Below are 175,896 nucleotides of genomic sequence, written 5' to 3'. Positions count from 1 at the left end.
GAACACCACCGGCTTGGTGTGCGGGTTGTCCACACGGAAGATCCGCACCCCGTGGCTCATCCAGTGCCGCAGCACCCGTACCGTCTCGGCGACCAGGCCGTCCATGTCCGCGTCGAAGGCAACCGGATAGATGTCCTGGTACTTCTTCGGCGGATTCTCCGCGTGGGCGATGCTCCCGTCGGGGCGGTGATGGAACCACTCGGGGTGCTTCTGCACCCACGGATGGTCCGGGGAACACTGCAACGCGAAGTCGAGCGCCACCTCCAGCCCCAGTTCGCGGGCTGTCGCGACGAAGTGGTCGAAGTCATCGAGGGTGCCGAGGGCGGGGTGGACGGCGTCGTGGCCGCCCTCGGGCGAGCCGATCGCCCACGGCACACCCACATCGTCCGGCCCGGCGGTGAGGGTGTTGTTGGGCCCCTTGCGGAACGTCGTGCCGATGGGATGGACGGGCGGCAGGTAGACGACGTCGAAGCCCATGTCCGCGATCGGCTTCAGCCGGCGCGCCGCCGTACGGAACGTACCGTGCGGCTGCTCGGCGGTGCCCTCCGAGCGCGGGAAGAACTCGTACCAGGAGCCGTACAGGGCGCGTTCGCGCTCCACCAGCAGCGGCAGCGACTCCGAGGCGGTGACCAGCTCCCGCAGCGGCCAGCGGGCCAGCAGCGCGTCCACCTCCGGGGACAGAGCCGCCTTCAGGCGTTCGTGCACGGACAGGGAGTCGTCGCCGAGGGCCTGGGCGGCGGCGAGGACAACGTTTCTCTCCGGGCCCTTCGGCACTCCGGCGGCCGCCCGCTCGTACAGCTCGGCGCCCTCCTCCAGCACCAGCCCGATGTCGATCCCGGCCGGTACCTTCACCGAGGCGGTGTGCCGCCAGGTTGCCAGCGGATGACTCCAGGCCTCCACCCGGAAGGTCCAGCGGCCCGTCGTGTCCGGGGTGATCTCCGCGCCCCAGAGGTCACTGCCGGGGGACAGTTCGTGCATCGGCGTCCACGGGCCACGGCGGCCCTTCGGATCGCGCAGGACCACATTGGCGCCCACGGCATCGTGCCCTTCGCGGAACACGGTGGCCGTCACCTGGAACGTTTCCCCGGCCACCGCTTTCGCCGGGCGCCTGCCGCACTCCACGGCCGGCCGGACGTCGCGTACCGGTACACGGCCGATGGCCGGGGTCCTGCGCATGTAATCTCACCTCCGCCGTGCGCGAAGCCGGGCACCCGGCCCGGCTTCGCGATCCGAGACGGGACCGACCGACGTCGGTCCCGTGGGGAACGCCTTGTACGGTGCCAGGTCAGGGGCTTGGCGCCGTGGAACGCCGCTCCGGTGGCGGCGCTCTTCTGGCCGATCGGCGTGGCCGCGGCCGTCCGTCCTGCTCGCGCAGGTAGGTGACCAGGTTCGTGCGCAGATAGCGCTCGGCGGCGTCCGCGGCCTCGCGGGCGCAGCGCTTGCCCATCAGGACGCACAGTGTGTAGCCCGAGTCCTCGAAGGTGGCCCGGACCGTGCGGTCGTGGGGCGAGGCGAGCATCACGCGCTCCCACGCCCGGTAACGCCGCAACGCCCGGGCCACTTCGGCCTTGGCGGGTAGCAGCATTGCCCTCTTCACCCTCCACGCTCTCGACTGGGCGCGTTCCCGACGGTCGGGTGGTGTCCGCACGCGGGAAGGGCACGGCACCGTTACGGCGATCGAGGCTTTCACTTATGGTGCACGCACGACGACGCAGCGTCTTGTTGGACCTTCAACCACGCGCGGTGTCGGGTGCTCATGTTGCACGAATGGCGTAGTGCCCTCACCGTAGAGGTGACTCAGAAGCTATCAGCGCTCACGCTGTGTGTCCGGGTTGCGTCCCGGACGTGACATCCGGGATCCCTCCCGGACGGGCGAGGGGAGCGAGAGCTTCGCCGGTGAGGAGCAAGCGACGATGAAGACCGCAGTGCCCTGCTACTACCACCTCGACGTGGAAGTCAGCCCGGAACGGGTGGGACAGGTCAGCCGCATCCTGGCCGCCCACCTCCGCTACTGGGACCTGGAGAACCTCACGGTCCCCGTCTGCAGCGGCGCCGAACTGCTGCTGCGGGCGATCGACCAGCACGCCACCGACAAGCACACGTCGGTCGAGATGTGGTGGAACGGCCAGCACCTCATCACCGCCTTCGGTGACGACGACCCGGATCTGCGCCCCGACCAGGACCTGCGGGCCTGTCTCGCCGACATCGCCGCCATGAGCGACGGCTGGGGCTGCTGCGCCTCCGCAAACGGCACCAAGATCATCTGGTTCTCGCAGCGCGCCCGGGCCGGCCAGCGTGTCCGGCTGGTGCCGACCGCCCCCGCGCCCACGCTGCGGACGGGTCTCCAAGTGCCGCGTGCGGAGCCCGTCGTGGTGCTGGCCGCGCCGGCGCCCGCCCGTGTCGCCGCCCTGGAGGGCAGCCGGTGACCGCCCGCAGGAGAAGGAAAGGGCTGCCCGTGTGGAGCGGGCAGCCCTACCCGTTGGGTGCCGCGTTCGACGGACAGGGCACCAACTTCGCCCTGTTCAGCGAGGTGGCCGAGCGGGTCGAGCTGATCCTCGTGGACGACGCGGGCAGGGAGACGCCCGTCCGGCTGCACGAGGTCGACGGCTTCGTCTGGCACGCCTATCTGCCCGGCATCGCGCCCGGCCGGCGCTACGGCTACCGGGTGCACGGCCCCTGGCAGCCCTCGCTCGGCCACCGGTGCAATCCGAAGAAGCTGCTGCTGGACCCGTACGCCCGGGCCGTCGACGGCCAGATCGACAACCACGCCTCGCTGTACGAGCGCGCCCCGGACGGCCCGGCCCCGGCCGACAGCGCCGGGCACTCCATGCTGGGCGTGGTCACCGATCCGTACTTCGACTGGGGAGACGACCGCCCGCCCCGGACACCGTACTCGGACTCGGTGATCTACGAAGCCCACGTACGCGGTCTGACCCGCACCCACCCCGACGTCCCCGAGCGGCTGCGCGGCACCTACGCCGGCCTCGCGCACCCCGCCGTGATCGAGCACCTGACCGCGCTCGGCGTGACCGCGGTGGAGCTGATGCCGGTGCACCAGTTCGTGCAGGACGGTGTGCTCCAGGACCGGGGCCTGTCCAACTACTGGGGCTACAACACCATCGGTTTCTTCGCCCCGCACAACGCCTACGCCGCCTTCGGCACCCGCGGCCAGCAGGTCAACGAGTTCAAGGCCATGGTGAAGGCGCTGCACGCGGCCGGCCTCGAAGTCATCCTCGACGTGGTCTACAACCACACCGCCGAGGGCAACGAGATGGGCCCCACGCTGTCCTTCCGGGGCATCGACAACGCCTCCTACTACCGCCTGGTCGACGGCGACTGGGCGCACTACTACGACACCACCGGCACCGGCAACAGCCTGCTGATGCGGCACCCCCACGTGCTGCAGCTGATCATGGACTCGCTGCGGTACTGGGTCACCGAGATGCATGTCGACGGCTTCCGCTTCGACCTCGCGGCCACGCTGGCCCGGCAGTTCCACGAGGTGGACCGGCTCTCGGCGTTCTTCGACCTGATCCAGCAGGACCCGGTGATCAGCCGCGTCAAGCTCATCGCCGAACCCTGGGACGTGGGCGAGGGCGGCTACCAGGTGGGCAACTTCCCGCCGCTGTGGTCGGAGTGGAACGGCAAGTACCGGGACGCCGTACGGGACTTCTGGCGGGGCGAGCCCGGCTCGCTCGGCGAGTTCGCCTCCCGGCTGACCGGCTCCTCGGACCTGTACCAGCACAGCAGGCGCCGGCCGCGCGCGAGCGTCAACTTCGTCACCGCGCACGACGGTTTCACGCTGCGCGACCTCGTGTCGTACAACGACAAGCACAACGAGGCCAACGGAGAGGACAACCGGGACGGCGAGAGCCACAACCGCTCCTGGAACTGCGGTGTGGAGGGTGAGACCCGCGATCCCGCCGTCCTCGATCTGCGCGCCCGCCAGCAGCGCAACCTCCTCGCCACGCTGCTGCTCTCCCAGGGCATCCCGATGCTCTGCCACGGCGACGAACTCGGCCGTACCCAGCAGGGCAACAACAACGCCTACTGCCAGGACAACGACATCTCCTGGGTGGACTGGGAGCTGACGGAAAGTCAGGAGAGCCTCACCGACTTCACCCGGCACCTGATCGCCCTGCGCGCCGCACACCCCGTCCTGCGCCGCCGCCGCTTCTTCCGCGGCGAGACCGTGACCAACGCCGAGCAGCCGCTGCCCGACCTGATGTGGCTCAGGCCCGACGCCCGTGAGATGACCGAGCGGGACTGGCAGCGCGGCGACGCGCACTCGATGGGCGTGTTCCTCAACGGAGACGCCATCGCCGAACGCGATCCCTACGGGCGCCGCATGGTCGACGACTCCTTCCTGCTGCTGATCAACGGCTACTGGGAGCCGGTCGACTTCCGCCTGCCCGACAACTCCTTCGGGGACCGCTGGACGACTCTGATCGATACCGCCGACCCCGACGGCATCCCCGACGAACGCGAACGGAAGGCAGGCACGAGGCTTCGCCTGGAGGCCCGCAGCCTGATTCTCCTGTCGAGACCGTCGCGGGTGGCGAGCTAGCTGCCCCCTTCAGCGCGCCCGGCGGGACGTCACCGTGAACTGGGCCCCGTCGGCATCGCGCAGGATCGCCTCGGTCTCGTCCTCGCTCAGCACACTGCCGCCGTGCTTCTCCGCCGCCCGAGCACACCCCGGCACGTCCGCGACGGCGAAGTGGATCTGCCAGTGCGGCCGTACGGAGGGGTCCGGCGCCGCCTCCACCGCGCCCGAGTCGATCCGCGCCACGACGTCGCCCTGGCTGCGCAGCACCACCTCGCCGCCGTCGTACTCCACCTCGCAGCAGCCCGGCAGCCCCGACGCCCAGTCGAGGATCTCGCCGTAGAAGATCGCGGAGTCGAACGCGTTGCGGGTGTGCAGCCGTACGAAGGTGGGGGCCGCCCGCCGCCACGCCTCCCAGTTGGAGACCAGTTCCCCCTGCCAGATGCCGAACGTGGCCCCGTCCCGGTCGGCGAGCAGCGCGGCCCGGCCCGGCGGGAAGGACAGCGGCCCGACCGCCGTCGTACCGCCGCGCTCACGGGCCCGGGCCACCGCGACGTCGGCGTCCGGCACGGCGAAGTACGGCGTCCAGGCCACCGCCATCTGCCACATGGCGGCGACCGCGGCGATCCCCGCCACCGGCACCCCGTCCGCGAGCGCGATACGGAAGTGCTCGCCGAGCTTGGCGCCGCGCCAGCGCCAGCCGAGGACGGCGGAGTAGAAGTCCTGGGTGGCCCCGAGGTCACGGCTGGTCAGGCTCACCCAGCAAGGGGCACCGAAGACGGAGTGCGTGGAGACGACATCGCGCCTTCGCGGTCCACTACTGACGGGGGCGTCGTGGTTCATGGCAGTCGCGTCCTGCTCTCGGGGCCGGGCGGCCACCGGTCTGGGACCAGTGTCCAACCGGAAGGGGGTGGCGTGCCTGTCGAGTACCCCCGGTGGCATCCGTCCAGGCCACCGAGGACGATGGGGGCATGGGAGCGAGCGAGCCGGAACAGATCGCCGAGCTGCGGGCGCAGGTCGACCAGTTGAAGGAGGCCGTCGTATCCCATGCGGTCGTCGACCAGGCCATCGGGATGACGGTGGCCCTGGGCCGGGTGACCCCGGACGAGGGCTGGGAGATCCTGAAGGAGGTCTCCCAGCACACCAACATCAAGCTGCGCAACATCGCGGAGCTGATCCTCATCTGGGGCCGCCGCGGCGACATCCCGCCCGAGGTCCGCGCCGCGCTGGAGGACGCCCTGGACCGGTACGGGCCCACGCAGGTGCCCGGATCCGCGGAGGAGTGAGTCCCGGCGGGGGTCTCGGGGGCCCATGTTTCCGGGGGCCCGGCGCCGGCTCAGCGGGCCTCGGCGAGCAGCTCGTCGCGCATCCGGTCGAAGCAGGAGCTGAGCAGCCGCGAGACGTGCATCTGCGAGATGCCGAGCTGCTCGGCGATCCGGCTCTGTGTCATGCCGCGGAAGAACCGCAGGTAGAGGATGGTGCGCTCGCGTTCCGGCAGTGCCTCCAGACACGGCTTGACGGCGGCCCGGTCGATCACGAGGTCGTATCCGGGGTCGGGGGCGCCGAGTGAGTCCCCGAGGGCGTAGCCGTCGGTGCCGGCCACCTCGGCGTCCAGGGACAGCGCGGAGAAGCACTCCAGCGCCTCCATACCGGTGCGCACCTCGTCCTCGCTGAGCCGCGTGTAGGCGGCGATCTCCGCCACGGAGGGCGGGCGGCCGGAGGTGCTCTGCGAGAGTTCCTTCGTGGCGGTGCGGACCCGGTTGCGCAGGTCCTGTACCCGGCGCGGCACGTGCAGGGTCCACATGTGATCGCGGAAGTGCCGCTTGATCTCGCCGGTGATGGTGGGCACCGCGTACGCCTCGAAGGCGCGACCGCGCTCCGGGTCGTAGTGGTCGACGGCCTTCACCAGGCCGAGGGCGGCCACCTGGTACAGATCCTCAAGAGACTCCCCACGGCCGCGGAACCGCACGGCGATCCGCTCGGCCATGGGCAGCCACAGACGGACCAGCTCGTCACGCAGCGCCCGCCGCTCGGGGCCGTCGGGCAGCTGCGCGAGCCGCTCGAAGGACTCCGCCGTGTCGGGGGCGTCATCGTGAGGGTGGGGGGTCGTGGTGCCGGTGACACGCATCGTGCGCACCTCTCTCAGGTGCTGGATGGACAGACACCGTGGGAGGTGCGCTCGGACCTGGAGGGACACCGGGGCGTCCGGCGATGCCGGCTCCCACGGACGTGCCTCCTGTCCGAAGCACTGACGTTCGTTTTCCCGCTCAGGGACATCATCAAACAAACCGGTGCAAACCGGATACTGCTGGGCTGCTTGCAGCGGGGCAGAGAGGCGCCCGGCGCGCCCGCGGGGGTCGTCGGCTCCGTGAAGGCACCCGGCGCGCCGACGGTCGGGTGATCTTGCCGCGGACGTGATGTGCGGCACGCGCGCGTATCCCCTCCGGGGGTGCCGCGAACGGATTCTTCCTGGGCAGCGCTTGATCGCCGAGGAAAGCGGGCGAACCCCCTGGCCACAGCGCATTCTGCTCATTTGACAGTGCACTCGGCGCACAGATAGACAGCAGCTCTCGAAGGTCGAGAGGGGCACTGTGTACGAGCCGAACGTGGTCGGGGACTGGCACGAGTACGACGAGCATGCCGGTCTGCGGGTCCGCGTCCACCGCCTGGAGGCGGCCGAGCCGCCCCGCGGACGCGACGACGCCGCTGCCGGGCTGACGTACTTCAGCGTCCGGGTGACGGTCGAGAACCGCGGCGCACGGCCCCTGGGCATCCACCTGGAGGACGGCCAGCTCGACGTCCGGGTCGGCGCCGACGGCGAGGGCGCCTTCATCGACTGGCGCAACTCCCAGTTCATCGAGGGTTTCGACGTCTACCCGCTGCGCCGCGCCACCGCCGTGCTCTACGCCGCCGCCCCCGAGGCCAACCTCGTCCACGTGGACGTACAGGTGCAGCTTCGGGTGGACGACGACTGGGCCGACCGCCGGCTGTGGACCGGCGGCATCGGCGTCCTGGAGGCGACCCCGGCGACCGCCCCCACGGCCGCCGGACAGGGCAGCCTGGCCCACCAGGTCAGCGCCTTCCTGCGGGACCAGACGGAGCCCGGCACCGCCTGACACGGGCGGCAAAGCCCCGCCGTACGGTCAGTGCGGGATGCCGTCGATGATCTCCCGGGCGCCCTGCCGCAGCAGCGCCACCGCGACCGACGTGCCGAGCGTGGCCGGATCGAGCCGGCCCGCCCACTCGTGGGCGTTCAGCCTGGTCTTGCCGTCCGGGGTGAACACACAGGCCCGCAGGGACAGTTCCCCGCTGCGGTCCACGCGCGCGTAGCCGGCGATGGGGCTGTTGCAGTGGCCCTGCAGCACATGCAGGAACATCCGCTCGGCCGTCGCCTCCCGGTGGGTGTCCGGATCGCCGAGCCCGCTGACGGCGTCGATGAGACCGGCGTCGTCCTCCCGGCACTGCAGGGCGAGGATGCCCGCGCCGATCGGCGGCATCATCGCCTCCGGCGACAGCACCTCGCTGATCACGTCCGTCCGGCCGATCCGCTCCAGCCCGGACACCGCCAGCAGCAGCGCGTCCGCGTCCCCGGCGGCCAGTTTCTCCAGCCGGCGGTTGGCGTTGCCGCGGAACGGCACGCACTGAAGATGCGGGTGGGTGGCGGCCAGCTGGGCCACCCGGCGTACCGAGGAGGTGCCGATCCGGGTGCCGGCGGGCAGCTCGTCCAGGGTGAGCCCGCCCGGGTGCACCAGGGCGTCCCGGATGTCGTCCCGCTCCAGGAACGCGGCGAACACCGTCCCGGCGGGCAGCGGCCGGTCGGCGGGCACGTCCTTGACGCAGTGCACCGCGAGATCGGCCTCGCCGGCCAGCAGCGCAGCGTCCACCTCCTTGGTGAACGCTCCCTTGCCCTCGACCTGGGACAGATCGCCGAGCCACTTGTCGCCGGTGGTCTTCACCGGCACCACCTCGGTGCGCACGCCTGGGTGCAGGACGGCCAACTCGGTCCGGACCCGCTCCACTTGGGCCAGGGCCATGGGGGAGTCGCGGGAGACGATACGGATCAGTTCGGGAACCGGCATGCGCACACGATAGACCCCCGCGCCCGAGCCCGACTCGACGCCCGGGCTCAGCCGAAGCCCTCGGGCAGGTCCGCCGCCGACTCCTCCGGCGGCAGATCGGGGCGCAGCCGCAGCCAGGAGGGCTGGCGCAGCAGTCCGGCGCGGGTACGGGTGCTGTAGTTGACCTCGCCCACCAGCCGCGGCAGCACCCAGCGGGCGTCCGGGATCCGCGGGACCGGATCGAAGGGGCACCGGCTGCTCGCGGCATCGTCCAGCAGCCGGGCCAGTTCCGTCCGCTCCGCCTCGCTCCAGCCCGTACCCACCCCGCCGACGTACCGCAGCCGGCCGCCCGCGTCGCGCTGCCCGACCAGCACCGCGCCGGGCAGTCCGGCGAGCCGCCCCTTGCCGGGCAGCCAGCCGCCGACGATCACGTCCTCGGCGCGCATGTTCCGGATCTTGATCCAGGCGCGGGAGCGCACCCCGGGCTCGTACACCGAGTCCAGCCGCTTGCACACCAGGCCCTCCAGGCCGTGCTCCCTGGTCGCCGCGAGCGCCTCGGCGCCATGCCCGGTCACCGCGCCCGGCGTCGACCAGTACGGGCCGGCCAGCCCGAGTTCCGCCAGCCGCGCGCGCCGCCGTGCATACGGCAGCCGCACCAGGGGTTCCTCCAGGTACGGCACGTCGAACAGCACCAGGTGCACCGGCACCTGGGCGGCCCGGCGGGCCGCCCGCGCGGGGGCGTGCGCCAGGCCCATCCGGCTCTGCAGCAGCTGGAAGTCGGCCCGTCCCCGGTCGTCCAGGGCCAGCACCTCGCCGTCCAGCACGGCGGGCGTCGGGCCCAGCGCGCCGCCCAGCGGGCGCAGTTCGGGATAGGCCGCGGTGATGTCCTCGCCGGAGCGGGCGCGCAGCAGCACGCTGCCGTCGCCGGGCAGATAGACCATCACCCGCTGGCCGTCCTGCTTGGTCTCGTAGGCCCACCGCTGGTCCTGAGCCGCGGGCGGCAGGGTGCCGGGGGTGGCGAGCATCGGCGCGATGAGCGGCAGGGGTACGGCGGTCACGGCTGAAGGTCTCGACCGCTCCCGGCGGCGTCACGCGCCTTCGGCCGCCGGTTCCCCTGAACGGGCCCCGGGCGGCCGACGGCATCAGGCCTGACGCAGAGGGGCCGGCACGGCCAGCACCCGGCGGTGTCCGCTGTCGCTGGGAGGCAGGCCCAGCTTCGGGAAGGGCATGACGCTTACTTGCGTCAAGCACGTGATTCTGCCTTCGCCGGCTCCGCCCCCGTCGGCCGAACGGTCAGGCTCGCGTCGTCGCGATGCTCACCGCGTTGGCCAGCACCACCGCCCCGATGCCCGCCCACTCCGGGCCGCCCAGGCTCTGGCCCAGCACCACCCGGCCGACCATGGCGGCCAGGACCGGGTTGACGCTCATGAACAGACCGAACGTCCGCGTGGGAACGTGGCGCAGTGTCAGGAGGTCGACCAGGTACGGCACGGCGGAGGAGAGGACGCCGGCCGTCACCGCGCACAGCACCGCACCGGCCGTCGGCGGATGACGCAGCGCGACGACGATGCCGGCGGGCAGGAAGGCCAGCGCCGAGACCGTCGAGGCCGCCGCCGCGCCCTGGATCCCGGGTATGCGCTGCCCGACGAGGCGGTTGAGCAGGATGTACGACGCCCAGCAGCACGCGGCCACCAGGCCGAGGGCCATGCCGGTGTAGTCGGCGGAGGGGCGCGGGCGCATCAACACCACGACTCCGGCCGCGGCGAGCATCGCGCAGCCCGCGTCCAGCCGGCGCCGCGACGCGGCCAGCGCGATGGCGAGCGGCCCGAGGAACTCCAGGGTCACCGCGAGGCCCAGGCCGATCCGGTCGACGGCGCTGTACAGACTGAGGTTCATCATGCCGAACACCCCGGCCAGCAGCAGGACCGGCCACCACTGCCGCCAGGTGAAGCTCCGCAGCCGGGGCCGGCCCACGCCGAGCAGCGCGAGCGCGGCGACGTACTGACGTACCGCCACCACACCGAGGGGGCCGAGGACGGGGAAGGCGAGCGCGCCGACCGCGGCGCCGGTCTGGGTGGACAGTCCGCTGCCGGTCATGGCGGCCACACCGGCGAGCCGCCGGGCCTTCGGCAGGGGAGGGGTCGTGGCCAGGGTCACGGGAGGGGCCGGGCGTTCGAGAGCGCGTCGCATGGCCGGATGGTGCGCCGCCCACACCCTTGCGCAAAATGCATGGACCTCTCGATCTATACGCTGAGCGTATGGATGAGATCGAGCTGCGGCAGCTGCGCTGCCTGGTGGCCATCGTGGACGAGGGCACCTTCACGGACGCCGCGATCGCCCTGGGCGTCTCCCAGGCCGCCGTCTCCCGCACCCTCGCCTCCCTCGAACGCGCCCTGGGGGCACGGCTGTTGCGGCGCACCTCGCGGGAGGTGACCCCGACCGCCACCGGGCTGCGGGTGGTGGCTCAGGCCCGGCGGGTGCTGGCGGACGTCGCCGGTCTGGTCCAGGAGGCCGCCTCGGGGCACACCCGGCTGCGGATCGGCTACGCCTGGTCGGCGGTCGGCCGCCACACCGTCGCCTTCCAGCGGCGCTGGACCGCCGCACAGCCCGGCGTCGATCTGCATCTCGTCCGCGTCAACACGGCGTCCGCCGGCCTCGGCGAGGGTGCCTGCGACCTCGCGGTGGTACGCCGGCCGCTGTCGGACCGTCGGTTCGACACGGCCATCGTGGGCCTGGAGCGGCGGCTGTGCGCCATGGCGGCCGACGATCCGCTGGCCCGGCGCCGGTCCGTACGGCTGGCCGACCTCACCGGGAGGATCCTCCTCGTCGACCGGCGTACCGGCACCACCACCCCTGAGCTGTGGCCGCCGGACGCCCGTCCCGCCGTCGAGGAGACGCACGACGTCGACGACTGGCTGACCGTCATCGCCGCCGGACGCGGCATCGGTGTCACCGCCGAGTCGACCGCGAACCAGTACCCGCGGCCCGGAGTCGTCTACCGGCCGGTCCGCGACGCGGAACCCGTCGCCGTACGGCTCGCCTGGTGGCGCGACGACCCGCACCCCGCCCTGCAGGCGGTCCTCGAACTGCTCAGTGAGCTGTACCGGACCGCCTGAGGGCCCCGCTCTCGCCACACGCTACGGGGCCGAGCTTCCAGCCGTGGCCGTGCCGAAGGCCCCGGCCGACCGCTGGGGCGCCCGGCTGGGCCTCTTCCGTGGCGGCGCGTGGCCGCAGACCCTGCTGTACTGGCTGGCCTCCTTCGGCGGCCTCCTCCTCGTCCACGGCGTCGCCGCCTGGCTGCCCGCCCTCCTGCGCGGCGAGGGCTACAACCTCGGCTCAGCCCTGGGCTCGTGGTGCTGTTCAACCTCGGCGGCATCGTCGGCATGCTCATCGTGCCCGTGTCTCCCACAGCTTCGGCGCCCCGCGCATGTTCGCGATCTGGTTCGCGCTCACCGCGGCCGGTGTCTTCCTCCTCCTTTCAGTCCTGCGCGTCCGCCTCCGGCTCCGCGTCCAGGCCCGTGCACGCCAGCTCCCCGCCCACCTCGGCGCACGCCTCAACGCCCCGCGGTGAGGACACCGAGAGCATGGGGCTGCTGTTCCCGGCCGGGTCGTTCGCCGGGTAGCGGGCCGACAGCACGTCCTGACCTGCCCGCACCGACACCTCGCGGGCCTTGGCCGACCGCAGCCGCACCTGGGACCAGGCGGTGCCGCAGGCCGGTGAGTAGCGCAGCAGGACGGTGTAGGCGGGGCCGGTGACGGTGCTCGTGGTCCGTGCGTCCCGGGCGCACGCCGAGGCGTCGGGCAACGCGCCCTGGCAGGATCGGCCGTGACAGCGCGGCACCGCCGCCAGGTGCTGCGCGGCGGGCGCGCTGTCCGGGCGCCCGGACAGGGTGACGGCGGCGGTCACCGCCGTCGCCGCCCCGAAGAGCGCGAGCGCGGACAGCGGCAGCCAGGGCGCACGCCCCGACGGGATCCCTGCCCACCGCCGCCTGCGTGCGGGGTGTTCGGGTGCGGCCGGGGGCGGGGGGACGTCCGCGGCCTCCCAGAGGGCCAGCACGGGGTCGGGATCGGTGCCGGCGAGGCGGCAGAGCGCCTCCACGGCGGATCTGGGCGGCGGCGCGCCGCCGGACAGATAGCGGTGCCACGCGGACTTGCTGTACGGAGTGCGCGCGGCCAGCGCCGCCAGGCTCAGCCCCGTACGGTCCTTCAGCTCGCGCAGTCCCGCCACCAGTGGCTCGTCCGGCGTGGTCGCTGCTTGGGGGTGCCGCATCGTGCGTCCTCGACTCCCGTTCCGCTATGGGCGTTTTGGCCCCTGTTGCCGGAATGACTTCCCGGGAGTGCGTCGACCGCAACACCCCATGAGGTAGGAGGAAGGTCAAGGGCGGACGCGCCGAAGGCCCGTTCGGATGTCGTCGAACGGGCCTTCGGTGACTTGTGGTGCAGCGGTGATGCGTCGTCAGCACCAGGGGAGGGCGCGGTCGGCGCGGACGTAGCGCGCCGAGACGTAGCCCCGGTGGTGTGAGAGCCGGTACCAGGTGCGGTTCCCGTGCACCGAGGAGCCGCGCGTCCTGCAGGCGAGCGCCAGGCGCCGGCCCGTGTGCCGGTGGCCGATCACCCGGTAGCCGGTGCCCGGTCCGGAGCGCACGTTGAGCCGGGCGTGCCGGGTGGTGACGCGGCCGGTGGCGGGCTGCAGGTGGCGGTAGGGCACCGACTGCGCCACGAGACGGTACTGCAGGCGGTACTGCAGGCGGTACGGCGCCATGTACGGCGCGAAGCGGTAGGTCGTCGTCAGCGGGACGGAGTGGAACGCCGCTCCCCGGGGCGTGGGGCGGTGGACGCGGCGCGGCTGGTGCTTGTGGAGGTGGACGCGGTGGTGGGTGCGGAGCGTGACGTGCCCGCGGTGGTGGGTGTCGTACCGGGTGGCGGCGCTGGGCACCGGGTGCTGGGTGGTGGCGCTCGCCGCGGTGGCCCCGGCCGCCGTGGGCAGGAACGCGAGCACCGCTACCGTGGCCAGCAGCCCGCTCTTGAGGGTCCGTCGGATCATGGAAACCTCCGGCTGTCGTTCTCGTGACCACGAGGAGTGATCACGACAGCCAGCGTTTCCGTGACGGACCGTGGCCATGCCGTCCCGCCGTCCCCGGGGACGGCGGGACGTCCCCCGGGACGGGCGCTCACGCCGCAGGCCGGAGCCGCCGACGGGGGCGGAGCGTACGTGGCTTACGCGCATCACGTACCTCAGCACGCCAGGACCTGCGCCCCTTCCGGGACCCGCACGCCGCCGAGGACGTCGCGGCAGGCGTCACAACAAGCCGGGTGCACCCTCCTGGGCGGGATCCTTGGATGCCGGGTGATCCGGACCGCCGGCCGGGGCGGCGGCGGCACGCAGCGCCGCTTCGACCCGGCGGTTGCCGGTCATGGTCGCCGTGACGGCGGTCATGGTGAGGAGGAGGACGGCGGCGGCGTAGAGCGGGGTGCGGATGTCGTAGGTGGTGGCCAGCCAGCCGCCGAGGAAGGCCCCGATGGGGGCGGCGCACATGGCGAGCATGCGGGAGGTGGAGGCGACCCGGCCCATGAGGTGGGCCGGGACGATCGCCTGCCGGAGGGAGGGCCCGAGCACCATCGTGGCGCCCATGCCGGCCCCGCAGACGGCGAGCGCGAGGCCGGCGACGTACGGGTTCGGGGCAGCGGCAAGGCCCAGGATGGCAAGCCCTTCGACGGCGGCCGTGCAGGTCAGTGCGGTGCCGGTGCCGAGTCGTCGGCCGAGGTAGGAGGCGATGCCTGCACCGAGCAGGCCGCCGGTGGCCTCCGCCGTGAGGAGCAGGCCGAAGCCGTAGGTGTCGATGCCGAGGCGGTCGTGCGCGAAGAGGGCGAGGACGGTCTCCACAGCGAGGAAGGCGACGTTCCCGACCGCCGGACGGAGCGCGAGCCCGAGCAGCAACCGGTCCCGGAAGACGTACGAGGCCCCGGCCCGCGCCTGCCGAAGCAGCGACTCACGGACCTCCGGCACGGGCCGGGGCATGGCGGGCAGCGTACGTACGAGCAGTGCGGAGAGCATGAACGACACCGCGTCGGCGAGCAGCGGAAACGCCCGGCCGAGCGCGAGCAGCGCACTGCCCGCAGGCGGTCCTGCGAAGCCGGACATGGCGGTCTGGGCGCCGCGCAAGCGGGAGTTGGCGCGCTCCAGGAGTGCGGGGTCGCGGCCGAGCAGATCCGGCAGATAGGCCGTGGCGGCCGTGTCGAAGAAGAGTCCGCCGAGGCCGAGCAGGAAGGCGACGGCCGCGAGCAGCGCAATGCTCAGCACGTCGAGCGCGGCCGCTGCCGCCGGTATCGCGAGCAGCACCGCACGCGCCGCGTCCATGACCCACATCGTGCGCCGGCGGTCCCAGCGGTCCACCAGCGCACCGCCGAGCACCCCGAAGAGCAGCCACGGCAGCGTCCCGGCGGCCGTGACGACGGCGAGCGCCATCGGATCCCGCGTCAACGTCAACGCGAGCAGCGGCAGCGCGGCATGCGACACCCCGTCACCGAGCGAGGACACCGTCTGCGCAGTCCACAGCCGTCCGAACCCGGTCGGCAACTTCCGGACGCCTGAGGTCACTTGGCGCCCCCCTCGGCCTGCTCGCGCGGTGCCGGGTGGAACAGCGCGAAGACGAGTGACGCGTCCGGCAGCGACGGATCGGACAGCTCCCGGTACTCGTCCGCCAGAGCCTGCAACCGCGCCCCCAGCTGCGCGAACTGCTCCTCGGTGAGCCGCAGATGCGCCATCCGTACGTGCCGCTCGCCATCCACCGGCGACGCCTCCAGGTCCGCCACCGCATGCCGCATCAGCACATCCGGCCCTCCCTCGCCCGGATCCGGCAGCACGATCGCCCGCGCGGCCATCGCGTAGTACCGCTCGGTGACACCCCGCACCTTCCGCGTCCGTACCACCTTCACCAGGCCGGCCCGCTCCAGCAGCCGTACGTGATAGCTGGAACTCCCCTTCGCAAGGCCCACCCGCTCGGCGATCTGCGTGATCGTCGCGGGCTCGAAGCGGAGCACGGCCATGATCCGGTGGCGCGTGAGATTGGAGACGGCGCGCAGCTGCTCGTCAGTGGTGACGTGAAACGTCTCGGGAAGATCATCGGTAGGCATGCGAGCGATGGTCAACGATTCTTGACCATTGAGCAAGGGGATTTCGCGCGGACTTCCAGAATCTGCATCGACGAGGACTCCGGCCAGGAGGCGGGCGGCACCGTCACCCCCGCCTGACGGCCGGGCTTGTGGGCGGCACCCGGCCACCCTGCGCCTACCGTCCAGTAAGATCCGGCGGCAGGCCACCACAGGAGGAACCGTGACCCGGTCCGAACGCTCGCCCCTGCTGCTCGCCGGCCTGCTGGCCGCGGCCGGGGTCGCCCACTTCGCCACCCCGCGCCCCTTCGACGCCACCGTTCCGCGACGGCTGCCCGGCTCGCCCAGGGCATGGACGTACGGCAGCGGAGTCGTGGAGCTGGCGCTCGCCGCCGGGATCGCCGCACCCCGGACGCGAGCCGTCGCCGCGCAGGCGGCCGCGGCCTTCTTCGTCGGGGTGTTCCCGGCGAACGTCCAGATGGCCGCGGACTGGCGGCACCGGCCCGCGCCGCTGCGGACGGCCGCCCTCGCGCGGCTGCCCCTGCAGGTGCCGCTGTTGCTGTGGGCGCGAGGAGTCGCCCGGAACGAGAAGGGACGGTCATGACGGAACGCATCGAGGTCGGGGACAAGGCCGAGGACTTCGCCCTGCCCGACGAGACGGGCACCACCCGCCGGCTCACCGAGCTGCTGGCCGACGGCCCGGTCGTACTCTTCTTCTACCCGGCCGCGCTCACCCCCGGCTGCACCGCCGAGGCCTGCCACTTCCGCGACCTCGCCGCCGAATTCGCCGCCGTCGGCGCCCGGCCCGTCGGTATCAGCGGCGACGGCGTCGACAAGCAGCAGGAGTTCGCCGGCCGGCACGGACTCGGCATGCCCCTGCTCTCCGACGCCGACGGCACGGTCCGTGAGCGGTTCGGCGTCCGGCGCGGCTTCTCCCTCGCGCCCACCAAGCGCGTCACCTTCGTGATCGCCCAGGACCGCACGGTGCTGGAGGTCGTGCGCAGCGAACTGCGCATGAACAGCCACGCCGACCGGGCCCTCGCCGCCCTGCGCGCTCACAAGGGCTGATCCGCCCCCGTGCCGCTCCGGATGCGCGGGACCGGGCCCGCGCCGGATGCACCGGAACGATCAGGACGTCGGGGGCCGGCCGGCGGCCGGGCTGCTCGCCGAGGACTTCCCGGCGCACTGCTCGTCGCCCGGACCGGCACCGTCGCCCTGCGGCACCGCGACGGTCACCGCGCGGAGCTGACCCTCACCGTGTCCCCGGTCCTCGGTCCCGACGGCGTTCGAGGCGACGGAACGGGAACTTCCCGAGTGCTCCGTCGTCGCGCTCCACACCGACGGCCTCGTCGAGAACCGCGACCGGGACCCCGGCGGTGCCACCGACGAACTGCGCCGGGCCCACGCCTACGGGGCTGCCGACTTCACCGTCAAGTCACCGTTCGTCGTCGACAGATCCAAGTGGTACGTGCCTGACGGATCGTTCTTGAAGGCCACCTTCTCGTCGCCGTGGGAGTCGTTCGCCGAGATCCGGTACTTGGCGGGCGGCGCCGTGACCGTGAGGCCACCGCTGGTGGTACGGGCCTTGATGTTCTGCGGGGTGGCCGTCTGGATCGTCACCTCGCTGTTCGACGTCTGCGTGTCGATGTCGCCGCCCTTGACGTCCTCGACGTCGACGTCACCGTTGGACGTGCGCAGCTTCACAGCCCCCGTCGCGTGGTTCACCGCTATCCCACCGTTGCTCGTGTGCACGTCGACCGTGCCGACATCGGTCAGTGTCAGGCCGCCGTTGGAGGTGCCTCCCGTCACCGGAAGACCGGCAGGCACGCTGACGAGGTAGTCGACGCCGCAGCCACTGCCGCAGCCGGACAGCGTCAGGACGCCGTTCTCGACGCGGAAGGACGTGCCACTCGGCTTGTCGCCGCGGTAGTTGACCTTGCGGTGCACGGAGATGACGGAGGCGTCGGCCGAAGCGTCCACCTTCACCCCTCCGTTCCTGTTGTCGAGGCGGACCGAGGTGACTTTCTGGGACACCTTGGCGTCGTCCTCGAAGGTCTTCTGGCTGACGGCCGAGCACGCGGAGAGCCCGCCGGCGGTGAGAGCAGCCGAAGCCACTGCTGCAAGGACGCGCGTCTGTGGGCGGCGCATGGAGGTTCCCCCGTGTGGTGCGAGTTGAATCGGTGATCAGTCACCGCGATCCTACGCAGCCACAACCCGGCTTCCACTGGGGAAACCCCCCCCAATGCCCACCGGCAGCGCGGCTCACTCCTGCCCGTCGGCCGCGACCTGCGCGAGCGTGCGGCCGGTGCGCACCGAGCGGGCCCGGCGGGGATCCGGTGTGCCGTGTCCGTCCGGGCGTGCCGGCCCCTTGCGCACCAGCAGCCAGGCCTCCTCCTCGCCCTCGCCGCTGCGGAACCGGGTCAGCGCGTACTCGCCGTGCAGCTTGGTCCCGTGCAGCCGGAAGGTGGCGTGGCCGTGTTCCAGGGACTCCGCGAACTCCACAGGGCGCCCGCGGCGGTCGTGGCTGAGCGGCTCGTAGGTGCCGCGGTCCCACACGATCACCGTGCCGCCGCCGTACTCGCCCTTCGGGATCACGCCCTCGAAGTCCTCGTACTCCAGGGGATGATCCTCGGTCGGCACGGCCAGCCGCTTGTCGGCGGGGTCGGTGGACGGGCCCTTCGGGACGGGCCAGGACTTCAGGACGTCGTCGACCTGGAGACGGAAGTCGAAGTGCATCCGCCGCGCATCATGGATCTGCACCACGAACCGGGGCTCGTCGCTCCCCGCCCGGGGCTTGTGCCCCGCGGGCTCGCGCGTCCGCTCGAAGTCTCGCTTGCCACGGTACGTCCGCAGCCGGTCCTCCGCTGCCACGTGCGGCTCCTTCCGTACGTCCGCCCCACGGACCCCGGGTACCCCGGGCCGGGCCGTTCAGCGTGGCGCCCGCCGTTGCAGTACCCCGGCGATCTTGGGAGTGACAGGGCCGGTCACCGCCGGCCGGGCGGCCTCGCCGGGCATGTCGCCTTCGCCCGCCGGTTCGGCATGGAACACGAGGAGTGGCTGCTTTCGGCGCCGTTCCGGGCCTACGGTGCACGCGCTGGTCGTGAATTCACCTACTTCATGTCCTGTTCTCGGTGTCACTGCCGAGAGCCGTGAGGAGCGTGCCCAGGCCACCGCGGATCCTGGCGGAGGTGAGATGGTCGAAGTAGTCGCGGGAACTCACGATCCGGCCGTCGCGCACCCGTATGACGAAGATGCCGGGAAGGGTGAACTCCTCACCGGTTTCGGCGACAGTGCCCTGATACTCGAACTCCGCGACGATGACCTCGGGGTCGACGGTCTCGTGGATGGTGATGTTCGCCGGCCGACGGATCAGACGCGGGCCTGTGCCCGCGGAAGCGAAGTGCTCGCGCAGCTCCTGACGGGTACGCAGGGCCGGGGCCCGTAAGGGGTGGAAGGGGTGGACCACGTCGGTGTGTTCGGCGTAGAGATCGGGCAGTTCCTCCCAGCGGCCCTCCGCGACGCCGTTCACCAGGGCAAGAAAAACTTCACGCGGGCTGAGGTTCTCGGGCATGGGGCCTCCTCGGCGAAGCCGTCATCGGATCCGCTACGATCCGGAGTGGCGACTCCGAATATATGGAGTCGCCACTCCGGTAGTCAACGTGCGTACAAGGAAGCGATGATCCATGCCGCAGCGGTCCGACGCGCAGGCCAACCGTGAGCGCATCCTCGACATCGCCGAGGACGTCTTCGGCCACGGCGGGAAGTCGGCGTCGACCGAGGAGGTGGCGCGCCTTGCCGGGGTCGGGATCGCCACGGTCTTCCGGAACTTCCCCACCAAGGCCGCCCTGTTGGAGGCCGTGCTCGTCAGGCACTTCAACCGGCTGCAGGCGGAGGCAGAGGCGCGGCTCGGCGAACAGGACCCGGGCGCGGCGTTCTTCGGCTTCTTCCGTCATCTGGTCGCCGGCGCAGCGACGAAAATCGCCCTGGTGGAGGCTTTGCTGGAAGCGGGCGGCTTCGGCGACAGCGAGGCCGCCGAAGCCTCGCATGCCCTGCGTCGAGCGGTGGGAGGGCTCCTCCAGCGCGCTCAACAGGCCGGCGCCGTGCGCAACGATGTGGAACTGCCCGAGGTCTACGCCCTGCTGGTCGGCACATCGCGCGCCGCCGCCCAGGCGCCCCTGGACGACGAGGTACGTTCCCGCATGCTGGCCATCGTGTTCGCGGGGCTGGCGGCCACGGGCCGGACCAAGGCAGCGGACTTCTCGTGACCGCGCTCCACGGCGCGCCAACGGAGGTCAGGCCGCCGGCCGCCATCCCAGTGCAGGGCCCAGCTTCGTCGCCATGTCTGTCAGGATCTGTACATAGTCCTCGTGCTCGAAGGTGAACGGCAGCGCGAACGCGACCTCGTCCACCTCCCGGAACGCGGCGTGCGCGCGCAGCCGTTCGGCGATCTCGTCGGAGGTGCCGACCAGGTCCGGGGCGAACAGCAGCCGGGCCGGCCCCTGCGGTGAGGCCGTACGCGGCAGCCGCTGCGCCGCGTACGCCTCGTACTTGGCGCGCTGGTCCGGGCTCGCGGAGTCGGTGGGGATCACGACCAGGCCGTGCGAGACCCGGGCCGCCTCGCCGTCGGGGTGGTGGGCGCGGAACTCCCGGACGAGGGACAGCTGGATCTCGGCGAAGTCCCAGGGCCCGTCCGGCTGTTCCGCCTTGACCACGCTGCTGGTCAGGAAGTTCATACCGTGCTCGCCCGCCCAGCGTGCCGAGCCGATGCTGCCGCCGCCGTACCACAGCCGCCGCCCGAGCCCCGGGGAGTGCGGCTGGACCACCTCCGAGCTGAATTCGACATGCGGCTGCCGCCGCGTGGCCCCGAACCCCCCGCCCCCGCCGAAGTCGCCGGCGGGCTTGCCGCGCACCAGGTCCAGCAGCCGCCGCACCCGCGCGTAGCCAAAGTCCTCCGCCTCGGCCGTGTCCGGATACAGGGCGCCCTTGACCTGCTCGAAGTGCATCGGCGGGCCCACGCTGACGCCCGGGTTCAGCCGGCCCCCGGACAGGATGTCCACCGTCGCCAGGTCCTCGGCGAGCCGCAGCGGGTTCTCCCAGCCGAGCGGGGTCACCGCGGTGCCCAGCTCGATCCGGCGGGTCCGCTGGGAGGCGGCGGCGAGGACGGCGACCGGGGAGGAGATGCCGTACTGCAGATGGCGGTGACGCAGCCAGGCGCTGTCGAAGCCGAGCCGCTCGCCCAGCTCGATGATCTCCAGCGTGGACGCGTGGCCCCGGGCCGGATCCGCCGGGTCGAACAGGCCGATCGTGAGGAAACCCAGCTTGCGCAGCGGGCGGGCGGTGGACGGCACGGGCCCCTCCAGCGGTCGTACGTCGCTTCCGGCTGCGGATGATTCTCGCAGGCGAGTGTGACAACCATGTGATCACTTCAGCGGAATGACGATCTCGTCCTCGACCGGCGGATCGACTTCCTGGGCCCGGTTGCCGGTCGCGGCGAAGCAGCGCAGCCGGACCGCTTCCGCGGTGACGTCCAGCCGCAGGAAGCACTTGAAGAACGGCGGGCTGTAGGTGGCCGAGCCGGGCGAGAACAGCTGGGTGTAGACCTTGCGCACGGGCAGCCGGAACCGGGACGTACGGTCCGGGCGGCCACCGGTGCCGAGGAGGCTCGCGACCAGACGGGTGCGCCGGGTGATCCGGGCGTCGGGGTCGGCCTTGCGGCCCGGCTCGATGTCGAGGCGTTCGGCGACGACCGCGGTCGCCTCCGCCTCGGTCAGGGTGAAGAAGCGGCGCAGCCGCAGCCGGCGGCCGTACAGGCGGCTGTAGAAGGCCAGCGAGTCGCCGCGCAGCGGATAGCAGCGGAAGTCCCGCTCGGTGACGCCTCCGACCGACACCCGTGGGATGGTGTGCGTGGCGTGCATGAACGCCCCGCCGCCGCCCGCGACCACGTACTGGACGGTGCGGCCGTCCACGTCGACCGGATAGCGCTGGTAGTTGTGGATGTCGCCGCCGATCGCGGCCACGTAGTGGTGCTCCGGGTCCCGGACGATGTCGTCCACCGTCCCGCCGCCCTCGATCGCGCACGGGTGGTGCTCGCCGTCGACGTACAGCGGCGACCCGGTGACGAGGATCTTCGGCTTCGGCCCCTTCGACACCTCGCGCAGCCAGGCGCCCTGTTCGGCGTCGATCGTGCCGAGCAGACCGGTGTCGATGCCGACGATCCGTACCGGGCCCGCGTCGATCGCCCAGTACGGCCCTGGCTGCACGGCCTGTTGACCCGGAGCCGATCGCAAGGCCCGTGCGGCGGCCAGCCGTTGTTCGTCGGCCGGGCGGGGCCGGTGCCACAGCAGGGTGCGCCACCAGGCGCGGGTGAGCGGGCGGGGCCGGGGCTCGGGATCGAGCGGCGGGGTGTCGGCGCAGAAGACGCGCATGAAGGCGCCGAGGTCCTCGTACCAGTCGTGGTTGCCCGGTATCGCGAAGATGGGTGCCGGATAGTCCTGGTAGGGGCGGAAGAACTTGCTGCCGTAGTCGTCGGCGCTCCCCACCGGATAGATCACGTCGCTCGCGATCACCGCGAAGTCGGTGCCCTGACCTGCCTTCAGAAACCCTGGCACAACGGCGTACTGGGAGTCGTCCCCCTCGCCGGTGTCCCCGATGACCATGAACGAGAACGGGCCGGAGACCTCCCGCCGGATCACCTTGTCGGCGGGCGCCCCGGCCGCCTCCCGGAGCGCCACCCAGCGGCTGCGGGTACGGCCGGTCGGATCACCGAACCAGGACGCCAGCACGCCGTTGCGGGCGGCCCACAGGGTCCGCGGATTCAGCCACGACAGCTTCTCGACGTGGTCCGGCATCAGCTGTTTGTAGGCACCGGGCTCGGCCGAGCCCCAGCCGGCGCCCTGTGCGGTATCGCGCGAGGAGTCAGACACGCTGTGCACCGTAACAACGCGCCGGTCAGCGGCGGTTGGCGGGGCCCGGTCCACCCGGCTGCCAGTCCCCGTCGGCGAGCTGCTGATCAGGTCACATCAGGTCAGGTTCAAGCCGCCGTCGAGCATGATGACCTCGCCGGTGAGGTACGTGCTGGCGATCACCGAAGCCACCAGATCGGCCACGTCGGCGGGTTGTGCCGGGCGGCCCATGGGTGCGCGGTCGCGCCACAGTTCGTGCGCCTGTGTCCAGTCCTTCGTCATGGGCGTGTCCACCAGACCCGGTGCCACGGCGTTGACGCGCACACCGGGTGCGAGCGCGGCCGCGAGCAGCCGGGTGACGTGGTTGAGCGCCGCCTTGCTCGCCGCGTACGGCACCGACGAGCCCTTGGGCCGTACTCCGGCGTGACTGGTGACGTTCACGATGGTGCCGCCCGCAGGGGACTCGCGGAGTGCCGGAAGCGCCGCGGTACACAGGACCCAGGGGGCGATCAGGTTGACCTCCAGCAGCTGCCGCCAGTCCGCCGGTGTCGCTGCGGCCAGGTCGTCGTGCGGGATGGGCCAGCTGATGCCCGCGTTGTTCACCAGCACGTCCAGCCGCCCGTAGCGGCCGAGCGCCGCCTCCACCAGCCCGCGGGCCTCCTCCTCCACGGCCAGGTCCGCCCGCACGTACGCACCGCCGAGTTCCGCGGCCAGCGCCTCTCCGGCCTCCGCGCTGCGCCGGGAGTGCACGACCACCCGCATGCCGTCCGCGGCGAGCCGCCGTGCGACGGCTTCCCCGATCCCCGATGTGGACCCGGTGACCAGGGCGACGGGCCGGTCCTCTGCGTCGATGCTCATGATCGGGATCTTGCCACGGGGGCGGACGGCGACCTGTTCGGGCCCTGTCCCAGTCGGTGACGATCCCCGCGGGCTGCAAGGCGACCCTGCACAAGGCCTCCGGCCCCGGCTGAGCCACCCCTCGCGGCCCCGCACCGGAACCGGTGCGGGGTCGTGGCACGTTTCATGTCAGCCGAGTGGATCCAGCGTCAGATACGCCTGTTGCGGACTGCCGTCGTGGACCAGCGACTCCTGGTTGCCGACGTCGTCGAAGGCGAACGCGTAGGCCTTGCCGTCGGCCATCTGCGCATGGACCGCACGCGCGTACTGGTTCGTCACCGCGTCCTGGTAGAAGCCGGCCGTCGAGGTGTCCGGCTGGTCGGGGTTGACCAGCAGGGTCGAGCGGTTGAAACCGGCGCACAGGGTACGGGAGATGGGGCCCCGCACCTGGTCGTTGGGCGCGTCGAGCAGCTTGTGGCAGCCGAAGACGCTGTCCGCGTCAGGCTTGGCGAAGCTGGTGACGACGGTGCCCGAGGCGTTGGTGAAGTTCATGACGTCGCCCGACACCCGGCCGTAGTACTTGGTGCCCGGCTGGTCGGCGAACGGTGTGACGGTCAGCGTCGACGTCGTGTACTTCTGCCAGACCCGGTTGACGTAGTCGTCCATCACGCTCGCGGGCAGGGCGCCGGTCTCCACGCCGTACAGCGGTGAGAGCGCACGCAGGACCGTGCCGTCGGAGCGGGTCTGGACCAGGCCGGCCCAGCCGCCCGGCCGGCTGCGCAATGCGTTGAAGAAGCCGGTGTAGCCACCGGACCTGAGGTGCCCGGTGGTGCTCACGCTGCCGTCGGAACGCCGCACCCCGACCGCGTACGGCGCCGAGAACATGTCCACCTGAGTGCTGTTCAGCCACAGCCCCGAGTCGTTGAGGGTGTACTCCGACCAGTTGAACAGGATGTTCCGGTTCGGGTCGGAGGGGTTCTGCACGGCCGGCTGCACGAGGCCGCCGGTGGTCAGGCGGAAGTCGAGCTTCTGACCGTAGGAGAAGTAGATCCGCCCGGAGAACCTGGGTATCCGGATCGTCTTGGACTGTCCGGGGGCCGGGCCGTCGATCGCCGCGTCCGGAGCGGGCGTCGGGGGATTGCCGCCCGCCGGCCAGGCGTGGAACGCGCCGTTCGCGTCGGCCCAGCCTTGTTGTCCGGAGGACAGCTGGGTGCCGAGGTCGTAGACATAGACCGGTTCGGAGCGGCCGGAGTTGTTGGTGATCTGCAGCGGGACGGTGTCCGCCGCGGCAGCACCGGCGCGGCCGGGCGCGCCGAGGGCGAGCACCCCGCCGACCAGGGCCGCGGCGGCCGTCAGGGGCAGTGCGGGGCGCGTGCGGATGTGAGGCACTCTCCACCTCCGTGTGGGGTCGGGGTTGTACGGATATTGGTCCGTACCTGTTTGAGAGCGCTCTCAGCCTGGTGCTGGGCCGCGCGCATGTCAATGAGTTGAACGGGAAACGGATGAGACCGGGCGAAGGCGCCGCCGTGCGGTGGAGCCTTCGCCCGGTCTTCGGCCGGCAGGTGACGCAGTGTCAGAAGGTGCGCTCAAGCAGGCCGAGCAGGGCCGCCCAGTGCCGCTCGTCGGCCTCCTTGTCGTACGCGGGGGTGTCCGCCTGCGTGTAGCCGTGCCGGGCGCCCGGGTAGACCTCGCAGGTGTGCCGGACCCCGGCCTCGGTCAGGGCCTTCTCGAAGCGCTCGATCTGCTCCGGGGGCAGCGAATGGTCGTTGCTGGCGTGCCCGAAGTACAGCTCCGCGGTGATGTTCGGGGCGCCCAGATGGGGGCTGCCCGGATCGTCGGTGGCGAGCTGACCGCCGTGGAATCCGGCCGCCGCCGCGACCCGGTCCGGGTGTGCGGCCGCCGTCCACAGGGCCAGCCGGGCGCCCATGCAGTAACCGGTGAGTGCGACCGGTCCGTCGGCGACCAGCGGGCTGTCGGCGAGCCGGCGCAGGTAGGCGCCCGCGTCCCGCGCGGCCAGGTCCGGTGTCAGCGAGCCCACGACCGGGCCCAGCCGCTCCCAGATGGTCGGATCGGCGCCCGGGTCGATGAACTCGGGCAGCTCCACGACCGGGGTACGGCCGAGCCGGTAGAACACGTTGGGCACCAGCACCGTGTAGCCGGCGGCGGCCAGCCGGTCGGCCATCGACCTCAGGTGCGGGCGCAGGCCGTAGGCGTCCATGTAGAACAGCACACCCGGACGGGGACGCCCGTCGGCGGGGTGGACGAGGTAGGCGTCGACGACGCCGTCCTGGGTCTGGATGTCGAGGTCGGTTCCCTGGACATCGGTCATGTGAGCATGCCTCCCTGGGGGAACGGGCGTCGGATGGCGGTCGCCCCCGGCGCCAGGACTGCGGACCATGCTGTCATGCAAGATCCGCAACCCCGCCCCCGGTGTGCCGCGTGGTCACTCGAACCGGCTGGTGTCTCCCGCGCCCCGTCGCACGATCTCCGCCTCGCCGCCGGAGAAGTCCACGACCGTCGTCGGCTCGGTGCCGCAGTCGCCGGAGTCGACCACCGCGTCCACCGCGTGGTCGAGGCGGTCCTTGATCTCCCAGCCCTGCGTCAGCGGCTCCTCCTCGTCCGGCAGCAGAAGCGTGCTGGACAGCAGCGGCTCGCCCAGTTCGGCCAGCAGTGCCTGGGTGACCACATGATCGGGGATGCGCACACCCACGGTCTTCTTCTTCGGGTGCAGCAGCTTGCGCGGCACCTCTCGGGTGGCCGGGAGGATGAAGGTGTAGCTGCCGGGCGTGGACGCCTTCACGGCCCGGAACACGTCGTTGTCCACCCGCACGAACTGGCCGAGCTGCGCGAAGTCCCGGCACATCAGGGTGAAGTGGTGCCGGTCGTCCAGCCGGCGGATGGAGCGGATCCGGTCCATGCCGTCCCGGCTGCCCAGCCGGCAGCCCAGTGCGTAACAGGAGTCGGTCGGGTATGCGATGAGCGCTTCCGAACGCACCGCGTCGGCGATCTGCGCGATGCTGCGCGGCTGCGGGTTGTCGGGATGCACGTCGAAGTACTTCGCCACGCGTCGAGCTTATGCCGTCCGCGCACCCCACACGCACCCACACACCCACGAGCCCCGCGGTGACACCCACGAACTCGACAGATGGTGGTGTATTGACGTGCGTACTTCCCGCGTTTCCGGGGCATCCGACCCGTAAGCCGTCCCGGGCCTCCCCCCGGCCCAGGACGCGACGTCTCCGCCGGCGGCCCACCCCCCCCGGGTCGCCGGCGGAGCCATGTCCGGCGCGGGAGCCTGACGTGGGGTAGCGTGCGGCGCGCAAGCCCAGGTGAACGCCGAGACGAGAGAGGGCCACGTGGCCGGCCGACCGGAGGAAGGCCCGGCGTTCCAGCAGCCGTACGGCGGCGACAACGCCTGGCCCCAGGAGCTGCTCGACCATCTGCGGCCCGCCGGGCGCGATCTTCGCCGGCTCGTCGCCTGGCTCGCCCGGACCGTGGGCGCGTCGGTGTGTCTCCACGACGCCCGCGGTGGGCTGCTCGCCGGGGAGCGCCTGCTGCTCGACGACGCCGTCGTCGCCGACGTCACCTCCGGCCGGGTCTCCGCCGCGGCCCTGCAGGACGGCGCCCGGCATGTACGCCTGGTCGGGATACGGCATCCGGGGCCCGGCCCGGCGGCCCGGGCCGTCCTCGCCGTGGCCCGACCGGCGCCCTTCGACCGGCGCACCGCCGACATCCTCGGCCACACCGCACGCGTACTGGAACTGCTGCTCAGGGAACGGGAGCTGACCGAGTCCGGGCGGCGGCTGCGGCGGGCCACGGCCGATCTGCGGCTGGCGATCCTGCAACTGCTCATGGTGGAGGACACCGTCTCCGCCCGCCGGGTCGCCGCCGGGCTGTGGCCGGGCCTGCTGGAGGAGGACACCGCCCGCGTGTACGTCCTCGAAGGCACCGCCGCCGAACGCGACCGGCTCGCCGACGCGTGCGTGGACGCCACCGACGGCCGGGCGCTCGTCGTGCGCTGTCCGGCGGTGGACGAACACGTCATCGTCGTCGGCCCGTCCGCCGAGGTGGGACAGCGGCTGCGGTCCCTCGTCGCCGACCGGCCCGGCACCTTCCTCGGCGGCAGCCCCCGGCAGCGCCTCGCGCTGACCGCCACCGCCTACGGGCAGGCCGTCACCGCCCTCGCCGTGGCCCGCTTCCACCCCGACCGGGCCGCCGTCTACGCCGCCCGCACCCGCCCCGCCCAGCTCATGGACCCCGCCGCCCTGCGGGCCTGGGCCGCCGCCGTGCTGCGCCCGCTCGACACGCTGCCGCACCATGTGCGCGCCGAACTGCTCGCCACCACCCGGCTGGGCCTGGAGTTCACCGCCGTGAACGCGGCCAAGGTGCTGGGCGTCAGCCGCAACACGGTCCGCGCCCGGATGGACCGGGTGGCCGCACTGCTCGGCGCCGACCTCTCCCGGCCGACCGCCCGCGCCGTCGTCCACGCCGCCCTCAACACCGAGGCCGCCCACGGCCCGTGCGACCCGCGCGGCGACGCCTCCGGTCCGCCGGCCCGCACCCGGCTCACCGAGCTGCTCGACACGAGCGCGCTCCGCTCCTGGGCGGAGGGGCTCCTCGGCCGGCTCGACACGGACGGCCGCGACCTGCGCGGCACCCTGCGCGCGTGGACCGCCGCCGATGCGCACGCCGAACGCGCCGCCCAGGCACTCGGCGTCCACGCCCAGACCGTGCGCGAACACGTCCGCGCGGCCGAACCCGTGCTGGAGCGCCGGCTGACGGCCGGCGGCACCGACCTGTACGAGGTCGTCCTCGCCCAGCTCGTCACCGGCGAACTGCCCGTGCCCGACCTCGGTGCGGCGAACCAGGACCAACCGGACTCGTCTGTGCACCGGTGAGTGCCGTGCGGGCCGCACCGGGCACCGGTGCACTGGCCCGTTTCCGGCAGCGGGACATAGGTTCGGCAGGCCGCGGGGCACGACCGGCACGGGGGACCGGTCGCGGCCCCGCGCGCCGGCTCAGGCTCCCAGCAGGACCGGGATCTCCTGCCAGCCGTGTGCGATGAACGACGGCACGTGCCGCAGCTCACCGGCGTCCACGGCCAGGCGCAGGCCCGGGAAGCGGGCGGGCAGCGCCGTGAGCGCCTCCAGCCGGGCCAGCGGAGCGCCGATGCAGCGGTGCACACCGATCCCGAACGACAGATGGTCCTCGGCGTCCCGGGCCGGGTCGAAGACGGCCGCGTCGGGGCCGTAGCGGGCGGGGTCCAGGCCCGCGGCGGCGAAGGTCGTGATGATCGCGTCACCGGCCGGTATCGTCACGTCCCCCGCCCTCAGATCCTCGACGGCGAACCGCAGCGGCAGCGCCGCGACGGACGGATGGACCCGCAGGGTCTCGTCCACCACCGCGCCCCAGCGCACCGCCCCGGAACGCACCGCCGTCAGCTGCGCCGGGCCGGTCAGCAGCGCGACCGCCGCGTTGCCGATGAGATTGACGGTGGTCTCGAACCCGGCCCCGACCACCAGCAGCAGCGTGTGCAGCAACTCCTCGTCCGAGAGCCGGTCGCCGTCCTGGTCACGGACCCGGATCAGCTCCGTGGTGACGTCGTCGCCCGGATGTGCCCGCCGGTGCTCGATCAGCGCGCCGAACACCGAGCCGATCCGCTCCTGCACGGACGCGGCGAACTCGGGGCCCGAGTCGGAGGTGTCCATGATGTCGGCGATGAGACGTGCCGCGTCGGGCCGCAACTCCTCCGGTACTCCGAGCAGTTCGCAGATCATACGCATCGGCAGCGGATGCGCCAGTCCGGCCCGCAGGTCGACCACGCGGCCGTCGGCCCCGTCGGCCGCCAGCGCGTCCAGCAGTTCGGTGGTCAGGGCCGCCACACGAGGGGCCATCGCCTCGGTACGCCGGTGTGTGAAACTCGGCGCGACCAGCTTGCGCAGCCGGGCGTGGTCGGCGCCGTAGGTGGAGAGCATGTTGACCACTCCCACCCAGGTCGCCATCCAGCTCCACGACGGATGCCGGGCCAGCTCCGGCCACAGTCGCCAGTGACGGCGCGCGTCCTTGCTGACCCGGGGATCGAGGATCAGCTGCTTCAGACAGTCGTAACCGGTGGGCGCCCAGGCGGGGATGCCGCCGGGCAGTTCCACCGGTACGACAGGGCCGAGCGCGCGCAGCCGGGCGCTCTGCGCGACGATGTCCGAGCCGAAAGGATCGAGGGCGATGCGGTCGGTGACGGTCACGTCTGCTCTCCTGGGCGAACGGCCCCCTTGCGAGGCGGTCGCACTCAGTAGACGCCGTCATCGCCGGCCGGCACACCGGGCGGGCTCTCCGGGGGCGGGAAACCGGACGCGTCCGGGTCTCATCCGGTCGGCGAGACTGGCAAGTTGTAGACGTGCGCCGGAGAGATGATCTTCGTGATGGCCTCGCCCAGCACGGTGCTCGGCTCCTGGGACCGGTAGCTGGTGTCGGTGTTGAGGAGCGCCACGAGCGTCGTCCGCGACGACGGCAGGTAGACGGTCAGTGACTCGTAGCCGGGCAGCGAGCCGTTGTGGCCGATCCAGCCCCGCACGTCGAAGATGCCGAGGCCGTATCCGGCGCCTTTGATCGAGCCGGCCGACGGCGTGATCAGCCGCTGCTTCTGGGTGGCGGTGGCGACCATCCGCGTCCCGTCCGGGAACCGGCCCGTGGCGACCGTGCGCGCCCAGGTGTGCAGATCGCCGAGCGTCGAGATCATCGCGCCGGCCGCCCAGCCCCAGGACGGGTTCCAGTCGGCCGAGTCGGCCTCCTTGCCGTTCGCCGTCTGCCGGGTGTAACCCTGCGCATGCGGAACGGGGAACTCCTTGCCGGCCGGGAAGAGCGTGTGCTTCATACCGGCCGGAGCGAGGATGTGCCGCGTGATGTAGTCCCCGAGGCGCTGCCCGCTCTGCTTCTCCACCACCAGACCGAGCAGGATGAGGTTGGTGTTGCTGTAGAAGAACTTCTGCCCCGGCTGGAACATCACCGGGTGTTTGAAGGAGTACGCGAGCAACTGCCGGGGGGTGAAGGGCCGTTGCGGGTCGGAGGTGAGCGCCTTGAAGAAGCCCGGATCCTCGGAGTAGTTGAACAGCCCACTGCGCATCTCGGCGAGCTGACGCAACGTGATCCTGTTCCCGTTGGGCACGCCGTCGATGTACTTGCCGATCGGGTCGTCCAGACCGGCCTTCTTCTGGTCCACCAGCTGCAGCAACGCGGTCACCGTGAACGTCTTGGTCTCGCTGCCGATGCGCATGTACAGGTCCGGCGCCATCGTCCGGCCCGTGCTCTTGTCGGCGACCCCGAACGAGCGGACGTAGTCCGGCTGGCCCGGCGTCCAGACGCCGACGGTCACGCCGGGCACGTTCGCCTCGCGCATCACCTTCCGTACGGCGCCGTCGAGTTGGCGTGCCACACGCGGGGTCAGGTCACGGACGGCCGGTCCGGGGGGCGTCGGGCCGGGCTGCCCGGCGGCGAGGGCGGCCGGCACGGAGACCGGTGAGGCCCAGACGGGTCCGGCGGCCAGTGGGGCCATCAGCGTCCCCACCGCGACGGCGACCGCGGCCCCCCTCAGCAGACGGCGGGATTGCGGCATGGTCTGACTCCAAGCACGTGAGAGCCGAACGTGCGGTGAGCGGGACGTCGGAGCCCGGACTGTCCCAGCATAGGAGCGCCCATCCGGCCCCGCCCGTCGGACGGACGGAGGCGGCGGTCCTGCTCCGCGCCGCCGACGGGGACGGGCGGTACCGGTGCCGTCCCCAAGGCCATTGCCCGGTCACGAACCACCGGGGCCCGGCAGACCGTGGAGCGGATCGGGCGCGGGGGCGGAGCCAGCGCGTGAGCGGGTCGAGTAGGGGGCGGGGTGAGCGCGTGAGCGAGGGGGAGCAGGGGGCGGGGTGAGCTCGTGAGCGGGCCGAGTAGGCGGGAGGGGCGAGCGCTTTGGCTGGATGCGCCGGGTGGGTCGGTCGGCGCGGATGGATCCGGCCGGGGAACCGGTCCACGCCCACCTCGTCGCCAAGTGGCGGGCGTGAGACGGTCTGCGCCTGCGGAACCGGGCGTGCCGCGGGGCCGCTCGTCCAAGACCCGCTTCGGTCTGCGGCGGTATACCGTCGTAACGTGACTGATCGTTCACTGTCCGCACATCGGTGCGAGGACGGCCAGGGTGCCGTTGGCCTGCCGCAGGGCGTCCTCCAGGGCGCCGGGTGAGTGGAGCGTGCCGGTGCCGTCGGGCGGCACGAGCCACTCCAGGTAGCGCGCGGGCCGGTACGGCGGTGGTACGGCGACCCAGGCTCCCTTGCTCGCATACCGCAGACCTGCTCCCACCCAGCCCCCGCACGGATCCGGCGGCAGGAAGAACCCGACCCGGCCCGCCGCCGTGTCGACCAGTGTGGGTCCCGGCGCCGGCACCCCGGGCCGCCACAACAGGTCCAGGGTGAGCAGCCCCAGCTTGTCGGGGACGGTCAGCACGTCCCAGAAGCGGCCGGCCTCCAGCAGCGCGATGCCCTCGCCGTGGTCCCACTCCCGTTTACAGGAGCGCGGATCCGCCGCCGCCGCGGCCAGCCACTCCACGCCCCGCATCCACATCATGTTCGTCATGCACTGCTCCGGGTGTCCTCGCTCGCCCACGCCCGGCGCAGGGAACGGCCGTGGCCGGGCACTTCGTGCGCCTGCACACCAACCCGGCATATGCATGCTCGTAGATATTTCTACGTGGCGGAAGGGGTGGCGCACCCTGGCGTTTGAGACGGGAGGTTCGAATCCCGGTCGTGAGTTCGCCGGTCGGGGGATCAGACCGATCAGGCGGCCGGCGGCTCGGGTGCCAGCACCAGCATCGTGACGTCGTCCCGGACGTTGTAGCGCAGCCTCACGAGGTCCGCCCACACCACCTCGGGCAACTCGGCGGGCGGTGTACGGGTCAGGGCGGCGAGGCGGGCGGGCAGCGGATAGAAGGAGTCGCCGGCGTCCCGTGCCTCCCACACCCCGTCCGACGCCAGGAACAGCCGGTCGCCCGGCCCGAGCGTCACCGTGACCTCCTTCGGCGGGTCGACGCCGACCAGCCCGAGCCCCAGCGGCGGTCCCGGCACGACCGTCATCTCCAGTGCGTGCTCCTCGTGCAACAGCACGGGGGCCGGATGGCCACAGGCCACCACCCGCACCACACGCCCGTCGGGGGAGAACTCCAGCAGCACCCCGGTGGCGAACAGCTCCGTGTGACGCACACCCGCCGAGTCCACCGCCAGCCTGCGGTCCATCCGCGCGGCGACCGACTCCAGGTCCGGCTGGTCCAGTACCGCCTCCCGGAAAGCGCCCAGCAGCGACACCACCGTAGCGACCGCCGACAGTCCGTGCCCCTGTACGTCGCCCATCACCGCGCGCACCCCGTACGGTCCGTCCCGCACGTCGAAGAAGTCCCCGCCCACCAGCGTCCCGTCCTGCGCGGCCCGGTAGAAACCGGTACACCCCACGCACCCGACCCGCCGCGGCAGCAGCGGCATCACAGCCCGCTGCACGGCCTCGCCGATCGCCCGCTCGGTGTCCAGCTGGGCGTCCCGGTGACTGCGTACATACGACACGAACACGCTCAGCGCGGCCACGAACACGATGGTCAGCAGATCGGTGTTGCCGGGGCGGTCGAGATGGGTGGCGGGCACGTTCAGCACCACGACCACCCCGCCGCCGAGGGCGGCGGTGGCCAGCGGGCCGTACGACAGGACGGCCAGCGGCGGGATGGCCCCGAGCAGGAAGCCCAGATCGCGCGCGTGGGGAGTGACCACCGTGGCCGCGCTGACGGCCACGAGCAGCAGCACGGGCAGCACCCGCACCCACCACGGCGGCGGCGCGCCCCGCAGCCAGCCGCGCTCCTCCAGGTCCCCACGCGACGACCCGCCGCGCACCCATCGCACACCCCCAAACTACGCCGCCCTCCGCACCCGGACCTCTTGCCTGGGCGGCACCGGGGCCACCGAACGGGACGGCACCGGGCCACCGAACGGGACGGCACCGAGGCCTCCTGTCCGGTACCGCAGCGAAGCCTCACGCACAGGTCGGCACTGGAGCCTTATGCCTGGGACAACAGCGGGGCTCGGGACGGCCCCGGGCTGCCGCCCAGCACTGCCCCTGTGCCCTCTTCTCGGGGCGTTCGGCCGTCCCCGGGCCGCGTCCTGATCCGGGCTCGGACCCGGGGCCGCGCAGGCCGGGGGCGGGTCGCCGGACGCCTGCGTCGCTGAGCCGACGGAGCCGACCAGCCGACGGCGTCGATAAGCAGTGGACGCCCCGGACACAGGCCCCATAGCCTGTGCCGGCACGCCCGAGACGGAGGGAAGGAGGCGAGCGTCATGGCCACTGTCATCCCGCGCTTCCCCCTCCCCGTCGCCCGGGTGTGCCACGCCTGACCGGGAGCGCGTCCCCGCCGCAGCGCGGCACGCATCCCGGAGGAATCCATGACCACCCCGGTCATCCACACGCTCGACGAGAGCACCGCGCATCTCTTCCACACCATGCCCGACCCGCTGGCGTTCCGGGACAAGCACCGGCGCACCCGCTACCGCCCCGACTGGCAGCGCATCGCCGTACGCGACGGCCGTACCGTGGCCCGCGCCGCCTGGTGGGGCCGCCCCGAGGACCCCGAGCCGCTCGTGATCAACTGGTTCGACGTGGCCGAGGGCGAGGAGGAGGCCGGAGCCGAACTCCTGCGCACGGCACCCTGGCGGACCGACGAACTCGAACTCGACCTGCCCGCCGGCTGGCGCGCCGACACCGGGCAGCGGGCCGCCGCCGACGTCCGCGCCGCTGCCGCCCGCGCGGCCGGTTACGCCCCCCTGGTGGAGCGGTTCCTGTACCGCTGGACCCCGGACCGGGGCCTGCCCGAGCGGCCCGGCCGCCTGCTCTTCTCCGGAGAGCCGGACGACGCGGTGTTCTTCGGCCTGCTGCGCCGGATCCACTCCGTCACCCTCGACGCGCACGCCCGCCGGGCCATCGAGCAGGGCGGACCGGACCGGGCGGCACAGCAGGAGCTGGACGTCTTCCGCTGGTTTCCGTCCCCGCGCGCGTGGTGGCAGATCGCCCGCACGCCCGAGGGCGAGACGGTCGGCATCCACATCCCCGCACGCAATCCGTCCGGGCCCTGCGTCGGCTTCATCGGCGTCGTGCCCGAGCAGCGGGGCCACGGTTACGCCTACGACCTGCTCGCCGAATGCACCCGGTTCCTGGCGGTTCAGGGCGCCGAGTCCATCGCCGCCGCCACCGACCGGACCAACGTCCCCATGGCCGCCCACTTCTCCACGGCCGGCTACCCCGTCGTACGGGAGCGCATCAACTTCTGGGCCGACGGCGTCGTCAGCGCCGGGTGACCTGCTGACGGGGTGGTGATCGAGACGGCACCGCCCGCCGCCACTGCCCGCGCCCCCTCCCGCCCGCCCGGCGGGCGGGCGGGAATGTGACGGCAGAATCTAGTCCCCGGGGGCTGACAGGCGGGACTCCGCCATGGCCAGGATCTCGGTGACGCGCAGGCCGAACGCGGCGTCGCAGGCGTGCGGGCGGCCCGTGCGGGCGGCCCGCACCAGGGCGTCGGCGGCGCGGGTGAGCGCGGGGACCGCTCCCTCGGAACTCCCCGGCATCAGCGCCACGCCCGCCTCGCCACGCAGTTCCACATCGGCCCCGGCCGCCGCCGGTGGCGCCGTGAGGGTCAGCGTGAGCGTGCTCGACGCGCCGGTGGCGTGGTCAAGGACCAGGTGGACGGTGTCCGCGGGACCGTGCGCCGCCGCCACGACCTGCCGTACGTCACCGAGAACCGGCAGCAGGACCGACAGCGCGTGCGGGCCGACGTCCCACAGCGCGCCCTTCTCCCGCCGCCACGGGGAGGCCGCGAACGGGCTGTCGGAGGTGAACACCGCCCCCAGCCACTGTGCACGGGCCGTGAACCAGCCCGTCTCGCCCGCCTGTTCCTCGATCCAGGCCTCCGGCTCCTTCTGGAAGCGTGCGGTGAAGAACACCACCGACGCCACCCCGGCCCGCTCCGCCGCCTCCGCGACCGCCCGCCCCTCGGCGACCGACACCCCGAGCGGCTTGTCCAGCAGCAGATGACGGCCCGCCCGAGCCGCCCGCACCGCCAACTCGGCCTGCACGGACGGCGGCAGCGCCACGGCCACCGCGTCCACGTCGGCCAGCAGCGCGTCCGCGTCGGCGTACGCGGGGACGTCGTACTGCCCGGCCAGTGCCCTGACCGCTGCCGGCCGGCGGCCCCACACTCCGGCGAACTCCACACCGGTGTGCCCGGCGAGGGCGGGGGCGTACGCCGCCCGGGCCCACGGGCCCGTCCCCAGCAGTCCGATACGCATGTGGCGTTCCCTTCTCCCAGCCGATCCCCGCACCCTCAAGATGCTGCGCTCCGGTCGCCCTCCGCACACCTGCGGTCCCGATCCCCGCCCTCGGCGAGCCACGTGGCGATCGTGGCGGAGATGGGCTGACCTGTGTCCATCTCGACGAACCCGAACTGACCCGACTGGTTGCACTCCAGGAACCACCAGATCCCGTCCGCGTCCTCCGCGAAGTCGAATGCGCCGTACGCCAGTTCCGCGCCCCTCATGTACCGCCGTACGCCCTCGGCGACGCGCGGCGGCACGTCCGCGGGCAGCCAGGGAGAGACCGACGGGGCGAAACGGACGTCCACGTCGTCCGGGTGGGCGTCCGGGTCGGTGGGCTTGCGCGCGGCCAGCAGCGTGTCGCCGACGACGGTGAGCCGGATGTCGGCCCGCTTGGTGATCCGCCGCTGCAGCAGCGTCGGACCGAAGGCCACCGCCGAGAAGTCGGTGTCCGGCGCGACCCGGCTGGTCGGCACCGCACGCGGCGGCTCCTGCGGATGCGCGCCCGACACCGGCTTGACCACCAGGTCCGGGAAGCGCTCCGCGAACTCCCGCGCCGCCTGCGGGAACGTCGTGATCAGCGTGGCCGGCACCGCCAGGCCGCTGTGCTGTGCGAGGCGCAGCTGCCAGGGCTTGTGGCGGGCGCGCCGGGCCGCGTCCGGATGGTTCATCCAGCGCGCGTCGGTGGCCCGCAGCATGCCGTACAGCGCCTGCGAGGACTCCTCGGTCAGCCAGGCGGACGGCTGGGCGGCGCGGGCGGCGGCGTTCCCGGGTCTGCGGACCCAGATGGAGCGCAGGCCGTTCATGCTCACCAGGCGTCCGCCGGCGGACAGGTGTCCACGGCAGGCGCCCTGCACGTACTCGCCCGACAGCGCCACCCCGTTGGTGAGGTCGGCGGGGTCCAGCCGGACGACCGGAACGCCGGCCTCGCCCAGCCGCAGGACCACCATGTCGGCCGTCACGTCTTCTTCACTGGTCAGGATGAGCACGGTCATCTTCCAGAGCCCGCGTTTCAGTCGTCGAAGTGCGTCTTGGAGCCCGCCGTCGAGGTCGTGGTTCCAAGTGCCCTGAGAGTCGCATGGTCGGTGGCGGCGATCCGCCCGTCCGGGAGGACGTTCAACTGCAGTCCGGAGTCGTACGCGTACGGAGTGGTGACGTCCAACTGCACAGCGGGGCGTGCGTAGTTGAGCGTGAACGGTTGCATGGTCTCTCCCTGATTCGGCTTTCACGTCCTTATACGAATCGAACGGGTGATTGGTTTCCTTACGCTCCGTAACCGCAGGCCGAGGGCGCGTCGGGAGGGCCGCCCGGACAAGGGGCGGTGAGGGGCCGGGGTCTGTGTCAGGCCACGAGTGCGCTGCGGGCCACGGTGAGGGCCTGTTCCGCGTATCCGCGTCCGAACAGCACCGCGTGGACCAGCAGCGGGAAGAGCTGGTGCACGCCGACCCGCTCCCGCCAGCCGGCCGCGAGCGGTGCCGTTTCCTCGTAGCCGGTGAGCACCCGGTCGAGATACGGGCAGCCGAACAACTGGAGCATCGCCAGGTCGGTCTCCCGGTGACCGCCGTGCGCGGCCGGGTCGATGAGCCAAACCTCGCCGTCGGTGCCCCACAGCACGTTCCCGTTCCACAGGTCCCCGTGCAGCCGGGCGGGCGGCTCGGCGGGGCCGGCCAGCTCCGGCAGCCGCGCGCAGACCCGCTCGAACACGGCCGCCTCGCCGGGGCGCAGCGTGCCGCGGTCGACCGCGTCGCGCACATACGGCAGCACCCGGTGCTCGGCGTACCAGCCGGGCCACTCCGTGCCCGGCGTGTTGCGCATGGGGGCGAGGCCGATGAACGCGTCCTCGGGGCCCTCTGGCGGCGGCACTCCGAAATCCGAAGCGCCCGCGGCGTGCAGCGCGGCGAGGGCCTGGCCGAAATGCAGCCCTGCCGCCGGTTCCGGCCGCCCGGTCGGCACCCGCTCCGTCACCATCCAGCGTTCGTCGTACCCGAGTACCTCCGGCACCCGGACCGCGTCCGCCGCGGCCAGCCAGCGCAGTCCCGCCACTTCGGCGCGTACGGCCCCCGGAGCGTCGCCTCGCTTGACCATCACCGAAGTCCCGCCGTCCAGCGTGACCTGGGCCGGTGACCCGGACGCGGCCGGTGCGCCGGTGGCCGGGCGTCCGGTGAGCCGGGACGCCGCCCGCCGCGGATCCTCGTGATCCTCGTCTCGGTTGACCACGGCACCAGCCTACGACCCGCAACGGAGGCCCGTAGTAGGGAACTTCAACCATTGCTACGACGGTTTTCAGCCAAACCCCGGCGGTAACTACCCGTGCTGATTCCGTACCGCTAGCGTGAGGGCGCCGCGCTGCCACACCAGGGGCACAGGGCTCCGAAGGGACTAGCGCGCGGCGGAGGAATTCCCCCTTGACCACAGCATCCGTGCTGATGGCCGACGTCTTCGAAGTCCAGCCGTACACCTCCCACTGCGAAGTCATTCTCGGAGAGGGCGCGCACGCCGTGATCGGTGTGTCCCCGGGCAACAGCTACTTCTCGGCCCGTCGCCTGCACGACCTCGCCCGCTGGGGACTGGACCACTTCGACAGGGTCGACTTCGTGTACACCGACCTGTACGTCGCCGAGATGTACGAGGCCTCCGGCTACCCGCCGGACGAGGCCCGGCGCAAGGCGGTGAAGAACCTGCGCGGGGTACGCGCCAAGGTCCGTGACGCCGTGTCGGCGGCCGACCCGGAGGGTCTGCGGCTCGACTGGCACCCGATGTCGGAGTTCCGCACCAACCCCGCCTACCAGGACATCCACCGGCACCTCCAGGCGCGCCTGGCCTCCGACGCAGCCTTCCGGGCCGTGTGCGACGCCCTGGTGAATCGTTTCCTCAGTGCCCGGGGCGACGCGCCGACCGAGCGGCAGCGCGCCGTGTGCCTGGAGTACGTGTGCGCCGAGGCCCCGCTCTTCCTGGACACCCCCGCCATTCTCAAAGTGCCCTCATCACTCAACTGCTACCACCAACTCCTGCCGATGGCCGAACTGTTGTACTCCCGCGGCGCCGGCCTGCGCGCCTCCCGCAACCAGGGCCACGCCATCGTCACCCCTACCGCCCTGGAAGGAACCGCGGCATGACCACCGCCCCCGACACCCGCACCGACCACCCGCCCCTGCTCGACTTCCCCTTCTCCTGGGACGGCACCCGGGTCCCCGCCGAGGTCGAGGAGGTACGCGCCGCCACCCCCGTACGGCGGGTGCGGACCATCGCCGGCGACGAGGCCTGGCTGGTGTCGTCGTACGAGCTGTGCGCGCAGGTACTGAAGGACGACCGGTTCTCCCTGAAGGACACCTCCACCCCCGGAGTGCCCCGGCAGTACGCCCTCACGATCCCGCCCGAGGTCGTGAACAACATGGGCAACATCACCGGTGCCGGGCTGCGCCGGGCGGTGCTGAAGGCGCTCAACCCGAAGTCACCGGGCCTGCTGGAATGGCTGCGCGAGGAGGCGTACCGGCTGGTGGACCGGATGGCGGCCGACGGCCCGACGGCCGACCTGCGCGGCGCGTTCTGCGAGCCGTACTCCGCGGGTATGCACTGCCGTATCCTCGGCATCCCGCAGACCGAGGCCCCGGGCTTTCTGCGCAGCCTCGACATCGCCTTCATGAACTCCCCGTGCCCGATCACCGGCGCGAAGATCAACTGGGACCGGGACATCGCCCGGATGACGGCCCTGCTCGACGACCCGGCGACGCACGGCCTGATGGGTGAACTCGCCACCCTGCGCGACGACCCCGACTACGCGCACCTCAGCGACGAGATGCTGGCCACCGTCGGTGTCACGATGTTCGGCGCGGGAACCATCTCCACCTCGGGCTTCCTCTCCATGGCCCTGGTGTACCTGCTCACCCATCCCATCGCCCGCGACCTCCTGCGAGAGCGCCCGGACCTGATCGGCCCGGGTGTGGAGGAGCTGCTGCGGGTCAACCTCTCCATCGGCGACGCCCTGCCCCGCCTCGCCCTGGAGGACGTCCGGCTCGACGACGTCCACATCCGCGCGGGCGAACTCGTCCTTGTGCTGGTGGAGGGGGCCAACCTCGACCCGGAGAAGTTCCCCGACCCGCACCGCTTCGACATCCACCGGGACAACACCGCCGACCACCTCTCCTTCGGCGGCGGCGCCCACTACTGCCCCGCCACCGCGCTCGGCCGCGCGCACGCCCGGATCGCCCTGGAGGTCCTCCTCGACCGGTTCCCGGACCTCGCGCTCGCCGTACCGCCCAGCCAACTGGTCTGGCGCACGGGCTTCATGAAGCGGATCCCCGAGCGGCTCCCGGTGACCTGGTAACCCCCGACACCCCGCCATCCGTACGACGTCCCCGACCCGGCACCCCGGGCCGGGACGCCGAGGGGACCGGCCGAAGGGGGTGGCATCCGGGTTGTTCCATGACGGTTCCCATGGTTCCCATGGAGAGCGGAGGGTGACCCAAGGGGCCCCGGGGAGTTCGCCCAGTCGGCAGTCGGCAGTCGGCAGTCGGCAGTCGGCAGTCGGCAGTCGGCAGTCGGCAGTCGGCAGTCGGCAGTCGGCAGTCGGCAGTCGGCCCGAGGGCGGGTCAGCGGCCGGCGCGGTACGAGCCCCGGGTCAGGCCCACCGGATTGCCCGGTGGCAGCAGACCCGAGCTCTCCACCGTATGCGCCAGCGGCTCCAGCAGCTCGGCCAGGCGTGCGGTGCGCTCGCTGCCGAGCGCGCTCCACGGTCCTTCGGCCGCCGCGTCCGTGAGCGCCTCCACCTCCGCGCGTACCACCGCCCCGGCCGCGGTGAGCGAGCCGTCGGCCGTGAGCAGCCCGCGCTCGCGCAGCCGTGTCCCGGCCGCCTCCCAGTCCGACTGCTCCCACTTGCGTGTCTCCCGCAGCAGCGCCCCGTCGGACTCGCCCGCCGCCGCCTTGAGCACCATGGCCTCGACCGGCCCGAGCCCCTGACCCACCAGCACCGCGACATGCGAGTCGCCCCGGTGCTCGCGCAGGGTCGTCAGGCCCTGCCACAGCCGCGCGGTGGGGCGGTCCGGGCGCTCCAGCGCCTGATTCGCCGCGGCCAGCACCCGGCCCGCGGTGTCCGCCGCGGCGGCGGCCTCCCAGGCGAGGTCGGCGGCCTCGGCGAACGCGGCTGAGCCCACGGTGTCCGGTCCGAACAGGCCTGTCATCACCGCGTCCAGGGCTTCCTGGCGGGCGGCCAGCACGTCGGTGGGACTCGCGTACGACCAGGCGTCCGGCAGCGCCCGGGTCACCCGGGCCGGGTGGAAGACGTAGAAACAGCTCGTCACGACGGCCGGGGGAACGGCACCGAGCGGTGCGGCACGCAGCGCGAAGTAGCCCATCCAGAACCCGCGCATCCCGAGTGCGTCCGCCTCCTGGCGCACCTCCGGCGCGAAGTACACGAGATCGTGCACCGGCTCGTACCGCTCCCACAGCTCCCGTGCCATCCCGTCCGCCACCGCTGCCTCCCACCGCGTCGACACTCCGCGCTGCCGGCACCAGCCTGCGTTATGACGGCGGTCATAACAAGAGGGGATGGGTATCCCGAGCGCCGTCCGGTCCTCGAACGGACCGATTCGCCCGGACGAGGGGTACGCCTGGGGGGAAAGTGGGGCAGACGGGTGGTGCGGTGACCCGGCTGGGCGGCCCGGATGGTGGGAGCCGGGGGGCTCACTGACGGTGGTTCATGTCGAGGCCGGGTTCATACAGCTGATGAGGTATCCGCTGCCCGACCACGGCGGAAGGACATCACTATGCGTTCTGCCCGCATGATTCTGGCGACGGCTGCCGCTACCGCAGCCCTCGCCTTTGCCGCGCCCAGCGCCGCGTTCGCGGTGTCCGCGGGTGACGACGGAGGCCGGGACGGCTCCTCCCACAGCCAGGGGCGCGACCACGACTCCGGTGACGACCACGGCGGTGACCGTGGCGACGACTCGGGCCGCGACCACGACAATGATCACGGCGACGACCACGACAAGGGCCGCGGACACGACGAGCCGCGCGGTGGAATGCACACGGGTGGCGGAGCGCTCGCCATGGTGCAGGGCGACGACTGGGGCTCGGACTCGGACTCGGGGCGCGACGACAGCCGGTTCGACCCCGACAGTTACCGGGACGGGGGCAAGAGCGGCGGCCGGGACAGCGGTCGCGGCGGCGATGAGCGAGGCGGCGACGAGCGAGGCGGCGACGACCACGAGAAGCCGCACGGCGGTATGCACACCGGCGGCGGCGCGCTTGCCACTCCGAGTGTCACCGCGGGCGGTATGGCCGTGCTGGGCGTGGGCGCCGCCGGCATGTACGCGCTGCGCCGCAAGAAGGCCGGCCAGCCGGCGTCCTGATCCGACGACTCGTGACGAGAGGCTGCGGCCGCCGCCGACGCGCCCACCGCGTCGGCGGCCCGCACCCGCGGCGACGGGTCCCTGCGCACCCGCCCGCACGCCTGGCGACGTGCACCCGCCCGTCCCGCCGTGCCCCGTGAGCGTTCCTCCCCCCGCGCGCCGGGCCATGCGCACCGGCGTCCCCTGTTCTGATCCCCGTGCTGCCGTGCCCGAGTGAGGTGGTGTCCGATGGCAGCAGATTCCTCCTCTTCGCCCCCCGCGCAACCGCCGGCGGACGGGCAGAGTCCGGGCCGTGGCGGGCGGCTGACATTCTGGGGCGTGGCGATCGCGATCCTCGCCGTCACCATGTTCGGCGGACACCACGGCTCGGACGGCGCCTCGCAGGCGTCCCGTGCCGCGGGTGCGAGCGCCGCCGCGCAGGCCGATCCGCAGCAGGCCGGTGCGGCGCTGCCCCGGTCCGCGCCGATCCGCCTGGTCATCCCGAAGATCTCCGTGGACGCTCCCTTCACCACCCTGGACATCGGTGCCTCCGGTCAGCTGGAGCCCCCGCCGGCGGGCGACACCAACCTCGTCGGCTGGTACGCCAAGGGTGTGTCACCCGGCGAGAAGGGCACCGCCATCATCGCGGGGCATGTCGACACGACGACGTCCGCGGCCGTTTTCGCCGGCCTCGGCGAGCTGCAGCGCGGTGACCGTTTCACCGTGCAGCGTGCCGACGGGAGCGACGCCGAGTTCGTCGTGGACAGCGCCGAGACCTTCGCCAAGGACGCCTTCCCCAGCAAGCGGGTCTACGCCGACGCCCAGCGCCCCGAGGTCCGGCTGATCACCTGCGCGGGGGACTACGACCACGAGGTGCGGGACTACACGGACAACCTCGTCGTCTTCGCCCACCTGGTGTGAACCGGCCCGTACGGTCAGACGACGGAGTCCGCGAAGGGGCCGCCCGGCCCGAACGCCAGCGCGGCGAACCGTTCGCCGATCCGGCGGTGCGTGGCGGCGTCCGGGTGGAGGCCGTCGGGTAGCGGCAGTTCGGCGAAGTCGGCCTCACCGTACAGGTCACGGCCGTCGAGGTGGTGCAGATGCGGGTCCTCGGCCGACCGCTCGCGCACGATCCGGTCCAGCTCCTCCCGGATGACTCCCAAGGTGAGTTTCCCGCTCGCCGTCTCCGCCGGGTCCCCGGCCGCCCGGAACCGCAGCCGCCCCTCGCTCAGGGTGGAGAAGTCCGGGAGGCTGGGGCCCGGCGTGTCCTCGTGAAGGGGGCACAGGATCGGCGAGACGACGAGCAGCGGGGTGTCCGGGTGGCCGTCGCGCACGGTGTCGAGGAAGCCGTGGACGGCGGGGCCGAACGCACGCCGCCGCATCAGGTCGTTGTTGACGACGTTGATGCCGAGCTTGACGCTGATCAGGTCGGCGGGCGTGTCGCGCAGGGTGCGCGCGGTGAACGGGTCGAGCAGGGCGCTGCCGGCCAGCCCCAGATTGATCAGTTCCGCCCCGGCGAGGGACGCGGCGAGCGCGGGCCAGGTGGTGGTCGGGCTCGCTGCGTCCGAGCCGTGACTGATGGAACTGCCGTGGTGCAGCCACACCGTGCCGCCCCGGTCCGGTACGGGTTCGACGGGCGCGTCGGTGCGCAGGGCGACGAGTTCGGTCGTCTCGTTGTGCGGCAGCCAGATCTCCACGACCTTGCCGGCGTCGGGCAGCCCGGTGAAGCGTACGGTGCCGACGGGGCCCGGCCGGTGTTCGGCGGTCCCGGCGGCCATGTCGATCGTGAGCGTGCTGCCGCCGGCGACCCGGCCGCTGCCGGCCGGACGTCCGTCGACGAGCAGGTCGTACACGCCGTCCGGGCGGGGCGGCGCGCCGACGTAGACCCGTTTGGTCGGCAGGGTGTCCAGCTCGATGGCGGTCGCGCGGGTGCGGAAGACCAGGCGTACGCCGGAGGGCTGGGACTCCGCCATGGCCAGCTGCGGATCGGCGCATTGCGCGCGGGCGCGGGCCGGCAACCGGTGCGGCAGCAGGCCGTGGGCGGTGCGCTCCAGATCGAGGGCGCCGCGGACGAGATCGGCGGTCAGGGGCGTGGTGTGCATCATCCGACGTGTCCAGGGGGTCAGGGGGCGGGCCAGTTGCGCAGCAGGGAGTCGAGGGCGTCCACGATCCGCGTCCACGACTCCTGTGAGTCGGGGGCGCTGTGGCTGAATCCGCCGGCCGCCTCGAGGCTGACGTAGCCGTGGAAGACACTGCCGAGGAGGCGGACCGCGTGGGTCTGGTCGGGTTCGGCCAGGTCGTAGCCGCGCAGGATGGCCCGGGTCAGCTGGGCGTGCCGTGCCCCGGCACTCGCGGCGGCCGTCTCCGGGTCCAGCGGGTGCCGGGCGGCCGTGTAGCGGCCGGGGTGTTCGCGGGCGTAGTCGCGGTAGACGTCCGCGAAGGCGCCGAGGGCGTCCTTGCCGGACCGGCCGGCGAGAGCATCGGCGGCGCGGTCGGCCAGCTCCTCCAGGGCGAGCAGCGCGATCCGCGTCTTCAGGTCCTGGGAGTTCTTCAGGTGTGAGTACAGGCTCGCGACCCTGACGTCGAACCGCCGTGCCAGTGCCGACACGGTCACCTGGTCGAAGCCTGCCTCGTCGGCGAGTTCCGCGCCCGCCCGGACGAGACGCTCGGTGTTCAGACCTGCGCGCACCATGGCGTGTCTCCCGTCTGCCATAACCCATTATGGAGCTGCCTAAAGCTTTTAGGCAAACGGGGAGTGGCATAGGGGTCAGTCGCCTGTGGACTCGCGCAGCACCAGCGAGAAGGGCCCGACGACCGTCGAAGGCCGGCCCGCCGGCCACGCGTGTCTCACCGACCCGGAAGCTCCCTCGATGCCGAGGTTGATGATCGCGGTGGCGGTGGACACGGAGGTACTCCGATCCGCGATCCTTTGTATCGATAAAAGTCGCATCGGGGCCGGAGTCGTCAAGCGGACCGGCGGGGGCCGTAATTGGTTCGCGGGCGGCGGTGACGGACCCTAACCTGCCGGGCATGGCAAAGGCACCCGTTCTCACACGCCGGGCGGACGACTTCCCGCGCTGGTACCAGGACCTGATCAGCAAGGCGGAGCTGGCCGACAACGGACCGGTGCGCGGCACCATGGTCATCCGACCGTACGGGTACGGCCTGTGGGAGCGGATGCAGCAGGAGATGGACGCCCGGATCAAGGACGCGGGCGCGCAGAACGCGTACTTCCCGCTCCTCATCCCGCAGTCGTACCTGACGAAGGAGGCCGAGCACGTCGAGGGGTTCGCCCCCGAGCTGGCCGTCGTCACCCACGGAGGCGGCAAGGAGCTGGAGGAGCCCGTCGTGGTCCGCCCCACCTCCGAGACGATCGTCAACGAGTACTTCTCGAAATGGGTGCAGAGCTACCGGGATCTGCCGCTGCTGATCAACCAGTGGGCGAACGTGGTGCGCTGGGAGCTGCGCCCGCGGGTGTTCCTGCGCACCACGGAGTTCCTGTGGCAGGAGGGACACACCGCGCACGCCACGTACGAGGAGGCGCGTGCCTTCGCGGCACACATCCAGCGCGAGGTCTACGGCGACTTCCTGAAGAACGTCCTCGCGGCGGACTGCGTCTCCGGCCGCAAGACGGTCAAGGAGCGCTTCGCGGGCGCCGTCAACACGCTCACGCTGGAAAGCATGATGGGCGACGGCAAGGCCCTCCAGATGGTCACCAGCCATGAGTTGGGGCAGAACTTCGCGAAGGCGTTCCACACCCGCTATCTGTCCAGGGACGGCTCGCAGGAATACGTCTGGCAGACCTCCTGGGGCTCCACCACGCGGATGGTCGGAGCACTGGTGATGATGCACGGGGACGACGACGGGCTGCGCGTCCCGCCTCGGCTGGCCCCGGTGCAGACGGTGGTCCTCGCCGTCAAGGACGACGCGGCGGTCCTGGCCAGGGTCCACGCGATCGGCGACCGGCTGAGGAAGGCGGGTGTCCGGGTCCGCGTCGACGACCGCACGGACGTGCCGTTCGGCCGGCGCGCGGTCGACTGGGAACTGAAGGGCGTGCCCGTACGGATCGAGGTGGGGCCCCGCGACCTGGAGAACGGCACCGCCGTGCTCGTCCGCCGGATCCCGGGCACCAAGGAGCCGGTCACGACCGAGGCGCTGTCCGCGCTGCTGCCCGGGGTGCTGGAGGACGACCAGGCGCTGTTGCTGGAGCAGTCCCGCCGGCGCCGTGAGGACCGCACGGTCGAGGTGACCACGCTGGAGGAGGCCGTGGAGGCGGCGAGCACCGGCTGGGTCCGCATCCCCTGGGCCACGCTGGGCCCGGAGGGCGAGTCGAGACTTGCCGAGCAGGGGATGTCGGTACGCTGCCTGGTCGCGGCGGACGGCTCGGTCCCGGAGAGCGACGAGCAGCCGGGGAACGTGGCGGTCGTGGCGCGGGCGTACTGACGAAAGCGGGCGCTTCTGCCGTCAGGGCAGGGGCGCCCGCCCGGACCGCTGCTCCGCGGAACCGCCCGTACATGTGTCCTCCGCGGTGAAGCCCGCCTCGGCGAGCACGGGAGGCCGCGAGCCCCCGCCGGACTCCGGCCGGACCACGCAACACACCGGCACCGTCGGCTAATTGCGCACCCAGCTCCGCCGAGCGTGCTTCCGCCGGACGATGGCCTTGCGCGAGGACTCGCCGTGCGCGGCACCCCGGCAGCGTACTTGGCAGCAGCCACCCGGGACGGGAGCGGACGCGCCGCCACCTTCGCCATCGCGCTGCCCGACCTCTTCCGGAGCTCGACGGCGGGCTACGCGCACTCCGTGGCGATCGCCCGCGCGGAGGGTGTCACCGCCGGCGAACCGGCACCCCTCGCCGACTTCGCGCAGGACTCCGACGACGGCACCTACTCCGGGGCGGTCAATCCCCTCGCCTCGGCCGCGTCGACCATGGCCCATGCCGTGGCCGTCTTCGAGGCGCACGGGATCGACGCGGGCGTGTTGCGTGCCGTGGCGGGCATGGCCCGGCGCACCATCGGCCCCGGTCACGGCACGGACGGCTTCATCCGGGTCGCGGGGGCGCTGGGCCGGCATCGACAGGGACCGGTCCGCTCGCGAACGGTGTCCCGAGCTCGGCGGACCTGCGACTTGTGCCGGACGCGGCACAGTGCGACGCTTCGGTCCGCCGGTCGCGACCACGGCCGGCGGCGGCTGTGAGCAGTGGTTTTCCCGGGGAGGCGGACGGATCTCCCGGGGCCGTGGACGGAGCGGGGAGTGGCGCGATGGAGCTGGAGCTGCGGCACCTGCGGGTGCTGTGCGCGATCGCCGACGCGGGAAGCGTGGGCCGGGCCGCGGCACAGCTCGGCTACTCGCAGCCCGCCGTGAGCACCCAGCTGCGGCGCATCGAGCGCCACCTCGGCGAGCCGCTCTTCGAGCGCGGCACGAGCGGAGTACGGCCGACCCGCTACGGCGCCGAGGTCGTCGCCCAGGCCCGCGACGTGCTGGCCCGCGCCGACGCCATAGGCCACCGCCCGGCCGCCGCCCGAGCCCGCCGTACCCTGCGCGTGGCGGCGACCAACTCGCCCATGCTGTCCGGCACGGTCTCCCGCGTCCGCGGCCGGATGCCGGAACTGTCCCTCGCGGTCACCAGCGTCTACGCCTCCTCGCGGATCGTCGAGCTGCTGGAGGACGGCGCGGTGGACGCGGCCATCGCCGCCGACTATCCGGGCATGGAACTGCGCCACTCGGGCGCGGTACGGCATCGCGGGATCGTCACCGAACCCACGTTCGTGGCCCTGCCCTCCCGGCACCGGCTGCGTCAGTGCGCCCAGGTCCAGCTCGCCGATCTGGCCGAGGACGCGTGGTTCGTCACCCCGGACGACGGCGCCGGCTGGCCCGGGGTGTTCTACGACGCCTGCGCGGCGGCCGGGTTCACCCCGGTCACGGTCCATGAGTTCCTCGGCGACCAGACCCAGCTGCAGAGCATGATCGCCGACGGTCTGGGGGTGTCGCTCGTGCAGCCGACGCTGCGGCCGATCCCGCACGTCGTGGTCAAGCCACTGGTCGGTTCCCCGCTGTGGTGCCGTTATGTGCTGGCCTGGCGGCCCGACACCGTCACCCAGGAGGTCGTGGAGGCGCTCTCCCACTCCGCCACGGCCGCCTACGGCGACCTCGTCGCCCAAGCCCCCCACCTGCGGGCCTGGGCCTCGCGGACGTGGAGCGTCACCGGGGCCTAGCCGCCAGACGCTCCGTACGGGGACGGGGCCGCGCTGTGTCAAAGGCGCGCCGTGATGTTATGAGCGGGCAGTGGCATGTGCTATGTCACACGGCATTGTTGAGCCGGGTGGCCCGCTGAGACAGTGCCTCACACGCCTCAACACCCCACCGAGGCGCATCCCTTCGTGGAGGAACCCCAGATGCGCTATCGCTTCGCGCTGCCCAGACGCATGCCCGGCCGCAGGCACCCCCGCACGGGCGGACGCCTGGCCGGCGCCGCGGCCGTCTGCGTCACCGTGACCGCTCTGCTGGCCACGCCGGCGCTCGCGGCACCGCAGCCGCACACCGCTGCCGCCACCGCTCCCCACGGGCACACGTCCGTACCGTCGCCGGCCGGCGCGACCACCGCCGTCACCGAGCACTCGGCGAGTCAGGCCCGACGGCTCAGCCCGGCCCAACTCCCGCCCCTGCAGCCCCTCACGGGCAAGCCGGCCCGCAAGGCGGCGACCGCGGCCTCCTGCACCCCGGGCGACTTCGGCAGCCGGTCCGGCTCCGCCCTCGTCGCCTTCGTGAAGGCCTCGTCCACGGACTGCGTCAACACCCTCTTCACGGTGACCGGCAAGGACGCGCACGACGTCTTCCGGCAGGCCCAGATGCTGACCGTCGCGAGCGCGTACACGCGTACGGCCGGGCAGTACCGGGGTGACGACTCCGGCAGCATCGAGCAGCTGGTCCTCTTCCTGCGAGCCGGTTACTACGTGCAGTTCAACCACTCCGCGGACGTGGGGCCGTACAGCTCCCGCCTCACCTCGGCCGTCACGGCCGGTCTGGACGCCTTCTTCGCCCGCTCCCACTCCCGGGACGTCAGCGCACCCAACGGCGACATCCTCGGCGAGACGGTCATCCTCACCGACAGCGCCGACCAGCAGGGCCGCTATCTGTCCGTCTACCGGCGGCTGCTCAACGCCTACGACAGCTCCTACGACTCGATCGACAGCATGGTCCGGGCCGTCAACAACGTCTACACCCCGCTGTGGCGCGGCAACTGGAACCCGGCGTACGTGAAGGCGGTCGAGTCCGACCCGCGCGTCATCGACACCCTGTACGACTTCGCGCTCGCCAACACCGACCAGCTCGGCACCGACCTGGCCTTCCTGGACTCCAACGCCGGGATGAACCTGGCGCGTTACGTCGAGCACCCCGAACTCCAGGAAAGCGTCCGCCCGTTGACCAAGGACGTGCTGGACCGGACCGCGATGACCGGACCCACGGCCGGACTCTGGGTCGCCGTGGCCACCCAGGCCAACGCCTACGACGGCGCCAACTGCTCCTACTACGACGTCTGCGACCTGCCCGGCAAGCTGACCAAGGCCGTCCTGCCGGTCAGCCGCCACTGCGACGGGAACGTCACCATCCTCGCCCAGTCGCTGACCGACGCCGACCTCGACGCCGCCTGCGCCAGCGTGCTGAACCAGAGCGCCTACTTCCGCGGTGTGGTCAAGGCCGACGGCGCGATACCCGGCCAGTACGTGTCGACCATCCAGCTGGTGGTGTTCGCCGGCCGCGCCGACTACCAGACCTACGCCGGCCCGATCTACGGCATCGACACCGACAACGGCGGCATGACCCTGGACGGCAACCCGTCCGACCCGGCGAACCACGTCACGTCGATCATGTACCAGAAGCCCTCCGACGACGGTTTCACGGCCCGGATCTGGAACCTCAACCACGAGTACACACACTTCCTCGACGGCCGCGACGACATGAAGGGCGCCTTCGACCAGCAGATCTCGGTCCCGGACGTGTGGTGGATCGAGGGCCTCGCCGAGTACGTGTCCTACAGCTACCGCGGCATCGCCGACGACCAGGCGGTCCAGGAGGCGGCCAAGCACACGTACAAGCTGAGCACCCTCTTCGAGAGCACCTACGACAACAGTGATGTGACCCGCACCTACCCGTGGGGCTACCTCGCCGTGCGCTACATGACGGAGAAGCACCCCGACGACGTCCAGAGCATGCTCGCCCGCTTCCGCGTCGGTGACTACGCCGGCGGATACGCCGTCTACCACGACGGCATCGGCACCCGCTACGACGCCGACTTCGACCAGTGGCTCACCGCGTGTGCCGCGGGCGCCTGCGCCGGACCGGCGAAGGCCTGACCGCACGCGCCCCAGCAGGACGGCCGCCGACCGGAACCCCGGTCGGCGGCCGCAGCCTGTGCGTGGCTGTCCGTCAGTGCATGGCTGTCCGTCAGACGGCCGTCGCCGGGTACGTCGGGTACTCCACGCCCGACACATGCTGGACGACCCGGACGACCTGGCAGGAGTAGCCGAACTCGTTGTCGTACCAGAGGTAGAGGATCGCGTTGTCGCCGTCGACCTTGAGGGCGCCGGCGTCCACGATCGAGGCGTGGCGCGAGCCGATGAAGTCGCTGGAGACCGCGTCGGGCGCCGTGATGAAGTCGATCTGGCGCTTGAGCGGCGAGGTCAGCGACACCTCACGGAGGTAGTCGTGGACCTCCTCGCGGGTGGTCTCGCGGGCCAGCTGCAGGTTGAGGATCGCGATCGAGACGTCCGGCACCGGCACACGGATCGAGCTGCCGCTGATCTTCGCCTTGAGGTCCGGCAGGGCCTTGGCGACGGCGGAGGCGGCACCCGTCTCGGTGATCACCATGTTGAGCGGCGCGGAGCGGCCACGACGCTCGGACTTGTGGTAGTTGTCCAGCAGGTTCTGGTCGTTGGTGAACGAGTGGACGGTCTCCACGTGGCCGCGCAGCACGCCGTACTCGTCGTCCATCGCCTTCAGCGGCGGCACGATCGCGTTGGTGGTGCAGGACGCGCAGGACAGGATCTGCTCGTCCGGCTTGATGGTGTCGTGGTTGACGCCGTGCACGATGTTCGGGACGTCGCCCTTGCCCGGCGCGGTCAGCACGACCTTCTCGATGCCGGGGCGCAGGTGCTTGGACAGGCCCTCGCGGTCGCGCCACTTGCCGGTGTTGTCGATGAGGATGGCGTCCCGGATGCCGTACTCGGTGTAGTCCACGGCCGACGGGTCGTCGGCGTAGATCACCTTGATGGCGTTGCCGTTGGCCACGATGGTGCTGCTGGCCTCGTCGACGGTGATCGTGCCCTGGAACTGGCCGTGGATGGAGTCGCGGCGCAGCAGCGAGGCGCGCTTGACGATGTCCTCGCCGCCGGCGCCGCGCACGACGATGGCGCGCAGGCGCAGGCCGTTGCCGGAGCCGGACTTCTCGATCAGCAGACGGGCGACGAGCCGGCCGATGCGGCCGAAGCCGTACAGCACGACGTCGCGCGGCTCACGGCGCTCGATCTTGTTGGCGCCGGTGGCACCGGCGACGGCCTCGGCGGTGAACTCCGCCACGCTCAGGCCGCGGTCGTCGGCCTTATAGGTGGTGGCCAGCATGCCGAGGTCGATCTGGGAGGGTCCGAGGTCGAGGGTGGTCAGGGCCTCGAGGAACGGCATGGTCTCGGTGACCGACAGCTCCGCGCCGTCGATCTGCCGGGCGAAACGGTGCGTCTTGAGGATGCTGACCACCGACTTGTTCACCAAGGAGCGGCTGTGCAGCAGGACGGTCACATCCCGCTCGCGGTGCAGCTTCCCGATGAGCGGGATCATCGACTCCGCGATCTCCTCGCGGATCTTCCAGTTGGTGAACGAGTCGTCGTTGACAGTCACGGATCCATCTTTCGAGCTAGGCAGCGCTCATATGGTAACCACACGTCTCAGGTGCTCCTTCCGGGGGTGGTGAGGTAAGGGATTTACACCCATTCCTTGACCAATTCCTGAATCGGGGTGGAACTGCGTAAGAAACCCGGGTCGCGATTTGCACGTCTTACCTGGTGTGCCCAAGGTCAACAGAGTGAGCACCTCTTCCGTACCCAGGCCGCCCGAGTCGGCCGCCCCTTCCGGTCCCCTCCGTCGCCCCGGCCTGCCACGGATCACCCGGCGCGGCATCCCCGAGGGCGCGCTGCCGGCCCTGGCCCTGTTCGCGGCCGTCCGGCTCGCCGGGGTCCTCGCGGTGATCCTCACCAACGCGGTCAGGGGCCACCCGCTCCTTCGGACCCTGGCCCACTCCTGGGACTCCCGCTGGTACCTGCACATCGCGGCCCAGGGCTACGGCCACAAGATCTGGATCACCCCGCAGGGCGACGTCCAGAGCGACTGGGCGTTCTTCCCGCTGTATCCGGGACTCATCAGGGCGCTGACCACCATCCTGCCGTTCACTCCCGGCCAGGCCGCGCTGCTCATCGCCTGGACCGCCGCGGGCGTGGCGGCGTACGGCGTGTACGTCATCGGCCACCACCTCTACGGCCGCGGGGTCGCCACCGCGCTGGTCGCCCTGTGGGCCGCCCTGCCGCACTCCGTGGAACTGACCATCGCCTACACCGAGTCGCTGTTCGCCGCGCTCGCGATCTGGTCCCTGTACTGCGTGCTCAAGGGCCGCTGGCTGTGGGCCGGGGTGCTGGCCGCGCTGGCGGGACTGTCCCGGCCGAGCGGCTTCGCGATCGCCGGGGCCGTCTCCCTCGCCGCCGGCTACGAGGCGCTGCGGCAGCGCGGCCGGGTGCCGGTGAGCCTGTGGGCCGGTGCCGTACTGGCCCCGCTGGGCTGGCTCGGCTATGTGCTGTGGGTGGGCAGCCGGATAGGAGACGTGCTCGGCGGCTACTTCAAGGTGCAGAGCGCCTGGGACTCCCGTTTCGACTTCGGTGCCGGATCGGCGCGCTTCCTGAAAGCCCTGCTGCTGCACGGCGGGGGCGTCGTCTACCCGGTGGCCCTGGCGATCGTCGCGACCGGTGTGCTGCTGTTCGCGCTGCTGTGCCTGGAACGCCCGCCGTTGGTCCTGGTGGTCTTCGCCGGGATCCTGATCCTGCTCGTGGTCGGCGGCTCCGGCTCCTTCTCCTCCAAGCCGCGGTTCCTGCTGCCCGCCTTCCCGCTGCTCATCCCCATGGCCCGCGCCCTGGCCCGCACCTGGCGGCTCCGTCCGGCCCACGCCGTGGTCGTCTACGGCGCCCTGACCGTCGTGTCCCTGTTGTTCGGAGCCTATGTGACGGCGGTGGCCCGCTCCCCGCTGTGAGTCACCGCCGGCTCGTCACACGGGCTGCCGCTCCGGCCTGCTCCGGCGTACGCCGCCCAGGGCGGCGAGTGCCGAGGCCGCCGGCAGGGCGCTGACCCAGACCGGCGAGCGGTAGCCGAGCCCGCCGTCGATCGCGGCGTCGCCCAGCACCGGACCCAGGGCGGCGCCGGCGTTCAGCGCCGACGTTCAGCGCCGACGTCGCGAACGCGCCCGCGAGCGACGGGGCGTCCGCCGCCTCGTACCGCACCCGGGTGATCAGCGTCGCGCCTACCCCGAACGCCAAGAGGCCCGGGAGCGGCACGAGGACGAGGGTCGCCACGGTGTGCCCGGCGGCCGGCGCGAGCAGCAGCCAGCCGGTGAGCAACGCGGCACCGCCCGCCACCAGGACCGGCAGCGGCCGTCGGTCCGGCAGCCGGCCCGCCGAGGTCACCCCGGCGAACGCGCCGGCGCCGAACAGCGCCGGCACGGCCGGCACCCATCCCGCACCGAGCCCGGTCACGTCCGTGGCCAACGGCGCGAGGGAGGTGAAGGTGCAGAAGGTGGCGCCGTTGACGAGCGCCGCGAGACAGAGCGTCCGCAGTAGCCGGGGCCGGCGCAGCGCCCGCAGTTCCTCACGCAGGCCGGTACCGGTGCCGGCCGTACCGGCCCGGCCGCCCGGCACCGAGGGGGCGATCGCGGCGAGCGAGGGCGCGGACAGCAGGGCCACCGCCCAGAACGCCGAGCGCCGGCCCAGCAGTTGACCCAGCGCGGCCCCGGCGGGCACCCCCACCACACAGGCGAGCGTACGACTCACGGCCTCAACGCCCCCAAGGGCGGAAGCCGTTACGGCCTCGTGGGGCCGGGCAGGTGCCGGGGGATACCCGCACCAGGCATACGGGGGCCTGCCGCAGTGTGCCGCTCACCCGCCCCGTGATCGGCTTGCCGTGACACAGCCAGGGACAGGGAGGCGAACGGATGCGGGACAGGATCGGGCGTGCGGCGTGGGTCGCGGGGGTGGCGCAGTTCTTCGTCGGGCACGGCCTCGCCGAGTCGGCGTGGGCACGGCCGTACAGCTGGGCGCGGAACAACATCAGCGATCTCGGCAACGCGCGCTGCGCCTGGCAGGCCGACCCCGAGCCGAGGTATGTCTGCTCTCCCCGCCACGCCCTGATGAACACCTCGTTCGTCGCCCTTGGCCTGCTGCTCGTCGCCGGCGTCGTACTGACAGGCTCGCTCTGGCGGCGCGGCTCCGCGGCGGTCCTGTGCCGGTTACTGCTCGCGGGGGCCGGCGTCGGCTTCGTCCTGGTCGGGCTGGCGCCCGCGGACGTGCACGAGAACCAGCATGTGCTCGGCGCCCTGCTGATCATGGGAACGGGAAACATCGGCCTGCTGCTGGCCGGGCCCGTTCTCGCCGACGGCGTGCCGCGCCTGCTGCGGTGGGGGAGCGCGGTGCTGGGCGGTGTCGCCCTCGTCGCCCTCGGGCTCTTCCTCTCCCACCACTATCTCGGGCTCGGCATGGGCGGCATGGAACGGGTCGCCGTGTTGCCGGTGCTGGTGTGGACGGCCGCCGCCGGGCTGCACGGTCTGATCCGCGGGGGCGCCGTGCGAACGCCGTGAATCGGGGTAGGCGGGGGGACGCCCGAGGAAAGGACCGTCATGACGACCTACGTGATCAGCGTTCCCGGCACCTTCACCGCGGATGTCGGCACCGACACCCGCGGCCGCCTGGCCACGGCGCTCAGGCCCGCCGATCCGCACGGCACCCGCATGGGCAGCGCCGAGGGCCTCGACGTGCTCAGCGTCAACGAGGACAACACCTTCACGCTCCGCCTGACCGTCGAGGCGGACACCGGTCCGCACGCCGAGGAGGAGGCCCGCCGGCTGGCCGACTCCGCCCTCCGGGACGCGGGACTGGACGAACGGAGCGCACCGCTGGGACCCGCCGTGATCACCGGGATCGACTCCGAGGTGCGCTGACCGGGAGTCGTACCGCGGTCACCCGTAGGGCGAGATCTTCCGATATAGGTAAAATCTAGGCGTTTGCCGAACATGCAGGCGGCCGGTCAGGGAAGGCCACCGCTCCGCCGGAAGTGATCGATGCCCCGCAAGCGCCCCACGGACGAAGGCGACGAGCTGCTGGCCAGGCTCGGCTCGCTCATCGCTCAGGCACGGGAGCGAGCCGAGCTGCAGCGCACCCAGGTCGAGCTGGCCATCGCCCTGCAGCGCGGCATGCTCCCCCGGGACCTGCCCACCGCACCGGGCCTGCATCTCGCCGTCCGCTACACACCGGCGAACCTCGGTCTCAACGTGGGCGGCGACTGGTACGACGCGTTCACCCTGCCCGACGGCCGGATCGGCTTGTCCATCGGCGACGTCCAGGGGCACAACATCGAGGCCGCCGCCTTCATGGGCCAGGTGCGGGCCGGACTGCGCGCCCTGGCCTCCGTCACCGGCGAACCGGGCGAACTCCTCGCCCGCACCAACGACCTGCTGGTCTCGCTGGGCAGCGAACTGTTCGCCACCTGCACCTTCATGCGCCTCGACCCGGCCACCGGAGTGCTGGAGAGCGCACGGGCCGGCCACATCCCGTTCGTGTGGGCCACGGCGGACGGCAAGTCCGGCGTCGTCGACGAGGAGGGAGGGCCGCCGCTCGGCATCGACAAGGGCATGGAGTTCCCGGTCAGCCGACACCGGCTCACCAGGGGCGGCGTGTTCGTCCTCCTCACCGACGGCGTGGTGGAGGGCCCCTCGCTGACCATCGAGGACGGCCTCGAGCAAGTGGTGCGCCTCGCCGGTATCGCCGCCGTCGCCGGCCTGGAGGCCCAGGCGCTGGCCGCCGCCGTGATCAAGGGCGCCGAGAGCGTCGGACACGAGGACGACGCGGCCGTCCTCGTCGGGGGCCTGGACGGAATCCCCACCTGACCGGACGGTCCTTCGGGCCCGCTGCTGACCGCGGCAGCCGGCCCTCGTCAGGGTGGACCCCCGGCCCCACGCCGACCGGGTCGGGGATTCAGCCATAGGGCCGGACGGCACCGGCTCTCGCCTCGCCGACCCGGGGCCGCCGGTGTGAGATGGCTGCTGTGGTGGGTTTCGAGGTTCTGCGCCGGCCGGGCGGCTACGCCGTCCAGGTACTGGCCGTCGCGGCCTGCTACTACGCCGCCGCCCGGCTCGGACTCCTGCGCGAACTCACCGTCGAGGGCGCCGTCGTCACCCCCATCTGGCCCCCGACGGGCGTCGCCGTCGCCGCCCTGCTGATCCTGGGCCTGCGCTGCTGGCCCGGCATCACGATCGGTGCCTTCTTCGCCGTGATCTACATCACCAGCCCCCGGCCCGACGTGCTGATCACCCTCGCCGGCCAGACCGGCGCACCGGTGTGCGCGGCACTCCTGCTGCGCCGCGCCCGCTTCCACACCGACCTCGGCCGGTTGCGGGACGGCGTCGCCCTGGTGTTCCTGGGCGCACTGACCGCCACGCTGATCAGCGCCACCGTAGGCGTCGGCCTCCTCGTCCTCACGGACAAGCTGAACGCGGCCGACTTCTGGCTCGTGTGGCTGGCCTGGTGGGTGGGCGACGCCATGGGCGTCCTGATCGTCACCCCGCTCCTGCTGTTGCTGCACCGCGCGCGCTGGCCACCGCCCCTGGCCCGCTGGAAGGAGGCGACCGCGCTGACCGTCGTCGCCGGCTGCCTGGTGCCGTTGGCCGTCTACAGCACGATCAGCCTGCTCTTCCTCGTCTACCCGCTCCTCATCTGGACCGCCCTGCGCTTCCAGCTGGCGGGCAGTGCGCTGTCCGCGCTGCTGACGTCCGTGCTGGCCACCGTCGCGGCGACGGACCGCGTCGGCTCCTTCACCGGGCTGAGCCGGATCGAGGTCATGGCGAAGCTCCAGGCGTTCAACGGCACCATGGCCCTGACCGCCCTCCTGCTGTCCGCGCTGATCACCGAGCAGCGCAACACCCGGCGCTCGGTGGAGAGGGCCTGCCAGGAACTGGTCGAGGTACTGGAACACCTCACCGCCGGTGAAGCCCCGCCGCCCCGGCCACAGCCGGACGCCCAGAACGCCCAGAATGCTCAGAACGCCCAGAACGCCCAGAGCGGCGAGAACACGGACGGCCGGGCTCGGCCGACGGGACCCCCGTGACACCCGTGACACGCAAAGGGGGAGTGGGGGCACCGTGCGTCGTGTACGCGGTCCTTGTCGTTCATGCGGCGCCGGGTACCCGGGCGGTGGTGGGTGCCCACACCTCTCCCGGCGTGTCGAACGGCCGGTCCGGGGCACTGGGAGACGATGGGCGCAGCCCGGAGGGGCCCGGGCGGACCGGAGGGACGGCGGCGGCATGGAGCGGCGGACGGCGAGCGCGGCCGAGCAGCGGACCGGGGCGGCCCAGCCCGGCTCGGCCGCCCGGCAACGGCGCGCCGACGCGACCGTAGGGCCACGCGCTCACACCGCACGGCCGCGCGAGGACACCGCACAGCCGCGGGAAGACTGCGTACGGGCGTCGGAGGATTCGGTACGGGCGCCGGCGGACTGTGCACGGCCACCGCTGGATTCCGTACGGCCACCGCTGGACTCCCTAGGATCACCGGAGGACTCTGCACGGCTACCGGAGGACTCGGTACGGCCACCGCAGGACTCCGTACGGCTGCTGGCGAATCCCGTACGGCCGCCGGAGGGCCCCGTACGGCCGCCGGGCGGTACCGATGCGCGCCGCCGTATTCCGCGCACCGATCACCTGCTGCGTGACCCCCGGCTGGCCGCGGCCGTGGACCGGCTCGGCGCCGGCGTGGTCAAGGCCGCCGTACGGGAGGCGCAGGAGCGGGCCCGCGAGGGAGGCATCCCGCCCGGGCAGGTGCTGCAGACCGCCCTCGCCCTGCTGCCCGGTACCGCGAGCGGTCTGTGCCCGGTGCTCAACGCCACCGGGGTGCTGCTGCACACCAACCTCGGCCGGGCCCCGCTGTCGGCCGCCGCCCGGCAGGCCGTGCAGGAGGCCGCCGGTCCCACGGACGTCGAGCTGGACCTGGCGACCGGTGTCCGCGCCCGCCGTGGCCGCACCGCCCTCGCCGCCCTGCGCGAGCGGGTGCCGGCCGCCGGGGCGGTGCACCTCGTCAACAACGGCGCCGCCGCGCTGGTGCTCGCCGCCACCGCCCTCGCGGCCGGCAGGGAGATCGTCGTGAGCCGGGGCGAGATGGTGGAGATCGGGGACGGCTTCCGCCTGCCCGACCTGCTCGTCTCGACCGGCGCCCGGCTCCGCGAGGTCGGTACGACCAACCGCACGACCGCCGCCGACTACGCCACTGTGATCGGCCCGGACACCGGGTTCGTGCTCAAGGTGCATCCGTCCAACTTCCGTATCACCGGCTTCACCCGGTCCGCCGAGACCGCCGAACTCACCGGTCTCGGCGTCCCGGTCGTCGTCGACATCGGCTCCGGGCTGCTCGCCCCGCACCCGGCGCTGCCCGGGGAACCCGACGCCGACACGCAACTGCGCGCGGGCGCCGTGCTCGTCACCGCGAGCGGCGACAAACTGCTCGGCGGACCCCAGTGCGGACTGCTGCTCGGCGACCAGGACCTGGTCCATGCCCTCGCCCGGCACCCGCTGGCCCGCGCCCTGCGCGTCGACAAACTGACGCTGGCCGCACTGGAGGCCACCCTCACCGGCCCGCCCACCCCGACCGCCCTCGCCCTGACCGCCGACCCGGGCCGCCTGCGCGCCCGCGCGGACCGGCTGGCCGAGAGCCTCACCGCCGACGGCATCGACGTACAGGCCGTCGAGTCCGCCGCCACCGTCGGCGGCGGCGGAGCACCCGGGGTCACCCTGCCCAGCGCGGCCCTCTCCCTGCCCGAGCCCTACGCCGCCGCGCTGCGCACCGGCCGCGTCCCCGTCGTCGGACGCCTGGAGGCCGGCCGCTGCCTGCTGGATCTGCGGGCGCTGCCCGAACAGGACGACGACCGGCTGGCCGACGCCGTGCGCTCGGCCCGGCCCGCCGGGGAAGGGCGGCCATGATGCGGGTGCTCGCCACCGCCGGCCATGTCGATCACGGCAAGTCCGCCCTGGTACGGGCCCTCACCGGCATGGAGCCCGACCGCTACGAGGAGGAGCGCCGCCGGGGACTCACCCTCGACCTGGGCTTCGTGTGGACCCGGCTCGGCCCGGACGGGGACCAGCTCGCCTTCGTCGACGTCCCCGGGCACGAACGCTTCGTGCCCACCATGCTGGCCGGCGTCGGACCGGTGCCCGCCGTGCTGTTCGTGGTCGCCGCCGACCAGGGCTGGCAGCCCCAGTCCGAGGAGCACCTGGCCGTCCTCGACGCGCTCGGCGTCCGGCACGCCGTCCTCGCGGTGACCCGCAGCGACCTCGCCGACCCCGGACCCGTGCGCGGCGACGCCGTCGAACGGCTGGCCCGGACCTGTCTCGGCAAGGTGCCCGCGGTCGCGGTGAGCGCGGTCACCGGCGCCGGACTCGACGAGCTGCGCAGTGAACTGGTCCGGCTGACGCGGGAGTTGACGGATCCCGACCCCGGCGCCGACGTACGGTTCTGGCTCGACCGGGCCTTCACCGTGCGCGGACACGGCACCGTCGTGACCGGCACGCTCGGCGCGGGCACCCTGCGCGTCGGCGACCGGCTGGTCACCGGGGACCGTACGGCCGTGTTGCGGGTGCGCGCGCTGCAGGCCCTCCAAGAGGAGCGGACGGAGGTCAGCGGAGTGGCCCGCGTGGCGGTCAACGTGCACGGACCGGGCGACGACGGCCTGCGCCGGGGCCAGGTGCTGCTGACTCCGGACCGCTGGCTGAGCAGTGAGGTGATCGACGTCCGGGTCACCGGCGAGCCGGTCGCCGACCTGCCCCGCTCCGTCACCCTGCACATCGGCACCGCCGCCGTACCGGTGGCCGTACGCCCCCTCGGCGAGGACACCGCCCGGCTCACCCTCACCCGGAGCCTGCCCCTGCGGGTCGGCGACCGCGCGGTGCTGCGCGAACCCGGCGGCAGCCGCATGCCCTGCGGTGTCACGGTCCTCGACGTACGACCGCCCCGGCTGACCCGGCGCGGCGCCGGCCGGGCCCGCGCGGCGGAACTCGCGGGCATGACCGGCCGCCCCGACGGCACCGCCGAACTGCGCCGCCGCAAGCTGATCCGGCGTGCCGACCTGAGGGCGATGGGCGTCCCGCTGCCGCCCGCACCCGAGGACCAGGACCCGGCGGACACCGCCGGCCCGGGGAGCGGCGAGGAGTGCGCCCCTGCCCACGCCGCCGGGGACTGGCTGGCCGACGGGACGTACTGGCACGCCCTGAAGGACCGGCTGGCCGCCGAGGTCGGCCGGCACGCCCGCGCACACCCGCTGGAGCCCGGCCTGCCCGCCGAGGCGGCCCGCCGGCTGCTCGGGCTGCCCGACCGCGCCCTGGTCGACGCGCTGGCCGAAGCGACACCCCGAGTCCAGGCCCGCCAGGGCCGGTTGTACGTCTCGGACAGCCTCCGGCCCGCCCTGCCCCCGCCCGTCCAGGCCGCCGTGGACGCGGTGCGCGAAGACCTCGGCCGTACGCCGTTCCGAGCTCCTGAGGCCGGCCGGCTCGCCGAACTCGGCCTGGAACGCAAGGAGTTGGCCGCCGCCGTCACGGCCGGCGCCCTGCTGCGGATCGCCGACGGGATCGTGCTGCTGCCCGGCGCCGACGCCGAGGCCGCCGCCGTACTGCGCACCCTGCCCCAGCCGTTCACGCTCAGCGAGGCCCGGCGCGCCCTGGACACCACCCGCCGGGTGGCCGTACCGCTGCTGGAGTTCCTGGACGCCCGGGGCCACACCGCACGCGTCGACGACCAGCGCCGGCGCTGCCGCACGGACGAGGTGAACGGAGGCGGACGGGAATCGAACCCGCCGGCCCGAGATCCTCGGGCCCCTCGGTTTTGAAGACCGGGAGGGCCACCAGGCACCCACACGCCTCCACCGCTCGTCAGGCTACTGCCCCAGGAGACCGCCGGTATGACATCGACATCCGCGCCGATCGGCCAGGCGCCCGTCCGGCTCACGCAGTACGCCCACGGCGGTGGCTGCGCCTGCAAGATCCCGCCCGGAGAGCTGGAGGACGTGGTCGCCGGGCTGACCGTGGCCCCGCTCGCCGGGGGTGACACCCCGCTGCTCGTCGGCCTCGCCACGGGTGACGACGCCGCCGTGGTCACCCACCGGGGAACGGCGGTCGTCTGCACGGCGGACTTCTTCACCCCTGTCGTGGACGACCCCTACGACTGGGGACGCATCGCCGCCGCCAACGCGCTGTCCGACGTGTACGCGATGGGCGGCCGGCCGGTGCTCGCCGTGAACCTGCTGTGCTGGCCGCGCGACCGGCTCCCCTTCGACCTGGCCCGCGAGGTGCTGCGCGGCGGCCTGGACCTCGCCACCGAGGCCGGCTGCCATGTCGGCGGCGGACACAGCGTCGACGACCCGGAACCCAAGTACGGCATGGCCGTCACGGGCCTCGCCGATCCCGACCGGCTGCTGCGCAACGACGCCGGGCGGCCCGGGGTGCCGCTGTCGCTGACCAAACCGCTGGGTGTGGGGGTGCTGAACAACCGGCACAAGGTCACCGGCGAGCGGTTCGAGCACGCCGTCGCCACGATGACGGCGCTCAACCGGGACGCCGCCGAGGCCGCCCTCGCGGCCGGGGCCACCTGCGCCACCGACGTCACCGGGTTCGGTCTCCTCGGGCATCTGTACAAGCTGGCCCGCGCCTCCGGCGTGACCGCCGTCGTCGACACGGCCGCCGTGCCCTACCTGGACGGGGCGCGGGAGGCCGTCCGGGACGGTTACGTCAGCGGCGGCACCCGGCGCAACCTCGCATGGGTCGCCCCGCACACCGACTTCGGGACCACCGACGCCGACACCCGGCTGCTGCTGGCGGACGCCCAGACCTCCGGCGGACTGCTCGTGGCGGGCGAGGTGCCCGGAGCACCGGTGGTGGGGGAGCTGGTGGCTCGCGGCCCGCACTTCCTGGTGCTCCGGTGACTCACGGCTCCGTTCCGGTGTGCTCGTCGATACCCGCCCGGATCCGGTAGGCCCGCACCAGCTCCACGGACGCCGGGCCCCGTGGCCGGCGGCCCGGGCGGATGTCCACGGCGAACGCCTTCGACTCCTGGATGTGCGTGTTCGGGTCCAGCGACAGATGCAGCAGCTCGTTGGCCGCGTCCCCGGTGGTGTAGCCGTTGGGACCCCAGTGGTAGGGCAGGCCCACCTGGTGCAGCCGGCGCCCCTGCACGGTCAGCGGCGCCATCCGGTCCGTCACCAGCACCCGCGCCTCGATCACCCCCCGTGCGCTGACGATCGTCGCCCACCCGGTGTGGTCCAGACCCCGCTCGGCGGCCAGCTCGGGGGAGACCTCGCAGAAGAACTCCGGCTGCAGTTCGGCCAGATACGGCTGCCAGCGGGACATGCCGCCCGCCGTGTGGTGCTCGGTCAGCCGGTAGGTGGTGGCCACGTACGGGAACACCTGTGAGCCGGGCTCGTCACCGCTCGGCTGGTAGCGGTTGTCGGGGACCGACGGCAGCAACTGCCGTACCGGGTTGCGCTGCTGGTCGTGGAGCAGGTTCGGGAACGGCGAGTCCTGCGGTTCGTAGTGGGTCGGCAGCGGGCCGTCGGTGAGCCCGGACGGCACATACAGCCAGGCCTTGCCGTCGGCCTGCATGATGAACGGGTCCGTGCCGGACAACGCCTCCGGGCCGGTCGCGTCCTCGGGCGGCTCGTGATCGGGCGACTTGTCCTTCTTGAAGTCGGGCACGTCGTGCCCGGACCACTGGCCCTTCTCCGGGTCCCACCACACCAGCGCCTTCCGCTCGCTCCACGGCCTGCCCTCGGGGTCGGCGGAGGCACGGTTGTACAGGATGCGCCGGTTGGCGGGCCAGGCCCACGCCCACTCGGCGGCCACCCAGTCCTGCTCCCGGCCCGGCTTGCGGCGGGCCGCCTGGTTGACGCCGTCGGCGTAGACACCGCAGTAGATCCAGCAGCCGCAGGCCGTGGTGCCGTCGGGCTTCAGCTGCTCGTACGAAGACAGCGGCTCGCCCTCAGCGTCATGGCCGTTGATCTCGGCGAGGACCGCCTCCGCGTCCGGCTCGGCGTGCCGGCCCTTCACCGGATAGTCCCAGGCCAGGTCCAGCACGGGCCGGTCCATCTCGTCGGAGGACCCGGCCAGCTTCTCCCGGATGATCCGCCCCAGGTGGTACGTGAACCACAGGTCGCTGCGCGCCTCTCCGGGCGGCTCGACGGCCTGGTGGTGCCACTGCAGCAGCCGCTGGGTGTTGGTGAAGCTGCCGTCCTTCTCGGTGTGCGCGGCGGCCGGCAGGAAGAACACCTCGGTGCGGATGTCCTCCGTACGCAGCTCCCCGGTCTCGGTCTCCGGGCCGTCCTTCCACCAGGTCGCCGACTCGATCAGCGAGAAGTCACGGACCACCAGCCAGTCCAGGTTCGCCATGCCGAGCCGCATCAGCTTGGAGTTGGCGTTGCCCACGGCCGGGTTCTCCCCGTACAGGAAGTAGCCCTTGCAGGTGCCCTCCCGCTGGGCCATGGCCGTCTCGTACGCCGAGTGGGAGCCGGTGAGCCGGGGCAGGTAGTCGAAGCAGAAGTCGTTGTCGGCGGTGGCCGCCTCGCCCCAGTACGCCTTGAGCAGGCTCACCAGGTACGAGCGCATGTTGCCCCAGTAGCCCTTGTGGGCCGCCTCCGCCTGCACGAACGCGTCCAGGTCCTCGTTCTTGTGCGCGTGCGGCATCGGGATGTAGCCCGGCAGCAGGTTGAACAGGGTCGCGATGTCGGTGGAGCCCTGGATGGAGGCGTGGCCGCGCAGCACGAGGATGCCGCCGCCCGGCCGGCCGATGTTGCCGAGCAGGGTCTGCAACACGGCCGCCGCGCGGATGTACTGCACCCCCACCGTGTGCTGTGTCCACCCGACCGCATAGGCGAAGGCCGTGGTCCTCTCGCGCCCGGAGTTCTCCGTGACCAGCTCGCACACCTGCCGGAACAGATTCTGCGGCACCCCGCAGACCTGCTCGACCATCTCCGGTGTGTAGCGGGCGTAGTGCCGCCTGAGCACCTGGAAGACGCAGCGCGGGTGGGTGAGCGTCTCGTCCCGCTCGGGCTCGCCCTCGCCGATCACCGCGCCGCCGGAGCCGTGCGCCTCGCCGCGCGCCGCCTCGGTCACCGAACTGCCGCCGCCGGCGCGCTCCTCGTACTCCTGGTCGCGCTCGCCGGAGGCCGCCTGGATCTCGGTGCCCTCGTACTGCCAGCTGCTGTTGTCGTAGGAGCGGCTGCCGGCGTCGAGACCGGAGAAGACACCCGCCAGGTCCTCGGTGTCGCGGAAGTCCTCCCGCAGGATCACCGGGGCGTTGCTGTACGCCACGATGTAGTCGCGGAAGTACTTCTCGTGCTCCAGCACGTAGTGGATGATCCCGCCGAGGAAGGCGATGTCGCTGCCCGCGCGCAGCGGCACGTGCACGTCGGCGAGCGCGCTGGTGCGGGTGAAGCGCGGGTCGACATGGATCACCTTCGCGCCCCGCGCCTTGGCCTCCATCACCCACTGGAACCCGACCGGATGGCACTCGGCCATGTTCGAGCCCTCGATGACGATGCAGTCCGCGTTCTGCAGGTCCTGCTGGAAGGTGGTCGCGCCGCCGCGTCCGAACGAGGTTCCCAGACTGGGAACGGTGGAGGAGTGTCAAACACGCGCCTGGTTCTCGATCTGGATCGCTCCGAGCGCGGTGAACAACTTCTTGATCAGGTAGTTCTCTTCGTTGTCGAGCGTGGCCCCGCCGAGGCTCGCGATGCCCAGCGTGCGCCGGGTGCGGGTCTCGTCGACCTCCCACTCCCAGCCGGCCCGGCGCGCCTCGATCACCCGGTCGGCGATCATGTCCATCGCCGTGTCCAGGTCGAGGCGCTCCCACTCGGTGCCGTGCGGGCGCCGGTAGAGGACGTGGTGCTCGCGTGCGTCACCGGTCGTCAGCTGCAGGCTCGCCGCGCCCTTGGGGCACAGCCGGCCGCGCGAGATGGGCGAGTCCGGGTCGCCCTCGATCTGGGTGACCTGCTCGTCCTGGACGTACACGTTCTGGCCGCAGCCCACCGCGCAGTACGGGCAGACGGACTTCACCACCCGGTCGGCGGTGGCCACCCGGGGCTGGAGCCGCTCGCTGTGCCCGCTCTTCGCGGCGGCGCCCCGGCCCAGCGGGTCGGTGCCCGTCAGCTGGCGGTAGACCGGCCAGGAGTCGATCCAGGTGCGTACGCCCACGGCCACTCCTTCCGCCCGGTCTCCTGATTTTCCCGCATGCGCGCGGCCACGGCATCTCTCGCCCCGGTGAGCCGCGGAGTACCCCGGCCGGGCGGGGGCAAACGGTGCCGGCAGGTGTGAGTCCGCCCAGCCGGGAAACCCCGCCGCTGGTGTGTCGGCGCACGGACCGCACCAGGTGCCCGTAATGTCCGGTTGGTCGCGGTCCCGAGTGAGATGACGGGAGTGAGCGCATGAGCGTCAGGGGCATCGAGGCCAGGGCGGCGGCGCGATGAGGCAGCGTCATGTCTTCGGGACCGTCTTCACGCTGGAGTCGATCGTCGCCGGCGGCGTGTTCCTGGTGATCCTCGGCGTGCTCGCCTGGGCGCTGGTGAGACGGCGGACCGAGGCGTCCGACCAGCCCGAGCGCCCCCGTCTTGAGGCCTTCTACGTCGGTGCCCTCGCCGCCTTCGCCGTCTTCCTCGTGGCCTGGACCGCCTGGCAGAACCACGAGGAACAGCACACGGCCGACCCAGGGCCCCTGCGCGTGGACATCACCGGCTTCCAGTGGTGCTGGACCTTCGGCTATCCGCAGTCACCGGCCCACCGCAGCGTCTCCGGCACCTGCAAGGGCAAGGATGTCCCGACACTCGTCGTACCGGCCGGCCGCACCGTGCAGTTCCGCGTCACCTCGCGGGACGTCATCCACTCCTTCTGGGTGCCGGACCTGCGCTACAAGATGGACGCCTTCCCGCACCACCGGAACACCTTCACCCTCACCCTGGACCGGGAGGGCCGCTGGCGCGGCAGGTGCGCGGAGTTCTGCGGGCAGCGGCACTACGCCATGGACTTCTGGATCAAGGCGGTCCCGCCCCGGGACTACAACCGCTGGGCGCACGGCGGGACCGGTGCGGCATGACGGTCGCGCCTCACGCCGCCGGGCAGCGCGACGACGCCGGCCGTCCCGTCCCGCCGGGCAGCTGGCTCGGCTGGGTCACCACCACCGACCACAAGCGCATCGGCCTGCTGACCGTCGCCACCTCGCTGGTCCTCCTGCTGGTCTACGGCGTGTTCGCCCTGCTCATGCGCAGCCAGCTGGCCCAGCCCGACGAGACCTTCCTCACCCCGCCGACCTACGACCAGCTGTTCACCCTCCACGGCTCCGGCATGATCTACCTGGTCATGACCCCGTTCGCCCTCGGCATGGGCGTCTACCTGGTACCCCTGCAGATCGGCGCCCCCGCCCTCGCCCTGCCCCGCCTCACCCTCCTCGGCTACTGGCTCTACGTCCTCGGCGCGCTCACCATGCTCGCCGGTTTCGCCACGCCCACCGGCGCGCACGCCGACGGCTGGTTCTCCTACCCGCCCATGGCCGACAGCGAGCACTCCCCGGGAGCCGGCACGGACCTGTGGATCGCGGGCGTCCTCCTCGCCGTCACCGGCACCATCCTCATGGGCTGGGCGGTGCTGTGGACCGTCCTGCGCCGCCGCACCCGCGGGATGACCATGCTGCGGCTGCCCGTGTTCTGCTGGGCGATGATCGCCACCTGTCTGATGGTGATCGGCGCCTTCCCGGCCCTGCTCGCCGCGCTCACCCTGCTCGCCGTGGGCCGCGCCGACGCCTCCGTCTTCGCGTCCAACGTGTGGAACATCGGCTACCAGCACATCTTCTGGTTCTACGGCCACCCGGTCGTGTACGTGATGTTCTTCCCGTATCTCGCCGCCGTCGCCGAGGTGCTGGCCGTGTTCTCCGGCCGCCGCTTCTTCGGCTACAAGGGCACCGCGCTGTCGCTGCTGGTGTTCGCCGCGCTGTCGATGAGCGTGTGGGGCCACCACATGTTCGCCACCGGCCAGGCGGCCAACGACTACTACTCCCTGACTTCCATCGCCCTGCTCGTCCCGGCGGGCGTGGAGTACTTCGGCATGCTCGGCACGATCCTCGGCGGCCGGCTCCGCCTGCGCACACCCATGCTGTTCGCGCTGGCGTTCATCCCGCAGTTCCTGATCGGCGGCCTCACCGGGATCATGGTCGGCACCCCGGTGATCGACTACCACGTCACCGACAGCTACTTCGTCGTGGCCCACCTGCACTACGTGCTGTTCGCGGGCAGCGCCTTCGGCCTCTTCGCGGCCGTGTACTTCTGGTTCCCGAAGGTCACCGGCACGCTCCTCGACGAACGCATGGGCCGGCTGCACTTCTGGCTGCTGGTGATCGGCACCAACCTGACCTTCCTGCCGATGTTCGCCCTCGGCTACCTGGGCATGCCACGCCGGGTCGCCACCTACGCCGTGTTCGACGGCTTCGGCCTGCTCAATCTGCTCGCGAGCATCGGCGCCGCCTTCCTCGCCGCCGGCATGACCGTGTTCGCCGTCAACGTGCTCCGGACGCTGCGCAGGCGCGCCCTCGGGCGGGCCGAGCCAGCCGGTGACGACCCGTGGGAGGCGCACACCCTGGAGTGGGCCACCACCTCACCGCCGCCGCGCCTCAACTTCCCCGCCGACCGTCCGCTTGTGCCCGTCAGCAGTTTCGCCCCACTGCTCGACCTGCGGCAGAGAGAAGGGGGCGGCACATGAAACGGCACCTGTCCGCCCTGCTGGTCGCCGGCTGGGGCCTGCTGAACGGCGTCCTCCTCGCCGTACTCGCGGTCTACGGCGAGAGCGCCATGGTCTTCTGGCTGTGGGGCGGAGCCGTCCTCGTCCTCGAACTGACCGCACTGGTCGTGCTGTTGTCCTCACGCAGGGCTCCCGACCAGCACATCCGCTACCACGTTCCGGACCGCGGCGGGGGCGCCGTGCCGCCCGCCGCGTTCGGCCTGCTGCTGGTGACGCTGTGCTTCGTCTACGGCCGTTGGCTGCTGGTCGTCGCCGTACCGCTGCTGGCCGTGTCGGCGGCCATGGCGCTGCGGGGCACGACGGCCCGGGAGAGGTGAGGCGGGATGGACCACACGGCGCACATGTCCGTCGTCCCGATGGCCGCCTCCGCACTGCTGGCCGCCGCCGTCATCCCCGGTGCAGTCCATGTCCTGCGGCGCTCCCCGCTGTGGGAGCGGATCAGCGTGCCCGCACCCGTGGCCCTGCCCCTGCTGGTGCTGGTCCACGCCTGGGCCGTACTCGGCGCGTTCGTGGGCCTGCGCGCTCCGGGCGGCGCCCTCCTCACCGAACCGGCCCTCCTGGCGTCCGCCGTGCTGTTCTGGCTGCCGGTCGCCGCCCGCACCCGGCACCGCCTGGACGACCCCGGCCGCTGCCTGTACCTGTTCCTCGCCACACCCCTGCTGGACCTGCCCGCCGTGGGCGTCGTCGCCACCGGCCGCTCGGCGGCGGGCCTCGCCATGATCGTCGGCATGCTGCCCATCGGCATCGCGGCGGCGGCCCTCACCTGGTCCTGGGTGAACCGGGAGGAACGCGAGGCCCAGGCGCTCGCCCTCGCCGCACCGGCTCACTCCGAGCCGGAGAGGTGACGGCGGCCGGCCCCGGCGAAGCTCAGCGGACGCGCGCCGCCAGGCGCTCCCGCTGCGGCACGACCGTGTACTTGGGGTCCTCGGCGGAGGCCACCCCGGCGTGGAACACGCCGAAGCGCAGGGCCGCCGAGCCGGTGAGCAGGGCGGCCCCGGCCACCAGGGCGAGGCGCCGGTCCCGTCCGCCGGACACGGCGAGGGCCGCGCCGCCCGCCGTCAGCAGCTCCGCCGCACGCAGCAACAGATGCGGTCCGCCCTGCTCGAAGGGCTCGGCGGCCAGCCCCATGCGCCGCTTCATCGTCCGGAAGGCACCCAGTTCCAGCACGGCTCCGAGGACGGCCATCCGGCGGGCGGGCCCCGCCTCGGCGGCCGGAGCCGCCGCCAGGGCCAGACCGGAGGCGGCGGTGGCGGCGGAGCCCGCGAACACGAACGGCAGTTCGCGGTAGCCCTCGTGCCAGGACGGCACCGCCGTGTCCGAGAGCAGCACCGCGGTGTACGTCGCCACCGCCGGGCCGAGGACGGCGCCGGCCGCCGTCGCCGCCGAGCCCAGCAGCCGGCAGCGGCCCGTCACCTCGGTGGCCGCCGCGGTCAGCGTCAGCGGCGCGTACCCGGCCAGCAGCCACGAACCCACACTCATGGGGGAGGTCGGCTTGAGGACCCGCAGCATGTTCAGGAACCGCGCCGGGCGGCCCAGGTCGTGCACCAGCGCGGCCAGCGACAGTGAGACGGCCCCGGCCGCCCCCAGCTTCGCCGGTGCCGCGAGCCCCGGCCGGCCGGTGATCTGGCCCCCGGCCGCGAGCAGCGAGGACGCCCCGGCCAGGCCGCCCAGGTAGAGATAGCCCGCGATGTCCAGGGGCTTCCATGTCGGCTTGTTCAGCACGGGCTTGCCGTAGTACGACGAGAACGCGGCGTCCGGCACCATCGGCTGCTCGCCCCGCCCGCGCCGACGCCGGCGGCGGCCCGCGTACGCCCCTGTCGGCGCCTCCCGGCCGGGCCGCGCGCCCTGTACGCCGTTCCGCGTGACGTCCGACTCGCTCATCGTGGCCTCCGTACGAAACTGCCGAGGGCGAGTGCGGCCAGGGAGGCGGCGGCCAGGGCCGCGTGCCGCCACATGTCGGGCAGGTCCCGGGTGGTGACCACCGGGTCCGGAGGCAGGCCGTAGACCTCGGGCTCGTCCAGCAGCAGGAAGAACGCCCCGTCGCCGCCGACCCCGTCCTCGGGGCTCTCGCCGTACAGCCGGGCGTCGGTCACGCCGGCCGCGTGCAGCTGCGCCACCCGGGCCCCGGCCCGCTCGCGCAGCTCCTCCAGCGGGCCGAACTGGATGGAGTCCGTGGGGCAGGACTTGGCGCAGGCGGGCTCCATGCCGACGCCGAGCCGGTCGTAGCACAGCGTGCACTTCCACACCCGGCCGTCGTCCTCGCGCTGGTCGATGACGCCGTACGGGCAGGCGGGCACGCAGTAGCCGCAGCCGTTGCAGATGTCCTCCTGGACGACGACCGTGCCGAACTCGGTGCGGAACAGCGCCCCGGTCGGGCACACGTCCAGGCAGGCGGCGTGCGTGCAGTGCTTGCACACGTCCGAGGCCATCAGCCAGCGCAGCTCGGTGCGGCCGTCGGGCGAGACGGGCGAGATCTGCCCGGCGGGCGCGCCCTCGGCGGCCCGGCCGGGCGGGGGAGCGGTGGCGCCGGGCCCGGGGGAGGCGGCGTCGGTGCCGAGTTGCGCGGCGGCGGCGAACACGTCGACGTCCTCGTGCGCGACCCCGGGCTCCTGCCCGCCGAACGGCTTGCGCTGCTCGATGAAGGCCACGTGCCGCCAGGTGTCGGCGCCCAGGCCCTGCGTGTTGTCGTAGGACATGCCGGTCAGTTCGAGGCCGTCCTCCGGGATGGCGTTCCACTCCTTGCAGGCCACCTCGCACGCCTTGCAGCCGATGCACACGGAGGTGTCGGTGAAGAAGCCCATCCGCGGCGGGGCGTCCGGCCAGCCGGAGGCGCCGGCCACATCCGGCTGCGGGCCGTACAGCAGGTTTCCGCGGACCTCGTCGCCCTCGCTCATCGCCGTACCTCCTCGCTCCTCACTCCCCGCCCTCCTCGGGTACCTCGCCCGGCGCCGCCCGCACGACCTCCACCCGGTGTTTCTCCCAGGCGGTGGCCGGCATCTCCACGCTCTTGGCGAAGTACCAGCGGCTGAGGGCGTTGCGCAGCCGGTGCCTGTGGAACCAGCGCCAGGCCTCCGTGCCCTCGGCGCGCGGCCGGGGAGTGTCGCGCACGAGGATGCGGTAGGCCTCCTCGCGGGACAGCAGGGTGTGTGCCTCCTCGTAGCCGCCGCCCGCCGTGCGCCGCACCTCCGCCGTCGTCTCGCCGTCCAGCAGCCGCCGCCGGTCCGCCGCCTGCAGGCCCAGACAGGCACGCTTGGTGGCGTGGTACGTCACGAACGGCACCACGAACAGCGCCGTGCGGAAGGAGCGCGTGAGCAGTTCCACCGGCAGGCTGAACTTGTAGGCCACCACGTCCTGTCCGCCCGCCGACAGCAGCACCGCGTACGCCGAGACGGCCGCCGCGCCCAGCGCGGTGCGGGTCGGCTGGTTGCGCGGCCGGTCGCACAGGTGCTGCTCGGGCTGCGGGCCGGTGAGCCAGCGCTCGAAGAACGGATAGCCGTAGAGGATCAGGAACAGCACCGCGGGCAGTATCACGCCCGGCAGGAGCACGTCCCAGACGATCGTGTGCCCGGCGATGTCCGTCTCCGCCGCCGGCATCAGCCGCAGCGCGCCCTCCAGATAGCCCACGTACCAGTCGGGCTGCGCGTCCAGCGACACATGGTCCGCGCGGTAGGGGCCGAAGGCCCAGACCGGGTTGATCTGGAACAGGGCCGCCATCAGGGCGAGGACGCCCGCAAGGACGAAGAACAGACCCGCGGACTTGGCCGAGTACTGCGGGACCAGCGGCTTGCCGATCACGTTCCGGTTGGTGTGGCCGGGCTTCGCCCACTGGGTGTGCTTGTGCACCACCACATACGTCAGATGCATCCCGACGAGCGCCAGCAGCAGGCCGGGCACCAGCAGGATGTGGACCACGTACAGCCGGGAGATGATCTCGTGGCCCGGGAACTGGCCGCCGAAGAGGAAGAACGACAGATAGGTGCCCACGACCGGGATCGACAGCACGATGCCCTGGGAGGTGCGCAGACCGGTGCCGGACAGCAGGTCGTCGGGGAGCGAGTAGCCGCAGAAGCCCTCCAGCAGGGAGAACAGGAACAGCGTCACCCCGACCGTCCAGTTGACCTCCCGAGGCCGCCGGAACGCGCCGGTGAAGAAGATCCGCAACAGATGCACACCGATCGCCGCCACGAACACCAGCGCCGCCCAGTGGTGCACCTGCCGGACCAGCAGGCCCCCGCGCACGTCGAAGCTGATGTGCAGCACCGACGCATACGCCTCCGAGGTCATCGTGCCGCGCAGCGGCAGATACGAGCCGGTGTACGGCCGTTCCGCCATGTCCGGGTGGAAGAAGAACGTCAGCCAGACGCCCGTCAGCACCAGCACGAGCAGGCTGTACAGCGCCAGTTCGCCCAGCAGGAAGGACCAGTGGTCCGGGAACGCCTTGCGCAGGAACTCCTTGCCGGCCGAGGAGACCGGCAGCCGCCGGTCCAGCGCCGACACCAGGCGCTCACCGCGTCCCTCGCTCCGGGCCGACCGCCGCTCCTCGGACACCGCCACCGCGCCCGCCTTCCGCCCGTGCCGGGCCCCTCACTCTCGGTGCTCTGTCTTGAGCGTGGCACGGGTGCCCTCGCTCCGCTCGCTCGAAACGGGGTGCCGGACGGCGTACCCGGTGCCTTCCTCCGTTTGCCCCGACCGGCGCGCGGCTACCCGGCGCCCGGGCAGCTGTGCCGGTGTGAGGAGGTCGGTGTGGTGAACGTGGCCGAGATCGTCGCCGCCCGGCTGCGGGCCTGGGGCGCGCAGCGGGTCTACGGCGTGCCGGCAGTGGAGGTCGACCCGCTGGTCGGCGCCCTCGGCGGCGGGCCGGAGGCGCCGTGGTTCGTGCAGGCGCGCGGCGAGGAGTCCGCCGCCCTCATGGCGTGCGCCGACGCCAAGCTCACCGGCCGCCTCGGCTGCTGCCTCGCCCCGCCCGGCGCGGGCGCGCTGCGGCTGCTGGGCGGGCTCTGGGACGCGGCGGCGGACCGGGCCCCGGTGCTCGCCGTCGTGGGGGCCGCGGCGAGTGCCCGGCCTCCCGGTGGACGGATCGTGCGCCATCTGGCGGAGATCTGCGTCTTCTGCGAGGAGGTCTCCGCACCGGAGCTGATGGGTGACGCCCTGAACCGGGCCGTGCGGGCCGCGCTCACCGACCGGGGCGTCGCCGGCCTTGTCGTACCCCGCCATGTCCTCGTGGCCCCGGCGCCCGACGGGTACGGCGCCGGCGCCGTACCCGTCGACTTCCATCCGCCGGTACGTACACCGGACGAGGGGGACGTCCGGCGCGCGGCCGAGGTGCTGGACGGCGCCGGGAAACCGGCCGTGGTCGTGGGCAACGCGGGGCGCGCCGCGTCCGGGCAGGCGACGGGCGTGGCCGAGCTCCTCGGCGCCGGTGTCGCCACGACCGCCCTGGCCCGGGACGCCCTGCCCGACGACCTGCCGTACCTCACGGGCGTGGCGGGCATCCTCGGCAGCGAGTCCGCCGCCGCGCTGCTGCGGGAGTGCGACACGCTGCTGCTCGTGGGCGCGGAGGACCTGGACCCCGCGCTGCTGCCCGGCCCCGACCGGTGCCGGATCGTCACCGTGGACCCCGAACCGGCCGACTGCCCCCTGGACCGGGGCCGTGCGGCCGTACGGGTCAACGGTGACGCCACCGCGGCCCTCGAAGCGCTCATCCCCCTGCTGCACCGCACCGCCGACCGCACCTGGCGCACCCGGGTCGAGGACGCCGTGCGGGCCTGGCGGGCGGAGGGACACACGAAGTCCAGCCGCTACTTCGGCACGTCCGTCAATCCGCGCTCGGTCGTCGCCGAGCTGTCCGAGCGGCTGCCCGACCGGGCCGTCGTCGTCACCGACTCGGGGACCTCGCTGGACTGGTGGATCCGCCACCTCCGGCTCCGCAACGGCATGCGCGCACTGCTGTCCGGCCGGCTCGGAATGCCGGGCGCGGCCGTCCCCTACGCGGTCGCCGCCCGGTTCGCCGCCCCCGACCGCCCGGTCGTCGCGCTTGTCGGCGACGGCGCCTTCCAGAGCGGCGGCCTGAACGAACTCATCACGGTCCGCCGCCATCTGGACCGGCTGGCCGGTCTTCCCCCGCTGGTGTTCTGCGTGCTGAACAACGGCGACCTGAACCGGCTGACCTGGCAGCGCCGCGCCGCGGCCGGCGATCCGCTGATCCCGCTGTCCGCCGAGGTCCCCCCGATGCCGTACGCGGAGTGGGCGCGGCTGGCGGGCCTGCCGGCCGTCCGCTGCGACCGGCCCCGGCACGTCGCCTCGGTCTGGGCCGACGTGCTCGCCCAGCCCGGGCCCACGGTGCTGGAGTTCGTGGTGGACGGGGAGACTCCGCCGGACTGGGCGTCCGGAGCGGCCCGGACGGTCACCGCCGGCACGGTGGGGAAGCGGCCGGCGAAGGCCCTGGCGAAACCGGTGCGCGTGTCCGGGCGGGCCACGCCCTGACCCTCGGCGCCTTCGCGCCACACGGGCAGAGGAAAACCCCACCGCTGGAAGGCGGCCGGCTCACCCCTCCTCGGCGGTGAGCGGCACAGTGGCGGTGACCTGCTTGCCGTGGCGCAGCCAGGTCACTTCGAGGCCGCGGGAGAGCATCGCGACGAGGTGCAGCCCGTGCCCGCCGACCCGGCAGGGATCGGGAGGACGCCGCCGGGGCAGCTCGGCGGAGGTGTCCGCCACCGCGATGCGCAGCGCGGTGGCGCCCGGCAGCAGCTCCAGGCGCAGGGCGCACGGGCCGGGAGCGTGCTGGGCCGCGTTGGTGACGAGTTCGCTGACGACGAGCTGGGCATCCTGCACCGAGCGCCGCGCGGGCGCGGGGCGCACTCGGGACAGCAGGGCGGCGACGGCGTCTCTGGCATCGCCGATGCCGACTGCACCGGTGCCCCAGGTGCGGCTGTAGCGCAGGTGCACGGGGCGGTCCTGCGTGGTCGCGTGCGGGATGTCCATACGTCGTTGCCCTTTTCGTCCGGGGCCAGGGCCCCTTCCTGTCCCATACGGGAGCGCCCGTCCCTGCCCGGTTACCCGCTGGACCGTCGAGCAAGGGGACGGCCGTCGGGAATCCTCCGGTTGCGCACGCGTCCCTGGTCACCGGCGCGGCGGACGGAACGGGTCCGGGAAATCAGCATCCGCTGGATTTCCCGGACCCGTCCGGAATCAGAGGAGCCGCCTGTCAGGCCGGCATTCAGTGCTTGAAGGTGTCCTTGGCCTTCTCCTTGGCCTGCCGGGCGTCTCCCCGGGCGCCTTCCATACGGCCCTCGGCCTCCTTGCTCTCGTTGCCGACGGCGCGGCCCGCGGCCTCCTTGGCCTTGCCCTTGGCCTGCTCCGCCTTGGCCTTCGCCTTCTGGTTGCCAGCCATCGGGTTTCACATCCCCTGTTCTCGCGGTGCTTCGGTCTCTTGTCGGTTTGCCGCTGGCCCGGGGTCCAAACCAGCAAACCGGAGCCGTGATTACTTACGCTTGGTTGAACAGTACAAACTGATAAACCTATCGTTAGTACTTATGGACACGGTTGCGCTCGCCGCCGCGCTGAGGCTTGCCATGGGCCGGATCGTCCGCCGACTGCGGCAGGCGCACGAGGTCGGGGACGTCACGCTGTCCGAGGTCTCGGTGCTTGCCCGGCTGGCCCGTTCCGGCCCGGACTCGCCCGGCTCGCTCGCCGAGTCGGAACGCGTCCGGCCCCAGGCGATGGCCAGCACGCTCGCCGGACTCGAACAGCGCGGACTGGTGAGCCGTAGCCCCGACACGGCCGACGGCCGGCGGGCCATCGTGTCGGTCACCGACGACGGACGGACCATGCTGGAGCAGCGCCGTTCGGAGTCCGTGGGCCGCCTCGCCCACGCCCTGGAGGAGTTCACCCCGCAGGAGCGGCAGGCCCTCCACGACGTCCTGCCCCTGCTCGACCGACTGGTGGAACGCCTGTGACCGGTCCCGCACCCGCCCCGCACGGCTCCCCGGCCGGGGGGCTGCGCGCCCGGCTGCTCGCCCGCTCCGCCCGGCTGCGGGGCACACCCGCGGGCCCCGGCTACAAGTGGGTCGCCCTCTCCAACACCACGCTCGGCGTGCTCATCGCCACGATGGACGCCTCCATCGTGATCATCTCGCTGCCGGCGATCTTCCGCGGGATCGGCCTCGACCCGCTGGCGGCCGGCAACATCGGCTACCTGCTGTGGATGATCCTCGGCTATCTGCTGGTCTCGGCGGTGCTGGTGGTCGTCCTCGGCCGGCTCGGCGACATGTTCGGCCGGGTGCGGATCTACAACCTGGGCTTCCTGGTCTTCGCCTGCGCCTCCGTCGCCCTCTCCCTCGACCCGTTCCGGGCGGGCGCGGGCGCGCTCTGGCTGATCCTGTGGCGCATCGTGCAGGCCTTCGGCGGCTCCATGCTCACCGCCAACTCGGCCGCCATCCTCACCGACGCCTTCCCGGCCCGGCAGCGCGGTATGGCCCTCGGTGTCAACCAGATCACCGCGCTCGCCGGGCAGTTCCTCGGCCTGCTCGCCGGCGGCCTGCTCGCCGCGGTCGACTGGCGGGCGGTGTTCTGGGTGAGCGTCCCGGTCAGCGTCACCGGCACCGTCTGGTCGTACCTGAGCCTGCGCGAGACCTCGGCCGGCGGACGCGGCCGCATCGACTGGCTCGGCAACTCCACCTTCGCCTGCGGCGCCGGCATCCTGCTCGCCGGCATCACCTACGGCATCCAGCCCTACGGCGGCCATCCCACCGGCTGGACCAACCCCTGGGTGCTCGCGGGCCTGATCGGCGGCGTGTGCCTGCTGCTGGTGTTCTGCCTCGTCGAGACGCGGGTCGCCGAGCCCATGTTCCGGCTGTCGCTGTTCCGGGTGCGGGCGTTCGCCGCCGGGAATCTGGCCGCCCTGCTGACCGCGATCGCCCGCGGCGGACTCCAGTTCATGCTGATCATCTGGCTGCAGGGCATCTGGCTGCCGCTGCACGGCTACGACTTCGAGGACACCCCACTGTGGGCGGGCATCTTCATGCTGCCGCTCACCCTCGGCTTCCTCATGGCCGGGCCGGTCTCCGGCTATCTGTCCGACCGGTTCGGCGCCCGTGTCTTCTCCACCGCCGGACTGGTGGTCGTCGCCGTGTCCTTCCTCGGTCTGCTGGCCCTGCCGGTGGACTTCGACTACGGCGTCTTCGCGACACTGTTGCTGCTCAACGGCCTGGGCCAGGGCATGTTCTCCGCGCCCAACACCTCCTCCGTCATGGGCAGCGTGCCGGCCCGCTACCGGGGCGTCGCCTCCGGGATGCGTTCCACCTTCCAGAACTCGGGCACGGCCCTGTCCATCGGTGTCTTCTTCTCCCTGATGGTCTCCGGCCTCGCGAGCACCCTGCCGAAGACGCTCGGCAGCGGACTCGAGGCGCACGGCGTGCCCGCCGGGACCGCCCACGAGGTGGCCGCGCTGCCGCCGGTCAGCACCCTGTTCGCCACGTTCCTCGGCAACAACCCGATCGGCCATCTGCTCGGCTCCGGCGGCACCCTGGACCACCTGACCGCCGCCCAGCGTGCCACCCTGACCGGCCACACCTTCTTCCCCGAGCTGGTCTCCGGACCCTTCCACCACGGTCTGACCATCGTCTTCACGGTGGCCGCGGCCATGGCCCTGGTCTCCGCGCTGGCCTCCGCCCTGCGCGGCGGCCACGAGCGCGCCGGCGACGACGCCCGCCCGCCCGGGCCGGACCCGGCCAAGGTCCGTCCCACCCGCACCTCGTCCTAGCCGGCGCCGACTCATCCCGCGCGGACCCCGGCGCATGGCTGCGTCCCGGCCAGAAGGCCGCGCTGGAGTACCTGCACGGCCAGTGCGCCGCGCCGTGGGTGGCTGAGCTGGCGGCGCGGGGCGGGGCGGCGCGGGTCAGGGCTCGTGCCGTCGTCGTAGGAAGTGCCGTACGACGAGGGCCGCGACCAGGACGGCGGCGGCGACCAGGACATAGAGCTGGTAGCGCGAGACCTCGTCGTAAACGGTGGTGACGTGGTGGCCCACCAGGTAGGCCAGAGTCGTCCACAGGCCGACCCACAGGGCGGCGCCGAGTGCGTTGAAGGCGAGGAAGCGGCGCCAGTGCATGCCCGTGGTGCCGGCGATGATGCCGTTGGCCTGGCGCAGACCCTCGATGAACCGGGCCACGGTCACGATCTTGCCGCCGTGCCGGCCGAAGAACTCCTCGGCGGCCTCGAACCGCTTCGGCGTCAGAAAGACGTACCGGCCCCACCGGTGCACGAAGGCCCGGCCGCCGACCCGGCCTATCAGATAGCCGACGTTGTCCCCGGCGACGGCCGCGACGAACGCAACGACCGCCACGGCAACGACGTTCAGCCGCCCCGCGCCCGCGTACACGCCCGCGGCCAGCAGGATCGTCTCGCCGGGCGCGGGGACCCCGAAGTCCTCCACGAAGACCACGGCCCCCACGGCCCAGTAGCCGTAGTGGCCGAGCAGGGGGGCCAGATGCGCCAGCGGACCCGGGAGCGGAGGGGCGGCCATGCCTCCACGGTACGTCGCCGCGATCAGCGGCCGGCCTGTCGGCCCGGGCGGCTCACGGCACCCCTCGGGGCGCTGCGACATGCGTCAGGAGGCGCCGGGGGAGGCGTCCTCGTCGTCACCGGAGGCGGGCTGGCAGATGCGGCACAGTTCGTGGTCCCCGTCGCGGGTGACCACCGTTCCCCAGCCGAGGCACTGCTCGCAGTCGCGCGCGAGTGTCAGGTCGGGGTGGGGCGGCAGAAGAGGGCTGGGGTGGGCTCCGTACGCCATGCGGTGAGCGGCTCCTCGAAGTCGCGGGACGAACGCAGGGAATGGGTGGCAGGGACAGTGGGCGCCCGATGACAACGCTGTCCGAGCTGCCTCCATTATGTCCTACTTTTTCCGTCTGTCCAGGGCCTGTGTCACTCAGTGCCAGTCTCATCGCTCGTGAACCGCTGGGAGCTGTCCGATCCTACGAACTTCTCGCATGCCGGGTTACCGGGCCCCTTCGATCTGATAGGAAACTTTCCTATCAGGATGCGGTACGAACCAACTCGCCACCCCCCACCCCTACTTGGAGTCCCTGTGGTGCACACAGACCCCGAAACAACAGGCCCCGCCCACGTCTCCCGCCGGACCGCCGTCGCCCTGCTCGGGGCCGTCGCGTCCGGCGCCCTGCTGGGCACCCAGCGGGCCCTCGCCGCCCCCAAGGCCGCGCCGGGCCTCGACGATCCGGCGAAGAAGGAGATCGCCATGGAACTGGTGTCGAGCGCGGAGAACTCCTCGCTCGACTGGAAGGCCCAGTACAAGTACATCGAGGACATCGGCGACGGCCGCGGCTACACCGGCGGCATCATCGGCTTCTGCTCCGGCACCGGCGACATGCTCGACGTGGTCCAGCTCTACACCGACCGCAAGCCCGGCAACGTCCTCGCCCCCTACCTGCCCGCCCTGCGCAAGGTCAACGGCACCGACTCGCACGCCGGCCTCGACCCGAACTTCACCAAGGACTGGCGCAAGGCCGCCCAGGACACCGTGTTCCAGCAGTGCCAGAACGACGAGCGTGACCGCGTCTACTTCAACCCCGCGGTCGCCCAGGGCAAGGCGGACGGCCTGCGCGCCCTCGGCCAGTTCTGTTACTACGACGCCCTCGTCATGCACGGGGACGGCGACGACCCGACCAGCTTCCGCAACATACGCAGGCGCGCCCTGCGCAGCGCCAAGCCCCCGGCGCAGGGCGGCAACGAGACGACGTACCTCAACGCCTTCCTCGACGCCCGGGTGTGGGCCATGAAGCAGGAGGAGGCACACAGCGACACCAGCCGCGTCGACACCGAACAGCGGGTGTTCCTGCGCAAGGGCAACCTCGACCTGAACACCCCGCTCGACTGGAAGGTGTACGGGGACAGCTACCACATCGGCTGACGCGCCGGAGTCATGAGGTCTGCGGCAGGTCGTCGGGCACGGGCACCGCACGTCCCGTGTCCAGCCCGGCGGCCTGCCGTGCCGTGATGCGCTGGGTCAGGGCGACCGTCAGGACGGCGGTCAGGAGGCTCAGGGCCTGCACGGCAACGAGCAGCGGCAGCGAGGTGTCGCCGCCCAGGTTCATGACGGCCAGGACCAGGGCACCGTGCCCGAACCAGGCCGCCCACCACACGTTCACCAGGACATCCCCGCGGCCCTGGTCGCCGGCCGGACCGCTCGCGCGCTGCACATCCAGCAGCAGGCCGCGCGGAGCCCAGAAGTTGACTCCCGGTATCAGCCAGGCGAGAACGGCCCACGCGGCCGAGCCGCGCACCGTACCGGGCGAGAGGAGTTCGGCGTTGCGCCGGCACCGGGCGAACCAGAGCAGGAACAGCACGGCCGCCGCCGTCCCCAGGTACGCGACGATCATCGACACCCGGGCGGACTCGGAGGCCGTGGTCGTCGACGGATGCAGCAGATGAGCACGGACTTTGAGCGCCCGGACCACCCCGGCACCGGCCGTCGCGGGGACGGCGAACTGGGTACAACGGGCGAGGAACCAGGGAGCCTGGGCGGTGGAACCCGTCACGGTGGAACACCTGTCTGGGAAAGGGCGCCCTGTGAGGGCGGCAGTACGGCATGAAGATCGGAGCACCGGATCATAAGGCGGGGCGGACTCGCGTGTCAGGGGCCTGACGAGGAAAGATGGGCGGTGAGCGATCGACCACACCCCCGCGGAGGAGCGGACTCATGCCGCACGAGCGCGCCGGCCGGCCGGCCGGTCCCGAGGACCTTGTCGACGTGGCCCGGCTGGTCACGGCGTACTACGCACTGCACCCCGACCCGGCCGACCCGGCACAGCGGGTGGCGTTCGGCACCTCCGGGCACCGGGGCTCGTCCCTGGCGAGCGCCTTCAACGAGGACCACATCGCCGCCACCAGCCAGGCCATCTGCGAGTACCGCGCGGGCCAGGGAACCGACGGCCCCCTCTTCCTCGGCGCCGACACCCACGCCCTGTCCGAGCCCGCGAAGGTCACCGCGCTGGAGGTGTTCGCCGCCAACGGCGTGACCGTGCTCGTCGACAGCGCCGACGGCTACACGCCCACCCCCGCCGTCTCGCACGCGATCCTCACCCACAACCGGGACCGCACCTCGGGCCTCGCCGACGGCGTGGTCGTCACCCCGTCGCACAACCCGCCCGCCGACGGCGGCTTCAAGTACAACCCCCCGAGCGGCGGCCCGGCGGCCTCCGACGCCACCTCCTGGATCCAGGACCGGGCCAACGAGATCATCACGGGCGGCCTGAAGGACGTACGACGGGTGCCCTACGCCCGGGCCCTCGCCGCGCACACCACCGGGCGGTACGACTTCCTCGGCGCCTACGTCGGCGACCTGCCCAGCGTGCTCGACCTGGACGCGATCCGCGCGGCCGGCGTGCGCATCGGCGCCGACCCGCTCGGCGGGGCCTCCGTCGCCTACTGGGGCCGCATCGCCGAACAGCACGGCATCGACCTCACCGTGGTCAACCCGCACACCGACCCCACCTGGCGCTTCATGACGCTGGACTGGGACGGCCAGATCCGCATGGACTGCTCCTCGCCGTACGCGATGGCCTCGCTCATCGAGCAGCGCGACCGCTTCCGCATCGCCACCGGCAACGACGCCGACGCCGACCGGCACGGCATCGTCACCCCGGACGCGGGCCTGATGAACCCCAACCACTACCTCGCGGTCGCCATCTCCTACCTTTACCGGCACCGTGACCAGTGGCCCGCCGGCACGGGCATCGGCAAGACGCTGGTGTCCTCCACCATGATCGACCGGGTGGCCGCCGACCTCGGCCGTCACCTGGTCGAGGTTCCGGTCGGGTTCAAGTGGTTCGTGGACGGACTGGCCGACGGCACCCTCGGGTTCGGCGGCGAGGAGTCCGCGGGCGCCTCCTTCCTGCGCCGCGACGGCTCGGTGTGGACCACCGACAAGGACGGCATCATCCTGGCGCTCCTCGCCTCCGAGATCATGGCCGTCACCGACCGCACCCCGTCGGAGCACTACGCCGGCCTGACCGCCCGTTTCGGCACACCCGCCTACGCCCGCATCGACGCGCCCGCGACCCGCGAACAGAAGGCCCTGCTCGGCAAGCTGTCCCCGGCCCAGGTCGGCGCCGACACGCTCGCCGGAGAGGCGGTCACGGGCGTGCTCACCGAAGCGCCCGGCAACGGCGCCGCCATCGGCGGAATCAAGGTGACCACCGACAACGCCTGGTTCGCGGCCCGCCCCTCGGGCACCGAGGACGTGTACAAGGTCTACGCCGAGTCCTTCCTCGGCCCCCGTCACCTCGCCCGAGTGCAGGAGGAGGCCCAGGCCGTGGTGCTGGGCGCGCTCGGCGACTGACGGGTGGGGTACGGCGGCCCCCGGCACGGGCGTTTCCGGTGGCCGCCGCCGGTTCAGCCGCGCCCGTGCCGCCTGTCCAGCCGGCCCAGGACCGCCTGCGCCATGGCCTGCTCGCCCGTGGCGTTGGGGTGCGCCGGGGCCGCGGGCGAGGCCGGCCGCAGCGGTTCGATCCAGCGGTCCGCGGGCGCCTTGCACATGTCGTGCCCGACCGTGGGGCCGTAGGTGTCGACGTACTCCGCCCGGTTGAGGCCGGCCACCACGCGCAGCATCAGGTTGAGCCGCTTCTCGGTGTCGCGCAGGTAGGCGAAGTCCTTCTGTGCGAAGGGCACCTGCGGGAAGCAGCCGCTGCCGTCGTCGGGCAGCAGGTCCGGATAGCCGACGACCATCACACGGGCGTGCGGCGCCCTCGCGCGCACGGCCCGCAGCACCCGGTCGACCTTCGGCGCGGTCCGCAGGACGGTCAGGGCCAGCTCGTCGTAGCCGGACGTCTCGTAGGAGCGCTGGCAGGGGTTGCCCGTCGGATCCTGGGCGGCCAGGTGGGCGCACGTGGAGATGATCGAGCCGAAACCGACGTCGTTGCCACCGATCTGAACGGTCACCAGATCAGTGTTCCGCCCCAGCGCGTCGAGCTGCGGCGGGTTGGTGCCCTGTGCCTGCCACATCTCGGCGGTCGTCGCTCCGGCGCAGCTGACGTCGGTGAAGGCGGTCACCTGCCGCTGTGCCGCCACCAGCGAGGGGTAATTGTGGTCGGAGCGGGCACAGCCGGCGTCCACCTGGCGCGGGATGCCGGGGCCCGAGGTGTAGGAGTCGCCCAGGGCCACGTAACCGAGGGCGCGGCCGTGACCGGCGGGGGCCGCGGCGGCCGGTGTCGTGGCGGCGGCGACGAGGGCGCAACCGCCCAGCACCGCCCCCAGCACGGCGGTCCGCCGCCGGCCTCTCGCACCGCCCGCCGGACGCGCGTCGTTCGCCATGAGTCCTCCCCCTGAGACCGGTACCTCGCGCGGGGGACGTACCGAAGAGGCCCCTCACGCATGCGACCGGCCCTGTATACCGCCCGGTAGGTCTCGCCGACCAGAAGCGGGAAGCAACGAGTTCGGGAGCATGGGCGCCGGCGCCGGCGCCGAGGCGCGGGAGCGACGGTGCGGGGGAACGGGGACGACGGCGCGGGGGGACGGGGACGACGGCGCGCAGGAACGGCGCAACCGCGCCGGGGAACCGGTGCGTTCAGCGGGCCGAGGCCGGCCGGCGGAGAGTCCGGCCGGCGGGCCGCCCCACGGCTCTCACATCTCTCACAGCTCTCGCGTCAGACACCGGACGGCGCCTCCGGCGAGACGGACGCCTGCAGCAGGGAGTCGTCGTCCGGTCGAGCCCCGGAGAGACGGTGCCGGGCGGCGATCAGGGCCATGTCGGCGTCCCCGGTACCGGTGGCCACGCACAGTGTGTACGAAATGTCCGCGAGCCGTTGCCGGGCCTGCGGGGTGCTCTTCCCGGCCTCGAGGAGGGTGAGGGTCTCGTACTGGGCGATGAGGTCCTTCAGCACCGCGGGGTGTGCCATCAGCATGCGTTCCGCCTCCCTGGGGGGTCGCCGGTGTACGAAGTCGCAGCGCGACTACCCGCAGCGGCGCGTGGCATGCCACTGCCGTGGATCACGTCGCCGACCGGGCCAACTGGTGCCCTTGCGCTACCCCATCCGGTGGCTTATGGCCGCCGCAGTGTTATTCATGTCTCGGATTTCCTGATCATTCCACTATCGAGCCCTTGGGACTGACCAGCCGTCATAAAGCTCTGACCCAAGTCGAGGAGAGTGGAAAGTATGACGACATCGCCGCGACGGCGATACGTTCTGGCGTCGGCCGCTACAGTCGCCGCGCTCGCCGCAGCCACGCTGGCGAACGCGGGCGCCGCCTACGCCCAGGACCACACCACCCCCAACCCGCCGGCCCCGAAGAAGGCCGGTTATCCGCAGCACTGGGAGAAGCCCGCGTACCCGATGAAGCCGGCGTACCCGGTTCATCCGGCGAAACCCGCCGCCCCGGTGAAGCCCATGTACCCGGCTCATCCCGCGAAGCCCGAGTACCCGGTGAAACCGGTCCATCCGGAGAAGCCGGTGGTTCCGGTGAAGCCGGTGTATCCGGAGAGGCCGGTCAAGCCGGTGGTTCCGGTGAAGCCCGTTTACCCGGAGAAGCCGGTGTATCCGCAGAAGCCGGTGTATCCGGAGAGGCCGGTCAAGCCGGTGGTTCCGGTGAAGCCCGTTTACCCGGAGAAGCCGGTGTATCCGCAGAAGCCGGTGGTTCCGGTGAAGCCGGTGTATCCGGAGAGGCCGGTCAAGCCGGTGGTTCCGGTGAAGCCCGTCTACCCCGAGAAGCCGGTGGTTCCGGTCAAGCCGGTGTACCCGGAGAAGCCCGCGGTCCCGGTCAAGCCCGTGTACCCGGAGAAGCCGGTCAAGCCGGCCGTTCCCGTGAAGCCGGTGTATCCGGAGAAGCCCGCGTACCCACGTAGTCCCGAAAAGCCCGTGTACCCGGTGAAGCCTGTCTATCCGGAGAAGCCGGTGGTTCCGGTGAAGCCGGTGTATCCGGAGAGGCCGGTCAAGCCGGTGGTTCCGGTGAAGCCCGTCTACCCCGAGAAGCCGGTGGTTCCGGTCAAGCCCGTGTATCCGGAGAAGCCGGCCGTCCCGGTCAAGCCCGTGTACCCGGAGAAGCCGGTCAAGCCCGCGGTTCCGGTGAAGCCGGTGTACCCGGAGAAGCCGGTCAAGCCGGCCGTTCCAGTGAAGCCGGTTTATCCCGAGAGGCCGGTCAAGCCGGCGGTCCCGGTCAAGCCTGTCTATCCGGAGAAGCCGGTTGTTCCGGTGAAGCCGGTGTATCCGGAGAGGCCGGTCAAGCCCGCGGTCCCGGTCAAGCCCGTCTACCCCCAGAAGCCGGTGAAGCCTGAGTACCCGCAGCACCCGGTGAAGCCTGAGTACCCGCAGCACCCGGAGAAGCCCGACTATCAGAAGCACTCGGAGAAGTCGTCGAAGTCGGGTGGTGAGCACGAGGAGTAGCCCTAGGCGCGCTGGGCCGCCCCCTCAGGGGGCGGCCCAGTCGCATGCCCGATGAGCAGACCTGTGCGATCCCCCGGGTCGACGTCCACTCCTGCGCGTGCCCCCAGGCCGGCCTGCACGTTTCCGATCGCGTCGGCCCCTTCGGCTGCCGCGTTGGTGACGGGCTGTTCCAGGTCAACATGCCGCCCGGCAAAGGAAGTTGCTGCTAACCGTCGCTGCCCGCGCCCGGCGCCGACTTCACGTCGCAGGCCCAGGCCCCCGGGCACCACCCGAACCACCCGAACCACCCGAACCACCCAGTCGCAGTGCCGTGTTGGCCCCGGTGCCGGCCGGGGGCAGGCGGATGACGGAAGGGGGCGGCCAAGATGGCCATCATCCACCACACCACGCTCAAGCCCACGAAGCTGGAGCTGCTCACCGACTGGCTGCCCACCCGCCCCTGGTACCGCGGCGGCCCGGACGCCCCGGTGCTGACCAAGTCCGGCGGCTTCCGGCTGGAGGATCCCGAGGGCGAGGTCGGCATCGAGTTCATGGTGGCCACGGACACCTCCACTCCCGAGTCGACCGCCTATCTGGCCGTGTTGTCCTATCGCGGCGCACCGTTGGACGGGGCGGAGCACGCGCTCGTCGGCACGATGGAGCACGGCGTGCTGGGCAAGCGCTGGGTCTACGACGGCTGCCACGGCCCGGTGCTGGTCGCCGAGTTGCTGTCGCTGATCGAGGGCAAGGCGCAGGCGCACGCCCAGAGCGTCGACGGCGCCCTCGACTCCGAGGTGGTCCGCTCCTACACCGGCGCCCCGTTCATCCTGGACGGCTTCATCCCCGACCCGGCCGACGACCAGGACGGCACCCACCTGCGTACCCCGCACGGCACGGTCCTCCACCTGCATCGCGTCCTGAGCCCCCTTCCCGACAACCCGCCGCGGCGGCCCGAGGGAGCGATCGGCCATGTGGCACGCGGCTGGCAGGACCCGCAGGGTGCCGAGCTGACGGCGGTCTTCATGACGTTGCGCACCGCCTGACCGGCACCTGACCCGGCACGCTCACACAAAGCGCCGCGCCTTCTGGCATGGTCCGGTCAAATCTGGCACTCTCTCGAAGGTCCGGCAGTCCGCGCCCTGACGCCTGTGAGGGCGCGGCGCACCGCTCGGTGCAGCGATCGCGCAAGCCCCGTCCGTGGCCGCCCCGGCTCACCCCAGCCGTCCGGCGGCCATCGAGCAGGCCGGGAATCCCGGCCGCCGCCAAAGGAGTAGCGTGTGAGACCGACCCCCCACAAGGCCCTCGGCGCCGGTGCGCTCACCGTCGCCGCGGTCGCCGCCCTCGTACTCCCCGGCACGCCCGCCGCAGCCCGCCCGGCCGCGGCAACCGCCGCCTGCACTCCGGCGCAGGTCGTCGGCGACGGCGGCTTCGAGAGCGGGACATCGCCCTGGTCGACGTCCTCCTCCGCCGTCGTCACCAGCCGCTCCGGGGAGGCCGCCCACGGCGGCAGCTCCTACGCCTGGCTGGACGGAACCGGCAGCACCCACACGGACACGCTCGGCCAGAGCGTCACGATCCCGGCCGGGTGCGATGCGGCCACCCTCACCTTCTGGCTGCACATCGACACCGACGAGACGACCTCGTCCATCGCGTACGACAAGCTCACGGCCAAGATCGGCAGCACGACGCTGGCCACCTACTCGAACCTCGACGAGAACACCGGGTACGTCCGGAAGTCGATCGACGTGTCCGCGTACGCCGGGCAGACCGTCAGCCTCTCCTTCACCGGGACCGAGGACTCCAGCCTCCAGACGAGCTTCGTGCTCGACGACATCGCGCTCGACACCTCCGGCGGCACCACACCACCGCCGGGCGACTCCACCCGCACCCCGGCCGCGCCCTCGTACACCGTGAATCTCAGCAGCGACACCGGCGGCACCGTATGGACCGGGCACGAGAGCGTGACCTTCACCAACGCCTCGGCCACCGCGCTGAACGAGGTCTATCTGAGGCTGTGGGACAACTACCACGGCACCTGCGACGCCATGCCGATCCGGGTCACGGCCGTCACCGGAGGCACCGCGGGCGCGCTCTCCGTGGACTGCACCGCGCTGAAGATCGACCTGCCGGCCCCGCTGGCCCAGGGGCAGAGCGCCACCATCGGCTTCGACCTCGGCATCACCGTGCCCAGCGGCGCCGACCGGTTCGGCCACGACGGTGCCTACAGCTTCATCGGCAACGCCCTGCCTGTCCTCGCGGTCCGCGACAGCAGCGGCTGGCACCTGGACCCGTACACGAACAACGGCGAGTCGTTCTACTCCCTCGCCGCCGACTTCAAGGTGACCCTCGACCACCCCAGCGGCCTGCTGGTCCCGGCCACCGGCACCTCCACCGACACGCCCGGCTCCAGCGGCCGTACCGTCACCACGGCGACCGCGTCCAAGGTCCGTGACTTCGCCTGGGCCGCCGGGCCCTTCACCAAGATCTCCGGCACCTCGTCGGCCGGCGTCGCGGTGAACGTCTACTCCGTCTCGGACATCAGCTCCTCCAGCGCCCAGTCCATGCTGAGCACCGCGAAGACCGCTGTCGACGCCCACGCGGCCCGCTTCGGCGCCTACCCCTACGGCGAACTGGACGCCGTCATCGACAACAACTACTGGTTCGGCGGAATGGAGTACCCCGGCTTCGTCCTGGATCTGGTCAGCACCACCGCCCTCACCCACGAGATAGGCCACCAGTGGTGGTACGGCATCGTCGGCGACGACGAGTACAACAGCCCCTGGCTGGACGAGGCGTTCACCGACTACGCCACCGACCTCGCCCTGGGCAAGACCGGCACCAACTGCTGGAACGGCGTCTCCTGGGCCTCCGGCGCCGAGAAGATCACCAACTCCATGGCCTACTGGGACGCGCACTCCTCCCGCTACTCCACCGTCGTCTACGGCTACGGCAAGTGCGCCCTGCACGACCTGCGCCGCGTCCTCGGTGACACCGCCATGACCAAGCTGATGAAGGACTACGCGACCGCCCACTGGTACGGCGTGTCGACCACGGCCGAGTTCAAGGCCGCCGCCCAGGCCGCCACGAGCACCGACCTCACCTCCTTCTGGACCCAGCACCGCATCGACGGCTGATCCGGTGCGGGCCGGTCGCGGGAGCGCCCCCGGGTGACTCCCACGACCGGCCCCCACACCACCCGTAGACCGCTCCGAGCTCACCCGAACGGACCGAACACGGCCCACAATGGCTTCGTTGGGCGGTACCCGAAGTGCGCCGCGGCTCGACTACGGGTCAGATGGTGTTCGTGCGAAGCGCCATGTCCCTCTCCCGCGGCCGCTCACGCCTTGTCGTCACGGGCGTCCTGACCGGCCTCCTGCTCTCCCTGTCCGGCCCCACGGCCCAGTCCGCGTCGGCCCCGGTCGTCCCTCCGCGCGGCAGCGCGTACATGGGCATCGGCGTCCTCGCCCACGACGGACGCGCCAGCGGCCCCGACGCCACGCCCGCCCCCGCCCGCGCGAACCAGATCGAAGGCGTCGACGTCTCCAGCCACCAGGGAAACGTCACCTGGGCGACGCTGTGGGGCGACGGCGCCAAGTGGGCGTACACCAAAGCCACCGAGGGGACGTCCTACACCAACCCCTCTTTCACCCAGCAGTACACCGGCTCCTACAAGGCGGGCATGGTCCGCGGCGCGTATCACTTCGCGACCCCGGACACGGCCGGCGGCGCCGCCCAGGCCGACTACTTCCTGGCGCACGGCGGCGGCTGGTCCAAGGACGGCAAGACCCTGCCCGGCGTGCTCGACATCGAGTGGAACCCGTACGGCGGCTCCTGCTACGGCAAGTCCAAGAGCGCCATGGTCAGCTGGATCCGTGACTTCGTGAACCGTTACAAGTCCCGCACCGGCCGGGACGCGGTCATCTACACGGCGACCAGCTGGTGGACCGAGTGCACCGGTAACTACTCGGGCTTCGGCAAGACCAACCCGTTGTGGATCGCCCGCTACGCCTCGACCGCCGGGACACTGCCGGCGGGCTGGCCGTATCACACGATGTGGCAGTACACCTCGTCCGGCAAGACCGTCGGGGACCACGACCGCTTCAACGGCACCCTGGACCGGTTGCAGGCTCTCGTGAACGGCTGAACCGCCCGGGCCGTCACCGTGCCGGGCACCGCGCAGTGCCCCGGCACGGAGCACCCGGCACGCTTTGCCGCCGAACTGTCGGCGTCCCTGGAGCGGCTGCCCGGCTGCCCGGCTGCCCGGCTAGGAGACGTGTGCGACGAGCATGCGAAGGGCGAGCGCGGTCATCACAGCGCTGGACGCCAGGGCCGTGCAGAGCCGCCCGCGGCTCCCGGTCAGCAGCCGGCCGAGCAGGGCTCCGCTGCCGGCCAGCAGCAGCTGCCAACTGGCGGACGCGGCGAACGCGGCCACCACGAACACGGCCTGCTCCAGGTGACCCGGCTCCGCCGAGGTCTGGCCGCCCAGCACCAGAGCCGCGAAGTAGAGCACGGTGAGGGGGTTCATCATCGTGACGCCCCACAGCCCGATGAAGGCCCGTACGGGGCGGGGCGGAGCCGCGTCGCTGCGTACGGCCGTCCGCGGCTCGCGGTAGTGGGCGATCGCCTGTGCCGCGCCGCGTACGGCCAGGACGAGGAGCACCGAGCCGGCCAGTCGGCGCAGGGGGTGCGTGACCGGCTCGAGGGAGTGCGCCAGAGCGGAGCCTCCGAGCACGGCGATCAGCGCGTAGAGGCCGTCGGCGGCTGCCACCCCCAGCGCGGCGCACGCGCCGGTCTTCCACGAGGTCCGGGCGGTCAACGCCACCAGATACGTCCCGACGGCCCCCACGGGCACGGCGATGCCGTACCCCGCGAGGAGCCCCGCGGCCAGTGCCGCCCTCATGCGTGGACGGGGGTCGGCCTCCGCGATCGACCGGGCTGCTGCTGCCGGCCACACACCGGTCGGTCGGCGGCGGTCGGCGGCGGCGGGGAGACGGTCAGCGAGGTCATGGCCCGATCGTGGCGGCAGCGGAACCACCCGGACAACTCCTTTTCGACGGGGCCGCCCGCACCACCCCGTCCGAGCGCCTTCCTCTGCGTCAACCGCAGCGCGGCGCGGCGGGTACGGCGTGGCAGGCGCGCGTGCCGTGGTCGGCCGAGGTGTCGTCGTGGGCCTGCGCCGCGGCCCCTGCCGACACCACGACGGTGATCAGGACGGCCATGACGATCTGACTCACGACGGTCACGAACGCCCGTGCCCGGGCCGCGACCAGGGCCGCCACGAGCGCGAAGGCGGCGACGCCCGCCGCGGCGGTCAGATACCCCCACAACGAGTCCGCCTTGACGGTCCTGTCCGGGTCCAGATTGAACCCGGACAGAAACCAGAGCCCGAAATCGCACGCCAGCGCCGTCAGTTCCAGCAACACCAGGCCGCACCCGGCTCCTATGTCGGCACCGGTGTCGGCATGGTCGCGCCGTCGAGGACCGTTGGTGGCGTCGAACGCCGGTGGGGCGACGGGAAGATTCATGGCCCTCACGCTGCCCGGCCGACGGGGCGGACGCATGAGTACGGCTACTCAGCCTCGGCCGCGTCGTACCAGGGCGTGTCGATCAGGCCCGGCGCGACCGCGTTCACCCGGATCCGGGGGCCGAGCTGGGTGGCGAGCAGTCTGGTCAGGTGGTTCAGGGCGGCCTTGCTCACGGCGTACGGGATCGAGCTGCCCAGGGCCCGGGTGGCCGACACCGAGGAGACGTTGACGATCGCGGCGGACTCCGACTTCCTGAGGTACGGAACGGCGGCCGTGGTCAGCTGCCAGACACCGAAGACGTTGACGTCGAAGATGTCCCGCCAGACGGTGGCGTCGGCCGCGTCGAGGTCGTCGAGTGGGACGATGCGGGTGGTGCCCGCGTTGTTGACCAGGATGTCCAGCCGGCCGTACGCCTCGATCGAGGCCGCCACGATACGCCGGGCATCCGCCGGATCGGCGACATCACCGCGTACGTAGACCGCGTCGGGCAGTTCGTCCGCGAGGGCCTCGCCCGCGGCCGTGCTCCGCGCCGAGTTCACGACGACCCGGACGCCGTCCGCCGACAGCCTCGAAATATACATTCCGAATTACGGAATAGCGGGCGTGCGGCTGCGGCTCACTGCTGGGTGAACCCGGGCTGCGCGGCCGTGCACGTCTTGTGAGACTGCTGGGAAGACGACGGGTCGGGTTGGTGGTGACGAGGTGACAGCAGAGCCGGGCGGTGCGCCGCTAGAGGAGTTCCTCGCCGATCCCGCCCACTGCACCCTCGACCTGGCGAGCGCCGTCGCCCGGTGCGCCAAGTCGCTGGGACTGCGGCACGCCGTCGTCTACCTCGCCGACCTGCAACAACGTCACCTCGTACCGCTCACCGACGTGACCGCGAGCCTGCCCGTCGACACCTCGCTCGCCGGCTGGTGCTATCGCACCCAGTCCCTGCGCGTGGAGGAGTCCGACCGGGAAGGGATGACGGCCTGGCTCCCGCTGCTGGACGGTGCGGAGCGGCTCGGCGTCCTCGCCGTCCACACCCAGTCGCTCACCGCGGCGTCCGTGCGGCAGAGCCGAGCCCTGGCCGCCCTGCTCGCGATGATGATCACCTCGAAGCGGACCTACACGGACTCCTTCGTACGCCGGACGCGCACCGAAGCCATGCAGCTGCCCGCCGAGATGCTCCGGGCCTTCCTGCCGCCGCGCACCATCGGCAACCCGTACGTCGTCTCCACCGCCGTCCTCGAACCCGCCTACGACATCGGCGGTGACGCCTTCGACCACTCCCTCACCGCGACCGCCCTGCACGCCGTGGTGCTGGACGCGATGGGGCATGACCTCGCCTCCGGGCTGACCAGCGCGGTGGCGCTCGCGGCGTGCCGCAACGCCCGGCGCACCGGCGCCGATCTGCTTTCTCTCGTGGACGGTGTGGACGCCGCGCTCAGCCGCTGGCTGCCGGACCAGTTCTGCACGGGGATCATGGCGCAGCTGGACTTCTCGACCGGCATCCTCGAATGGATCAACTGCGGCCATCCCGCACCGCTGCTGATCCGCGGCCAGCGGCTCGTCGTCGACGCCCTGGCCCGCGATGCGGATCCGCCCATAGGGCTGCGCAAGCTGCTCACCGTACGGGAGCGGCCGGTGCACGAGGCGCGGCTCCAGCCCGGCGACCGGGTGCTGCTCTACACCGACGGGGTCACCGAGGCCCGGATGGCCGACGGGCGGCTGCTCGGCCTGGAACGGTTCGCCGACTACGTCATCCGGGCCAGCGCCACCGGCGAGCTCGCGCCGGAGACGCTCAGACGCCTGATCCACTCGCTCCTGGACTCCGAGGACAGCCGGCTCCGCGACGACGCCACGATCCTGATGTTCGAGTGGCGACCGGACGGCTGAGCCCGCTGCCCCTGCCGTACGGCCGAGGGCGCGTCGGCCAACGTCCCCGGCCGCCCGTGCGGGCTTCTCCGCGCTTGGATCACGGTACGGTCGGCCCCATTGCTGACGCTCGGCTGACCACCTCCTCCTTCCTGGTCCTCGGCATCATCGACAAACTCGGCGAAGCCAGCGCGTACGACGTGAAGGTGGGGTCAGGCCGTACCGTCGCCCCGTTGTGAGCCGTCAGGGGTCAGCCGCGGGCCAGGGCCATGAGGAACCGAGTCTCCGCGTCGTCCCGTCCCTGGCACATCCTGGGAACCGCGACGAGGGCGGCCAGGGCCCGGCACCAGCCCAGCACACGATCGGGAGACTGGCCGGGAACCATCACCGCCAGCTTCTCGATCCTCTGCTCCAGCATGGCGATACCCGTGACCCCTTCAAGCACCCAGTCCACCGCGTCGAAGTCCGGGTCGCCCCACGTCGGCCTCGGATCGATCGCCACCAGGCGGGCGCCCGGACCGGACAACACGTTCGCCGGATGGAGATCACCATGGACAAGCCCCACGGGCCCACTGTCGGCAAGTTCCAGGGCAGCCGCTCGGGCCTGACCGAGCACCGCCGGGTCAACCAGGCCGTTCACGGGGGCCGCCGCCGCCAGCCTGCGGTCGGTCAAGTCGAACAGGAAGTCGATGCGACGCGAGAGAGGCTGCAGTACCGAGTGCTTCCCCGGCGCGGGAGGAGAGATCCGCAGGTCCCGCAGCAGAGCCGCAACCGCAGGCGGATCCCAGGTGAGCTGCCGCACCGGCACTCCCGGTTCCACGTTCTCCAGCAGCAAGGCCCCGGCGGCGAGGTCCTCTGCCAGCACAGTGACAACCGACGGTGTCTCCGCCCAGGCCCGCAGGGCTTCGGCCTCCTCGCGGGCGATCGCGGGCTCCGGCGTGAGCTTGAGCCACACCGAGGCACCGGTGTCACGCCTCAAGCAGCGGAACACGCGTGAGGTGCCTCCGCCACCCGCCGCGACAGGATGCAGGTCCCAGCGGGCAGCGAGTTCGCCGACGAGAACAGGCAACTCGTCACACCAGGCGAGTACCTCGGCCCCAAACCGGACGACGAGCCGATCCCGGACCTCCGGTGCGACACGGGCCAACTCTCTCAACGCGTTCCCCCGCAGGTGGTCGATGCAGTGCTTGCGCATCCTAGGAGCATCCGGCCCGCCGGCGGCCGCCGGTGATCACGGCCGCGGCACAACATCGGGTGAGCCCACCGCTCACACGCGGCTGGGGTCGCCCGCGCGAGTGCTTCCGCCTTCAGGCCGCCGCCCGGGAGCGGATCGGCCCGTTAAGCACCAGTAGGCGAACGGAACCAACAAGGGCGTAGGTGACTTGACGTGACGGAGACCGTGTTGACAGCGGTTGCCGGCGTGCAGCCGGTGCGAGCGCAGGGAGTCGGGCGATGAGCGGCGCAGGGCCGGCGGCACCGCCGCGTTCGGAGAAGGGTGAGGCCACGGGCCCGCTCATGGTCGCAGGCTGCGGATCGGCAGGAGCGGCTGGTGACGGGGGTGCTGCTGTGGAGGCGCAGCTGGCGTTTCCGTCCGGCGTTGCGGTGGATGCCGAGGGCCGGGTCCTCATCGCTGATCATGCGAATCACCGCATCCGCATGGTGGACGGTTCCGGAGTGATCAGGACCGTGGCGGGGGAGGGGGTGCGGGGCTGTTCGGGCGATGGTGGTCCGGCGGTCCGGGCGGCTCTGGGTTTCCCCACGTCGGTGGCGGTGACGGCCGACGGCGCGATGTTCATCGTTGACGAGATGAGCCGCCGCGTTCGCCGGGTGGGGGGCGATGGTGTGATCACCACGGTGGCCGGGGACGGGGCCAGGGGCGGTGCGGGCGACGGCGGTTCGGCGCTCGAGGCTGAACTTTCCTCTCCTTGCGCTGCGGTGGCGGGCCAGGACGGGGCGCTGTTCGTGGGTGACGCGGGCACGTGCTCGGTGCGGCGGATCGGCCCGGACGGTGTGATCAGCACGGTGCTGTCCGCCGCGGAGAGCGCGGGCACGAAGGAGCGTGCTGTCCCCGCTCCCTTCGTCCCGGCCGGGCTGGCTGTCGATGATGCCGGGTGCCTGTATGTGGCAGATCCCGCGGGGCGCCGGCTGTTGCGCCTGGAACGGGATGGGGGCGTGTCACTGTTGGCCGCCCCGGGTCCGGCGAAGGCCCCAGTGAGTGTCGACTGGCAGGCCCCGTGTGCGGTGGCGGTGGATGCCGACGGTTCCCTCTACGTCGCCGACCACACGGCTCACCGGGTGTGGCGCCTGGCGGCCGGCCGGGCGGAGGTACTGGTGAGCGGTGGTGAGCAGGCGCAGACCGGACCGGCCGCCGGAGACGGGCTGGCGTATCCGAGCGGTCTGGCCATTGATACGGGCGGCCGTCGCCTGCTCGTGGCGGACAACTTCCACCACCGCGTCGTCGCCTTGTCGCTCCCTGCGGTGCCGCAGACCCGTCCGGGCCCATCCGAGCGTGACGGCATTGCGGAGCGGCGACCGGTGCCCGCCGACCTGCTGGTCAAGCAGGAGGTCGGCGTCGAAGTACGCGCGGGGCAAGGCCAGTGGTTCCACATCCGGGTGTCGTCATCGCAGGCTTGGGAGCCCGGACGGGTGACTCACAGGTTCACCGCACCGACCGGGTTCGTCTTCGACGGACAGGCGTCGTGCGCGTACTACCGCGTCGATGGCGGGGTCCTTCCCGGAGAGGACTTGGCAGTGGACGTGGCGGACGCCGGGCGGACTCTGCGGGTGATCCATGAACCACGTCTGAACACCCCCGGTCATCCGGCGGCAGCCCTCGTCTACACCGTCGGTGCGAGGGCGGTGGCCGATGCGGTACCGGGCCGGGTCACTGACGGCCGAGCAGTGATCGCTGGGCACCCGGGGACGGCCATGAAGGCGACGGTCCTGGGCGACGACGACATCTGACGTCCGGGACTCGGCGGGTGGCCTGGCCGCCCGGAAGATGACACTGCCGGTAGTCGCCGCGCTCACGCCCGGGACCAGCGCCGGTGTGCGGCTCGCGGCTCGGTACGAGCGAGCCGGCCCCTGGATCACGTGCCCGAGGCGGCCAGCTGATCGGCCAGCCGGTGCGCCTGGGCGAGCAGGGCGCCGTAGGTGGCGACCTCGTCGGGGTCGTCCGTCGTGGAGCGGACCAGGTCCCGGCGCAGTTCGTCGAGCGTCTCGCGCAACCGCGTGACGGCCGCGCGCAGTTCGTCGTCACACGCCTCGTCACCGAACCGGCTGTGGCTGTAGAGCCGCAGCGCGTGCGCGGTCCGGCGCAGGAACTCGGCGTATCGGCGGGCGAGTTGGGGGTGCGGCCGGGATGCCGCGCGGTCCTCGGCCGTGGCCTCCAGCACCGTGCGGGTCACGCCCGCCGTGTGCACGGCCGCGTAGTCCAGCACCACGATCGCGTCGTCGTACCCCTTGCCGGGCGGTGGCACGGCACGGGTGTGCCGGCGGCGCAGGTTGCCGCGCAGGCTCTCCCGGCTCCACGCGAGCGCCGAGCGGGCCTGCTCCACGAGTCGGTGCAGCCGCAGGGCCCGTTCGTGCCGGGCGCCGGCCTCCGCGGCGTCCCAGCGTCCCTCGGCCAGCCCCTGCGCCACGGCCCGCAGGATGTCGTGGGCCTCCTCGGTCGCGTCCTTGAGGACGGCCCGGCTGTCCCGCAGATACAGCGGCGGCCGGACCAGGGCGTTGACCGCGATGCCGACCACGGCTCCGAACAGGGCTTCGGCGAGCCGGGCCGTGGAGGTGGCGACGGTGACGGACCCGTTGGTCAGGACGAACAGGGCGCCGGTGGCGGCGTAGATGCCCTGGCTGCCCAGGCGGCGCCACTGGCCGAGCAGCATGGCGAGGGGCAGGACGACGGCCATCGTGGCCACTGTGTCGTGCAGCGGCAGCGCCACCGCGGTGGCCACGATCGTGCCGGCCGCGATCGCCGCGAGCTGCTGCAGCCCGTGTGCGATCGACCGGTACACGGTCGACTCCACCAGGACCACCGCCACCCACGGCGCGACGAACGCCACCGGGGCGTGCAGCCACCAGCCCGCCACCGCCCACGCCAGCCACGCGGCCAGGGCCGCCTTCATCGCCTGGACGGCCAGATCCCGTTCCCGGCACGGCCCGGCCCAGGCCCGTGCCGCACCGTGCGCCGTGGCCGTCACCTCCCGCCACAGCGCCTGCCACGTCATTCGCGAGCCACGCATGGCGCCCGGGTGCCACCTCGCACACCGCTCCATGCCGGTCGCCCGCGTCACAGTCCAGGACGCCCAGGGCCGGGGCAGCCCCGGACGAGCTTCCCGTCGGCCGAGCGGGAGCGGGCCTCCGGTCCGCCTGTACCGTCCGTGCCGTGTCCGGACGGCGCCCAACCGACCCGGGCCGGCACCGGTAGCCGTCGGCCGGGCGACCGCAGGTCAACCCAGGCCGGGCGGCGTCCAGTCGGCGTGTCGCAGGATCGCCCGCGTCGTCGCACGGGACGGGGCGAGCCGTAACGCGGTGTTGCGCAGGGCTACGGCGAGGGGATGGGACAGCTGCTGACCCATCCGGCCCGCCTGCCGCGCGGCGCGGGCGACCGCCTGGGAGCGCGGGCGGCGCTCGGCGTCGTAGCGGGCCAGTGCCGAGCCGACCGAGGGCTCAGCGGCGAGCGCGGCGGCCAGCGTGACCGCGTCCTCCAGCGCCTGACACGCACCCTGGCCGAGATTCGGCGTCATGGCGTGCGCCGCGTCACCGAGGAGCACCACCCGGCCCGCGACGAACGACCGCAAGGGTGTGACCAGCTCGTGGATGTCGTGGTGCAGCACATCCTCCGGCCGGGTCGCGTCCAGGAGGGCGGGGATCGGATCGTGCCAGCCGCCGAAGCGCCGGCGCAGCATGCCGAGCGGGTCGGCATGGCGTACCCCGGCCGGGGCGGTGAGCACCGCGTGCCACTCGGCCCGGCCGTCGGCGAAGGCGATGTGCCCGAACTCCGCACCCCCGCCCCAGGTCAGCTCGAAGTCGCCGCTCAGCTCCAGCGGCCGGCCGGTGACGGCCCGCAGCACCGTCGAGCCGCCGTAGACCGGACCGGGGTGGCCGGGGAACAGCAGTTTGCGCAGCCGGCTGCCCACCCCGTCGGCCGCGACGACCAGGTCGGCGTCGAGAACGCCGTCTCCGACCGGCACTCCCACCCGGTCCGGGGCCGACCGGTCCAGTGCGGGCACGGTGATGCCGATGCGCAGACACTCGGCCGGCAGGGCCGCGCGCAGCAGACGGTGCAGGACCGCGCGCCGGATACCGACGATCGGCGTGCCCAGCGCGCGTTCCAGGGCGGCGCCGTCCATCCGGGCCAGCCAGCCGCCCGAAGGGGTGCGGGTGCCGCCGCTGTACTGCGGTCGGGCCGCCGCGCGCACGGCCGCTCCGACACCGAGGGCGTCCAGGGCGCGCAGCCCGTTCGCGTGCAGCGAGATGCCCGCCCCCGCGTCGGCCAGGGTGGCGGCCCGCTCCACCACCGTTACGTCCCAGCCGGTCCGGCGCAGACCGATCGCCGCCGCCAGCCCGCCTATGCCGCCGCCGACCACTACCGCCGTACCGCCCATGCCGGCCCCCCTTCGTCTTCTACAGGTGTAGAAGACGACCGTACCGGGCGTGTTCTACGGGTGTAGAAGCGGGGGTGTAGAAAGAGGGGGTGCCAACAGACCGACGTACTGTCCTCACCGACGCGGCCATCGCCGTGCTCGCCGACAGCGGTATGCGGGGGCTGACGCATCGCGCCGTGGACCGGGCGGCGGGACTGCCTGCCGGCACCACGTCCGCGTACTACCGCACCCGTCAGGCCCTGCTCACCGCCCTGGTCCGGCGCCTGGTGGCACTCGACCAGGGCGAGCTGCAGCAGATCGGAACCCGGGTGCCGGTGCCCCGTACCGTCGCTGACATGGTCGCCGGACTGGCGCAGTTCACCGCGATGCGGCTCACCGGGGAGGGACGCAGGCGTTGCCTGGCGCGCTACGCCTGTGCGGTCGAGAGCGCGCGTCATCCCGAACTGCGCGAGATCCTGCTGCCGCGCGAGAACCGGGCGCGGCAGGCGGCATGCGACTTTCTCGCCGCTCAGGGCGTGGCGGACCCGGAGGAACGCACGGTGACGCTGCTGACCTGTGTGGACGGCCTGATCTTCGACCGGCTGGTGAACGGCGGAAGTGTGTCGGAGGACGAGATCAGGGGCCTCGTGGCGGCGGCTCTGCGCTGAGCGGTACGACGACGGCGGCGGCGCTCTTCTGCTTCACGGCGGCACCGCGCGCAGCGCCCGCAGCACCGCCCACACGACCGAGACCATCGGCACGGCCACCACCGCACCGATCACGCCCGCGATGATGCTGCCGGCGATCACCGAGACCGCTACGACGAGCGGATGCAGCCGAACGGCCCAGCTCATCACCAGCGGATGCAGCACATGCCCCTCCAGCTGGCCGATGACGACGATCAGCGCCAGCACGGCCATCGCCGTGATCGGCCCGCGTCCGGCCAGCGCGACGACCGTGGCGACGGCGAGCGCGACCGGCGAGCCCACCAGAGGCACGAACGCGGCGAAGAACTCCAGCAGCGTCAGCGGCAGCGCGAGCGGCACCCGCAGCACGAGCAGCGCGACACCGACGAGGACGGCATTGGTGGCGGCCACGATGATGATGCCGCGCGTGTACCCGGCGAAGGCCCGCCAGGCCGCGTGACCCGCGCGGTCCCACGCCGGACGGGCGCCGCTCGGCAGCAGCTGGTCACGGATCCAGCCCCACTGGCGCTCGCCGGAGTAGATGAAGAACACCGAGGCGAACAGCGCCAGCGCGCCCCCGGCGACCAGCTCGACCACCTGGCTCAGCCCGCTGACGGCACGGCTGAGCAGGCTGGACCGGTGCGCGGAGATGTAATGCGTCACCTGGTTCTCCAGCTCGGAGAGCCGGCCGGCACTCAGCCGGAACGGGGGCCGCCGTAACCACTGCTCGATGCGGTGCACTCCGCCCCGAAACTCACCCGTGAGCCGGGCCGACTCGCCCACCACGGCGTTGCCCACCAGGGCCAGCAGGCCCACCAGGAGCAGCACACTGCCCACCAGTGCCAAGGCGACGGCCAGCGGCCGGGGCACGATCCGGCTGAGCAGATCCGTCAGCGGGCGCAGGACGGAGGTCACGATCAGCGCGAGGAAGAGGGCGACGGCGATGAGCTGGAAACTGCCGAGGATGCTGAAGACGCCGTAGACGACGGTCCCGACGAGGATCAGCCGCCAGGCGTACGCCGCCGCGACCCACAGCCACGGCACCGTCCGTTCGGCCACCGGCGCCGGCGCCGGCGCCGGCACCGGCACCGGTTCGGGCCGCGGGGTGGCCAGGATCCGCACCGAGTACGCCGGCCGGCTGCCCAGCACCCGCCTGCCGCGGCGCCGGCCGCCCGCTCCGGTCACCCGCCGACGCCCATCGCCCTCCACCGATTCCGGCTCCTTTCCGCCACCTCTGATGACGGTCGGTCACGTGTACAGCACCGTAAGCGCACGTGGCGGGCGCAGCACGTGGAATGCGCCCGCGCGCGGCGTGCACCGGACGGCGGCGTTTCGGCGCTGGCGAGCCGTGTCCACGACGAGGCAGGCCGCCCCGGGGACGCGCCATCGGCACGGGCTGCCGCTCGCCCCCGCGGGGTCAGAACCCGCTCCAGCGCGGCACGCGCGACCGGCTACGACCGGCTCCTCGGTGAAGGCCCGCACTGCCCGCCGGCTCTCCATCGCCTCGTACACATCCACCACATCCACCCGCGGGACCTCCTGACCGGAGGGTGCAGAGGGCGGTCACAGGACTTTCACAACCGTTCCGGGTGGGCCGGACCGGGCGGGGCACCCGGGAGGTGTCGCCGGCAGAGAGGGATCCGCCAGTGATCGCCATCGCCGTACTGCTGCTTCCGGTCCTCAGCATCCTGCTGTACGGGCTGGACCAGGTCGAGGACCGCTGGATCCTGCGGCCTCCGGCCGCCCGCCACAGCAGGCACCGCCGACTTCGCCGTGCGAACCGTACGAACGGTACGAAGGCGGGACGTCACTGATCCGTCGCCGGGTCCCCCGTCGTCGTGGCCTCGTTCAGGCCTGCGCACCGTCGGTAGCGCGCGATCGCCCTGCCGAGTTCGAGCCGCTCCGGCTCGGGGAGCGTCCCGCCCTGGGCGTACTCGAGGATGTGCTCGGCGACCGTCCGCAGCTTGGTGTTGGTGCGCTGGGAGACGTCCCGCAGCGCCCGCCAGGCCTCTTCCGGTGCGATCCGTCCGACGACGACCACGGCTCCGATGGCCTGGTCGATCACCGCATGCGAGGACACCGCGCGCCGCAGCTGCTGGTTCTCGGTCATCAGCCGGTCGTATTCGGCTGCCAGGTCGGTGCAGGAGAGCAGGACCAGCGGCTGGTGCCGGGAGAGCGCGAAGAAGGCCATGGAGCACCTTTGCGGGGTGTGGGGGCGTCACTGCTACGCCTGCCCTCGGTGGGCGCCGGCACACAGATTGAAGCAGCAACGCGGGGACACCGTCACGCCGCACGGGCCGCGCCGTGGGGGCGCGCGCATGTGCGGCGGTGCCGGCCCGACCAGGCCGTCCGCGCCGGTGTCGCGGTGTCGACCCTCCGGGCCCGCGCGGCCGTGCCGCGCAGAGCGCCCGGTGCCGGCCCTGCCCGCCCGACCGGACCCCTGCCGCGCCGGTGTCGCGGTGTCAGCCCCGCCCGCCCGCGCGGCCGGTGCTCTCGGCGTTCTCGGTCGCCCGGCCCACCGGCAGCAGGTCACGGATGTCGGCGGGCAGGGCGCCGGCCATCCGTTCGGTCAGCTCCGGGGCGAGCGCGGCGTCGAGCACCTCCATGACGGCGGCGGCCTCGCGCAGGGCCGTGTCCTCGTCGGTGCCCGCCCGGTCGGCGACGCGTCCGGCGAAGACGGTCAGCCCGAACCGCTCGCCCGCCGCGCCGGAGTCGGCGGCGGCCGAGGCGTCGGCCGCCTCCCGCATGGCCGCTGCCATGTCGGGCGGCAGCTGGGCGGCCACATGCCGGGCCAGCCCGGACGGCAGCCGTTCCGACAGCGTGCTGACGACGGCGTGCGCGGCCCGTTCGGCCGAACCCCGGTCCGGCAGCTGGGCCAGTGACTGCACCTTTCCGATCATCTCGTCGTGCCGCATGAGCCCGGTTCCTTCCGCACGAAGTCCTGACGGTGGGGTACGTCCCTCGCCGCGGGTGAGGCGCGAGCCTCGGCCCGTCCGGGTATCCGGGCATGCCGAGTACCCGATCGCCGGGGCCGAGTACCCGGCCGCGGCCGGTGTCCGCCCCGGTGGAGTCGCGGTCCCGTCGCGGGGTAGGCGTCGGCGGCGGACGATCGAACGACCGGACATCGGTGGAGCGAGATGTATCGGTGCAGCGAGATGTGAGGTGTGCATGATAGGAGCGGGGCTGGCGGCACCATTGTGGGACGTGCACAACGGCCAGGGGCTGCGGCAGCTTGGCGAGCTGGGACTGGCGCTGCTGCTGGCCAGCCTGATCGGCTGGGAGCGGGCGGCCCAGCAGAAGAGCGCGGGACTGCGCACGCACACACTGGTCGGCATCGCGAGCGCGCTCATGATGGAGGTGTCCCAGCACGGGTTCACTGCGGTGCTCGGGCTGGAGAACGTCTCCTTCGACCCCTCCCGCGTCGCGGCGCAGATCGTGTCCGGCATCGGCTTCATCGGCGGCGGCCTGATCTTCGTACGACGGGACGCCGTACGGGGCCTGACGACGGCCGCCACCATCTGGCTGACCTGTGCGGTCGGCATGGCCTGCGGCGGGGGACTGCCCATCCTCGCCCTGGCGGTGACCGCACTGCACTTCCTGGTGGTGCGGGGCTACCCGCTCGTCACGTCCCGTCTGATCCCCGGCACCGCCGCCGGTACGTTCGAGGCGCGCCTGACCTACCGGACCGGAGCGGCACTGCTGCCACGCCTGATGGAGACCTGCACCCGGCGCGGCTTCCGGATCGTGCAGGTCAAGGTCGAACGGCTGCCCGGCCGGCCGGACGACGCGGCCCGGGTGCTGCTGGCACTGGAGGGCGCCGGAGACTCGTCGGGGCTGGCGGGGGAGTTCTTCCAGGAGGAGGGGGTGCTCGACGTCGAGGTGAGCACCTCGTCGGACGACGAATAGCGGGTACGGCCGCTGCCCCGCAGGAGTCGCCGCTCAGCTCCTTGACGTCTGCTCCGCCTGCTCCGTCTGCTGTGTCTGCTCCGTCTGCTGTGTCCAGGTCCAGGCGTACTGCATCCAGTCCGCGACCGTCAGCGCGCCGAGGCCCCCGCAGACCAGACGGGTGAGCCGCGGCGCCGCGGCGTACGAGCACACCAGGGTGCCGGCGGCCCAGGCCGAGGTGCAGAACGGGCAGGACAGCAGGTCGCCGATGGCCCGCCGGAGCCCGTGACCCCGAGGTTCGTCGATGACCTCGTTCGCCTCCCCCTCGCCCGCGCGGCGGGTGAACGGCGCCCGGAGAAAGCTCGTGACCTTGTCCCTGGTCAGCAGCCTGGACGCCTTGTACGCCCCCGCGCCCATCAGTACGACGTCCCACGGCGGCACCGCGTCCGGCAGCTGGACACCCCGGCGCCGGGCCAGCACCGCGAAGGTGCCGGCGCCCGCCGTGAAGACGGAGGCGAGGGCGGCATACCCGGCGAGCGGGACGTCGCCCTGTTCGTCGTACCGCACGGCGTCCGTCGTCATGAGACCTCCCATACCTCCCCATACCTCCCCGGACGCAGCCAGCACCGGGCCCGCCACGAGTTCCCCGGGCCGGGACTGCGACACGCGCGCCATGGGCACCGGGCTCCGCGGGCGGGGGCGGCGTCCACCCGGCCGGCGTCGCGATGCCCCGTGTGACGTGGGCAATGCCACATATGACCTGGTTCGCAACCCCCTCCCTGTCGTGCCCGGTGCCGGGCTACCGTTGCGACGAGCCCCTGCTCCCCTTCCCCCTCCCATCTCGGACGGCCCGGCTGTGCTCACTGATCTGTCCCCCCTCATCACCGCGACTGCGCGCTGGCTGACGGTCGCCTATCCGCCCAGTGGCGGCGCGCTGGCCTCCGCCCTGTGCGAGGCGCAGGCCCGGCAGGCCGTGACCGTCGCCGCGTGGCTGCGCTACCCCACGGAGATCGACGCGGCTCTGGTCACGATGGCCGGTCCCGGCGGTGCCGCACGCCTCGACTGGATCACCGGTGCGGAGCGGTCCGGTGAGGGCGGCCCGGTGGACGACTGGGCCTGGCGCACCTGGGTGGACGAGGTCGTCGCCAGCTGGGCGGCCGGCCTGCTCACCGATCCCGAGCTGGCCGGGCTCGCCGTCGCCGCACTCGCCGACGGCGAGCACGCCTCGGGCGCACCGGTGGAGTTCCGGCGCCTGCTCGCGCCCGACGACGGTGACCGGCGCGCCGCCGCGCTGCTACGTCACCCCGACCTTCTCGCCCCCGTGGCCGAGCTGCACCTCGACCAGCTCCTGGACCGACTCGGAGCGGACGGCGCCCTCGCCGCCTGAGCCCCCTGTTTCCCCGGGCCGGCTCCGGTGCCGTACGCCCGCGCGGCCGAGCTGCACGTGGCCCAGCCCTTGGTCTGGCCGGAACCGTGCAGCGCTCTCTCCACCTGAACGCTCTGGGCCAGCCCGACCCACGGGGGCAGCCCGACACCGGCCCCCCGGCCCCACCGGTCCACCCCGCCCCACCTGACGGACCGGCCCCCGTGTCGTACGTCCCCGCGGGGGTACTGCGGAGCTGATCCGTGGGCCGTTCGCCGGTGGCGGCCGGTCCGGGCGACGGCAGGCAGGAGAAGGCGATGGGCGCGCAAGGCGACGGGACATCGGCGGCCGGCGGCGTCGGGGACGCGGCGGCCCGGCTGGCCCAGGACACCGGCGAACTGGCCCGCAAGGAGATCGGCGCCGTCCGGGACGAGATCATGACCGCGCTGAAGCGGCTGGGCGCGGGCGGGCTGCTGCTCGCCGGAGCCGGCACGTGCGGTGTGCTCGCCCTGGCGGCCGCACACACGACCCTGCTGCGGGCCCTCGGCGCGGTCCTGCCGGAGCGCACGGCCTCGGCCGTACTCAGCTGCGCGTACGCCGCCGGGGCAGTGGGCCTGGGTATGGGGGCGCTGAACCGGATACGGGCCGCGGCCCGGGCCGCCGCGTGAGCGGCCGGCGGCAGGTGAGCCGGTTGCGTCGGCCGAGGGGACGGTCGCGTCGGCCGAGGGAGAAGGCCCGGTCATGACCTTCAAGAATCCCGTGCACCGCGGCGGGGCGCGCCGCGGCCACTTCGAACAGTTCGCGGAATACGCCTCCAATTTCACCAGCTCCCCGGTGTTCTTCCTCTTCTGCCTGCTCCTCGTCGGCTTCTTCGTCGCCGCGCACCTCGCGCACCTGCGGATCGAATTGCTGCTGCTCGCGGGCGAGTCGATGACCGCGGTCACCCTGCTGCTCCTGGCGCTGCTGAAGAACGCCGAGATGCGCGCCGAGCACGCGATCCAGCGCAAGCTCGACGCCATCGCCGGGGCCTTGCTGGAGGCCCACTCCGACGACCGGAGCCAGGCCTTCGAGGACCTGCGCAACGCGATCCGTATGGAGGAAGAGACCTGACAGAGGCGGACGAACCGCGCGGCGGTTCTTCACGGCACCCCGGCCAGGGGCGACCATGCCATGTCATGGACATTTTGCTCGTCGCCAGCGCGTTCAACAGCCTCTCCCAGCGTGTGTACGCCGAACTGTCGGACCTCGGGCACCGCGTGGACGTCGTCCTCGCCGCACAGGGCGCCGACCCCGTCCGCGCCGCCGTGCGCGAGCTGCGGCCGGAGCTGGTCATCGCACCGATGCTCAGGACGGCCCTGCCCGAGGACGTGTGGCGGGAACACACCTGTCTGATCGTCCATCCGGGCCCGCCCGGCGACCGTGGCCCGTCCTCCCTGGACTGGGCCATCGCCGAGGGCGCGGCGACCTGGGGGGTGACGGTCCTGCAGGCCGAGGCGGCGATGGACGCGGGCGCGATCTGGGCGGCGGAGCCGTTCCCGGTGGCGCCCGTCGGCAAGAGCGACCTGTACCGCAACGAGGCCTCCGACGCCGCCGTCACCGCCGTCCTCACCGCCGTACGGCGCTACGCCGAAGGCTCCTACAAGCCCCAGCCGCAGACCGACGACTCGATCAGCGCGGTCTGGCGCGACGCCTTCCGGCAGGAGCGGCGCCGCATCGACTGGGAGCGGGACGACACCGAGACGGTCCTGCGCAAACTCCGGGCCGCCGACTCACAGCCCGGCGTCCTGGACGAACTCCTCGGCCGTGAGGTGTTCCTGCACGGCGGGCACCCCGAGGACCGGCTGCGCGGCCGCCCCGGCGCCCTGCTGGCGACCCGGGCGGGCGCCGTCTGCCGGGCCACCCGGGACGGCGCCGTGTGGATCCCGGAACTCCGCCCGCGCAAGAACTCCGGCGACCCGGCGCCCTTCCGCCGCCCGGCCGCCTCCGTGCTCGCCTCGTACCAGCCCTCCCTCCGGCTCGCGGCTTCCCCCCTCCCGCTCGAACTGTCCCCGGACCGCCGGACCTGGACCGACATCCGTTACCGGCAGCGCGGTGACGTCGGCTTCCTGGCCTTCTCCTTCCCCGGCGGGGCCATGAGCACCGACCAGTGCCGCAGGCTGCTCGCCGCCTACGAGTCGGCCCTCGCCCGCCCCACATCGGTCTTGGTGCTCGGCGGAGCCCGCGACTTCTTCTCCAACGGCATCCACCTGAACGTCATCGAGGCGGCCGCCGACCCGGCCGAGGAGTCCTGGGCCAACCTCAACGCCATGGACGACCTCGTCGAGGCGGTCCTGCGCACCACCGACCGGCTGGTGGTGGCCGCGCTCGCCGGCAACGCGGCGGCGGGCGGCGCCATGCTCGCTCTCGCCGCCGACGAGGTCTGGTGCCGTGCGGGCGCCGTCCTCAACCCGCACTACCGGCGGATGGGCCTGTATGGCTCGGAGTTCTGGACGTACACGCTGCCGCGCCGCGTCGGAGCGGACACGGCCCACCGGCTGACGACCGAGGCGCTGCCGGTCAGCGCCACGACGGCCCAGCGGATCGGACTGGCGGACCGGCTGGTGCCGACCGGGGCGCAGGACTTCGCGGCAGAGGTCGAGCGGATGGCGGCGGACGTCGCGGCCGCTCCGAACCTCACCCGGCGCATCGCCGAAAAGGCGGCGGCCCGCCGCTCGGACGAGAAGGCACGGCCGCTGGCGAAGTACCGACAGGTCGAACTGGCCCGTATGCACGCCGTCTTCTTCGATCCCGAAGCCCCCTACCACGCGCTGCGGTCGGCCTTCGTCCGGAAGGTTCCCGGCGGCACCGTCCGCCCCCTGGCACTGCCCCCCGGAGACCTCCGTTGACGCCGCGCCTGCTGGTGGCGGGCGTCGGCAACATCTTCCTCGCCGACGACGCCTTCGGCCCGGAGGTGATCCGCGCCCTCGGCGAGCGCCCGCTGCCGTCCGAGGTGCGGGTGCACGACTACGGCATCCGCGGCATGGACCTCGCCTACGCCCTGCTGGACGGACACGACACCGTCGTGCTGGTCGACGCGGCGCGGCGCGGCCACCGCCCAGGGACCCTCTCCGTGATCGAGGCCGAACCGCCCGACGGCACCGTCGCACCCGAGGCCCACGGCATGGACCCGGCGAAGGTGCTGGCCCTGGCCGCGCACCTCGGCGAGGAGCCCCTGCCCCGCGTCCTGGTCCTGGCCTGCGAGCCTGACCTGCTGCCGAGCGGTGACGAGGACATCCTGCCGGGGCTCAGCGCACCCGTCCGGGAAGCCGTCCCCCGGGCCGTCGACGCGCTGCACACCCTGATCCCGGTTCTGCTCGCCGATCCCGCCGCGCCCGCGCCCCCGTTGGGCCGCCCGATGGAATCCGGGCCCCCGCGCCCGGCTGCGCTGCCCGGCAGGGCGGCCGGCTGAGCGGAAGATCGGGGAAGCCCGGGCCGCAGGGACGCGGCCCGGGCTCCACCGTCGTATCCGAGGAGCAGCGCCCATGTGCCGGTCCGACGTCAAGCAGGCCGTACTGGCGAAGAACGACGACCTGGCCGCGGATCTGCGCGGCGACCTCGCCCGGCAAGGGGTGACCGTCGTCAACCTGCTGTCCAGCCCTGGCAGCGGAAAGACCGAACTCCTCGGCCGGGTCCTGGGCCGTGCGGTGGAGCAGGGCGTGCCGGTGGCCGCGCTGACCGCGGACCTGGCCACCGAGAACGACGCCGTCCGGCTGGCCCGTTCCGGCGCCCCGGTCCAGCAGCTGCTCACCGACGGGCTGTGCCACCTGGAAGCCCGTCAGGTGCGCGCCCGGCTGAACGGCTGGCTGCCGCCGGACACCTCGGTGCTCTTCGTGGAGAACGTCGGCAACCTCGTCTGCCCGGCCGCGTACGACCTCGGCGAGACGTTGCGGGTCGTGCTGATGGCGGTCACCGAGGGCGAGGACAAGCCGCTGAAGTACCCCACCGCCTTCGGCTCCGCCCATCTGGTCGTGATCACCAAGACGGACCTCGCCGAGCCGGCCGGCTTCGACGAGACCGCGTTCCGGACGAACGTGCACCGGGTCAATCCGGGCGTGGAGATCGTACGGTCCTGCGCCCGTACCGGCGCCGGAGTCGGCACGCTCCTGGAGCGTGCCCTCGCCGCCCGGGACGGCGTCCCGCACCGGCCGCCCCTGGCCCCGCGTCCGCACGGCCACCACCACAGCGCATCCGCTCCGGTCGCATGACCGCCCCCGCCACCGGACCGGTACGCCGCGTCCTCACCGTGCGGGGCACCGTACAGGGCGTGGGCTTCCGGCCGTATGTGCACCGCCTCGCCGCGGGCCTCGGTCTGGCCGGGTTCGTCGGCAACACCGGTGACGGCGTGCACATCGAGATCGAGGGCCCGGCGCCGGAGGTGGACCGCTTCTGCGTCCTGCTCGCCGCACAGCCGCCGCCGCTCGCCACCGTCACCGCCGTCGAGGACAGGGCCCTGCCCGCGACCGGTGACACCGGCGACTTCGCCATCCGCTCCACCGAGCGGGCCGTCGGCCGCACCCAGCTCCCGCCCGACACCGCGACCTGCGCCGACTGTCTGCGGGAGCTGGCCGATCCGGCCGACCGGCGGCACCGGCACCCGTTCGTCACCTGCACCCACTGCGGCCCGCGGTTCACCATCGCCACCGCCATGCCGTACGACCGTGTGGCCACGACGATGGCCGGCTTCCCGATGTGTCCCGCCTGCGCCCGCGAGTACGGCGACCCCGCCGACCGGCGCTTCCACGCCCAGCCGGTCGCCTGCCCCGACTGCGGCCCGCGGCTCACCCTGACCCCGGCCGACGGGCTCGGCGTCCGCCCGGCCCGGGACGCGGACGCCCTGGCGGCGGCGCGGGCGCTGCTGGCCGCCGGGCGGATCGTCGCCGTCAAGGGCCTCGGCGGCTACCACCTGGCCTGCGACGCCACCGACGCCCGGGCCGTGGCCACGCTGCGCGACCGCAAGGAACGCGGCGGCAAGGCCTTCGCGGTGATGTGCGCCGGCCTCGCCACCGCCGAGCGGCTGGCGGTCCTCTCCACCGCCGAACGCGCCGCGCTGACCGGCGCCCGGCGCCCCATCGTCCTGCTCCGCAGACGCACTCCGGCGAACGGCCTCCGCCTGGCCGACCAGGTCTGTCCGGGCAGCCCGCACGTGGGCGTGATGCTGCCCTACACCCCCGTCCACACCCTGCTGTTCGGGCTGCCCGGCGATCCGCCCGGCCCCCGGGTCCTGGTCATGACGAGCGGCAACCGCTCCGGCGAGCCCATCGTCACCGACGACGCCGAGGCACTGACCCGGCTCGCCGGACTCGCCGACGCCTGGCTCGCCCACGACCGGCCCATCGCCTCACCGTGCGACGACTCCCTGCTGCGGGTCCGGCCCGACGGCACCGAACAGGTCCTCAGACGCTCCCGCGGCTACGTCCCCCGCCCCGTGCGGCTCCCGGTTCCGGTACGGCCCGTCCTCGCGGTCGGCGGTGACCTGAAGAACGCACTGTGCCTGGGCGAGGGCGACCACGCCTGGTTCGGGCCGCACATCGGTGACATGGGCGAACTGGCCACCCTGGAGGCCGCCGAGCGCGCCGAACGGCACCTGGCCCGCCTGACCGGGGTGACTCCGGCCCTCGTCGCCGCCGACCGGCACCCCGGCTACCACTCGACCCGCCGGGCCCGCCGTCGCGCCGCCCACCTGCCGGACGGCTCCCTGCGGCTGGTTCAGCACCACCACGCCCACATCGCCTCCGCGATGGCCGAGCACGGCCTGGACGGTACGGCCCCGGTGATCGGCGTCGCCTTCGACGGCACCGGGTACGGCGACGACGGCACCGTGTGGGGCGGCGAGATCCTGCTCGCCGACTACGCCGGCTACCGGCGCTACGCCCACCTCACCCCCGCCCCGCTGCCCGGCGGGGACGCCGGGGTGGCCAACCCGTGCCGGCTGGCGCTGGCCCGGCTGTGGGCGGCGGGCGTGCCCTGGGAGCCGGACCTGCCCAGCGTGCAGGCCTGCGCGGACGTCGAACTCGCCGTGCTGCGGCGGCAGTTGGACCGGCAGGCGGCATGTGTGCCGACGTCCGGCATGGGCCGCCTGTTCGACGCGGTGTCCTCGCTGGCCGGTGTGTGTCACCGGGCGGGATACGAGGCGCAGGCCGCGCTGGAGCTGGAGGCGGCGGCACTTCAGGCATGGGACGCGGACCGGGAGCCGTACCCCTTCGCCCTCACCGGTGAGAGGGGCCTCCTCGGGTGCGACCCCGCACCGATGCTGCGGGCCCTGCTCGCGGACCGGCGCCGCGGCACCCCCGCACCGGTCCTCGCCGCCCGCTTCCACCGGGGCGTCGCGGCGGCCGTCACCGGGCTCTGTCACCGCGCCCGCGCCGAGACCGGCCTGACCACGGTCGCCCTCACCGGAGGCGTCTTCGCCAACGGCCTGCTGGAGCAGGAGTGCACCGCACTGCTGACCACGGCCGGCTTCACGGTCCTGCGGCACGGCGAAGTGCCCCCGAACGACGGAGGGCTGGCGCTCGGCCAGCTCATGGTCGCGGGAACAGCGAACAACCACGAGACGGAGTGACCCATGTGTCTGGCAGTGCCCGGCAAGGTCGTGTCCATCGACCATCGCGCCGATCCCCTGACCGGGATGATCGACTTCGGTGGGGTGCGCAAGCAGGCGTGCCTCGAGTACCTGCCCGACGTACGGGTGGGGGAGTACGTCATCGTCCACGTCGGCTTCGCCCTGCAGCGGCTGGACGAGGAGTCGGCCCGGGCGTCCCTGGAGCTGTTCGAGCAACTGGGGTTGCTGGAGGAGGAGTTCGGGGACGCCTGGGAGCAGGCGGCCCGGCAGGAGAGCGGGAGTGAGGCCCGGTGAAGTACATCGACGAGTTCAACGACCCGGCCCTGGCGCGCCGGCTGCTGGACGAGATCCACGCCACGGTCACCCGGCCGTGGGCGCTGATGGAGGTCTGCGGCGGCCAGACCCACTCCATCATCCGGCACGGCATCGACCAACTCCTGCCGGAAAAAGTCGAGTTGATCCACGGCCCCGGCTGTCCGGTGTGCGTCACGCCGCTCGACGTCATCGACAAGGCCCTGGAGATCGCCGCCCGCCCCGAGGTGATCTTCTGCTCCTTCGGGGACATGCTGCGCGTGCCCGGCACCGACCGCGACCTGTTCCGGGTCAAGGGCGAGGGCGGTGACGTCCGCGTGGTGTACTCACCGCTGGACGCGCTCGACCTCGCCCGCAAAAACCCGGACCGGCAGGTCGTGTTCTTCGCCATCGGCTTCGAGACGACCGCACCCGCCAACGCCATGGCCGTCCACCAGGCCCGCCGCCTCGGCCTGGACAACTTCAGCCTGCTGGTCTCCCACGTCCGGGTCCCGCCCGCGATCGAGGCCATCATGACGGCACCGGAATGCCGCGTGCAGGGCTTCCTCGCCGCCGGGCACGTGTGCAGCGTGATGGGCACCGCCGAATACCCGGAGCTGGCCGACCGGCACCGGGTGCCGATCGTCGTGACCGGCTTCGAACCGCTGGACATCCTCGAGGGCATCCGCCGCGCCGTCCACCAGCTGGAGCGCGGCGAGCACCGGGTGGAGAACGCCTACCCGCGCGCCGTACGGGAACAGGGCAACCCGGCGGCCCTGCGCATGCTGGAGGAGGTCTTCGAGGTCGGCGACCGCAACTGGCGCGGCATCGGCCCCATCCCCGCCAGCGGCTGGCGGCTGTCCGACGCCTACCGGGCCTACGACGCCGAACACCGCTTCGACGTCGCCGGCATCCGCACCGAGGAACCCGCCGTGTGCCGCGCCGGAGAGGTCCTGCAGGGCCTGATCAAGCCCACCGAGTGCGAGGCGTTCGGCACCAGCTGCACCCCGCGCACCCCGCTCGGCGCCACCATGGTCTCCAACGAGGGCGCCTGCGCGGCCTACTACCTGTACCGCCGGATGCACAACGCCCCCACGCCGCAGGGATCCCGCATGCCGCAGGCCCAGCACGAGGAGATGAACCCCGTTGGCTGACCTGGCAACCGAAGCGGCCGTCGACCCCGCGAACTGGGCCTGCCCCGCACCCCTGCGGGACCAGCCGGTCGTCGTCATGGGCCACGGCGGAGGTGGCGCCCTGTCCGCCGAACTGATGGAACAGATCTTCGCCCCCGCCTACGGCAACCCCACCCTGGCCGCGCTCACCGACTCGGCCGTCCTCGACCTGGGCGGGGCCCGGCTGGCCTTCTCCACGGACTCCTACGTCGTACGGCCGCTGTTCTTCCCCGGCGGCAGCCTCGGCGACCTCGCCGTCAACGGCACGGTCAACGACCTGGCGATGAGCGGCGCCCGGCCCGCCTACCTGTCCACCGCCTTCGTCCTGGAGGAGGGCGTGGAACTGGACGTGGTCCGCCGCATCGCGCAGGCCATCGGCGCGGCGGCCGGGACGGCGGGCGTCACCGTCGCCACCGGCGACACCAAGGTGGTCGAGTCCGGACACGGCGACGGCGTCTACGTCACCACCGCCGGAGTGGGCCTCGTACCGGACGGTGTCGACATCCGCCCGCAGCGCGCCCGGCCGGGCGACGCCGTCATCGTCAGCGGCCCCATCGGGCTGCACGGCGTGGCCATCATGAGCGTGCGTGAGGGCCTGGAGTTCGGTGTCGAGATCGCCTCCGACACCGCGCCCCTGGCAGACCTCGTGGCGGCCATGCTGGCGGTCACCACGGACCTCCATGTGCTGCGCGACCCCACACGGGGCGGACTCGGTGCGTCCCTGAACGAGATCGCCCGCGCCTCCGGCACCGGCGTCCGGCTGCGCGAGCGGGCCATCCCCGTCCCGGAGGAGGTCGCGAACGCCTGCGGCTTCCTCGGTCTGGACCCGCTGTACGTCGCCAACGAGGGCCGTCTCGTCGCCTTCGTACCCCCGGCGCACGCCGAGGCGGTCCTGGCGGCGATGCGGGCCCACCCGCAGGGCACCGGCGCCGCCCTCATCGGGGAGTGCGTGGCCGACCACCCGGGCATGGTCGTCGTCGCCACCGGTCTCGGCGGCACCCGGGTGTTGGACCTGCCGCTCGGGGAGCAACTGCCCCGGATCTGCTGAACGGCCGCCCGGCCCCGCCCTCAGGGCGGGGCCGGGTCACCCCTGGACCCCCGTGATCTCCAGCTCCCGCCCGCAGCGCAGCTCCTGCGAGGGCCGGTCGCAGCGCGGGCACCAGAAGAACGGCGGCATGCCGACCGCGAACTCCTCGGCGCACCCGCCGCACCAGGCACGCGCACTCACCTGCTCCACGACCAGCCGGGCCCCGGCGAGCGCCGTGCCGTCGCGGGCCACCTCGAAGGCGAAGTGCAGCGCGTCCGGTACGACGCCGGCCAGCTCGCCGACCCGGACGGTCACCGCCGTCACCCGGTCCGCCCCGTCCGCGCGGGCGATCTCCCCGGCCTGTTCCACGATCGCGGTCGCGATCGACAGTTCGTGCACGGCCGGCTCAGGCGGGGCGCTTGGCGCCGGACCGCAGGTTGATCATGCGCCAGATACGCACCTCGCGCCGGATACCGGGCAGTTCCCGGACGAGCAGAACGAGCGCGGCCGCGCCCAGTACGGCGGCCTCGGCGCGCAGCATGCGCTGGGCCGACCGCCCGGCGCGCGCCTGTGCCGACAGCGCCGACCTTCTTGTTCGGTACATCCTCATCCCGGTGCCCTTCCGTTGCCGCGTCTTCCTCATCCCGCATCACCCCGGGGAGATGTTCGGCATGATCTTCATGATGGCGTCGTGCCGCTTCCAGTGGATCCCGGTGGAGCGGCGCGCGTCGGACGTGCCGTCCCTGTGGTGTCCGGTCTGGTGCTTGTACGGGCCCTTGTTGCCCTGGTGCAGACCCGGTACATGCCGTGGCGTGTCCGGCTTGACCTGCGCCCGCCCGACCTTGATCCGGCCCATGGCGCTCTCCTTTCCGCCGCCTGCGCGGCTCCTCCTTCCACGGTGCCCTACGGTCGCTCGCAGAGCTCCGTGAAGAACTGTTCGACGGCCGGCCAGACGCGGCCGCCGCCGGCCAGGCCCCGCCACTCGCGGCGGACCAGGGCGACCATCCGCAGACAGTCGTCCACCGGCACGATCCAGTGGTGGTCGAGGCCGCGCACGGTGTTCACCAGCAAAGCCTCCACCTCGGGTGCCACGGTCGCCAGCTGCGGAACCGCGCCGCACATCTGCTGCCAGCGGGCCGCGTCGACCTCCCAGCGCATGGCTCCGGCCGGGCTCGGCCCCTGCGCGGTGACCGTGCCGTCCGCGCGGGGCACGAAGAAGACCAGCCCGACGGGCACCCCGAGCGGCCCGGTGTCCACCGGGTCCAGGCGGACCCGCCGACGGGGGACCAGCAGGTACTGCCCGCCGCCCGCGCCCGCACCGGCGAACAGCACCGCGCAGGCCGGGCACGCGCACAGCACCTGTTCGCGCCCGGTGTCGTACATGTGGCGGTGCTCGTCCGGCACCGGACTGGCGCACAGGTCGCACCGCTCGGGGCCGGCCCGCTCGGCGGCGGAACGGACCACACGGGCCAGTGCGCCGTCCACGCTCACCGGGCCTCCCGCCCACCGAGCCGCAGCGCCGTGAGCGGTACGAAGGCCGGGGGCGCCGGGCGGGCCGGCGCGGGCAGCTGCTCGACCGCCGTCAGCTCCGGTGCGGCGGTCAGCACCGCTTCCCGGACGGCGTCCGCGACGGTGGCCCCGCCGCCGCAGCCGGAACCGCAGCCGCCCGCCTCGCTCACCCGCACCCGGGCCACCCGGCCCTCGACACCGACCAGCTCCACATCGCCGCCCCGGTCGCGCACCGCCGGGCGGAGCCGGTCGACCGCGCGCTCGGCCCGCCGTGCGGCCGGCTCCGGGTGGAGCTGGTGCAGCACCAGCAGATGCCCCAGCAGCTCGTCCTCGGCCAGCCGGGCGGCCAGCGGCTGCCCGGCCAGGTCCAGCACCCGGGCCAGCGCCTCGCCGTAGACCTCGGTCAGCAGCCGTACCGCCTCGACGGTCGTGGCGCCCAACGGGCCGGGAGCGTTCTCCAGCCGGCCCAGCAGCTCGTCCAGCCGCGTCAGCCGGCCCTCCACGGCCGGGTCGGCGAGTCGCCCGGTGTCAGCCATGGTTCGCCCCGTACGTCGGCGAGTGCACGGTCGTCAGCGTCTTCCCCTTGCCCATGTACATGTGCACCCCGCACGGCAGACAGGGGTCGAAGCTGCGCACGGTGCGCATGATGTCGACGCCCTTGAAGTCGTCGGGTCCGTTCTCCTCGAAGATCGGCTGGCCCTGGACGGCGTCCTCGTACGGTCCCGGGGTGCCGTGGATGTCGCGGGGGCTGGCGTTCCACGGGGTCGGCGGGTAGGGGTGGTAGTTGGCGATCTTCTTGTCCCTGATCACCAGGTGGTGGGAGAGGACACCGCGCACCGCCTCGTGGAAGCCGCAGCCGATCGCCTCGTCCGGGACCTCGAAGTCCTCGAACACCTTGGTCTCGCCGGCCCGCAGCAGCCCCATGGACTCTTCCAGGAACTGCAGGGCCATGGCCGCCGCGTAGGCGACGAAGTACGGCCGGGCGCGGTCCCGTTCGAGGGTGTTGCTCCACTTCGGGATGTGCCACTCCAGCGTCGTCTCGGGAAGTGACTCGCCCTTGGGCAGGGAGATGCGCACACTGCTGCCGGTGGCCTTGATGTACGGCGTGTCCACCAGGCCGCTCAGCGCGGTCGACCACAGCCGGGCCAGCGGGCCGCCGCCGGTGTCCAGGGCGAGGTGCTGCCCGGTCTCGGGGTGGTACCAGCGGGGGCTCATCACCCAGCTGTAGTTGCCGTCGAAGTCCCGCTTCTGCGGCACCGGGACGGTCGTCTGGTTCCACGGGTGGCGCATGTCGACGGGGTTGCCGAGCGGGTCGTGGGTGACGAACGGGTCCTCGTTCACCCAGTCCTCGTAGAAGGAGCTGCCCAGCATGATGCGCAGGCCGAGGTTGATGTCGACCAGGTTGTTGGTGACGAGTTTGCCGTCGACGACGATGCCGGGGGTGACGTACATCGCCTTGCCCCACCGGTTCATGTTCTCGTAGCGGTAGTCGACCTCGTCCGGGTTCTGCCAGGCGCCCCAGCAGCCCAGCAGGATACGGCGCTTGCCGACCTCCTCATACCCCGGGAGAGCCTCGTAGAAGAAGTCGAAGACGTCGTCGTTCATCGCCACCGCCTTCTTCACGAAGTCGATGACGCGCATCAGCCGGGCGAGGTAGTCGGTGAAGGTGTTGGGCTGCGGCATGGTGCCGACGCCGCCCGGATACAGCGTGGAGGGGTGCACATGGCGCCCCTCCATCAGGCAGAACATCTCCCGGGTGACCCGGGACACCTTCAGCGCCTCCTTGTAGACCTCGCCCTCGAAGGGGTTGAAGGCCTTCATGATGTCGGCGATGGTGCGGTAGCCGTGGATGTCCCCGCGGGGCGCGTCCGTGCGCTCGGCGCGGGCCAGTACACCGGGGTTGGTGGCCTTGACCATCGCCTCGCAGAAGTCCACGAACACCAGGTTGTCCTGGAAGATCGTGTGGTCGAACATGTACTCGGCGGCCTCGCCGAGGTTGGTGATGTGCTCGGCCAGCTTCGGCGGCTTGACGCCGTAGGCCATCTGCTGGGCGTAGTTGGAGCACGTGGTGTGGTTGTCGCCGCAGATGCCGCAGATACGCGAGGTGATGAACCCGGCGTCGCGCGGGTCCTTGCCCTTCATGAAGACCGAGTAGCCGCGGAAGAGCGACGAGGTGCTGTGGCACTCCACCACTTCCTGGTTGGCGAAGTCGATCTTCGTGTAGATGCCCAGGTTCCCGATGATCCGGGTGATCGGGTCCCAGGACATGTCCACGATCTGGGCGGGCTTGCGCTCCGAGACCCGGCGCCGGTCCTCGGTTGTCGTCATGTCGTTTCCTGCCCCTCGTTCGTCGTACGCACAAGTCGGTGGGGGTGCCGCTCAGGCACGCCAGTACGGGTCGTAACCGGTGGTCAGTTCCGGGCCGTTGTGGTGCCACTTGGGTTCGCGGTTGACCGCGACGCTGGTCAGTCCGCGCAGCCGGCGGATGACGGCGCCGTACGGCTTGATCAGCATCGACGACAGCGCGCCGCCGGTCGGCTCGTCCATGAACGGCATGAACGCGTCCGGGAAGCCGGGCATGGTGCAGCCGATGCAGATGCCGCCGACGTTCGGACAGCCGCCGATGCCGGCCATCCAGCCGCGCTTGGGCACGTTGCAGTTGACCACCGGCCCCCAACAGCCCGTCTTCACCAGGCACTTGGGGGAGTTGTAGTCCCTGGAGAAGTCGGCCTGCTCGTAGTACGCGGCCCGGTCGCAGCCCTCGTGCACGGTCTTGCCGAACAGCCACTGCGGGCGCAGCATGTGGTCCAGCGGGGGCGGCGGTGCCGCTCCGGCCGCGTGGTAGAGCACCCAGACCAGGGTCTCCATGAAGTTCTCCGGCTGGATCGGGCAGCCGGGCACGTTCACCACGGGTAGGGCGCCCTGCGACTTGAAGTCCCAGCCGAGATAGTCCGCGAGGCCCATGCAGCCGGTCGGGTTGCCGGCCATCGCGTGGATGCCGCCGTACGCCGCACACGTGCCCGCGGCCACCACCGCCCAGGCCTTGGGCGCGAGCTGGTCGATCCACCAGTTCAGCGTCTGCGGCTCACCGGTTGCCGGGTCGTTGCCGAACGACGTCCAGTAGCCGTCCCCCTCGATGATGTTCTGGTTCGGGATCGAACCCTCGATGACGAGGATGAACGGGGACAACTCCCCGCGGGCCGCCGCCCGGTACGGGGCAAGGAAGTCCTCGCCGCCCAGGCTCGGGGAGAGGACCTTGTTGACGAGGTTCACCTTCGGCAGGCCCGGGATGAGGCCGAGCACCAGGTCCTCGATGGAGGGCTGGCCGGCGGCGGTCAGCGAGACGGTGTCGCCGTCGCAGCTCATGCCCTCCGAGATCCAGAGGATGGTGATCTCGTCGAACCCCTTTCCGCGCGCCTCCGCCCGGCTGGGTTCCTGGCTCACCTCGGTGGTACCGCTCTGTGTGGTCATGTCGTCGGCCTCCGCTGCAGTCGGTCCCGGAGTCGGTCGTAGGCCGCGGCCAGCGGGGCCGCGAGGGTCAGGGCGGGGGGTTTCTCGGGGGCGTTCGGGTGCGGACGGGTCGGCGCGCCCTGCTTGGCCCCGTCGATCATCCGGCCCAGCTCGTCCAGCTCCTGCTGGGCGACGGCCTCCCGCAGCCGGGGCATCATCACGCCCTCCTCCTCGCGGATGTGCTGCTCCACCTCCCGGCGCAGCTCGTCCACCAGCTCGTCGGCGCGCGGGTCGCCCTCGTCCAGCCGGTCGAGGGCCAGGAGCGTCTTCTTGACCGCCATGTGCTCGCTCAGATGCTCGTCCATCTCCCGATCACCGTCCGGGAGCGTCTTCCTGGCCAGCGGATAGACGAGCATCTCCTCCAGCGCCGCGTGCTTGGACAGCTCGCGCACCAGCAGCTCCACGACCCCGCGCCGCTGTCGCGCGGAGGCGGCCGCGTCGTAGTCACGGAAGAGCTGCTCGACCATCCGGTGGTCGTGCGCCAGCACCTCAAGGGCGTCCATCAAGCCGTCCCTCCTCCGGCCGGGCGGCCGGATGTCTTGGCCGCGGGGACTGCGGCCGGGGTGATCGGACCGAGCCCGCCGCATTCGGGGCGTCCGTGAGCGGTTCGACCTCGTCGGGCCGGAAGTAGTGGAAACGGCCGTACCAGCCGTGCAGTTCGGCGGCCGGGTCGTCGTCGACGGTGACGGCCAGGTGGACGCTGCCGTCCACGTCGTGGAAGACCGCGGCGACCCGTGCCGTCCGGCCGTCCAGGAACATGTCCTGCGCGTCGGCGCCCCGGCCGCGCGGGCGCAGCCGCACCCGGCTGCCGCCGCCGACGGACACCCCGTCCACGTCCACGGTGTCGGTCGCGGGGGCCGGCCCGTCGTCGCCGCCCTCCTGCCACCAGGCGGGCCGTTCGGCGGGTGGCGGCACCGGCGTCAGGGAACGGATCGCGCCGTGCAGGCGCTCGAAGACCTCCCGGGGCATGGTGTCGACCCGGTCGAGGATCCGTGCGGCGCGCGGATCGGTGGCCCGGGCCTCGGCCTTCTCGTCGTCGGTCAGCAGCATGGTCCGCAGCGTGAGGATCTCGTCGATCTCCGCGGCGTCGTGCAGATCCCCGGGACTCTCCGGTGCCACCTGGGGATGGTCCGGGAGGATGATCGGGGCGGAGAGCATGACGCCCGCGGTCCCCGCACGCGCGGGCGGGCCGCCGAGAACGGGAAACGTGAACGCGTTCCGGCACGCCCGCGCCTGCTCCGCCAGGCCCCCGGGGGGATCGATCAGGGACACGAACTCCACGCCGTCCCCGCCCACGAGGGTGTGCGTGGCGATCAGCGCCTGCCGCAGTGCCGTGTGCCGAGGAGCCCGGGGGTCCGGTGCCTCGCCGGTGTTCTCCGTGCGTACCCGCAGCCGGTACAGCTCCGGCGCGAGCGGTTCGGCCACCACCGTGGTCGTGGCGTGCACCTCGCGGCGCCGCCGTACCGTCCGTCCCGCACCGCCCGGCAGCGGCTCGGACTCCGCGCCGCCGGCCGCGCCCACCCGGGCGGTACGACCGCCCCGCAGCAGCTCCGCCAGCGGCACCATCAGCTCCGACTCGCGCGGCACGGCCTCCTCGAACGACAGATGCGCGGCGCCGTCAGCCGTACGCAACGACTCCACCGGGCGGTGGCGTCCGTCCCCGCCGGCCTCCTCGACCTGCTTGTCCTGCATCTGCAGATACCGCACCCGCACCCGGACGACCGCGTCGGTGTCCGGTGCCCGCAGCAGGCACTCGGTCTGCTGGTACCACGAGTCCGCGGAGCCGGAGATCCCCGGCGTGACCGGCCCGTCCTGCTCCACCCAGGCGCGGGGCAGCAGCACGCCGAACTGCCAGCGGACCCGGTTCTTCGGCGAGGACCGGCGGTAGGGGTAGAGCAGGTACCCCTCGTACAGCACGGCGTCGGCGACGGCTCCCACCTGGTCGAAGGCATCGCGCGACACGCCGGCGTCGTCGCCGTCCACCAGGGCGGCGAGCGCCGCGCCGTCCTCGCCGGTTCCGACCGACATGCCGCCTCCTCATCACGGGTCCGTTCGTCCATGCCTTCCACCACCGTCACACCCGTCACAGCCGCTCGCCCCTCCGGCGCACTCCGGTTGGGCCGAGCAGGGGACGACGCCGGCGACTTCATCGACGACAGGACCGAGGGCAAGCACAGCGACACGTCCCGTCAGACAGGCGGTGCGAGGTCCAGGCAGCAGCGGACGAAGTCCCGTACGACCGGATTGCGGTCGTCGGCCGGTGCCCAGGCCACGCCCACCCGCGTCGGGCTCACCCCCGTGACCGGGCGGTAGACCACACCCGGGCGGGAGTAGAACCGCACCGCTGACTCGGGAGCGAGCGCGATGCCGTACCCGTTGGCGATCGCGCTCAGCCAGTCGTCGGGCTGCTCGGTGACCGCGCCGACCCGCACCGGGCGGCCCTCGCGCTCGTCGGCGGCCAGCCAGTGGTCGCGCCATGCGCCGGTCTCCTCCGGCGCGGCGACGAACGGCTCGTCCCACAACTCGCGGAAGGCGATCTCGGCGCGCCCGGCGAGCGGATGTCCGCTCGGCAGCGCCACCCATCGCGCCTCGCTGAACAGCACCTCCACCCGCAGCGCGGCCTGACCCGGGAAGGGCAGGCGCACCAGCGCCGCGTCCACCTCGCCGTCGGCCAGCCCCGCACTCGGGTTCGCCCAGGACGCCTGCCGCAGTTCGGCACGCCACCCGGGGCGCCGCCGGGCGAACTCCGCGACGATCTCCTGGGTCGCCTCGTTGGCCGCGCTCGCGATGAACCCCACGCGCAGGATCCGCGCGGACCGCCGGCCGGTGGCCTTCGTGGCGTGCAGGGCGTCGTCCCAGGCGGCGAGCACCTCAGGGGTCCGGCGCGCGAGTTCCCGGCCGGCGTCCGTGAGCGCCATGCCGGTGCGCGAGCGGTCGAAGAGCCGTACCCCGAGCTGGGTCTCCAGCTGCCGGATCTGCTTGGTCAGGGCGGGCTGGGACACGAACACGCGCTCGGCGGCGCGGGTAAGGCTGCCGTCCTCGGCGACGGCGAGGAAGGACCGCAGCAGCCGTGTGTCGACGTCCATTCCAACAGGTTATAGACGCTGGTATTGGACGTCACGCCGGCCTTCCGAGCACGGTGGGAGACACCCCCTGGACCATCTGGGGCACGCCCGCCGGGCCGCCCCTCGCTCGGAAGGCCTGCTGTCGTGGAACTCGCCCATGTGACCGTCACCTGCGCCGCCGCCCTGGCCAACGCCGGCATCGCGGCGGCCGATCTCGCGAAGGCGCCGTTCGTGCGCGCCAACTCCGCCGAAGTCGGCGTGGCCCCCGCCTGGCTCCCCTCGCTGGCCCTGCTGAAGGCGGCCGGAGCGGCCGGGCTGCTCCTCGGTCTGCTGGGCGTTCGCCTCCTGGGTATCGCGGCCGGCGCCGGCCTGGTGCTGTTCTATCTCGGGGCGCTGATCGCCCATGTGCGGGCACGGGTGTTCCACAACATCGCGTTTCCGGGCCTCTTCCTCGCGCTGGCGGCCGGCGCCCTGGCCCTGGCGGCGACGCGGTGAGCGGCGATGGCCACGGTTCCCGTGACCCGGGCGGCCTCTCACGGCAGGCGCTCCATGGCGACCAGGGCCGCGTCGTCGCCGAGGTCGCCGTGCACGTGGACCAGGAGATCGCGGCGCAGGGCGGCCACCATCGCCTCCAGCGGCCGGCCGGCGTGCGCGTGCACAGGGGCGGCCAGGTCGTGGAAGCGGCCCCGGCGGTCGCGGCCTTCGATGAATCCGTCGGTGTACAGCACGAGACGGTCGCCCGGAACGAACGGCACGCTCTGGGCGACCGGTTCCGCCTGCAGCAGATCGCCCAGGCCGAGCGGCGCGCCGGGCCGGTCGGGCTCGTACGGTCTCGCCTCGCCCGCGTGGACGACATACGGCTCGGGATGGCCGCAGTGCACGATGCGGGCCACGGGATCACCGGGCGGGAACTCCACCAGGAGCGCCGTCGCGAACCGTTCCGTGAACAGCGCGTCCGTTTCACCTCCGTCGGGGCCGTCCGTGTCCGATGCGCCGTCCAGCGCGGCGATGTGCCGGCGGGCCCGTTCGTCCAGCTGCTCCGCCACCCTGGTCAACGACGGCTCACGGTACGCCAGTTCCCGGAACGCGCCGAGCAGGGTCGCCGACGCGCCGACGGCCTCCAGCCCCTTGCCCCGTACATCACCGATCACGATCCGTGTGCCGTACGGCGTGTGCAGCGCCTCGTAGAAGTCGCCGCCGATCCGCGCCTCCGACTCGGCCGGCAGATACACACCGCTCAGGGCGAGCGAGCCGATCCGGCGGGGGAGGGGGTGCATCAGGGCGCGCTGTGCGGTCTCGGCGACGGAGCGGACCTGACGGAGCTGCCGTTCCCGGCGCTGCCGCAGGGAGCACGCGGCCAGCGAGGTGAGTCCGACCACGAACAGGCTGCCGAGGGTGACGTTGGAGTCCGGGTGTCCGCAGCTGCCGGCGTCCCACTGGAGCAGCCCGGTGATCACGAGCACGGCGCAGACGAGTACCGCCGTCGCGCGCCAGGGAAGCAGGGCGGCGGCCAGCACCGGGACGGCGGCCATCACCGGCGAGACGTGCAGCCAGTCCGGGGTGAGCACGTCGGTGAGGGCGACGACCACCAGGAGCAGCACGGGAGCCGGGGCCAGGAGCGCACGGGGGCCCGGGCGGCGGGCCCAGTGCGCCGGGGACCGTCGCGACGGTGTCCGGCTCGCGGGTGCGGCGTCCTGCTCGGTGGTCGTGTCCGTGAGGTCAGTGGTGTGAGAGGTCATCGTCGCGGTGAGGGCCGTAGCGGGTCAAGGAGCCGACGGGCTCCGGCGGGCGGGGTGGGGGCGGGTGCCGACAGGCAGGTCAGGGCCGACTCCAGGGGGCGCAGGAGACGCTGGTCCGGGACGTCCGTGCCGGGGGGATCGCAGCCGGGGGCGCCGAGCCGGGCGAGGGCGTGGCGTGCGGCGGGCAGGGCGGGGTGGGGCCGGCCGCCGCGGCAGGAGTAGGCGCACAGGGCGGTCGTCCGCAGCAGGCGGGCGTACGGCTGCGCGAAGGCGGGGCCGGGGCGGGTGCCCTCGGGCGCGCCGGGGTGGGCGTCGAGCAGCCGGCCCGTCGCGCTCACCTGCCCGGCGACGTCGGTCAGCGTGCGCAGCACCCGGTGATCCAGGTGCCAGCGGCGGCGCCGTGCGGTCGGCCGGACGTTCCAGCGCAGGCTCTCGTGCGCCTCGTCCACGGCGGTGCGAGCCCGGGTCAGTGCCGTGCCGAGGTCGTCCTCCCAGGCCGCGCCCAGTCTGCTCCGCGGCCGCTCGTGCCGTACGACCGCGTCGGCCAGGCCGTCGAGGTGGCGGGCGATCAGCAGTCGCAGGTCCTCCAGCGCCCGTTCGGCGGACCGTACGCGTACGGCGGGGAACAGCAGCACGCTGCACGCCAGCCCGAAGCCGATGCCGAGCACGAGCTCGGCGAGGTGGGCTCCCAGTTCTGCGGGGTGGCGGCCCTGGACCAGGGCGAAGGTGATCAGGGCGGTCGTGGGGACGTGCAGGCCGTGGTGACCGAGGAAGCCGTGCCGGGCCAGCAGCACGGAGGCGAAGACGACGAGGGCCAGGCCCGCCATGCCGGGCTCGGCGTACAGCGCGCCGGGTACGGCGACCAGCACGCCGAGCAGGCAGCCGGCGGCGTAGCGGGTGGCCGCGGAGACCGTGGCCACCACCGTCGTCTCGACGATGAGCAGGGCGGCGACGGCGCCCGGGTAGGGCTCGGAGATGTGCAGCAGCGTCGCGCTGGTCTGCCAGGTCAGACCGGCCGCCACCGTGGCGCGCGCGGCCTCGGCGCCGCCGGCCTGTCCGATCCGTGCCATGAGAGCGGGCAACCGCGCGCTGTGCATGCTCGTCCCTCCTCTTCCCTTTCCGTATCCCGACAAGACCGCCCAGGATAATCGGACAAATGCCGCGTATAGCAAATAAGGAATGCGTAGGGATGTCCGCTGCTCGGCTTATGGGCGCCCCGTTCAAGTCTCAACAACAGGGCCTGTGTTCGCGCCTCTGCAAGGTGTGCGTCCCGGCTCACGCACTGCGGGTCGGCCTGGACGGACTGCTGCTGGCAACTACGGCGCATGGTCCTGGCAGTAACGGCGCATGCAGGAAGCCTTGGTTGATGGTGGTGATCGGGGGGAGGTGATCGAAGGGACCGGTGTCGCCAGTCCTGTTGGACTCGCCGTCCCTGCTCTATACCGCCTTGTCCCCGGCGGGCGTCGGCCGCCCGCTCCGGGCGGCCGTCCCGGCCTGCGCCGGCGGTACGGCCTGGAGGTGCTGGGCGGACTCGGCGGCGGTGTAGGAGGAAGTGAAGGTGAATGCGTGGGGGGATGGTCCGTGCGCCCGCAGGTCCGCCAGCCGTTCCATGGCCTCGTCGACGGTCGGGAGGTGACCGGCGGGGACCCACCAGAGCACCAGATGTGCCTCGACGTGCCGCTCGAACCAATCACGGCGTCGCTGCATCGCCTCCAGGTGCCCGCTGCGGTAGGTGAAGTCCCACAGGGCCCGCTGGGTCTCCCACACCGACAGGGTGACGATGACGTTCTCGCCCGCCGGGCGCAGGCCGGTGGCGTCGGGCTTCCCCTCCTCCGCGAGCCGCCACACGAAGCCGGGGGCGCCGTCCGCGGCGGCGTTCACCGGGTCGAGCATTTCCACGAAGGGCGCCGTGCGCGGGTCGTCGAGCGGGTGGCGGAGCGTGGCGACGTTGAAGTGGGCAAGGTGGGCGGCATGCGCGGATGCGGTCATGGCCTCATCCCAGCAGACTCCCGCTTTCTATGTCAATGATGATTGTTTTTAGAAGCTTCGACCACCACGCAGCACTCCCCGGGTCGGGCGTCCATGCGGGCGCGGATGGGACCGTCCGTCCCGAACAGCCCCTCCAGCAGTGCGAGATTCATGCCGCAGACCAGCGGCGGGAAGCGTTCGGCGACGGCATGGAAGGGGCAGTTGCGCATACGCACGACGCGCGCGGCTGCCCCGGGCGCCCCCTGGTCGCCTTCGGCGCCTTCCAAGTGGGGTTCGTAGCCGCGGGCCGCCAGCATCTCCATGGCCTCTTCGAGACCGCCGCAGGGTGCCGCGGAGCCGCGCAGGGTCTCACCCCGGCGGCGCGCGGCCGCGCAGAGACCGGCGTCCAGCCCGGCCTGCTCGGCGGCCTCGGCGAGCAGCTCGGCGGCGGTGCGGTAGTCGCGGGCGGGCAGCGACACCGCCCGCTCGACCCGGGCCCGCGTGTACACCTTGGCGGGCCGGCCCGCCCCCGGCCCCGAGCGGCCCGTCAGGCGGCGGCTGCCGCTCTCCAGCAGGCCGACCTCGGCGAGCTTGTCCAGATGGTGCGCAGCGAGAGTGCGCGCCACCCCGGCCGCCTCGGCGGCCTCGTTGCGGCCGACCTCGCGGCCTTGCGCCACCACGTACTCGTACAGGCGCCGCCGCACCGGATCCTGCAACGCCGCGATCGCTTCGATGTCCTCCACCCGGCCATTCTAGGAACAATCCAGGTCGGAGATAGAAGCCCGGGACGATTCCCGTCAGTCAGGAACCGACGGATGACCAGGGCGTCTCGAAATCCTTCGTGCCCTTGCCGGACAGGGGGCCAACGGACCGTCCCACGGTCATCGGCAACTGCGGTTGCTGTACCGGTCGTTCCCGGCGCGCTCGCCCTCGGGATCGCGGCCGTGCTCCGTCTTCGGGTCGTGGCCGCACTGCGGGTCCTGCCGCGCCCTCAGGGTCACCTCCCAGGACCGGGTGCCCGCCGCCCATGGAAGGGGAACCACCGCACCCGGGGTACGTCGCCGAGTGCGGAGATCGCGGTGGGGCCGTGCCCCGCGGCTGTCAGGGGCTTCTCGATGTCGGTCGCCAGGTCGGGGAGATAGCCGAACAGGACGTCGGCGGGCCCGTCCACCCGCACCTCTCCCAGGGCCGCCGGCAGCAGCAGGGTCCGCGCCCGGTCCAGGTGGCCGGTCCAGCCGCCGGCGGCGACGGTGACCGGGGCGCCGGCGTTGGTGAGAACCTGTGCCGTGGTGAAGGCGCGGGTGAGGGAGGCGGTGCTGCCGGCGGTCCAGCGTTCCAGGGCGAAGTACGGCCCCGCACACAGCACCGTGCGCACCACGGAGTCCGCCTGCGGGACGCTCAGCCCCGGCTGGAACTCCGGCCGTGGCCCGGGCCGCCACTCCTCCAGCAAGCGCCCGATGTTCGCCTCGTGCTCGCGTTCGTCCAGGGGTGCGCCGTCCGCCATCCGCCACGGCATGGCGTGCTGCTGGATGTCGGAGGTCTGCTCGATCTCGTACACCAGCGGGCCCGGCCCGAAGCTGTGCGGGGTCCCGTCGGGGACGTAGACGGTCTGCCCGGCGTGTACCGGCAGACGGCGCATGACCGCGTCGAAGTCCTGTGCGAGCAGGGCCCGGCGCAGCCGCGCGCCGTCGACTCCGGGACGGGTCCCGACCAGCGCGGTGGCGCCGGGCACAGCGTCCAGGACGTGCCAGGCCTCGGTCTTGCCGTGGGGCTCGCCCTCCAGACGCCGGGCGGTGGCGTCGTCGGCGTGCAGATGCACGGGCAGGGCCCGGGTGGCGTCGATGAACTTGGTGAGCAGCGGAAAGCGCGGGCCGTGCGGGCGGTCGCCCAACAGTCCGTCCGCGTGCTCCGCCATGAGCCGGCGCAGACTCAGCCCGGCGAGCGGGCCCTCGGTGACCGTCGCGCCCTCACCATCGACATCGCTCACCTCCCACGTCTCGGCGACGCGACCCGTCGGCAGACCCGTGCGGCCCAGCCGGTCGGCGAGGGCCCGCCCGCCGAAGACATGCTGCTTGACCGGCGTGGTGAGGCTCAGCGGATACCAGGCCACCCGGTCCGGCATCTCAGCCGGCCGCGTTGTCGACGCGTATGCGCACCTGCTCCTCCAGGCGCCTGAGGCTGCCGTCGAGTGCGTCGTACACCGCCTGCTCGCCCGGGTCGTGACCGTCGTCGAAGAACGACAGGTGCACCGTCACCTCGCTGGCGCCGCTGCCGATGCCGGCCACCTGCAGCCACCCCGCGTAACTGCCCTGCTCCCGGGTGCCCCACTCCAGCCGCATCTGCTCGGGCTCGGAGCGCAGCAGCGCGGGCATGTCCTCGCCGGAGGTGTCCTCGTGCACGGTCACGGCGGGCGGGTCCCCGGCGTCCACGTGCAGGGCGTCCGGGAGCCATGCGTCGAGCTGGCCGAGGTTGGCCGCCTGGTCGAAGACCTGCTCGGGCTGTGCGGGCATCGTCCGGGACCGTTCGTACTCGCCCATGGTCCACCGCCCCTCCACTCGGAAGTCGTACCCCCACCGCGTGCCCCTTCCGGCGCGACCGAAAAGCCCCGCACGGCCGTTCCTGCGGACCGAGCCTGTGCGCCCCCAACTTGTCTGGTCAAGTTTGGTCGTGGTTCTTCCGCTCGACGGCGGCGTCCCGTACTCATGTCCCGTTCGTTGCGCACAGCCAGGCCGTGCGGACAGCACTCCTCACGGCATCCTCACCTACAGGACGAGGTACCACGTATGCGACTGCGCTGGAGATCTCCCGTCGGGCTCCTGGCCCTCCTCGGTGCACTGATCGTCGCCGCTCCCGCCCCCGCCCGGGCGGCCGGGAGCAGCGGCAACCTGATCGTCAACGGCGATGCGGAGAGCGGCGGTTACTGCACCCAGGACTGGGCGGCGGCCACCACGGTCCCGGGCTGGACCACCCAGGCCGGCGGACCGGACGTCATGTGTCACAGCGTCGCCTCCTTCGGGCTGCCGAGCGACGGCGGGACACCGGGCAAGGCGTTCTTCGGGCCCGGCAACTTCGGCGACGGCTCCATGAGCCAGACCGTCGACGTCTCCTCGGCCGCCACCGCCATCGACGGCGGCGGTGTGCACTACGACCTCTCCGGCTGGCTCGGCGGCTGGACCACCTACGGCGGACACGTCGCCGTGAGCCTGCACTTCCACGACGGCAGCGGACGCCCGGTCGGCGCCACCGCCAAGCTGCCCACCGTGTCCGCGAGCGACCGGGGCCTGGCCACCAAGTTCCTCTCCCGCAGCACCAACGGTGCGGTGCCGGCCGGTACCCGGTCGGTCCAGGTCGAGGTGCAGTTCCTGTCGACGACCAGCGAGACCGGCTACCTCGACAACCTCTCCCTCACCCTGGACACCCCGGTCACCGCACCGGCCCCGCTCGCACCGCCCGTCTCCGAAGTCCCCGGCTACGACCATGTGTTCACGGTCATGATGGAGAACACGGACTACTCCGAGGTCATGAACGACCCCGCGGACACGCCGTACATGCACAGCCTCATGTCCCAGGGCGCCACGCTCACCGACTTCCACGGCGTCTACCACCCGAGCGACGAGAACTACCTCGCCATCGCCGGCGGCGACACCTACACCAAGGGCGCCACCTACTTCCCGAACATCAACTCCCCCCAGCGCAACCTCGGCGACACCATCGAGGCGGCAGGCAGGACCTGGAAGGCCTATGAGCAGGGCATGGGTACCCCCTGCAACACCAGGAACAACAACGACAGTTACTACGAGCCCGACGACGCGCCCTTCATCAACTACACCGACATCAGCGGTGACGCCACACGCTGCGCGGCCCACCTGTTCGACACCACCCAGCTGACCACCGACCTGAAGTCCGCGGCCACCACACCCGCCTTCTCCTGGATCGCAGCCGACGACTACTACGACGGTGAGGCCTCCGGCAACGGCAACGCCACCAGCCTGAAGACACAGGACGGCTGGCTGAAGCAGACGCTCGCCCCGGTCCTCGCCTCCCCGGCCTGGACCCAGCAGCGCTCGCTGCTGATCCTGACCTGGGACGAGAGCCAGAACGAGGGCTACAACCACATCGCCACCACCCTCGTCGGCTCCCAGGGCACCGTCCCGGCCGGCACCAGCAGCCCGCTGCACTACGACCACTACGGCATCGGCCGCACCATCGAGGCGGCCCTCGGCCTGCCCGGCCTCACGGCCAACGACACCTACGCGACACCGCTCAACGCCGCGTTCGCCCCGTCCGGCGCGAGCACACCGACGCTCACCGGCGACCTGAACGCGGTCTCCGACGGCGGCAACGTCACCTTCCGCTACTCGGTGCCGTCGGCGGCCCAGGCGAACACCAAGAACTGGATCGGCGTCTACCCGGCGGGCGTCACCCCGGGCAAGCAGTCCTCGCTCACCTGGTCCTACGCCCCGAACGCCAGCGGTGCCCTGACCTTCTCGACCGGCAAACTGAGCGGAGCGGGGAAGTACGACGTGTACTACTTTGCCAACGACGGCTACTCGGTCCTGGCCGGACCGTTCTCCCTGACCGTGGGCTGAGCCCGCAGGCAGGCGTCAGCGGTATGGCCGCGTCAGCCGTCGGCGCCTGCCGGTGGCCGGGGTGCCGTGTCCGCGGCGAGCCCGGCCCGATGGGCGAACAGGGCGGCCGGGACCCGGTTCTCCAGACCCAGCCGGGTCAGGACGCGGTTGATCCGGCTCTTGACGGTCGCCTCGCTGAGCCGAGGTCCGCGGCGATCCGCGCGTTGCACAGTCCCCGCGCGACCAGCACGAGGACCTGGACCTCGCGCTCGGTGAGCGTGCCGGCCTCCGGCGCCGGGGCCGGCGCTGGAGCGAGGAGGGCGGGGGCACCGCGGTGACGGTGTCGATCAGACGACTCGCCGGCGGTGCCCCGGCTCGCCTTCTTCCCACCCCAGGGCACGACCGTACGGATCGCCGGCGTCAGTCCGTCCCGCGCCGTGACCGAGCGGCTGCAGACTACGCTCGCCCGGTTCGCCGACGGTTCCGGTGGCGTCGCCGCTGCCTCCGCCTCGGCGCTGCCTCCGCCTCGGCGCTGCCTCCGCCTCGGCGGTGCCTCCGCCTCGGCGGTGCGGCCGGCGATGACCGCGGTCGAGAACGACCTGCTGGATCCGACCCGGCGCGAGGCCGCCGCGGGCGCGAAGATCGTTATCTGGCCCGGGGAAGCCGTCGGGACCCAGGCGTCGCACGCGCCCGCCGCCATCGCCGCCGCCCGGTGGGCCGGTGACGACGGTGTGGGCTCACGCGACCGCCCGGCGGGCCGTCTTCTCCACCAGGGAGATCCCGTCACCCATCGAGGCGCTGCCGTTCGACAGGACCGCGACGAGGTAGCGGTGCCCCTTGGCGGTGACCTGACCGACGCTGTTGACGTCCCACAGTCCGGAGGGGTTGCGCTGCAGCCAGCCGTTCTTCAGCGCCGGTGGGGAGCCGGAGCCGCCGGCGGCGGAGACCCCCCAGGTCTGCTCGGGGACGACGTGACCCATGAGGGTGCGGAGGTAGGTCCGGGACTCCGTGGTCAGCCCGCCGGAGCCGGACTTGGCCGGCGTACCGCTGTCGAACACGGCCCTGAGCAGCCGTATCTGGTCGCTCGCGGTCGTCCGTGTCAGCCCCCACGTGACGCCGGGCCCGCCCGTGGTCGAGGTCAGCCCCAGCCGTTTGTTGGCGGCGGCCAGCCCGGGGGCCCGGCCGATCTGCCGCCAGAGCGCGTTGGCCGCCGTGTTGTCGCTGCGCTCGATCATCGGCTCGGCGCGCCCGCGTTCACCGGCGGTGAGCCGCCGTCCCGCGTCCTGGGCCTGGAGGAGCAGCGTCGCGAGGATGTCGACCTTGACGATGCTGGCGGTGTCGTACGCGCTGTCCTTCCCGTGCACCACGGGGGTGCCGGCTCCGTCCAGATCGAGCACGGCGGCCGTGGCGTGCGGGGACGCGGCCGGAGCGGAGGCGGCCACGGCCGGTGCCGGGTGCAGGGCGCCGGCCGCGAGGAGGGCGCCGACCGAGGCCAGGAGGACGCCGGTCCGTGTGTGTGCGGCGGTGGGGGAGGGGCGAGACGGCATGGCCCCGAACGTAAGCAAAACGCGCACCGGGCGAAGTGGCAGCCGTCACCTTCCCGCGGATCGGCGGCCGATTGTGAGAAGAGCCACCGAAGGGCCACGCAAGAGCCACCGAAGAGCTGCTGACGCCACCGACGCCACCAATGGGACGCATTGCGCCGCATGAGCGGGTCATACGGCGGCGTGTATGCGCGGACGGATCGCGTGTCTCGCTTATCGTCGGCCAGACACCGACATCCGGAGTGATAATGGAAAAATCGGATGAATTGGTTGATGTGGTCGACGGCGTGGCGGTCGTCCCCGTCGGCTCGCTGCCCGTACGCCGCATCCGGCCGTGGCCGTTCGGCGCCGCCCTCGCGATCGCGGCCGGCGCCGCGGTCGTGCTCCTCCTGGCCGGCGCCCACTGGCTGAACCAGCCCGCCGTCCAGGCCTGGCGCACCGTCTGCCTGGCCATCACCGTCCAGGCCCTGCCCTTCCTCCTGCTCGGCACCGCCCTGTCCGGTGCCATCAACGCGTTCGTGCCGGCTGGTCTGTTCACCAGGATCCTGCCGAAGAGAGCCGCCCTCGCCGTGCCGGTCGCCGGCGTCGCGGGCGCGGTGCTGCCGGGCTGCGAGTGCGCGTCCGTCCCCGTTGCCCACAGCCTGATCCGACGGGGGGTCACCCCGGCCGCCGCCTTCGCCTTCCTGCTCTCCGCGCCCGCCGTCAACCCCGTCGTACTCACCGCCACCGCCGTCGCCTTCCCGGGCAACCCCGCGATGGTCGCCGCCCGGCTGCTCGCCTCGCTCGCCGTCGCGGCCGTGATGGGCTGGCTGTGGCTCTGGCTGGGCAAGGAGGAGTGGCTGCGGCCGGTCCTGCGGCACCGGCACACCGGCCACGAGCACGGCCGCAGTCGCTGGAACGAGTTCCGGCTCGGATTCCAGCACGACTTCCTGCACGCCGGCGGCTTCCTCGTGCTCGGCGCCATGGCCGCCGCCACCTTCAATGTCGCCGTGCCGCGTTCCGTCCTCGACGCCTTCTCCGGCTCGCCCTGGCTCTCGGTGCTCTTCCTGGCCGGACTCGCCGTGCTGCTGGCGGTCTGCTCGGAGGCCGACGCGTTCGTCGCCGCCTCCCTCACCGGGTTCTCGCCGACCGCGCGGCTCGCGTTCATGGTGGTCGGCCCCATGGTCGACCTGAAGCTGATCGCCCTTCAGGCGGGCACCTTCGGGCGGGCCTTCGCCTGGCGGTTCTCCACGGCCACCACCGTCGTGGCGGTCGCCGCGAGCGCCCTGATCGGAGGCGCACTGCTGTGAAACGCCCCGTGCAGACCCTGCTCCTGACGCTGACCGGCACCGGCCTGCTGCACACCGCCCTCTTCACCGACATCTACCTGCGCTACGTCAAGGCCGGTCTGCGCCCGCTGCTCATCGTCTCCGGTGCCGTCCTCCTGCTGCTCGGCCTGGCCGCGGCGGCCCTACGGGACCAACCGCGGCACACCGCCCACGAGCACGGCCACGACCACGCCGGCGCCCCGCGCGTCGCCTGGCTGCTGTTTCTCCCGGCGACCAGCCTGCTGTTCTACGCGCCGCCCGCCCTGGGCGCGTACACCGCGGCACGCTCCAGCACCAAGCCCGTCGCGGTGCAGAAGGGGTTCGCCGCGCTGCCCGCCACCTCACCGCTGCCCCTGACCCTCACCGACTTCACCAAGCGCGTCCAACAGGACCGCAGCCGCGCGATCAGGAGCCGGATCGTCAGGCTCACGGGATTCGTCACCCCCGCCGAGGACGACGACGGCTTCTACCTGACCCGCATCATCTTCACGTGCTGCGCGGCCGACTCGCAGACCGTCAAGGTCCGCGTGTACGGTACCGAGGCGCCGCCCGCGAACACCTGGCTCGCGGTGACCGGCACCTGGCACCCGCACGGCGGTCTCGGTACGAGGACCGCGCAGGCGGCCCTCGACGTCAAGGACACCCGCCCCATCGCCCAGCCGGTTAACGCCTACACCGACGACCTGCCGCTCACGCCGTCCTAGCCGTCGTACCCCGACGATCCCGGCTGCAGGGACGCCGGACGGCGTTCGGCGTCGGGAGCCCTGCGGCGCCGAGGAGGCTGTGGCCGCCGGGTCCTTGACGAGCCGGGCGTACGGACTGACCGCGCCGTCGTCCAGGTCGTGGTTGACCGGGCGGACGGGGGGCAGCGCTTGCCGGGTGACGACGATCCTGCCGACGCGTTGACGCGCGGGGGCGTCATCACGGGTCATGGCCGGCTTCTTCGGGTGCGTGACTGTCCCCTCGCCTGCTCCGGCCCCGTGCGCGCGGCATGCCGGAGGGAGACGGAGCGGCACCGCGGAGGACGGAACGCATCGCGGGGGACGGTGCGGCACCGCGGGGGTCGGTGCCGCTCCTGAACCAACCGTCCGCCGGCCTCCCGGCGTCCGACCAGTGCCCTTCGGCCCTCGGCCTGCCGGGGCCGGACGTCCCGGCCCCGGCAGGCCGGAAGGGTGCCGGGGCGAGGTCGGTATGCCCCTCTTCGGCACTCACACCGCAGGCAGCCGGATTGGGGTGCACGATGGTGTCGTGGCACTCCACGGGCGGATCCGGGAGACCTCCCGGGACCCGCTCGCCACCCGCCCGGCGAGGTCCCGTCCGGCGCGGCGGACGCGGAGTGCGCGGCGAAGCCGCCGGTGCGCGTAAGGAGGCGGTGACGATGAACCGGACACCTCCCACGACGGTCGCCCGGGTACGGCTGTGGCGCTGGCGACGCAATCCGCTGAGGCGGCACAGCGACGTCGTCGAGGCCTGGATCGTCCTCGTGACCTGGGTGTTCGCCGTGCTCGGCGGGGCCGTCGCCGGTCTCGCGGCGGCCCAGACCGCCGACTCGGCGTTCTCCGCCCGGCAGGCCCAGGTGCACGCCGTGTCCGCCGTGCTCATCGACGGCGCGGCGAGGACCCCGGCCTCCGGGAGCGGTTACGACGACGGGCGGGTATGGGCCGCCGTGCGCTGGACGGACGACCACGGCAGGGTGCACACCGACCAGGCGAAGGTCCGGCCCGGCGCCCCCGCGGGATCCCAGGTGACGGTGTGGACCAACCGCGGGGACCGCGTGGTCTCCGCGCCCGTCACGGGCGCCGCGGCGGATCTGCAGGCGGCCCTCACCGGCGCCCTCGTCGCCCCGTCGGCCGGCGCGGCGGTCTGGGCCGCGGGATGGCTGGTCCGCAACCGGCTGATCCGGCGGCGCATGGCCGAGTGGGACGAGGAGTGGAAGCAGATCGGGCCACGGTGGGGGAACCTCAGCGGCGGACGGGGCTGAGCAGCCGACCACCGGGTGCGGGAGCTTGGTTGCCACGGGGGACGCACGGACGCGGTCCTCGTCCCGGCGTCCGCTGCCGCTGGGGGCCGCACCGGCGTCCGTCGGCGGGCCGGTGACCGGCTGTTCGAGGAGCGACGGTGGGCGGAAGCACGGGGCACGAGCGCGGGGCCAGGACCGGCGGAGCCCGGACGGAACGACAGGGCGGGAAGGGCCACCCGCTTCTCGCGGATCCGGATTGCGCGGTGCACGGCTCCCAGCCGCTTCCCCGCGTCTGTTCTCGGTCCTTCCCGCCACTACCAGCACACCACGGATTCCGCCGCCTCACCAGGCCCGGCAGCCGCCGTCCGACGACTTTGTGCCCGGCAAGCCGGGCCGCAGCCGTCCCCCGGGCAGCCTCAGCCGGCCATGGCCGCGCTCACACTGGGGTAGCAGTCGACGAGGTCGGTGAGGCCGACGATCTCCAGGGTCCGCAGGACGGCTGTGCGCACGCCGGCCAGCCGCAGCCAGCCGGCCGGGCCGTGGGCACGGTGAGCGGCGATGAGGACGTTGATGCCGCTGGAATCCATGAACGCGACGCCCGTGAAGTCCGCGACGGTGCGAGCCGTCGTCGCGGGGTCCTCGGGCGTCAGCGCCTGACCCACCAGACCGGAGGTGTGGTAGTCGATCTCGCCGGACACCGTGACGACCGTGACGCCGTCCACGGTGGTACAGCTGATGGCCAGCCGGTCGAGTGCCGGCGGTTCGTTGGTGTCTGCGCTGTCTGCCACGCGTTCCTCGTCCTCACTCCGCGATCCCTGACCTGAGGTCGCCTCATCGTGGCGGCTGCCCAGGATCCTGCCCGGGATGCAGTATGGAGAAGCGCGGTCTCATCGACGTGAAGTGCCGCTCGGCCATGGCGCCCCCGTGGGAGTGGCGTCCGGAACTGGGCAGCCGGCGCAGCAGCAGCATGAAGCCCCAGGAAGGTTCCGCAGCTGCCCCCACGGTCATCGCGGTGGGTGCAAGAGCAAGCCGCAACGGCCGGGTCGGGGCGGGGCGGCCTCGGGGCAGCGAGGAAAGTCCCGACCGTTCCAACCTGTCGCTTCTACAGTGCTGTAGATTCAAGTCGGATCAGTCGCGGGAGTTTCCGAAGAGGATGCGGTAGCCGATGAGCAGTACCAGGGAGCCGCCGACCGCCGCACCCCAGGTGTAGAGGTCGAAGAAGTGCTTCTCCACCGGGCGGTCGAGGAAGCGGGCGGAGAGCCAGCCGCCGACGAAGGCGCCCGCGACGCCGATGAGGGTGGTGCCGATCAGACCGCCCGGGTCGCGGCCGGGCAGCAGCACCTTGGCGATGGCTCCGGCGAGCAGGCCGAGGATGATCCAGCCGATGATGCCCACGGTGTTGTCCTCCAGTCGGGTCGGGATCCGCGCCGAGTGCGCCGGATGCCGACACGTGAATTGCTTGTTTGCGCAAGCCTAGGGGGCAGGTGAGGTGGCCGGACGGGCGGCTTCGGTAACTGGTGACGGTCCGTCGAGGTTCTGCGACATGACCAAGACATTGCGCAATCGAGGAACTGAGAGGGACTCAAGAGCGTTGATCATGACGGATGCGGGACGTGTGAGCGGCTGCGGAGGACGTGGATGAGTGTGTCCCTGACCAAGGGCGGCAATGTGTCGCTCAGCAAGCAGGCCCCCGGACTGACCGCTGTGACGGTCGGGCTGGGTTGGCAGGCGAACACCGGGTATGAACTGGACGCAAGTGCCCTGCTGTGCGACGCGTCGGGCAGGGTGCTGTCCGACGAGCACTTCGTCTTCTTCAACAACCTGAGCAGTCCCGACGGTTCGGTCCGCCATGGTGGCGGTGGCAGCCCGGCCGACGGTGACGACCAGCGGATCCAGGTCGACCTGACCAGGGTCCCGGACCGGGTCGAGAAGATCGTCTTCCTGGTGTCCCTCTACGAGGGCGCGAGCCGAGGCCAGGTCTTCGGGCAGGTGCGCCGGGCGCACATCCGCGTCCTGGACCAGGACAGCGGCACCGAACTGGCCCGCTACGACCTCGCGTCGGGCAGCCTGTCGACCGAGACCGCACTGGTCTTCGGCGAGGTGTACCGGCACGGTGCGCAGTGGAAGTTCCGCGCGGTCGGCCAGGGTTACGCCTCGGGGCTCGCCGGCATCGCCACCGACTACGGCGTGACCGTGCTGCGGGACACGCCCTCGAAACCGGCCCCGAGCCCCGCACCGGCCCCGAGCCCGGCCCCGGTCGCCCCACCGCAGACGGCCGCCCCCGGGTACGTGCCGCCCGCTCCGCTGAACCCACCGGTCGCCGCCCCGCCGGCCCCGGCAGGCACCACATCCCCGCAACCCACCGGGAGTTCCACCATGACCTGCTTCTTCGACCCCCAGCACGGCCCGGGCGCCCTCACCGTGACCTGGTCCCCGCAGTGGGGCGTACCCCGGCCCGTCCAGGCCTGCGGCGCCTGCGCGCAGCGGATCCAGACCACGGCACCGCCGTTCTACACCCCGCCCCAGCAGGGCTATCCCCAGCAGGGCTATCCGCAGCAGGGCTATCCGCAGGGCTATCCCCAGCAGGGATACGCAGAGCCGTACGCGGACCACGACCACCATCAGCAGGGCGGCGGCCGGCGCTTCGGCGCGGGTGCGCTCATCGGGGCCGGTGCCGCGGGCCTCATCGGTGGCGCGCTGCTCAACGAGGCGTTCGACGACGACGAGCCGGATGTCGTGGTCAACAACTACTACGAGGACTGACCGGCGGCGCCCGTCCTTGGAACCCGGACGCCTACACTGGGTGGGCGCGTGTGCGTCGGCTGTGACGAGGGCGGGGACGGGAGAGGACCGTGACGGAGAATGCCGCTGGCTTCCAGGACCCGCCCGCCGAGGTGCTGGCGGAGGCTGCCGCGGCGTTCGGCCTGCTCGCCTCGCCCGCCCGGCTGCACCTGATGTGGGCCCTGTCACAGCGGGAGAGCGATGTCACCCATCTCGCGGACCGCGTGGGCGGTGCGCTGCCCGCGGTCAGCCAGCACCTGGCGAAGCTGAAGCTCGGCGGACTCGTCCGCTCCCGGCGCGAGGGCCGACGGCAGGTCTACTACATCGACGACCCCGATGTCGTCACCCTGGTCCGCGTGATGGTGGGACAGCTGACCGCCCGCTCCCGGCACGCCTCGCTCCCTGTCCAGGGCCTGCGCGGGACCGGCGGCTGACGGCACCGGCCGTTCTCACTCACATCCAGGTCCTTTCTTATACAAGGCGCGTAGACTCCCGCTCCCGTACCGTCCCGGGTCCGCATACGGTTCCATGAGATGCCTCACCTGTGAATCGTGTGTGGAGCTGCGGTGCTCGGGCCACGGGTTTGTTAGATTGCGCAACCACGCAAGCAAGGCGGAGCCGCGTGCTTCGCCAGCCCGTACATCGCCGTGCGGGCCTGGCCGTACGCTGCACGGCCCGGCCCGACGGCTCGACCCTTCAGGGGAGTGGGAGATGAGCGACCCGTGGGACGGGCCCGCCGGCCAGGCCACCCGCAGCCGTAGCGCGAGGGTGCCCGGACAGCGAGCGGCCGAGCCCGACGGGCCGCCTCCGCCGGGCGGCAGGGCCGCGGCCCGGGCGGCTGCCCGCTCGCACGGCGGCACCCGGGGGCGCCGGGGCCGTCCGGTGGGCCGCGGCAAGCGGGTGCTGAAGATCTTCGCGATAGGCCTGTCGACTGTCATCGTGGTCACGGCCGGCGCGGGGTGGTGGTTCTACGAGCACCTGAACGGCAACATCCACAGCGTCGCGCTCGACGGCAAGGGCGGCGCCGAGAAGGCGGACGCCTTCGGCCGTACCCCGATCAACATCCTGGTCATGGGTTCGGACGGCCGTACCAGCGCGGCCGACTGCAAGCTCGGCGGCGGCTGCGCGAAGACCGGGGTGCAGACCGGCAGCAACGCCGACGTGCAGATGGTGGTGCACGTCTCCGCCGACCGCTCCAACGCCACGGTCATGAGCATCCCCCGCGACACCATGGCCAAGGTCCCGGCCTGCAAGGACAGCGAGAGCGGCCAGTCCACGAACGGCTACTACGGGCAGATCAACAGCGCGCTGCAGTACGGTCCCGCCTGCCAGGTGGCCACCGTCCACCAGCTCACCGGCATCCCGATCGACCACTTCGTCAAGCTGGACTTCTCCGGCGTGGTGAAGATGTCCGACGCCGTCGGGGGCGTCGACGTGTGCGTGAGCGACGACGTCTACGACACCTACTCGCATCTGAAGCTGTCCAAGGGCGCCCACACCCTCAAGGGCGTCGCGGCGCTGGAGTTCGTCCGCTCCCGGCACGGCTTCGGCGACGGCAGTGACCTCGGCCGTACGATCTCGCAGCACATCTTCCTCAGCTCGATGATCCGCAAGTTCAAGAGCGCGGGCACGCTGACCGACCCGACGGCGGTGTACGACCTCGCGGACGCGGCGACCAAGGCGCTGACCGTGGACGACGGCCTGGGCAGCGTGAAGAAGCTGATCTCGCTCGCGTCGGACGTGAACAAGGTGCCGACGAAGCGGATGACGTTCACGACGATGCAGACGGCCCCCGACCCGAACAACAAGGACCGGGTGGTCGTGGGCCAGGGCGCCAGGACCCTGTTCTCCACCATCGCCAACGACCAGGCGCTGACCACCGGTTCGGGCAAGAAGTCCGCGGCGGCCCAGGCGACCGCCAAGCCCACCGCCTCGGCCGTACCGGCGTCGCGGATCGCCGTCACCGTCGAGAACGGCACCACGGTCACCGGCCGCGCCTCGGACATCGCGACCGCGCTGACCGACCAGGGCTTCAGCCCCGAGACGGCCACGGCGAACGCGCCGAGCCCCGCCACGACCACGACCCTGACCTACGGCACCGGTCAGAAGGGCGAGGCGCAGACCGCCGCCAAGGCGCTGGGCCTGTCCTCCTCGCACCTGAGGCAGGGCACCGGCACGGGCCTGACCCTGGTGATCGGCAGTGACTGGCCCAGCGGCAGCAGTTACCCGGGCGGCAGCTCCTCGTCGGCGCCCGCAGACACCCAGGCCGCCGTTTCCAACGCTCACGCCTCCACCGCCGACCAGGCCAAGACCTGCGCCAAGGTCAGCCCCTACAAGACGGTCGAACTCAACGGCGTCTCCATGACACCGTCCCAGGCGTACGCGGCGGCGAGGAAAGAGCCCGACTCGGACGCCTGACCGCCGCGTGGCACTGCGCGCGGCGCATGTCTCCCGCCGGTTCAGGGACTGGCGACGTCGAAGCCGTACCGCAGCGGCTCGGTGGTGATGGTGTAGTCGCGGCGGTACAGGTACACCGCCGCCGCGTGTATGCCGCCGGGCGGTGCGGCCTCGACCGGGCAGGGGTACGTCACCTGGATCACGCGCGGCCGGTCGGAGACCTTCATCCGCAGCCCGTCCGCCGGCCCTCCGTCGAGCACGGCGGTCTCCCAACCCGTCACTTCGGTAGTCTCCACGACGGAAATTTTACGGGTTGCGCAAGTTTTGAGCCGGTGAGGCGGATCACGGGGACGGCCGCCGGGCTACGCGGGCCGCTGGGAGGCTGCCGCTTCGGGGCGCAGGTCGGACAGGGTGAGGGGGTGCGCCGGGGGATCGGCGAGTGCGATGCGGGAGGTCGCCCGCAGGTCGGCGCCGACGTGGAGCAGTTCGCCGGGCGCCATGAGGTGCCAGTGCGGGCTTTCGTCCATGCGCTCGCTGGCCACGACGACGGACGGGCGATCACCCAGATGCGCTGAGCGCACCCGCAGATGACCGCCCCGGCCGGTGTGGTCCAGCTGCCGTGAGCCCTGCTGACCGCCCGCCGGGCGCCGCAGGACGTACAGCTCGTGGGTGGCGGGATAGCGCAGCGCCCACAGCTCCCGGGCGGTGACGAGGACGATGTTGAGCGCGAACAGGGGCAGGTTCCGGGCCACCCAGCGTGCGGCCGACTCCAGGCCGGCGGACACGTTTCCGCCGTGCGCCGCGGTCTCCCGCGTGACCAGGGCGAAGAAGCGCTCGGAGTCGGTGTCGCCGTGCACCAGTGCGCGGTCCTCGCCCAGGTGACGGTCGAGTTCGTCCAGTCCCTCGATCACACCGTTGTGGGCGAACAGCCGCCCCTGCTGCTCGAAGGGGTGGGTGTTGCGTACGTCCAGCCCGCCGGTCGAGGCGAACCGGATGTGCGCGAGGAACGTCGCCGACTCGACCTCCCGGGCCTCCCTGGCGAAGACGCGGTCCTGATAAGCCGCGATCGGTGCCTTGTGCACCTCGGGCGTGCCGTCCGGGTCGAAGAAGCCGAGCCCGGTGCCGTCGGGTTCGCGGTGACTCTGCGCGCTGAGACTGTCGGGGGCGTCCAGCAGCCAGAACGTGGCGTGCGTGCGGAGCGGGGAACTGATCAGCCCGAACAGTCGGCACACGGCATCCTCCTCGTCGCCCGTCCTTCGCCGGGATCCGCCGCGGGACACCCGGACGCCCATGGTCCCGCGCGGCGGACTTTCCCGCACCCGGCGCCTCAACCAGCCGGGCGCAGCACCGAGTCGACTGCTCCGTCGATCGTCGGGTGAGCGAACGTGGTGCAGGGCGCGGCCCGCCGGTCGCGGACGCGGACACCAGGAGACGCGGTGGGTCGGCCGATGCGGCGCAGGCTCGCGTGAGGGTGTCGGTGCGGCGCATCCGGCTGTCGCGGCCCTCCCGCCGGTCGGCAGCGGTCCACCGCTTGTCGCCGACTCCCGCGCCGACCAGGTGGTCGACGGCGTCGACGCCGTCCAGCGCACCGGGTTCACGGCGGCCACCACGACCGGCTTCGCCACCTTCGGTCTCCTCTCCCACCACCTGGTCGAGCATCACCTGATGGCCACCGGGTCGGTGCCGGCCGTGGACACCGTGGCGGCACTGGTCACGGGGCGGCTGTACGACCGGTTCGGCCCGCGCGTCCGGGACGGCCTGCCCGTGCTCACGGCCGGCGTGGCGTTGCTCGTGTTCACGGACACCGTCGCCGTCGCGGTGGCCGGGTCGCTGGTCCGGGGTGCCGCCATGGGCATCGAGGAGTCCACCCTGGCGGGCGGCGCGCTGACCGGCGGCCTGTACGGCTACTCGATTGCCCTGCTGATCACGGTGGTGGCCACGATCCAGGTCGTCGCGCTGATGCTGCCGGCGTCACCGGGGCGGCCCGGTCCCCACTCCGTCGCCGGTGACCGGGGCCAGATCCGCCCCCATGATCGGGGCCAGGTCCGCCGTGCGTACGCCGTTTCCCATCGCCGGGTCAGGTTCCGCCGCGCGTACACACTCTCCCGTCACCGGGTCAGGCCCGGCGTGCGCACCCCGTTTCCCGTCACGGGGCCGGACCCGCCAAGCGCACAGGGCGTCCTGTCACCGGGTCAGGTACGCCGCCGGAACGCCGCCTCCTGCACCCGCCTGCGACGCCCCGCCCGGGACGACCTGGCCCGTCGCACGAGGTCCGCGGCGGCCGGCTGCCACTCGCGATACGCGAAGTCGAACCCGGCCTCCCGCAGTCGGCCCGGGACCACCCGGCGGCTCTTGAGCAGCAACTCCGTGTCCGAGCGCAGCGCGAACGCCCCCAGCTCCGCCATCCACCGCGTGGCCGGCAACCCCACGGGGACACCCCAGGCCGTGCGCAGCGCCCGCATGAACTCCCGGTGCGGCAGTGGGCCGGGGGAGGCGAGGTTCACCGGCCCGTCGATGTCGTCCCGCTCGATCAGGAACTCCACCGCGCGTACGAAGTCCTCGTCGTGGATCCAGGAGACGTACTGCGCCCCACCGGCGACCGGTCCGCCCAGCCCCGACCGGGCGAGCCTCAGCAGCACATCGAAGACGCCGCCCCGGTCCGGGCTCATCACCATCGCCGAGCGCAACGCCACCTTCCGTGTCGCCGGTGTCGGCGCCTCACACTGCGCGCGCTCCCAGTTCCGGGCGATGTCGACGCTGTACGCCCAGTACTCCGGGACCCCGGCCTCCGAGCCGCCGATCATCCCTGTCGCCTCGTCGTTCGCCGCGTCGAAGCGATGGGCGTAGATCGTCGCCGTGCTCATCTGCAGCCACACGCGCGGCGGTCGCGCGGCGGCGGCGATCGCCTCCCCGACCACCCGCGCCGAGTCCACCCGCGAATCCATCATGGCCCGCAGGTTCTCGGCGGTGTAGCGGCAGGAGACGCTGCGTCCGGCCAGGTTGATGACGACATCGCTGCCGTCGACCACGTCGGCCCAGCGCCCGGGCGTGACCCCGTCCCATCCGATCTGCCGTTCCCTCTCACGGCGCCGGGTCAACACGGTCACCTCATGCCCGGCTGCCGTCAGCGCCCGGTCGAGAATCGTGCCCACCTGTCCGGTTCCCCCGGGCAGAACCACCTTCATCGAGCCTCCTCGGTTCGGTGCGCACAGCGTAGCCCCATGTTTGAACGCGTTCAAAAATGCCGGAGTCCGACCCTGTTGAGGCTCATGTCAGGCGCATGTGCCAAGTCCACGACAACGGTCCCGCTGCCCCTCGGCGTTGACATGCGCTGCGGTAAGGTACGAGCTGTTTGGTTTAATTTTCAGCTTGAGGAGGGTCCATGGCTCAGCAGGAGCGAGCTGTCCGGACCCGGCGCGCTGTTCTCGAAGCCGCCGCGGCGGTCTTCGCCGAGCGCGGATACGCGGCGGCGACCATCGCCGAGATCCTCAACCGGGCCGGCGTGACCAAGGGCGCCCTGTACTTCCACTTCGACTCCAAGGCGGCCCTCGCCCAGGGCGTGCTGCAGGAGCAGATCACCACCGAGTACCACCTCACCCGGGAACTGAAGTTGCAGGAGTGGGTCGACGCGGGCATGACCCTGGCCCAGCGGCTGCCCCAGGAACCCATGCTGCTCGCGGGCGTCCGGCTCTCCGCCGACCTGCAGGGCCGCGATGTCTTCGGCAGTGCCTGGCCGGCCTGGGCCGAGCTGACCGGGGCCGTGCTGGCCGAGGCCAAGGAACGCGGTGAGGTGCTCCCGCACGTGGTGCCCCAGGAGGCAGCCGAGGTGTTCCTCGGCGCGTGGATCGGCGTCCAGTTCATCTCCCAGGCCGTCGCGGGCTGGGCCGACCTCGACCACCGTATGTCGGCCCTCTTCAACCACCTGCTCCCGGCGATCGCCGCTCCGGCCGTCCTCCTCCGCCTCGACACCGCACCGGACCGGGGGGCCCGGGTGATCGCGGAGGCGCGGCAGAAGTCGGCAGCGCCGCTGGCCGGCGCCAACAGCTGAGTCCGCCGCCCGGTTGTCCTCGGTATGACCGGCCTGACCAAACCGCTGGGTCGGTTTCTCCATGAATGGATCCCTGCCCGATGAACGACGACTGGGAATGGGACGAGACCCTCTTCGAGGGCGCGGCCGCCTCCTACGAACAGGGCCGACCGCCCTATGCCCCGGGGCTGGTGCCGCTGCCGGCCGAGGTGCCGGCGGCCGACGGACAGGGACGGCTGCTCGACGTGGGATGCGGACCGGGGACCGTCGCCATCGGAATGAGGTGTTCGTCCGGCGTGAACCCGCAACGCGGACGCGGTAGGTTGAGCGGATGACGTCAACGCCCTTGGTTCTGTTGCTCTCCGGGAGTCTGCGCCAGGGATCCACCAATGAAGCTGTGCTGCGTACCGCGCAGATCGTGGCGCCGTCCGTGGGTGTCGACACGGTCATGTACGAGGACCTGGCCCGGCTTCCGCACTTCAACCCCGACGACGACACCGACCCGCTGCCGGCTCCGGTCGCCGCGCTGCGGACGGTGCTCGACCGCGCGGACGCGATCCTGATCTGCACCCCCGAGTACGCGGGCACTCTGCCGGGCGCGTTCAAGAACCTGCTCGACTGGACGGTCGGCGGCACGGAGATCTGCGACAAGCCGACGGCATGGATCAACGCGGCCGCCCCTGGCCGGGGCCAGGGTGCGGAGGGCACAATGCGGACGGTGCTGGGCTACACGGGCGCGGACATCGTGGAACCCGCCTGTGTGCGGATTCCGGTGGGGCGGGACCTGCTCGCCGAGGACGGGCTGATCACGGATCCGGAGGTGCGCCGCAAACTCGGTGAAACACTCGGCCTGTTGACGCAAACCGCCGCCTGAGCCGGTTCACCCCTCCGCTGTCCGTTACCGTCAGGGCCGCCGCCACCGCGCCGGCCACGGACTGTCGTTCGAAATGGCAAAAGCTGTGCGACATGCTGTGCGGGCATCTACGGTAGGGGACTGCCTCTTGGTGTCAATGGCGCGTGGGCGGCGGCAGCGTCGGGTGGATGTCCGGTGGACAACTCGTCAGCCTGCAGCGGGTGTTGACGCAATGCCTGGCCCCCGGCTCCGCCTGGCCGCCCTCGTGTCGCCCGGTCTGCCGTTATTGAGGTGCGATCGTCCTGAGCCAGTCGTCGACGGTGACGACATCCGCCCACTGCGGGAACAGCCGCTCGACGAGGACGCGATGCACCTCTGGGTCGGTGTCCAGGCAGGCGTCGGACAGGACGGTGAGGCCGAAGTCCAGGTCGTTCGCCTGGCACAGGGTGTACAGCACCACAGCGCTGGTGGCGATGCCGGTGAGCACGAGGCTGTCGATACCGCGTGCCCTCAGCACCACGTCGAGATCGCTGCCTGAGAACGCGCTCGCCCGTCTCTTGGTGACCACCACGTCGCCCGGCCGGGGTGCGACCTCGGGGTGGATCTCGGTGCCCGGGGCGCCCTCCACGCAGAGGCCGGCCCGTGCGATGGCATCAAGAGCCCTGTTACGCGTGCCGACTTCCGGGAAGCCGGGACGTAACGCGATGACCACGTAGATCACGGGGATGTTCGCCGCCCGGGCTCCGTCGATCGCCTTGCGCAGGCGTGACAGGTATCCGGAACCGTCGTCGGCGATGTCCACGATGGCCCGCTGGACGTCCATCACGAGAAGCGCGCTGCTCATGTCGTCTCCAGGAACGAGGCCGGTTCGGCGTTGAGAACGGGCCGGGTACGGTCGTCGCCTCGGTCGGTCGACGAGCGCTCTGGGACCACTTCTCGTCCACCGCACCGTTGCAGGTGTACTGAATCATGCCTGCCCCGTTGGCCAGGCTGGAGGCCGGCCCATGCACTTCCCGGAGTAGGTGTTGGGCAGGAAGTAGGCGCGGGCGCCGTGGGAGTCGGTGGTGCTCCGGAACACCGTCTCTTCCAGCAACTGTCGTTTCACCGTTTCTGGAGCCGCGGGCCACACACTCTCCCGGGAGACCCTCAGGAAGGCAGCAGCCGCAGGGCGTACAGCGCGGCCCCCAGATCGGCCAGGGCGACCGGGTCGGAGAGCGAGCGGCCCGTCAACTCCTCGATGCGCCGCAGCCGGTAGCGCACGGTGTTCGGGTGGACGAAGAGCCGCTCGGCGGCCTCGGCAGCCACCCCGCCCGCGCCGAACCAGTGCCCCAGTGTCCGCAGCAACCGTGCCCGTTCCGCCTCCGGCAGGCCGAGGAGCGGGCCCAGGGCGACCTCGACCAGCCGGCTGGCCTCCGCGGGCGCCGCGGCCACCAGCATCGCCAGCGGGCTGTCGTCGAACCGGGTGACACCCGGCCCGTCGGCGGGCAGCCCGGCCAGCGCCAGCCGGGCGAAACGCAGTGCCTGCGGGGTGTCCCGCAACGAGTCGAAGCGGGGGCTGACGCCGACCCGCGCGTGCCGCCGGCGCAGCGCCCGCAGGCTCACCTTCTCCGCGTCCCGGTGCGCGAGCGAGACCAGCCCGATCTGCTGGTCCGGCAGCAGCCGCCACACCGACGGCACCCCGGAGCGCCGCAGCGCCGCCTCGATGCCGGGCAGCGGCTCCTGGCCGGGATCCGGCACCGCCGCGGCCACGACCGCGTACGGCCCGCGCTCCGGCAGGCCGAGCTGCCGGGCCGCCTCCCACGGTGTCGTACGATCCGCGAGGGCGCCCGTGAACAGCGCCTCGGCCAGGGCCGAGCGGCGTGCCTCGCGCTGCAGCGCCAGCTCCGCGCTGGCCTCGCGGTAGGCGGCGGCCACGGCCTCCGCGTACCGGCCGAACAGGGCCCAGATCTCCGAGGAACCGGCCACCAGCTCGGTGTCCGTCACCTCCGGGTGCCGGCGCGCCTCGTCGACCATCTCCGACCAGAGCAGCTCGAAACCGACCCGGTAGGCGTGCAGCGTGTCCGCGAGCGGCACGCCCTGCTCTGCGCGCAGCCGCCCGGTCTGCTGCGCGGCCCCCACGTCGGGTTCCGCGCCGTGGGCGAAACGCCCGAGGAGCAGATCGGCGTTGCCCTCGCAGGACTCCCTGAGCGACGCGAAGGGGATGAGCGAGTCGTCGGCGTACGACTCGACCTCCGCACGGATGCGTTCGGTCATCAGCCCGCCCAGCTCCGGGAGGCGCACACGCAACGCGGTCACTACATTCTGCAGACCCATACCCGCAGCCTACGGCGATCTGTTTGTTCTCCGGAACAACTCGGGCAGGGGGGAACTGTGGGCGTCGCCATGGACCCCCCGCGACCGTGCGGGCGACCATGCCGTGAGCGTCGGGGGGCGGGACCCCGTGAGCGCGGCGAGCGCGTGTGTGCGAGGAGGCATCATGGCCAATCTGGCGGAATTCCTGGTGGAGACGGCGCGACGGCTGCCCGGAAGCCCGGCGCTGCGGCTCGGGACGGCGACCACCACCTACGCCGAACTGGACCGGCTGAGCGCCCAGGCCGCCGCGCTGCTGCGCACCGAGGGCCTGCGCACCGGCGACCGGGTCGCGCTGATGCTGCCGAACGTGCCCGAGTTCGTCGTCCTGTACTACGCGGTGCTGCGCGCCGGCGGCATCGTGGTGCCGCTGAACCCGCTGCTGAAGGAGCGCGAGACCGAGTACCACCTGCGGGACTCCGGCGCCGTCCTGCTCTTCGAGTGGCACCGGGCGCCCGGTGAGGGGGCAGCCGGGGCGGACGCCGCCGGCGTACGGCGCCTGGTGGTCGAACCGGCCGCCTTCGCCGCCGAACTGGCGTGCCTGGAGCCGCAGTACGAGGTGACCGCCGCCGCCGGCGACGACATCGCCGTGCTGCTGTACACCTCGGGCACCACCGGTCGGCCCAAGGGCGCCGCGCTCACCCACGCAGGGCTCCGCCACAACACCGAGGTCAACGTCACCGAGGTCCAGCGGCTGACCTCCGACGACGTGATCGTCGGCTGCCTGCCGCTGTTCCACATCTTCGGGCAGACCTGCACCATGAACGTCGCCGTGCGTAGCGGCGCGTCCCTCACGCTCGTCCCGCGCTTCGAGCCGCAGACCGTGCTCGACGCCGTCGCCCGCGACCGGGCGACCGTGTTCGAGGGCGTCCCCACCATGTACGCGGCGCTGCTCCAGCACCCGGGCGCCGCCGCCGCGGACGTGTCCAGTCTGCGCATGTGCATCTCGGGCGGCGCGTCCCTGCCGGTGGAGATCCTGCACGGGTTCGAGCGGCGCTTCGGCTGCATGGTGCTCGAAGGCTTCGGCATGTCCGAGACCAGCCCGGTCGTCTCCTTCAACCACCCCGACCGCCCGCGCAAACCCGGCTCCATCGGCACGCCCGTCCGCGACGTCGAGGTCCGGCTGCTCGACGAGGCCGGCCGGGACGTCGTACCGGGAGAGGTCGGTGAACTGGCCGTGCGGGGGCCCAACCTGATGAAGGAGTACTGGCACCGTCCCGAGGAGACGGCCACCGCCATCCCCGACGGCTGGCTGCGCACCGGGGACCTGGCCCGTCGGGACGAGGACGGCTATCTGTTCATCGTCGACCGGAAGAAGGACCTGATCATCCGCGGCGGCTACAACGTCTACCCGCGTGAGATCGAGGAGGTGCTGCACGAGCACCCCGCCGTCGCCCTCGCCGCGGTCCTCGGAGTACCCGACGAGCGGCTCGGCGAAGAGGTGGCCGCCGCGGTCGTGCTGCGGCCGGGAGCCCGGGCGGACACCGAGGAACTGCAGCGCTTCGTCCGGGACCGGGTCGCGGCCTACAAGTACCCGCGCCGGCTGTGGCTGACGGACACCCTGCCGATGGGCCCGAGCGGCAAGATCCTCAAGCGGGAGATCACCGCACCGCTCTCCTCCCCCTCCTCCCCGGAGCGATGAACAACCTGACGGAAACCGGCAGACGAATCCGTCGCACCTCGCGCCGCACGAGGCCGTCAGGCTCGTGACGTACCTGCTCAGCGGCCTAGACGCCGTCCGTGCCGGGATGGCAGCACGAGCCCCGCCGGAAGTGACCGGCCACCTCGAGCCATGTCATGCCGCGCGGAGGCTCCTGCCCGGCTGCCCCGTCCTGCGGGTGCGCGGACGTCAGGTCCCCCTGTGCGTGGGGAACTCCCTCGCGCACCACGACCGGGATGTCGACCAGAGTGCCGAAGTCGGAGAACGGGTCGCCGTCGACGACCGTCAAGTCGGCGATCCTGCCCGCCTGCACCGTGCCGAGGTCGGCGTCGAGGCCGAAGAGACGGGCCGGCACGGTGGTCGCGCTGTGCAGGACCTCGGCAGGAGTGAAGCCGTGGGCGTGCAGGGCGCGCAGCGCAAGGTGCAGGGAGAGACCGACCGGGACCAGGGGAGCGTCGGTGCCCAGGGCGATACGGGCGCCGTGCGCCGCCAGCCGCCGGTAGTCCGCCATCTCGGTGGCGAGGGCGCGCCGTTGCGCGTCCGTGGGCGCGGTCCTGGCGTGTGCGCGGACGACGGCGACGTCCCAGGGCGGCATCAGGCGCGTCACGCGTGGGTCCTCGGCCAGCCGAGGGTCGTCGGCGAGCAGGATCTGCGCGCTGAACGGCGTGATGATCAGGGCGAAGGAGCCGTCGGCGTACTGCTCCACCAGATCCTGGCCGACACGGCCGAGCGGGGTGACCGCATGCCCGTACTCCAGGCGCTGGGTGGCCTGCAGATGGGTCGTCAGGTCCTGCCCCGCCGCCCGGCCCGGCGCACACAGATGGCTGCCGCTGGGCACCCCCAGCGCGTGGGCGACCTCGGCCGCCTCGGCCATGACCTCGCCCGGGGCGCGCACATAGGTCTTGACGAAGTCGACGTCCACAGCGGTGGCGCGCCGGAGCGTGCGCCGGACGCCGTCCCGGGTGCGGTGGGCGCGGCCCATGCTGTACGCGGTGCGCGAGCCGTCGATGAGTTCGGCGCAGGCGAGTTGCCGCGGCCCGAGCAGTTCCCCCGACCCGGCCGCCTCGCGCAGCCGTACCGCGTCGTAGAGCGGACCGCCGAGACAGGCCGTGGTCGTGATGCCGTACGCGAGCGCGGTCAGGCTCTGACGGGCGCCGTAGGTGGCGGAATAAGGGTGGGTGTGGCTGTCGAACAGGCCGGGCAGGACGGTCCGGTCCGAGGCGTCCAGGGTGCGGTGTCCGGGGCGGCGGGCCCGGTGCGGTTCGACGGCGGTGATCCGCCGGCCGGTGACGAGGATGTCGACGTCGTGCCGTGGCGGCGCGCCGGTGGCGTCCCACAGCTGGCCGGCGTGGATCCGCAGCGGCCCGGCGGAGTCGCTCGCGGCGCGCCCGGTGGTCAGGCGCAGCGGGAGGGTGTGGGCCCGTGCGGTGGGCAGGGAGAGGCGGCGCAGCCGGCCGTCGGAGACGTAGAGGAGTGTGCCGGAGTCGGCGGACCAGCTGGGGTGGTCGGCCGGCTCCTCGGTGAGCCGGCGTGCGGGACCGGCCGGTGTGCCGTCGGCCGTCACGGGCAGCAGCCACAGCGCCGACTCGGCCACCAGCGCCATCCAGCGGCCGTCGGGGGACCACACCGGCCCGGAGGCCACCCGATCGGACAGCGACTGGTGTTCGGCGGGCAGGTGCCTGCGTTCGCCGCCGGTGCGGGTGTCGATGACGCGGATGAGGTTGTATCCCTCGCGGAACCGCTGGTTGAGCCGGTTGCGGTCGCAGAAGGCCACGTACCGGCCGTCGGGCGACCAGGTGGGGGCGCCGGGCGGCCCGTCGGTGGCCAGCGGCTTGGCCAGCTGCTGCTCGCCGCCCGTGGCCAGAGTGCGCAGCAGCAGGTTCCCGGTCAGATCCTGGCAGGCCAGGCGGGAGCCGTCCGGTGACAGTGCGGGAAACAGCCGGCCGCCCTCCGTCAACGCCTCGTCGCCGCCGCTGTCCAGGTGACGGCGGCGTACGGCCACCAGCCCGTCCCGGTCCGTGCAGTACAGCAGGCTGCGCCCGTCCGGCGCCCACGTCGGCATCTGCACCAGATGGACGTCGGCCGCCTGGAGCAGCTTGCGCGGAGCGCCCCCGAGAGGCATCAGCCACAGGGCGTTCAGCGCCACGAAGGCCACGCTGCGGCCGTCGGGGGACAGGGCCGGCCGGTGCAGACCGCGCACCGGGTCCCGCCGCTCCGGCGTGAGCGGACGCCGTGGGCGCTTCCGGGCCGGGACGGGCACCGGCATACGGGCGGTGAAGGGCACCTCCCGCACCGAGGAGGCGGCCAGCGAGCGGATACGGATCCGGCCGTCACCGACGTACAGCAACTCGTCCTCGTTCAGCCAGCACGGCGGAGCGGCCGCCAGGTCCTCGCCCGCCGTGACGACCTCTCCGTCGACCATCAGCAGCGCCGCGTCGGCCGGCAGCCCCGGGGAGCCGGCACCGGTCAGCCGCACATACGCGATCCGCCCCGAGGGCGACACCGACGGGCACAGCAGCCGGCCCCCGGTCACCGTGCGCAGCACCTCGGCAGGGCCGCCCCCGACCGGTACCCGGACCAGCGACAGACCGCCGTCGTTGCCGCCGCCCGGCGTGTGGGCGGCGCGTACGCACACCAGCGACCGCCCGTCCGCCGACCAGGCCGGATCGAAGTCCTCGTAGTCCCCGCCGGTGAGCCGGTGCGGCCGTCCGTCGGCCACGTCCAGCACGCACAGCCCGTACGAGGCGCCCGCCGTGGCGTCGCCGCCGCGTTCGGAGGAGAAGGCCAGCCGGGTGCCGTCCGGCGACCAGGCGACACCGCGGTCGTCCCAGGGCCCGTCCGTCACCCGCCGCAGTCCGCCGCCGTCCGGGCGCAGCGTCCACAGATGGAAGCCACCCCCGCGATACCCGCACACGGCCAGGGTCTCCCCGTCGGGGGACAGCGCGGGACGCGTCGCCTCCAGTTCCCAGCCCGTCACCTGTACGGCCGTTCCGCCGTCCCGGGGAATCCGCCACAGCACCCCCTGCACCTCGGCGATCAGCGCGCCGCCGCCCCGGTCGCCGGTGACCGAACCCCCGGTCATCCGCGTGTAGGTGAGGAGCTGCTCGGCTTCTGGCACTGCGTGTGCCGCCGCCGGCCCCGAGGAGACGGCGGTGACCAGCCCTGCCGCGGCTGTCCCGAGAAACCGGCGCCGATCGACGCTGCCGAAGTCCATATCCGGTCCCCTGTCCTTGCTGCCGTTTCGATTCAGCGAAGCGGCAGCGGTACGCCCGGCACCAGTACGCGATTCCGGCCACGACCTGCCCCTCCCACACCCAGCGCAACGCCCGGACCGTACGACGGTCACGCGAGGTCACCCGGAGCGGGTGTGCGGCGGCGCCGAGGCGGGGGCCGCTGGGCCTCCAGGGCGACACGGGTGTCGATGACCTGTTTGACGGGAAGCCCCAACACCTCAACGGCGCTTCGCCGTCGGCTGCTGACATCGGCCCACCGACACCGGCCCCGCCCGGCCGGGCAGCCCGCCTGCTCCCGATGCGCCCTCGTCGCGCCCTCCTGGGATTCCGCCCGGACGGGAATGCTGGCGCACATGGGGGCATACGACGACAGCATCATCCCGTTGGCCGGTTACGACGAGCAGGGGCGCCCGCCCGCCGGCGCGCCCCGCTCGTGGGAGAACACGGACCGCGCCCAGGCGGCCCTAGACGGAGCCACCGGCCCGGAACCGCCCAGCCCGCCGCACTGCCCGCACTGCGGGCTCGCCGGTGAACGGCGCCCCACCTACACGGGGCAGCACGTACTCCTCGAACCCGGCCTCGTGCTGCCCGCGCACCTGGTTCCCGGTGGGCACCGCTGGCACATCGACAGCAACGGGGTCGCCTGGAACGGCGGCTTCGAGGAGCCTCTGACCGGCGCACGGTGCCGCATCCCGCACCACCTTGCCTGTCCGGGGCTCAGCCTGGACGAGATCCGGCCCTGGCGATGGCTGACCGCGGTCCGGGCCGAGAACGCCCACAGGGCACGGCGCACGGCGGACGAGGAGGGCGGTCCGGCAGCACTGCCCGATGCCGGCTGAGGCCGGCGGGCGGGGGCGGTGCCGGGAGCGGCGCCGGGCACCCGGAGCCTCGGCCTCACCAGCCCGTCAGCAGCAGGTGGTTGAGGAGCAGGGCCAGTACGGCCTGGGCGGTGAGCCAGGCGCGGGGACGGGGGAGGAGCGCGCAGGACGGGAGGAGCCACAGGGCGAAGGGCAGCCAGATGCGTTCCGTCTCGGCCTTGCTCATGCCGGACAGGTCGGCGACCAGCAGGGCGAGCAGCGCGGCGGAGACGAGGAGCGCCAGGCGCGCGTCCGCGGGGCATCGGTGGCCGGCGGTGGGGTGCGGTGGCGCGGGGTGTGGTGGCGCGGGGTTTTGGGGCTCGGATCCGGGGCGAGCGTCCGCGGGGTGTCGGGGGTGGGTCTCGGGGTGCGGTGGCGCGGGGTGCCGGCGGCCGTCGGGGGGGTGCGGTGCCGCGGGGTGTCGGGGGTGGGTCTCGGGGAGGGGTGGCGCGGGGCGTTGGTGGCCGGTCGCGGGGTGCGGTGGCGCGGGGTTTTGGGGCTCGGGTCCGGGGCGCGCCTCCGCGGGGCGATGGGGGTGGGTTCCAGGGAGCAGGGCCGCCGAACGCCGGAGGCCGGTGCCGGGGAGCAGTGCCGCGCTCGTCCTCCGCAGGCCCGCCGCCGTGGCCGGGCCGGTGATGAGGGCGGTGCAGGCGAGGTTGGCCCAGACCCAGTAGCCGTAGGGGCGGGTGCCGCCGACGCCCTGGTAGTAGCGGGTGACCAGAAGATGGTAGGCGGTCCACCAGTCGAAGCCGGCGAGGGTGAACACCACGGGGAACACGGCCAGTCCGGCGAGGAGGGACAGCAGGAGGGCGGGGCGTTCGCGGAGGCCGGAGCGAGCTAGCGCGAGCACCGCCGCGCCGATCAACGTGAAGAGCGCGAGGCCGTAGGAGAGATAGCAGGTCAGGCCGAACAGAAGGCCCGAGGCCGCCGCGCACCCGTGGGACCGTCGCGTCAGCGCCAGGGCGAGCAGCGCCAGGGACCAGGCGGCGACGGCCGCGAAGTAGCCGTCGGCCGAGGTGCCCTGCCACACGGCTGCCGGCGCGAGCACCAGGAAGGGCGCGGCCCGGCGCGCGAGGGTCTCGTCGGCCAGCGCGCGGAGCGCGATCAGCACGGCCACGCATCCCGTCGCACCGACGGTGACGCACCACATCCCGGCCCAGCCACCGCCCCGCAGCCCGATCCGGTCCAGCAGGACGAAGGTGAGGGTGGCGGCCGGCGGATGGCCGGCGACATGGGCGGGCCAGGGGGCAGGGGTGCCGCTGACGATGTGGTGGGTGAAGTCGCGCAGGGTCGCCGGGATGTCCTGGAAGCGGCCGATGACCCGGAGGTACTCCTCGCGGGCGGTCAGCCGCGCCGCGACGCCCCGGTGCCAGCCGTCGACCAGAGCGAGGGACAGGATCCAGGCCAGGGCGGCCGTCCAGGCCACCGCAAGCAGCGCACGCCAGGGGAGACGGGCCGCGACGACGGGGCCGTACGCCACGGTGGCCGCCGCCACCGCCAGCGCCGCCGGCGTGCCGGGGCCCAGGTGCGGGTCCCAGTCGGCGAACACCGGCGGCCAGTGCACGAACAGGGTGTGGCGGGTGGCCTGGATGTGCCGGCCGACCAGGACGGCCGCCGTCACCAGCAGGGCGGCGGCACCGGCGGCGTACAGATCGCGGCGGAGAGATCGGTTCACACCGGAACGCTAGGCCGGGGCACCGCCAAACCGGGCGTCCGCCGGGCAGGACGTCAGCGTTTCGTCACCGGTCATGGACCCTTTTCCGGGGGTGCACCGGCCTACGGTCGGGACATGCGCGACCATCCCCGGCTTCCCACTTCCCCCGGTTTCTGGCGCAGCCCGCTGCGCGGCCCCTGGTTCACCTCGGTACTCGGCCTCGTCCTGCTCGTCGGCATCACCGTGCTGTTCGTGACCGGACTGGTGTCGTACGCCGCCTACAACCCGGGCCTGTCCCGGGTGAACGACATGACGCCGGACAAGGGCGTCCTGGGCTTCTACCTCTTCGCCTGGCCCACCGGCCCGGTGTGGCTGTACCGGCTCACCCAGGGTGTCCATGTGACGCTCGGCATCACCCTGATCCCCGTCCTGCTGGCCAAGCTGTGGTCGGTGGTGCCGAGGCTGTTCACCCTGCCTCCGGCCCGCTCGCTCGCGCACGCGCTGGAGCGGCTCTCCTTGGTGCTGCTGGTCGGCGGAGGGCTGTTCGAGTTCACCACCGGAGTCCTCAACATCCAGCTGGACTATGTCTTCCCCGGTTCCTTCTACCCGCTGCACTTCTACGGGGCATGGGTGTTCTTCGCCGCGTTCCTGGCCCACGCCGCGCTCAAGACACCGGCCGCCGTGCGCACCGTACGCGGGCGCCTGCGGGACCGCAGCGACCTGGTCTCCCCGCGTCCCGTGGCGCCCACCGTCTCCAGGCGCGGCGCCCTGGGGCTGGTCGGCGGTGGTTCCCTGCTGCTGTTCCTGACCACGGTCGGGCAGAGCCTCGGCGGCCCCTTCCGCCGTACGGCCCTGCTCGCTCCGCACGGCACGGCCGATCCCGGCGGCGGCCCGAACGGCTTCCAGATCAACAAGACCGCGGCCTACGCCGGCATCACGGCGGCCGACACCCACGAGGACGCCTGGCGGCTCGTCGTCACCGGCCGCACCGGAACCGTCCGGCTCAGCCGCGCCCAGCTGCTGCGACTTCCGCTGCACAGCGCGTCGTTGCCCATCGCCTGCGTGGAGGGCTGGTCGACCGCCGACCAGTGGTGGCACGGGGTGCGGCTGCGTGACCTCGCGGCACTCGTCGGGTACGACGGCGACCCGCCGGACGTGCTCGTGGAGTCCCTGCAACGCCACGGAGCCTTCCGCCGCGCGGCCCTGCGCGCCAACCAGGTGGCCGACGGCCGTTCCCTGCTCGCCCTGTACGTCAACGGCGAGGAACTGTCCCCCGACCACGGCCACCCGGCGCGGATCATCGTCCCCGCGGCACCCGGTGTGCTCAACACCAAGTGGGTGGCCCGGCTGACCTTCGGAGACCTGTGATGCGCCGTCGTGTACGCCTGGGCAGTCCCTTCCAACTGCTTCTGCTCTGCTGCTCGTTCGCGCTCGCCGCGTACGCCGGACTACGGCTGTTCGCAGGGGACTGGTTCGGCGTGGCGCTGTGGATCGTGGGCGCCGCGCTGCTGCACGACCTCGTCCTGCTGCCGCTGTACACGGCGGCCGACCGGGCGGTCGTACGCGGTCTCGGAGCTGCCGGACGGCGTGGCCGGACGCTGTACGTGCGGATCCCGGCGATGCTGTCCGGACTGCTCCTGCTGGTCTGGTTCCCGCTGATCAGCGGCATGGCGGACCGGCGTTACCGGTCGGCCACCGGACTCTCCCCGGACGGCTTCCTCACCCGCTGGCTGCTGATCACCGCCGCCCTCTTCGGCGGCTCGGCGCTGGTGCTGGCACGGCAGGTGCGCAGGGCGGCGAAGCACCGGCCGCCCGCGGACCACTGAGCGACGGACCGCCAGCCGGCCCTGCGGGCGTACCGCAGCAGGGCCGGGGTGCCGAGCCGCGCCCAGGGGAACGGGGCTCCGCCGGCCTGTGCGGCGCCGACGGTGTCGACCACCTCGACCCGGGCGCGCTCGTCGACGTGTCCCGGAACGGTCTCGGTGAGCAGCAGACCGCCCGGGCGCAGCAGTGCGGCCACCCGCTCCAGCAGGACCGGCGGTTCCCCGCCGATGCCGATGTTGCCGTCCATGAGCAGCACGGTGTCCCAGCGGCCCTCGCCGGGCAGCGTGTCGAAGACCGAGCGCCGCAGCGCCTGCCCCCCGAGCCGGACGGTGTGGTCGACGGCGGCCTCGCTGACGTCGATGCCCAGCACGGTACGGCCCCGGGCGGCCAGCTCCGCCACCAGCCGGCCGGGACCGCAGCCGACGTCCAGGACGGCGCCCTCGCAGCGGTCCAGCACCGCCCGGTCCACGGCGTCCGCGCGGGCACACCAGCGCTCCACCTCCAGGGGCAGCAGCCAGCCGTCGGCGCGGCGCAGGAACAGCGGGCCGCGGCCGGTGCGCAGCGCGGTCGCGTAGGGGTCGGCGGCGGCCCAGGCCACAGAGCCGGCCATCACCGGGTGACCGGCGTACAGCGGGCCAGCCGGGCGGCGAACCTGCCGTGCGGGGCCAGCGCGGCGACGGCGTGGGCGTCGGCGGCGGTGTCGACGTCCCGCAGCCGGGGCAGTTCGCGCACCCGTAGCCCGGCGGCCAGCAGCCGTTCCCGCTGCACGGCCCCGGTCCCGGGCGTCGACATGGGCACGCCCCGCAGCAGCGCCGGATCGGGCTCGGCCAGGCCGAGCGCCCAGAACCCGCCGTCCTCGGCCGGGCCCAGGTACGCGTCGCAGCCCGCGAAGTCCACGGTGAGCAGCTGCGGCGTCACCTGCGGGGTGTCCATGCCGATGAGCAGGGCCGGGCCCGAGCAGCGCGCGAAGGCGTCCGCCAGCCGCTCGTCGAGGCCGCCCGCGCACTGCGGCAGCACCTCGAAGCCGGGCGGCAGCCATGGCCCCGGCGCCCCGTCCAGGACGAGGACCCGGCGGGTCGCGGGCGCCGCCGCGACGGCGTGCAGGGTGTCCGCGAGCGCCGCCTCCGCCAGCTGGGCCGCCTGCTGCGGCGTGAACGGCGGGCTGAGCCGGGTCTTGACCCGCCCCGGCAGCGGCTCCTTGGCGATGACGAGAAGCGTGGTCACCGTACGGCCCTCCCGTCGGCCGTCTCGGCCAGTACGCGGCTCATGTCCCGCACGGCCTGCCAGGTGCCGCGCCAGGTGCCCGTCACCTTGGAGGCGCCGGTCCGCGGCCGGTAGGGCACGTCGTGTTCGGCGATGCGCCAGCCCGCGTCGGCCGCGCGGACGACCATCTGCAGCGGATAGCCGCTGCGCCGGTCGGTGAGACCGAGGGCGAGCAGCGGCTCGCGGCGGGCGGCGCGCAGCGGCCCCAGATCGTGCAGGCGCAGCCCGGTGCGGCGGCGCAGCATCCGCGCCAGCGCCAGGTTGCCCGCACGGGCGTGCGCGGGCCAGGCGCCCCGGCCCTCCGGACGGCGCCGGCCGAGCACCAGGTCGGCGGCGCCCTCCCGGATCTCTTGCACGAACGGAAGGAGCAGCGCGGGATCGAGGGAGGCGTCGCAGTCACAGAAGCAGACGATGTCGCTCGTGGCCGCGGTCAGACCGGCATGGCAGGCGGCGCCGAAGCCGCGCCGCGGCTCGTGCACCACCGTCGCGCCGAGCGCGCGGGCGAGGTCGGGGGAGCCGTCGGTGGAACCGTTGTCGACGACGAGGGCGCGCCAGCCGGCCGGGATCCGGCCGAGCACCCAGGGCAGGGCCTCGGCCTCGTCCAGGCAGGGCAGCACCACGTCGACGTCCGTGGAAGTGGTCGTCACGGTCTCACCCTACGAACGCCAATCGGGCATATCGGACTCAAGGTCCTTACGAAACGCGGACGCCCGGCCCGCGGCCCGGCGGCGGGCACCGGGCGGTGCGAGGCTGGAGGCATGCAACCGCCCTACACGTCCCACGGGACCGCAGCCGCAGGCGAGACGGCCCGGATCCTGGTCGTGGACGACGACCCGACCGTCGCCGAGGTCGTCACCGGATACCTGCACCGCGCCGGCTACGCGGTCGACCGCGCCGACGACGGCCCGACCGCCCTCACCCGCGCCGCCGCGCACCGGCCCGACCTGGTGGTGCTCGACCTGATGCTGCCCGGCATGGACGGCCTGGAGGTGTGCCGGCGCATGCGGGACCGCGGCCCCGTACCGGTCATCATGCTCACCGCCCGCGGCGACGAGGACGACCGCATCCTGGGCCTGGAGGTCGGCGCCGACGACTACGTCACCAAGCCCTTCAGCCCCCGCGAACTGGTCCTGCGCGTGGAGTCCGTGCTGCGCCGCAGCCGCCCCGTCACCACCGGGCACCGGCTGGCCGCGGCCGGACTCTCCGTCGACCCCGACGCCCGCAGGGCCGCCAAGAACGGCACCGAACTCGCCCTCACCCTCCGGGAGTTCGACCTGCTCGCGTTCTTCCTGCGGAACCCCGGCCGGGTCTACAGCCGTGAGGACCTGATGCGCGAGGTCTGGGGCTGGGACTTCGGCGACCTGTCGACCGTCACCGTCCACGTCCGCCGGCTGCGCGGCAAGGTCGAGGACGACCCGGCCCGGCCGCGTCTGATCCAGACCGTGTGGGGCGTGGGCTATCGCTTCGAGCCCGCCGAGGCGGTGCTCTGACCATGAGCGACATCCTCCTCATCGCTCTCTACGCCTTCGCCGGCGCCGTGGCCGCGGGGGCCGCGGGAGCGGGCGCGCTGCGCCTGATCCGGCGCCGCTCGCTGACCGCCTCGCTGGCCGTGGTCGCGGCGGTCGGCGTCGTCGCGATGCTCTCCGGCACGCTCGCCGTCGCCTGGGCGATGTTCCTCTCATCGCACGACCTGACCGTGGTCACCACCGTCGTCGCGATGGCGGCCGTGGTCTCCCTGGCCACCGCGCTGCTGCTGGGCCGCTGGGTCGTCGCCCGCAGCCGGGAACTCACCGACGCCGCCCGCTCCTTCGGCGACGCCGGGGCCTTCGCCGCCCCGCACGGCCCGGCCACCGCCGAACTGGACGCCCTCGGCCGGGAGTTGGCCGCCACCAGCGCCCGGCTCGCCGAATCCCGCGAACGGGAGCGGGCATTGGAGAAGTCCCGGCGCGAGCTGGTCGCCTGGATCTCGCACGACCTGCGCACCCCGCTGGCCGGACTGCGTGCGATGGCGGAGGCGCTGGAGGACGGCGTGGCAGCCGACCCCGACCGCTACCTCAAGCAGATCCGCACCGAGGTCGAACGGCTCAACGACATGGTCGGCGACCTCTTCGAACTCTCCCGCATCCACGCGGGCACCCTCCCGCTGAGCCCCGCCCGGATCTCCCTGTACGACCTGGTCGGCGACGCGCTGGCGGGAGCCGACCCGCTCGCCCGGGAGCACGGGGTACGGCTGGTGGGCGACCGGGTCGAGCCTGTGCCTGTGGAGGTGGACGGCAAGGAGATGAGCCGCGTGCTGGGGAACCTGCTGGTGAACGCCATCCGCCGGACCCCGGCCGACGGCACGGTCGCGGTCGCAGCCGAACGGGCGCCGGACGGTGTGGTGCTGTCGGTGACGGACGGCTGCGGCGGCATCCCGGAGGAGGACCTGCCCCGCGTCTTCGACACCGGCTGGCGCGGCACCGATGCCCGCACCCCGCCCGCCGGGGCGGGGCTGGGGCTGGCGATCGTACGGGGCATCGTCGAGGCCCATCAGGGCCGGGCGACCGTCCGCAACATCCCGGGCGGCTGCCGCTTCGAGGTGACCCTGCCGACGGCGGAGGCGTGAACGGTCATCTGTCCGGGCGGCAGACGATGTCGGTCGCGGACTCGCTTCGGCAGCTGATCCCGCTCCCCGGGCCGATCATGCGGGAGAGCAGCGGTGCGATGTCCTTCTCGCAGGACAGGCCCGAGCCCTCCCCGTCGTCGTCCGCGCCCGCGTGCTGGCACACCCTGCCGATGACGTCGCTGCTGCTGAGCTTCTGGCCGGGCGGCGGGGTGTCTGCGGAGGCCGCCGGGGCGAGGAGGCCGAGGCCGAGCACCGGTGCGGTGAGCAGCGCTGCGACCCGGGCGCGGGTTGGTCTCAGGGTCCGTCGCAACATGACTGTCCTTTCGACTGGTTCATAGGGATTTCCTGCGAAGTAACGCCATGATCGACGGCGATGCCGTCCTGTGCGGGTGGACACGCTCAGTGCGTTCGCGTGAACTCCCGCATTCCCTCCGCGAAACCCACCTCCGGCTTCCAGCCGAGGTCCGCGCGCAGCAGGGAGGAGTCCGCCGTGATGTGGCGGACGTCGCCCAGGCGGTACTCGCCGGTGACGACCGGGTCCGGGCCGCCACGAGCGGCTGACAGGGCGCGGGCCAGGTCGCCGACCGTGTGCGGCTCACCGCTGCCGGTGTTGTACGCCGTGAGGGTTCCGGGGCGGGGCGCGGCCTCCAGCGCGATGACGTTGGCCGCGGCCACGTCCCGGACGTGGACGAAGTCCCGCAGCTGCCGGCCGTCCTCGAACACCCGCGGAGCGGCGCCGCGTTCGAGGGCCGAGCGGAAGAAGGACGCGACGCCGGCGTACGGGGTGTCGCGGGGCATCCGGGGGCCGTACACGTTGTGGTAGCGCAACGAGATCGCCGTACCGTCCGTGGCGCGGGCCCAGGCGGCGGACAGGTGCTCCTGGGCGAGCTTGGTCGCGGCGTAGACGTTGCGCGGGTCCGGCGGGGCGTCCTCGGTGACCAGGCCGGGGGCCAGCGATGCGCCGCACCGTGGGCAGAGCGGTTCGAAGCGGCCCGCCTCCAGGTCGGCCGCGGCCCGTGGCCCGGGGCGTACGCCGCCGTGCACGGGGCAGTCGTAGCGGCCTTCTCCGTACACCACCATCGACCCGGCCAGCACCAGCCGCCGCACGCCCGCACCGGCCATCGCGGCGAGCAGGACGGCGGTGCCCAGGTCGTTGCGGGAGACGTACTCGGCCGCGTCCGTGACGCCGTCGCCGAGGCCCACCATGGCCGCCTGGTGGCAGACCGCGTCCACGCCGGACAGAGCGCGGGCGAGGGCCGCGGGGTTGCGCACGTCGGCGCCCGGATCGGCCCGGACGTCGTACACGAGCGGCTCGTGCCCGCGCGCCCGCAGCGCCTCGACGACATGGGACCCGATGAACCCGGCACCGCCGGTGACCAGTACACGCATACGGCCACGCTAGACGGGCACGGCACCGAGGCCGGGGGACACGGCCACGGCGTCACCGGTCCGTAAGGTTTCAAGAATTCCTGTCAACAACGTTGACTCCGCGGTGCCGCAGCCGCACATTACCTATCGGTAGTACCCAGCGGTAATCCCGCGAACCCCCACTTCGCGGCCCTCGCCGTGCGTGCGCACACGCGCCCACGCCCCGACGGCCGGTACGCCCACCCGCGCTGAGCCGCCGCGTTCTCGCGCACCCGTACCCGCCCGGGCACCCCCATGCCCGGCTGCTCTGCTCCGTGTCCCCACCCCGAGAAGAGGGAGTCATGCCCCTGCCTGCCCTGCGCCGTGCCATCGCCGCGACCTCCGCACTCGCCGGCGCGCTGGTCCTCGGCGTCACCGCCGTCCCCGCGCACGCCACGGCCACCCTGAACTACGCCGCCCTCGGCGACAGTTACAGCGCGGCCTCGGGTGTCCTGCCCGTCGACGCCGGCCACCTCGTCTGCCTGCGCTCCACGGCCAACTACCCCCACGTCATCGCCGCCCGCACCGGCGCCCGGCTCACGGACGTCACCTGTGGCGCCGCCCAGACCAAGGACTTCACCCAGTCCCAGTACCCCGGCGTCGCCCCGCAGGCGGACGCGGTCACCGCGGACACCGATCTGGTGACGCTGACGATCGGCGGCAACGACAACAACACCTTCATCGGTGCCATGCTCGCCTGCGGCACCGCGGGGATCCTCAGCGGGGGCCAGGGCAGCCCGTGCAAGGACACCTACGGCAGCTCCTTCGACGACGCCATCGACGCGAACACCTACCCCGCGCTGAAGAGCGCGCTGCGCAGCGTCCGGGCCAAGGCGCCGGGCGCGCGGATCGCGGTACTCGGCTACCCGTGGATCACCCCGGCCAAGGCCGACCCGTCCTGCTTCGCCCAACTGCCGGTCGCCTCCGGCGACGTGCCGTACCTGCACGCCCTGCAGGCCCATCTCAACACCGTGGTGCAGCGCGCCGCCGAGGAGACCGGGGCCACGTACGTCGACTTCGCGCAGGTGTCCGAGGGCCACGACGCATGCCAGGCCGTCGGTACCCGGTGGATCGAGCCGCTCCTCTTCGGGCAGAACATCGTCCCGGTGCACCCCAACGCGCTCGGCGAGCAGCGCATGGCCGAGCGCACGATGAGCGTGCTCGGCCTCGGCTGACCGGGGCCCGCCGGCCGTCAGGCTTGCGGGCTCTGTGCATCAGAGGCCGGGGGAGGGGCGCGGTGAAGGCCCGTGTGGCATGAGGGAAAATAGTTGCCTAGTAAAACTACGGGCACAGGGGAAGGTCCTTCATGCCGCACCTCACCATCGACTACTCCTCCCGCCTGGCCGGAGCCTTCGACCCTTGTGCCCTGGTGAAGGAGCTGCACCCGCTGGTGGCCGAGGAATCCGGCACGTCGGGCGTCTGCAAGACGCTGGTCCGTCCGGTGGCGACGTACGTCGGGGACCGACCGGGCGCGGAGACCGCCTTCGTACACGTGGAGATCGGCCTCATGCCCGGCCGCCCCGAGGCCCGGAAGGCGCACCTGTCCGAGAGCGTACTGGCGCTGCTCACGAAGCATCTGCCGGCGGCCGACGGACCGGAGCAGCAGACGGTCGTCTCGGTGGAGGTGCGGGACCTCGCCGGCTCCTACCGGCTGTCGCCCTTGGCGCGTTGACCGTCCGAATTCGTTTGTCCGCCCCTCCGCTCCCGCACTACCTTGCCGCGGTGGATCTCTTCTCCCGCTCTTGGACGGCATTGCTCGCCGCGGTCGCCGAACTCCCGGACGAGGACTTCGAGCGGCCGTCCGGCTGTACCAGCTGGCTGGTACGGGACCTGGTGTGCCACCTGGTCATCGACGCCCAGGACGTCCTGATCACCCTTGTCACGCCCGCCGACACCGAACCGACCGTGGACGCGGTCACCTACTGGAAGCTGGTCGAGCCGCCGACCGGCGAGGATCCGCTCGATGCGCTGATCCCCCGGCTGGCCGCCGCATACGGCGAGCCGCGGTTGCTGAAGTTCCACCTGGACGACGTCGGTTCCGCGGCGGGCCGCGCCGCCCGACTCGCCGATCCGGCCCTTCGCGTCAGCACCCGCGACGAGGTGCTGACCGTCGGCGACTACCTGTCCGCGTACGTCGTCGAGTGGACCGTGCACCATCTCGACCTGATCGCCCGGCTGCCGTCGGCCGCCGGCCCGTCGGCCGAGACCCTCGCGGCGGCGCGCGCGTCGCTGGAGAAGATCGCCGGAACCTCGTTCCCCTCCTCGTTCTCCGACGAGGAGGCGCTGCTCGTCGGCACCGGACGCCGTACGCCGACCACCGGGGAGCAGGCCGTGTTGGGGGACCTCGCCGCCCAACTCCCGTTCGTCCTCGGATGAACGGCCCATCTGAGCGACCGAGGACCCTCATGAGATGATCTTTTTATCCGGCCACTACCATGTGGCTTCAAGACAACCATTCGAACGGCCCTTCATCCAGGCGCCGTTCGGGGTCGCCGATGCCAGGGACCGCTCCCCGGGCTGCGGTGATCTTCCTGTCCAGGAGGACCTTCCGCATGTTCCGACGTATTGGCAACACAGTCGTCCGACATCCCGTGTGGACGATCGTGGCATGGCTGATCGCCGCGGTGGCGATCGTCGCCACCGCGCCAAGTCTGCCCTCGAACAGTGACGAGAGCAGCTTCCTACCCAAGAGTTATGAGTCCATCAAAGCGGCGGATCTTCAGCAGAAGGCGTTCCCCAGCGCCTTCACTCCGTCCGCGATCGCGCTGTACCAGCGCACGGACGGCGGCAAGCTGACCGCCGCCGACAAGCAGGACGTCGCCCGGATCACCACCGAACTGGGCAAGAAGCACATCGACCAGGTGCAGAAGGTCGTCCCCGGCCCGCCGTCCAAGGACGGCAGGTATGACATGACCCTGGTCCAGATGGACAGCAAGAACGCCGGCCAGCCCAAACAGGCGGACGCGGCCAAGGCGTTGCGCGACGACGTCAAGGCGCTGGCCAAGGGCACGCATCTCGACGTCAAACTCGGCGGTGCCGCCGCGCAGACGCTCGACCAGCAGGATTCGTCCCAACGTGGCCAGGGGCTGATCGCCTTCGGCACCTTCGGGATCATCCTGGTGACCCTGTTGATCATCTTCCGGGCGCCGATCCTGGCCGTACTTCCCCTGGTGCTGATAGGCCTGGTGTCGGCCGTCGCCAACGGCCTGATCGCGTACGCCACCAAGCTGTTCGACCTGCAGGCCAACAGTTCGATCACGGAGATCCTCATCGTCGTGCTCTTCGGCGTGGGCACGGACTACTTCCTGTTCCTGATGTTCCGGTACCGCGAACGGCTGCGCGCCGGCGACGAGCCCAAGCAGGCCATGATCAACGCGGTCGACCGGGTCGGAGAGGCCATCGCCTCCGCCGCCGGCGCCGTCATCATCGCCTTCCTCGCGCTGGTGCTGTCCACGCTGGGCTTCCTCAAGCAGATGGGCCCGGCGCTCGCCATCGCGGTCGCCGCCACGCTCGTCGCGGGCCTGACCCTGATCCCGGCCGTGGTCTCGCTCATCGGACCGAAGATCTTCTGGCCGTCCAAGTCCTGGCAGAAGGAACCGGAGAACGCCCGGTTCGCCGCCCTCGGCCGTGGCGTGCGAAACCGCCCGGCGCTGACCGCCGGGGTCTCCGGTCTCGTCCTGGTCCTGCTGTCGCTCGGCGCCTTGAGCTACAAGGCCTCGTTCGACCTGGCGTCGGGCTCCATGCCGAAGACCAAGGAGTCCATGGTCGTCCAGGACAAGATGCAGAAGGCGTACTCCGCGGGCGCCGCGGCACCCACCGACGTCTACCTCTCCAGCACTGACGGAAAGCCGCTGGACAAGTCCGGCTTCGCCGCGTACGCGCAGAAGCTCGGGGCCGTGGACGGCGTCGCCGGTGCCCGTCTGACCCAGCTGAACAAGGACGGCACCACCGCCGACTTCACCGTCACGCTCAAGTACGAGGCGTCGACGGACAAGGCGATCGACGCCGTGGGCCGGGTGCGTGACGTCGCGCACTCCGACGCCCCTGAGGGCACCGACGCGGTCGTCGGTGGCATGTCCTCGATCTACAAGGACATCAACGCCGCGGTCAACCACGACTACCGGACCGTCTTCCCGGTGGCCGCCGTGCTCATCATGGTCATCCTGGGCCTGCTGCTGCGCAGTGTGGTCGCCCCCTGGTATCTGATGGCCTCGGTGGGCCTCGGTTTCGGCGCCACCCTCGGCGCCACCGTGTGGATCTTCCAGAAGGGGCAGGGGCACTCGGGACTGATGTTCACACTCCCGGTGATCATGTATCTGTTCGTGGTCGCCATCGGCACCGACTACAACATCCTCATGATCGCCCGGCTCCGCGAGGAGGCCCGCGAGGGCCGCGAGCCGCGCGAAGCGGCCGGTATGGCGCTGCGGCACGCCGGGCCGACCGTCGCCGCGGCCGGCTTCATCCTGGCGGCGACCTTCGCCACGATGATGCTGGCGGGCAACTCGCTGCTCATGGAGATGGGTTTCGCGGTGGCCTTCGGCATCGCCGTCGCCGCCTTCGTGATGGCGATGTTCTTCACCCCGAGCCTCACCGCGCTGATCGGCCACGCCGCGTGGTGGCCGGGGCATGGCGACCGGAGCGAGGTGACGGTGGCCGGCGCCGGAGCCCATGGTTCCGTACCGGCGCCCGCCGGCGACCGGGACACCATGGCTCACGATCCGGCGGGACGCCGCAACTAGCGGCAGCCGGCCCGACACAGGGTCCTGTCAGGCCATGACCGTCCGGCAGGACCCCGCCGCCGGGCCGCGAGCTGAGCGGCCCGGCGGCCACAGGGCTCTCGACGCGCTGCACGCCGCCGGCTTCGGCCACCCGGCCGGCCGTACCGACTGGCGAGAGCGACTGCACCGCCACAGACGTCGGCTCTCCTTCGCTGTCTGCGGCTTCTACGCGCCTTCGACCCGGCACCCGGGGGTTCTGGCCGATATGGTGGGGATGCAGGCGTGGAAGAAGTGATGCCGATGATCTCCGACATGGTTCTCGTGCCCACCAGTGAAGCCACACTCTCCGGTGACCTCGTCGTCCCGACGGCGGCGCGGGCCGTGGTGCTCTTCGCGCACGGCAGTGGCAGCTCCCGGCACAGTCCGCGCAACCGGATGGTGGCCGCCGAGCTGCGCACCGCCGGGTTCGGCACGCTACTGATGGATCTGCTCAGCGAACGGGAGGAGCGGCACGACGCGCTGACCGGTGAGCACCGCTTCGACATCCCGCTCCTCGGCCGGCGCCTCGTGGCCGCGATCGACTGGCTGGGCACGCAGCCCGACACCCGCGGCCTCCCGGTCGTCCTGTTCGGCGCCAGTACGGGTGCCGCCGCGGCGCTGGTGGCCGCGGTCGAGCGGCCGGACCGGGTGCTGACCGTGGTGTCCCGGGGCGGCCGGCCCGACCTGGCGGGCGAGGCCCTGGCACAGGTGCGGGCCCCTGTCCTGCTGATCGTCGGCGGCCAGGACCAGCAGGTGCAGGAGCTGAACGAGGAAGCGGCCCGGCGGTTGCGGGTCCCGCATTCCCTGACCGTCGTTCCGGGGGCGACGCACCTGTTCGCCGAACCCGGCGCCCTGGAACAGGTCGCCGAGGCGGCCCGGCAGTGGTGCGACGACCAGCTGCGCACACTGCGGGCGCAGCAGGACGGGTGACCGGCCGGCTCCGATCCCCCCCCCCGCACGGGCGAGGACGTCCTGGTGTGGACGTCCGGGAAGTCGCCCGGTCGCCCGGTCGCCCGTCAGCTCGGATCCGGCCTGCCGAAGTACTCGGCGTAGCGGGCCGGCAGCTGGGACAGGAGGTGGTCGAGCTGCAGGTCCGGGACCGCGTCGGCGACCGTGGACAGCACGGCGTCCGCGTCCCACTCCGCGGTGCGCGGCCGGGCGCCGGTCTGCACGGAAACGCGCCGGAGGAACTCGTCACAGTCGAACGACTCCGGACGCCCCCGGTCCAGATGCAGGGCCTCGTCCAGGGGCGCCGGCAGGCGTGCCGCCAGTTCGTCGGCTTCTTCCGGAGAGATCCGGGTCGCGAGCGCCCACAGCACCGCCTCGCAGACCTGCTCGGCCTCCTCCCGGCTGCGGTACTCCCCGCGATCACGGACCTGGGCCAAGAACTCTTCCAATCGCACGGCGGCCTCCCAATGTCGTCGCACGCCATCACGGCGAGCCGCTCCCTTCCAGTCTGCCGCGCCGTCCGGCATCCCCGACAACATCAGCTGCTGGCGATCAAGAGGGACTGTCGGCGGACGACTGGGAGGTGAAGCGCATCAGCGTTTCAAGCCTTTCGGGATGCCTTGCGCGGGCACGCAGAGCAGCGCCATGCCGCAAGTTCAAGATCCCGGCCCTCTTCCTTTCTCCGTGCGGCCCGGGATACCCCTGGAGAGTGAGAAGCCGGGCCAGGCGGCGACGATGCGGGGAGGAATCGGCCATGAGCGAGGAACGGTTCGAGGACGGCTGGTACGTGGACGAGCGGTGCACGAACTGCGATGTCGCACGGCAGTTGGCCCCCGGCCTGATCGGTGAGGTCGACGGTCGCGCGGCTGTGCTGCGCCAGCCGCGCGACCGGACCGAGGTGCGGCAGCTGCACGCCGCCGCACATGCCTGCCAGACCCGGTCGGTCCATCCCCCGGGCGGGCGGCTGGACGCAGCGCTGGACCCCTTCCCGATGGCCCTGGACGACACCGTGTACCTGTGCGGACACAACTCCAGGCAGACCGCGGGGGCCAACTCCTACCTGTTGGGTCGCCCCGGCGGCACCGCGATGATGGTGGACACTCCGCGCTGGAGCACCGCGCTGGCCGCGCGCTACGAGGCGCTGGGCCCCGTCACCGACGTCCTGATCACGCACCGCGACCACGCCGCGCACGGGCGCAGCTACGCCGACCACTTCGGTGCCCGGCTCTGGATCCACGAGGGAGACCTCGACGCCGCTCCGGACGCCGACCGTGTGCTTCGGGGCACCGACCCGGCCGAGATCGCCGAGGGAGTGATCGCCCACCCCCTGCCCGGCCACACACGAGGCAGCGTGCTCTTCGTCGCGGACGAGCGGTACTGCTTCAGCGGCGACAGCTTCTACTGGTCGCGCGCCACGGGGGATGTCGAGGTGGCTGAGAGCGTCACCTGGTACTCCATCGGTGAGCTGGCCGCCTCCTTGGCCCGGACCGCCGGCGGCTTGCGCTTCGAGTGGCTGTTGCCGGGCCACGGCGACCGCCGCCGCCTCCCCGCCGACGAGATGACCCGGCGACTGCGCCGGCTGGCAGCCCGTACCCGGGAACTTCGGCCACGGCCCATCGACTTCACCGCAGTGCGCTGGTGACGGCGACCGCCGGACGGACCCGTGCGGGTTGCTCGCGCGGTGTCCCCTGGCGTCCTGAGCCGATTCCGGGGGCGCGGGTGGAAGCATACGATGCCATGCGTGCTGCGTACATGGAGGAGCTGGGGTCCGCGGACGTCATCCGGTACGGCGAGATCGCGGCTCCCCGTCCGGGTCCCACCGACGTCCTGGTGAACGTCCTCGCCACCACGGTCAACCCGGTGGACACGTTCGTACGGTCGGGGCTGTTCCCCACCCAGGTGGTCTTTCCCTTCGTCGTGGGCCGTGACCTGGTCGGCACGGTGGCCGAGACCGGCCCCGGCGTCACCGGGTTCCGTGCCGGGGACCGGGTGTGGTGCAACAGCCTCGGACACGGAGGACGGCAGGGCGCGGCGGCGGAGCTGGCGGTGGTGGCGGCCGATCGGCTCTACCACCTGCCCGAGGGAGTCGATCCGTATGCGGCGGTGGCGGTGGTCCATCCGGCGGCGACCGCCTATCTGGCACTGTTCGTCCACGGGCGGCTCAGCGTGGGGGAGACCGTGCTGGTCGCCGGCGCCGCGGGCAATGTCGGCAGTGCCCTGGTCACCATGGCGGTACGGGCCGGCGCCCGTGTCCTCGCCACGGCGGGCGCGCGGGACGCAGAGTACTGCGTGGAGCTGGGCGCGGCCGAGGTGTTCGACTACCGGGATCCGGAACTGACCGAGAACATCCGCAGGGCGGCGCCGGCAGGGCTCGATCTGTACCTCGACACGGCGGGTGTCAACGACCTGGAGACCACGGTCGAACTGCTCGCCCTCAGGGGCCGCGTGGTGCTGCTGGCCGGCATCCGGGCCCGCCCCGTACTGCCCGCCAGGGCGCTGTACATGAACGACCGCTCCGTCGTGGGCTTCGTGATCTCGCATGCGACACCCGACGAACTCGCCGGAGCCGCCGCGTACATCAACGACCTGTTCGGCCAGGGTGCTCTGCGCCCGAGAAGCATCGAGGTCTTCCCGCTGAGCGCGGCAGCCGACGTACACGCCCGGCTGGAGAGGGGCGAGTTGCGGGGGCGACGCGCGGTCCTGCGGACGGACCTGCGGACGGACCTCACGGTGGCTACCGGTTCGCCTTCCGCGTCGGTTCCCGCCTCGTCCTGGCCGCCCCGCTGATCGCCGCGGTCGCCCTCCTTACCCCGCACCGGGCGACCAGTGCATCGGCCGCCCGCCGCCGGCGTGGTGGCACGGCTGGTGGTTCTAACAGCGGAGGCGGTAGCCGGGGCGTGTCTGCGGCGGGCCGGGAACAGCGCCGTGCTCGCCGCCCTCGCGCAGGCCACCAACGTCTTCCCTCGCGCCGCCGTACAGCACGATCGAGTGCACCTCGGTGAGGGGTGTCGACGGCGGTGATCGCCGGCTCCAGCGCCTCGCTCCAGCGGGCACCCGCCGCCCCTCGTACGCCCGGCTCCCGGCGGCGAGAGCCAGTACGCGGTGAACGGCATCAGTGGGTGGCTCCCTCGGTGACCTTCAGGTCGTGGCCCGCCGGGGTGCCGGCGGCGGCGAGCAGCAGGGCGCGCAGTCCGCGGGCGACGGTGCTGGGCTCCAGGGCGGGGGCGGTGCCGTCGATGACCTGTTCCGGCGCCCAGGGCACATGCACGAAACCGCCCCGGGCGTGCGGGAATTCGGTGGCGATGAGGTGCCCGAGGCCGTACGCGACGTGGTTGCAGACGAACGTGCCGGCGGTGTGGGAGACGGCGGCCGGCACACCGGCGGCGCGCAGCGCGGCGACGCAGGCCTTGACGGGGAGTGTGGAGAGGTAGGCGGCGGGGCCGCCCGGGATCACGGGCTCGTCGATGGGCTGGTTGCCGGCGTTGTCGGGGATGCGGGCGTCGTCGATGTTGATGGCGACGCGTTCGACGGTGACGCCGGGTCGGCCGCCGGCCTGGCCCAGACAGAGGATCAGGTCAGGGCGAGAAGCGCGGACGGCGTCGCGCAGGGTGTCGAGGGACTTGCCGAAGAGGCAGGGGAGTTCGGTGGCGGTGACGGTGAGCCCGGCCGGAGGCTCGGCGGCCACCAGCGTGGCGGCCTGCCAGGACGGGTTGACCTGCTGGCCGTCGAAGGGGGAGAAACCGGTGATGAGCACGCGGGTCATGGCACTTCCTTCACGAGGGCAACGGTCTTCACGAAGCCATCGGTCTTCACGAGGGCATCGGTCTGCTCAGAACGCGAACAGCGCCATGATCACGGTGGAGCAGGCCAGGAGCGGCAGAGCCGTCGGGATCTGTGCCTTGATGGGCCCGTACTGGTCCTTCAGTTCCAGCAGGGTGGCCGGGACGATGTTGTAGTTGGCGGCCATCGGCGTACACAGTGTTCCGGAGAAACCGGCCAGCATCCCGATCGCGAGGACCGCCGGCGGGTTGCCGTGCAGCTGCTGGATGAGGACGGGCCAGCCGATCGCCGCGGTCATCACGGGGAACGCGGCGAACGCGTTGCCCATGATCATGGTGAACAGGAACATGCCGACGCAGTACGCGAGGACGGCGAGGTACTTCGAGTTGTCCGGCAGGACGTCGTGCACGATCTTGCCGACCTGGGTGCCGACCCCGGCCACTGCGAAGATCGAGCCGAGTACGGCGAGGAGCTGGGGCAGCAGCAGGGCGGAGCCCATCGCCTCCAGCATGGAACGGCCGGAATGGAGCGGCACGGACAGCTTCCGCTCGCCGGTGACCAGCATGCCGACGACGAGGGCGACGAGACAGCCGACGCCGAGCCCGAGGAGGGTGGCCTTGCCGGTCTCGAACAGGCCGGACGTGTCGAGGAACGAGGCGCAGACGATGGCGACGAGCGGGATCGTCAGGGCGGGGACGAAGATCCTGCTGCCGAGCCGGGCGGCGGAGGCCTCGCGTTCCTCGGTGGTGCTGGTGACGGGGATGCCCTTGCCGAGGAAGTTGAACCCGGCGAGCGCGATCAGGGCGAGGACCGCGACCCCGAGCGGTTCGGCGGGCAGGGTCCAGCCGCCGTTCCCCGCGGTGGCGTTGGCGACGCCGGTGCCGTAGGGGAAGGTGAGTCCGAGCAGGCCCCAGAACGCGGCGGACGTCCACCGCTTGGGGTTGCTGCGGTCGGCGGCCATCTGCGCGGCCATGACGACGAAGACGAGACCCACCAGCCAGTAGAGCCACTCGACCTTGATCACTTGCTGTTCTCCTTCGGAAGCGGCAGGTAGTGTTCGGCGGCGGCGAGCGCCATCTCCCGCTGCAGCTGCCGGTCCAGGAGCAGCAGACGGGCGCCGTGGACGAGGAAGGCGCAGACGGCGAGCGGTATCGCCCACAGGGCCAGCTGGGTCGGTTCGAGGTTCTGGTGGTACGTCGAGTTGACGAAGCCCGTGATCAGGAGGATCGAGCCGATCGCGATGAAGCAGTCCTCGCCGAAGAAGAGGCCCACGGTGTCCGAGGACGCGGCGTAGGAACGCACCTTCTCCCGCACGCGCTCGGGCAGCACCGCGCCCGCCGTGCGCTCGGCGGCGGCTTCGGCCATGGGCGCGACCAGCGGCCGTACCGTCTGCGCGGGACCGCCGATGCTGTTGAGGCCGAACGCCGCGGTGACCTGACGGATCAGGAGGTAGACGGTGAGGAACCGGCCGGCGCTGAGGCCGCCGAGCCGTCCGATCAGATTGCGGGCCTGTTCGCGCAGGCCGTAGCGTTCCAGGAGGCCGATTACGGGCAGGACGACGGCGAAGACGGTGACCGAGCGGCTGTCGGCGAAGGACCGGCCGAAGGCCGCGAGGACCTGCAGCGGGTTCATTCCGCCGATCAGTCCGGTGAACACACCGGCGACGCCCACCACGAGGACGGGATTGCGGCGCGTGACGAATCCGAGGATCACCACGACCACGCCGAGGAGAACGATCATACGGTTGCCTTTGGCGTGAGCGGGCGGGACGCCCGAGCGGCGCGGATCCGGGGGCCCGAATCCGTGAGGGATGCCCGGGACCCTAGGGGATCGTTCAACGATCGAACAAGGGGTGGGAACGGAAATCCATCACTTGTCGGATCGTTCAACAATCGCCTACGTTGAAGACGTGATCGACCTCAACGCAGACCTCGGTGAAGGCTTCGGCCGCTGGACCCTCACCGACGACGATGCCCTGCTCTCCGTCGTGACCAGCGCCAACGTCGCCTGCGGCTTCCACGCCGGCGACCCCTCGGTGATGCGCCGCGTCTGCGACCTCGCCGCCGAACGCGGCGTCCGGATCGGGGCCCAGGTCTCCTACCGCGACCTGGCCGGCTTCGGCCGCCGCGCCATGGACGTGCCCGGCGACGAGCTGGCGGCCGAGATCGCCTACCAGATCGGGGCGCTGCGGGTCTTCGCCGAGGCCGCCGGCGCCGAGGTGGCCTACGTCAAGCCGCACGGCGCGCTCTACAACCGCACCGTGCACGACGCCGAGCAGGCCACCGCCGTGGTGGCCGGCGTGCGCCTGGCGGGCGGAGCGCTGCCGGTGCTCGGTCTGCCCGGGTCCCGGCTGCTCGCCGCCGCCGAGGAAGCGGGCCTCACCGCTGTACCGGAGGCCTTCGCGGACCGCGCCTACACCCCCGCGGGCACGCTCGTGCCACGCCGTGAGCCGGGCGCCGTGGTGACCGACGAGGACGCGGTGGTCCGGCGCGCGCTGGCGTTCGCGGTGGACGGCGCCGTAGCGGCCGTGGACGGTACGACCGTGCCGGTCGCCGCCCGCTCCCTGTGCGTCCACGGCGACACCCCGTGCGCCGCCCGGATCGCCGCGCGGGTCCGTGAGGCACTCGATGCGGCCGGAGTCGAGGTGAGGGCATTCGCATGACCGAGAGCCGGTCCGTCGGCGTGCGCCCCGCCGGGCGGCACGCCCTGCTCGTCGAACTGCCCGACGCCGAGCGCACCGGAGCCTTCCACGCCGAACTCCTGCGACGGCGTGCCGCCGGAACCCTGCCGCCGGTCGAGGAGATCGTGCCGGGCGCGCGGACCGTACTCCTGGACGGTGTCACCGACCCGGAGGAACTGGCCCGCCGGATCGCCGACTGGGACCTGCCCGCCCACGCGGCCGACGACGGGACGGTGGTGGAGATCCCCGTCCGCTACGACGGCCCGGACCTGGCCCGTGTGGCCGCGCTGTGGGGTGTCGGCGCCGACGAGGTCGCCACCCGGCACACCTCGTACACCTACCGCGTCGCCTTCTGCGGATTCGCCCCCGGCTTCGGCTACCTCACCGGCCTGCCCACCGAGCTGCACGTGCCGCGCCGCGACACACCCCGCACCCGGGTCCCGGCCGGCGCGCTCGCGCTCGCCGGCCCCTACAGCGCCGTGTACCCGCGCGCCACCCCCGGCGGCTGGCAGCTGATCGGGACCATGCCGGACCCGACCCCGCTGTGGGACCTCACCCGGGAGGAACCGGCGCTTCTCACGCCGGGAACGCGGGTCCGGTTCGTGGCCGAGGACGGCACGCCATGACCGTCAAACTCGCCGTCGTACGCTCCGGTGCCCTCACCACCGTCCAGGACCGCGGCCGGCGCGGCCATGCCCACCTGGGCGTGCCCCGCTCCGGCGCCCTGGACGCCCCCGCCATGAGCCTGGCCAACCGGCTCCTCGGCAACGCCCCCGACGCCGCCGTCCTGGAGACCACCCTGACCGGCTGCGCCCTGCGCCCCGACCGCGGCGTGTCCGTCGTCGTCGGCGGCGCGCCCTGCCCGGTGACGGTCGACGGCCGCCCGGCCGCCTGGGGACTGCCCGTACGGGTGCCCGCGGGGGCCGTCCTGAACGTGGGGGGCGTGACGGCGGGTGTGCGCTCCTACGTGGCCGTCGCCGGCGGCATCGCCGTCGAGCCAGTCCTCGGCAGCCGCGCGTCGGACCTGCTCTCCGGACTCGGCCCGGCTCCCCTCCGCGACGGCGACGTCCTGCCGCTGGGCACTCCCGCCCCACAGCCGGCGCTGCCCGACGGCGCTCCCTGGCCCGCGCCGCCCACCGAACTGACCCTGCCGCTGCGCCTCGGCCCCCGCACCGACTGGTTCACGCCCGCCGCGCTGCACACCCTCACCTCGGCGACGTACCGCGTGTCGCAGCACAGCAACCGCATCGGCCTGCGCACCGAGGGACCGTCGCTGGAGCGGGTGTCGGCCGGCGAGCTGCCGAGCGAGGGCATGGTGCTCGGCGCCGTACAGGTGCCCCCGGACGGGCGCCCGGTGGTGTTCCTGCACGACCACCCGACGACCGGCGGCTACCCGGTGATCGGCGTCGTCGCCGAGCCCGCCCTCGCGCCGGTTGCCCAGGCCGCGGCGGGTACACCGATCCGCTTCACCCTGGGGTGACGCGCCGGCGGCGTGCCGGGCGATCGGACGTGGGCGATTCTGAAGAGGTGGGTGGTGTCCCAGCCCGTCGGATTCGGGCGGACTACGCCGTCCCGGGCCGCCGGGCGGTACGCGTGACACTGGTCGCCGCGGCCGGCTTCTACCTCTTCCGCTACGGCCTCGACCGTCCCGTGGCGGCCACGTACGCCCTGTTCGCCGCCGTGGCCCTGGGCGGACTCGCCAAGATCCCGGGCACCGGCCGGCAGCGGGCCGCGACCGTGCTGCGGCTGCTTCCGGGGTGCTGGCTGCTGGTCGTCGTCGGCACCTGTCTGTCGGTGCGGACCTGGAGTGCCGTCGTCGGCATGCTGGCGGTCGGCTTCGCGCTGGCCTTCGCCGCCGTGGGCGGCCCGCGCCCGGCAGGAGCGGCGCCGGGCCTGCAACTCCTCTACATCCTCCCGTCCTTCCCGCCCTACGCCCCCGGCACGCTCGCCGAGCGCCTGATCGGTACGACCACCGGGCTGGCCCTTTTCATCGCCGCCGAGGCGCTGATCCTCCCCGAGCCCGGCCCGCCGTCCTACCG

At 72.5% G+C, this 175,896-nt stretch carries 173 protein-coding genes, 1 tRNA gene and 2 pseudogenes (1 of these 176 cut by a window edge); 83 read left to right on the top strand and 93 right to left on the bottom strand.

Features of this window, described 5'->3' with window-relative positions; genetic code table 11:
• Both ABZ624_RS18475 and ABZ624_RS18470 read right to left on the bottom strand, forming a co-directional pair.
• Positions 1–1,176, bottom strand: a 1,176-nt coding sequence (locus ABZ624_RS18475; RefSeq protein ID WP_360089373.1) for a maltotransferase domain-containing protein, incomplete at its 3' end; no start/stop codon positions are given.
• Positions 1,177–1,285: 109 nt separating this feature from the next.
• Positions 1,286–1,585 (bottom strand): DUF5133 domain-containing protein, encoded by a 300-nt coding sequence (locus tag ABZ624_RS18470; protein WP_228622012.1) that lies wholly within the window; start codon positions 1,583–1,585, stop codon positions 1,286–1,288.
• A 328-nt stretch (positions 1,586–1,913) separates the two neighbouring features.
• On the opposite strand from ABZ624_RS18470, the gene ABZ624_RS18465 reads away from it, so the two are divergent.
• Complete coding sequence (locus tag ABZ624_RS18465; protein WP_360089370.1) at positions 1,914–2,426, top strand: pep a2; 513 nt, start codon at positions 1,914–1,916, stop codon at positions 2,424–2,426.
• Complete coding sequence (gene glgX, locus ABZ624_RS18460; protein ID WP_360089367.1) at positions 2,423–4,567, top strand: glycogen debranching protein GlgX; 2,145 nt, start codon at positions 2,423–2,425, stop codon at positions 4,565–4,567. The genes ABZ624_RS18465 and glgX overlap by 4 nt, the downstream gene beginning before the upstream one ends.
• A 9-nt stretch (positions 4,568–4,576) precedes the next feature.
• Here glgX and ABZ624_RS18455 read toward each other — a convergent pair whose 3' ends face one another.
• On the bottom strand, positions 4,577–5,386 hold the full coding sequence (locus ABZ624_RS18455; protein WP_360089364.1) for a VOC family protein: 810 nt from the start codon (positions 5,384–5,386) through the stop codon (positions 4,577–4,579).
• Between the two features lie 128 nt (positions 5,387–5,514).
• Here ABZ624_RS18455 and ABZ624_RS18450 point away from each other — a divergent pair, with 128 nt between their 5' ends.
• Positions 5,515–5,829: an ANTAR domain-containing protein gene (locus ABZ624_RS18450; protein ID WP_360089415.1), complete on the top strand. Its 315-nt coding sequence runs from the start codon at positions 5,515–5,517 to the stop codon at positions 5,827–5,829.
• Positions 5,830–5,879: 50 nt separating this feature from the next.
• Here ABZ624_RS18450 and ABZ624_RS18445 read toward each other — a convergent pair whose 3' ends face one another.
• A complete protein-coding gene (locus ABZ624_RS18445; protein ID WP_360089361.1) occupies positions 5,880–6,671 on the bottom strand; it encodes an RNA polymerase sigma factor SigF in 792 nt (263 codons plus the stop codon).
• 463 nt (positions 6,672–7,134) lie between these two features.
• Here ABZ624_RS18445 and ABZ624_RS18440 point away from each other — a divergent pair, with 463 nt between their 5' ends.
• Positions 7,135–7,659, top strand: coding sequence for a hypothetical protein (locus tag ABZ624_RS18440; protein ID WP_360089358.1), 525 nt, complete (start codon positions 7,135–7,137; stop codon positions 7,657–7,659).
• A gap of 27 nt (positions 7,660–7,686) precedes the next feature.
• Here the strand turns inward: ABZ624_RS18440 and hemC are convergent, their stop codons facing one another.
• The 3 genes from hemC to ABZ624_RS18425 form a co-directional block, all read right to left on the bottom strand.
• Positions 7,687–8,628, bottom strand: coding sequence for a hydroxymethylbilane synthase (hemC, locus tag ABZ624_RS18435; protein WP_360089355.1), 942 nt, complete (start codon positions 8,626–8,628; stop codon positions 7,687–7,689).
• Between the two features lie 41 nt (positions 8,629–8,669).
• Positions 8,670–9,626, bottom strand: coding sequence for an ATP-dependent DNA ligase (locus ABZ624_RS18430; protein ID WP_360089412.1), 957 nt, complete (start codon positions 9,624–9,626; stop codon positions 8,670–8,672).
• Positions 9,627–9,894: 268 nt separating this feature from the next.
• The gene (locus ABZ624_RS18425) at positions 9,895–10,698 is read right to left on the bottom strand and encodes an EamA family transporter (protein ID WP_360089409.1); all 804 of its coding nucleotides are present in this window, start codon (positions 10,696–10,698) and stop codon (positions 9,895–9,897) included.
• Positions 10,699–10,859: 161 nt separating this feature from the next.
• Between ABZ624_RS18425 and ABZ624_RS18420 the strand changes: the two genes are divergently transcribed.
• Positions 10,860–11,717 carry a LysR family transcriptional regulator gene (locus ABZ624_RS18420; protein ID WP_360089352.1) on the top strand — a complete coding sequence of 286 codons (858 nt, stop codon included), beginning with the start codon at positions 10,860–10,862 and terminating at the stop codon, positions 11,715–11,717.
• A 362-nt stretch (positions 11,718–12,079) separates the two neighbouring features.
• On the opposite strand, the gene ABZ624_RS18415 is transcribed toward ABZ624_RS18420, so the two are convergent.
• The 4 genes from ABZ624_RS18415 to ABZ624_RS18400 form a co-directional block, all read right to left on the bottom strand.
• On the bottom strand, positions 12,080–12,871 hold the full coding sequence (locus ABZ624_RS18415; protein ID WP_360089349.1) for an XRE family transcriptional regulator: 792 nt from the start codon (positions 12,869–12,871) through the stop codon (positions 12,080–12,082).
• 186 nt (positions 12,872–13,057) lie between these two features.
• The gene (locus ABZ624_RS18410; RefSeq protein WP_360089347.1) at positions 13,058–13,645 is read right to left on the bottom strand and encodes an SH3 domain-containing protein; all 588 of its coding nucleotides are present in this window, start codon (positions 13,643–13,645) and stop codon (positions 13,058–13,060) included.
• A gap of 255 nt (positions 13,646–13,900) precedes the next feature.
• Entirely contained in the window at positions 13,901–15,199 is a 1,299-nt protein-coding gene (locus ABZ624_RS18405; protein ID WP_360089344.1) for an MFS transporter, read from the bottom strand.
• Positions 15,196–15,735, bottom strand: coding sequence for a winged helix-turn-helix domain-containing protein (locus ABZ624_RS18400; RefSeq protein WP_360089341.1), 540 nt, complete (start codon positions 15,733–15,735; stop codon positions 15,196–15,198). The genes ABZ624_RS18405 and ABZ624_RS18400 overlap by 4 nt, the downstream gene beginning before the upstream one ends.
• Positions 15,736–15,934: 199 nt before the next feature.
• On the opposite strand from ABZ624_RS18400, the gene ABZ624_RS18395 reads away from it, so the two are divergent.
• Together ABZ624_RS18395 and ABZ624_RS18390 are read left to right on the top strand one after the other, a co-directional pair.
• Positions 15,935–16,315: a DoxX family protein gene (locus ABZ624_RS18395; RefSeq protein ID WP_360089338.1), complete on the top strand. Its 381-nt coding sequence runs from the start codon at positions 15,935–15,937 to the stop codon at positions 16,313–16,315.
• Positions 16,312–16,779 carry a peroxiredoxin gene (locus ABZ624_RS18390; RefSeq protein WP_360089335.1) on the top strand — a complete coding sequence of 156 codons (468 nt, stop codon included), beginning with the start codon at positions 16,312–16,314 and terminating at the stop codon, positions 16,777–16,779. The genes ABZ624_RS18395 and ABZ624_RS18390 overlap by 4 nt, the downstream gene beginning before the upstream one ends.
• A gap of 339 nt (positions 16,780–17,118) precedes the next feature.
• On the opposite strand, the gene ABZ624_RS18385 is transcribed toward ABZ624_RS18390, so the two are convergent.
• The 3 genes from ABZ624_RS18385 to ABZ624_RS18375 form a co-directional block, all read right to left on the bottom strand.
• On the bottom strand, positions 17,119–17,826 hold the full coding sequence (locus tag ABZ624_RS18385; protein ID WP_360089332.1) for a DUF4097 family beta strand repeat-containing protein: 708 nt from the start codon (positions 17,824–17,826) through the stop codon (positions 17,119–17,121).
• A 147-nt stretch (positions 17,827–17,973) separates the two neighbouring features.
• Positions 17,974–18,582 (bottom strand): DNA polymerase ligase N-terminal domain-containing protein, encoded by a 609-nt coding sequence (locus tag ABZ624_RS18380; RefSeq protein ID WP_360089329.1) that lies wholly within the window; start codon positions 18,580–18,582, stop codon positions 17,974–17,976.
• Positions 18,583–18,826: 244 nt separating this feature from the next.
• Positions 18,827–19,282, bottom strand: a complete 456-nt coding sequence (locus tag ABZ624_RS18375; protein WP_360089326.1) for a nuclear transport factor 2 family protein — start codon at positions 19,280–19,282, stop codon at positions 18,827–18,829.
• A 112-nt stretch (positions 19,283–19,394) separates the two neighbouring features.
• On the opposite strand from ABZ624_RS18375, the gene ABZ624_RS18370 reads away from it, so the two are divergent.
• Complete coding sequence (locus ABZ624_RS18370; protein ID WP_360089323.1) at positions 19,395–19,976, top strand: TetR/AcrR family transcriptional regulator; 582 nt, start codon at positions 19,395–19,397, stop codon at positions 19,974–19,976.
• 27 nt (positions 19,977–20,003) lie between these two features.
• Here ABZ624_RS18370 and ABZ624_RS18365 read toward each other — a convergent pair whose 3' ends face one another.
• The 6 genes from ABZ624_RS18365 to ABZ624_RS18340 form a co-directional block, all read right to left on the bottom strand.
• Complete coding sequence (locus ABZ624_RS18365) at positions 20,004–21,059, bottom strand: LLM class flavin-dependent oxidoreductase (RefSeq protein WP_360089320.1); 1,056 nt, start codon at positions 21,057–21,059, stop codon at positions 20,004–20,006.
• Between the two features lie 72 nt (positions 21,060–21,131).
• Positions 21,132–22,634 (bottom strand): metallophosphoesterase, encoded by a 1,503-nt coding sequence (locus ABZ624_RS18360; protein ID WP_360089317.1) that lies wholly within the window; start codon positions 22,632–22,634, stop codon positions 21,132–21,134.
• A gap of 96 nt (positions 22,635–22,730) precedes the next feature.
• Positions 22,731–23,471, bottom strand: a complete 741-nt coding sequence (locus ABZ624_RS18355) for an SDR family oxidoreductase (RefSeq protein ID WP_360089314.1) — start codon at positions 23,469–23,471, stop codon at positions 22,731–22,733.
• Between the two features lie 168 nt (positions 23,472–23,639).
• Positions 23,640–24,839 carry a glycoside hydrolase family 64 protein gene (locus ABZ624_RS18350; protein WP_360089311.1) on the bottom strand — a complete coding sequence of 400 codons (1,200 nt, stop codon included), beginning with the start codon at positions 24,837–24,839 and terminating at the stop codon, positions 23,640–23,642.
• A 184-nt stretch (positions 24,840–25,023) separates the two neighbouring features.
• A complete protein-coding gene (locus ABZ624_RS18345; RefSeq protein WP_360089308.1) occupies positions 25,024–25,779 on the bottom strand; it encodes a dienelactone hydrolase family protein in 756 nt (251 codons plus the stop codon).
• Between the two features lie 114 nt (positions 25,780–25,893).
• Positions 25,894–26,514 (bottom strand): L-threonylcarbamoyladenylate synthase, encoded by a 621-nt coding sequence (locus ABZ624_RS18340; RefSeq protein ID WP_360089305.1) that lies wholly within the window; start codon positions 26,512–26,514, stop codon positions 25,894–25,896.
• Positions 26,515–26,806: 292 nt separating this feature from the next.
• Here ABZ624_RS18340 and ABZ624_RS18335 point away from each other — a divergent pair, with 292 nt between their 5' ends.
• Positions 26,807–28,348, top strand: coding sequence for a helix-turn-helix domain-containing protein (locus tag ABZ624_RS18335; protein WP_360089302.1), 1,542 nt, complete (start codon positions 26,807–26,809; stop codon positions 28,346–28,348).
• A gap of 120 nt (positions 28,349–28,468) precedes the next feature.
• On the opposite strand, the gene ABZ624_RS18330 is transcribed toward ABZ624_RS18335, so the two are convergent.
• The 4 genes from ABZ624_RS18330 to ABZ624_RS18315 form a co-directional block, all read right to left on the bottom strand.
• Positions 28,469–29,692: a cytochrome P450 gene (locus ABZ624_RS18330; protein ID WP_360089299.1), complete on the bottom strand. Its 1,224-nt coding sequence runs from the start codon at positions 29,690–29,692 to the stop codon at positions 28,469–28,471.
• A 119-nt stretch (positions 29,693–29,811) separates the two neighbouring features.
• The gene (locus ABZ624_RS18325; RefSeq protein ID WP_360089296.1) at positions 29,812–31,059 is read right to left on the bottom strand and encodes a serine hydrolase domain-containing protein; all 1,248 of its coding nucleotides are present in this window, start codon (positions 31,057–31,059) and stop codon (positions 29,812–29,814) included.
• A gap of 533 nt (positions 31,060–31,592) precedes the next feature.
• Positions 31,593–32,060 carry a hypothetical protein gene (locus tag ABZ624_RS18320; protein WP_360089293.1) on the bottom strand — a complete coding sequence of 156 codons (468 nt, stop codon included), beginning with the start codon at positions 32,058–32,060 and terminating at the stop codon, positions 31,593–31,595.
• A gap of 200 nt (positions 32,061–32,260) precedes the next feature.
• Positions 32,261–33,367 carry a PP2C family protein-serine/threonine phosphatase gene (locus ABZ624_RS18315; RefSeq protein WP_360089290.1) on the bottom strand — a complete coding sequence of 369 codons (1,107 nt, stop codon included), beginning with the start codon at positions 33,365–33,367 and terminating at the stop codon, positions 32,261–32,263.
• A 537-nt stretch (positions 33,368–33,904) separates the two neighbouring features.
• On the opposite strand from ABZ624_RS18315, the gene ABZ624_RS18310 reads away from it, so the two are divergent.
• The gene (locus ABZ624_RS18310; RefSeq protein WP_360089287.1) at positions 33,905–34,813 is read left to right on the top strand and encodes a GNAT family N-acetyltransferase; all 909 of its coding nucleotides are present in this window, start codon (positions 33,905–33,907) and stop codon (positions 34,811–34,813) included.
• Positions 34,814–34,912: 99 nt separating this feature from the next.
• On the opposite strand, the gene ABZ624_RS18305 is transcribed toward ABZ624_RS18310, so the two are convergent.
• The 4 genes from ABZ624_RS18305 to ABZ624_RS18290 form a co-directional block, all read right to left on the bottom strand.
• Positions 34,913–35,800: a Gfo/Idh/MocA family oxidoreductase gene (locus tag ABZ624_RS18305; RefSeq protein ID WP_360089284.1), complete on the bottom strand. Its 888-nt coding sequence runs from the start codon at positions 35,798–35,800 to the stop codon at positions 34,913–34,915.
• 35 nt (positions 35,801–35,835) lie between these two features.
• A complete protein-coding gene (tgmB, locus tag ABZ624_RS18300) occupies positions 35,836–36,819 on the bottom strand; it encodes an ATP-grasp ribosomal peptide maturase (protein WP_360089282.1) in 984 nt (327 codons plus the stop codon).
• A gap of 17 nt (positions 36,820–36,836) precedes the next feature.
• Positions 36,837–37,028, bottom strand: a complete 192-nt coding sequence (gene tgmA, locus ABZ624_RS18295; protein WP_020938095.1) for a putative ATP-grasp-modified RiPP — start codon at positions 37,026–37,028, stop codon at positions 36,837–36,839.
• A 137-nt stretch (positions 37,029–37,165) separates the two neighbouring features.
• A complete protein-coding gene (locus ABZ624_RS18290) occupies positions 37,166–38,041 on the bottom strand; it encodes a fructosamine kinase family protein (RefSeq protein WP_360089280.1) in 876 nt (291 codons plus the stop codon).
• A 188-nt stretch (positions 38,042–38,229) separates the two neighbouring features.
• Here ABZ624_RS18290 and ABZ624_RS18285 point away from each other — a divergent pair, with 188 nt between their 5' ends.
• Together ABZ624_RS18285 and ABZ624_RS18280 are read left to right on the top strand one after the other, a co-directional pair.
• Entirely contained in the window at positions 38,230–38,940 is a 711-nt protein-coding gene (locus ABZ624_RS18285; protein WP_360089277.1) for a tRNA-dependent cyclodipeptide synthase, read from the top strand.
• Positions 38,937–40,148, top strand: a complete 1,212-nt coding sequence (locus ABZ624_RS18280; RefSeq protein ID WP_360089274.1) for a cytochrome P450 — start codon at positions 38,937–38,939, stop codon at positions 40,146–40,148. The genes ABZ624_RS18285 and ABZ624_RS18280 overlap by 4 nt, the downstream gene beginning before the upstream one ends.
• 265 nt (positions 40,149–40,413) lie before the next feature.
• On the opposite strand, the gene ABZ624_RS18275 is transcribed toward ABZ624_RS18280, so the two are convergent.
• Positions 40,414–41,292 carry a hypothetical protein gene (locus ABZ624_RS18275; protein WP_360089271.1) on the bottom strand — a complete coding sequence of 293 codons (879 nt, stop codon included), beginning with the start codon at positions 41,290–41,292 and terminating at the stop codon, positions 40,414–40,416.
• A gap of 294 nt (positions 41,293–41,586) precedes the next feature.
• Between ABZ624_RS18275 and ABZ624_RS18270 the strand changes: the two genes are divergently transcribed.
• Entirely contained in the window at positions 41,587–42,171 is a 585-nt protein-coding gene (locus ABZ624_RS18270) for a hypothetical protein (protein ID WP_360089268.1), read from the top strand.
• A gap of 228 nt (positions 42,172–42,399) precedes the next feature.
• Positions 42,400–43,071, top strand: a complete 672-nt coding sequence (locus ABZ624_RS18265; protein ID WP_360089265.1) for a class F sortase — start codon at positions 42,400–42,402, stop codon at positions 43,069–43,071.
• 14 nt (positions 43,072–43,085) lie between these two features.
• Here the strand turns inward: ABZ624_RS18265 and ABZ624_RS18260 are convergent, their stop codons facing one another.
• The 3 genes from ABZ624_RS18260 to ABZ624_RS18250 form a co-directional block, all read right to left on the bottom strand.
• Entirely contained in the window at positions 43,086–44,252 is a 1,167-nt protein-coding gene (locus ABZ624_RS18260) for a GDSL-type esterase/lipase family protein (protein WP_360089406.1), read from the bottom strand.
• A gap of 20 nt (positions 44,253–44,272) precedes the next feature.
• Positions 44,273–44,842, bottom strand: coding sequence for a WHG domain-containing protein (locus tag ABZ624_RS18255; protein ID WP_360089262.1), 570 nt, complete (start codon positions 44,840–44,842; stop codon positions 44,273–44,275).
• A 75-nt stretch (positions 44,843–44,917) separates the two neighbouring features.
• Complete coding sequence (locus tag ABZ624_RS18250; RefSeq protein ID WP_360089259.1) at positions 44,918–45,055, bottom strand: hypothetical protein; 138 nt, start codon at positions 45,053–45,055, stop codon at positions 44,918–44,920.
• 125 nt (positions 45,056–45,180) lie between these two features.
• Between ABZ624_RS18250 and proS the strand changes: the two genes are divergently transcribed.
• From proS to ABZ624_RS18230, 4 genes are all read left to right on the top strand, one after another.
• Positions 45,181–46,593, top strand: coding sequence for a proline--tRNA ligase (gene proS, locus ABZ624_RS18245; protein WP_360089256.1), 1,413 nt, complete (start codon positions 45,181–45,183; stop codon positions 46,591–46,593).
• 234 nt (positions 46,594–46,827) lie between these two features.
• Positions 46,828–47,343, top strand: a complete 516-nt coding sequence (locus tag ABZ624_RS18240; protein ID WP_360089253.1) for a hypothetical protein — start codon at positions 46,828–46,830, stop codon at positions 47,341–47,343.
• 65 nt (positions 47,344–47,408) lie between these two features.
• A complete protein-coding gene (locus ABZ624_RS18235; RefSeq protein ID WP_360089251.1) occupies positions 47,409–48,362 on the top strand; it encodes a LysR family transcriptional regulator in 954 nt (317 codons plus the stop codon).
• A 180-nt stretch (positions 48,363–48,542) separates the two neighbouring features.
• A complete protein-coding gene (locus ABZ624_RS18230) occupies positions 48,543–50,501 on the top strand; it encodes a collagenase (RefSeq protein ID WP_360089248.1) in 1,959 nt (652 codons plus the stop codon).
• Positions 50,502–50,592: 91 nt separating this feature from the next.
• Here ABZ624_RS18230 and ABZ624_RS18225 read toward each other — a convergent pair whose 3' ends face one another.
• Positions 50,593–52,038 (bottom strand): glyceraldehyde-3-phosphate dehydrogenase, encoded by a 1,446-nt coding sequence (locus tag ABZ624_RS18225; RefSeq protein WP_360089245.1) that lies wholly within the window; start codon positions 52,036–52,038, stop codon positions 50,593–50,595.
• Positions 52,039–52,222: 184 nt separating this feature from the next.
• Between ABZ624_RS18225 and ABZ624_RS18220 the strand changes: the two genes are divergently transcribed.
• A complete protein-coding gene (locus ABZ624_RS18220; RefSeq protein ID WP_360089242.1) occupies positions 52,223–53,434 on the top strand; it encodes a hypothetical protein in 1,212 nt (403 codons plus the stop codon).
• A 15-nt stretch (positions 53,435–53,449) separates the two neighbouring features.
• Here ABZ624_RS18220 and ABZ624_RS18215 read toward each other — a convergent pair.
• Positions 53,450–54,254 (bottom strand): annotated as a pseudogene (locus tag ABZ624_RS18215) (MFS transporter); the annotation flags it as partial.
• 134 nt (positions 54,255–54,388) lie between these two features.
• Here ABZ624_RS18215 and ABZ624_RS18210 point away from each other — a divergent pair.
• The 6 genes and pseudogenes from ABZ624_RS18210 to ABZ624_RS18185 form a co-directional block, all read left to right on the top strand.
• Positions 54,389–55,030, top strand: coding sequence for a DUF998 domain-containing protein (locus tag ABZ624_RS18210; protein WP_360089239.1), 642 nt, complete (start codon positions 54,389–54,391; stop codon positions 55,028–55,030).
• A gap of 39 nt (positions 55,031–55,069) precedes the next feature.
• Entirely contained in the window at positions 55,070–55,390 is a 321-nt protein-coding gene (locus tag ABZ624_RS18205; RefSeq protein WP_360089236.1) for a hypothetical protein, read from the top strand.
• A 120-nt stretch (positions 55,391–55,510) separates the two neighbouring features.
• Entirely contained in the window at positions 55,511–56,335 is an 825-nt protein-coding gene (locus ABZ624_RS18200) for a PP2C family protein-serine/threonine phosphatase (RefSeq protein WP_360089233.1), read from the top strand.
• A gap of 149 nt (positions 56,336–56,484) precedes the next feature.
• Positions 56,485–57,552 carry an MASE1 domain-containing protein gene (locus ABZ624_RS18195; protein WP_360089230.1) on the top strand — a complete coding sequence of 356 codons (1,068 nt, stop codon included), beginning with the start codon at positions 56,485–56,487 and terminating at the stop codon, positions 57,550–57,552.
• A gap of 502 nt (positions 57,553–58,054) precedes the next feature.
• On the top strand, positions 58,055–59,416 hold the full coding sequence (gene selA / locus ABZ624_RS18190; protein WP_360089403.1) for an L-seryl-tRNA(Sec) selenium transferase: 1,362 nt from the start codon (positions 58,055–58,057) through the stop codon (positions 59,414–59,416).
• Positions 59,413–61,173: pseudogene (locus ABZ624_RS18185) on the top strand (GTP-binding protein); the annotation flags it as partial. The gene selA and the pseudogene ABZ624_RS18185, both read left to right, overlap by 4 nt.
• 83 nt (positions 61,174–61,256) lie before the next feature.
• On the opposite strand, the gene ABZ624_RS18180 reads toward ABZ624_RS18185, so the two are convergent.
• Positions 61,257–61,349 (bottom strand) — tRNA-Sec (locus tag ABZ624_RS18180).
• 37 nt (positions 61,350–61,386) lie between these two features.
• On the opposite strand from ABZ624_RS18180, the gene selD reads away from it, so the two are divergent.
• Complete coding sequence (gene selD, locus ABZ624_RS18175) at positions 61,387–62,406, top strand: selenide, water dikinase SelD (protein WP_360089227.1); 1,020 nt, start codon at positions 61,387–61,389, stop codon at positions 62,404–62,406.
• Between the two features lies 1 nt (position 62,407).
• Here the strand turns inward: selD and fdh are convergent, their stop codons facing one another.
• Entirely contained in the window at positions 62,408–65,668 is a 3,261-nt protein-coding gene (gene fdh / locus ABZ624_RS18170; protein WP_360089224.1) for a formate dehydrogenase, read from the bottom strand.
• Between the two features lie 268 nt (positions 65,669–65,936).
• Here fdh and ABZ624_RS18165 point away from each other — a divergent pair, with 268 nt between their 5' ends.
• From ABZ624_RS18165 to ABZ624_RS18150, 4 genes are read left to right on the top strand one after another with little or no spacing between them, the layout of a single operon-like run.
• Positions 65,937–66,563, top strand: coding sequence for a cytochrome c oxidase subunit II (locus tag ABZ624_RS18165; protein ID WP_360089221.1), 627 nt, complete (start codon positions 65,937–65,939; stop codon positions 66,561–66,563).
• Positions 66,560–68,218, top strand: a complete 1,659-nt coding sequence (locus ABZ624_RS18160) for a cbb3-type cytochrome c oxidase subunit I (protein WP_360089218.1) — start codon at positions 66,560–66,562, stop codon at positions 68,216–68,218. Before ABZ624_RS18165 ends, ABZ624_RS18160 begins: the two co-directional genes overlap by 4 nt.
• Complete coding sequence (locus tag ABZ624_RS18155) at positions 68,215–68,574, top strand: hypothetical protein (protein ID WP_360089215.1); 360 nt, start codon at positions 68,215–68,217, stop codon at positions 68,572–68,574. Before ABZ624_RS18160 ends, ABZ624_RS18155 begins: the two co-directional genes overlap by 4 nt.
• Before the next feature lie 6 nt (positions 68,575–68,580).
• Complete coding sequence (locus ABZ624_RS18150; RefSeq protein ID WP_360089212.1) at positions 68,581–69,102, top strand: hypothetical protein; 522 nt, start codon at positions 68,581–68,583, stop codon at positions 69,100–69,102.
• Between the two features lie 22 nt (positions 69,103–69,124).
• On the opposite strand, the gene nrfD is transcribed toward ABZ624_RS18150, so the two are convergent.
• From nrfD to ABZ624_RS18135, 3 genes are read right to left on the bottom strand one after another with little or no spacing between them, the layout of a single operon-like run.
• Positions 69,125–70,138: an NrfD/PsrC family molybdoenzyme membrane anchor subunit gene (nrfD, locus tag ABZ624_RS18145; RefSeq protein WP_360089209.1), complete on the bottom strand. Its 1,014-nt coding sequence runs from the start codon at positions 70,136–70,138 to the stop codon at positions 69,125–69,127.
• The gene (locus ABZ624_RS18140) at positions 70,135–71,151 is read right to left on the bottom strand and encodes a 4Fe-4S dicluster domain-containing protein (protein ID WP_360089206.1); all 1,017 of its coding nucleotides are present in this window, start codon (positions 71,149–71,151) and stop codon (positions 70,135–70,137) included. Before ABZ624_RS18140 ends, nrfD begins: the two co-directional genes overlap by 4 nt.
• A gap of 19 nt (positions 71,152–71,170) precedes the next feature.
• The gene (locus tag ABZ624_RS18135; protein WP_360089400.1) at positions 71,171–72,805 is read right to left on the bottom strand and encodes a ubiquinol-cytochrome c reductase cytochrome b subunit; all 1,635 of its coding nucleotides are present in this window, start codon (positions 72,803–72,805) and stop codon (positions 71,171–71,173) included.
• Between the two features lie 195 nt (positions 72,806–73,000).
• Between ABZ624_RS18135 and ABZ624_RS18130 the strand changes: the two genes are divergently transcribed.
• On the top strand, positions 73,001–74,740 hold the full coding sequence (locus ABZ624_RS18130) for a thiamine pyrophosphate-dependent enzyme (protein WP_360089203.1): 1,740 nt from the start codon (positions 73,001–73,003) through the stop codon (positions 74,738–74,740).
• A gap of 60 nt (positions 74,741–74,800) precedes the next feature.
• On the opposite strand, the gene ABZ624_RS18125 is transcribed toward ABZ624_RS18130, so the two are convergent.
• Complete coding sequence (locus tag ABZ624_RS18125; protein WP_360089200.1) at positions 74,801–75,238, bottom strand: ATP-binding protein; 438 nt, start codon at positions 75,236–75,238, stop codon at positions 74,801–74,803.
• A gap of 235 nt (positions 75,239–75,473) precedes the next feature.
• Complete coding sequence (locus tag ABZ624_RS18120; protein WP_360089197.1) at positions 75,474–75,647, bottom strand: CsbD family protein; 174 nt, start codon at positions 75,645–75,647, stop codon at positions 75,474–75,476.
• 142 nt (positions 75,648–75,789) lie between these two features.
• On the opposite strand from ABZ624_RS18120, the gene ABZ624_RS18115 reads away from it, so the two are divergent.
• Entirely contained in the window at positions 75,790–76,212 is a 423-nt protein-coding gene (locus tag ABZ624_RS18115; RefSeq protein ID WP_360089194.1) for a MarR family transcriptional regulator, read from the top strand.
• 53 nt (positions 76,213–76,265) lie between these two features.
• Entirely contained in the window at positions 76,266–78,017 is a 1,752-nt protein-coding gene (locus ABZ624_RS18110; RefSeq protein WP_360089397.1) for an MFS transporter, read from the top strand.
• A 135-nt stretch (positions 78,018–78,152) separates the two neighbouring features.
• Here the strand turns inward: ABZ624_RS18110 and ABZ624_RS18105 are convergent, their stop codons facing one another.
• Positions 78,153–78,776, bottom strand: a complete 624-nt coding sequence (locus tag ABZ624_RS18105; RefSeq protein ID WP_360089191.1) for a DedA family protein — start codon at positions 78,774–78,776, stop codon at positions 78,153–78,155.
• 84 nt (positions 78,777–78,860) lie between these two features.
• Positions 78,861–79,043, bottom strand: a complete 183-nt coding sequence (locus ABZ624_RS18100) for a hypothetical protein (protein ID WP_360089188.1) — start codon at positions 79,041–79,043, stop codon at positions 78,861–78,863.
• Positions 79,044–79,337: 294 nt separating this feature from the next.
• Here ABZ624_RS18100 and ABZ624_RS18095 point away from each other — a divergent pair, with 294 nt between their 5' ends.
• Positions 79,338–80,177, top strand: a complete 840-nt coding sequence (locus ABZ624_RS18095) for a chitosanase (protein ID WP_360089185.1) — start codon at positions 79,338–79,340, stop codon at positions 80,175–80,177.
• A gap of 10 nt (positions 80,178–80,187) precedes the next feature.
• On the opposite strand, the gene ABZ624_RS18090 is transcribed toward ABZ624_RS18095, so the two are convergent.
• Positions 80,188–80,805, bottom strand: coding sequence for a DUF4328 domain-containing protein (locus ABZ624_RS18090; RefSeq protein WP_360089182.1), 618 nt, complete (start codon positions 80,803–80,805; stop codon positions 80,188–80,190).
• A 161-nt stretch (positions 80,806–80,966) separates the two neighbouring features.
• Between ABZ624_RS18090 and pgm the strand changes: the two genes are divergently transcribed.
• A complete protein-coding gene (gene pgm, locus ABZ624_RS18085; RefSeq protein WP_360089179.1) occupies positions 80,967–82,607 on the top strand; it encodes a phosphoglucomutase (alpha-D-glucose-1,6-bisphosphate-dependent) in 1,641 nt (546 codons plus the stop codon).
• 53 nt (positions 82,608–82,660) lie between these two features.
• On the opposite strand, the gene ABZ624_RS18080 is transcribed toward pgm, so the two are convergent.
• Together ABZ624_RS18080 and ABZ624_RS18075 are read right to left on the bottom strand one after the other, a co-directional pair.
• Positions 82,661–83,578 (bottom strand): SGNH/GDSL hydrolase family protein, encoded by a 918-nt coding sequence (locus ABZ624_RS18080; protein ID WP_360089176.1) that lies wholly within the window; start codon positions 83,576–83,578, stop codon positions 82,661–82,663.
• Between the two features lie 332 nt (positions 83,579–83,910).
• A complete protein-coding gene (locus tag ABZ624_RS18075) occupies positions 83,911–84,168 on the bottom strand; it encodes a DUF5133 domain-containing protein (RefSeq protein ID WP_360089173.1) in 258 nt (85 codons plus the stop codon).
• Positions 84,169–84,597: 429 nt separating this feature from the next.
• Here ABZ624_RS18075 and ABZ624_RS18070 point away from each other — a divergent pair, with 429 nt between their 5' ends.
• From ABZ624_RS18070 to ABZ624_RS18055, 4 genes are all read left to right on the top strand, one after another.
• Positions 84,598–85,644, top strand: a complete 1,047-nt coding sequence (locus ABZ624_RS18070; protein WP_360089170.1) for a hypothetical protein — start codon at positions 84,598–84,600, stop codon at positions 85,642–85,644.
• Between the two features lie 365 nt (positions 85,645–86,009).
• Complete coding sequence (locus ABZ624_RS18065) at positions 86,010–86,666, top strand: 1,4-alpha-glucan branching protein (protein WP_360089167.1); 657 nt, start codon at positions 86,010–86,012, stop codon at positions 86,664–86,666.
• Positions 86,667–86,900: 234 nt separating this feature from the next.
• Positions 86,901–88,757, top strand: coding sequence for a M1 family aminopeptidase (locus ABZ624_RS18060; RefSeq protein WP_360089164.1), 1,857 nt, complete (start codon positions 86,901–86,903; stop codon positions 88,755–88,757).
• Between the two features lie 161 nt (positions 88,758–88,918).
• Positions 88,919–89,767 carry a lysozyme gene (locus ABZ624_RS18055; RefSeq protein ID WP_360089161.1) on the top strand — a complete coding sequence of 283 codons (849 nt, stop codon included), beginning with the start codon at positions 88,919–88,921 and terminating at the stop codon, positions 89,765–89,767.
• Between the two features lie 120 nt (positions 89,768–89,887).
• Here the strand turns inward: ABZ624_RS18055 and ABZ624_RS18050 are convergent, their stop codons facing one another.
• The 3 genes from ABZ624_RS18050 to ABZ624_RS18040 all read right to left on the bottom strand — a co-directional run bounded on the left by ABZ624_RS18050 (position 89,888) and on the right by ABZ624_RS18040 (position 91,729).
• Entirely contained in the window at positions 89,888–90,523 is a 636-nt protein-coding gene (locus tag ABZ624_RS18050; RefSeq protein WP_360089158.1) for a LysE family transporter, read from the bottom strand.
• Between the two features lie 196 nt (positions 90,524–90,719).
• Positions 90,720–91,148 carry a DUF6234 family protein gene (locus tag ABZ624_RS18045; RefSeq protein ID WP_360089155.1) on the bottom strand — a complete coding sequence of 143 codons (429 nt, stop codon included), beginning with the start codon at positions 91,146–91,148 and terminating at the stop codon, positions 90,720–90,722.
• Between the two features lie 44 nt (positions 91,149–91,192).
• Positions 91,193–91,729: an SDR family oxidoreductase gene (locus tag ABZ624_RS18040; protein ID WP_360089152.1), complete on the bottom strand. Its 537-nt coding sequence runs from the start codon at positions 91,727–91,729 to the stop codon at positions 91,193–91,195.
• 121 nt (positions 91,730–91,850) lie between these two features.
• Here ABZ624_RS18040 and ABZ624_RS18035 point away from each other — a divergent pair, with 121 nt between their 5' ends.
• Together ABZ624_RS18035 and ABZ624_RS18030 are read left to right on the top strand one after the other, a co-directional pair.
• Positions 91,851–93,026, top strand: coding sequence for a PP2C family protein-serine/threonine phosphatase (locus ABZ624_RS18035; protein ID WP_360089149.1), 1,176 nt, complete (start codon positions 91,851–91,853; stop codon positions 93,024–93,026).
• 74 nt (positions 93,027–93,100) lie between these two features.
• A complete protein-coding gene (locus ABZ624_RS18030; protein WP_360089146.1) occupies positions 93,101–93,244 on the top strand; it encodes a hypothetical protein in 144 nt (47 codons plus the stop codon).
• A gap of 11 nt (positions 93,245–93,255) precedes the next feature.
• Here the strand turns inward: ABZ624_RS18030 and ABZ624_RS18025 are convergent, their stop codons facing one another.
• The gene (locus ABZ624_RS18025; protein ID WP_360089143.1) at positions 93,256–94,200 is read right to left on the bottom strand and encodes an aminoglycoside phosphotransferase family protein; all 945 of its coding nucleotides are present in this window, start codon (positions 94,198–94,200) and stop codon (positions 93,256–93,258) included.
• 257 nt (positions 94,201–94,457) lie between these two features.
• Here ABZ624_RS18025 and ABZ624_RS18020 point away from each other — a divergent pair, with 257 nt between their 5' ends.
• Positions 94,458–95,969, top strand: coding sequence for a serine/threonine protein kinase (locus ABZ624_RS18020; RefSeq protein ID WP_360089140.1), 1,512 nt, complete (start codon positions 94,458–94,460; stop codon positions 95,967–95,969).
• Between the two features lie 125 nt (positions 95,970–96,094).
• Here the strand turns inward: ABZ624_RS18020 and ABZ624_RS18015 are convergent, their stop codons facing one another.
• Positions 96,095–97,231 (bottom strand): aromatic acid exporter family protein, encoded by a 1,137-nt coding sequence (locus ABZ624_RS18015; RefSeq protein ID WP_360089394.1) that lies wholly within the window; start codon positions 97,229–97,231, stop codon positions 96,095–96,097.
• A 222-nt stretch (positions 97,232–97,453) separates the two neighbouring features.
• Positions 97,454–98,611, bottom strand: a complete 1,158-nt coding sequence (locus tag ABZ624_RS18010) for an FAD-dependent monooxygenase (protein WP_360089137.1) — start codon at positions 98,609–98,611, stop codon at positions 97,454–97,456.
• Positions 98,612–98,700: 89 nt separating this feature from the next.
• On the opposite strand from ABZ624_RS18010, the gene ABZ624_RS18005 reads away from it, so the two are divergent.
• Positions 98,701–99,258 (top strand): TetR family transcriptional regulator C-terminal domain-containing protein, encoded by a 558-nt coding sequence (locus ABZ624_RS18005; RefSeq protein ID WP_360089134.1) that lies wholly within the window; start codon positions 98,701–98,703, stop codon positions 99,256–99,258.
• Positions 99,259–99,291: 33 nt separating this feature from the next.
• On the opposite strand, the gene ABZ624_RS18000 is transcribed toward ABZ624_RS18005, so the two are convergent.
• Positions 99,292–100,485, bottom strand: a complete 1,194-nt coding sequence (locus ABZ624_RS18000; RefSeq protein ID WP_360089131.1) for an AI-2E family transporter — start codon at positions 100,483–100,485, stop codon at positions 99,292–99,294.
• Between the two features lie 437 nt (positions 100,486–100,922).
• Here ABZ624_RS18000 and ABZ624_RS17995 point away from each other — a divergent pair, with 437 nt between their 5' ends.
• Positions 100,923–101,090: a hypothetical protein gene (locus tag ABZ624_RS17995; RefSeq protein ID WP_360089128.1), complete on the top strand. Its 168-nt coding sequence runs from the start codon at positions 100,923–100,925 to the stop codon at positions 101,088–101,090.
• Here the strand turns inward: ABZ624_RS17995 and ABZ624_RS17990 are convergent.
• Both ABZ624_RS17990 and ABZ624_RS17985 read right to left on the bottom strand, forming a co-directional pair.
• Positions 101,084–101,467 (bottom strand): ANTAR domain-containing protein, encoded by a 384-nt coding sequence (locus ABZ624_RS17990; protein ID WP_360089125.1) that lies wholly within the window; start codon positions 101,465–101,467, stop codon positions 101,084–101,086. The genes ABZ624_RS17995 and ABZ624_RS17990 overlap by 7 nt on opposite strands.
• Before the next feature lie 271 nt (positions 101,468–101,738).
• Complete coding sequence (locus tag ABZ624_RS17985) at positions 101,739–102,191, bottom strand: DUF2267 domain-containing protein (protein WP_360089122.1); 453 nt, start codon at positions 102,189–102,191, stop codon at positions 101,739–101,741.
• Positions 102,192–102,444: 253 nt separating this feature from the next.
• On the opposite strand from ABZ624_RS17985, the gene ABZ624_RS17980 reads away from it, so the two are divergent.
• Positions 102,445–103,182, top strand: coding sequence for an MgtC/SapB family protein (locus ABZ624_RS17980; RefSeq protein WP_360089119.1), 738 nt, complete (start codon positions 102,445–102,447; stop codon positions 103,180–103,182).
• Between the two features lie 33 nt (positions 103,183–103,215).
• On the opposite strand, the gene ABZ624_RS17975 is transcribed toward ABZ624_RS17980, so the two are convergent.
• A complete protein-coding gene (locus ABZ624_RS17975) occupies positions 103,216–103,743 on the bottom strand; it encodes a DUF1360 domain-containing protein (RefSeq protein WP_360089116.1) in 528 nt (175 codons plus the stop codon).
• Between the two features lie 274 nt (positions 103,744–104,017).
• Here ABZ624_RS17975 and ABZ624_RS17970 point away from each other — a divergent pair, with 274 nt between their 5' ends.
• The 10 genes from ABZ624_RS17970 (at position 104,018) to hypE (ending at position 113,633) form a co-directional block, all read left to right on the top strand.
• Positions 104,018–104,548: a hypothetical protein gene (locus tag ABZ624_RS17970; protein WP_360089113.1), complete on the top strand. Its 531-nt coding sequence runs from the start codon at positions 104,018–104,020 to the stop codon at positions 104,546–104,548.
• Positions 104,549–104,787: 239 nt separating this feature from the next.
• Positions 104,788–105,192: a phage holin family protein gene (locus tag ABZ624_RS17965; RefSeq protein ID WP_360089110.1), complete on the top strand. Its 405-nt coding sequence runs from the start codon at positions 104,788–104,790 to the stop codon at positions 105,190–105,192.
• Between the two features lie 73 nt (positions 105,193–105,265).
• Positions 105,266–105,634 (top strand): hypothetical protein, encoded by a 369-nt coding sequence (locus ABZ624_RS17960; RefSeq protein ID WP_360089107.1) that lies wholly within the window; start codon positions 105,266–105,268, stop codon positions 105,632–105,634.
• Positions 105,635–105,699: 65 nt separating this feature from the next.
• Complete coding sequence (locus ABZ624_RS17955; protein WP_360089104.1) at positions 105,700–107,409, top strand: hydrogenase maturation protein; 1,710 nt, start codon at positions 105,700–105,702, stop codon at positions 107,407–107,409.
• Positions 107,406–107,972: a hydrogenase maturation protease gene (locus ABZ624_RS17950; RefSeq protein WP_360089101.1), complete on the top strand. Its 567-nt coding sequence runs from the start codon at positions 107,406–107,408 to the stop codon at positions 107,970–107,972. The genes ABZ624_RS17955 and ABZ624_RS17950 overlap by 4 nt, the downstream gene beginning before the upstream one ends.
• Before the next feature lie 73 nt (positions 107,973–108,045).
• Positions 108,046–108,768 (top strand): hydrogenase nickel incorporation protein HypB, encoded by a 723-nt coding sequence (gene hypB, locus ABZ624_RS17945; protein WP_360089098.1) that lies wholly within the window; start codon positions 108,046–108,048, stop codon positions 108,766–108,768.
• The gene (gene hypF / locus ABZ624_RS17940; protein WP_360089095.1) at positions 108,765–111,122 is read left to right on the top strand and encodes a carbamoyltransferase HypF; all 2,358 of its coding nucleotides are present in this window, start codon (positions 108,765–108,767) and stop codon (positions 111,120–111,122) included. The genes hypB and hypF overlap by 4 nt, the downstream gene beginning before the upstream one ends.
• 3 nt (positions 111,123–111,125) lie before the next feature.
• Complete coding sequence (locus tag ABZ624_RS17935; protein WP_360089091.1) at positions 111,126–111,416, top strand: HypC/HybG/HupF family hydrogenase formation chaperone; 291 nt, start codon at positions 111,126–111,128, stop codon at positions 111,414–111,416.
• Positions 111,413–112,567 carry a hydrogenase formation protein HypD gene (gene hypD, locus ABZ624_RS17930; protein ID WP_360089088.1) on the top strand — a complete coding sequence of 385 codons (1,155 nt, stop codon included), beginning with the start codon at positions 111,413–111,415 and terminating at the stop codon, positions 112,565–112,567. Before ABZ624_RS17935 ends, hypD begins: the two co-directional genes overlap by 4 nt.
• Entirely contained in the window at positions 112,560–113,633 is a 1,074-nt protein-coding gene (gene hypE / locus ABZ624_RS17925) for a hydrogenase expression/formation protein HypE (RefSeq protein WP_360089085.1), read from the top strand. The genes hypD and hypE overlap by 8 nt, the downstream gene beginning before the upstream one ends.
• A 36-nt stretch (positions 113,634–113,669) precedes the next feature.
• Here the strand turns inward: hypE and hypA are convergent, their stop codons facing one another.
• From hypA to ABZ624_RS17875, 10 genes are all read right to left on the bottom strand, one after another.
• Positions 113,670–114,011 (bottom strand): hydrogenase maturation nickel metallochaperone HypA, encoded by a 342-nt coding sequence (hypA, locus tag ABZ624_RS17920; RefSeq protein WP_360089082.1) that lies wholly within the window; start codon positions 114,009–114,011, stop codon positions 113,670–113,672.
• Between the two features lie 7 nt (positions 114,012–114,018).
• A complete protein-coding gene (locus ABZ624_RS17915; protein ID WP_360089079.1) occupies positions 114,019–114,216 on the bottom strand; it encodes a hypothetical protein in 198 nt (65 codons plus the stop codon).
• Between the two features lie 45 nt (positions 114,217–114,261).
• Positions 114,262–114,468 (bottom strand): hypothetical protein, encoded by a 207-nt coding sequence (locus tag ABZ624_RS17910; RefSeq protein WP_360089076.1) that lies wholly within the window; start codon positions 114,466–114,468, stop codon positions 114,262–114,264.
• A 47-nt stretch (positions 114,469–114,515) separates the two neighbouring features.
• The gene (locus ABZ624_RS17905; protein ID WP_360089073.1) at positions 114,516–115,103 is read right to left on the bottom strand and encodes a DUF5947 family protein; all 588 of its coding nucleotides are present in this window, start codon (positions 115,101–115,103) and stop codon (positions 114,516–114,518) included.
• Positions 115,100–115,657, bottom strand: coding sequence for a NifU family protein (locus tag ABZ624_RS17900; RefSeq protein WP_360089070.1), 558 nt, complete (start codon positions 115,655–115,657; stop codon positions 115,100–115,102). The genes ABZ624_RS17905 and ABZ624_RS17900 overlap by 4 nt, the downstream gene beginning before the upstream one ends.
• Complete coding sequence (locus ABZ624_RS17895; RefSeq protein ID WP_360089067.1) at positions 115,650–117,449, bottom strand: nickel-dependent hydrogenase large subunit; 1,800 nt, start codon at positions 117,447–117,449, stop codon at positions 115,650–115,652. Before ABZ624_RS17895 ends, ABZ624_RS17900 begins: the two co-directional genes overlap by 8 nt.
• Before the next feature lie 51 nt (positions 117,450–117,500).
• Entirely contained in the window at positions 117,501–118,592 is a 1,092-nt protein-coding gene (locus ABZ624_RS17890) for a hydrogenase expression protein HypE (RefSeq protein WP_360089064.1), read from the bottom strand.
• A complete protein-coding gene (locus ABZ624_RS17885) occupies positions 118,589–119,134 on the bottom strand; it encodes a hemerythrin domain-containing protein (RefSeq protein WP_360089061.1) in 546 nt (181 codons plus the stop codon). The genes ABZ624_RS17890 and ABZ624_RS17885 overlap by 4 nt, the downstream gene beginning before the upstream one ends.
• Positions 119,121–120,659, bottom strand: coding sequence for a hypothetical protein (locus ABZ624_RS17880; RefSeq protein WP_360089058.1), 1,539 nt, complete (start codon positions 120,657–120,659; stop codon positions 119,121–119,123). Before ABZ624_RS17880 ends, ABZ624_RS17885 begins: the two co-directional genes overlap by 14 nt.
• 161 nt (positions 120,660–120,820) lie before the next feature.
• Complete coding sequence (locus tag ABZ624_RS17875) at positions 120,821–121,717, bottom strand: LysR family transcriptional regulator (RefSeq protein WP_360089055.1); 897 nt, start codon at positions 121,715–121,717, stop codon at positions 120,821–120,823.
• Positions 121,718–121,840: 123 nt separating this feature from the next.
• On the opposite strand from ABZ624_RS17875, the gene ABZ624_RS17870 reads away from it, so the two are divergent.
• Positions 121,841–122,191 (top strand): DoxX family protein, encoded by a 351-nt coding sequence (locus ABZ624_RS17870; protein WP_360089052.1) that lies wholly within the window; start codon positions 121,841–121,843, stop codon positions 122,189–122,191.
• Positions 122,192–122,229: 38 nt separating this feature from the next.
• Here ABZ624_RS17870 and ABZ624_RS17865 read toward each other — a convergent pair whose 3' ends face one another.
• From ABZ624_RS17865 to ABZ624_RS17840, 6 genes are all read right to left on the bottom strand, one after another.
• Positions 122,230–123,435, bottom strand: a complete 1,206-nt coding sequence (locus ABZ624_RS17865) for a PP2C family protein-serine/threonine phosphatase (RefSeq protein WP_360089049.1) — start codon at positions 123,433–123,435, stop codon at positions 122,230–122,232.
• Positions 123,432–124,532 (bottom strand): FUSC family protein, encoded by a 1,101-nt coding sequence (locus ABZ624_RS17860; protein ID WP_360089046.1) that lies wholly within the window; start codon positions 124,530–124,532, stop codon positions 123,432–123,434. Before ABZ624_RS17860 ends, ABZ624_RS17865 begins: the two co-directional genes overlap by 4 nt.
• A 340-nt stretch (positions 124,533–124,872) precedes the next feature.
• On the bottom strand, positions 124,873–125,424 hold the full coding sequence (locus ABZ624_RS17855; RefSeq protein ID WP_360089043.1) for a DUF3291 domain-containing protein: 552 nt from the start codon (positions 125,422–125,424) through the stop codon (positions 124,873–124,875).
• Positions 125,425–125,456: 32 nt separating this feature from the next.
• Entirely contained in the window at positions 125,457–126,146 is a 690-nt protein-coding gene (locus ABZ624_RS17850) for a helix-turn-helix domain-containing protein (RefSeq protein WP_360089040.1), read from the bottom strand.
• A 254-nt stretch (positions 126,147–126,400) separates the two neighbouring features.
• Positions 126,401–127,525, bottom strand: coding sequence for a mannose-6-phosphate isomerase (locus tag ABZ624_RS17845; protein WP_360089037.1), 1,125 nt, complete (start codon positions 127,523–127,525; stop codon positions 126,401–126,403).
• A gap of 1 nt (position 127,526) precedes the next feature.
• Positions 127,527–127,940: an SRPBCC family protein gene (locus tag ABZ624_RS17840; RefSeq protein WP_360089034.1), complete on the bottom strand. Its 414-nt coding sequence runs from the start codon at positions 127,938–127,940 to the stop codon at positions 127,527–127,529.
• 246 nt (positions 127,941–128,186) lie between these two features.
• Here ABZ624_RS17840 and ABZ624_RS17835 point away from each other — a divergent pair, with 246 nt between their 5' ends.
• Complete coding sequence (locus ABZ624_RS17835; protein ID WP_360089031.1) at positions 128,187–129,992, top strand: alkaline phosphatase family protein; 1,806 nt, start codon at positions 128,187–128,189, stop codon at positions 129,990–129,992.
• 32 nt (positions 129,993–130,024) lie between these two features.
• Here the strand turns inward: ABZ624_RS17835 and ABZ624_RS17830 are convergent, their stop codons facing one another.
• Both ABZ624_RS17830 and ABZ624_RS17825 read right to left on the bottom strand, forming a co-directional pair.
• Positions 130,025–130,201: a hypothetical protein gene (locus ABZ624_RS17830; protein ID WP_360089028.1), complete on the bottom strand. Its 177-nt coding sequence runs from the start codon at positions 130,199–130,201 to the stop codon at positions 130,025–130,027.
• A 507-nt stretch (positions 130,202–130,708) separates the two neighbouring features.
• Positions 130,709–131,518 (bottom strand): serine hydrolase, encoded by an 810-nt coding sequence (locus tag ABZ624_RS17825; RefSeq protein ID WP_360089025.1) that lies wholly within the window; start codon positions 131,516–131,518, stop codon positions 130,709–130,711.
• A 245-nt stretch (positions 131,519–131,763) separates the two neighbouring features.
• Here ABZ624_RS17825 and ABZ624_RS17820 point away from each other — a divergent pair, with 245 nt between their 5' ends.
• The 3 genes from ABZ624_RS17820 (at position 131,764) to ABZ624_RS17810 (ending at position 134,803) form a co-directional block, all read left to right on the top strand.
• Positions 131,764–132,804, top strand: coding sequence for a permease (locus ABZ624_RS17820; protein ID WP_360089022.1), 1,041 nt, complete (start codon positions 131,764–131,766; stop codon positions 132,802–132,804).
• Positions 132,801–133,526: a TIGR03943 family protein gene (locus ABZ624_RS17815; protein ID WP_360089019.1), complete on the top strand. Its 726-nt coding sequence runs from the start codon at positions 132,801–132,803 to the stop codon at positions 133,524–133,526. The genes ABZ624_RS17820 and ABZ624_RS17815 overlap by 4 nt, the downstream gene beginning before the upstream one ends.
• Before the next feature lie 674 nt (positions 133,527–134,200).
• Positions 134,201–134,803: a hypothetical protein gene (locus ABZ624_RS17810; RefSeq protein WP_360089016.1), complete on the top strand. Its 603-nt coding sequence runs from the start codon at positions 134,201–134,203 to the stop codon at positions 134,801–134,803.
• 395 nt (positions 134,804–135,198) lie between these two features.
• Here ABZ624_RS17810 and ABZ624_RS17805 read toward each other — a convergent pair whose 3' ends face one another.
• Together ABZ624_RS17805 and ABZ624_RS17800 are read right to left on the bottom strand one after the other, a co-directional pair.
• Positions 135,199–135,570 carry an STAS domain-containing protein gene (locus tag ABZ624_RS17805; protein WP_360089013.1) on the bottom strand — a complete coding sequence of 124 codons (372 nt, stop codon included), beginning with the start codon at positions 135,568–135,570 and terminating at the stop codon, positions 135,199–135,201.
• 340 nt (positions 135,571–135,910) lie between these two features.
• Positions 135,911–136,177, bottom strand: a complete 267-nt coding sequence (locus ABZ624_RS17800) for a GlsB/YeaQ/YmgE family stress response membrane protein (RefSeq protein ID WP_360089010.1) — start codon at positions 136,175–136,177, stop codon at positions 135,911–135,913.
• Between the two features lie 243 nt (positions 136,178–136,420).
• Between ABZ624_RS17800 and ABZ624_RS17795 the strand changes: the two genes are divergently transcribed.
• From ABZ624_RS17795 to ABZ624_RS17785, 3 genes are all read left to right on the top strand, one after another.
• A complete protein-coding gene (locus ABZ624_RS17795; RefSeq protein ID WP_360089007.1) occupies positions 136,421–137,545 on the top strand; it encodes a TerD family protein in 1,125 nt (374 codons plus the stop codon).
• An 89-nt stretch (positions 137,546–137,634) separates the two neighbouring features.
• Positions 137,635–137,997: a metalloregulator ArsR/SmtB family transcription factor gene (locus ABZ624_RS17790; protein ID WP_360089004.1), complete on the top strand. Its 363-nt coding sequence runs from the start codon at positions 137,635–137,637 to the stop codon at positions 137,995–137,997.
• 277 nt (positions 137,998–138,274) lie between these two features.
• Complete coding sequence (locus ABZ624_RS17785; RefSeq protein WP_360089001.1) at positions 138,275–139,981, top strand: LCP family protein; 1,707 nt, start codon at positions 138,275–138,277, stop codon at positions 139,979–139,981.
• A gap of 41 nt (positions 139,982–140,022) precedes the next feature.
• Here ABZ624_RS17785 and ABZ624_RS17780 read toward each other — a convergent pair whose 3' ends face one another.
• From ABZ624_RS17780 to ABZ624_RS17765, 4 genes are all read right to left on the bottom strand, one after another.
• Positions 140,023–140,256: a hypothetical protein gene (locus tag ABZ624_RS17780; RefSeq protein ID WP_360088998.1), complete on the bottom strand. Its 234-nt coding sequence runs from the start codon at positions 140,254–140,256 to the stop codon at positions 140,023–140,025.
• Positions 140,257–140,322: 66 nt separating this feature from the next.
• Entirely contained in the window at positions 140,323–141,192 is an 870-nt protein-coding gene (locus tag ABZ624_RS17775) for a class II glutamine amidotransferase (protein WP_360088995.1), read from the bottom strand.
• A gap of 426 nt (positions 141,193–141,618) precedes the next feature.
• The gene (locus ABZ624_RS17770) at positions 141,619–141,816 is read right to left on the bottom strand and encodes a hypothetical protein (protein WP_360088992.1); all 198 of its coding nucleotides are present in this window, start codon (positions 141,814–141,816) and stop codon (positions 141,619–141,621) included.
• 336 nt (positions 141,817–142,152) lie between these two features.
• Complete coding sequence (locus ABZ624_RS17765) at positions 142,153–143,145, bottom strand: TIGR01777 family oxidoreductase (protein WP_360088989.1); 993 nt, start codon at positions 143,143–143,145, stop codon at positions 142,153–142,155.
• A gap of 197 nt (positions 143,146–143,342) precedes the next feature.
• Between ABZ624_RS17765 and ABZ624_RS17760 the strand changes: the two genes are divergently transcribed.
• From ABZ624_RS17760 to ABZ624_RS17750, 3 genes are all read left to right on the top strand, one after another.
• Complete coding sequence (locus ABZ624_RS17760; protein ID WP_360088986.1) at positions 143,343–144,008, top strand: ScbR family autoregulator-binding transcription factor; 666 nt, start codon at positions 143,343–143,345, stop codon at positions 144,006–144,008.
• An 80-nt stretch (positions 144,009–144,088) separates the two neighbouring features.
• Positions 144,089–144,322: a hypothetical protein gene (locus ABZ624_RS17755; protein ID WP_360088983.1), complete on the top strand. Its 234-nt coding sequence runs from the start codon at positions 144,089–144,091 to the stop codon at positions 144,320–144,322.
• Positions 144,319–144,861 carry an NADPH-dependent FMN reductase gene (locus ABZ624_RS17750; RefSeq protein ID WP_360088980.1) on the top strand — a complete coding sequence of 181 codons (543 nt, stop codon included), beginning with the start codon at positions 144,319–144,321 and terminating at the stop codon, positions 144,859–144,861. The genes ABZ624_RS17755 and ABZ624_RS17750 overlap by 4 nt, the downstream gene beginning before the upstream one ends.
• A gap of 262 nt (positions 144,862–145,123) precedes the next feature.
• Here the strand turns inward: ABZ624_RS17750 and ABZ624_RS17745 are convergent, their stop codons facing one another.
• Together ABZ624_RS17745 and ABZ624_RS17740 are read right to left on the bottom strand one after the other, a co-directional pair.
• Positions 145,124–145,684, bottom strand: coding sequence for an isochorismatase family cysteine hydrolase (locus tag ABZ624_RS17745; RefSeq protein ID WP_360088977.1), 561 nt, complete (start codon positions 145,682–145,684; stop codon positions 145,124–145,126).
• 302 nt (positions 145,685–145,986) lie between these two features.
• Positions 145,987–147,153: a helix-turn-helix domain-containing protein gene (locus ABZ624_RS17740; protein WP_360088974.1), complete on the bottom strand. Its 1,167-nt coding sequence runs from the start codon at positions 147,151–147,153 to the stop codon at positions 145,987–145,989.
• 163 nt (positions 147,154–147,316) lie between these two features.
• Here ABZ624_RS17740 and ABZ624_RS17735 point away from each other — a divergent pair, with 163 nt between their 5' ends.
• Positions 147,317–148,831 carry a long-chain fatty acid--CoA ligase gene (locus ABZ624_RS17735; RefSeq protein ID WP_360088971.1) on the top strand — a complete coding sequence of 505 codons (1,515 nt, stop codon included), beginning with the start codon at positions 147,317–147,319 and terminating at the stop codon, positions 148,829–148,831.
• Between the two features lie 85 nt (positions 148,832–148,916).
• Here ABZ624_RS17735 and ABZ624_RS17730 read toward each other — a convergent pair whose 3' ends face one another.
• Positions 148,917–152,063, bottom strand: coding sequence for an amidohydrolase family protein (locus ABZ624_RS17730; protein WP_360088968.1), 3,147 nt, complete (start codon positions 152,061–152,063; stop codon positions 148,917–148,919).
• A 372-nt stretch (positions 152,064–152,435) separates the two neighbouring features.
• On the opposite strand from ABZ624_RS17730, the gene ABZ624_RS17725 reads away from it, so the two are divergent.
• Positions 152,436–152,921 (top strand): DUF6083 domain-containing protein, encoded by a 486-nt coding sequence (locus ABZ624_RS17725; protein WP_360088965.1) that lies wholly within the window; start codon positions 152,436–152,438, stop codon positions 152,919–152,921.
• A gap of 55 nt (positions 152,922–152,976) precedes the next feature.
• On the opposite strand, the gene ABZ624_RS17720 is transcribed toward ABZ624_RS17725, so the two are convergent.
• Positions 152,977–154,614 carry a hypothetical protein gene (locus ABZ624_RS17720; protein ID WP_360088962.1) on the bottom strand — a complete coding sequence of 546 codons (1,638 nt, stop codon included), beginning with the start codon at positions 154,612–154,614 and terminating at the stop codon, positions 152,977–152,979.
• 114 nt (positions 154,615–154,728) lie between these two features.
• On the opposite strand from ABZ624_RS17720, the gene ABZ624_RS17715 reads away from it, so the two are divergent.
• Positions 154,729–155,961: a molybdopterin-dependent oxidoreductase gene (locus tag ABZ624_RS17715; protein ID WP_360088960.1), complete on the top strand. Its 1,233-nt coding sequence runs from the start codon at positions 154,729–154,731 to the stop codon at positions 155,959–155,961.
• A 313-nt stretch (positions 155,962–156,274) separates the two neighbouring features.
• Here ABZ624_RS17715 and ABZ624_RS17710 read toward each other — a convergent pair whose 3' ends face one another.
• The 3 genes from ABZ624_RS17710 to ABZ624_RS17700 are packed head-to-tail and all read right to left on the bottom strand — an operon-like array spanning position 156,275 to position 158,327.
• Positions 156,275–157,027, bottom strand: a complete 753-nt coding sequence (locus ABZ624_RS17710; RefSeq protein ID WP_360088957.1) for a methyltransferase domain-containing protein — start codon at positions 157,025–157,027, stop codon at positions 156,275–156,277.
• Positions 157,027–157,641 carry a DUF2064 domain-containing protein gene (locus tag ABZ624_RS17705; protein WP_360088954.1) on the bottom strand — a complete coding sequence of 205 codons (615 nt, stop codon included), beginning with the start codon at positions 157,639–157,641 and terminating at the stop codon, positions 157,027–157,029. Before ABZ624_RS17705 ends, ABZ624_RS17710 begins: the two co-directional genes overlap by 1 nt.
• The gene (locus ABZ624_RS17700) at positions 157,638–158,327 is read right to left on the bottom strand and encodes a glycosyltransferase family 2 protein (protein ID WP_360088951.1); all 690 of its coding nucleotides are present in this window, start codon (positions 158,325–158,327) and stop codon (positions 157,638–157,640) included. Before ABZ624_RS17700 ends, ABZ624_RS17705 begins: the two co-directional genes overlap by 4 nt.
• A 111-nt stretch (positions 158,328–158,438) precedes the next feature.
• Here ABZ624_RS17700 and ABZ624_RS17695 point away from each other — a divergent pair, with 111 nt between their 5' ends.
• Positions 158,439–159,170 carry a response regulator transcription factor gene (locus ABZ624_RS17695; protein ID WP_360088948.1) on the top strand — a complete coding sequence of 244 codons (732 nt, stop codon included), beginning with the start codon at positions 158,439–158,441 and terminating at the stop codon, positions 159,168–159,170.
• A gap of 2 nt (positions 159,171–159,172) precedes the next feature.
• Positions 159,173–160,285 carry a HAMP domain-containing sensor histidine kinase gene (locus tag ABZ624_RS17690; protein WP_360088945.1) on the top strand — a complete coding sequence of 371 codons (1,113 nt, stop codon included), beginning with the start codon at positions 159,173–159,175 and terminating at the stop codon, positions 160,283–160,285.
• 4 nt (positions 160,286–160,289) lie between these two features.
• Here ABZ624_RS17690 and ABZ624_RS17685 read toward each other — a convergent pair whose 3' ends face one another.
• Together ABZ624_RS17685 and ABZ624_RS17680 are read right to left on the bottom strand one after the other, a co-directional pair.
• The gene (locus ABZ624_RS17685; protein ID WP_360088942.1) at positions 160,290–160,598 is read right to left on the bottom strand and encodes a hypothetical protein; all 309 of its coding nucleotides are present in this window, start codon (positions 160,596–160,598) and stop codon (positions 160,290–160,292) included.
• An 86-nt stretch (positions 160,599–160,684) separates the two neighbouring features.
• A complete protein-coding gene (locus ABZ624_RS17680) occupies positions 160,685–161,674 on the bottom strand; it encodes an NAD-dependent epimerase/dehydratase family protein (RefSeq protein ID WP_360088939.1) in 990 nt (329 codons plus the stop codon).
• Positions 161,675–161,994: 320 nt separating this feature from the next.
• Between ABZ624_RS17680 and ABZ624_RS17675 the strand changes: the two genes are divergently transcribed.
• The 6 genes from ABZ624_RS17675 (at position 161,995) to ABZ624_RS17650 (ending at position 167,379) form a co-directional block, all read left to right on the top strand.
• Positions 161,995–162,867 carry an SGNH/GDSL hydrolase family protein gene (locus tag ABZ624_RS17675; RefSeq protein WP_360088936.1) on the top strand — a complete coding sequence of 291 codons (873 nt, stop codon included), beginning with the start codon at positions 161,995–161,997 and terminating at the stop codon, positions 162,865–162,867.
• A gap of 131 nt (positions 162,868–162,998) precedes the next feature.
• The gene (locus ABZ624_RS17670; protein WP_360088933.1) at positions 162,999–163,364 is read left to right on the top strand and encodes a 5-carboxymethyl-2-hydroxymuconate delta isomerase; all 366 of its coding nucleotides are present in this window, start codon (positions 162,999–163,001) and stop codon (positions 163,362–163,364) included.
• A gap of 50 nt (positions 163,365–163,414) precedes the next feature.
• Positions 163,415–164,068 (top strand): maleylpyruvate isomerase N-terminal domain-containing protein, encoded by a 654-nt coding sequence (locus ABZ624_RS17665; protein ID WP_360088930.1) that lies wholly within the window; start codon positions 163,415–163,417, stop codon positions 164,066–164,068.
• Positions 164,069–164,244: 176 nt separating this feature from the next.
• A complete protein-coding gene (locus ABZ624_RS17660) occupies positions 164,245–166,431 on the top strand; it encodes an MMPL family transporter (protein ID WP_360088927.1) in 2,187 nt (728 codons plus the stop codon).
• 34 nt (positions 166,432–166,465) lie between these two features.
• Entirely contained in the window at positions 166,466–166,705 is a 240-nt protein-coding gene (locus ABZ624_RS17655; RefSeq protein WP_360088924.1) for a hypothetical protein, read from the top strand.
• Between the two features lie 5 nt (positions 166,706–166,710).
• The gene (locus tag ABZ624_RS17650) at positions 166,711–167,379 is read left to right on the top strand and encodes an alpha/beta family hydrolase (RefSeq protein WP_360088921.1); all 669 of its coding nucleotides are present in this window, start codon (positions 166,711–166,713) and stop codon (positions 167,377–167,379) included.
• A gap of 86 nt (positions 167,380–167,465) precedes the next feature.
• On the opposite strand, the gene ABZ624_RS17645 is transcribed toward ABZ624_RS17650, so the two are convergent.
• Positions 167,466–167,852, bottom strand: a complete 387-nt coding sequence (locus tag ABZ624_RS17645; RefSeq protein WP_360088918.1) for a DUF2267 domain-containing protein — start codon at positions 167,850–167,852, stop codon at positions 167,466–167,468.
• Between the two features lie 299 nt (positions 167,853–168,151).
• Between ABZ624_RS17645 and ABZ624_RS17640 the strand changes: the two genes are divergently transcribed.
• Both ABZ624_RS17640 and ABZ624_RS17635 read left to right on the top strand, forming a co-directional pair.
• Entirely contained in the window at positions 168,152–169,039 is an 888-nt protein-coding gene (locus ABZ624_RS17640; RefSeq protein WP_360088915.1) for an MBL fold metallo-hydrolase, read from the top strand.
• A 95-nt stretch (positions 169,040–169,134) separates the two neighbouring features.
• Positions 169,135–170,184: an NADPH:quinone reductase gene (locus tag ABZ624_RS17635; RefSeq protein ID WP_360088912.1), complete on the top strand. Its 1,050-nt coding sequence runs from the start codon at positions 169,135–169,137 to the stop codon at positions 170,182–170,184.
• Positions 170,185–170,509: 325 nt separating this feature from the next.
• On the opposite strand, the gene pcp is transcribed toward ABZ624_RS17635, so the two are convergent.
• From pcp to ABZ624_RS17620, 3 genes are all read right to left on the bottom strand, one after another.
• Positions 170,510–171,160: a pyroglutamyl-peptidase I gene (pcp, locus tag ABZ624_RS17630; RefSeq protein ID WP_360088909.1), complete on the bottom strand. Its 651-nt coding sequence runs from the start codon at positions 171,158–171,160 to the stop codon at positions 170,510–170,512.
• A gap of 66 nt (positions 171,161–171,226) precedes the next feature.
• The gene (locus ABZ624_RS17625) at positions 171,227–172,201 is read right to left on the bottom strand and encodes a DUF979 domain-containing protein (RefSeq protein WP_360088906.1); all 975 of its coding nucleotides are present in this window, start codon (positions 172,199–172,201) and stop codon (positions 171,227–171,229) included.
• A complete protein-coding gene (locus ABZ624_RS17620) occupies positions 172,198–172,917 on the bottom strand; it encodes a DUF969 domain-containing protein (RefSeq protein ID WP_360088903.1) in 720 nt (239 codons plus the stop codon). Before ABZ624_RS17620 ends, ABZ624_RS17625 begins: the two co-directional genes overlap by 4 nt.
• Before the next feature lie 169 nt (positions 172,918–173,086).
• Here ABZ624_RS17620 and ABZ624_RS17615 point away from each other — a divergent pair, with 169 nt between their 5' ends.
• From ABZ624_RS17615 to ABZ624_RS17600, 4 genes are all read left to right on the top strand, one after another.
• Positions 173,087–173,839, top strand: a complete 753-nt coding sequence (locus ABZ624_RS17615; protein WP_360088900.1) for a 5-oxoprolinase subunit PxpA — start codon at positions 173,087–173,089, stop codon at positions 173,837–173,839.
• On the top strand, positions 173,836–174,483 hold the full coding sequence (locus tag ABZ624_RS17610) for an allophanate hydrolase subunit 1 (protein ID WP_360088897.1): 648 nt from the start codon (positions 173,836–173,838) through the stop codon (positions 174,481–174,483). The genes ABZ624_RS17615 and ABZ624_RS17610 overlap by 4 nt, the downstream gene beginning before the upstream one ends.
• Positions 174,480–175,337 (top strand): biotin-dependent carboxyltransferase family protein, encoded by an 858-nt coding sequence (locus ABZ624_RS17605; RefSeq protein ID WP_360088894.1) that lies wholly within the window; start codon positions 174,480–174,482, stop codon positions 175,335–175,337. The genes ABZ624_RS17610 and ABZ624_RS17605 overlap by 4 nt, the downstream gene beginning before the upstream one ends.
• 113 nt (positions 175,338–175,450) lie before the next feature.
• Positions 175,451–175,896, top strand: the 5' portion of a protein-coding gene (locus ABZ624_RS17600; protein ID WP_360088891.1) for an FUSC family protein. It continues 1,993 nt past the right edge of the window; only the first 446 of its 2,439 coding nucleotides appear in the window; it begins with the start codon at positions 175,451–175,453; its stop codon lies beyond the right edge, outside the window.

This window comes from Streptomyces sp. NPDC007205, assembly GCF_040634095.1.
In the GTDB taxonomy this organism is placed as follows: Bacteria; Actinomycetota; Actinomycetes; order Streptomycetales; family Streptomycetaceae; genus Streptomyces.
The sequence above is the reverse complement of the archived record's forward strand: the minus strand, read 5'-3'. Positions and strand labels throughout refer to the sequence as shown.

Coding starts and splice junctions, on each gene's coding strand:
- ABZ624_RS18470 (WP_228622012.1), bottom strand. CDS start 1,585: ATGCTGCTACCCGCCAAGGCCGAAGTGGCCCGGGCGTTGCGGCGTTAC.
- ABZ624_RS18465 (WP_360089370.1), top strand. CDS start 1,914: ATGAAGACCGCAGTGCCCTGCTACTACCACCTCGACGTGGAAGTCAGC.
- ABZ624_RS18455 (WP_360089364.1), bottom strand. CDS start 5,386: ATGAACCACGACGCCCCCGTCAGTAGTGGACCGCGAAGGCGCGATGTC.
- ABZ624_RS18450 (WP_360089415.1), top strand. CDS start 5,515: ATGGGAGCGAGCGAGCCGGAACAGATCGCCGAGCTGCGGGCGCAGGTC.
- ABZ624_RS18445 (WP_360089361.1), bottom strand. CDS start 6,671: ATGCGTGTCACCGGCACCACGACCCCCCACCCTCACGATGACGCCCCC.
- ABZ624_RS18430 (WP_360089412.1), bottom strand. CDS start 9,626: ATGCTCGCCACCCCCGGCACCCTGCCGCCCGCGGCTCAGGACCAGCGG.
- ABZ624_RS18425 (WP_360089409.1), bottom strand. CDS start 10,698: ATGACCGGCAGCGGACTGTCCACCCAGACCGGCGCCGCGGTCGGCGCG.
- ABZ624_RS18420 (WP_360089352.1), top strand. CDS start 10,860: ATGGATGAGATCGAGCTGCGGCAGCTGCGCTGCCTGGTGGCCATCGTG.
- ABZ624_RS18415 (WP_360089349.1), bottom strand. CDS start 12,871: ATGCGGCACCCCCAAGCAGCGACCACGCCGGACGAGCCACTGGTGGCG.
- ABZ624_RS18410 (WP_360089347.1), bottom strand. CDS start 13,645: ATGATCCGACGGACCCTCAAGAGCGGGCTGCTGGCCACGGTAGCGGTG.
- ABZ624_RS18400 (WP_360089341.1), bottom strand. CDS start 15,735: ATGCCTACCGATGATCTTCCCGAGACGTTTCACGTCACCACTGACGAG.
- ABZ624_RS18390 (WP_360089335.1), top strand. CDS start 16,312: ATGACGGAACGCATCGAGGTCGGGGACAAGGCCGAGGACTTCGCCCTG.
- ABZ624_RS18375 (WP_360089326.1), bottom strand. CDS start 19,282: ATGCCCGAGAACCTCAGCCCGCGTGAAGTTTTTCTTGCCCTGGTGAAC.
- ABZ624_RS18370 (WP_360089323.1), top strand. CDS start 19,395: ATGCCGCAGCGGTCCGACGCGCAGGCCAACCGTGAGCGCATCCTCGAC.
- ABZ624_RS18355 (WP_360089314.1), bottom strand. CDS start 23,471: ATGAGCATCGACGCAGAGGACCGGCCCGTCGCCCTGGTCACCGGGTCC.
- ABZ624_RS18345 (WP_360089308.1), bottom strand. CDS start 25,779: ATGACCGATGTCCAGGGAACCGACCTCGACATCCAGACCCAGGACGGC.
- ABZ624_RS18325 (WP_360089296.1), bottom strand. CDS start 31,059: ATGCCGCAATCCCGCCGTCTGCTGAGGGGGGCCGCGGTCGCCGTCGCG.
- ABZ624_RS18320 (WP_360089293.1), bottom strand. CDS start 32,060: ATGACGAACATGATGTGGATGCGGGGCGTGGAGTGGCTGGCCGCGGCG.
- ABZ624_RS18310 (WP_360089287.1), top strand. CDS start 33,905: ATGACCACCCCGGTCATCCACACGCTCGACGAGAGCACCGCGCATCTC.
- ABZ624_RS18305 (WP_360089284.1), bottom strand. CDS start 35,800: ATGCGTATCGGACTGCTGGGGACGGGCCCGTGGGCCCGGGCGGCGTAC.
- tgmB (WP_360089282.1), bottom strand. CDS start 36,819: ATGACCGTGCTCATCCTGACCAGTGAAGAAGACGTGACGGCCGACATG.
- tgmA (WP_020938095.1), bottom strand. CDS start 37,028: ATGCAACCGTTCACGCTCAACTACGCACGCCCCGCTGTGCAGTTGGAC.
- ABZ624_RS18280 (WP_360089274.1), top strand. CDS start 38,937: ATGACCACCGCCCCCGACACCCGCACCGACCACCCGCCCCTGCTCGAC.
- ABZ624_RS18270 (WP_360089268.1), top strand. CDS start 41,587: ATGCGTTCTGCCCGCATGATTCTGGCGACGGCTGCCGCTACCGCAGCC.
- ABZ624_RS18265 (WP_360089265.1), top strand. CDS start 42,400: ATGGCAGCAGATTCCTCCTCTTCGCCCCCCGCGCAACCGCCGGCGGAC.
- ABZ624_RS18260 (WP_360089406.1), bottom strand. CDS start 44,252: ATGCACACCACGCCCCTGACCGCCGATCTCGTCCGCGGCGCCCTCGAT.
- ABZ624_RS18255 (WP_360089262.1), bottom strand. CDS start 44,842: ATGGTGCGCGCAGGTCTGAACACCGAGCGTCTCGTCCGGGCGGGCGCG.
- proS (WP_360089256.1), top strand. CDS start 45,181: ATGGCAAAGGCACCCGTTCTCACACGCCGGGCGGACGACTTCCCGCGC.
- ABZ624_RS18235 (WP_360089251.1), top strand. CDS start 47,409: ATGGAGCTGGAGCTGCGGCACCTGCGGGTGCTGTGCGCGATCGCCGAC.
- ABZ624_RS18230 (WP_360089248.1), top strand. CDS start 48,543: ATGCGCTATCGCTTCGCGCTGCCCAGACGCATGCCCGGCCGCAGGCAC.
- ABZ624_RS18210 (WP_360089239.1), top strand. CDS start 54,389: ATGCGGGACAGGATCGGGCGTGCGGCGTGGGTCGCGGGGGTGGCGCAG.
- ABZ624_RS18205 (WP_360089236.1), top strand. CDS start 55,070: ATGACGACCTACGTGATCAGCGTTCCCGGCACCTTCACCGCGGATGTC.
- ABZ624_RS18200 (WP_360089233.1), top strand. CDS start 55,511: ATGCCCCGCAAGCGCCCCACGGACGAAGGCGACGAGCTGCTGGCCAGG.
- ABZ624_RS18195 (WP_360089230.1), top strand. CDS start 56,485: ATGGCTGCTGTGGTGGGTTTCGAGGTTCTGCGCCGGCCGGGCGGCTAC.
- selD (WP_360089227.1), top strand. CDS start 61,387: ATGACATCGACATCCGCGCCGATCGGCCAGGCGCCCGTCCGGCTCACG.
- ABZ624_RS18165 (WP_360089221.1), top strand. CDS start 65,937: ATGAGGCAGCGTCATGTCTTCGGGACCGTCTTCACGCTGGAGTCGATC.
- ABZ624_RS18160 (WP_360089218.1), top strand. CDS start 66,560: ATGACGGTCGCGCCTCACGCCGCCGGGCAGCGCGACGACGCCGGCCGT.
- ABZ624_RS18155 (WP_360089215.1), top strand. CDS start 68,215: ATGAAACGGCACCTGTCCGCCCTGCTGGTCGCCGGCTGGGGCCTGCTG.
- ABZ624_RS18150 (WP_360089212.1), top strand. CDS start 68,581: ATGGACCACACGGCGCACATGTCCGTCGTCCCGATGGCCGCCTCCGCA.
- nrfD (WP_360089209.1), bottom strand. CDS start 70,138: ATGAGCGAGTCGGACGTCACGCGGAACGGCGTACAGGGCGCGCGGCCC.
- ABZ624_RS18140 (WP_360089206.1), bottom strand. CDS start 71,151: ATGAGCGAGGGCGACGAGGTCCGCGGAAACCTGCTGTACGGCCCGCAG.
- ABZ624_RS18125 (WP_360089200.1), bottom strand. CDS start 75,238: ATGGACATCCCGCACGCGACCACGCAGGACCGCCCCGTGCACCTGCGC.
- ABZ624_RS18120 (WP_360089197.1), bottom strand. CDS start 75,647: ATGGCTGGCAACCAGAAGGCGAAGGCCAAGGCGGAGCAGGCCAAGGGC.
- ABZ624_RS18115 (WP_360089194.1), top strand. CDS start 75,790: ATGGACACGGTTGCGCTCGCCGCCGCGCTGAGGCTTGCCATGGGCCGG.
- ABZ624_RS18105 (WP_360089191.1), bottom strand. CDS start 78,776: ATGGCCGCCCCTCCGCTCCCGGGTCCGCTGGCGCATCTGGCCCCCCTG.
- ABZ624_RS18100 (WP_360089188.1), bottom strand. CDS start 79,043: ATGGCGTACGGAGCCCACCCCAGCCCTCTTCTGCCGCCCCACCCCGAC.
- pgm (WP_360089179.1), top strand. CDS start 80,967: ATGCCGCACGAGCGCGCCGGCCGGCCGGCCGGTCCCGAGGACCTTGTC.
- ABZ624_RS18080 (WP_360089176.1), bottom strand. CDS start 83,578: ATGGCGAACGACGCGCGTCCGGCGGGCGGTGCGAGAGGCCGGCGGCGG.
- ABZ624_RS18075 (WP_360089173.1), bottom strand. CDS start 84,168: ATGCTGATGGCACACCCCGCGGTGCTGAAGGACCTCATCGCCCAGTAC.
- ABZ624_RS18070 (WP_360089170.1), top strand. CDS start 84,598: ATGAAGCCGGCGTACCCGGTTCATCCGGCGAAACCCGCCGCCCCGGTG.
- ABZ624_RS18065 (WP_360089167.1), top strand. CDS start 86,010: ATGGCCATCATCCACCACACCACGCTCAAGCCCACGAAGCTGGAGCTG.
- ABZ624_RS18055 (WP_360089161.1), top strand. CDS start 88,919: ATGGTGTTCGTGCGAAGCGCCATGTCCCTCTCCCGCGGCCGCTCACGC.
- ABZ624_RS18050 (WP_360089158.1), bottom strand. CDS start 90,523: ATGAGGGCGGCACTGGCCGCGGGGCTCCTCGCGGGGTACGGCATCGCC.
- ABZ624_RS18045 (WP_360089155.1), bottom strand. CDS start 91,148: ATGAATCTTCCCGTCGCCCCACCGGCGTTCGACGCCACCAACGGTCCT.
- ABZ624_RS18040 (WP_360089152.1), bottom strand. CDS start 91,729: ATGTATATTTCGAGGCTGTCGGCGGACGGCGTCCGGGTCGTCGTGAAC.
- ABZ624_RS18025 (WP_360089143.1), bottom strand. CDS start 94,200: ATGCGCAAGCACTGCATCGACCACCTGCGGGGGAACGCGTTGAGAGAG.
- ABZ624_RS18020 (WP_360089140.1), top strand. CDS start 94,458: ATGAGCGGCGCAGGGCCGGCGGCACCGCCGCGTTCGGAGAAGGGTGAG.
- ABZ624_RS18015 (WP_360089394.1), bottom strand. CDS start 97,231: ATGACGTGGCAGGCGCTGTGGCGGGAGGTGACGGCCACGGCGCACGGT.
- ABZ624_RS18010 (WP_360089137.1), bottom strand. CDS start 98,611: ATGGGCGGTACGGCGGTAGTGGTCGGCGGCGGCATAGGCGGGCTGGCG.
- ABZ624_RS17990 (WP_360089125.1), bottom strand. CDS start 101,467: ATGGCCTTCTTCGCGCTCTCCCGGCACCAGCCGCTGGTCCTGCTCTCC.
- ABZ624_RS17985 (WP_360089122.1), bottom strand. CDS start 102,191: ATGCGGCACGACGAGATGATCGGAAAGGTGCAGTCACTGGCCCAGCTG.
- ABZ624_RS17980 (WP_360089119.1), top strand. CDS start 102,445: ATGATAGGAGCGGGGCTGGCGGCACCATTGTGGGACGTGCACAACGGC.
- ABZ624_RS17975 (WP_360089116.1), bottom strand. CDS start 103,743: ATGACGACGGACGCCGTGCGGTACGACGAACAGGGCGACGTCCCGCTC.
- ABZ624_RS17960 (WP_360089107.1), top strand. CDS start 105,266: ATGACCTTCAAGAATCCCGTGCACCGCGGCGGGGCGCGCCGCGGCCAC.
- ABZ624_RS17955 (WP_360089104.1), top strand. CDS start 105,700: ATGGACATTTTGCTCGTCGCCAGCGCGTTCAACAGCCTCTCCCAGCGT.
- hypB (WP_360089098.1), top strand. CDS start 108,046: ATGTGCCGGTCCGACGTCAAGCAGGCCGTACTGGCGAAGAACGACGAC.
- hypF (WP_360089095.1), top strand. CDS start 108,765: ATGACCGCCCCCGCCACCGGACCGGTACGCCGCGTCCTCACCGTGCGG.
- ABZ624_RS17935 (WP_360089091.1), top strand. CDS start 111,126: ATGTGTCTGGCAGTGCCCGGCAAGGTCGTGTCCATCGACCATCGCGCC.
- ABZ624_RS17915 (WP_360089079.1), bottom strand. CDS start 114,216: ATGTACCGAACAAGAAGGTCGGCGCTGTCGGCACAGGCGCGCGCCGGG.
- ABZ624_RS17910 (WP_360089076.1), bottom strand. CDS start 114,468: ATGGGCCGGATCAAGGTCGGGCGGGCGCAGGTCAAGCCGGACACGCCA.
- ABZ624_RS17900 (WP_360089070.1), bottom strand. CDS start 115,657: ATGGCTGACACCGGGCGACTCGCCGACCCGGCCGTGGAGGGCCGGCTG.
- ABZ624_RS17895 (WP_360089067.1), bottom strand. CDS start 117,449: ATGACGACAACCGAGGACCGGCGCCGGGTCTCGGAGCGCAAGCCCGCC.
- ABZ624_RS17890 (WP_360089064.1), bottom strand. CDS start 118,592: ATGACCACACAGAGCGGTACCACCGAGGTGAGCCAGGAACCCAGCCGG.
- ABZ624_RS17885 (WP_360089061.1), bottom strand. CDS start 119,134: ATGGACGCCCTTGAGGTGCTGGCGCACGACCACCGGATGGTCGAGCAG.
- ABZ624_RS17880 (WP_360089058.1), bottom strand. CDS start 120,659: ATGTCGGTCGGAACCGGCGAGGACGGCGCGGCGCTCGCCGCCCTGGTG.
- ABZ624_RS17875 (WP_360089055.1), bottom strand. CDS start 121,717: ATGGACGTCGACACACGGCTGCTGCGGTCCTTCCTCGCCGTCGCCGAG.
- ABZ624_RS17865 (WP_360089049.1), bottom strand. CDS start 123,435: ATGACCTCTCACACCACTGACCTCACGGACACGACCACCGAGCAGGAC.
- ABZ624_RS17860 (WP_360089046.1), bottom strand. CDS start 124,532: ATGCACAGCGCGCGGTTGCCCGCTCTCATGGCACGGATCGGACAGGCC.
- ABZ624_RS17855 (WP_360089043.1), bottom strand. CDS start 125,424: ATGACCGCATCCGCGCATGCCGCCCACCTTGCCCACTTCAACGTCGCC.
- ABZ624_RS17845 (WP_360089037.1), bottom strand. CDS start 127,525: ATGCCGGACCGGGTGGCCTGGTATCCGCTGAGCCTCACCACGCCGGTC.
- ABZ624_RS17840 (WP_360089034.1), bottom strand. CDS start 127,940: ATGGGCGAGTACGAACGGTCCCGGACGATGCCCGCACAGCCCGAGCAG.
- ABZ624_RS17835 (WP_360089031.1), top strand. CDS start 128,187: ATGCGACTGCGCTGGAGATCTCCCGTCGGGCTCCTGGCCCTCCTCGGT.
- ABZ624_RS17825 (WP_360089025.1), bottom strand. CDS start 131,518: ATGCCGTCTCGCCCCTCCCCCACCGCCGCACACACACGGACCGGCGTC.
- ABZ624_RS17820 (WP_360089022.1), top strand. CDS start 131,764: ATGGAAAAATCGGATGAATTGGTTGATGTGGTCGACGGCGTGGCGGTC.
- ABZ624_RS17810 (WP_360089016.1), top strand. CDS start 134,201: ATGAACCGGACACCTCCCACGACGGTCGCCCGGGTACGGCTGTGGCGC.
- ABZ624_RS17795 (WP_360089007.1), top strand. CDS start 136,421: ATGAGTGTGTCCCTGACCAAGGGCGGCAATGTGTCGCTCAGCAAGCAG.
- ABZ624_RS17785 (WP_360089001.1), top strand. CDS start 138,275: ATGAGCGACCCGTGGGACGGGCCCGCCGGCCAGGCCACCCGCAGCCGT.
- ABZ624_RS17770 (WP_360088992.1), bottom strand. CDS start 141,816: ATGCCCATGGCGGCACCCCGGACCAGCGACCCGGCCACCGCGACGGCG.
- ABZ624_RS17765 (WP_360088989.1), bottom strand. CDS start 143,145: ATGAAGGTGGTTCTGCCCGGGGGAACCGGACAGGTGGGCACGATTCTC.
- ABZ624_RS17760 (WP_360088986.1), top strand. CDS start 143,343: ATGGCTCAGCAGGAGCGAGCTGTCCGGACCCGGCGCGCTGTTCTCGAA.
- ABZ624_RS17755 (WP_360088983.1), top strand. CDS start 144,089: ATGAACGACGACTGGGAATGGGACGAGACCCTCTTCGAGGGCGCGGCC.
- ABZ624_RS17750 (WP_360088980.1), top strand. CDS start 144,319: ATGACGTCAACGCCCTTGGTTCTGTTGCTCTCCGGGAGTCTGCGCCAG.
- ABZ624_RS17745 (WP_360088977.1), bottom strand. CDS start 145,684: ATGAGCAGCGCGCTTCTCGTGATGGACGTCCAGCGGGCCATCGTGGAC.
- ABZ624_RS17740 (WP_360088974.1), bottom strand. CDS start 147,153: ATGGGTCTGCAGAATGTAGTGACCGCGTTGCGTGTGCGCCTCCCGGAG.
- ABZ624_RS17735 (WP_360088971.1), top strand. CDS start 147,317: ATGGCCAATCTGGCGGAATTCCTGGTGGAGACGGCGCGACGGCTGCCC.
- ABZ624_RS17730 (WP_360088968.1), bottom strand. CDS start 152,063: ATGGACTTCGGCAGCGTCGATCGGCGCCGGTTTCTCGGGACAGCCGCG.
- ABZ624_RS17725 (WP_360088965.1), top strand. CDS start 152,436: ATGGGGGCATACGACGACAGCATCATCCCGTTGGCCGGTTACGACGAG.
- ABZ624_RS17715 (WP_360088960.1), top strand. CDS start 154,729: ATGCGCGACCATCCCCGGCTTCCCACTTCCCCCGGTTTCTGGCGCAGC.
- ABZ624_RS17710 (WP_360088957.1), bottom strand. CDS start 157,027: ATGGCCGGCTCTGTGGCCTGGGCCGCCGCCGACCCCTACGCGACCGCG.
- ABZ624_RS17695 (WP_360088948.1), top strand. CDS start 158,439: ATGCAACCGCCCTACACGTCCCACGGGACCGCAGCCGCAGGCGAGACG.
- ABZ624_RS17690 (WP_360088945.1), top strand. CDS start 159,173: ATGAGCGACATCCTCCTCATCGCTCTCTACGCCTTCGCCGGCGCCGTG.
- ABZ624_RS17685 (WP_360088942.1), bottom strand. CDS start 160,598: ATGTTGCGACGGACCCTGAGACCAACCCGCGCCCGGGTCGCAGCGCTG.
- ABZ624_RS17680 (WP_360088939.1), bottom strand. CDS start 161,674: ATGCGTGTACTGGTCACCGGCGGTGCCGGGTTCATCGGGTCCCATGTC.
- ABZ624_RS17675 (WP_360088936.1), top strand. CDS start 161,995: ATGCCCCTGCCTGCCCTGCGCCGTGCCATCGCCGCGACCTCCGCACTC.
- ABZ624_RS17670 (WP_360088933.1), top strand. CDS start 162,999: ATGCCGCACCTCACCATCGACTACTCCTCCCGCCTGGCCGGAGCCTTC.
- ABZ624_RS17660 (WP_360088927.1), top strand. CDS start 164,245: ATGTTCCGACGTATTGGCAACACAGTCGTCCGACATCCCGTGTGGACG.
- ABZ624_RS17655 (WP_360088924.1), top strand. CDS start 166,466: ATGACCGTCCGGCAGGACCCCGCCGCCGGGCCGCGAGCTGAGCGGCCC.
- ABZ624_RS17650 (WP_360088921.1), top strand. CDS start 166,711: ATGATCTCCGACATGGTTCTCGTGCCCACCAGTGAAGCCACACTCTCC.
- ABZ624_RS17640 (WP_360088915.1), top strand. CDS start 168,152: ATGAGCGAGGAACGGTTCGAGGACGGCTGGTACGTGGACGAGCGGTGC.
- ABZ624_RS17635 (WP_360088912.1), top strand. CDS start 169,135: ATGCGTGCTGCGTACATGGAGGAGCTGGGGTCCGCGGACGTCATCCGG.
- pcp (WP_360088909.1), bottom strand. CDS start 171,160: ATGACCCGCGTGCTCATCACCGGTTTCTCCCCCTTCGACGGCCAGCAG.
- ABZ624_RS17620 (WP_360088903.1), bottom strand. CDS start 172,917: ATGATCGTTCTCCTCGGCGTGGTCGTGGTGATCCTCGGATTCGTCACG.
- ABZ624_RS17610 (WP_360088897.1), top strand. CDS start 173,836: ATGACCGAGAGCCGGTCCGTCGGCGTGCGCCCCGCCGGGCGGCACGCC.
- ABZ624_RS17605 (WP_360088894.1), top strand. CDS start 174,480: ATGACCGTCAAACTCGCCGTCGTACGCTCCGGTGCCCTCACCACCGTC.